The 230,686-nt window shown below is 41.6% G+C and carries 233 protein-coding genes and 1 pseudogene (2 of these 234 running past the window's edge); 160 read left to right on the top strand and 74 right to left on the bottom strand.

Annotation, left to right across the window (positions count from 1 at the left end; genetic code table 11):
- Window positions 1-2,240, bottom strand: the 5' portion of a protein-coding gene (locus NSQ36_RS17755; RefSeq protein WP_339206300.1) for a S8 family serine peptidase. Its footprint begins 187 nt before the window's first position; the window shows 2,240 of its 2,427 coding nt (coding positions 1-2,240); the start codon lies at window positions 2,238-2,240; the stop codon falls past the left edge of the window.
- A 500-nt stretch (window positions 2,241-2,740) separates the two neighbouring features.
- Between NSQ36_RS17755 and NSQ36_RS17750 the strand changes: the two genes are divergently transcribed.
- From NSQ36_RS17750 to NSQ36_RS17735, 4 genes are all read left to right on the top strand, one after another.
- Window positions 2,741-3,019 carry a hypothetical protein gene (locus NSQ36_RS17750; protein ID WP_137054219.1) on the top strand — a complete coding sequence of 93 codons (279 nt, stop codon included), beginning with the start codon at window positions 2,741-2,743 and terminating at the stop codon, window positions 3,017-3,019.
- Window positions 3,020-3,071: 52 nt separating this feature from the next.
- Window positions 3,072-3,905: a PRD domain-containing protein gene (locus tag NSQ36_RS17745; RefSeq protein WP_137054220.1), complete on the top strand. Its 834-nt coding sequence runs from the start codon at window positions 3,072-3,074 to the stop codon at window positions 3,903-3,905.
- A 254-nt stretch (window positions 3,906-4,159) separates the two neighbouring features.
- Window positions 4,160-5,548, top strand: coding sequence for a sucrose-specific PTS transporter subunit IIBC (locus NSQ36_RS17740; protein ID WP_212045684.1), 1,389 nt, complete (start codon window positions 4,160-4,162; stop codon window positions 5,546-5,548).
- A gap of 19 nt (window positions 5,549-5,567) precedes the next feature.
- Window positions 5,568-7,025, top strand: coding sequence for a sucrose-6-phosphate hydrolase (locus NSQ36_RS17735; protein WP_339206297.1), 1,458 nt, complete (start codon window positions 5,568-5,570; stop codon window positions 7,023-7,025).
- Window positions 7,026-7,567: 542 nt separating this feature from the next.
- Here NSQ36_RS17735 and NSQ36_RS17730 read toward each other — a convergent pair.
- The gene (locus tag NSQ36_RS17730) at window positions 7,568-8,104 is read right to left on the bottom strand and encodes a helix-turn-helix domain-containing protein (RefSeq protein WP_251190654.1); all 537 of its coding nucleotides are present in this window, start codon (window positions 8,102-8,104) and stop codon (window positions 7,568-7,570) included.
- Window positions 8,105-8,228: 124 nt separating this feature from the next.
- Here NSQ36_RS17730 and NSQ36_RS17725 point away from each other — a divergent pair, with 124 nt between their 5' ends.
- The 3 genes from NSQ36_RS17725 (at window position 8,229) to NSQ36_RS17715 (ending at window position 9,602) form a co-directional block, all read left to right on the top strand.
- Window positions 8,229-8,762: a dihydrofolate reductase family protein gene (locus tag NSQ36_RS17725; protein WP_212045682.1), complete on the top strand. Its 534-nt coding sequence runs from the start codon at window positions 8,229-8,231 to the stop codon at window positions 8,760-8,762.
- Window positions 8,763-8,967: 205 nt separating this feature from the next.
- Complete coding sequence (locus NSQ36_RS17720) at window positions 8,968-9,252, top strand: hypothetical protein (RefSeq protein ID WP_249118181.1); 285 nt, start codon at window positions 8,968-8,970, stop codon at window positions 9,250-9,252.
- 131 nt (window positions 9,253-9,383) lie between these two features.
- A complete protein-coding gene (locus tag NSQ36_RS17715) occupies window positions 9,384-9,602 on the top strand; it encodes a hypothetical protein (RefSeq protein ID WP_339206293.1) in 219 nt (72 codons plus the stop codon).
- Between the two features lie 692 nt (window positions 9,603-10,294).
- On the opposite strand, the gene NSQ36_RS17710 is transcribed toward NSQ36_RS17715, so the two are convergent.
- The 3 genes and pseudogenes from NSQ36_RS17710 to NSQ36_RS17700 all read right to left on the bottom strand — a co-directional run.
- Complete coding sequence (locus tag NSQ36_RS17710) at window positions 10,295-10,927, bottom strand: type 1 glutamine amidotransferase family protein (protein WP_339206291.1); 633 nt, start codon at window positions 10,925-10,927, stop codon at window positions 10,295-10,297.
- 74 nt (window positions 10,928-11,001) lie between these two features.
- Window positions 11,002-11,964, bottom strand: coding sequence for a WYL domain-containing protein (locus NSQ36_RS17705; protein ID WP_212045680.1), 963 nt, complete (start codon window positions 11,962-11,964; stop codon window positions 11,002-11,004).
- 64 nt (window positions 11,965-12,028) lie between these two features.
- Window positions 12,029-12,142 (bottom strand): annotated as a pseudogene (locus NSQ36_RS17700) (helix-turn-helix domain-containing protein); the annotation flags it as partial.
- 382 nt (window positions 12,143-12,524) lie between these two features.
- On the opposite strand from NSQ36_RS17700, the gene NSQ36_RS17695 reads away from it, so the two are divergent.
- Window positions 12,525-12,779: a hypothetical protein gene (locus tag NSQ36_RS17695; protein WP_008359596.1), complete on the top strand. Its 255-nt coding sequence runs from the start codon at window positions 12,525-12,527 to the stop codon at window positions 12,777-12,779.
- A 153-nt stretch (window positions 12,780-12,932) separates the two neighbouring features.
- On the top strand, window positions 12,933-14,006 hold the full coding sequence (locus NSQ36_RS17690) for a chitobiase/beta-hexosaminidase C-terminal domain-containing protein (RefSeq protein ID WP_339206289.1): 1,074 nt from the start codon (window positions 12,933-12,935) through the stop codon (window positions 14,004-14,006).
- A gap of 48 nt (window positions 14,007-14,054) precedes the next feature.
- Here NSQ36_RS17690 and NSQ36_RS17685 read toward each other — a convergent pair whose 3' ends face one another.
- Window positions 14,055-14,864: a bifunctional hydroxymethylpyrimidine kinase/phosphomethylpyrimidine kinase gene (locus NSQ36_RS17685; RefSeq protein WP_339206286.1), complete on the bottom strand. Its 810-nt coding sequence runs from the start codon at window positions 14,862-14,864 to the stop codon at window positions 14,055-14,057.
- Window positions 14,865-14,989: 125 nt separating this feature from the next.
- Window positions 14,990-15,295 (bottom strand): general stress protein, encoded by a 306-nt coding sequence (locus NSQ36_RS17680; RefSeq protein WP_137054226.1) that lies wholly within the window; start codon window positions 15,293-15,295, stop codon window positions 14,990-14,992.
- Window positions 15,296-15,423: 128 nt separating this feature from the next.
- Here NSQ36_RS17680 and NSQ36_RS17675 point away from each other — a divergent pair, with 128 nt between their 5' ends.
- Window positions 15,424-16,251, top strand: a complete 828-nt coding sequence (locus tag NSQ36_RS17675; protein WP_003214726.1) for a glycosyltransferase family 2 protein — start codon at window positions 15,424-15,426, stop codon at window positions 16,249-16,251.
- Window positions 16,248-16,928, top strand: coding sequence for a uracil-DNA glycosylase (locus tag NSQ36_RS17670; protein ID WP_339206282.1), 681 nt, complete (start codon window positions 16,248-16,250; stop codon window positions 16,926-16,928). Before NSQ36_RS17675 ends, NSQ36_RS17670 begins: the two co-directional genes overlap by 4 nt.
- A 33-nt stretch (window positions 16,929-16,961) precedes the next feature.
- On the opposite strand, the gene NSQ36_RS17665 is transcribed toward NSQ36_RS17670, so the two are convergent.
- A complete protein-coding gene (locus tag NSQ36_RS17665) occupies window positions 16,962-18,320 on the bottom strand; it encodes an aldehyde dehydrogenase (protein WP_339206280.1) in 1,359 nt (452 codons plus the stop codon).
- Between the two features lie 170 nt (window positions 18,321-18,490).
- On the opposite strand from NSQ36_RS17665, the gene NSQ36_RS17660 reads away from it, so the two are divergent.
- The 3 genes from NSQ36_RS17660 to NSQ36_RS17650 all read left to right on the top strand — a co-directional run bounded on the left by NSQ36_RS17660 (window position 18,491) and on the right by NSQ36_RS17650 (window position 20,606).
- Entirely contained in the window at window positions 18,491-18,823 is a 333-nt protein-coding gene (locus tag NSQ36_RS17660; protein ID WP_050944497.1) for a YwdI family protein, read from the top strand.
- Window positions 18,824-18,856: 33 nt separating this feature from the next.
- On the top strand, window positions 18,857-20,164 hold the full coding sequence (locus NSQ36_RS17655; RefSeq protein WP_003214905.1) for a purine/pyrimidine permease: 1,308 nt from the start codon (window positions 18,857-18,859) through the stop codon (window positions 20,162-20,164).
- Between the two features lie 70 nt (window positions 20,165-20,234).
- Window positions 20,235-20,606 (top strand): DUF423 domain-containing protein, encoded by a 372-nt coding sequence (locus tag NSQ36_RS17650; protein ID WP_003215282.1) that lies wholly within the window; start codon window positions 20,235-20,237, stop codon window positions 20,604-20,606.
- A gap of 41 nt (window positions 20,607-20,647) precedes the next feature.
- On the opposite strand, the gene NSQ36_RS17645 is transcribed toward NSQ36_RS17650, so the two are convergent.
- The 3 genes from NSQ36_RS17645 to NSQ36_RS17635 form a co-directional block, all read right to left on the bottom strand.
- Window positions 20,648-21,265, bottom strand: coding sequence for a cupin domain-containing protein (locus tag NSQ36_RS17645; protein ID WP_339206278.1), 618 nt, complete (start codon window positions 21,263-21,265; stop codon window positions 20,648-20,650).
- Between the two features lie 132 nt (window positions 21,266-21,397).
- Window positions 21,398-21,940, bottom strand: coding sequence for a spore coat protein GerQ (gene gerQ, locus NSQ36_RS17640; protein WP_003215192.1), 543 nt, complete (start codon window positions 21,938-21,940; stop codon window positions 21,398-21,400).
- A 185-nt stretch (window positions 21,941-22,125) separates the two neighbouring features.
- A complete protein-coding gene (locus NSQ36_RS17635) occupies window positions 22,126-22,791 on the bottom strand; it encodes a YIP1 family protein (RefSeq protein ID WP_223251281.1) in 666 nt (221 codons plus the stop codon).
- 184 nt (window positions 22,792-22,975) lie between these two features.
- Here NSQ36_RS17635 and NSQ36_RS17630 point away from each other — a divergent pair, with 184 nt between their 5' ends.
- The 12 genes from NSQ36_RS17630 (at window position 22,976) to NSQ36_RS17575 (ending at window position 34,023) form a co-directional block, all read left to right on the top strand.
- A complete protein-coding gene (locus NSQ36_RS17630) occupies window positions 22,976-23,746 on the top strand; it encodes a glycosyltransferase family 2 protein (RefSeq protein WP_339206276.1) in 771 nt (256 codons plus the stop codon).
- Window positions 23,747-23,752: 6 nt separating this feature from the next.
- Complete coding sequence (locus tag NSQ36_RS17625; RefSeq protein ID WP_339206274.1) at window positions 23,753-25,165, top strand: CDP-glycerol glycerophosphotransferase family protein; 1,413 nt, start codon at window positions 23,753-23,755, stop codon at window positions 25,163-25,165.
- 21 nt (window positions 25,166-25,186) lie between these two features.
- Entirely contained in the window at window positions 25,187-26,365 is a 1,179-nt protein-coding gene (locus NSQ36_RS17620) for a DegT/DnrJ/EryC1/StrS family aminotransferase (RefSeq protein WP_113387471.1), read from the top strand.
- Window positions 26,362-27,237, top strand: a complete 876-nt coding sequence (locus tag NSQ36_RS17615; RefSeq protein ID WP_050944493.1) for a GNAT family N-acetyltransferase — start codon at window positions 26,362-26,364, stop codon at window positions 27,235-27,237. The genes NSQ36_RS17620 and NSQ36_RS17615 overlap by 4 nt, the downstream gene beginning before the upstream one ends.
- A gap of 1 nt (window position 27,238) precedes the next feature.
- Entirely contained in the window at window positions 27,239-28,363 is a 1,125-nt protein-coding gene (locus NSQ36_RS17610; RefSeq protein WP_339206270.1) for an N-acetylneuraminate synthase family protein, read from the top strand.
- Window positions 28,353-29,093 (top strand): glycosyltransferase family protein, encoded by a 741-nt coding sequence (locus NSQ36_RS17605; protein WP_339206268.1) that lies wholly within the window; start codon window positions 28,353-28,355, stop codon window positions 29,091-29,093. The genes NSQ36_RS17610 and NSQ36_RS17605 overlap by 11 nt, the downstream gene beginning before the upstream one ends.
- A complete protein-coding gene (locus NSQ36_RS17600) occupies window positions 29,090-30,118 on the top strand; it encodes a glycosyltransferase (protein ID WP_113387470.1) in 1,029 nt (342 codons plus the stop codon). Before NSQ36_RS17605 ends, NSQ36_RS17600 begins: the two co-directional genes overlap by 4 nt.
- Before the next feature lie 2 nt (window positions 30,119-30,120).
- Window positions 30,121-30,861: a sugar phosphate nucleotidyltransferase gene (locus tag NSQ36_RS17595; protein ID WP_050944489.1), complete on the top strand. Its 741-nt coding sequence runs from the start codon at window positions 30,121-30,123 to the stop codon at window positions 30,859-30,861.
- Window positions 30,858-31,823, top strand: coding sequence for a dTDP-glucose 4,6-dehydratase (rfbB, locus tag NSQ36_RS17590; protein ID WP_106032080.1), 966 nt, complete (start codon window positions 30,858-30,860; stop codon window positions 31,821-31,823). Before NSQ36_RS17595 ends, rfbB begins: the two co-directional genes overlap by 4 nt.
- 3 nt (window positions 31,824-31,826) lie before the next feature.
- Window positions 31,827-32,681 carry a dTDP-4-dehydrorhamnose reductase gene (rfbD, locus tag NSQ36_RS17585; protein ID WP_003214612.1) on the top strand — a complete coding sequence of 285 codons (855 nt, stop codon included), beginning with the start codon at window positions 31,827-31,829 and terminating at the stop codon, window positions 32,679-32,681.
- Window positions 32,674-33,129, top strand: a complete 456-nt coding sequence (locus NSQ36_RS17580) for a dTDP-4-dehydrorhamnose 3,5-epimerase family protein (RefSeq protein ID WP_003215275.1) — start codon at window positions 32,674-32,676, stop codon at window positions 33,127-33,129. The genes rfbD and NSQ36_RS17580 overlap by 8 nt, the downstream gene beginning before the upstream one ends.
- Before the next feature lie 102 nt (window positions 33,130-33,231).
- Window positions 33,232-34,023 carry an SDR family oxidoreductase gene (locus NSQ36_RS17575; RefSeq protein WP_269199666.1) on the top strand — a complete coding sequence of 264 codons (792 nt, stop codon included), beginning with the start codon at window positions 33,232-33,234 and terminating at the stop codon, window positions 34,021-34,023.
- A gap of 14 nt (window positions 34,024-34,037) precedes the next feature.
- On the opposite strand, the gene NSQ36_RS17570 is transcribed toward NSQ36_RS17575, so the two are convergent.
- From NSQ36_RS17570 to NSQ36_RS17545, 6 genes are all read right to left on the bottom strand, one after another.
- Entirely contained in the window at window positions 34,038-35,231 is a 1,194-nt protein-coding gene (locus NSQ36_RS17570; protein WP_339206264.1) for an aminotransferase class I/II-fold pyridoxal phosphate-dependent enzyme, read from the bottom strand.
- Window positions 35,232-35,249: 18 nt separating this feature from the next.
- Complete coding sequence (locus NSQ36_RS17565) at window positions 35,250-36,671, bottom strand: ATP-grasp domain-containing protein (protein ID WP_339206262.1); 1,422 nt, start codon at window positions 36,669-36,671, stop codon at window positions 35,250-35,252.
- Window positions 36,672-36,686: 15 nt separating this feature from the next.
- Entirely contained in the window at window positions 36,687-37,448 is a 762-nt protein-coding gene (locus tag NSQ36_RS17560; RefSeq protein ID WP_339206260.1) for a glucose 1-dehydrogenase, read from the bottom strand.
- A complete protein-coding gene (locus tag NSQ36_RS17555) occupies window positions 37,445-38,152 on the bottom strand; it encodes a cupin domain-containing protein (protein ID WP_284907452.1) in 708 nt (235 codons plus the stop codon). Before NSQ36_RS17555 ends, NSQ36_RS17560 begins: the two co-directional genes overlap by 4 nt.
- A gap of 1 nt (window position 38,153) precedes the next feature.
- Window positions 38,154-38,756: a bacilysin biosynthesis protein BacA gene (locus NSQ36_RS17550; RefSeq protein ID WP_310425372.1), complete on the bottom strand. Its 603-nt coding sequence runs from the start codon at window positions 38,754-38,756 to the stop codon at window positions 38,154-38,156.
- A 149-nt stretch (window positions 38,757-38,905) separates the two neighbouring features.
- Entirely contained in the window at window positions 38,906-40,138 is a 1,233-nt protein-coding gene (locus NSQ36_RS17545) for an MFS transporter (RefSeq protein WP_050944482.1), read from the bottom strand.
- A 145-nt stretch (window positions 40,139-40,283) separates the two neighbouring features.
- Here NSQ36_RS17545 and NSQ36_RS17540 point away from each other — a divergent pair, with 145 nt between their 5' ends.
- A complete protein-coding gene (locus NSQ36_RS17540) occupies window positions 40,284-40,763 on the top strand; it encodes an Lrp/AsnC family transcriptional regulator (protein WP_106029502.1) in 480 nt (159 codons plus the stop codon).
- Window positions 40,764-40,776: 13 nt separating this feature from the next.
- Here NSQ36_RS17540 and NSQ36_RS17535 read toward each other — a convergent pair whose 3' ends face one another.
- Complete coding sequence (locus NSQ36_RS17535) at window positions 40,777-40,944, bottom strand: hypothetical protein (protein ID WP_339206256.1); 168 nt, start codon at window positions 40,942-40,944, stop codon at window positions 40,777-40,779.
- Window positions 40,945-41,140: 196 nt separating this feature from the next.
- Here NSQ36_RS17535 and NSQ36_RS17530 point away from each other — a divergent pair, with 196 nt between their 5' ends.
- Window positions 41,141-42,109 (top strand): alpha/beta hydrolase family protein, encoded by a 969-nt coding sequence (locus NSQ36_RS17530; RefSeq protein WP_106918397.1) that lies wholly within the window; start codon window positions 41,141-41,143, stop codon window positions 42,107-42,109.
- Between the two features lie 345 nt (window positions 42,110-42,454).
- Here the strand turns inward: NSQ36_RS17530 and hemQ are convergent, their stop codons facing one another.
- Window positions 42,455-43,225, bottom strand: a complete 771-nt coding sequence (hemQ, locus tag NSQ36_RS17525; protein WP_309216063.1) for a hydrogen peroxide-dependent heme synthase — start codon at window positions 43,223-43,225, stop codon at window positions 42,455-42,457.
- A gap of 240 nt (window positions 43,226-43,465) precedes the next feature.
- Between hemQ and pta the strand changes: the two genes are divergently transcribed.
- From pta to NSQ36_RS17450, 15 genes are all read left to right on the top strand, one after another.
- Window positions 43,466-44,437 (top strand): phosphate acetyltransferase, encoded by a 972-nt coding sequence (gene pta / locus NSQ36_RS17520; protein ID WP_003215086.1) that lies wholly within the window; start codon window positions 43,466-43,468, stop codon window positions 44,435-44,437.
- Between the two features lie 133 nt (window positions 44,438-44,570).
- Window positions 44,571-45,422: a MurR/RpiR family transcriptional regulator gene (locus NSQ36_RS17515; RefSeq protein WP_113767832.1), complete on the top strand. Its 852-nt coding sequence runs from the start codon at window positions 44,571-44,573 to the stop codon at window positions 45,420-45,422.
- Window positions 45,423-45,565: 143 nt separating this feature from the next.
- Entirely contained in the window at window positions 45,566-46,237 is a 672-nt protein-coding gene (locus tag NSQ36_RS17510; protein ID WP_339206253.1) for an RraA family protein, read from the top strand.
- Window positions 46,238-46,248: 11 nt separating this feature from the next.
- Complete coding sequence (locus NSQ36_RS17505) at window positions 46,249-47,118, top strand: prephenate dehydrogenase/arogenate dehydrogenase family protein (protein ID WP_339206251.1); 870 nt, start codon at window positions 46,249-46,251, stop codon at window positions 47,116-47,118.
- 51 nt (window positions 47,119-47,169) lie between these two features.
- Window positions 47,170-48,504 (top strand): TRAP transporter large permease subunit, encoded by a 1,335-nt coding sequence (locus tag NSQ36_RS17500; protein ID WP_003214816.1) that lies wholly within the window; start codon window positions 47,170-47,172, stop codon window positions 48,502-48,504.
- Window positions 48,505-48,517: 13 nt separating this feature from the next.
- On the top strand, window positions 48,518-48,784 hold the full coding sequence (locus NSQ36_RS17495) for a hypothetical protein (RefSeq protein WP_003215032.1): 267 nt from the start codon (window positions 48,518-48,520) through the stop codon (window positions 48,782-48,784).
- A 175-nt stretch (window positions 48,785-48,959) separates the two neighbouring features.
- A complete protein-coding gene (locus tag NSQ36_RS17490) occupies window positions 48,960-49,370 on the top strand; it encodes a DUF5082 family protein (protein WP_339206249.1) in 411 nt (136 codons plus the stop codon).
- The gene (locus NSQ36_RS17485) at window positions 49,363-49,641 is read left to right on the top strand and encodes a YwqI/YxiC family protein (RefSeq protein WP_339206247.1); all 279 of its coding nucleotides are present in this window, start codon (window positions 49,363-49,365) and stop codon (window positions 49,639-49,641) included. Before NSQ36_RS17490 ends, NSQ36_RS17485 begins: the two co-directional genes overlap by 8 nt.
- Before the next feature lie 11 nt (window positions 49,642-49,652).
- Window positions 49,653-51,440 (top strand): T7SS effector LXG polymorphic toxin, encoded by a 1,788-nt coding sequence (locus NSQ36_RS17480; protein ID WP_339206245.1) that lies wholly within the window; start codon window positions 49,653-49,655, stop codon window positions 51,438-51,440.
- Window positions 51,440-51,883, top strand: a complete 444-nt coding sequence (locus NSQ36_RS17475; protein ID WP_253622055.1) for an SMI1/KNR4 family protein — start codon at window positions 51,440-51,442, stop codon at window positions 51,881-51,883. Before NSQ36_RS17480 ends, NSQ36_RS17475 begins: the two co-directional genes overlap by 1 nt.
- 162 nt (window positions 51,884-52,045) lie before the next feature.
- The gene (locus NSQ36_RS17470; protein WP_253622056.1) at window positions 52,046-52,438 is read left to right on the top strand and encodes an SMI1/KNR4 family protein; all 393 of its coding nucleotides are present in this window, start codon (window positions 52,046-52,048) and stop codon (window positions 52,436-52,438) included.
- Between the two features lie 171 nt (window positions 52,439-52,609).
- Entirely contained in the window at window positions 52,610-53,455 is an 846-nt protein-coding gene (locus NSQ36_RS17465) for a lipoate--protein ligase family protein (protein WP_268459157.1), read from the top strand.
- 28 nt (window positions 53,456-53,483) lie between these two features.
- Window positions 53,484-53,969, top strand: coding sequence for a tetratricopeptide repeat protein (locus tag NSQ36_RS17460; RefSeq protein WP_339206243.1), 486 nt, complete (start codon window positions 53,484-53,486; stop codon window positions 53,967-53,969).
- A gap of 103 nt (window positions 53,970-54,072) precedes the next feature.
- Window positions 54,073-56,349, top strand: a complete 2,277-nt coding sequence (locus NSQ36_RS17455; RefSeq protein ID WP_284907449.1) for a glycosyltransferase — start codon at window positions 54,073-54,075, stop codon at window positions 56,347-56,349.
- Entirely contained in the window at window positions 56,346-56,579 is a 234-nt protein-coding gene (locus tag NSQ36_RS17450) for a DUF5970 family protein (RefSeq protein WP_335343241.1), read from the top strand. The genes NSQ36_RS17455 and NSQ36_RS17450 overlap by 4 nt, the downstream gene beginning before the upstream one ends.
- Before the next feature lie 34 nt (window positions 56,580-56,613).
- Here NSQ36_RS17450 and NSQ36_RS17445 read toward each other — a convergent pair whose 3' ends face one another.
- Window positions 56,614-57,414 (bottom strand): RsfA family transcriptional regulator, encoded by an 801-nt coding sequence (locus tag NSQ36_RS17445; protein ID WP_044140194.1) that lies wholly within the window; start codon window positions 57,412-57,414, stop codon window positions 56,614-56,616.
- A gap of 238 nt (window positions 57,415-57,652) precedes the next feature.
- On the opposite strand from NSQ36_RS17445, the gene NSQ36_RS17440 reads away from it, so the two are divergent.
- The 4 genes from NSQ36_RS17440 to NSQ36_RS17425 all read left to right on the top strand — a co-directional run bounded on the left by NSQ36_RS17440 (window position 57,653) and on the right by NSQ36_RS17425 (window position 60,916).
- The gene (locus NSQ36_RS17440) at window positions 57,653-57,874 is read left to right on the top strand and encodes a DUF1450 domain-containing protein (RefSeq protein ID WP_003215259.1); all 222 of its coding nucleotides are present in this window, start codon (window positions 57,653-57,655) and stop codon (window positions 57,872-57,874) included.
- Between the two features lie 170 nt (window positions 57,875-58,044).
- Window positions 58,045-59,346 carry an HD domain-containing protein gene (locus NSQ36_RS17435; protein WP_339206239.1) on the top strand — a complete coding sequence of 434 codons (1,302 nt, stop codon included), beginning with the start codon at window positions 58,045-58,047 and terminating at the stop codon, window positions 59,344-59,346.
- 30 nt (window positions 59,347-59,376) lie between these two features.
- Window positions 59,377-59,877, top strand: a complete 501-nt coding sequence (locus NSQ36_RS17430) for a YwgA family protein (RefSeq protein ID WP_106032095.1) — start codon at window positions 59,377-59,379, stop codon at window positions 59,875-59,877.
- A gap of 226 nt (window positions 59,878-60,103) precedes the next feature.
- Entirely contained in the window at window positions 60,104-60,916 is an 813-nt protein-coding gene (locus NSQ36_RS17425) for a zinc-dependent metalloprotease (RefSeq protein WP_050944464.1), read from the top strand.
- 49 nt (window positions 60,917-60,965) lie between these two features.
- Here the strand turns inward: NSQ36_RS17425 and NSQ36_RS17420 are convergent, their stop codons facing one another.
- A complete protein-coding gene (locus tag NSQ36_RS17420) occupies window positions 60,966-61,151 on the bottom strand; it encodes a 2-hydroxymuconate tautomerase (protein WP_012011601.1) in 186 nt (61 codons plus the stop codon).
- 107 nt (window positions 61,152-61,258) lie between these two features.
- Here NSQ36_RS17420 and NSQ36_RS17415 point away from each other — a divergent pair, with 107 nt between their 5' ends.
- Window positions 61,259-61,921 carry a site-2 protease family protein gene (locus tag NSQ36_RS17415; RefSeq protein WP_226804304.1) on the top strand — a complete coding sequence of 221 codons (663 nt, stop codon included), beginning with the start codon at window positions 61,259-61,261 and terminating at the stop codon, window positions 61,919-61,921.
- A 12-nt stretch (window positions 61,922-61,933) separates the two neighbouring features.
- Window positions 61,934-62,452, top strand: coding sequence for a YwhD family protein (locus tag NSQ36_RS17410; RefSeq protein WP_339206236.1), 519 nt, complete (start codon window positions 61,934-61,936; stop codon window positions 62,450-62,452).
- A gap of 125 nt (window positions 62,453-62,577) precedes the next feature.
- On the opposite strand, the gene NSQ36_RS17405 is transcribed toward NSQ36_RS17410, so the two are convergent.
- A complete protein-coding gene (locus NSQ36_RS17405) occupies window positions 62,578-64,647 on the bottom strand; it encodes a transglycosylase domain-containing protein (protein WP_251190680.1) in 2,070 nt (689 codons plus the stop codon).
- 224 nt (window positions 64,648-64,871) lie between these two features.
- On the opposite strand from NSQ36_RS17405, the gene speE reads away from it, so the two are divergent.
- The 5 genes from speE to argS all read left to right on the top strand — a co-directional run bounded on the left by speE (window position 64,872) and on the right by argS (window position 69,287).
- Window positions 64,872-65,702, top strand: coding sequence for a spermidine synthase (gene speE, locus NSQ36_RS17400; protein WP_003214614.1), 831 nt, complete (start codon window positions 64,872-64,874; stop codon window positions 65,700-65,702).
- A 69-nt stretch (window positions 65,703-65,771) separates the two neighbouring features.
- Window positions 65,772-66,644, top strand: a complete 873-nt coding sequence (gene speB, locus NSQ36_RS17395; RefSeq protein ID WP_003214818.1) for an agmatinase — start codon at window positions 65,772-65,774, stop codon at window positions 66,642-66,644.
- A 78-nt stretch (window positions 66,645-66,722) separates the two neighbouring features.
- On the top strand, window positions 66,723-67,070 hold the full coding sequence (locus tag NSQ36_RS17390; RefSeq protein ID WP_339206234.1) for a hypothetical protein: 348 nt from the start codon (window positions 66,723-66,725) through the stop codon (window positions 67,068-67,070).
- Window positions 67,071-67,194: 124 nt separating this feature from the next.
- Window positions 67,195-67,617, top strand: coding sequence for a DUF1934 family protein (locus NSQ36_RS17385; RefSeq protein WP_284907443.1), 423 nt, complete (start codon window positions 67,195-67,197; stop codon window positions 67,615-67,617).
- The gene (gene argS, locus NSQ36_RS17380) at window positions 67,614-69,287 is read left to right on the top strand and encodes an arginine--tRNA ligase (protein WP_050944459.1); all 1,674 of its coding nucleotides are present in this window, start codon (window positions 67,614-67,616) and stop codon (window positions 69,285-69,287) included. The genes NSQ36_RS17385 and argS overlap by 4 nt, the downstream gene beginning before the upstream one ends.
- Before the next feature lie 296 nt (window positions 69,288-69,583).
- On the opposite strand, the gene NSQ36_RS17375 is transcribed toward argS, so the two are convergent.
- A complete protein-coding gene (locus NSQ36_RS17375) occupies window positions 69,584-70,555 on the bottom strand; it encodes a S66 peptidase family protein (protein ID WP_339206231.1) in 972 nt (323 codons plus the stop codon).
- Between the two features lie 152 nt (window positions 70,556-70,707).
- On the opposite strand from NSQ36_RS17375, the gene cls (NSQ36_RS17370) reads away from it, so the two are divergent.
- The 3 genes from cls (NSQ36_RS17370) to NSQ36_RS17360 all read left to right on the top strand — a co-directional run bounded on the left by cls (NSQ36_RS17370) (window position 70,708) and on the right by NSQ36_RS17360 (window position 75,108).
- A complete protein-coding gene (cls, locus tag NSQ36_RS17370) occupies window positions 70,708-72,210 on the top strand; it encodes a cardiolipin synthase (RefSeq protein ID WP_050944457.1) in 1,503 nt (500 codons plus the stop codon).
- Window positions 72,211-72,315: 105 nt separating this feature from the next.
- Window positions 72,316-74,031, top strand: a complete 1,716-nt coding sequence (locus NSQ36_RS17365) for an ABC transporter ATP-binding protein (protein WP_050944708.1) — start codon at window positions 72,316-72,318, stop codon at window positions 74,029-74,031.
- 78 nt (window positions 74,032-74,109) lie between these two features.
- Window positions 74,110-75,108, top strand: coding sequence for a S66 peptidase family protein (locus tag NSQ36_RS17360; RefSeq protein ID WP_251190682.1), 999 nt, complete (start codon window positions 74,110-74,112; stop codon window positions 75,106-75,108).
- Between the two features lie 29 nt (window positions 75,109-75,137).
- Here NSQ36_RS17360 and NSQ36_RS17355 read toward each other — a convergent pair whose 3' ends face one another.
- The 3 genes from NSQ36_RS17355 to cls (NSQ36_RS17345) all read right to left on the bottom strand — a co-directional run bounded on the left by NSQ36_RS17355 (window position 75,138) and on the right by cls (NSQ36_RS17345) (window position 77,637).
- A complete protein-coding gene (locus NSQ36_RS17355) occupies window positions 75,138-75,392 on the bottom strand; it encodes a hypothetical protein (protein ID WP_003215306.1) in 255 nt (84 codons plus the stop codon).
- 73 nt (window positions 75,393-75,465) lie between these two features.
- A complete protein-coding gene (uvsE, locus tag NSQ36_RS17350) occupies window positions 75,466-76,428 on the bottom strand; it encodes a UV DNA damage repair endonuclease UvsE (RefSeq protein WP_251190683.1) in 963 nt (320 codons plus the stop codon).
- Between the two features lie 12 nt (window positions 76,429-76,440).
- Complete coding sequence (gene cls, locus NSQ36_RS17345; RefSeq protein ID WP_251190684.1) at window positions 76,441-77,637, bottom strand: cardiolipin synthase; 1,197 nt, start codon at window positions 77,635-77,637, stop codon at window positions 76,441-76,443.
- A 143-nt stretch (window positions 77,638-77,780) separates the two neighbouring features.
- Here cls (NSQ36_RS17345) and NSQ36_RS17340 point away from each other — a divergent pair, with 143 nt between their 5' ends.
- From NSQ36_RS17340 to pyrG, 14 genes are all read left to right on the top strand, one after another.
- Complete coding sequence (locus NSQ36_RS17340; protein ID WP_339206228.1) at window positions 77,781-79,892, top strand: heterodisulfide reductase-related iron-sulfur binding cluster; 2,112 nt, start codon at window positions 77,781-77,783, stop codon at window positions 79,890-79,892.
- A gap of 102 nt (window positions 79,893-79,994) precedes the next feature.
- Window positions 79,995-81,170 carry an acetyl-CoA C-acetyltransferase gene (locus tag NSQ36_RS17335; protein ID WP_251190686.1) on the top strand — a complete coding sequence of 392 codons (1,176 nt, stop codon included), beginning with the start codon at window positions 79,995-79,997 and terminating at the stop codon, window positions 81,168-81,170.
- 19 nt (window positions 81,171-81,189) lie between these two features.
- Window positions 81,190-82,053 (top strand): 3-hydroxybutyryl-CoA dehydrogenase, encoded by an 864-nt coding sequence (locus tag NSQ36_RS17330; protein ID WP_137054269.1) that lies wholly within the window; start codon window positions 81,190-81,192, stop codon window positions 82,051-82,053.
- Window positions 82,054-82,064: 11 nt separating this feature from the next.
- Complete coding sequence (locus NSQ36_RS17325; RefSeq protein ID WP_251190687.1) at window positions 82,065-83,177, top strand: acyl-CoA dehydrogenase family protein; 1,113 nt, start codon at window positions 82,065-82,067, stop codon at window positions 83,175-83,177.
- 16 nt (window positions 83,178-83,193) lie between these two features.
- Entirely contained in the window at window positions 83,194-84,336 is a 1,143-nt protein-coding gene (locus tag NSQ36_RS17320) for an acyl-CoA dehydrogenase (protein WP_251190688.1), read from the top strand.
- A gap of 352 nt (window positions 84,337-84,688) precedes the next feature.
- Complete coding sequence (locus NSQ36_RS17315; RefSeq protein ID WP_310425428.1) at window positions 84,689-84,880, top strand: hypothetical protein; 192 nt, start codon at window positions 84,689-84,691, stop codon at window positions 84,878-84,880.
- A 1,051-nt stretch (window positions 84,881-85,931) separates the two neighbouring features.
- Window positions 85,932-86,222 carry an uberolysin/carnocyclin family circular bacteriocin gene (locus NSQ36_RS17310; RefSeq protein ID WP_025093875.1) on the top strand — a complete coding sequence of 97 codons (291 nt, stop codon included), beginning with the start codon at window positions 85,932-85,934 and terminating at the stop codon, window positions 86,220-86,222.
- Window positions 86,223-86,371: 149 nt separating this feature from the next.
- Window positions 86,372-86,551, top strand: coding sequence for a hypothetical protein (locus tag NSQ36_RS17305; RefSeq protein ID WP_310425431.1), 180 nt, complete (start codon window positions 86,372-86,374; stop codon window positions 86,549-86,551).
- A 695-nt stretch (window positions 86,552-87,246) separates the two neighbouring features.
- Window positions 87,247-87,693: a hypothetical protein gene (locus NSQ36_RS17300; protein ID WP_339206223.1), complete on the top strand. Its 447-nt coding sequence runs from the start codon at window positions 87,247-87,249 to the stop codon at window positions 87,691-87,693.
- Window positions 87,694-87,706: 13 nt separating this feature from the next.
- Complete coding sequence (locus NSQ36_RS17295; RefSeq protein WP_310425435.1) at window positions 87,707-88,240, top strand: stage II sporulation protein M; 534 nt, start codon at window positions 87,707-87,709, stop codon at window positions 88,238-88,240.
- Between the two features lie 30 nt (window positions 88,241-88,270).
- Complete coding sequence (locus NSQ36_RS17290; protein WP_335365250.1) at window positions 88,271-88,885, top strand: ATP-binding cassette domain-containing protein; 615 nt, start codon at window positions 88,271-88,273, stop codon at window positions 88,883-88,885.
- Entirely contained in the window at window positions 88,864-89,367 is a 504-nt protein-coding gene (locus NSQ36_RS17285; RefSeq protein WP_310425439.1) for a hypothetical protein, read from the top strand. Before NSQ36_RS17290 ends, NSQ36_RS17285 begins: the two co-directional genes overlap by 22 nt.
- 505 nt (window positions 89,368-89,872) lie before the next feature.
- The gene (gene rpoE, locus NSQ36_RS17280; RefSeq protein ID WP_003214586.1) at window positions 89,873-90,412 is read left to right on the top strand and encodes a DNA-directed RNA polymerase subunit delta; all 540 of its coding nucleotides are present in this window, start codon (window positions 89,873-89,875) and stop codon (window positions 90,410-90,412) included.
- 238 nt (window positions 90,413-90,650) lie between these two features.
- Window positions 90,651-92,258 carry a CTP synthase (glutamine hydrolyzing) gene (gene pyrG / locus NSQ36_RS17275; protein WP_003215143.1) on the top strand — a complete coding sequence of 536 codons (1,608 nt, stop codon included), beginning with the start codon at window positions 90,651-90,653 and terminating at the stop codon, window positions 92,256-92,258.
- Window positions 92,259-92,300: 42 nt separating this feature from the next.
- Here the strand turns inward: pyrG and NSQ36_RS17270 are convergent, their stop codons facing one another.
- A complete protein-coding gene (locus NSQ36_RS17270) occupies window positions 92,301-92,831 on the bottom strand; it encodes a DUF2529 domain-containing protein (RefSeq protein WP_050944447.1) in 531 nt (176 codons plus the stop codon).
- A gap of 180 nt (window positions 92,832-93,011) precedes the next feature.
- Between NSQ36_RS17270 and NSQ36_RS17265 the strand changes: the two genes are divergently transcribed.
- The 10 genes from NSQ36_RS17265 to NSQ36_RS17220 all read left to right on the top strand — a co-directional run bounded on the left by NSQ36_RS17265 (window position 93,012) and on the right by NSQ36_RS17220 (window position 103,403).
- Complete coding sequence (locus tag NSQ36_RS17265) at window positions 93,012-93,386, top strand: response regulator (RefSeq protein WP_003214681.1); 375 nt, start codon at window positions 93,012-93,014, stop codon at window positions 93,384-93,386.
- Window positions 93,387-93,564: 178 nt separating this feature from the next.
- Window positions 93,565-94,422, top strand: coding sequence for a class II fructose-bisphosphate aldolase (locus tag NSQ36_RS17260; protein ID WP_003214879.1), 858 nt, complete (start codon window positions 93,565-93,567; stop codon window positions 94,420-94,422).
- 112 nt (window positions 94,423-94,534) lie between these two features.
- Entirely contained in the window at window positions 94,535-95,173 is a 639-nt protein-coding gene (gene fsa, locus NSQ36_RS17255) for a fructose-6-phosphate aldolase (protein ID WP_003215343.1), read from the top strand.
- A gap of 247 nt (window positions 95,174-95,420) precedes the next feature.
- Window positions 95,421-96,710: a UDP-N-acetylglucosamine 1-carboxyvinyltransferase gene (locus NSQ36_RS17250; protein WP_003214820.1), complete on the top strand. Its 1,290-nt coding sequence runs from the start codon at window positions 95,421-95,423 to the stop codon at window positions 96,708-96,710.
- Between the two features lie 32 nt (window positions 96,711-96,742).
- A complete protein-coding gene (gene glpX, locus NSQ36_RS17245; protein ID WP_003214904.1) occupies window positions 96,743-97,708 on the top strand; it encodes a class II fructose-bisphosphatase in 966 nt (321 codons plus the stop codon).
- Between the two features lie 365 nt (window positions 97,709-98,073).
- Window positions 98,074-99,357, top strand: coding sequence for a transcription termination factor Rho (rho, locus tag NSQ36_RS17240; protein ID WP_003215202.1), 1,284 nt, complete (start codon window positions 98,074-98,076; stop codon window positions 99,355-99,357).
- A 130-nt stretch (window positions 99,358-99,487) separates the two neighbouring features.
- A complete protein-coding gene (rpmE, locus tag NSQ36_RS17235) occupies window positions 99,488-99,688 on the top strand; it encodes a 50S ribosomal protein L31 (protein ID WP_003215407.1) in 201 nt (66 codons plus the stop codon).
- Between the two features lie 87 nt (window positions 99,689-99,775).
- A complete protein-coding gene (locus tag NSQ36_RS17230) occupies window positions 99,776-100,378 on the top strand; it encodes a thymidine kinase (protein ID WP_003214626.1) in 603 nt (200 codons plus the stop codon).
- Between the two features lie 279 nt (window positions 100,379-100,657).
- On the top strand, window positions 100,658-102,358 hold the full coding sequence (malS, locus tag NSQ36_RS17225; RefSeq protein WP_003215037.1) for an oxaloacetate-decarboxylating malate dehydrogenase: 1,701 nt from the start codon (window positions 100,658-100,660) through the stop codon (window positions 102,356-102,358).
- Between the two features lie 88 nt (window positions 102,359-102,446).
- Window positions 102,447-103,403: an AEC family transporter gene (locus tag NSQ36_RS17220; protein WP_003214757.1), complete on the top strand. Its 957-nt coding sequence runs from the start codon at window positions 102,447-102,449 to the stop codon at window positions 103,401-103,403.
- A 35-nt stretch (window positions 103,404-103,438) separates the two neighbouring features.
- On the opposite strand, the gene racA is transcribed toward NSQ36_RS17220, so the two are convergent.
- Window positions 103,439-103,987: a chromosome-anchoring protein RacA gene (gene racA / locus NSQ36_RS17215; protein ID WP_310025664.1), complete on the bottom strand. Its 549-nt coding sequence runs from the start codon at window positions 103,985-103,987 to the stop codon at window positions 103,439-103,441.
- A 210-nt stretch (window positions 103,988-104,197) separates the two neighbouring features.
- Here racA and prfA point away from each other — a divergent pair, with 210 nt between their 5' ends.
- The 21 genes from prfA to NSQ36_RS17110 all read left to right on the top strand — a co-directional run bounded on the left by prfA (window position 104,198) and on the right by NSQ36_RS17110 (window position 121,152).
- A complete protein-coding gene (gene prfA, locus NSQ36_RS17210) occupies window positions 104,198-105,265 on the top strand; it encodes a peptide chain release factor 1 (protein ID WP_050944445.1) in 1,068 nt (355 codons plus the stop codon).
- Window positions 105,255-106,139: a peptide chain release factor N(5)-glutamine methyltransferase gene (gene prmC, locus NSQ36_RS17205; protein ID WP_339206218.1), complete on the top strand. Its 885-nt coding sequence runs from the start codon at window positions 105,255-105,257 to the stop codon at window positions 106,137-106,139. Before prfA ends, prmC begins: the two co-directional genes overlap by 11 nt.
- Window positions 106,140-106,281: 142 nt before the next feature.
- Complete coding sequence (locus tag NSQ36_RS17200) at window positions 106,282-106,761, top strand: hypothetical protein (RefSeq protein WP_003214608.1); 480 nt, start codon at window positions 106,282-106,284, stop codon at window positions 106,759-106,761.
- A 118-nt stretch (window positions 106,762-106,879) separates the two neighbouring features.
- Window positions 106,880-107,536, top strand: a complete 657-nt coding sequence (spoIIR, locus tag NSQ36_RS17195) for a stage II sporulation protein R (RefSeq protein ID WP_339206217.1) — start codon at window positions 106,880-106,882, stop codon at window positions 107,534-107,536.
- A gap of 63 nt (window positions 107,537-107,599) precedes the next feature.
- The gene (locus tag NSQ36_RS17190) at window positions 107,600-108,043 is read left to right on the top strand and encodes a general stress acyl- n-acyltransferase (RefSeq protein ID WP_339206215.1); all 444 of its coding nucleotides are present in this window, start codon (window positions 107,600-107,602) and stop codon (window positions 108,041-108,043) included.
- A 161-nt stretch (window positions 108,044-108,204) separates the two neighbouring features.
- Window positions 108,205-109,257 carry an L-threonylcarbamoyladenylate synthase gene (locus NSQ36_RS17185; protein WP_339206213.1) on the top strand — a complete coding sequence of 351 codons (1,053 nt, stop codon included), beginning with the start codon at window positions 108,205-108,207 and terminating at the stop codon, window positions 109,255-109,257.
- Between the two features lie 60 nt (window positions 109,258-109,317).
- Complete coding sequence (locus NSQ36_RS17180; RefSeq protein ID WP_137054279.1) at window positions 109,318-109,872, top strand: manganese efflux pump MntP family protein; 555 nt, start codon at window positions 109,318-109,320, stop codon at window positions 109,870-109,872.
- A gap of 63 nt (window positions 109,873-109,935) precedes the next feature.
- The gene (locus NSQ36_RS17175) at window positions 109,936-110,394 is read left to right on the top strand and encodes a low molecular weight protein arginine phosphatase (RefSeq protein ID WP_284907427.1); all 459 of its coding nucleotides are present in this window, start codon (window positions 109,936-109,938) and stop codon (window positions 110,392-110,394) included.
- Between the two features lie 140 nt (window positions 110,395-110,534).
- Window positions 110,535-110,984, top strand: a complete 450-nt coding sequence (rpiB, locus tag NSQ36_RS17170; RefSeq protein WP_003214714.1) for a ribose 5-phosphate isomerase B — start codon at window positions 110,535-110,537, stop codon at window positions 110,982-110,984.
- A gap of 12 nt (window positions 110,985-110,996) precedes the next feature.
- Window positions 110,997-111,536, top strand: coding sequence for a TIGR01440 family protein (locus NSQ36_RS17165; protein WP_003214786.1), 540 nt, complete (start codon window positions 110,997-110,999; stop codon window positions 111,534-111,536).
- A gap of 177 nt (window positions 111,537-111,713) precedes the next feature.
- Window positions 111,714-112,961: a serine hydroxymethyltransferase gene (gene glyA, locus NSQ36_RS17160; RefSeq protein ID WP_012011552.1), complete on the top strand. Its 1,248-nt coding sequence runs from the start codon at window positions 111,714-111,716 to the stop codon at window positions 112,959-112,961.
- Window positions 112,962-113,109: 148 nt separating this feature from the next.
- Complete coding sequence (gene upp, locus NSQ36_RS17155) at window positions 113,110-113,739, top strand: uracil phosphoribosyltransferase (protein WP_003214553.1); 630 nt, start codon at window positions 113,110-113,112, stop codon at window positions 113,737-113,739.
- Between the two features lie 496 nt (window positions 113,740-114,235).
- Window positions 114,236-114,619, top strand: coding sequence for an ATP synthase subunit I (locus NSQ36_RS17150; protein ID WP_003215321.1), 384 nt, complete (start codon window positions 114,236-114,238; stop codon window positions 114,617-114,619).
- Window positions 114,620-114,626: 7 nt separating this feature from the next.
- The gene (gene atpB / locus NSQ36_RS17145; RefSeq protein WP_003215198.1) at window positions 114,627-115,361 is read left to right on the top strand and encodes a F0F1 ATP synthase subunit A; all 735 of its coding nucleotides are present in this window, start codon (window positions 114,627-114,629) and stop codon (window positions 115,359-115,361) included.
- Window positions 115,362-115,409: 48 nt separating this feature from the next.
- Window positions 115,410-115,622, top strand: coding sequence for a F0F1 ATP synthase subunit C (atpE, locus tag NSQ36_RS17140; RefSeq protein ID WP_003214968.1), 213 nt, complete (start codon window positions 115,410-115,412; stop codon window positions 115,620-115,622).
- A gap of 120 nt (window positions 115,623-115,742) precedes the next feature.
- Window positions 115,743-116,264: a F0F1 ATP synthase subunit B gene (atpF, locus tag NSQ36_RS17135; RefSeq protein WP_003214532.1), complete on the top strand. Its 522-nt coding sequence runs from the start codon at window positions 115,743-115,745 to the stop codon at window positions 116,262-116,264.
- Entirely contained in the window at window positions 116,261-116,806 is a 546-nt protein-coding gene (locus NSQ36_RS17130) for a F0F1 ATP synthase subunit delta (RefSeq protein ID WP_012011549.1), read from the top strand. The genes atpF and NSQ36_RS17130 overlap by 4 nt, the downstream gene beginning before the upstream one ends.
- 16 nt (window positions 116,807-116,822) lie before the next feature.
- Entirely contained in the window at window positions 116,823-118,331 is a 1,509-nt protein-coding gene (atpA, locus tag NSQ36_RS17125) for a F0F1 ATP synthase subunit alpha (protein WP_003214775.1), read from the top strand.
- Between the two features lie 88 nt (window positions 118,332-118,419).
- On the top strand, window positions 118,420-119,286 hold the full coding sequence (locus NSQ36_RS17120; protein WP_003214656.1) for a F0F1 ATP synthase subunit gamma: 867 nt from the start codon (window positions 118,420-118,422) through the stop codon (window positions 119,284-119,286).
- 24 nt (window positions 119,287-119,310) lie between these two features.
- Window positions 119,311-120,732 carry a F0F1 ATP synthase subunit beta gene (gene atpD / locus NSQ36_RS17115; RefSeq protein WP_034660283.1) on the top strand — a complete coding sequence of 474 codons (1,422 nt, stop codon included), beginning with the start codon at window positions 119,311-119,313 and terminating at the stop codon, window positions 120,730-120,732.
- Window positions 120,733-120,756: 24 nt separating this feature from the next.
- Entirely contained in the window at window positions 120,757-121,152 is a 396-nt protein-coding gene (locus tag NSQ36_RS17110; protein WP_003214592.1) for a F0F1 ATP synthase subunit epsilon, read from the top strand.
- Window positions 121,153-121,193: 41 nt separating this feature from the next.
- On the opposite strand, the gene NSQ36_RS17105 is transcribed toward NSQ36_RS17110, so the two are convergent.
- Window positions 121,194-121,667: a hypothetical protein gene (locus NSQ36_RS17105; RefSeq protein ID WP_321999838.1), complete on the bottom strand. Its 474-nt coding sequence runs from the start codon at window positions 121,665-121,667 to the stop codon at window positions 121,194-121,196.
- A gap of 170 nt (window positions 121,668-121,837) precedes the next feature.
- On the opposite strand from NSQ36_RS17105, the gene NSQ36_RS17100 reads away from it, so the two are divergent.
- The 6 genes from NSQ36_RS17100 (at window position 121,838) to NSQ36_RS17075 (ending at window position 127,338) form a co-directional block, all read left to right on the top strand.
- Window positions 121,838-122,068 carry a DUF1146 family protein gene (locus NSQ36_RS17100; protein ID WP_003214947.1) on the top strand — a complete coding sequence of 77 codons (231 nt, stop codon included), beginning with the start codon at window positions 121,838-121,840 and terminating at the stop codon, window positions 122,066-122,068.
- Window positions 122,069-122,196: 128 nt separating this feature from the next.
- Window positions 122,197-122,931, top strand: a complete 735-nt coding sequence (locus NSQ36_RS17095; protein ID WP_251190695.1) for a YwmB family TATA-box binding protein — start codon at window positions 122,197-122,199, stop codon at window positions 122,929-122,931.
- Window positions 122,932-122,963: 32 nt separating this feature from the next.
- A complete protein-coding gene (murA, locus tag NSQ36_RS17090; RefSeq protein WP_003214862.1) occupies window positions 122,964-124,271 on the top strand; it encodes a UDP-N-acetylglucosamine 1-carboxyvinyltransferase in 1,308 nt (435 codons plus the stop codon).
- Window positions 124,272-124,527: 256 nt separating this feature from the next.
- The gene (gene spoIID / locus NSQ36_RS17085; RefSeq protein ID WP_044140138.1) at window positions 124,528-125,553 is read left to right on the top strand and encodes a stage II sporulation protein D; all 1,026 of its coding nucleotides are present in this window, start codon (window positions 124,528-124,530) and stop codon (window positions 125,551-125,553) included.
- Between the two features lie 326 nt (window positions 125,554-125,879).
- Window positions 125,880-126,578, top strand: coding sequence for a VWA domain-containing protein (locus tag NSQ36_RS17080; RefSeq protein ID WP_081112358.1), 699 nt, complete (start codon window positions 125,880-125,882; stop codon window positions 126,576-126,578).
- Between the two features lie 82 nt (window positions 126,579-126,660).
- On the top strand, window positions 126,661-127,338 hold the full coding sequence (locus NSQ36_RS17075) for a VWA domain-containing protein (RefSeq protein WP_339206209.1): 678 nt from the start codon (window positions 126,661-126,663) through the stop codon (window positions 127,336-127,338).
- 52 nt (window positions 127,339-127,390) lie between these two features.
- Here NSQ36_RS17075 and NSQ36_RS17070 read toward each other — a convergent pair whose 3' ends face one another.
- Both NSQ36_RS17070 and NSQ36_RS17065 read right to left on the bottom strand, forming a co-directional pair.
- Window positions 127,391-129,739, bottom strand: coding sequence for an FdhF/YdeP family oxidoreductase (locus NSQ36_RS17070; RefSeq protein WP_050944434.1), 2,349 nt, complete (start codon window positions 129,737-129,739; stop codon window positions 127,391-127,393).
- Window positions 129,740-129,821: 82 nt separating this feature from the next.
- Window positions 129,822-131,087, bottom strand: a complete 1,266-nt coding sequence (locus tag NSQ36_RS17065) for an OFA family MFS transporter (RefSeq protein WP_339206207.1) — start codon at window positions 131,085-131,087, stop codon at window positions 129,822-129,824.
- Between the two features lie 134 nt (window positions 131,088-131,221).
- Between NSQ36_RS17065 and fdhD the strand changes: the two genes are divergently transcribed.
- Both fdhD and moaA read left to right on the top strand, forming a co-directional pair.
- Entirely contained in the window at window positions 131,222-132,010 is a 789-nt protein-coding gene (fdhD, locus tag NSQ36_RS17060; protein ID WP_050944433.1) for a formate dehydrogenase accessory sulfurtransferase FdhD, read from the top strand.
- Window positions 132,011-132,020: 10 nt separating this feature from the next.
- Entirely contained in the window at window positions 132,021-133,031 is a 1,011-nt protein-coding gene (gene moaA, locus NSQ36_RS17055) for a GTP 3',8-cyclase MoaA (protein ID WP_339206204.1), read from the top strand.
- 253 nt (window positions 133,032-133,284) lie between these two features.
- On the opposite strand, the gene rpsN is transcribed toward moaA, so the two are convergent.
- From rpsN to NSQ36_RS17035, 4 genes are all read right to left on the bottom strand, one after another.
- Window positions 133,285-133,554 carry a 30S ribosomal protein S14 gene (gene rpsN, locus NSQ36_RS17050; RefSeq protein WP_339206202.1) on the bottom strand — a complete coding sequence of 90 codons (270 nt, stop codon included), beginning with the start codon at window positions 133,552-133,554 and terminating at the stop codon, window positions 133,285-133,287.
- Between the two features lie 16 nt (window positions 133,555-133,570).
- Complete coding sequence (locus tag NSQ36_RS17045; RefSeq protein WP_050944430.1) at window positions 133,571-134,767, bottom strand: GTP-binding protein; 1,197 nt, start codon at window positions 134,765-134,767, stop codon at window positions 133,571-133,573.
- A gap of 81 nt (window positions 134,768-134,848) precedes the next feature.
- Window positions 134,849-134,998 carry a 50S ribosomal protein L33 gene (rpmG, locus tag NSQ36_RS17040; protein ID WP_003214771.1) on the bottom strand — a complete coding sequence of 50 codons (150 nt, stop codon included), beginning with the start codon at window positions 134,996-134,998 and terminating at the stop codon, window positions 134,849-134,851.
- A 144-nt stretch (window positions 134,999-135,142) separates the two neighbouring features.
- Complete coding sequence (locus NSQ36_RS17035; RefSeq protein WP_339206201.1) at window positions 135,143-135,565, bottom strand: DUF5362 family protein; 423 nt, start codon at window positions 135,563-135,565, stop codon at window positions 135,143-135,145.
- A gap of 298 nt (window positions 135,566-135,863) precedes the next feature.
- On the opposite strand from NSQ36_RS17035, the gene NSQ36_RS17030 reads away from it, so the two are divergent.
- Together NSQ36_RS17030 and NSQ36_RS17025 are read left to right on the top strand one after the other, a co-directional pair.
- Entirely contained in the window at window positions 135,864-136,058 is a 195-nt protein-coding gene (locus NSQ36_RS17030; protein ID WP_003215165.1) for a hypothetical protein, read from the top strand.
- A 33-nt stretch (window positions 136,059-136,091) separates the two neighbouring features.
- On the top strand, window positions 136,092-136,496 hold the full coding sequence (locus tag NSQ36_RS17025) for a hypothetical protein (RefSeq protein WP_137054288.1): 405 nt from the start codon (window positions 136,092-136,094) through the stop codon (window positions 136,494-136,496).
- 45 nt (window positions 136,497-136,541) lie between these two features.
- On the opposite strand, the gene NSQ36_RS17020 is transcribed toward NSQ36_RS17025, so the two are convergent.
- Entirely contained in the window at window positions 136,542-137,051 is a 510-nt protein-coding gene (locus NSQ36_RS17020; protein WP_284907419.1) for a hypothetical protein, read from the bottom strand.
- Window positions 137,052-137,149: 98 nt separating this feature from the next.
- Between NSQ36_RS17020 and NSQ36_RS17015 the strand changes: the two genes are divergently transcribed.
- The 3 genes from NSQ36_RS17015 to NSQ36_RS17005 are packed head-to-tail and all read left to right on the top strand — an operon-like array spanning window position 137,150 to window position 140,035.
- On the top strand, window positions 137,150-138,949 hold the full coding sequence (locus tag NSQ36_RS17015) for an ABC transporter ATP-binding protein (RefSeq protein WP_251190704.1): 1,800 nt from the start codon (window positions 137,150-137,152) through the stop codon (window positions 138,947-138,949).
- 1 nt (window position 138,950) lies between these two features.
- Window positions 138,951-139,499, top strand: coding sequence for a MauE/DoxX family redox-associated membrane protein (locus NSQ36_RS17010; RefSeq protein WP_339206198.1), 549 nt, complete (start codon window positions 138,951-138,953; stop codon window positions 139,497-139,499).
- 5 nt (window positions 139,500-139,504) lie between these two features.
- A complete protein-coding gene (locus tag NSQ36_RS17005; protein ID WP_251190706.1) occupies window positions 139,505-140,035 on the top strand; it encodes a thioredoxin fold domain-containing protein in 531 nt (176 codons plus the stop codon).
- A 32-nt stretch (window positions 140,036-140,067) separates the two neighbouring features.
- Here NSQ36_RS17005 and NSQ36_RS17000 read toward each other — a convergent pair whose 3' ends face one another.
- Complete coding sequence (locus tag NSQ36_RS17000; protein WP_034620260.1) at window positions 140,068-140,577, bottom strand: GNAT family N-acetyltransferase; 510 nt, start codon at window positions 140,575-140,577, stop codon at window positions 140,068-140,070.
- A 116-nt stretch (window positions 140,578-140,693) separates the two neighbouring features.
- Between NSQ36_RS17000 and NSQ36_RS16995 the strand changes: the two genes are divergently transcribed.
- Window positions 140,694-141,590 carry a peptidoglycan DD-metalloendopeptidase family protein gene (locus tag NSQ36_RS16995; RefSeq protein ID WP_003214850.1) on the top strand — a complete coding sequence of 299 codons (897 nt, stop codon included), beginning with the start codon at window positions 140,694-140,696 and terminating at the stop codon, window positions 141,588-141,590.
- Window positions 141,591-141,670: 80 nt separating this feature from the next.
- Here NSQ36_RS16995 and NSQ36_RS16990 read toward each other — a convergent pair whose 3' ends face one another.
- The 5 genes from NSQ36_RS16990 to NSQ36_RS16970 all read right to left on the bottom strand — a co-directional run bounded on the left by NSQ36_RS16990 (window position 141,671) and on the right by NSQ36_RS16970 (window position 145,795).
- A complete protein-coding gene (locus NSQ36_RS16990; protein ID WP_003214763.1) occupies window positions 141,671-142,018 on the bottom strand; it encodes a P-II family nitrogen regulator in 348 nt (115 codons plus the stop codon).
- An 18-nt stretch (window positions 142,019-142,036) separates the two neighbouring features.
- Entirely contained in the window at window positions 142,037-143,245 is a 1,209-nt protein-coding gene (locus NSQ36_RS16985) for an ammonium transporter (protein ID WP_003215412.1), read from the bottom strand.
- A 193-nt stretch (window positions 143,246-143,438) separates the two neighbouring features.
- Complete coding sequence (locus NSQ36_RS16980) at window positions 143,439-144,179, bottom strand: amino acid ABC transporter ATP-binding protein (protein ID WP_251190707.1); 741 nt, start codon at window positions 144,177-144,179, stop codon at window positions 143,439-143,441.
- 10 nt (window positions 144,180-144,189) lie between these two features.
- Window positions 144,190-144,867 carry an amino acid ABC transporter permease gene (locus NSQ36_RS16975; protein WP_251190708.1) on the bottom strand — a complete coding sequence of 226 codons (678 nt, stop codon included), beginning with the start codon at window positions 144,865-144,867 and terminating at the stop codon, window positions 144,190-144,192.
- A 40-nt stretch (window positions 144,868-144,907) separates the two neighbouring features.
- Window positions 144,908-145,795: a transporter substrate-binding domain-containing protein gene (locus NSQ36_RS16970; protein WP_251190709.1), complete on the bottom strand. Its 888-nt coding sequence runs from the start codon at window positions 145,793-145,795 to the stop codon at window positions 144,908-144,910.
- A 168-nt stretch (window positions 145,796-145,963) separates the two neighbouring features.
- Here NSQ36_RS16970 and NSQ36_RS16965 point away from each other — a divergent pair, with 168 nt between their 5' ends.
- Window positions 145,964-147,352, top strand: coding sequence for an MFS transporter (locus NSQ36_RS16965; RefSeq protein ID WP_251190710.1), 1,389 nt, complete (start codon window positions 145,964-145,966; stop codon window positions 147,350-147,352).
- Between the two features lie 37 nt (window positions 147,353-147,389).
- Here NSQ36_RS16965 and NSQ36_RS16960 read toward each other — a convergent pair whose 3' ends face one another.
- The 3 genes from NSQ36_RS16960 to NSQ36_RS16950 all read right to left on the bottom strand — a co-directional run bounded on the left by NSQ36_RS16960 (window position 147,390) and on the right by NSQ36_RS16950 (window position 149,710).
- Complete coding sequence (locus tag NSQ36_RS16960) at window positions 147,390-147,989, bottom strand: undecaprenyl-diphosphatase (protein WP_034660243.1); 600 nt, start codon at window positions 147,987-147,989, stop codon at window positions 147,390-147,392.
- Between the two features lie 104 nt (window positions 147,990-148,093).
- Entirely contained in the window at window positions 148,094-149,281 is a 1,188-nt protein-coding gene (locus NSQ36_RS16955) for an MFS transporter (RefSeq protein WP_106035687.1), read from the bottom strand.
- A 15-nt stretch (window positions 149,282-149,296) separates the two neighbouring features.
- Window positions 149,297-149,710, bottom strand: a complete 414-nt coding sequence (locus NSQ36_RS16950) for a MarR family transcriptional regulator (RefSeq protein WP_003214738.1) — start codon at window positions 149,708-149,710, stop codon at window positions 149,297-149,299.
- A gap of 338 nt (window positions 149,711-150,048) precedes the next feature.
- On the opposite strand from NSQ36_RS16950, the gene spoIIID reads away from it, so the two are divergent.
- From spoIIID to NSQ36_RS16930, 4 genes are all read left to right on the top strand, one after another.
- Complete coding sequence (gene spoIIID / locus NSQ36_RS16945) at window positions 150,049-150,327, top strand: sporulation transcriptional regulator SpoIIID (protein WP_008343327.1); 279 nt, start codon at window positions 150,049-150,051, stop codon at window positions 150,325-150,327.
- 184 nt (window positions 150,328-150,511) lie between these two features.
- On the top strand, window positions 150,512-151,513 hold the full coding sequence (gene mbl, locus NSQ36_RS16940; protein ID WP_012011515.1) for a cell shape-determining protein Mbl: 1,002 nt from the start codon (window positions 150,512-150,514) through the stop codon (window positions 151,511-151,513).
- Window positions 151,514-151,637: 124 nt separating this feature from the next.
- On the top strand, window positions 151,638-152,477 hold the full coding sequence (locus tag NSQ36_RS16935) for a flagellar hook-basal body protein (protein ID WP_003215293.1): 840 nt from the start codon (window positions 151,638-151,640) through the stop codon (window positions 152,475-152,477).
- 30 nt (window positions 152,478-152,507) lie between these two features.
- The gene (locus NSQ36_RS16930) at window positions 152,508-153,326 is read left to right on the top strand and encodes a flagellar hook-basal body protein (protein WP_003215031.1); all 819 of its coding nucleotides are present in this window, start codon (window positions 152,508-152,510) and stop codon (window positions 153,324-153,326) included.
- Between the two features lie 14 nt (window positions 153,327-153,340).
- Here the strand turns inward: NSQ36_RS16930 and NSQ36_RS16925 are convergent, their stop codons facing one another.
- Window positions 153,341-154,396, bottom strand: a complete 1,056-nt coding sequence (locus NSQ36_RS16925) for a tetratricopeptide repeat protein (protein WP_050944418.1) — start codon at window positions 154,394-154,396, stop codon at window positions 153,341-153,343.
- A 218-nt stretch (window positions 154,397-154,614) separates the two neighbouring features.
- Between NSQ36_RS16925 and fabZ the strand changes: the two genes are divergently transcribed.
- Window positions 154,615-155,049: a 3-hydroxyacyl-ACP dehydratase FabZ gene (gene fabZ / locus NSQ36_RS16920; protein ID WP_034620258.1), complete on the top strand. Its 435-nt coding sequence runs from the start codon at window positions 154,615-154,617 to the stop codon at window positions 155,047-155,049.
- 125 nt (window positions 155,050-155,174) lie between these two features.
- Complete coding sequence (mscL, locus tag NSQ36_RS16915) at window positions 155,175-155,570, top strand: large conductance mechanosensitive channel protein MscL (RefSeq protein WP_044140111.1); 396 nt, start codon at window positions 155,175-155,177, stop codon at window positions 155,568-155,570.
- Window positions 155,571-155,759: 189 nt separating this feature from the next.
- Here mscL and NSQ36_RS16910 read toward each other — a convergent pair whose 3' ends face one another.
- Window positions 155,760-156,170, bottom strand: coding sequence for a YwpF-like family protein (locus NSQ36_RS16910; RefSeq protein ID WP_003215215.1), 411 nt, complete (start codon window positions 156,168-156,170; stop codon window positions 155,760-155,762).
- A gap of 117 nt (window positions 156,171-156,287) precedes the next feature.
- Here NSQ36_RS16910 and NSQ36_RS16905 point away from each other — a divergent pair, with 117 nt between their 5' ends.
- The 3 genes from NSQ36_RS16905 to NSQ36_RS16895 all read left to right on the top strand — a co-directional run bounded on the left by NSQ36_RS16905 (window position 156,288) and on the right by NSQ36_RS16895 (window position 158,818).
- A complete protein-coding gene (locus NSQ36_RS16905) occupies window positions 156,288-156,644 on the top strand; it encodes a hypothetical protein (protein ID WP_003214951.1) in 357 nt (118 codons plus the stop codon).
- 371 nt (window positions 156,645-157,015) lie between these two features.
- Entirely contained in the window at window positions 157,016-157,876 is an 861-nt protein-coding gene (locus NSQ36_RS16900; RefSeq protein WP_251190896.1) for a Cof-type HAD-IIB family hydrolase, read from the top strand.
- Between the two features lie 153 nt (window positions 157,877-158,029).
- Window positions 158,030-158,818, top strand: coding sequence for an STAS domain-containing protein (locus NSQ36_RS16895; RefSeq protein ID WP_003214597.1), 789 nt, complete (start codon window positions 158,030-158,032; stop codon window positions 158,816-158,818).
- 70 nt (window positions 158,819-158,888) lie between these two features.
- Here NSQ36_RS16895 and NSQ36_RS16890 read toward each other — a convergent pair whose 3' ends face one another.
- Both NSQ36_RS16890 and NSQ36_RS16885 read right to left on the bottom strand, forming a co-directional pair.
- On the bottom strand, window positions 158,889-161,666 hold the full coding sequence (locus NSQ36_RS16890) for a DEAD/DEAH box helicase (protein WP_339206190.1): 2,778 nt from the start codon (window positions 161,664-161,666) through the stop codon (window positions 158,889-158,891).
- Entirely contained in the window at window positions 161,653-163,260 is a 1,608-nt protein-coding gene (locus NSQ36_RS16885) for an SWIM zinc finger family protein (protein ID WP_226804244.1), read from the bottom strand. The genes NSQ36_RS16890 and NSQ36_RS16885 overlap by 14 nt, the downstream gene beginning before the upstream one ends.
- A 186-nt stretch (window positions 163,261-163,446) precedes the next feature.
- On the opposite strand from NSQ36_RS16885, the gene NSQ36_RS16880 reads away from it, so the two are divergent.
- Both NSQ36_RS16880 and NSQ36_RS16875 read left to right on the top strand, forming a co-directional pair.
- Window positions 163,447-163,590, top strand: coding sequence for a hypothetical protein (locus NSQ36_RS16880; RefSeq protein WP_003214884.1), 144 nt, complete (start codon window positions 163,447-163,449; stop codon window positions 163,588-163,590).
- 116 nt (window positions 163,591-163,706) lie between these two features.
- The gene (locus tag NSQ36_RS16875) at window positions 163,707-165,026 is read left to right on the top strand and encodes a UDP-glucose/GDP-mannose dehydrogenase family protein (RefSeq protein WP_339206188.1); all 1,320 of its coding nucleotides are present in this window, start codon (window positions 163,707-163,709) and stop codon (window positions 165,024-165,026) included.
- A 239-nt stretch (window positions 165,027-165,265) separates the two neighbouring features.
- Here NSQ36_RS16875 and NSQ36_RS16870 read toward each other — a convergent pair whose 3' ends face one another.
- The 5 genes from NSQ36_RS16870 to alsS form a co-directional block, all read right to left on the bottom strand.
- Window positions 165,266-165,799, bottom strand: a complete 534-nt coding sequence (locus NSQ36_RS16870) for a chromate transporter (protein ID WP_034620321.1) — start codon at window positions 165,797-165,799, stop codon at window positions 165,266-165,268.
- Window positions 165,799-166,389, bottom strand: coding sequence for a chromate transporter (locus tag NSQ36_RS16865; protein ID WP_034620255.1), 591 nt, complete (start codon window positions 166,387-166,389; stop codon window positions 165,799-165,801). The genes NSQ36_RS16870 and NSQ36_RS16865 overlap by 1 nt, the downstream gene beginning before the upstream one ends.
- Window positions 166,390-166,396: 7 nt before the next feature.
- Window positions 166,397-166,873, bottom strand: a complete 477-nt coding sequence (locus tag NSQ36_RS16860) for an Lrp/AsnC family transcriptional regulator (RefSeq protein WP_003214832.1) — start codon at window positions 166,871-166,873, stop codon at window positions 166,397-166,399.
- 153 nt (window positions 166,874-167,026) lie between these two features.
- Window positions 167,027-167,797, bottom strand: a complete 771-nt coding sequence (gene budA, locus NSQ36_RS16855) for an acetolactate decarboxylase (RefSeq protein ID WP_106030112.1) — start codon at window positions 167,795-167,797, stop codon at window positions 167,027-167,029.
- A 38-nt stretch (window positions 167,798-167,835) separates the two neighbouring features.
- Complete coding sequence (gene alsS, locus NSQ36_RS16850; RefSeq protein ID WP_327839550.1) at window positions 167,836-169,533, bottom strand: acetolactate synthase AlsS; 1,698 nt, start codon at window positions 169,531-169,533, stop codon at window positions 167,836-167,838.
- A 150-nt stretch (window positions 169,534-169,683) separates the two neighbouring features.
- Between alsS and alsR the strand changes: the two genes are divergently transcribed.
- From alsR to NSQ36_RS16830, 4 genes are all read left to right on the top strand, one after another.
- On the top strand, window positions 169,684-170,580 hold the full coding sequence (gene alsR, locus NSQ36_RS16845; RefSeq protein WP_065097893.1) for an acetoin biosynthesis transcriptional regulator AlsR: 897 nt from the start codon (window positions 169,684-169,686) through the stop codon (window positions 170,578-170,580).
- Between the two features lie 50 nt (window positions 170,581-170,630).
- Window positions 170,631-171,248 carry a flavin reductase family protein gene (locus tag NSQ36_RS16840; protein ID WP_212045773.1) on the top strand — a complete coding sequence of 206 codons (618 nt, stop codon included), beginning with the start codon at window positions 170,631-170,633 and terminating at the stop codon, window positions 171,246-171,248.
- Window positions 171,249-171,818: 570 nt separating this feature from the next.
- The gene (locus NSQ36_RS16835) at window positions 171,819-172,241 is read left to right on the top strand and encodes a hypothetical protein (RefSeq protein ID WP_339206185.1); all 423 of its coding nucleotides are present in this window, start codon (window positions 171,819-171,821) and stop codon (window positions 172,239-172,241) included.
- Between the two features lie 62 nt (window positions 172,242-172,303).
- Window positions 172,304-172,924: a VanZ family protein gene (locus NSQ36_RS16830; RefSeq protein ID WP_050944408.1), complete on the top strand. Its 621-nt coding sequence runs from the start codon at window positions 172,304-172,306 to the stop codon at window positions 172,922-172,924.
- Window positions 172,925-172,956: 32 nt separating this feature from the next.
- Here the strand turns inward: NSQ36_RS16830 and rbsB are convergent, their stop codons facing one another.
- The 9 genes from rbsB to NSQ36_RS16785 form a co-directional block, all read right to left on the bottom strand.
- Entirely contained in the window at window positions 172,957-173,874 is a 918-nt protein-coding gene (gene rbsB, locus NSQ36_RS16825) for a ribose ABC transporter substrate-binding protein RbsB (protein WP_339206182.1), read from the bottom strand.
- 13 nt (window positions 173,875-173,887) lie between these two features.
- Window positions 173,888-174,841, bottom strand: a complete 954-nt coding sequence (rbsC, locus tag NSQ36_RS16820) for a ribose ABC transporter permease RbsC (protein ID WP_003215300.1) — start codon at window positions 174,839-174,841, stop codon at window positions 173,888-173,890.
- Window position 174,842: 1 nt separating this feature from the next.
- Window positions 174,843-176,324, bottom strand: coding sequence for a sugar ABC transporter ATP-binding protein (locus NSQ36_RS16815; RefSeq protein ID WP_050944406.1), 1,482 nt, complete (start codon window positions 176,322-176,324; stop codon window positions 174,843-174,845).
- A 15-nt stretch (window positions 176,325-176,339) separates the two neighbouring features.
- On the bottom strand, window positions 176,340-176,732 hold the full coding sequence (gene rbsD / locus NSQ36_RS16810; protein WP_251190719.1) for a D-ribose pyranase: 393 nt from the start codon (window positions 176,730-176,732) through the stop codon (window positions 176,340-176,342).
- Window positions 176,729-177,607, bottom strand: a complete 879-nt coding sequence (gene rbsK, locus NSQ36_RS16805; RefSeq protein ID WP_339206180.1) for a ribokinase — start codon at window positions 177,605-177,607, stop codon at window positions 176,729-176,731. Before rbsK ends, rbsD begins: the two co-directional genes overlap by 4 nt.
- Complete coding sequence (locus tag NSQ36_RS16800; RefSeq protein ID WP_339206178.1) at window positions 177,604-178,590, bottom strand: LacI family DNA-binding transcriptional regulator; 987 nt, start codon at window positions 178,588-178,590, stop codon at window positions 177,604-177,606. The genes rbsK and NSQ36_RS16800 overlap by 4 nt, the downstream gene beginning before the upstream one ends.
- A 117-nt stretch (window positions 178,591-178,707) precedes the next feature.
- A complete protein-coding gene (locus tag NSQ36_RS16795; RefSeq protein WP_284907402.1) occupies window positions 178,708-179,850 on the bottom strand; it encodes a Ger(x)C family spore germination protein in 1,143 nt (380 codons plus the stop codon).
- Window positions 179,840-180,937: an endospore germination permease gene (locus NSQ36_RS16790; protein ID WP_284907401.1), complete on the bottom strand. Its 1,098-nt coding sequence runs from the start codon at window positions 180,935-180,937 to the stop codon at window positions 179,840-179,842. Before NSQ36_RS16790 ends, NSQ36_RS16795 begins: the two co-directional genes overlap by 11 nt.
- The gene (locus NSQ36_RS16785; RefSeq protein ID WP_284907400.1) at window positions 180,927-182,408 is read right to left on the bottom strand and encodes a spore germination protein; all 1,482 of its coding nucleotides are present in this window, start codon (window positions 182,406-182,408) and stop codon (window positions 180,927-180,929) included. The genes NSQ36_RS16790 and NSQ36_RS16785 overlap by 11 nt, the downstream gene beginning before the upstream one ends.
- 747 nt (window positions 182,409-183,155) lie before the next feature.
- Here NSQ36_RS16785 and pgsB point away from each other — a divergent pair.
- From pgsB to NSQ36_RS16760, 5 genes are all read left to right on the top strand, one after another.
- A complete protein-coding gene (gene pgsB / locus NSQ36_RS16780; RefSeq protein ID WP_012011489.1) occupies window positions 183,156-184,337 on the top strand; it encodes a poly-gamma-glutamate synthase PgsB in 1,182 nt (393 codons plus the stop codon).
- A 15-nt stretch (window positions 184,338-184,352) separates the two neighbouring features.
- Complete coding sequence (gene pgsC / locus NSQ36_RS16775; protein ID WP_003213696.1) at window positions 184,353-184,802, top strand: poly-gamma-glutamate biosynthesis protein PgsC; 450 nt, start codon at window positions 184,353-184,355, stop codon at window positions 184,800-184,802.
- An 18-nt stretch (window positions 184,803-184,820) separates the two neighbouring features.
- On the top strand, window positions 184,821-185,987 hold the full coding sequence (locus tag NSQ36_RS16770; RefSeq protein WP_137054309.1) for a CapA family protein: 1,167 nt from the start codon (window positions 184,821-184,823) through the stop codon (window positions 185,985-185,987).
- A complete protein-coding gene (locus tag NSQ36_RS16765; RefSeq protein ID WP_003213661.1) occupies window positions 185,984-186,154 on the top strand; it encodes a hypothetical protein in 171 nt (56 codons plus the stop codon). The genes NSQ36_RS16770 and NSQ36_RS16765 overlap by 4 nt, the downstream gene beginning before the upstream one ends.
- 106 nt (window positions 186,155-186,260) lie before the next feature.
- Window positions 186,261-187,484 carry a C40 family peptidase gene (locus tag NSQ36_RS16760; protein WP_339206176.1) on the top strand — a complete coding sequence of 408 codons (1,224 nt, stop codon included), beginning with the start codon at window positions 186,261-186,263 and terminating at the stop codon, window positions 187,482-187,484.
- Between the two features lie 56 nt (window positions 187,485-187,540).
- Here the strand turns inward: NSQ36_RS16760 and NSQ36_RS16755 are convergent, their stop codons facing one another.
- Together NSQ36_RS16755 and NSQ36_RS16750 are read right to left on the bottom strand one after the other, a co-directional pair.
- Window positions 187,541-188,422, bottom strand: coding sequence for a Cof-type HAD-IIB family hydrolase (locus NSQ36_RS16755; RefSeq protein WP_253622095.1), 882 nt, complete (start codon window positions 188,420-188,422; stop codon window positions 187,541-187,543).
- 398 nt (window positions 188,423-188,820) lie between these two features.
- Window positions 188,821-189,786: an LCP family protein gene (locus NSQ36_RS16750; RefSeq protein WP_003212964.1), complete on the bottom strand. Its 966-nt coding sequence runs from the start codon at window positions 189,784-189,786 to the stop codon at window positions 188,821-188,823.
- 272 nt (window positions 189,787-190,058) lie between these two features.
- Here NSQ36_RS16750 and NSQ36_RS16745 point away from each other — a divergent pair, with 272 nt between their 5' ends.
- Window positions 190,059-191,423, top strand: a complete 1,365-nt coding sequence (locus NSQ36_RS16745; RefSeq protein ID WP_106035676.1) for a sugar porter family MFS transporter — start codon at window positions 190,059-190,061, stop codon at window positions 191,421-191,423.
- A gap of 137 nt (window positions 191,424-191,560) precedes the next feature.
- On the top strand, window positions 191,561-192,958 hold the full coding sequence (locus NSQ36_RS16740) for a bifunctional glycosyltransferase family 2 protein/class I SAM-dependent methyltransferase (RefSeq protein ID WP_050944392.1): 1,398 nt from the start codon (window positions 191,561-191,563) through the stop codon (window positions 192,956-192,958).
- A 13-nt stretch (window positions 192,959-192,971) separates the two neighbouring features.
- Here NSQ36_RS16740 and NSQ36_RS16735 read toward each other — a convergent pair whose 3' ends face one another.
- The 5 genes from NSQ36_RS16735 to kduI all read right to left on the bottom strand — a co-directional run bounded on the left by NSQ36_RS16735 (window position 192,972) and on the right by kduI (window position 198,395).
- On the bottom strand, window positions 192,972-194,117 hold the full coding sequence (locus NSQ36_RS16735) for a Ger(x)C family spore germination protein (protein WP_050944389.1): 1,146 nt from the start codon (window positions 194,115-194,117) through the stop codon (window positions 192,972-192,974).
- Window positions 194,114-195,214, bottom strand: a complete 1,101-nt coding sequence (locus NSQ36_RS16730) for a GerAB/ArcD/ProY family transporter (protein ID WP_050944387.1) — start codon at window positions 195,212-195,214, stop codon at window positions 194,114-194,116. The genes NSQ36_RS16735 and NSQ36_RS16730 overlap by 4 nt, the downstream gene beginning before the upstream one ends.
- A 3-nt stretch (window positions 195,215-195,217) precedes the next feature.
- The gene (locus NSQ36_RS16725) at window positions 195,218-196,684 is read right to left on the bottom strand and encodes a spore germination protein (RefSeq protein WP_050944386.1); all 1,467 of its coding nucleotides are present in this window, start codon (window positions 196,682-196,684) and stop codon (window positions 195,218-195,220) included.
- Between the two features lie 105 nt (window positions 196,685-196,789).
- Window positions 196,790-197,563 (bottom strand): 2-dehydro-3-deoxy-D-gluconate 5-dehydrogenase KduD, encoded by a 774-nt coding sequence (kduD, locus tag NSQ36_RS16720; RefSeq protein ID WP_050944384.1) that lies wholly within the window; start codon window positions 197,561-197,563, stop codon window positions 196,790-196,792.
- A 4-nt stretch (window positions 197,564-197,567) separates the two neighbouring features.
- Window positions 197,568-198,395, bottom strand: coding sequence for a 5-dehydro-4-deoxy-D-glucuronate isomerase (gene kduI / locus NSQ36_RS16715; protein WP_003212793.1), 828 nt, complete (start codon window positions 198,393-198,395; stop codon window positions 197,568-197,570).
- Window positions 198,396-198,657: 262 nt separating this feature from the next.
- On the opposite strand from kduI, the gene NSQ36_RS16710 reads away from it, so the two are divergent.
- The 12 genes from NSQ36_RS16710 to NSQ36_RS16655 all read left to right on the top strand — a co-directional run bounded on the left by NSQ36_RS16710 (window position 198,658) and on the right by NSQ36_RS16655 (window position 213,096).
- Complete coding sequence (locus NSQ36_RS16710) at window positions 198,658-199,668, top strand: LacI family DNA-binding transcriptional regulator (protein ID WP_050944382.1); 1,011 nt, start codon at window positions 198,658-198,660, stop codon at window positions 199,666-199,668.
- A gap of 83 nt (window positions 199,669-199,751) precedes the next feature.
- On the top strand, window positions 199,752-200,768 hold the full coding sequence (locus NSQ36_RS16705) for a sugar kinase (protein WP_080984757.1): 1,017 nt from the start codon (window positions 199,752-199,754) through the stop codon (window positions 200,766-200,768).
- Window positions 200,740-201,339: a bifunctional 4-hydroxy-2-oxoglutarate aldolase/2-dehydro-3-deoxy-phosphogluconate aldolase gene (locus tag NSQ36_RS16700; protein ID WP_050944381.1), complete on the top strand. Its 600-nt coding sequence runs from the start codon at window positions 200,740-200,742 to the stop codon at window positions 201,337-201,339. The genes NSQ36_RS16705 and NSQ36_RS16700 overlap by 29 nt, the downstream gene beginning before the upstream one ends.
- A 118-nt stretch (window positions 201,340-201,457) precedes the next feature.
- Window positions 201,458-201,913, top strand: a complete 456-nt coding sequence (locus tag NSQ36_RS16695) for a GNAT family N-acetyltransferase (RefSeq protein ID WP_050944379.1) — start codon at window positions 201,458-201,460, stop codon at window positions 201,911-201,913.
- Between the two features lie 67 nt (window positions 201,914-201,980).
- Window positions 201,981-202,982, top strand: coding sequence for a sugar-binding protein (locus tag NSQ36_RS16690; protein ID WP_339206170.1), 1,002 nt, complete (start codon window positions 201,981-201,983; stop codon window positions 202,980-202,982).
- Entirely contained in the window at window positions 202,979-204,421 is a 1,443-nt protein-coding gene (locus tag NSQ36_RS16685) for a histidine kinase (protein WP_050944377.1), read from the top strand. The genes NSQ36_RS16690 and NSQ36_RS16685 overlap by 4 nt, the downstream gene beginning before the upstream one ends.
- Entirely contained in the window at window positions 204,415-205,833 is a 1,419-nt protein-coding gene (locus tag NSQ36_RS16680; protein WP_050944376.1) for a response regulator, read from the top strand. The genes NSQ36_RS16685 and NSQ36_RS16680 overlap by 7 nt, the downstream gene beginning before the upstream one ends.
- A gap of 102 nt (window positions 205,834-205,935) precedes the next feature.
- Complete coding sequence (locus NSQ36_RS16675) at window positions 205,936-207,201, top strand: ABC transporter substrate-binding protein (protein WP_050944375.1); 1,266 nt, start codon at window positions 205,936-205,938, stop codon at window positions 207,199-207,201.
- A gap of 55 nt (window positions 207,202-207,256) precedes the next feature.
- A complete protein-coding gene (locus NSQ36_RS16670; protein ID WP_199852788.1) occupies window positions 207,257-208,228 on the top strand; it encodes a sugar ABC transporter permease in 972 nt (323 codons plus the stop codon).
- On the top strand, window positions 208,225-209,046 hold the full coding sequence (locus tag NSQ36_RS16665; protein ID WP_050944374.1) for a carbohydrate ABC transporter permease: 822 nt from the start codon (window positions 208,225-208,227) through the stop codon (window positions 209,044-209,046). The genes NSQ36_RS16670 and NSQ36_RS16665 overlap by 4 nt, the downstream gene beginning before the upstream one ends.
- A gap of 146 nt (window positions 209,047-209,192) precedes the next feature.
- Entirely contained in the window at window positions 209,193-210,143 is a 951-nt protein-coding gene (gene manA / locus NSQ36_RS16660; protein ID WP_003212875.1) for a mannose-6-phosphate isomerase, class I, read from the top strand.
- Window positions 210,144-210,465: 322 nt separating this feature from the next.
- Window positions 210,466-213,096, top strand: coding sequence for a glucosaminidase domain-containing protein (locus tag NSQ36_RS16655; protein ID WP_050944698.1), 2,631 nt, complete (start codon window positions 210,466-210,468; stop codon window positions 213,094-213,096).
- Window positions 213,097-213,113: 17 nt separating this feature from the next.
- On the opposite strand, the gene NSQ36_RS16650 is transcribed toward NSQ36_RS16655, so the two are convergent.
- Together NSQ36_RS16650 and NSQ36_RS16645 are read right to left on the bottom strand one after the other, a co-directional pair.
- Window positions 213,114-214,295, bottom strand: a complete 1,182-nt coding sequence (locus NSQ36_RS16650; RefSeq protein ID WP_050944372.1) for a CDP-glycerol glycerophosphotransferase family protein — start codon at window positions 214,293-214,295, stop codon at window positions 213,114-213,116.
- Window positions 214,296-214,306: 11 nt separating this feature from the next.
- Entirely contained in the window at window positions 214,307-215,077 is a 771-nt protein-coding gene (locus NSQ36_RS16645) for a WecB/TagA/CpsF family glycosyltransferase (protein ID WP_003213336.1), read from the bottom strand.
- Between the two features lie 371 nt (window positions 215,078-215,448).
- On the opposite strand from NSQ36_RS16645, the gene tagD reads away from it, so the two are divergent.
- The 6 genes from tagD (at window position 215,449) to tagH (ending at window position 224,883) form a co-directional block, all read left to right on the top strand.
- Window positions 215,449-215,838: a glycerol-3-phosphate cytidylyltransferase gene (gene tagD, locus NSQ36_RS16640; protein ID WP_008343212.1), complete on the top strand. Its 390-nt coding sequence runs from the start codon at window positions 215,449-215,451 to the stop codon at window positions 215,836-215,838.
- Window positions 215,839-215,934: 96 nt separating this feature from the next.
- Complete coding sequence (locus tag NSQ36_RS16635) at window positions 215,935-217,401, top strand: alpha-glucosyltransferase N-terminal domain-containing protein (RefSeq protein WP_050944371.1); 1,467 nt, start codon at window positions 215,935-215,937, stop codon at window positions 217,399-217,401.
- 48 nt (window positions 217,402-217,449) lie between these two features.
- Entirely contained in the window at window positions 217,450-219,711 is a 2,262-nt protein-coding gene (locus tag NSQ36_RS16630; protein WP_339206162.1) for a CDP-glycerol glycerophosphotransferase family protein, read from the top strand.
- A gap of 181 nt (window positions 219,712-219,892) precedes the next feature.
- Window positions 219,893-222,259 (top strand): CDP-glycerol glycerophosphotransferase family protein, encoded by a 2,367-nt coding sequence (locus NSQ36_RS16625; RefSeq protein ID WP_050944367.1) that lies wholly within the window; start codon window positions 219,893-219,895, stop codon window positions 222,257-222,259.
- A gap of 172 nt (window positions 222,260-222,431) precedes the next feature.
- The gene (locus NSQ36_RS16620) at window positions 222,432-223,259 is read left to right on the top strand and encodes an ABC transporter permease (protein WP_003213689.1); all 828 of its coding nucleotides are present in this window, start codon (window positions 222,432-222,434) and stop codon (window positions 223,257-223,259) included.
- Between the two features lie 19 nt (window positions 223,260-223,278).
- Window positions 223,279-224,883, top strand: coding sequence for a teichoic acids export ABC transporter ATP-binding subunit TagH (gene tagH, locus NSQ36_RS16615; protein WP_339206161.1), 1,605 nt, complete (start codon window positions 223,279-223,281; stop codon window positions 224,881-224,883).
- 223 nt (window positions 224,884-225,106) lie between these two features.
- On the opposite strand, the gene galU is transcribed toward tagH, so the two are convergent.
- On the bottom strand, window positions 225,107-225,988 hold the full coding sequence (galU, locus tag NSQ36_RS16610; protein WP_034318540.1) for a UTP--glucose-1-phosphate uridylyltransferase GalU: 882 nt from the start codon (window positions 225,986-225,988) through the stop codon (window positions 225,107-225,109).
- 269 nt (window positions 225,989-226,257) lie between these two features.
- Here galU and wecB point away from each other — a divergent pair, with 269 nt between their 5' ends.
- Entirely contained in the window at window positions 226,258-227,397 is a 1,140-nt protein-coding gene (wecB, locus tag NSQ36_RS16605; protein ID WP_050944364.1) for a UDP-N-acetylglucosamine 2-epimerase (non-hydrolyzing), read from the top strand.
- A gap of 83 nt (window positions 227,398-227,480) precedes the next feature.
- Here the strand turns inward: wecB and NSQ36_RS16600 are convergent, their stop codons facing one another.
- Window positions 227,481-228,401: a LytR family transcriptional regulator gene (locus NSQ36_RS16600; RefSeq protein WP_050944362.1), complete on the bottom strand. Its 921-nt coding sequence runs from the start codon at window positions 228,399-228,401 to the stop codon at window positions 227,481-227,483.
- A gap of 182 nt (window positions 228,402-228,583) precedes the next feature.
- Here NSQ36_RS16600 and NSQ36_RS16595 point away from each other — a divergent pair, with 182 nt between their 5' ends.
- Both NSQ36_RS16595 and NSQ36_RS16590 read left to right on the top strand, forming a co-directional pair.
- Window positions 228,584-228,907 carry a hypothetical protein gene (locus tag NSQ36_RS16595; RefSeq protein WP_003212891.1) on the top strand — a complete coding sequence of 108 codons (324 nt, stop codon included), beginning with the start codon at window positions 228,584-228,586 and terminating at the stop codon, window positions 228,905-228,907.
- A gap of 24 nt (window positions 228,908-228,931) precedes the next feature.
- A protein-coding gene (locus tag NSQ36_RS16590) for a SpoIID/LytB domain-containing protein (protein WP_339206159.1) crosses the window boundary here: on the top strand, window positions 228,932-230,686 show its 5' portion. It continues 354 nt past the right edge of the window; only the first 1,755 of its 2,109 coding nucleotides appear in the window; its start codon is at window positions 228,932-228,934; its stop codon lies beyond the right edge, outside the window.

Below are 230,686 nucleotides of genomic sequence, written 5' to 3'. Positions count from 1 at the left end.
TCTCCATCTGTCGAGTAGACGAGGAATGCAAGGTTTTCAGCTCCGCCAGGCAAATAGCTGCTAATGACATAGCTTCCAGCACGGTTATCCGGCTCTACAGAAACCGAAGTGACGCGAGGATAATCAGGCTCTTTTACAATCAATAAAGTCGGAATCTCTGTGACCTTTCTGCCATTTTCGCGAAGGGTAATGCTGCCTTGGTACGTTCCTTTTTTCGTTTTACCATATTTCACTTGTACCGCGGAAGTAAAGGACCCAGTGGAATTCCCTTTGACAGTGATTTTTTTCGTTCCATTTGTGCTGATGCCGCTGCCATCGAATTTGTAATCAATGGTATACGTTTTCGGTGCTTTTGAAAGGTTTTCTACCTTGAATTTCTTTGTTTTGATTTGAACGCCTTTTTCTTTCAAGAAAGTGCCGTAAGAATAACTCGCATCAGAAACGATAGATGACGCTTGGAGTGATTCAATGATTCGAACACTGCCTGTCCCTTGTGTGTTGTGAGGGAATGGGCTGCCGTTTGCGTCAAATAGTTTTTCTGCTGTATTCATGAGTAATGCTTTGATTTGTTCTGTTGAGTAAGATGGTTTTGCTTGCTTCATGATCGCTGCAACCCCTGCCACATGCGGTGAAGCCATGCTTGTCCCTTGCTTTGAGCCATATCCGTAAGGCTGAGAAGGATCATGCGTTGGGATTGTACTCACAATGCTGACGCCTGGCGCTGATAAATCAGGTTTAATCATCCACGTATCCACAACTGGTCCACGAGATGAGAAGTCAGCGACTTGCTCACTAAGTTCTTTGACAAATTGAATGGAGAAAGTCGTTGTATTGTTTCCAGCCTCAATGGCTTTGACAAGCGCCGTTCCTTCAGCTTTTGAAAGCTTAATCGTAGGAAGAGCAAGACCCGGTACATCGACTGGAATTTCTCCATCGGTGTTGTTATACATCACAACGCCGATTGCACCAGCAGCTTTTGCATTGTCGACTTTATCAACAAAGGCAATGGCTCCTCGTTCGATCACGGCAACCTTTCCTTTCACATCGATGTCTTCAAATGCTTTTTCGTCACCGATACCTGCATGGACGAGTGTGACTTGTTTTTGGTCAAGTGCTTTTAAATCACTCTCTTGGTAGTAGCCCATCACTTTTGCAGTAGAATAGTTGCGGAATTTCACATTGTAAAGGCTGTAAGGAAGCTGAGTTGCTCCGACTGAAATGGCATCTCTTGACGTGCCGGGAGATCCGACTGTCCAGCTGTTCGGACCGCTGTTTCCATTTGATGTGACAGCGACAACGCCTTCAGACATGGCCCAATCGAGTGCGATGCTTGTAGCATAATCAGGATTATTTACACTATTTCCGAGAGAGAGGTTCATGACATCTGCTCCATCAGTAACAGCACGGTCGATGCCTGCAAGGACGTTTTCAGTCGTCCCAGAACCGCCTGGTCCAAGTACACGGTACGCAAGAAGTGAGGCATCCTTTGCGACACCTTTAATTTGTCCATTGGCAGCAATTGTTCCTGCGACGTGTGTGCCATGGTCTGTCGATTCACCTCTAGGGTCTCCTTTAGGTGTCTCTTGCGGAGAATAATCATTATCAACAAAATCATAGCCTTTGTATAAACCGAAGTTTCCTTTTAAATCAGGGTGGGTATAGTCTACTCCAGTATCAATGACAGCGACTTTTACCCCTTTTCCAGAGTAGCCGGCATCCCAAGCTTTTGGGGCACCGATAAATGGAGCGCTTTTATCCATAAGGGGGGAGACATCTTCGTTTGGAAGCTGGATGCTTTCTTTTTTCACTTCATCTGTTTGATATGTAACATCTGGATAAACGGCTTTTACTCCGTCAACTGCGAGCAGCTTCGGAATTTCGTTTGCAGGAAGTTTCATCGAGAAACCAGAGAAGACTTTTTCGTATTCTTGACGAACACTCGCTTTATCAATTTCTTTGAGTGCTTCATTTTTTACTTTTGTTCGAGATTTTTTGAGGGAGGCCTTTGTTTGAGCTTTGCCTTCTTGCTTTGCTTCAACTAAGGATTTTTCCTTTAATTCAACAATGACAGTGGTGTGTTTTCTAGAATTGACATTGATTTCACCGAAGATTTCTGCTTTTTCCAGTTCCACCTGTTTGTTTGATGGAGCGGCACTAGCCTGTTGACCTGTAAAGAATGTGGATAAAATAAAAATAGTGGAGAACAATAGAACAGAAGAACGAGAGATGACCTTTTTCATTAATTTTCCCCTTTCTAGCTGTGTTTTTAGGGAGATAGCCTTTCTTTTTGTGGATAAATAGGAAAGATTCACTGCCCGTTATTAAGTATTCAATACGATGAAAACAATTCCTTTACTAAAATGGTCTTATTTTACATAGTTATAAAGAACTATTTTGTTTATAAAGTCTCACTTATGCACAAACTCCTGTTGATAACTCAATTATTTAGATATATATATGGAAAACAAAAAAATCTCATACACAAAATCTAGTAATGGGGTGTTGATATGTGGATAAACCCTGTTGATAAGGTGTGCTTATCTTTTGGATATAGTGTGTATAAAATTTTTATTCAAACACCCTCGTACATGATGATTTTCTGCACTTTTCAACAAAACTTCTGAAAACTAGTTTGTTTTTTCACCCAGATTGTGACAAACCTCTCTTTTTTCTCGGGATATGATAGGAGCAGTTGTTTTGCTAGAACTGCTAGATTCTAAGAAAAGCGGAGGGATGTTCGGTGAGGAAATTCAGAAACTGGTTGAGTGTATGGTTTGGTTTCATGATGAATGTGCTTGTGAATCCTGGTGTGATGATGAAGCAGCAACGTTTTCAGGCGGCTGCGGTGGATGATCGTTTCTTTCAAGTCGTGAACGAGAGAGAGCTAGAGAAGCTGGCAGAAGAAAAGAACAAGAAGCGCAGGTCAGAGAAACTGTTTAAGCAAAGTCTGATGATGCTTGATGAGAAGACGACGAGAGAGGCGCGTGCTGGTCCGCTCTTACCTTTACATGGGAGATGAAACAGGGTAAAATCCCACATAAGAAACGTTATCTAGTGGGAGAGGATACCCCTTGAAGATATATAAGATATTGAATAACAATGCAGTGATTGTAAAGGAGGATGATCAGGAGAAAATTGTGATGGGGCCCGGAATTGCTTTTCAGAAGGGGAAAAATGACGTCATTCCCGTTCAAAAAATAGAGAAAATCTTTGTTGTGCGTGAAGAAAATGAGAAATTCAAACAAATTCTTGCGACATTGCCCGAAGCGCATATTGAGGTGGCAGAGCATATCATCAGTTATGCAGAGGGTGAACTGATGATGCCGCTTAGTGATCATATCCACATATCACTGACTGACCATTTATCCTTTGCCATTGAGCGCATTCAAAAGGGCATTGTGCTATATAATAAATTGCTTGGTGAGATCAAAGTCTTATATAAGCAGGAATATGAAATTGGAAAGTATGCCATTCGTTATGTAAAGGATCGGCTTGGGGTTGAACTGCCGGACGATGAGGCAGGGTATGTGGCACTCCATATTCATACGGCCAAAATGAATACGGAGTCTATGAAAAAAACCGTGAAATATACAACGATGATCAAAGAAATGATCGAGCATATAGAAAGCTATTTTCAGCATTCAATTGATGAGGATAGTATTTCCTATCAGCGACTTGTGACACATTTGAGGTATGCATTAGGCAGGTTGGAATCAAATGAGGCATTTCAAATCATGGACGATGACATGCTGAGTTTTATCCAAACAAAGTATGATTTGGCTTACCAGTGTGCACGTGGACTCGCTGAATTGTTAAAAAATGAATATGAACTTCATCTCCCTGAATCGGAGATCGGCTACATCACGCTGCATGTCCAGCGTCTGCAGGATGCCGAATTGGTTTAGTGGTTGTGCCTGCATGCAGGCTTTTTTTTATGCACACTACTTTAAATAGTGTATATGGGTCAATAGATTCGAAAAAAGAGGTTGACGCACGTCACGCTCTTATACTATGATGAAAGCGTAATCAAAACTTGATATCGCGGGATTGTGACTGTCAGGCAGGCAAGACCTAAAATTTGCGTAACGAGGGGACGTGTATGTCCTTTTATCGTTAGTGAATTTTAGGTCTTTTTTGTTTTAAAAAAGGAGGAGACAACATGGATTATCAAAAAACAGCCAAAGAATTAACAGAACTATTAGGCGGCAAGAAAAATGTCATCAGTGCCACGCATTGTGCAACAAGACTCAGATTGGTGATGAAAGATGAGGAACTGATTGACAAAGATGCCATTGAGGAACTTGAAGGGGTAAAGGGGGCTTTCTCAAGCTCGGGGCAATTCCAAATCATTTTTGGAACGGGAGCGGTCAACAAAGTATATGAACCATTTGCTCGTGAGACCGGCCTTGAGACAGACGACGAGAAAGAAAAACCTGTCAGCCATGATGAAGCAGTGAAACAAAAAATGAATCCACTTGCACGTTTTGCAAAGACGTTGTCAAATATTTTTGTACCGATCATTCCAGCCATTGTTGCAAGCGGTTTATTAATGGGGCTTTTAGGCATGATGAAAGCCTTCAAATGGGCTGACCCAAGCTCCGCGATCTTCCAAATGCTTGATATGTTCTCAAGTGCAGCCTTTATCATTTTACCGATTTTAATTGGTGTCAGTGCAGCGAAAGAGTTTGGTGGAAATCCGTATTTAGGAGCCGTTATTGGGGGGATTATGATTCACCCGAACCTGCTCAATCCGTGGGGACTGACGGATGCGAAACCAGAGTATATGCATTTATTCAATTTTGATATTGCTCTTCTTGGTTACCAAGGAACAGTCATTCCAGTGTTATTGACTGTGTACATCATGTGCCTTGTTGAAAAGTATTTAAGAAAAGTGGTTCCGAACAGTATTGATTTACTTGTGACCCCATTTGTGACGGTGATTGTGACTGGATTTGTGACGTTTATTGCTGTTGGACCGCTTGGAAGAATGCTCGGTACAGGAATTTCGAATGCACTGACATTTATTTATGATCACGCAGGGTTCTTAGCAGGACTTATTTTCGGAGGAGCCTACTCTCTCATTGTGCTCACAGGGGTTCATCATAGCTTCCATGCGATTGAAGCAGGACTGCTGAATGATATTGGGCGGAACTATTTGCTGCCAATTTGGGCGATGTCCAACGTAGCGCAAGGCGGGGCAGGCTTGGCAGTCTTTTTCTTAGCGAAACGCGCGAAAACAAAAGAAATTGCACTTCCTGCAGCCTTCTCAGCTTTCCTAGGGATTACCGAGCCTGTTATATTCGGTGTCAACCTCCGCTATCGTAAACCGTTTATTGCCGCGATGATCGGAGGCGCATTAGGCGGGGCATTTGTTGTCTTCACAAAGGTAGCCGCCAACGCCTATGGTTTAACGGGGATTCCGATGATTGCTATTGCAGCGCCATTCGGTGTGCAAAATGTGGTGAATTATGTGATTGGTATGTTAATCGCTGTTGCTGTTTCATTTACTCTTACCATCATCTTTAAAGTAAAAGAAGTCGAAAAATAATCAAGGAGTGGTCACAGTCATGACAACAACTGACGCAGTACTTCGTCAAAAGGTAGCAGAACGTATTCGAAACTACGAGCATTTGGTGAAAAAAGATGTGTACCGCCAGCATTTTCATTTAATGCCGCCAGTAGGTCTTTTAAATGACCCGAATGGGTTGATTCAGTGGAAAGGCGTTTACCACGTTTTTTATCAGTGGCAGCCATTCGAAACGGGTCACGGCGCAAAATTTTGGGGCCATTACACATCCACAGATCTAGTAAATTGGCAGCACGAGGAAGCCGCCCTTGCGCCAAGTGATTGGTTTGATCAAAACGGCTGTTATTCTGGCAGTGCAGTCATTGACGATGGACATATGTATGTGATGTACACTGGCAACGTTCGCGATGAACAAGGGAACCGCGAGACGTATCAATGTTTAGCTGTTTCAGAGGATGGCATTCATTTTCAGAAAAAAGGTGTCGTGGCGACGCTGCCAGATGGATTCACCGCCCATTTTCGTGATCCGAAAGTATGGAAGCGAAATGGCCAGTGGTACATGGTTCTAGGTGCACAAAGCCTGAACCTGAAAGGGAATCTCGTCTTGTTTACCTCTGATACTTTAGACAATTGGACGTTTCAAGGCATCATTGCAGGCAGTGGGAAAAATGGATTAGAGGATTTCGGCTATATGTGGGAATGTCCAGATCTATTTGAATTAGATGGCCGGGATGTATTGATTGTGTCGCCGCAGGGGCTCAAGCCGGATGGCTTAAAATATCATAATACACATCAATCAGGCTATTTTGTTGGGAGATTGGATGACCATACTTATCAATATACGCACGGAGCATTTGAGGAGCTAGACCGAGGCTTTGACTTCTATGCGCAGCAAACCTTTCTAGACGAATCAGGCAGACGTCTTTTAATCGGATGGATGGGAGTGCCTGATCAAGGAGAAGAGCATCACCCAACGATTTCGTATCAATGGATACACTGCCTCACCATTCCGAGAGAGCTGTGTTTAGATGATGACGGACATCTGATTCAAAAGCCAGTCACTGAGCTTCAGGCGATGAGAACCAACGAACATGAGCATATTTTCCATATCAAACGCTCCGTCCAATCGATTCCTGTAGATGATATTACGAGCGCAGAGTTATTCATTGATCAAATTGATACACAAAAAGGGTTTGAATGCTGTATTCGAGCGGCAGCCCGTATCATTTATGATAAAGATGAGGGCAAACTGACACTAGAGCGAGATCGATTTGAAGATCGATCAAAAGAAGTTCGAGAAGTAGCAATAGAGGAATTACACGATCTTCACATCTTTATCGATGCATCGTCGATTGAGATTTTTGTAAACGGAGGCCGGGAAGTATTGACTGCTCGTTACTTTCCTTCCCCGGGAAATAAATCAATCTCTATCAGTGGTAGAAATGAAACAATGCTGAAACTGAAAACATGGCATTTACAAAGAGAAGCAGGTCGTTGATCTGCTCAACAAGTAGGGAAACGTCTAAGTGATGATCAGTATGATGTGAAATTGAATTTTCCGGTTGATAAGTACCAAGAAACAGCGCAATGCTATAAATAAGGGAGCTCTTCAGCCGCCTTCACGATTGATAGAAAAGGTGCCGATCAAGGATAAGGAATGTCAAACAAGAAAAAAGAGATGAATCATGAGTTTGTATAGGTAGAAATCTACCTGTATGAAATATCACTACTAAAGCTAAAGAAGAGCGAAAAAGAAGCAGGAAGGGATAGCCTGCTTCTTTTTGTTTTGAGAAGAGACAAAGTAATTATTAAGAATCTCAATCTATAGGCAACATTTGAATCAATTTGAACCACGATAGATGATAGTTGAATACAATTGTTCTTAGTTTGGACTAAGTATCCCCGAACTGTCCCCTAAAAAAGACTGATAACACATATCAGTCTTTTTTACGCTTTTTATTATGATTTCTTTTTCAACTAAACATCTTTTGGTTTCCGAAAACACATTTTGATTCTTTCAGGTCTAAAATGTTACGTATTTTACTGAAATAAATCTTTTAAGATTAACTTGTGATATAAGGAATCTAGTTCTTTGGGCGTTAATCTCTTAGTTAGTGATTTATTCCAGTTGTCTAAAAAATTGATATTAGACAGAATATATTTACTAAGAAAAGAAGGTTCAAAACTAGTAGGGAGCATTTCTTCGAAATAATACTCCATTTCTATTACAAGTAATTTTGATAGATATTCAGTTAAAAAAAGGTTGAACGGTTCATCATTCACATGATTACTGATCAGCTTTCTTGCTTTAGAAAATTTATAAAAAGCGTCAGCTGTTTGAAAAGGTTGATGTATTCTATCATGAATATTAATTTCAGTAAATTTGCTCCATAAAATGGAAGCTCCAAATTCTAATAGATTGTATTTATCATGAAAAAGTCTATAGAAAGTTGAACGATGAATCCCTGATTGTTCGCATATTGTATTTATAGGAATTTTAGAAAATGTCCATTCTTCATTTGTAAGGAGTGAATAAAATTGTTCCCATATATATTTCTTTTGATTAACTGCTTTCATCATAATCTCCCAAGAGTCATAATTAAAAAAGTTCTATTTTGAGACAAAATCTATTTTTGTATCTTTTTCTTCTTCACTTAACAGTATAATATAAAATTATGCTTAATAAAAGGAGGAGAATAAAATGACGAGAAAAGTAATACTTTACATTGCTACAAGTATTGATGGATATATCGCAGATTCTGCTGGAGGAATTGAATGGTTATCATTAGATGAAACTTCGGGATTAGAAAAAGATGAAACCTATAATAAATTTTACAAGGAGATAGATACTGTTATCATGGGAAGAACAACTTATGATCAAGTAGTAAATGAACTATCTCCAAACTTTTATCCATACGAGAATAAAGTTAATTACGTGTTAACTAATAGAGATGGTGACGATAGAGCGAACGTAAATTTCTCAAGTGAGAATGTAGTTGATCTTGTAGAGAGAGCGAAAAATGAAAATGGAAAAGCTATCTGGATTGTTGGCGGAAATAGTGTAATAATGCCGTTAGTTGAAAAGAATTTGATTGATGAATATCGTATTGCTACAGTTCCTGTTATACTTGGGAAAGGAATTCCATTATTTAATACATTTAATAAATCAATTTTTTTAAAACTGAAAGAGTCATATAGTATTAATAGTATTTGTTATCACACATTTACAAAGTAGAGAAAACTTAGCAGATGATTCAAGTAAAGGAACGCTGATTGAACTGTCTGGTTTGGCGAAAAACTAAATTCAGAAATTAAACTAAACCATACAAAAAGAATCCGTGTCGGTGGCGAAGCCAAACCGATGCGGATTCCTTTTTTAGTATGTGTTAACCCCATGTTCTAACAGGGGGCTAACAAGTAACAGGAAACTGTCTCAACTATTGACAGATCAACGTTCTTATTGTCACATTCCAGTAGGAAATGGTCAACATAAGAAATTGACAAAATCATTTGATAAAAAAAGTGAAGCAAAGCGTTGGGCTTTAGAAAATGAATTAGAAAAAGGAAATGGGAAACAATTAGCTGAGCGTTCTACCACTTTTGCTGTGTACTTTGAAAATTGGATTTATATTATCAAAAAAAATGATGTCAAAGAAACTACTTTTCAAATTACCAACGTACTTCGTCAAGTATTGTTAAACGACTTTTTGGTGACATTCAGTTAAAAGATTTGAATGACATCGTAGTTCAACGTAAAATCGACGAGTATGCTAAAACACATTCCCGTAAGACAGCACATGAAGTTCTCTTAAAAATCAAAACGGCTCTACGTGATGCGTATGCTAGAGGTTACCTAGTGAGTGATTTTGCTAGTTTGGTAAAAACTCGTGATGAGGAATTACCTAAGCGTAATAAAGTCCTATCAATTACCGATTTTAAAACATTACGCAGATACATTCTAGAAAATACCGATGACAAGTTTAATGTGTTGGTATTGCTTGCTTTAGAAACTGGATTGCGGCGTTGTGAACTTTTAGGTATTCGGCCAGAAGATGTATATGAGTACGGCATATAGGTTAGACGTTCCATATGTCCAACTTCTGATGACACTTCTTTAAAAATTAAAAATTCTAAACGTGATGTGCCCATCAATAAAGAAGTCTATCAAATACTCAAAAAACTCCCCATTAAAGCAGGTGGCTTTTATTTTGATTCTGACGGATTCCATCAATCAGCTAAATTACTCAAAAAGTTAGATATTCTCAAAACGACGTTTCATGGATTACGTGATACCCATGCATCATTTCTATTCTCTCAAGATAGCGATATTGCCTATGTATCAAAACGCTAAAGTCATATCAATATTCAGACAACGCAGAACTATTATCTTGAATTGATGCCAGAAAAAAAGCACCAGCAAGATGCTGATGCTTTAAACCTTTTAAATTTTTTGTCAAATTGATATTTTGAACCAACTTGAACCAAAAAACTCTTGTAAACGTTGATACAACAAGGAGTTGATTAACGTTTTGCGCAGTGAGTAAACCTCTATTTTCCTGAAAAGCGCAGAGGAAGTGCTTGTACATGACCAATGAAAGAAATACAATTACAGCGTTCCATTGTTGGGCCGCTAAGACCCCTTTATCAAGGAACGATCTCCTCTAATTTCAATAGAGTGAATAGCTTGTTAAAGTAGGATGTTAGAGCATGTGATGTTTCATTCTTTTTATTTGAATTAACATAAACCTGCTAAGTTGATTTTTTAGCTCAGCTATTTATTGAATTCATTAACTTGAAGAAGTATTCAGGTTGATGAGTCTTATTTAGGTTATACCATGAATGTAATGTATCTGGTGCAAATACATCTAATTTTTTCAATACTTCCATCGCAAATTCCAGAGGGGCTATTCCTGAGGCAGTAACTAAATTCGCATCAGATATTGCAGATCCCGCCTCATAGAACTTTTCCCCTTTATAGTTAGGACATACCATTTTAGTGTATTCTAAATTATTACTTGTATGCTTTCTAGTATCTAAGTATCCCATTTTCGCAAGAGCCTCAGTGGCACCACAAATTGCAGCAACAATAGTGTCATTCTTTAAAGCCTTGCCAACTAATTCTAAGATGGGTTGATGAATTTCTTCATTCCAAGTAGTCCCTCCTGGTAAAATTAAAAGATCTTTACTCTCAAGAATACATTCATCGAGGGAAATATCTGGTTTTATGCTCAGTCCTCCCATAGTAGTAATCATTTCTTTATTAGCTCCTACTGTCATTACTTTTAAAGGTGCTAAACCTTTTTTGAAATATCTTCCTGAGTTTAGTTCAGCAATTAAATATCCATATTCCCAGTCCGACATTGTGTTAAATACATATAGAAATACTTTTTTTGTTTGCATCCAATAACACTCCAATCACAAGTGATATAGCTATTATAAAATAACTTCCCTGACAGTTAACGTCAGGGAAGTTATCATACTTGGTGAAATTTTATTAATTCCGACAGAACTTCAATAAGTCTTTTTTTAAGACTTATTGGCTCAATAACTTTAATAGATTTATTGTACGGTAAAAGTAAATAAGGTACATATGTATGTATCATGTCTTTTTCAAGAAGAAAAACTGCTTGATTTGAAGTCCGTTCTTGTAAATAATGTCCTAAAAACCAATGTTGGCAAATATCAGCCAATACACTTTTATCCCCATTAATAACCAATGAAATAATTTCTTCCTTATCTTCTATAGTTGGAAGGAGGTTTTTTATAAAAAAGTCACGTGCTGAAAAATTTTCTGGTCTGTTAAAATGATTTTCAGTTAGCATAAGACTTTCAATTCGATCTACTCTAAAACTGCGGATATCATTTCTTAGATGACAAAATCCAATCACATACCACTTATTATTCCAATAGATAATTCTGTACGGATCAATCAATCTGTAATTTAATTGCTTTTCTCCAATTTTCTGGTAAAGAATTTTTACTGAATGCCTGTGCGCTAAGGCCTGCTCCAACTCTTTCAAAGAAGATTCCATAGAGAAAGAACTTACTCGACTTATTACTTCAAGACTAGTTACATGTTGGTTTATCTTTGATTCCTGCTCTTGATTTGAGTATTTACTTAGTTTTGAAATGGCCCTATTTAAGGCTTCACCTCCGTAATATCCGGCTTCTTCTGCAAAAACAGCAGCGTGAAATAGTGAAGTTTGTTCCTCAGAATCAAAAAAAAGAGGAGCCTCAATGAAATTGTTCATTAAAGTGTATCCACCGTTATGTCCTGGTTCTGAAATTATAGGTACGCCACTTGTTGAAATTGTATCAATATAACGATACACAGTCCTTATATTAATTTCTAACTTTTCTGAAATTTGTTTCGCAGTAATTTTCTCACCTGAATGAAGCATCCATAGAATTGCTAACATATTGTCAATTTTAGGCATGTGATTTCACCTCTATATGAAATTTATTTTCTGTTATACATTTCTGATTTTTTAGTATAACTCATCAACTGTTCCTTTCCGATAGCTTTCTATACAATGATGCCCTAGACATTGTGATTTCACAAATTTGATTTACAGTGTGATCTCACTCTTTATAAAGCTTTACTGCTTAATCCATTCTTACATCATATTTCTCCTTAGGATGGGAGCATATCACTAGGAGAATACCTAATTCTAAAAAATGGTTGCGTTCGATTCTCTAAGACCATTAAACCTTTCTTAACGTTGTTAAAACTGTGGAGTTAATTATACTTTTTCTTATAGTTGATTGTAGAAAAACATGGGTGTCTCTACAATCTGAGCTGATCATTGATCTGCTTTTTCTAGTAAAATCAACCTGTATCTTATAGCCTATAACGTGTATATACAAGGTTGGCTGGAAGCGGTTTGATGACGTTTTACATATAGGATATCAAGTGGCATTATGGTATCATTTTAAAATATATACAGCTGAGGCTGACGTTTATCCAAATGCGGTAGGACAAAAAGGGGTTGTTTATTTGAATTCAAAACAGCAGCCGACGACTAGAAAACGCTTGGAGACAATGGCAGATCATGTTGAAGATAAACGTGAAGAATATAAAGAATTGCTCATTCAAGTCCAATCTATTCTCGGTGAACCTTCTCTAGAGCAGGAAGAATTAAAAGAGAAGCTGTCAGATACGTATAAACAAATGAAAGAATATGCCTTATTTGTTGAATCCATTGAAGCCTTTATTCGAAAAATGGCGAAAGAATCTGATCAGCAAAAGTAGGTATTCATTGTGGATAAAAGAGTGTACTTGCGTGCGAGTGCACTCTTTTATTTCGGTCAGATGATTCAGAAATTAAAATGAAAGCGTTGACATTTCTATTGTCATGATAAATAATAAATAAAAATTCATCTGAGCATGTACAGGAGGAACGATATGAACCATACAACCAAGAAATGCCTGATCACCTTTATCATTGTCCTATTTTCTATGAGTTTTCTTTTTCCTTCCGTTTCTTCTGCCCGAAATCATACGTCGTATTTTGCATCACCTGCTTCAGTCCCATCTGGTCAATATTATCGTTCACAAGAGGTAGCTCTGCATTCTCACGTTCAAAAAGCTTCTCTTTATTACACAACAGATGGCAGCCAGCCGACAACTCAAAGTCAGTTATACAAAAAGCCCATTCATATAGAAACTGATACGACTTTAAAAGTAAGCGCTTACAAGAGAAACCACCGCCTTTCCACGTCTACGTACAATTATCGCTTTGTCACACGAGAGGACATTGCATCATCTTTTTTATCTTTCGAATACCAAGGAATGCCTTATCGGCTGTATATTCCAAAAAACCGTAAGAGGGGTAAAGCCTATCCTCTAGTCCTGTTCTTACATGGAGGCGGGGAGAGGGGAACAGACAATCAAAAGCAGTTACTTGCGAATGATGGTGCAGTTTTATGGGCTTCCCCTGAAGTCCAAAAGAAACATCCTTCGTACGTACTAGCACCTCAGGCGCGAAATGCTGTCGATGGAGGATTTGCATTAACAAGAAATTTGCAAAATGAAATCGATCTGACAAACGTGTTTCAATTTTCACCAGATTTACACAAAGCTTATGATGTCCTTCAGCATGTGTTAACTTCTTATCAGATTGATCAGAAAAGAATTTATGCGACGGGTTTATCACAAGGTGGATTTGGGACGTACCAGTTGAACATCACATATCCTCGTTTGTTTGCAGCGATGATTCCTATTGCGGGGGGTGCAGATCCAAGCAAGGCAGGAATTTTAGCGCACAAGCCGATATGGGCATTTCATGCAGAAGATGATTCCATTATCCCTATCAGCTATGCGAGAAATACAATTCAAGCTATTCAAAAAGCTGGCGGCCAGCCGCTTTATACGGAGTACGCAAGCAAGTATGGATATGACCATGCATCATGGACGCCTGCTTATGAGACACCAGGCTTAACAGATTGGCTGTTTGCACAGAGACGCAGCTATCGATAAACAAAACCCGATTCACCTTCTAACAAGGCGAATCGGGTTTTTTCTGTTTTATTTGTCAAAACGATGAGCAGAATGCTTTGTTGGTCCGATGTATTCATTTAGCTGGAAAGAGCCTTTGATGGCAGCTGTGATGAATTCTTTTGCTGCATAAATGGCTTCTTTCACGTCTGAGCCGTTTGCCAGTTCAGCTGTGACTGCTGCTGAGAATGTGCAGCCTGCGCCGTGTGTGTATTCTGTGTCGATCTTCTCTGTTTCAAGTCGTTCGAAGGTTTGTCCATCATAAAGCAAATCGATCGCTTTATCTGGGCTTAGCTTACCGCCTCCAGTGATGACCACATACTTGGCACCAAGTTCGTGAATGCGTTTTGCTGCTGCTTCCATTTGTTCGATCGTTTTGATCTCACCGATTCCGCTTAATTGACCTGCTTCGAAAAGGTTAGGCGTGATGACGGTTGCCAGTGGCGTAAGCTTTTCGCGCAGTGCTTCCGCGTGCTCTGGATAAAGGACTTCGTTCGCACCCTTACAAACCATAACAGGATCAATGACGACATTTTTTAGGTCGTATGTTTTGATGGTGTCAGCCGCAAGTTCGATCACGTCGACTGTTGGGAGCATACCCGTTTTTAGCGCATCTACCCCAATACCTTCTACAATGGTAGAGAGCTGCGCACGAATCGTCGCCGTATCAATTGGAAACACCTGATGATCCCAATGGTTATGAGGGTCCATTGCAACGACAACGGTTAAAGCTGTCATCCCGTAGACGTTTTTTTCTTGAAACGTTTTTAAATCTGCTTGGATACCTGCACCGCCGCTTGAATCCGAGCCTGCGATGGTGAGTGCTTTATTCATAGACATAGTTGCTGAACCTCCAATGTGATGTGTAACAGTTACTGTTCTATCCTTATTATAATCAGCTTTTCCATTTATCACAATGAAACGGCATAAAAAAGCGTTCTACCCTAGGAAAAACGCCTTACCCCTTACCTTTTAAAAATCACTAATTTCCCCTTTTTCAGTTCGTCTAAAAGAGTTAAAGCTAATTCCTGATCGGCGCCAACTGACATCATTTTGGCCATGAGCTCGTCATCCCGGGTGCGGATGACATTGGCAATTTGATCTAAAATCCCTTGATCGACCGCTGTCATGCTTTTGGCATTCGTATGCTCTGTGACGGTATCAGAGCGTTCTGGATCGTATGCAAAAACAAAAATATCATCCTTTGCTGAGCGTATTTGTTCAATGGTCTGCTTCGCTTCTTTGCTATTTTCTACTGTGAAATATTCCATCGTGATCACTCCTTTCCATCGAAAATTCCCATTTTCCCGTCACATCAAACCGCCTTTTATATCATGAGAAGAACGTTATTTTATGTTTTAATGGAAAAAGACGAATCTATTAAAGGAGTTAGCTGAATATGAAGATTTCCTTATTAATTGTGACACATAACCGGCTCAGCGCACTGTGTGAGCTGCTTGAATCTATTACGAGACAAACCGTACAGCCTTTTGAAATTGTGGTTGTGAATGATGCAGGAGAGCGCGTCGAGATCATTCAGGAACTCTACCCCGAACTTCCGATCCGCTTGATCCATTTAGATGAGAACGTCCAGCATGTGAATGCTAGAAACGTGGGGGTGCGGGAGCTGACTGGCGATGTCATCATGCTGAGTGACGACGATGATTACTTTACACCTTGTCATATTGAACGTATGAGTAAGGCGCTGGAGGACGCCGATTTTGTCTTTTCTGATGCAGAAATTGTGTCATTTGAAGAAAAAGGCGCGACCCGCTTCCCGGTGTCAAGACGTTTGTTTGCGTATACAGCTGCTATTGAGGATATGCGTGTCTTTTCTACATATGTTCCTTCCGGCAGTATGTATAAACGATGTATACACGATGAGATTGGCTATTTTGATCCAGCGATGCATCATTATTGGGACTGGGACTTCTTTTTGCGTGTATCACAGCATGCCCGGATCAAACGAGTGCCAGCTGCCAGCGTGATCTATGCGTTTTTTGACGGCGGAGGGAATCAGTCTAGTGATCTTGGTGAGACAAGGAAGAACTACTTAGATGATCTAAGTGAAAAGCATGGGCTGGGTGACCTTCCGACAGCGAACTTTGCTGTCTTATTAGAAGAACCAGCAATGAAAAAACGAGAATCAGAGAGTGAGATTGTGTGGGATGGAAAACCGATGATCTCAAGACTAACGCAGCAGACACAAGGAGGAGAACCCCAATGAAGCCATTTTTAAATGATAGCTGGTGGGCTGTGATGAAAAGTGAATTTGAACAGCCATATTATCAGGAATTACGTGAATGGATGAAGGAAGAATATCGCACGCAGACCGTTTTTCCGAAACCAGATGACGTTTATCGTGCGCTTCATTTGACGTCATATGAAGCGGTCAAAGTGGTGATTTTGGGACAAGACCCTTATCATGGCCCAGGTCAGGCACATGGATTAAGCTTTTCTGTTCAGCCTGGTGTGAAGCATCCGCCATCGTTGAGAAATATTTTTCAGGAGCTAAAGGATGATCTTGGCTGTCCTGTTCCAAATCACGGCTCACTTGTGAGCTGGGCAGAGCAAGGTGTGCTGCTCTTAAACACTGTGCTAACCGTGAGAAAGGGCGAGGCGAACTCGCATAAAGGCAAGGGCTGGGAACGTGTGACAGACCGCGTGATTGATGTGCTGAATGAACGTGATCAGCCCGTCGTTTTTGTGCTGTGGGGAAGACATGCTCAAAATAAGAAAGAACGCATTGATCAAAACAAGCATTACATCATTGAGTCACCTCATCCAAGTCCTTTTTCTGCAAGAAACGGCTTTTTTGGCAGTCGTCCGTTTTCAAAGGTAAACGCGTATTTAAAGCAAATGGGGATTGAAGAAATCAACTGGTGTATCCAAGATATTGAGTAAAAAGAGGACGAGGGGAGAGACCCTTCGTCCTGTTTATTTTAAAAATTTACGAACCAAGTCGAGTCCGTTTTTCGCATTTGGATAACGGAAGGAAAAATCGAAGCGATTGGTTTGGCGCAGGACGCTTTTTTCATGCGTAAACGTAAAGAAGCTTTCTTTCCCGTGATATCGTCCCATGCCGCTTTCACCCACGCCTCCGAATGGCAGGTAAGGAGTAGCGACATGCATGAGCGTGTCATTGATACATCCTCCGCCAAATGAGAGATGGTCTAGAATATAGGCTTCTGTTTCTTTACTTGTTGTGAATAAGTAAAGAGCAAGCGGCTTCGGTCTAGCTTTGATCATATGTGCTGCCTCGTGCAGAGAATCGAAGGTCATGACAGGCAGAATCGGTCCGAAAATTTCCTCCTGCATGACAGGATCTTCCCATGTGATGTGGTCTAATATGGTTGGTGCAATTTTGAGCTCGTCTTCGTTGCGCTGTCCACCTGTAACGATCGTTCCATTTGAGAGAAATTGTGAGAGCCTGTCAAAATGACGCTGGCTGACATTTTTCCCAAAGTGCGGATGTGTTTCCGGTTGTTCGCCATAAAAGTCACGGATACAGGCTGTCATTTCCCGCAAAAGATCGTCTTTAATGGATTCATGAACAAGCAAATAGTCTGGTGCAATACACGTTTGGCCAGCATTGGTAAATTTGCCGAACGTGATTCGCTTTGCCGCTAATTTGATATCTGCATCAGGCGTGACGATGCAAGGGCTTTTTCCGCCAAGCTCAAGTGTGACAGGGGTCAAATGCTTTGCGGCGGCTTCCATGACGACTTTGCCAACTGCCACACTTCCTGTAAAGAAGATATAATCAAAGGGCAGTTTCAACAGCTCTGTACTCACATCTACACCGCCTTCTACGACAGCTACATGGTCTTCTTGAAATACAGGTTCGACCATTGCACTGATTACTTCTGAAACTTGCGGCGTCAGCTCAGACGGTTTTAAAATAACGGCATTACCCGCAGCAATGGCACCAACTAATGGAGAAAGGGCCAATTGGAAAGGATAGTTCCAAGGGGCAATGATGAGCACATTGCCATAAGGTTCCTTCATAATCATGCTTTTCGACCCGATATGAGTGAGGGGCGTTTTCACGCGTGTTGGCTTTGCCCATTTGTGGAGGTGCTTGATGGTATGATTGATTTCCTCATACACCATCCCGATCTCTGTTGTGTAGGCCTCCTGTTCGGATTTATGTAAATCATGGGCCAAGGCTTGTAAAATATCCTTCTCATGCTGTTTGATGGCTGCTTTTAAGTCTTTAAGAAGACGGATGCGTTCTTCCACCGGAGGCTTTTGAAAGACTTTTTGTTTCTGAAAAAGAGTAGTGAGTTTGTCCATTATTCAATCCTTTCATAAACGATGTTGTTTCCTTTATTATGTGTGAAGGGCTATGTCGGGTCAAATAAGAGAGGCGGGAGCAGACTGCTTTGAAAAAATGAACCCATTTCGTTTGTTCATTTGGTAAAATAATGTTGAAAAGAGACTTTTTTAGATTGGAGGGTCTACCCTTGAATATTCATATATCAAGCCTGCTTCAAAAAATGGAGGAAGCGGTTCAAAAGGCGAAACAAAGTGAAAATGATGAAGAGGTGAAACGCCAAGTGGCGGCGATTTCTTCACTATGTGATGTCATTCTCGATGCACCATCACAGGTGCAAATGCCGCAAACGCCGGTTATCTCGCCACCTTCTTCGATACAGACACCGTCCGCGCCGCCCGTATCCTCAGATCAAGCCATGCTTGAGAAACTGATGGGTGCGAGTGGTGCGAAGAAATTTCAGCATCAAGAAGAGGGGCAAAAAGAGAAGGATGGGAACGGCGACTCTATCTTTGATTTTTAATGGTCTTGTCACGACAAAGGGAAGGTGATCGGTTTGAAACTATTTTTGGGCGCCATTCAGTGGATGGCATTTTTTATCGCAGCTTCTATTGCTGTACCAATTGCGATTGCACAAGCATTTGAATTGAACCAAGTGCAGTCAGCGGAGCTGATTCAAAGTACATTCTTTTCACTTGGTCTTGTGGCGATGGTTCAGTGTTTATGCGGCCATATGCTGCCGATCAATGAAAGTCCAGCGGGGCTTTGGTGGGGTGTGTATACCCTTTATGCAGGTATGACAGGAACCATCTTTGCGACGTATCCTGAAACTCTGCAAGCACTACAAGGGGCTTTAATTTTTAGTGCCGCTTTCTTTTTTATTTTTAGTTTATTTAAAATCATTAATTGGCTCGCGTCTTTATTTACGCCAGTCGTCACAGGCATTTACTTGCTATTATTAGTTGTCCAGTTAAGTCAGCCGATCATGAAAGGGCTGATGGGCATCGGCTATCGGGGAAATCAGGTGGATGGGCTTGTCTTTTGCTTATCAATCTTCATTATTATCCTGACCTTCATGATCAGCCGCTCAAAATGGCATTACTTGAGACAGTTTTCTGTGTTGTTTGCCCTTGCAGGAGGCTGGTTGTTATTCGCTCTACTCGGGTTGGCAAAGCCGGTTCGAATTCCAGAAAAAATCATCGAGTTTCCGAAGCTTTTCCCATTCGGCATGCCAGTCTTTGACAGTGGATTGCTTGTCACGTCCTTTTTCATTACGATATTACTCATTGTGAACATGCTGGCAAGTATTCGAATTGTGGAAAGTTCAGTGAAGGCATTTGGTGAACTGCGTGAGCGGAAGAGAGCTCGGCCGGCTGGTTTTGTCGCAGCATTTGGTCACTTACTGAGCGGATTGATCGGAGCGATTGCGCCTGTACCTATTTCCGGGGCAGCAGGATTTATCCAGACAACGAAAATTCCATCGAGAAAGCCATTTTTCATAGGAAGTCTGCTCATTGTACTCATTAGTTTATTCCCGCTGCTCATGAGCTTTTTCTCCGCATTGCCATCACCTGTGGGGCTTGCTGTAAACTTTGTGGTGTTCTCCTCGATGATTGGAATTGCGATGTCTGAGTTTGATCAGTATGAGAAAGAAGAAATTCCGCGGATTCGCTTTGTCCTAGGGATTGCCGTTTTAGCAGGTGTAGGGGCGATGTTTGTACCGCAGGAAGCCTTGAAAGGCATGCATCCTGTGCTCATTTCATTATTAAGCAATGGACTTGTTCTAGGTACACTCATTGCGATCGCGGTCGATCAAGTTCTGTTACGAAAGAAAAAGAAATCCGACAATCTCGTGTCAACGTAAAGGGAAAGTTGAATATCGTCTGTCACCCGCGCTATGATAAATATAATTGACGAGATAAGGAGAATGACGAATGAAACTATTTTTCATTTTAGGTGCGATTAATGCGATGCTAGCTGTTGGACTCGGAGCCTTCGGTGCGCACGGTCTTGAAGGGAAAATCCCTGAAAAGTATATAGAGATTTGGAACAAAGGGGTTCAATATCAGATGTTCCATGCGATTGGACTATTTATTGTCGCCTTTCTTGCAGATAAGCTGTCAGGTGTTTCTCTAGTCCCAACCGCTGGCTGGGTGATGCTTGCAGGTATCCTTTTCTTCTCAGGAAGCCTTTATGTCCTAGCATTGACTCAGGTGAAGATTCTAGGTGCCATTACCCCAATTGGCGGAGTGGCGTTTATTGCTTCTTGGATCATGCTTGTCATTGCAGCAGCAAAAAATTTATAAGCTAAAAAACCGATGCTCTGAGAGGGGCATCGGTTTTTTTCTTAATTCCAGTAAGGGGCGTAGTTTGGCGGTGCTTGATAATAAGGGATGTAGTGAGACGGAGGGACAGGGTTCGTTTGTGCTTCCTCTTCTCTGTGGCAAAATGGTCCGATAAACGCACTTGGCTTCACAGGCTGAGTCGCCTGTTTCCACTGTGTTTCGTTCATGCAATACGTATGTGCCATGATGTGAGCAGGGGTGAGGGTGAGAAGGTCTGAGCCTAGGATCACTTCTGGCGTAGATGCGTTAAAAATGGCTAACAAATGAGTTCTGTCTTGAAGGGCAACTTCATAGTGCCACCAGCCTTGAGGTACGTTTGCTACCTGTCCTGGGGTGATGGTATAGGTGTGAAGTTTTTTTGTAAATGGATTCAGCATCGAGACGGCAGCAGAACCGGCTATACAATAAACAAGCTCTGCGGCATTTTGATGATAATGAGGCTCTACGACTTTGCTTTTACTCAAATATATATCCAGCAGAGATACTTGATCCAACGAGTTTAATTGTTTTTTTCCTAAAACGTTAATCAGGTTACGCTGATCGTATTTCACAAGGGGACTTTGATTCAGGTCGTATGAATATTTAACATTTGGGGAAGTATAATCCAGCTCAACAGTCATTGATGTCACCTCTAGGCGTTTGATAAAAACTACTAGGCATCTTATGACGAGCGCCCTAGAGGTGTGACAAAAACCTAATCAAAAGAAAAAAGCAAGGGCGCCTGCTCCTTGCTTTTGCGATATGTGCGTTATCTACCTCGGAGAATACGTGGACATGGAGTATGGATAGTCGTATTGAATTTCCCCATCAAACGTAATGTAATCAAGATAGATCGTTAATAGTAAGTATCGTGTTCCTGTCTTGTTATCACTAATGATAATGTGGTCACGTCCTGCAGCTTCAATGACGCCTCTGAAAATCTTCGAGTTCCATTCCTTACTTGCCTCAAACGTCATATAAATCGTGGCTACCTTGCCGCGGTTCAATCGTAAAATATTTTCAATATAGGACTGCTCGATTGGCAGCTGACCAGTGACATTCTGCTGATAAATCGGTCCAGAAGGAATTTGATAAGGCTGCCCGCCGCTCTGCGTGCCCTGCCCCCCTGGTGAAGAACCAGTAGACGGCATTGGTGAAAATCCCTGCTGCATTTGTCCTTGCATTTGACCCTGCGTTTGGGGAGGGACTGAATAACCCATCTGCTGCGCAGGATACGGATTTGCTCCATATTGTTGCTGGCGAAAATCTTGACCTTCGAAACCCGAACCTTGCCCAAATTGATTTTTCAATTTCATAACGTTCCTCCTCTTTCCTCATGGTGTTCTAAACAGAAGGCGCTTGAGCACCTGTTGTTTCCATAGCATTCTTTCTCTCTTTCACACTATGAGACAGGAGGGGAGAATATGTACATTGAACGAAAAAAAGGAACTGTGGTGCAGTTCCTTAGGCGCGGGCAAACCCTCGCATTCTTTGTCAGGCCTTACATCATCCAATTTACAGCGCGCTGGACACCAAATAAAAGAGTAATGATAAGAAAACATGCCGCAAGCGGTGTGATCACGATGAGGAAGGCTTGCCATAATTTCAGCTTCATCACAGCGACAATGCCTAAAACAGTCATTCCAAATATCCACGTCTTTGCATAAGCATCAATCAGTGTCAAAAGATCGAGATAATACCATACCTCAAAATGCTGATCTAAATAGGGTGAGATTTTGACAAACGTATACGGACCAAGCATTCCAATCGTGCAAATCCAACTGAGTGCAAATAAAGCGGAAGGGAAAAAGGTCGTCAGCGTGAAGGCTTTGAGTACATCTCGATATGCCGTTTGACTGCCGAAAAAAAGACGCCCTAACCACTTTAGGATGAGTACACCGAAAAATAGACCGAGATTGCCTGCGAGAATACCATATCCCGCACCTTGTAACAAAATAAAAGGAAATGGAATATGATTGCCCATATACTCGCTAAAATACCCTTCGTAGACCCAGCCTGTACCAGCGATACTTGCAAGGAGCATCATCAGCCAAATGGGAATATAGGAATGTTGATATGAGCGAATAATCGTTTTTGTTGCGACAAAAATTTTAAAAAATCGAAAAAAACCTTTTACTTCCTCTTGTTGGGAGTGATCATTCTTCATAGCTTCCAATGTTCTTTACTCCTTTAATACACATAAATGATTACTTATATTACCAAAAAGTTCGCGTTTTTCAAAGATAGATCATTAAAAAAATACAATTTTATAAAAAATAGGTCACTCTACAGTCTCTTTAAGAGGAGACACATATGATAAACATAGTTTGAAAGAGACCGAGGTGAAAACTTTGACAAAAGTAACTGTCATTATGACGAGCTACAACAAGGCGGCTTACGTCGGCAGATCGATTGAAGCGGTTTTGCAGCAGACGCTGTCAGACTTTGAACTATTTATCATGGACGATGGTTCAAATGAAAAAACCCTTGACGCGATTGAGCCCTTTCGCAAAGATCCCCGTGTTCATTTTATCCAAAGCGGTGTCAAATCGCTGGAGGAGAGAACAGCGAAAACCCGATACGCCGTCCTCATTAATCAAGCTTTAGAACTAGCAAAGGGCGAGTATATTTCCTATGCCACAGATGACAATGTCTATGCCCCGGACCGTTTAGAAAAGCTCACACATTATCTAGATGCTCGACCAGGTGAAGATATTGTCTATTCTGCATCGAAAGTAATCTATTTAAATAGCAATAAAGATCCAGTAAAGGAAACGATTCGACCTGCGCAAACGGTGCAATGGAATGCACCTTGTGCCATAGATCATTGCTCGGTCGTTCATCGTGCTTCTATTTTAACAAAAATTCATGCTGAATTTGGGTCTTACTGGGACGAGAGTCCGCATTTTTATCGAATAGGGGATGCCCGGTTCTTTTTTCGATTAAATCATTTTTATCCGTTCTATCCCTATGATGAAGTGTTAGATACAAATTACATCACAGAACAGTCGATTCACTATCAATTGGCGGAAGAAGAGAAAAGTGCCTTTATTCAAGCACTTCCTGAGCAGTCTACCTGCTGGGAGCTCCGCCATATATTAAAGCAAAGACATGGGAGGTGACCTAAAGTGTCGCACTATATTCATCATTATTGGCAGGTGTATTTTGAGTATGTAAATCTCATGAAGGATTTGTCCTATCAACAAATTCCTCTTGGGTTGATCAGCAATTTCTATCAATATATCAGTCCTGAAGTGAGGGAACGTATGGAGGGTGAAGCATTCGGTCATGAATTGACAACCGATTGTCCATTGCCGGAAGAGATTCAGCCATTTTTTGATCAACATAAGCAGCAGATCAAGCGTATTGCTTATCGTCCGGCGAATGGAAAGGTCTTGCTTCACTTTGAACATCTGCGTTTTACTGAACAAAATTACACGCGGTTCCATCCGAGTCAAACGGTGGTGCTTGCTCGCTGGAAGAAGGCAGACTATTTTGGTTTACCGGTCATCAGCAAGCCGGAATTAGCGGGAGAGGTTAATAAAGAAGCCCATGCTGAATATATTGAGAAAGCAAATGCTCTCCTTAAACCTTACGCAAAGCACCCCGTCTTTGGCAATGTCTTTTTTAGAGAAAAGCTTCGGAAGGACATTGTGCAATTTATTGATGTGATTGACCAGACAGAAGTGCTATTTCAGATGGAGCCAATTGCAGCCATTATTGTGGGGACAACGGAGGATGCTTACAGCCGCGTACTTGCACTGCAAACTGTGAAACGCCAGCTCACGAGTATCTGTCTTCAGCACGGCGCACTGATGGGCGACGAAGCCTTTTTGCCGATTTTCACGACGTGCCACGGGGTGTTTGGAAAGTATGAAAAAGACTGGTATGTACACAAAGGCTGTCAGCCGGAACAGGTGGAGATCACAGGTCATCCGAGGTTTGACTTGGTGAAGGATCGAACGCCGCTTCAACAGGAAATGGTCTTTCGAAAATTGAACTTCAATCCTGCCAAAAAGACCGTGCTTGTGGCAACGCAGCCGTTTTCAGAAGCCTTCTATGGTGATGTGCTTAAAACGATTGCAAAACGGAAAGACATTCAGTTGATCATGAAGCCGCATCCGTGGGAAATTGCCCGAAACCGATTAAATGAGTATGTGTCCATTGAACGAGCAGGAAATCATGTGAGATTGATTAAAAAAGAAATCGACTTGTATGATCTATTGCCTTATATGGATATGGTCATTACGCTCACATCAACCGTCGGTCTTGAAGCGATGCTCTTTGAAAAGAGTGTGCTGATCGGGAAAATGACAGAAGGCAGAAGATACCCTTATTACGAGTCGCTTGGCAGCTATCATATGGAAAACCCTGTTGAACTGGCTGAGAAAGCCATTCGTATTTTGTCGGATGATCAAGAAATGAAGCTGGCAAAGAGGCAAGGAGCTGAGTTCATTAAACAACATTATCCGCATGCGCGATCGACCGATGTTCTGCTTTCTCTGCTTCAAACAAAAACAGGTGTGGATTTTCAGAGATGAGGATAGGGGTGTGCAAGCGATATGGAAAAAAAGAGAGAACAATTTCTTCCTTATGCCCTGCCGTTGATTGAGCAGGAAGAAATTGACGAAGTCATTGGAACATTAAAATCCGGCTGGCTGTCAACCGGACCAAAAGTCAGACAGTTTGAAGAAGAGTTTCGGCAGCTGACCGGTGCAAAACATGCGATCGCTGTCAATTCATGTACGGCTGCTTTATTTTTAGCCTTAAAAGCAAGAGGGATTGGGAATGGGGATGAGGTGATTACAACGCCTCTGACATTCTGCGCAACAGCCAATACGATCATTCATACAGGGGCAGCTCCTGTATTTGTCGATATTGACCCAGCGACACTCAACCTCGATGCAGAGAAACTAGAAGCGGCGATTACACCACACACAAAAGCGATTGTCCCTGTTCATTTTGCTGGTCAATCGTGCGATATGGAACGGATTTTAGCCATTGCCAAAAAGTACGATTTATTTGTGCTTGAGGATGCCGCTCATGCTCTTTACACAACGTACCACGGTCAGCCCGTTGGTTCGATTGGTGATGCGACTGCCTTTAGTTTTTATGCGACGAAAAATATAGCGACCGGAGAAGGCGGCATGCTGACGACGAATGATGATGCACTTGCCGCTCGGATCAGAAGACTAGCACTCCATGGGATGAGCAAAGGAGCATGGAATCGTTATGGAGAAAAAGGAACGTGGTACTACGAGGTCGAGGAACCTGGCTATAAAATGAACATGTTTGATGTGCAGGCATCGTTAGGGCTTGTTCAGCTAAGCCGTTTAGATGATATGCAGGCACGGAGAGAACAAATTGCGAAAGCATACAATCAAGCATTTCAAAAGGAAGCAGGGCTGATCCTGCCGCCAGTCCATCATGAGGGAAGACATGCATGGCATTTATATGTACTGCAAGTGGACCCGAAAGAAGCATTCATCACACGCAATGAGCTGATTGATCAGCTGCAAAAGGACTATAAAATCGGCACGAGTGTTCACTTTATCCCTGTTCATTTGCATCCATACTATCAACAAACCTATCACTATTCACCAGAGGATTTCCCTGAGTCACTCGCGTACTACAAGCGGACTCTCTCACTGCCTCTTTATCCAAGTATGACAGATGAAGATGTGCAGGATGTCATCACTGCGGTGCTGTCTATTTTAAAAGAACAGAAGGCATCTTCATGAAGGCCGTTCATGCAATAGACGATCAGGTGCTGTCCGCTTGGATTGAGAAATACGGTCAACAAATTGAACAAATGAAAGGCTTCAAACAGTTTGGTCTTGTCAGTGGCGCCCAGCTGAAAGCAGTGCTGTTATACGATTGGTCAAAATGGGAAAGCGGCATATTTGATCAGCATATTTTTCATGTGAAGTTTGCGGAAGCTGAGTCAGCATCTGCTTTTCAGGAATTGATGGAGCGCTTCATCAATTGGATGAGAACAGAAAAATGCGATTTTTTCTTTTTACGTCTTGAAGCGGCGGATGTTGAAAAAAACCGCATCGTCCAAAGGCTGTCACATGTGTACTATGTGGGCGGTCTCACTCGTCTTGAAGCGCCACCTGTTCACATGGAAATGCCATCAACAGGTGAAGATGTGGTCATCAGTCTGCCGGATGAAAAGGAATACGATGAGGCGGTGTCACTCGCTTATCAGGCTTTTGTGAAAAGCCGGTATGCCCTCGATCCATTTTTAGACCAGAATGTCGTCCAGCATTTCTATCAAGAATGGATGAGAAATAATGTGCTCGGACGTGCAGATATCAATATCGTAGCAAAGGTGAACGATGAAGTCGTGGGCTTGATACAAGGGATGACCAAGGGCGATGAGCTGGCGCTTGAGCTGTTTGCGATTAGACCGGATGTACAAGGAAAAGGGATCGGGAAAAAGCTGTTTATTGAGATGATGAAGGTCTCTTATGAGAGAGGGCATCGTTTTATTTCTGCCGGAACACAGCTGCATAACACAACCGCCATTCAGCTGTATGAAAAGATGGGATTTAGAACAACAAATGCCTTCTTGTATTACCATGTATGGCCGAAAAAAGGAGAGAGGTAAGATGGCGCATTTCTACATTGGAGATCGCAAAGTGGGGGATGGTGCGCCTGTCTTTATCATTGCAGAGGCAGGCATTAACCATGATGGAAAGCTGGATCAGGCGCTTGCTTTAATTGATGTGGCAAAAGAAGCAGGTGCCGATGCAGTGAAGTTTCAAATGTTTCAAGCTGATCGGATGTATCAAAAGGAACCAGGTTTATACGAAACAGCCAAAGGAGAAGAGGTGTCCATTTTTTCCTTAGTCGAACAAATGGAGCTGCCGCCAGAATGGCTGCCGATGTTATTAACCCGCTGTGAGGAAAAAGGGCTAATATTTTTAAGCACAGTGTGTGACGAAGAATCTGCGGATTTATTAAATCAAACCGATCCACCAGCTTTCAAACTCGCATCCTATGAAATCAATCATTTGCCTCTTTTGCGTCACACAGCTTCTTTTCAAAAGCCCATCATTTTCTCAACAGCCGGGGCCACTATTGCAGATGTTCATGAAGCGTATGAGGCGGTTACAAGCGTGCAAAACGATCAGGTCGCCATCATGCATTGCGTCGCAAAGTATCCAGCACCTAGAGCTTATACGAATCTTCGTGTGCTCCAAACCTTAGCCGCCGCTTTTCCTCAGGCAGTCATCGGCTTTTCCGATCATAGTGAGCATCCTACTGAAGCCCCTGTTGCTGCTGTGAAGCTTGGGGCAGCCATGATTGAAAAGCATTTTACGATAGATAAGACGCTGCCTGGCGCCGATCATTCCTTTGCACTCGATCCCGAAGAATTAAAGGAAATGGTTCAGCATATTCGAGCGGCAGAAAAGGACCGAAATCAATCAGAAACAGACGCTCATTCTGTGTCAGAGGAGCTCCTTGGCAGTTCTTTTAAAACGACAACAGCCATTGAAGGGCAGATTCGTGAATTTGCGTATCGAGGGATTTTTACGACAAAAGGGATTGCAAAGGGCGAGACATTGACCGAAGAAAATCTAGCCGTATTACGTCCAGGACAAAAAAGCCAAGGTCTGCATCCGCGGTACATGGAGATTTTACTTGGCGTCAAGGCTGTCAGAGACATTCCAGCCCATACAGGGGTTTCGTGGAAAGATGTGCTCATGCAGGAGTCTACAAATGATCAATGATGTGCTCTTTGTCATACAGGCTAGAATGGGCTCAACAAGACTGCCAAAAAAGGTGATGAAGCCGATCGGAGGTATGGCATTGATCGATTTCATCGTTGAACGGGTAAAGCAATCAGATCATTACAATCACAAAACGCAGAACCTCATGATCGCCACAACAGTCGAAGCAGAAGATGATCTATTGGCTCATTATTGTTTATCAAAGGGCTATAAGGTATTTCGTGGCAGTGAGATGGATGTATTGCAGCGATTCGCAAAGATAGCTCAACATTTTGAACCACAAACCATTGTACGTTTAACGGGAGATAATCCATTTATAGATCCGGCGCTTTTGTCGAAAATGCTTGAAGAACATAGACGGAAGAAGGCTGATTATACGTATACGACTGGAACGCCACTCGGTATTTCCGGGGAAATGATCGACGCATCCATTTTACGTGAAATCGACAATTTCTCCCTTACGCAGCCGGAGCGTGAGCATGTCACGCTGTATATCCGAAAGCATCCTGATCGATTTCAACTGCAATTATTCACACCGCCCAAAGAACTCGCATATCCTGCTTATCGATTCACGATTGATACAGAAGAAGATTATGTATTTGCTACCCGTTTACTTGAGAAAGCCGGTGGATCTATTACTGTGCCTACGGCTGAGCTTATCGTCATTTGTGAACAAGACCCTAATATTGTTCGGTTGAATCAATTTGTGAGACAGAAGGATGCTGAATGAATAAAAAAATCATGATTGTTGTGTACGGTGGTTTTTTAAGAGGGATGGGGCATGTCGTTAGAATGAAACGGCTGGCAAAGGAACTGATTCAAGAAGGAAACGACTTATATTTTTATACAAATGAACAGATTTGTGTAGAAATGCTCTCGCATCCAGCATGGCACGTTCATTTGGTGCAGGAATCAAACGTATTCCTTCAAATGGAGCAGGACATAAAAGAGCTAAATCCTAATCTTCTGCTAATCGATGTCCTTGATTGTGACCTTCAGTTCCTTCGATCGATCAAAGCGTCCTCCAGAAATGCAAAACTGGTCTTATTTGAAGAAGAAAGAACAGAAGCTTGCCAGCTTGCTGATGCTGTCGTAAACGGCATTTATGGTGGACTGGATGAAAAGCACCTGCAAGTAAATGGAACGGACTACTTTTATGGAACACCTTATTTATTGTTAGATCACGAAATCAGCAAATTAAAAGACACATATGAGGTTCGCAAAGAATGTAAGAAGGTGGTGATCAGCCTTGGAGGCAGTGATCCAAGCGGATTATTAACAAAGGCTGTATCAGCACTTCTCGAAGCTTGCCATTTACACATTCTAGCGGTTACAGGAAAAGCCTCTCGCATCGAAGAAGAAATCGAGGCTGCACATATTCAATTCATTCGTCATACGGATCAATTACCTGCCCGTCTTGCAGAAGCCGATCTAGCGATTGTTGCTGGCGGGATGACGTTATATGAGGCCGTTTGTATCGGAGTGCCCAGCATTGTCCTTTCGCAAGTAGACCACCAAGCAGTAACAGCCACTCGTTTTGCACAAAAGGGAGCCTGTCACCATCTTGGATTAGGTCGCCTTGTGGATGAAAAGGATATATGGCGTGCTACTCGCAGACTATCCGGCAGCTACTTTCTCCGCAGGAGCATCCATCTCAATGGACGGTCACTCATTGATGGAAAAGGAACCGAACGAGTGAAAAACATTCTTATACACCTCATGAATCATCACCAAAAAGAACATAAGGATGTGTAGATGTGAAGGGAGTTATTTTAGCAGGAGGAAAGGGATCACGACTGGCACCTTTAACAAAGATTTTCAATAAGCATTTATTGCCGGTTGGCCCATATCCGATGATTTATTGGTCATTGTTCAAATTGAAAGAAGCGGGAATATTGGATGTAATGGTCATATCACAAGCAGAACAAATCCCGCTGTTTCAAAAGCTACTTGAAGGCGATCAGGAACTAGGGATGAACATTGTGTATCAGGTCCAGCCTGAAGCTTCTGGAATTTCGGACGGCTTATCCTACGCAAAGCCCTTTGTAGAAGGGGAAAAGTTTGTGCTAATGCTTGGTGATAATGTATTTGAGGATTCGCTAACCCCTTTTGTTGAAGCCTTTCAGCAGCAAGAAAGCGGAGCGAAGGTTCTGTTGAAAGAAGTGGCAGATCCAAAGCGGTTTGGTATTGCAGAAATTGATGCCACCCACCACCGAATTTTATCAATTGAGGAAAAACCGGAGCATCCGCGTTCATCCTACTGCGTCACGGGTATCTATTTTTATGATCAAGAAGTCTTTCAATATATTGAGAAAATCTCGCCGTCAGATCGAGGCGAATTAGAGATTACAGATGTAAACAATCTCTATATCTCAAATAGCCAGCTGACCTATGATATGTTAAAAGGGTGGTGGATTGATGCAGGAACACATGAATCTCTCCACCAAGCATCGACGAAAATGTTTGAAACGATGAAGAAAAAAGAGGGATACGAATGACGAAATCTTATTTAATTACAGGCGGAGCGGGATTTATTGGACTGAATTTTGTGAAGCTGTTGCTTCAGGAAACAGATGTCCGGCTCACTGTTTTTGACAAGTTAACATATGCCAGTCATCCAGAGGAGATGGAGGAATTATTAAAGCTGTCTCATTTTCGTTTTATTCAAGGGGATATCGCTCTTCAACATGAGCTAGATCAAGCGTTTGATGAAGTCTATGATGCCATCATTCATTTTGCAGCGGAATCCCATGTTGATCGCAGTATTGAATCGGCAGAGCCTTTTATTCAAACAAATGTCCTCGGTACCTATCGTATGCTTGAAGCGGTCTTAAAAGGAAAGGCGAAAAAACTTATTCATATTTCAACAGACGAAGTATATGGAGATTTAGAGCCAGATGATCCTGCTTTCACAGAACAAACACCACTTTCACCGAATAATCCTTATTCAGCAAGCAAGGCAAGCTCAGACCTGCTTGTAAAATCTTATATTCACACTCACCAATTACCCGCAATGATCACAAGATGTAGCAACAACTATGGACCGCATCAGCATGAAGAGAAATTAATACCGACGATTATTAGAAAAGCAATCAATGGAGAAAAGATCCCGATTTATGGGGACGGCCAGCAGATTCGCGATTGGCTGTATGTAGAGGATCATGCGAGAGCTGTAAAGCAGGTCCTTGAAAACGGAACAGCTGGGCAAGTGTACAATATTGGCGGCGGCAACGAGAAAACGAATCTCGATTTGACCAAAACCATTCTGACACAGCTCGGGATCAGTCATGACCGTATTGCGTTTGTTGAAGACCGTAAAGGACATGACAGACGGTATGCGATTGACGCCAGTAAGCTAAAACGGGAGCTTGGCTGGACGCAGGAGACATCATTTGAAGCAGGTATTGAAAAAACGATCAATTGGTATCATGCCAAATATGATCAGAGTGAAGAAGGGTGACGGATGAAAGTTTTAATCACCGGTGCAGGCGGGCAACTAGGGAAAGAATTGAGCAGACAGCTCAAGGAGAAAGACATCACCGTCATTGCCTTAACGAGGAGCATGCTCAATATCGCAGACCAGCAAGCAGTCAGACACGCGATGAGACACTTTCGCCCTAATATTGTTGTCAGTGCAGCAGCATATACCTCTGTAGATCAGTGTGAAACAGAAACGGAAAAGGCGTATCTTGTTAATGGCATTGGCGCCTACTATACGGCGCTGGAGGCTAAGAACATAGGGGCTGATGTGCTACATGTCAGTACAGATTATGTGTTTGACGGGCAAGCAGACACGCCTTACCAAGTCGATGCACAGCCAGATCCTCACACCATTTATGGAAAAAGTAAAAAGCTTGGTGAGGAATTGCTTCATCTTGTATCAGACGAAGTGAAAATTATCCGTACATCGTGGCTATACGGACATGAGGGACATAATTTTGTGAATACCATCCTTCGGCTCGCAGAAACAAAGGATCATTTGCGCATCGTGAATGACCAAATAGGCTCACCTACTTATACAAAAGATGTCGCAGAGGCCATCATTCATTTATTTGATCAACAGGCAGGAATTTATCATGTCAGTAACCGAGAAAGCTGTTCCTGGTTTGACTTTGCGTCAGAAATTGTGACAAAAAGCGGCCTGTCTACGACCATTGAGCCAATTTCCACAGAAGAGTACGGCTTCCAAACACCTCGTCCAGCCTATTCTGTGTTAGACCTTCAAGCGATTGAAGCCACAGGCTGGAAGCCGAGACATTGGAAGGATGCGCTTCACGAATTTTTGCAGAAAGAAGGGAGATGGCATCAGCATGATTGATGGTGTACAAACGAAAAAACTCATGAAACATTGTGATGATCGCGGCTTTTTTGCAGAGCTCATTCGAGATGATGAGCCCATGCTGCAACGTTTTGGGCAGGCATCGTGGTCGAAAAGCTTTCCAGGTGTGATCAAAGCCTTTCATTATCATGAAAAGCAAGATGACGTTTGGTTTTTCCCAGCAGGTCATGCTCAGGTCGTTTTATACGATTTGCGTGAGGACTCTCCTACAAAGGGTCAAACCGATGTGTATTATATGGGGGAAGACAATCCAATGCTCCTCCTCATCCCAAAGGGTGTCGCACATGGCTACCGGGTACTAGGCGAGACGCCGCTGCAAATTGTCTATTTCACGACAGAATCCTATGACCCGAAAAACCCAGATGAAAAGAGAATCGCTTGGAATGACGAGACAATCGGATTTGATTGGGAAACGACATTTAAATAAAGAACAAAGGCCTTTCGCAGGAGAAAGGTCTTTTTTTGTTGAAATACATTCTATAAGTGTCATTTTATGTATTTTTCTAAGTTAAGCAGAAAAGGGATGTGGATGAGTTTGTCTAAAAGAATTGCATTTGTAACAGGGGCAAGTACAGGGATTGGAAAGGCAATCGCCATAAAGCTTGCCGCCCAGGACCATGTAAAGGTCATCATCAATTCTAGAAATCAATCCTTACTAGAAGATGCGCGGCAGCATATTGAGCGTATGGCAGAAACAAAGGAGCCGGTGTCTCTTTTCTGTGGTGATATGTCGCATGAAGGAGTGCGAGCTGAGGCCTTTGCGGCAATAGATCAAGAGTTTGGCAGACTGGATGTGTTGATTAATAACATTCCAGGAGGGAAGCCAGATACTTTTAATTCATGTGAAAGTGAGCAGATGCTGGCAGCATTTTCTCAGAAAGCCCTAGCGTACATTGATATGATGAAACGTGCGGCAGCGATGATGAAAAGACATGAATATGGCCGGATCATTCAAATTGTCGGGAACCTTTGGAAGGAACCTGGTGATCAAATGTTTACGAACAGTATGATGAATGCAGCGATTATCAATGCTAGTAAAAATGCAGCCACACAGCTTGCGCCTTCAGGGATCACAGTGAATTGTTTAAACCCAGGATTTATTGCTACAGATCGATATGAACAGTTTATCGAAAACATGATGCGTGAGCAGTCATTATCACGGGAAGAAGCTGTACAGGCTGTTGCGTCAGGGATCCCGATGCAAAGAGTAGGTTCAGCGAGTGAAATGGCTTCATTGGCGGCATTTATCGCATCAGAGGAAGCCTCCTATGTCACCGGACAGCAAATATCTGTCGATGGTGGTTCGATGAAAAGTATATAAATATGAAAAACCCGCTATATGCGGGTTTTTTGATGAAAACGAATCGGCAGTATATGCAGCCGATCGATAAAAAGGGCAAGCTGTTCAATTGGCGCCACCATTGAGATGCGGACATGATGTCTTCCATGTGTTCCAAACACACCCCCAGGCGTCACGACGACATTTGCATGCTCGAGTAAATAGTCGGCAAATGCATGAGAATCCTCGAAATCATCAGGAATCGGTGCCCACAAATAAAAGGCGCCGGCTGGACGTTCAATGGTCCAGCCAAGCTGCTTCTCCGCTTGACGGATGAAGAAAGCCATTCGTTCAATGTAGACTTCTTTCAATGATTGAATATGACAGTCATCACTTTGTAAAGCGACGGTGGCGGCATGTTGAAATCCACCATACATACTGACAAACACATGATCCTGGAAGGCGTTAATGGCATGAATGATGTCCTCATTGCCTACAGCAAAAGCGACTCTCCATCCTGCCATATTGAATGTTTTGGATAAAGAATATAATTCCACTCCTACGTTTTTCCCAAGAGGAGCCTTTAGAAAGCTCACTGGTTTTTGCTCATAATGAAAGGAACCATAAGCAAAATCATGAATCACATGCAGATCGTGAGCGGACGCAAATTCTGCAGCCTCTTCAAAAAAAGCTTCATTCGCCACAGCACCAGTTGGGTTATTCGGATAATTTAAGAAAAGCACCTTTGCCTTTTTTAACACGTCTGGATCAATTGAAGAGAAATTCGGCAAATAGCCATTTTTCTTTTCAAGCTGGATGCAATGTGGCTTTGCGTCCGCCATCAAGATACCTGAATGATATTCTGGGTATCCCGGATCGGGGACGAGGGCAATATTCCCTGGATCAAGCAGGCACTGACTCATCACATAAAGCCCTGTTTTTCCTCCATTGAAAAGGGCAATTTCCTTCTTCGGGTCAACCTCAATGCCGAATTCCTTTCTGTAGAAATCTGCAATGGCTTGCTTGAAAAAGTCAAAGCCTCTAAAAGGTGCATATTGCTGAAATTGCAAAGAGCCTGCTGCCTCTTGAAGGGCAATCACAATGTGCGCCGGAGTAGGAAGATCAGGATTTCCCTGACCAAGGTTCACAATGTTCGCTCCGTGTTGTGTTTTATGCGCAATTTTCTCAAATACGGTTCCAAATTTTTGTTCTGGCAGCCGTTCAATCATGTTAGATGGTAAGATCTTCACCACGACATCCTCTCTTTCTTATCCCTTCACTAATTCATCCATTAACTGAATGGCTGCCTGCTTTTGAATGTTACGGATGGAGGCGGCAACATCCTGAGAAGACGACCCTTTTAATTCAAGAGACACGATGCCATTAAATGCTTCAAATAAAGATAGATCTACAAAGGTTCCTTTAGGTGGGACAGATTCGCTGATGATGACAGTATCTCCAACTAAAGTGTCCTGCGGAATATGCACATGATCAATGGTGATGTGTGTGGCCTCAGGCGGAATGTGTCCGCTCTCTTTGAAATGCTGAGGGTATAAATGACAGTCTGCTACATAATGCGTATGTCCAGAAAGTAGTTCTTTTGGCAAATTAGCTTTTTTTCCATCGACTAATACATCAATCAGCAACTTAGCCATATCCACCCCAAAGACCTTTTTGATATTCGGAATCATATTCCAGCCAGCAAATCTAGCTGCTGATTCGATCAGTCCGGTTTCTCGATGTTTCATAAGCTTGATTTCTGTATGAGTGGCACAGTTTTCAAGACCTAATCCTTCATTTGCTTTCCTCGCTGCCTCAATGATGATTTGCTGGGCTTCATTGTCTAGGATCGACGGAGTGATATGAGCCGTTTCAGTAAAGCCGATTTGAGGGGTCTTATCATGAATGACAAAAGGGATATATTCACCCTCAACAACTAATCCTTCTACACTGACATAATCAGAATAGCCGTCGTCTTGATACCAATCCTCGTAAGCCCCCTCTAAGTACGTTTCAGCGACAAACGGTGCTTCATACGTCACAGCGTTTGGAACGGGAATGGTTTGCAAATAGGATTGTACGTTTAAAAAGAGATCATCACTGCCGGATCGGTCATGAAAAAGGGTCACGCCAATGGAGCTTGCTAAATATGTAGGCTTTAAAATAAGCGGTGTACCAATATGTTCAATGGCTTGCTGAAAATCAGCTAAAGTCGTGACAGGCTGAGTTTTTACTGCTTTGACCCCAGCTGCGTTGAATGCAGCCCTCATTTGGCTTTTATCACGCGCTAATTCAGCCGCCTTTACCCCAGCGCCGCGCAGCCCAAGTCGCTCAGCGGCTTTTGCCATTGGTGCAATGAATAATTCATTATTGGTGGTGATCGCATCCGCTTTGAAAAAGGAAGCGACGCGAACTAGGTCGTCCACCACCTCTTCCTCGGATTTTAGATAATCATCATGTGCCCAGTAAATCGAATCTGGGTGTTCAAAAGAAGGGTTTTTGTCAAAATAATCTCGATCTTTGATGACCGCAATAGAGTATTTTTCGATTAGCTCAGCGTGTCCCTTTGTAATAGCAAAGGGTCTCGGGATATAAGAAACGATATGATACGATACAGCCACGCTTTCATAAAACATATGGGGCGGGCATCCTCCCAGATCAGCAATGACAAGTACGGTTTTTTTACTCAATGAAAGCACTCCTTTTTATCTAGCGGTGTAACCGCCATCTGCTGTGACAACACTTCCAGTCATATAGCTGGATAGATTAGAGGCGAGAAACAGCATGACGCCCGCAATTTCTTCGGGTTTTCCGAGACGAAGTAATGGGTTCACCTTTGCTTTTTCCTTTTTAACAACCTCAAGGCTTTCTGAATGATTGTCTGAAAAGGATTTTTCATTTAATGGTGTATCAATAATGCCTGGGGCGATACAGTTCACTCTGATTTGATGGGCGGCATAGTCGACCGCCATCGATTTGGTCAGCTGGATGACACCGCCCTTTGTTGCGTTATAGGCAGGGATGTCAGGCCAGCCGACAAGACCTCCGACAGATCCAGTATTGATAATACTTCCGCTTTTCTTTTCAAGCATATGTGGCAAAGCATGCTTACTCATGAGAAATACACCCGTCAGGTTGACCTGTACAATGTGGTTCCAATCCTCTAGTGTCATCTCGTGAACGGGAGAGACAATTTCAATGCCTGCATTGTTAATCAGCACATCGATTGTCCTAAACTGGGTCAGCACAGACTGAACGGTTTTTTGACAGTCAGACTCATTTGTAATATCTGTTTTGAAAAACGCAACATGCTCGTGCGCCAATGATTCGACGAGCTGTTTGCCGCTTTTTTCATTGATGTCAGCCACTGCAACTTTTGCTCCGTGCTCAAGGAAAAGCTTGACTGCGGCAAGCCCAATTCCCGATGCACCTCCTGTAATCAGGACGACTTTTCCGTCGAGGTTCATTTCTTCACCTTAGACGCTTTTGGCTTCAACCGATTATAGCGGGGAGGGAAGAAGAGATTAATAGACTTTGATGCTTCCAGCTTTGGATTTATCGCCCCGTGGTCTTCCCTAGGGTCACAAAAGTAGGTAGTACCAAATTCCATTTTCTCTGTAAAGCCTTCAATCGTCATATCATAACCTCCGCTAATGCAAATGCCGATTTGTTCATTTCGGTGTTTGTGAAAAGGCATTTCTCCGCCATTTCCAGGAATGTTGGCTATCATGAGCTCCATCCAATCCTCAACAAAAAAGGTCACTTCCATGCCAGGAAGTAAATCTCGTGTTTTGAAAATGTCTAAGAAATAAGTAGGAGGCGCCGTGTATTCCTCGCCATCTTTTAATCTCTTAATATCAATAGCAATCACTTCTTCATCTGTCAGGTTAGAAGCGCCGTGAGGGACAAAAGGTGGTGCGATATACGCTGATTCTAAAGGGGTAAGCAATTGGGTCGATGGGCCAACTGTCATTTGAAGCTCGCCTTTTAATACGATGCCGATTTGTGCTTCGGGATGCTCGTGAGGTTTAATGATCGTGTGAGGAGGGATGTATGAGATTAGTACTTCCGTATCACCTCTGACCGTGGAATATTGTGTGACACCATTCTCCCATTCTATTTTTTTGGCTTGTGGAAAATATCGTTCTTGCGTTTTTTGTTCAGTTTGCATATTATATCTCTCCTTTTCCGAATATGGACCAGCTCATAGGAATACTTTTAAACGTTCGAACGAAGGTGAGGCCATATGTGGCTCTGGCTACCTCATTGGTTAAAGCGAAATCAAATTCGCCGTCTCTTACTTTTTGTGCGGCAGTACTTGTCGAATTGACTAGCTCAAATTCAGCATTTTGGTGAATGAAATATTGAATCAAATTGACAGGTGCAGGGTGAGAGACAATTTTTAAATGGTGGAGCATTTGTTCTTGAAATGGAAAATCTGGTCTGACAGCCAAGCCATACATGGGTGTGTCACATCTGAAAATTTGTAAGAGCTGCAGGTCAGGTCTCATGTAGAAGTGTTTGATTCCTTCGTATGCGTGTGGAACGAGAGTGTATTGGAGTGCGTGAGAGAGAGTATGTTCAATGCAGGTTTCGAATGTGTCATAAAGGGATAGTTTCGTATGAGTGCCGAGTGTAGTGGTGGAATGAGAGATGAAGTATTTTGCTGCGTATTCACTGCTTGTCCCCTTAGGGCCTAGTGTATTGACTGTAAACATCTTAGGTGAAACGATGGGCTCTTCTTTGAAATGAAAAACATCATTCTTTAAGATCATGTTTACCATCCAATCTTTTTCAAATTTTTACTAGATTATAAAAAATAAAATTGGCAATTGTCAACAAAATTTATAAAAAATGTATTTTATGATGATATTAAAAATTGATCTAAAAAACTGCACATACCTAGATGTGCAGTGAATTGAACTTACGTTTCAAATGTGTTTTTATGTTTCTGCTGTAAGGTTCGTTCACGTTTATAGCTGACGAAGCTAATAAGAAAACCAACAAGCGTAACGAGAGCACATACAAGCCCTACCGTATGATAGCCGAAATGGACATAGACAGGTCCCATAAGAGCGGAACCAAGCATAACGGCAAGATTGGACGCAAGGCTGTAAAAAGCCATCACTTTGCCTCGGTGGGTTTGGGAGCAGTCACTTAGAACAGTGCTCAAAAGCGTGACAGATAAACTTTGCATGGCACCCCAAATAAATAGGGCAAAAATCAGCAATGTCCATGAGAAAGGAGCATAAGGAAGTAAGGCGAGAACGAGCGTAATGCCGCCCAGCACAAAGAAAAGAGAACGAGTTTTGCCAAACCAGTCTGCTAATTTCCCTGTAAATACACTCATGGAAAAACCGACACCGTAAGCCATGATCAGAAGTCCTGCCGTCGATTGCCCTCCAGAAAACAAACTTTGTAGATACGCTCCTAAAAACGAGTACATGCCATAAAATCCAAGCATATTACAAAATGTCACGGTCAAATAGGCGGGGACACGATCAATTTTCAAAGCTCCCCATAAAGAGCCAGCTTTTTCCCTAGCTTGAGGTGTTCCTGTATTCGCTGTGGCGGTTTGTTTACGAGATTCAAGGATGACGAGCAGCAGGACAATGAGACTCATGATGGCGAAAATCCAAAAGGTCCATCGCCAGTTTAAACTCTGCCCGATGAAGGCGCCAATTGGTACACCAAGGACAAGAGAAAGAGACCAACTCGACACAATGAGCCCCATCACTTTGCCTCGATATTCATAAGGAACCCGGTCACCCACGAGCGCATAGGCTGTTGGCACAAATACACCGGTCGCCAGCCCAGAAATAGCACGGCCTGCAAAAAATACGGCCAGATTCGGGGCAGCCGCACACATTACGGTGCCAATCAAAAAGAAAGAAAGCCCGATAATCAGGCATAGCTCCCTTGAATACCGGTCCCCTAAAGGAACAAGCAGCGGGGCTCCAACCAGCACAGCTAACCCATAAATGCTGATGGAAAGGGCGAGAATATCAAGAGAGTGCTGAAAAGAGTTTGATAAATCAGGCAGCAGTGGTGAAATCACCAGTTCTTCCGATCCCGCCGCAAAGACGCCAAGTGTGAGCGCAATGGCAAGTGTGATGGGAAATGTTTTAGAAGCCTGGCTGTCTAAAGATTCTTTCATCAGGTGATCCCTCCAAACTTGCTTTTTCATTCAATTCCGTTAAAATAAATTCTACCATTATTTAGTTTTATTTTACATTTCGCATCATAAGTATTATCATAAAATACTTTTCAAATGGAACGATTTTTGGATAGGAGAGGTACGAATGAAAATCACCGATGTTGATGTGCATATTTTAAATGAATTGAAAGAAGATGCCCGCTTATCTATGAGGGAGTTGTCCAAGCGGGTCAATTTATCCGCACCTGCGGTAGCAGAAAGAGTGCGTAAATTAGAAGATGCAGGGATTATCGAAGGGTATTCGGTTCAGGTTAACTATAAAAAATTAGGGCTTATGATTGACTGCCTGCTGGAAGTCACAGTGCTAAACGGGGAGTATCAACGTTTTGTGGCTTTTATGAATCAGCATCCACGCGCTTTTTTTGCTTATCGAGTGGCAGGGCAGTCATGCTTTTTCATTAAGCTGTCAGTCGCTTCCCTTGAAGAAATTGAAGCCTTTATTCAGGCAGTGTCTGGGTTTACAAAAACAGTATCTCATATCGTCTTATCAGGGCACTCTTTTTCTCATCCCATTCAGGAACGTGTGAAACCAATAGAAGAGCCAGAAATGACCGTGGTGAAGTAAAAAAGGACCTGACTTAGGCCCTTTTTGTTCGTCTATCTGACTGATAGCTCATGATCGTAATGATGAGTCCAATGAAAGTTACAGCTGCAGCAAATAACGGTACAAGCTGTAAATGTGTAAGCTGGATGGCAAGACCGCCAAGCGCAGCACCGCCGGCATTCCCGATAATGGCTGAGGGCATATATAGAAAATAAAATTCTGTATTCCAAGATATCTTAAACAGACTAAATATATTTATAAAAATGTGAATTGTTAATAAGGTATTATGGCTGATGTGAGTTTGTTGATTGTGGATTTATATTAATCTTTAAACTCATGTTTCTAAAAAAATAACCTTTTTTTATAGTAATAATTTGAGATTAGAGGAGTTAATTCTTTTGAAGCTTTTAAAAGTAATAGATTACGCAGCATTAATGGATATGCACAGAACAAGGAGCAAAGAAAGTCACTATAATAATTTGCCTATTGACGTTGGTAATAGGGATCATTTTTTTAGTGCTCAGCCAATTGATTTAGAATTTCAAATCAATAACCATACAGCAAACTTAAAAAGTGGGATATTTTCTTTTCATTCAAGCATCAGATCTGGTGTAGATAGGAATGACAAGGTTACTGGGGAAGTGTTTTTACGAAAAGAGTCTAAGCACAAGCCCAATATAATCTTCGTACATGGATGGCGCATGGATTCATACGACAGGATTAAGAAGATTTATCACGATAAAATCGTTAAAAATTATGATTGGAATATGTATTACTACACGCTGCCTTATCATTTCGATAGGGAACCACAAAATTCAACATATTCAGGTGAACACATGATTAGCGCCAATATAAGTCGAACAGTGCAATCCTCCCAGCAAGCTATTGTTGAACTTAGAGGGCTGATTAAATGGATTAAGGAAAATGAAGGTGGGGAAATAATCGTAGTTGGTATTAGTTTAGGAGGGTGGCTAACAAACTTATTAGCAACAGTCGAGAAAGACGTGAATATTGTTGTATCAGCTTTTTATGCGAATAATATTGCGCATTCCATCTGGAACACTCTTCCTGGGAAGTATATACGAAGAGATCTGGAGGAACATGGAACAACGTATGAAGAACTCGACAAAGCTTGGGACATTATGAACCCTAGTAAAGCAAAACTTCTCATAGACAAAGAAAATGTACTCTTAATATCAGGAAAATATGACATGTATATCGACATAAACGATGCTGATACTCTGTGGAATAGCTGGAATCAACCTAAAAGGCACGTATACAGTTGTGGGCATGCTGGAATTGTTCTATCTAGAAAGAGAATAGCAGCTGACACACTTCAATTTATTGAAAGTAGGCTAAAGAAATAAAATGATGTTCATCCTAACTGCATTGCTGAGGGCCGTATACGGAATTTTCTCAATGGCAAACACATCATGTAGTTCTTTCTTTATGGGTCTTACACTATGTCTTTATTTCAATAGGTTTGATGGTTTATGCAGTATATACAGAAAAGAGTATAACAAGCAAAAGACAAAAGGTTTATACATGTCTAGTTATTGTTCCAACACTTGATGACAAATTCAGTCATACCAATCGAAAACGCACCGAGCGTTAAAGCAAAAATAGCGATGGGGAAGTTTTTCATGATGTGATCACCTTTCTAAAAAAATACATAAAAAGGCTTCGGAAAGATCCGAAGCCTTAAGAGTTTATCATACATGAAAATAAGACGCCAGCTGCTCGTTTGCTAATCGGTTTCCGACAAAGAAGGAACCAAATTCGCCGTAGCGTGCACTGACTTCATCAAAGCGCATTTCATAAACCAATTTTTTGAATTGAAGCACATCGTCAGAGAAAAGAGTGACGCCCCACTCATAATCATCAAAACCGACGGAGCCTGTAATGATCTGCTTTACTTTACCAGCATAGCTGCGGCCGATTAAGCCATGGCTTCTCATGAGTGATTTACGCTCATCCATAGAGAGCATGTACCAGTTGTCGTTGCCGGAACGTCTTTTATCCATTGGATAGAAGCACACGTATTGAGAAGAAGGGAGCTCTGGGTATAGACGTGCACGTACATGCGGGTTTTCGTAAGGATCTCCGCCATCTCCGCCTCCTGCTAAGTAGTTGCTAAGTTCAACAACTGAAACGTACGAATAAGCTGGGATCGTAAACTCTGCTAGTCGTGTTTTGTTGAATTCAAGTTCAATTTCACCCAGTTCTTCCATGGTTGGACGCAAAATCATGAGCATAATATCTGCTTTTTGGCCGACAATACTATAGATTGTTTGGCTTCCAGCCTTATCGTGCTCAGCTGTTTTCCATTTTTCTAATAGACCTGTGAACTCATGAAGAATCACTTGGCGCTCATCACTTGTCAGCAGCTTCCAAGCTGTCCAGTCAAAGGTTCTAAAATCATGCAGTGCATACCAGCCGTCTAGTGTTTGAGCTGCTTCATTGGTTGTATGTTGTTCGCTCATTTATTTCACTCCTATTTACAGTTTTCCATCTGTTCCAACTATAACATAGTTTGTCCAAATGGAGATGTGATCAAAACTTGAACGACGAAGTCAGCTTTTATGGAAATTGATTAAATTAGTTTGAAAAATATGAATTTAATTTGTAAGCGCTATAATGTAAGTTGGTAGTTTGAATTTATGTAGAAGAAGAGTATGCTTGAAAGAGAACGCTTTTTTTGTAAAATCAAGGAGGGTATATAAGTGGCAGATATTTTTTCAACAGTTCAGGAAAAGGTTGCAGGTAAAGGAGTAAAGATCGTTTTTCCTGAGGGAATGGACGAACGCATTCTAACAGCCGTTCAAAAACTAGCAGATGGCAAAGTCTTGCAGCCAATTGTTGTAGGTAAAACACAAGAAGTTGAAGCAAAAGCAAAAGAATTAGGTCTTACACTTGATGGTGTTGACGTGTATGATCCTCATACATATGAAGGTTTTGAAGAGCTTGTACAAGCTTTCGTAGAAAGACGTAAAGGCAAAGCAACAGAAGAGCAAGCAAGAAAAGCATTACTAGATGAAAACTACTTCGGTACGATGCTTGTGTACAAAGGTCTTGCAGACGGACTTGTGAGCGGTGCAGCACACTCAACTGCTGACACAGTACGCCCAGCACTTCAAATCATTAAAACAAAAGAAGGCGTAAAGAAAACATCTGGCGTCTTCATCATGGCTCGTGGTGAAGAGCAATATGTGTTTGCTGATTGTGCAATCAACATTGCACCAGATAGCCAAGATCTAGCTGAAATTGCGATCGAAAGTGCAAACACAGCCAAAATGTTCGACATCGAACCACGTGTGGCAATGCTTAGCTTCTCTACTAAAGGCTCAGCAAAATCAGATGAAACAGAAAAAGTTTCTGAAGCAGTTCGCATTGCAAAAGAAAAGGCACCTGAGCTTGTACTTGATGGAGAATTCCAATTCGATGCAGCTTTCGTTCCTTCAGTAGCAGCGAAAAAAGCACCAGATTCCGTCATTAAAGGCGATGCTAGCGTATTTGTTTTCCCTAGCCTAGAAGCTGGAAACATCGGCTACAAAATTGCACAGCGCTTAGGTAACTTTGAAGCTGTAGGTCCAATCTTGCAAGGCTTAAACCAACCAGTAAATGACCTTTCAAGAGGCTGTAATGCTGAAGACGTTTACAACCTTGCACTTATCACAGCAGCTCAAGCACTATAAAATAGCATCTCGGCTAAAGCAGTCAGCGCGATAGATTCGTGCTGGCTGTTTTTTTATTTTGGACAAATGTGTACAATATAGAAAGAAAACAATCTGATCGTAGATAAAGCCGATAGGATGGGCAGGTGCTAAAATGGAGGATTTAATACATAAGCTTCAGCATAAGGTCGCTTTTTTAACCGATGCACAGAGGAGAATTGCAGATTATATCGTACAACATCCAATGGAGGTCGCTTTTTTAACTGTCGATAAATTGGCGTCAAAAGTCGGGACGAGTACAGCAACCATCATGCGCTTCTCTGCTGCTGTGGGGTATTCTGGTTTTTCTGAGTTTCAAAAAGAGCTCCAATCAGCGATGAAGCATAAAGCTGACCCTCAAACAAGACTTGAGGCGAATCTCAAGCATTCAAATAAGAGTAAGCTCCTGCATAACCATGTAGAATTGCAATTTCAAAATATCCAGTACGCATTGGACAATATCACGGAAGAAACCTTTCAGCAAATTGTTGGGAAAATAGCCAATGCGCGCCACGTTTTGTGTACAAGTGTCCGAAGTGGAAGACCTGTTGGCGAATACATGTCGTTAGGAATCAATCGGCTATTGGGGAATTGCCAGTATATTGATGCAGATCAAAGTGACTGGGTGGATGATTTGGTTCATTTCAACTCGAGTGATTTCATTATAGCGGTCAGCTATCCGCGTTATGCAAAGCGTATGAAGGATTTGATGGAAGCAGCAAAGTCTTATGGGGTGGAAGTCCTTTTAATTACAGACAGCTACAGCTCTCCACTAACTAAATATGCACAATATGTATTACCGTGTTCCTCAGCAAGTGTAGGCTCTCATAACTCTGTCGTATCTGCTATCTTTATCGTCGATTTCATCTTAAGTGCATTAGCGATGAATGATCCAGAAAGAACAAAACCACGTTTAGATCAAATCAATCATATGTTAACGAAAATGAGTTATCACACAACACAATAGTCGTGTGGGGACTCATTTTTTATTTTTTTGAAAGCGCTTTACTAATTAAAAATGAGATGGTATGATCATATCACGAAAGTAATATATATTACTTTAAATTAATTAAATGTAATGGATATAACTCGAAGGGGATGATGAAAACAATGAGTACTGTTCATTTCGTGTCAAATGATCTTATAGCTAGGGCAAGAAAGCTTAACTCAACCTTGTTGTCAGACGTGATGAGATGCACCGGCGCGATGGATCATCAAATCAAACCAGTTGCGAGAGGCATGAATGTAGTCGGCACAGCTTTTACCGTGAGCTTACGGCCAGGAGATAATCTGTTTCTTCACCAAGCGATTTATTCTGCACAAGTAGGCGATGTACTCATCGTTGATGGGAAAGATCATAGGGGTCACGCATATTTAGGAGAATTGATGGCCGGTTCAGCAAAAGCTGTTGGAATAGAAGGAATCGTGATCGACGGTCTTGTCCGCGATAAAGTCGCTTTAGAGGAATTAGCTTTTCCAATCTATAGTAAGGGATTCACGCCGAATGGACCTTTTAAGGATGGGCCTGGTGAATTGAATGGAATCATCTCGTGTGGAGGGGTCAAAGTATCACCAGGTGACTTGGTCGTTGCAGATGATGATGGAGTGGTGATTGTTCCGAAGGAGAAAGCAGAAGAGATGCTGTCGTTGGCTGAAGAGAAACAAGCATATGAACATCAAAGATTAAAAACCATTCAACATTATATGAGCGAAGGAAAGCAGGATATCAGTCTCTTAGCGCCTGCATGGCTAGAGGGCAGAATGAAAAAATTCCAGAGATAGGGGAATCTGTGATGAAGATAGGCTTTATCGGTTATGGAGAAGCTGCATATGAGCTGTCAACGGGATTGAAAACAGAAGGATTAGATCATTTTTATGCGTATGATGTACTATTACAGAATGAGAAACTTGCTGGACCAATGAAAGAAAAAGCAGCCCGCACAGGCGTCGAATTAACAAGTAATGTGAGTGAAGTCATTGGAAAATCTGACATTGTCATTGCGGCTGTGCCAGCGAATAAAACCCTAGAAGTGGCTCAATCCGTATTAGGAAGTTTGAAAAAAAATCAAGTATATGTGGATGTGTCGGCATCAACTCCAGATATTAAAAAACAAGTGGCAGACGAAATTAAAAAGCAAGAAGCTCTATTTGTAGATGCCGCCATGCTAGGATCTCTTCCGGTTAACAAACACAAGGTTCCAATCACTGCTAGCGGAAGTGGAACAGATCGATTCATTGAATTAACGAAAGAATACGGTATGAATATTACAAAAATCAGTGATCAGCCTGGAGATGCTTCAGCCTTAAAGCTAATAAGAAGCATTTATATGAAAGGGATCGTCGGTTTACTTGTTGAATTTTTGGAAATTTCTAAAAAATATAATGTCGAAGATCAAGTGATTTCTTCACTAAGCGAAACGCTGGACAGCAAAAGTTTTGAAGAGACGATGAATCGTCTTGTGACAGGGAGTGCATTACATGCAAAAAGACGAGCGGTCGAATTACTTGGCTCTATTGAAATGCTGGATTCAGCTCATATTGATGCGAGCATGTCCCGGGCAGCACAACAGAAGCTAGAGAGATTAGCAGACTTTCAATTCGTTGAACGGTTTAATGGGAAAAAGCCGGTCAGCTGGAAAGAAGTCATTGACGTGATGCAGTAAGGGTGATTTTTGTAAGCGTTTTATTTAAGAAAGGGGAGGCGAAGAAACGACATGGGTTTTATTGCATTAATTGTATTCATAGCCGTCATCATTATATGGAATGTCGTCGTGAAACGAAATATGGGAGAAGCCATGCTGTTAGGCTTTATTGCAACCACTTTGTTTGGCGGAATGGATGCGCTTAGACTGTTCTGGGATGGTTTAAAATTTGCATCCACATATGAGGTGCTTTATGCAGCCGTTGCGTTTGTGTTCATGGCCTATTTAATCGAAAAGCTGGAATTAATTCACGCACTCTTGCGCATCCTGAATTCGGTTGTCGGCAAGCTTCCTGGGGGAGCGGCTTATATGAGTACGTTAGGTTCAGCAGTCTTAGGTGCTCTTTCAGGTTCAAATTCTGCAAACACAGCTGCCACTGGCTCTATTACGGCTTCTTGGATGATTAAATCAGGATGGAGCCGAACCCATACGGCCACGATTCTAGCCGGGAATGGCGGACTTGGAGCCGCGCTGCCGCCAAACTCTTCCATGTTTATCATGCTGGGCTTTGCACCAGTTGCAGCCCTTGTCTCTGAAGGTGATTTATATATTGCTCTTTTAATAGGAGGACTGTATCAAGTCGTATACCGGTTTATTTTGGTGTATATTCTGGTGAAAAAGAATAAAATCCAAGCGATGCCGCCAGATGATATTGTTCCCTTTAGAGAAGCTGTGAAACAGGGATGGAAATCGATTTTTATTTTTTTCGGTGCCTTGATCCCTATCATCATCACAATTGGTCCGCTAGCAAACTACTTAAAAAGTAATCCAAACATTGGACCAGAGGCAATGGATCAAATTTCTTTAATTACGTGGATTCCGATTCTCATGATGCTGATTAGCTTAACAATTGGAAGAAAAAAAGCGTCTGCGTTAGATTGGTCTCAGTTTTTCAAGTCGGCCATTCCTAAGTTTACAACGATCGGTGCCTTGATGCTGTTTGCTGTTGCTGCTAGTCAGGTGCTTGCTGAATTAGGACTCGCAGAAGATTTGACGCAAATCACGTCAGTACTTGCCATTCCGAAGTGGCTCATGGTGCTCATTGTTGGTGTTCTTGTCACGCTGGTGGCTGGACCATTATCTTCAACTGCCACATTAACAGCTGTTGGGCTTGTCTCATTTTCAGCTTTAATCTCAGTCGGAGTAGATCCTGTTGTCGCTGTTGTCGCCATTCTTGCTTTTTCATCAACAGAAGGCGCTTCCCCGCCGGCATCTGGGTCAATTTTCATCGCTTCTGGTCTTGCAGGAGCCCGGCCGGAGAAAACATTTATACCGCTCATTCTTTACTATATGCTGCCGATTGTAGGAATTGGCTGGCTCATCGGAATGGGCATACTTCCAGTATAGAAAGGAGAAACACATGAGAGCATTGATGGAATTTTTATTTAAAGTGCTGCTTGTCCTTTTCTTAACGTCAGGTACCCTGTTGGTATTCGGTCAAATACTAGGGATTCTCTTGCAAAATGGAGATTTGATCATAGCTAGTACGAACCTATTTAAAAATCCTACACTGGTATTAAGCGCTTTTTTTAGTCTTGTTGGTTTCTCTCTTCATTATATTTCTGAAAAGAAAGACACGTCATTTAGCGATCAACCATCAGCATCAGCTGGTGATTCGATCAAATAAGCGTCAAAAGCTGGATTCAGTTGGTGAATTCAGCTTTTTTTGCGCGTGTGAAATAGGCATAAAAACCCAATACGTACGATTCATTTTTCGTTGAATTCGTTTTCAATCATATGCCTCTTGTGCTAGGAAATGGTAACATAACGGAGGACTATTTAAGGAATAGAGGTGTTTGACGATGTCTGGAGCTATCATCGGTTATACAACAGCCTTGTATTCGTTAAAGGCAGACATATCCATAAAAAAAGAACAAATCATAGAATTGAGCATGTGTCGAAAAGAAATAAAAGAAGCAAAATCGACTCTGGAAGATGCTGGTAAAAAAATCACTCATCCAGATCTGACATCACATACATGGTTTGGCCATCTTGCAGATACGTTTGATGACATTCGAGACGAGATGGCATCCGCCAGTCAAGAGATTAAAGGTGTACAGCTGACCAATCTAGTGAATCGAATTGATGAGAAAATCAGTGACCTAAAATCGGAAATCCATTCGTTAGAACATGAGATCCATTCCGTTGAAAGAAAAATAGAGAAAGAAAAGCAGAAACAATTGGAAGAAAAAAGAGGGAAGTCACATGAGTAGAGAAATCAAAATAGATGCCAGTGAAATCAAACAAGTTTTACAACATACCAAACAATCAGGCGCTCAAATGAATGCTGCACTTCCAACATCCATCAAAGGGAGAAACCAGCTCCTAGCAGCAGATACATTAGAAAGAATCAATCAACAGTTGAACGAATTAAGTACATCCTACATAGGCATTCTTCAGAAACAGCTTGTACAAACAGAACAAGCGGTGAACACCATGATCGAAACGGACAAGGCGCTTGCCTCCAGCAATAAAAGAAAATAAAGGAGAACGCAATGAAAACCCTTGACGCCTTTGCGCTAATAAACGGAATTGACCAAACGCTGAATACATTAAAGCAGCAATCACAACAAATCAGCTCCATAGAAAAACAAATCCATCACATCATTTCACTTGATGGCGCACTAAAGGGAGAGGCGGGACAAGCCATCCGCTCCTTTTATACAGAATGTCATATTCCCTTCCTGCAATTCTTTCAGGTCGTCATTGAGGAATACAGCACTGCGCTGAAAAGCACAAAACAGGCGCTTCATGCACTTGAATCAAACGGGCAAGGCTTTATATCACAAGCATTTATTGAACACGAACTTGATCAAGGTTTAAAAAAAGCTGAACGAATGATTTCTGAAATCGTATCAGAGGTGAACCAAGCCATTGGCAGAGTTGGTCATATTGTTAAATTACCAAATGTAGACGAATCAGCTTTTCAGCAGAACTATCAAAAGGCATGGCTTGAGACATCAAGAACCATTGGTCTGCTTCATGCATTTGACAGAGAGCAGACAAGCGCTTTACATGAAACCACAAGCTCCCTTCAAACAATGAAGCAATACATCAACACGTTAAGCACCATGTTCACCGGCCCAAAAATCGACATCACGAGCTATCAAAAAGGGTCTATTTTCAAAAATGAAAAAGAAGAAAAAATAAGCAGCACCATCAGTGGATTGAATGACAAAATAGACAACCCGAAAGACAACCCGATGATGATCATGCTGAAGAAGCTGAGAGAGAAAGAACGGACGAATGTGGAGACGGTTGTTCTGGATGACACACATAAACACATCAACAAACAAGTCACAGTCAACGACCCATCCCTTACGACATTGCAAAGGGAAGCCGTGAACGGGAAAAACAAGATTCATAGAGACATCAGGGTCATAAATGGTAAACTATACAACGTCAAAGGCATTAAAAAATTAAAAGAATTCGATATCGCAGATGAAGTCGTCACCGATTCATCCGATATTGATTTTATTGGCGGCCGATACACCGTTTACGCCAATAAACAAATCATCCGAACGTATATCGCGAACGGTGAAGTAAGAATAGAAGAAGTAGACAAAATCCCAGAAAGCCGCAGCCGAGGAAACGCGAAACGCATATTAGACGGTGAAGTCGTCTCAACAGCCGAAAACATCATCCTAGAATACAGCGGCATCTACGACGGATATCGAGCCGTTACTGGCAAAGACCCAGAAACCAGCCAAAACATCAGCAGAACAGACCAAGTTCTGTCCGTAGCTTCAATTATCCCAATCGCTAAAATAGTGAAGGTAGGGAAATATGTTTTTAAGATGGATCAAGGGAAGAATGCGGTGAAAAGGGTTACTATTAGTACAGGGAGCAAGATAGATTCTAACACAATAAGAAAATATGTTAGGGATATAGAAGGACGAACAGGAAGAGAGCTACCTAAAAACCAAATAGATAATTTGAAAGCAGCATTAAGAAATAAAGAGTATAACAAAATGTCACCCATAGAAACGGCTAAGCATCGGGCGAAATTTGACAGTTTGAAAAATAAAGTAATCAAAGATTGGGAAAGAAATACTGGACAAAAGTGGCCAGTGTATAATGAAAATATTATTTCGGAAAAAACCGGTAAAGTAATTAGAAAAAAAGGAGATAAGTATGATGCTCACCATATAATTGAAAATACTTTTGGAGGGGAGCATGAATGGTGGAATATGCATCCTGCAAAATTTCCAAATGAGCATCAAGCTGGTATACATGGTGCAGGTTCACCAGCAAATACATTATTTAAAGGAGTTAAAAAATAATGAGATATGAGTTTATTAAGAAAAACGAAGAAAATAGTTTTTTTTTAGTAACTGAAAAAGAAATAATAGATGTTGAAAAGGAACTTGATTTAAAGTTTCCCAAGGAGTTAATTAATTTTTATATAGACGTAGGTTACGGTTTTATTAATGGGTCTGAGTTTAACATTAATCGTATTATGGACCCTTATTCTGTAAGAGACTTTCGATTAAGGGCTAATGATTTTGAATTCTATCCAGACATTGAAATCTATGATGAATTTGAGAATAACAAATTAATATTTTTTGAAGCAAATGAGACAGCTTTAATGTCAATTGAATTGAATGAAAAGGATAGAAGCGCAATATACTATTATGATATCCAAATCGCTAATTCTTTAGAGGAGTTTTTAACCAATATCCAAGAGGATGATAAATATTATCTAGATTTACTAGTAGACTATTAAAAGCCTTTCAAGATTTACTTTGCCATTGATCAATTCATATATGAGAATTGGACAAGGGGAAATTCATAAATTGGAATATAATTGTGGATTGAGTGACCTGTTAAGTAAATCTAAAGATAAAGCAAAACTTCATAAACATAGCACTTATCTAGGAGGATCCAAATGGTCGATTTATCCCAAATCCCAGGCCTAATCATCAACAATCCAGAAACTGATATAAACATCAAAAAGGCAGAATCCCAACTAAACATGGTGCTACCCGATGCTTATAAAAACTTGCTGAAACAGACAAATGGATGTTCCATTGGTGGCGATGTCCTACTATACGGCACTGAGGACATGGCGGAACGCAATGCAACATGGGAGGTTCAGCAATATGCAAGCGGCTATGTGGCGATTGGCGACGATGGCGGCGGGCGAGTATTTCTCATGCGTCAGGCCGAAGAGGAGAAAAAGGTGTGGATTGTGGATGCTGGTGTAATGGACCCTCAGCATGCAGAGTTGATGACTGAAAACTTGCTGAAATGGGTGAGTGAGGGATGTATCGTTGAATGATTATATTGCCTAGAATGCATGAATCACTGAAAAGTAAAAACAAATCATCCAACTGAAACGCTCTGTGACGCAAATGTCATGGAGCTTTTTTGATAATATCACTCCGGATTCTCCCTCCATTCATCCCATGTTATAATAAACACAGTTTATGAACGAGAGGATATGCAGGACATGAAAAATGAACCTATTGAGTTACTGACACAGCCGAAATGGCGAATCATAGATCAATCGAGCCTAGGTCTCTATGTGGACCCGAAGCAATCCTTTGCGATGGATGATACGCTTTGTGCGTCAGTCGGGAAAGGGCTCTCACCAGCGACAGCGCGTTCTTGGGTGCATCACAATACAATTGTGCTTGGAATTCAGGATACAAGACTTCCATTTCTCCAAGATGGTGTGAAACTGCTTGAGGAAGAGGGGTATCGCGTCATTGTACGTAACTCAGGCGGTCTTGCTGTGGTGCTGGATGAAGGTGTCTTAAATGTGTCGTTAATCTTTGCGGAACAAAAGAAGGGCATTGATATTGACCGCGGGTATGATGCGATGGTGGAATTGGTCTGCCGGATGCTGTCTAAGTATGAGGTGGACATTGAAGCCTATGAGATTGTCGGCTCTTATTGTCCGGGCAGCTATGATCTAAGCATCAATGGAAAGAAATTTGCAGGCATTTCTCAGCGTAGATTACGCGGTGGAGTTGCTGTGCAAATTTATTTGTGTGCAGATGGAAGCGGGCGGGAACGTGCCGACTTGATCCGCCGTTTTTATGACGCCGCTTTAAAGGACAAACGAGAAGAAGTGAAGGCTGTGTTTCCTGATATACAGCCAGATACGATGGCTTCTTTATCAGAATTAACTGGAGAACCAATTGATTGTGCGCTTCTTATGCGTCTTTTACTAGAAGAGCTTCAAACGCTCAGTGATCAGCTGACAGCGTCAGGACTGAACGCAGAAGAACAGCTGGATTTTGAAAAAAACATGACGCGGATGATTGAGCGGAATGAAAAGGTGTTCTCTTAAAAATCTTGAAAAGCATAGAGGTGAAGTGATGGAAACGAAGCTTGAGAAAGCCATTGAACTTCGAAAAAGTGGACACCTTCAAGAATCAAATGAAATGCTCTCTTATCTTGTAGAGAAGTATCCAGACGATGCCTCTATTCATTATCAATGTGCCTGGAGTTATGACTCGTTAGGAGAGGAAAGGCAAGCTGTCTTTTTTTATGAAAGAGCCATTGAGTTAGGATTGTCTTCAGAAGAACTAGAAGACGCTTTACTAGGGTTAGGAAGTACATACAGAACTTTGGGAGAATATGAAAAGTCAAAACAGATATTCCTAAAAGGGATGGAAACTTATCCGGACAACAAAGCCATTCAAACGTTCTATGTCATGACTTTGTATAATTTGAAAAAACATAGCAAAGCGATGGAAATATTACTGAACTGTTTAACTGAGACGACAAACGATCCTGCTATTTTGAGTTATCGAAAAGCGATTGATTTTTATTCAAATCAGTTAGATAGATTGTGGAAATGATTTATATAGAAACGGAGGGGCACTGTAATGAAAGAATCCCTTCCTTCGTTATGAATTTTTTTATGCAATAGTCTTTTATGACATAAGAAAGAAGGAAAATGTATTGTCATTATTCACCACGTATTACCCGCTGTTTATGCTTTGTGTTTTATCTGTGCTGTATGTAATGTATCGTATTCAGCCGGTGGCCACTACTGTTAAAAAAATCATCATTGTGCTCTGTGTGTTAACAAATGCCGCCTATATTTGCTGGCGTCTTTTCTTTACACTGCCGCATGAAGGTATTTTTAATATTGTGATGGGTATTTTGCTTGTTGCCTGTGAATGCATTGGGTTTTTACAGCTGCTTGTGTTTTATACACTTGTTTGGAAGCCTTCCAATCGGAAACAAGTTATGATCAGTGATCTTGACAGGCTGCCAACAGTTGATATTTTCATAGCTACATATAATGAACCAATTGAAGTGCTGAAACGCACTGTTGCAGGTTGTGTGAATCTCTCTTATCCAAAGGACAAAGTCCACATTTATTTATGTGATGATGGCAAGCGGGCGTCTGTAGAGCAGCTTGCTTCTGAGTTTGGTGTTCATTATCTGACAAGAACAGATAACAAGTATGCGAAGGCGGGTAACTTAAACCATGCGATGTCTCAAACGAATGGGGAGCTGATTCTCACACTTGATGCGGATATGGTCCCCCTTCCTTCGTTTTTAGAAAAAACAGTGCCTTACTTTCATGATGGAGCGACGGCGTTTGTTCAAGTTCCACAGGCGTTTTATAACGAAGATCCTTTCCAATATAATATGTTCTCGAAGGATCGAATTCCAAATGAGCAGGACTTCTTCATGCAAACCCTCCAAGCTGGGAAGGATCGGTTTAATGCTGTGATGTATGTCGGTAGTAATACTGTCTTTAGAAGAATCGCCTTAGATGAAATTGGCGGATTTGCTACTGGGGTGATTACAGAAGACATGGCGACAGGAATGCTACTCCAAGGAAAGTTCAAATCTGTGTCTGTCGGAGAAGTATTAGCCGTCGGTCTGGCACCTGAAAGCTGGCTGGATCTGTTAAAGCAGAGAGATCGGTGGTCGAGAGGGAACATTCAGTGTGCCCGTAAGTTTAATCCTTTGAAGGTTCGTGGCTTAACGCTTATGCAGCGAGTTCTTTATTTAGATGGTATTGTGTATTGGTTTAACGGTTTGTTTAAAATGATTTACATTCTCACGCCGATTTTGTTTTTATTGTTTGGTATTCAAAGTTTCTGGGCAGATTTCCAGTCCATTTTCATGTTCTGGCTACCGGCGTTCTTTAGTTCCTATTTAGCATTTAAACTAGTGTCGAATCAAAAAAGAAGCATGTTTTGGAGTCATATTTATGAAAGCTCTATGGCATTCCACCTGGCTGGTGTGGCTTTAAGTGAGCTGTTTTTCAAAAAGAGAGTGGAATTTCTTGTCACACCAAAGGGAATTCAAACGGACAAAAGACACTTTCATTTGAAAACGATGATTCCCCATTTGATCTTTTTGCTGCTCTCATTGCTTGTCCTAGTGAAAATAGGATACGATGTGAAGGTAAATGGGACGATGAATGCTGATCTCATGTTGATTAATATATTTTGGGTGATGTATAACGGTGCAGGTCTATTCATGGCACTGCTTGTGGCGTTTGACCGTCCGCGTTATCGAAAATCAGAGCGGTTTGTCATTGAAAAAGAGGGACAGCTTCATTCTGATCATCAAGATGAGTCGATTGCTTGTTTTCTACTAGATATGAGTGATTCAGGTGCGCGTCTATCCATTCCATTGGATCAAGCTTCTTCTCTTTATCAAGGACAAACGCAATTGTTCTTTTCAGAGGATGAAAGTGTGGCGTGTGATGTGGTTTGGAGCCATCCAGAGGGAGACAAGCTGATGGTTGGTGTTGCTTTTACTGACACACAAAAATCAGAGTATCTATCACTGATTCGCTTCCTATTCACACGAGAGCATGTATCGATAACGGATCGTGAGAAAAAATCCTATGCTGTTCGGACATTTCTCCGCTTTGTAAGAGAAACGAGGAAGGTACCAAAGGCCTTGCAGCGCAAATGGATGAGAAGGCCTTTGCAAGGTGTGGCAGGCACGCTGTCCTATGAGGGCCGGTTAGAAGAGAAGGTGCCGGTGAACATACATGATATTAGTTTATCTGGATGCAAAATCGAGTCTGAAGCTTCAATTGAATTAAATGAGAAAGTGCTGATCACCATTGACGCAGAATCTCTGACAGATCAGCCGGCAATTGCCGTTTGGACTTCAAAAAGGCGCGGCCGCACAATTGTCGGACTCAAGTTTATTCAACCTGAAATCAAGCAGATAGAAGAAAGAGAGGGAGTGGTTTCTTGAAATCAAAAAACGGCGGTTACCTCTATTTACTATGGCTTCCTGTCCTCATGGGAGCCGGCTACGGTATTTCACTAATGGTGCCGTTTCTTCAGCCTGTACTGACACTTGGCATCGCAGGTCTTTTTCTTTTTATATTTGGTGATTTTCAGGTAAGGCAGGTCAGGTATATTTTTATGTTCGTCTTTTTGATTAATGTTCTTTTTAGTGTGATGCTATTTTTAGGCATTTAAAAAAGTGCTTCCCGCAGATGGGGAGCACTTTTTGTTATTCTGCCATTTTTTCGAGGTTGCCGTTTCGGTCCATTTTAAAGGTTGGAGCGGCAGTGTCGTCCTCTTCAAACAAAACTAGTTTTCTTGCACGGTTCATGATTTTGACGAGTGTTTCATAATCTTCTTGAATCGTGAGCTGATCCTTTTCAAGCTTTTTCACTTCTGCTTCTAGCTGTGTGACTTTATGTGAAAGTTCGTTATTTTCTCGTTTTAACCGGCTGTTTTCCATGCGTAAGGCAGAGGATTGCTGTCCATCGCCTTCATAGCGGCGCAAGAAATCAATGACATCTTCGATGGTTAAATCCTGTTGCTGCCTAAAAGGATTGGCTTCTGGCTTTTTCTCTGCGACATGAGAAGCCTGTGACAATAAATGTGATAAACTAGCTAACTCTTCATTGTAGCTTTGGTCTACAAACTGGAGCTGCTCGGCTGTTTCAGATGCTGGTGCAAACGTTTCTTCCTGCGCTGGTTCCAGCTCCTGTGAGAATTCCTCTTGCATGACCGTTTCTTCTACTTGCGGCTGATAGAGTAATCGTTTCTTTGCAGGCTGACCATTGCCGAGTGCGCGCATCCGTTGTTTCCGCTGCTTTTTGGCAAGGGCTAAAGCTTTTTCATATTGATGCCTCACAACAGCATTCCATCTAAAACCGCATGCCGCTGAGGTGCGATTTAGCTTGTCTCCTACTTCTTCAAACGCATTCAGCTGTGTGCTGCCCTCTCTGACGTGACGTAAGACGGTTTCTGCCAAAAGGAGATCGTCTTCCTCTGACCAAGCATCTTGTCTTTGTTTTGACATGTTTAAACCCCCATATGATTTGATGGTATTAGATTAGCCAAGTTCAAGAAGGTTTATACAAGTTTGCTAAAAGGATAGTGGAAAATACTAGCTTTTTAATGAGCGCGTCTCAGCGTTTACAATGCGTCTTGCAAGTACAGCCGCTTCGATGTACAATGTTGGGTGGTATATTATGACTCTTGGTTGTCCAACTGTTTCATATAAAATGAAGTTCATCATTGAAAGGAAGCGTAAGACCATGGCTAATGAGTTTCGCGTATGTGACGATTGCGATGCGACGAACCTAAAGACGTTGCTGCCTCGACTCAAATCGGTTGACCCTGATGCAAAAATTGAAATTGGCTGTCAATCCTATTGTGGTCCAGGACGAAAAAAGGCTTTTGCGTTTGTGAACAATCGCCCATTATCCGCACCAACAGAAGATGAGTTACTCGAAAAGGTTCAAAAAAAAGTCAAATAAATGTCACTGAATGTGTTCAGTCGACCTAAAAAGAGGTCCGTCCCTGTCAGGTCGGGCTTTTTACGTCCGTGCAATCGTTGAGAACACATTCACGAGCAAATTCAAGGATGTTTTCGGGAAAAGTTACCCGATATAATAGAAACACGTCTTAAAAAAAGAGGGACGAAACGATGGCGTATCCAAAAGGGAAATTATCTGAGGAAAAGGTATTTAAAGATCCTGTGCACCGTTATGTTCATGTACGGGACGCATTAATATGGGACTTAATAGGAACAAGAGAATTTCAGCGCCTGCGCCGAATTAAACAGCTAGGAACCACTTATTTGACGTTTCATGGTGCAGAACACAGCCGTTTCAATCATTCACTCGGTGTATATGAGATTGTGAGACGGATTGTGGATGATGTATTCAAAGGACGGCCGGAATGGGATGAGGGAGAACGCGAGCTTGTCCTGAGTGCGGCCTTGCTTCATGACCTCGGACATGGACCATTTTCTCATTCCTTTGAAAAGGTCTTCCACTTAGATCATGAATCGTTTACAAGAGATATTATTATAGGGCAAACCGAAGTCAATGAAGTGCTTCGCCGGGTGAGTGATGATTTCCCGAAGCATGTGGCTGAAGTCATTGCCAAAACGTATCAAAACAAACAGGTGGTCAGTTTGATTTCAAGTCAAATTGATGCCGACCGCATGGACTATTTGCAGCGTGATGCCTACTATACAGGCGTCAGCTATGGCCATTTTGATATGGAGCGTATTTTGCGCGTGATGCGTCCGAGAGAAGATCAGATTGTGATGAAGCAGAGCGGGATGCATGCGGTCGAGGATTATATTATGAGCCGCTATCAAATGTATTGGCAAGTCTATTTCCACCCAGTGACACGCAGTGCGGAAGTCATCTTAACGAAAATTCTCCATCGTGCAAAAGAGCTGCATGAAACGGGCTATATTTTCACACATGCCCCTGTTCATTTTTATTCGATTTTTGAAGGGAATGTCACTACAGAGGACTATATTAAACTGGATGAATCCATTGTCTTATTTTATTTTCAGGCGTGGGAAGATGAAGAAGATCACGTGCTGGCTGATTTGTGCCGCCGTTTTATGAACCGCCGATTGTTCCAATATACAGAGTTTAATCCGAATGAAGAAATGACGAAATATTTCAAGCTGACCGCCTTGTTCAAGGAGGCAGGTATTGATCCTGACTATTATTTAGTCGTCGACTCTTCCTCTGACTTGCCATACGACTTCTACAGACCAGGGGAGGAAGAAGAGAGACTGCCGATCCACCTTTTGACGCAAAGCGGTCATATTAAAGAGCTGTCGAGACAGTCAGATATTGTTGATGCCATTTCCGGTAAACGAAGAACCGATCATAAACTTTATTTCCCGATGGACTTAATTGTAGATATGTCGGAAAAAGCTGAAGAAAAGAAGGCGATCATGAAGCTGCTTGGATTGGGATAAGGAAGTACTGAAAAAGGAGATGTCGGGAATTTGTTGAAAGAGCATGCAAAGTTGATGAAGGTATTCTCTGAATCCGGGGAAATCGTTGGACGGAAGAAGCTGCAAAAGATGATTTACATAGCAAAAAAGCTAGATTTGCCTTTTTACGAGAAATACGATTTTCACTTTTATGGCCCCTATTCAGAGGAGTTGACGCTCAGAATTGAAGAGCTGTGCAACCTTGGATTCTTGGATGAAATGAAGGAAAAAAAAGGCGGATACTATCAATATCGCTATTCGCTGACGGACAATGGGAAAGAGTTTCTCGATCAGTGTGAAGTGGACATGCCTGACCTCAAAGTGCTGACGAAGCAGATGAACGAGCAGTCGTCTCGTTTCCTAGAGCTCGTCTCTACGATTTTATACTTTGATGATCTGCCACAAGATGAGGTAAAGGAAAAGGTCTTCACCATTAAAAGCAAGCAGCGCTATACGGACGAAGAATTTGAGGATGCTCTTGCTTATATTGATCAGTTGAAGGAATTGAACTAGTTTCGCAAAAGCCCAGCATTTAGGGCTTTTTTTTTGTTTTGTAAGACCCAGATCAAAAGCGCTATTTTTCGATGAAGTGTGTGCTGAAGGATCCGGAAAATTAGTGAATATGACGTATTTCGACTTTTTTCCTGTGTATCTAATTCCCTGTTTTTGACTGAATGGAAGGAAAATGGTGAATTTTCAGTGAATATATAACTTTGTGAAAATCAAAGGAGGGATAGGAATGAAAAAGCGTTCAGTCTTTTTGTCATTTTTATTGGTAGGTAGTTTGTTACCGGGAGTAAGTTCAGCTTCAGCACCAGTCGCGAGTGCTGGTCATGGGCATGATCATGGTCATGCGCCGTTCGAAACACATATTAGTGAGGGGTTGCCAAAGGCAAACGATTTTAAAGATTTGACGAAAGCACCTCCAATTGAACGAGATGTGACAACAAAGGTATTAGATGAGTCTGGTAAGCAGGTGGGCTCTAGAACCTTTAAGGCGAATACAGGAGATTCTATTTCAACAAAGGCAAGTACAGGCAGTCAGAAGGTCACTGTCTATGCGGTTGCTGATGCGCAGTATCGTGCGAAATATAGTGACTGGCAAACACGGATTGTCAGCATCATCGAGCAAGCAGATGTCACGTTTAACCGTGATCATGATGTCGACTTTGTCGTACAAGCAGTAGGATCTTGGACGTCTTCGGGATCAAATGCAGAGCAAATTTTGTCTAACCTTGCGCGCAGCTTTGATGGCAGAGGATACGATTTTGTCACTGGATTTACAGCAAATCCAAACTTTGATGCTGGCGGAATCGCTTATGTCTACAATAGTGCACCAAGCGGAAGTGCATTCGCCGTTAACCTTGACCAAGGAACAGCGAATACAGCAAAAGCGGCTACGCATGAATACGGCCATAACTTTGGCTTACCGCACGACCCTCAAGGAAGCGGCATTGTCTGCTTAATGAATTATGATTATTCCTACACAGTCGATTTCTTCGATGCGGCTCATAAAAATCAGGTGAACCGTAACAAAGCGTGGTACAGATAAAATAAGAGAAAAAAGGACAAACATCTATGTGCTTGTCCTTTTTTTATGCTTACAGGTCGCTGATGCGCTTTCCTGCTACGGCATAGTGTTCTTTTTTCATTTCTTCAATAATGACAGAGACTTTTTCTGCCCCTGCGCCTGTTGTTTCAACAACGGCATCAGTGACTTTCTCCACAAGCGCTCTTTTCTGCTCGTCTGTTCTTCCTTCAAGCATTTGAACGGTGACAATCGGCAATGTGAAAACCTCCTTTTTCCTTTCATGCTACGCTTCCCTTTAGTTTAAGGGAGTTCTTATAGTATACTGAATGAAGTAAATCATTGTATAGAAAGAAAGAGGGATTCATGCCTTTGAACCAATTTCTTGTGTATCCATTAGAACTCATTCCATATGTCGCCATTACGCTTGTTGTTGCATTTACGATGCACGAGCTGGCGCATGCATATGTTGCGTATCGTTTCGGCGACCCGACAGCTAAAAACCAAGGGAGACTCACATTAAATCCACTGAAGCATCTCGATGTATTTGGGACGATTTTGATCTTTGTCGCCGGGTTTGGCTGGGCGAGACCTGTACCGGTGAATCGTTACCATTTTAAAAACCCGCGCTTAGCAGGAATCTGCGTCTCGATTGCTGGCCCTTTAAGTAACTTAGTGTTGGCGTTTCTAGGCTTTTTCGTGTACGTGCTTCTTCAGAAGTTTGGCGGGGAGTCGCTCATGCGCTTTGAGCCGGGAGTTGATCATTTCTTCCGGATATTTATTAACTTGAATGTCATTTTGTTCCTATTTAACTTATTGCCACTTCCGCCGCTAGATGGGTATCGTATTATTGAGGACGTCGTCAGCCCCCGTATCCGGGCGAAAATGACGCAATTCGAACAATATGGGATCATTATTTTTCTCATATTCGTGATCACGCCGCTAGGACAATTTATTTTTGGTCCATTGATCGGAATGCGGGATCAAATCATTCAATGGTTTAATCTTATTTTGAAGCCGCTGCTTTAGGAGGTTTAATGAATGGAAGGTAAAAAGAAGAAACCAATTGGTTTTAACATCATTAAAAAAACAGATGCAACCGACGGACACGGAGGCTTTGGAGCTGGTGCGCTCAGCCTAGATAACATTTCGCCGGTGATCATTGACGTAGAGGAAAAGGAAGCTGTCATTGATATTGGTGCGATGCATGCAAGAAGTGCCGTGGAAAAAGGAATTAAATTCTTGAAAAGCAAAGAAGAGGTACCGAACGGAAAGCCGTATTGGCTCGTATGGGTGACCATTGACCGCAGAGAAGAAGGTCCTTATTATGCGGGTGTGACGGCTTGCGAAATGACCGTCGACCGTTCAATCCGCCGCGGGTATAAGTCGCTTCCAGAGCATGTGAATTTCATGGATAAATCAATGAAGCGAAATATCGTCGTCAGTCATATGGATGATGTATCGAAAAAGGTGCTGGCTGATTTCTTGAAGAGTCATAATGAAGCACTATGGGAAGCATCTACAGATGAATTAAAAGAAGGATTGGATGTCCCTGAATAATTGTGAAATTTTTGTGAAGAATGGCGAATTGCTACCAATTCAAGCTGATTTTTGAGTAAACTGGTGTTAAAGCTAGGACATGGAGAATCCCGAGATGTAAATCTCGGGGTTTTTCATGTCTTTTTTTAACGTTTCAGCCACTTTTCCCACCATTTCTTTGGCTTTTGATCTTGAACTGGATCTTGCTCAGATGATTTATCCTCAGCACCGTAGCACACACCTGTCGGCTCCGTTCCTTCTATAAAATAGGTGAATACCTTTGATTCACATCCTGGGCCTGCGAGATCGCCGGTTTTTGGATTGATATACACACCTTTTACGCCGTCTGGCGGCATGAAGGAGGAGGCTGGCTGTTTGGAGAGGGCTGATTCCATAAAGGATGCCCATATCTTTTTTGCATAGGCTGTTTCTTCGACCGAGTCAATAGTACGCCCTTTATCATAGCCCGTCCACACACCTGTGACGAGCTGGGGAGAGAAGCCGATCATCCAGCTGTCGGCTCCTGTCGTTCCCGATTTTCCTCCGTATGTTCGCGTGAGATCCTTCATAATGGTGCGGCCTGTGACACTCGTATAGCCGTTTAACTGATCATTGAACATTCCTGACATCATGTCGGTGGTGACAAAGGCTACTTTTTCATCTAGGACTTGCTCTCGTTTTTGTTTTTCTTCAAAAAGCACGTTGCCTTTAGCATCCGTTACTTTTGTAATAAAGGTGGGTTTGACTCGTTTTCCGCCATTGACAAGCATTGCGTAAGCATTGGTCATTTCAATTGGTTTGACAGGAGACGTGCCTAGGGCAAGTGATGGCACCTGATCTAGTTTTTCGTTGATGCCAAATGTTTTGCCCGCACGTACAAGCTGTTCCATTCCTAAAAATAGATGGGTTTTCACGGCATAAATATTATCAGACAGCGCCAAGGCTTGAAGCATCGTAATGCCATCATTTGCGTAATAGCCATGGTAATTGCTTGGTGAATAAGCAGCACCGCTTCCTTGATCATCGAGCTCAAAAACCGTTTCTTCACTGCGCATGACGGTTGCTGGTGTAAACCCGTTTTGCAAGGCAATGTAATAAAGAAGAGGCTTCATTGTTGAACCGGGCTGTCTTTTCGCTTGTGTCACTCGGTTGAATGGACTTTTCTCATAATCTCTTCCCCCGATGAGGGCGAGTACATGACCTGTTTGGGGATGGATAGCAGTAAAGCCGATTTGGATATCTGATTTCGAATAGATTGTGCTTTTCAACGTCTTCTCAGCCATTTTCTGTAATTCTGGATTTAAAGTCGTTTGGATATGAAGGCCATAGGTTTCGATCTGCTCCTCAGTTAACCCCAAGCTTTGTTTCAACTCACGAATCACATCATCATAAAAATACGGAGCTTGCTTTGCTTGCAGCTGCTTCTTCTGCAAAGGGCGATAGGACAGTTTTTCTTTCGCGGCTTCAGCGGCTGCCTTTTTCGTAATCATGCCGTCCTCTTGCATGTGTCTCAGAATCATATTCTTTCTTGCGCCGGCTTTCTCTTCATTCACATAAGGGGAGTAGAGAGAAGGGCCCTTTGGGATACCGGCAAGTAAGGCAGATTCAGCGAGGGTTAAATTCTTCGCTTTTTTCCCGAAATACAGACGGGACGCCGCTTCTACGCCATAAGCTCCATGACCATAATAAATGGTGTTCAAGTATCCTTCTAAAATCTCATCTTTTGTATAGTTTTGTTCTAAGCGAATCGTGTAAAAGGCTTCATTCCATTTTCGCTTCCACGTTTTATCATGATCTAAATACAGATTTCGTGCATATTGCTGGGTGATCGTGCTGGCTCCTTGTACCTTAGCCATGGCACGAATATCAGCCACTGCAGCACCCGCCATCCGTTTCACATCAAAGCCATGATGCTCATAAAAGGTTTTATCCTCAACAGCTACAGCTGCCTGCCTGATATGAGGGGACATGTCCTTTAAGGGCACCCAATATCTCTTTTCTCCAAAGCTGGATTCTCCAAGCTTTGAACCATCGGCTGCATAAATCGTCGTAGATTGGGGAACTTGAACAGAAGGGGCGCCTTGCCATTTGGCTATTAAAAGAATCGTCAAAAAGACAGTGCCTGCAAATAGAAAAGCGAGCAAGCCAATAAAAAAACAGGCTCGAATCGTTTTCACGGTCATGCGGATTTTTTTATTACTCATGATTGTGTCCATGCAAAGCCCCCATTTTGACGGTTTTTTATCAGTATGGAACAAAGAAAACCGTTTTAAACAAATGATTGCAAGAGCGTGCATTAAAATTGAAGAGAACTCATGCGGTTCTTTACAATTTGATATGAATCCACTATACTTTTTTCTTGGACAATCGATATAGTCATAGCCGTTAAAGGCGCTAACAATAGATGTTTGTTTATTATTGGATGAGAGGAAGATGGACAATGAGCGAACTTTGGTATACAGAGAAGCAAACGAAGAATTTTGGTATTACTTTGAAGGTGAACAAAACCCTTCACACAGAACAAACAGATTTTCAGCATTTAGAAATGGTGGAAACAGAAGAGTTTGGCAATATGCTGTTTTTAGACGGTATGGTGATGACGTCTGAGAAAGATGAGTTTGTATACCACGAAATGGTGGCACATGTTCCTCTTTTCACTCATCCAAACCCAGAAAATGTTCTTGTCGTAGGTGGAGGAGACGGCGGTGTCATTCGTGAAATCCTGAAGCATCCAAGTGTGAAAAAAGCGACACTTGTTGATATTGATGGCAAAGTCATCGAATACTCGAAAAAATTCCTTCCTTCGATTGCTGGGAAACTAGACGATCCTCGTGTAGATGTCAAAGTTGGAGACGGCTTTATGCATATTGCTGAAGCTGACAATGAGTACGATGTTATCATGGTGGACTCAACTGAACCAGTTGGACCAGCTGTGAACCTGTTCTCTAAAGGATTTTACGCAGGAATTTCAAAAGCACTCAAAGAAGACGGTATTTTCGTGGCACAAACGGACAACCCTTGGTTCACACCTGAGCTGATTACAAATGTACAGCGTGATGTGAAAGAGATTTTCCCAATCACGAAGCTTTACACAGCAAATATTCCAACGTATCCAAGTGGTCTTTGGACATTTACCATCGGTTCAAAAAAATATGATCCACTTGCTGTAGAAGACAGCCGTTTCTTTGATATTGACACTAAATATTACACAAAAGAATTGCACAAAGCAGCATTCGTTCTGCCGAAATTTGTGAGCGACTTAATCAAATAAATGAAGCGAAGAGGAAATGCGCAAATAACAGTTTGCGCATTTTTTGAAGCGTAAAAGGAGGAATCTTGCATGAGATTCGACGAGGCTTATTCAGGAAAAGTGTTTATTGGAAGTCATCCGACATGGGAAGATGCAAAAGTCATTTTATACGGTATGCCGATGGATTGGACCGTCAGTTATAGACCAGGCTCACGTTTTGGTCCAAACCGTATTCGTGAAGTTTCGATTGGATTAGAAGAATACAGTCCTTATTTAGATCGTGAGCTGCATGAAGTACCATTCTTTGATGCCGGTGACATTCCGCTTCCTTTTGGAAATGCTCAGAAAAGCTTGGACTTAATTGAAGAGTATGTCGACAGCATTTTAGAAAAAGGGAAGTTTCCATTAGGAATGGGCGGCGAGCATCTTGTGTCTTGGCCGGTTTTCCGCGCGATGCATAAGAAATATCCTGATTTGGCGATTATCCATATGGACGCACATACGGATCTTCGTGAGGAATACGAGGGTGAGCCTCTGTCTCATTCTACCCCGATTCGTAAAGTAGCAGGACTCATTGGACCTGAGAATGTGTTCTCTTTTGGGATTCGTTCTGGGATGAAGGAAGAATTTGAATGGGCAAAAGAAGCGGGCATGCACATTTCTAAATTTGAAGTGCTGGAGCCGTTGAAGCAAGTATTGCCAAAGCTGAAGGGGCGTCCAGTTTATGTGACGATCGACATTGATGTACTCGACCCAGCTCATGCACCTGGTACAGGCACGGTGGATGCTGGCGGTATTACATCAAAAGAGCTGCTTGCATCCATTCATGCCATTGCAGGATCTGAGGTTCAAGTAGTCGGTGCAGACCTTGTAGAGGTAGCACCTGTATACGATCATTCCGACCAAACAGCGAATACAGCGAGCAAGCTTTTACGCGAAATGCTGCTTGGATTTGTGAAATAACACCTTGATAGAGGAGCTTGTCATCTCATGTGGACAAGCTCTTTTTTTACATGGATCAAAAAATAAAGGAGGCAGTTCATGTTTTCTTCTATATTGATGGTGCTTCTCGCCTTTTGTGTGTTAGCGGCGGGTTTTCTCACGCTGAAACGAGAGCTCGCAGCTGCGCCGCCCGTTTTTGCTTCGAAAAAGGAAGCAAAGGAAGAGATCTTGGGGCTGTTTCAAGATCGAGGCTTTTTCTATCTGACGGCCATTGCGTTATTCATGCAGGTGATATTTAAGCGAGCACAGATCGTGCCATTTGATTTTTTTCAGGCATTTTTGGCAAGTTCAGGCGTACAAGCTCTTTTTTATTTAATCAAAAGAAAAGACTTGGGCGTAAAGGCTGGATTGGTGGTATTAGTGAGTTTCCTGTTTCTTTTTTTCTAAAGGGATGGTGTAAGATCAAAAACGAAGTTTAATCGCAGTGAAGAAGAGAAATGATGGTATGATAGGCGATCATGAATATGGTATACTATTTTAGTTAAACGGGTCTTAGCAAAGGAAGTGCAAAATGACACAAAACCAAATTTCAATTCATGTAAAGTCAGTGATGAAACCAGAGACGGAGCCGGCTGAAACGATCGAATTCCGCACGACTGGAACGTATCAAGAAAAGAATGACAAAACGTATCTCACTTACCATGAAGAACATGAAATGGGTCAAGTAAAAACCGTTGTGAAAATGAGTGAAAAAGAAATTTTTGTCATGAGATCAGGGTCCATTCAAATGAAGCAGCGCTTTCTCATTGGAGAAACGACCGTCACACATTACACGATGCCATTCGGTACACTACAGCTTGATGTACACACACATGGCATTGATCTCGATGTGGACAAGGGACTGCTGCACATTACGTACGATATGCTGACAGGGGAAGATCAAAAGCATTTACATACATTATCGATTTCGTATAAGGAGGATTTACGTTCATGAATATCGCAGAACAGGTCAAAGATGCGTTAAAGGAAGAAATTATTGCGGCAGTCGTCAAAGCAGGACTTGCTGATGAAAGCCAGGTACCAGATGTCCTTTTAGAAGTGCCGAAAGATAAAACTCACGGTGATTACTCCACCAACATGGCGATGCAGCTTGCCCGCATTGCAAAAAAAGCACCTCGTCAAATCGCAGAGGACATTGTCAAAGCGTTTGATAAAGGGAAAGCTTCTATTGAAAAACTGGATATCGCAGGTCCAGGGTTCATTAATATTTATATGAACAATCAGTATTTAACAAAGCTGATCCCAGCAGTCCTTGAAGCAAAAGAGGCATATGGTGAAACGAATACAGGCGGCGGCCAAAAGGTGCAAGTTGAATTCGTCTCAGCCAACCCAACAGGTGACCTTCACCTTGGACATGCCCGCGGAGCAGCTGTAGGTGATTCTCTTTGCAACATCCTTGATAAAGCAGGGTTCGAGGTGAGCCGTGAATACTATATCAACGATGCAGGCAATCAGATCAATAACCTCGCTTTATCTGTAGAGGTACGTTACTTTGAGGCGCTCGGTCTTGAAAAAGAGATGCCTGAAGACGGCTATAGAGGAGAAGACATCAAAGGCATCGGGCAAAAGCTGGCAGATGAATTTGGTGACCGTTTCGTGCATGAGCCAGAAGAAGAGCGTATGATGTTCTTCCGTGAATACGGCTTAAAATATGAGTTAGAGAAATTACGTGTAGACCTTGAGAATTTCCGTGTCCCATTTGATGTATGGTATTCAGAAACCTCTTTATATGAAAACGGAAAAATCGAACCAGCGCTGGAAACTCTTCGCGCTAAAGGCTATGTCTTTGAAGAAGACGGCGCAACGTGGCTGCGTTCAACTGATTTTGGCGATGACAAGGACCGCGTGCTCATTAAAAAAGACGGCAGCTTCACTTACTTGCTTCCAGATATCGCATATCATAAAGACAAATTAGACAGAGGCTTTGATCAGCTCATTAACATTTGGGGAGCGGACCATCACGGCTATATCCCTCGAATGAAAGCGGCGATTCAAGCACTTGGATATCCTGCTGGCAAGCTTGAAGTAGAAATCATTCAGCTCGTTCACCTATACAAAAACGGTGAAAAGATGAAGATGAGTAAACGTACAGGAAAAGCCGTCACCATGCGTGATCTGATTGAAGAAGTAGGCCTAGATGCCACTCGTTATTTCTTCGCGATGAGAAGTGCGGCGACACATATGGACTTTGACCTAGACTTAGCGATTTCTACGTCTAACGAAAACCCTGTGTACTACGCACAATATGCCCATGCGAGAATTTGCAGCATGCTGCGTCAAGGTGAAGAAAAAGGCTACGAGCCAAACCTTGAAAAAGCAGATTTCTCTCACATTCAATCGGAAAAAGAATACGATCTTCTCAAAATCATTGGTAGCTTCCCAGAAGTTGTAGCAGAAGCAGCTGAAAAGCGTATTCCGCACCGTGTGACAAACTATATTTATGACCTTGCATCAGCCCTTCACAGCTTCTACAATGCCGAGAAGGTCATTGATGTAGAAAACGAAACAAAAACAACAGCACGTCTTTCACTCATGAAAGCAACACAAATTACGCTTGCGAATGCATTAAAACTCATTGGTGTATCGGCTCCGGAAAAGATGTAATACAAATAAGCCCCGCTCTACTATAGGAGTGGGGCTTTTTAATATGAAAAAACACCCGCTATCTTCTAAGGACAGCGGATGTTGAACATTACCCAAGCGTATTAATAATGTTAGAAATAGAATCAAATAATTGGCTAAGTACATCAGAAAACATGTTTTTGCCTCCTCACTTTTCTTTTTACATCTATTTAACGAAGGAGATGGAGGGTTGGATCACTTTTTCTAAAAAATTTTTAAAAAAGTTGGTGGCATAGAAAAAAGCACCACATATTCGGGTGCTTTTTGGCTTTTATTAGTTATGAATGAATACGCAGCTTCACGTCTCCATTTTCACACGCTAGCTGAACGTTTCCGCCAATCGGTAAGGTGAAGACCGGCTGCGTATGTCCGATATCGACATCGTAGATCACTGGAATGTGTTTGAGCATTGGGTGCTTATCTAGGATAAATCTCAAATGTTCCTCTGTCATCTTGGATTTCTTCTGAAAGCGTCCGATGATCAGCCCTTTAATGGATTCTGCATGCTGTAAGAGGGATGTGAGGTCTCTGGCGAACATTTCAGGGAAAACCAAATCATCATCCTCCACAAATAAGATGGCATCCTTAATATGAGGCATAAACGACGTCCCTTGCAGTAAGTTCAGTGTACAAAGGTTACCGCCATACAAGGTACCTTCGGCTGTTCCTTCCTGATATATTCCCCATTTCGTCGGATGAAACTGCCTGTTCGCTTGATCAAGATACCACGCATCATCACTCCACTTTGTTGAAGGATTCACATTAAAAGACTCACCGTCATTCATCAAGCAGGCTTGAAATATAGCGGTCTGCTCCTCTTGTCCCTGTTCCATTTGAAAGCTGGAGAAATGAGGGCCTGAGTATGTCACCATCTCACATTTGGCGGTAATGGCGCTTGCGAGTGCGGTAATGTCACTGTAGCCGCAAAGGACTTTAGGGTGCTGACGAATCAAGTCGTAATCAATATAAGGCAAGAGTTCATTGCAATTGAACCCTCCAATGGCTGTCAAAATACCGTCAACTTCATCATCCATGAACGCCTCATGCAGATCAGACAAGCGGTGTTCAATAGATGATGAGGAATGAAGATCACATTCAAACGCGTGCTGTCCAAAAGAGACAGTGAAACCTAACATCTCTAAACGCTTTTTTGCTTGAGCGATTCCTTCTTCTGATAAAATTCTGGCACTTCGGCTTGGGGCAATGACACGAAGATGACTGCCTTTTTTTAAAGGAGGTGGTGTATGCATAAACAAATCTTCCTTTCCATCACATATTTATCCATTATATCGGATCAAATGGTCCAAGTCTGTAAAAGCTAGAAGAAAGAAGTGGACCGTGCGTTTCATGCAAGCTGTGCAAAGGGTATGGAAAAGAAAAAGACAGAATGAGGGCGAAGAATGTGAAAAAGAGGAGACTGGAATTTTTATTTTTATATTTTATGATATTCGGGGCATATGTGGTGTATTGGTGGCCGGTTCCAGCGTGGAGTGTTCAGCTGTACGCAGCAGTTTATATCGCCATTATTTTATTTAGTATCATCTCGCTCATGCTAGAGAACCGTACATCACAGCACACACTCTTATGGATGTATGTTTTAATCTTTTTCCCGATCATTGGCTATATGTTTTATTTGTTCTCGGGACAGCTCTATGTGAAAGGTCATTTATTCAAATCAAAAAGAATGTACAACCGTGAAAAACTACGCAGAATATCTGAGCTTGAGAGCAAGCCGGATGAATCAAGTCTAACCGAAAATCAGCGGACTTTTTTTCATTACACAGAAAAAGCAACAGGCATGCATGTGAACACAAATAGTGATATGGACATTTTAAAAAATGGGGAGGAGACGTTTCCCCGTATTTTTGAAGAATTAAAAAAGGCAAAATCGTTCATCCATATAGAATACTACATGTTCAAATCGGATTTCCTCGGGCACCGGATGATGGAGATTTTGATAGAAAAAGTGAAAGAAGGGGTAGAGGTTCGCTTCATCTATGATGCGGCTGGCAGCATTCGCTTCTCCCGAAAAGATATTAAACGCTTGAAGCAGGCAGGGGTCAAGGTCGCTCCTTTTCTGCCTTTAAAATATGGTTTCTTTAATCAAAAAATCAATTTCCGCAATCACCGAAAAATCGTGATCATTGATGGGAAGACAGGATTTGTCGGCGGGTTAAATGTCGGAAAAGAATATGTCGGACGTGATGAAAATATCGGTTTTTGGCGTGATACGCATACGATGTTAAAGGGTGAGGCTGTCCAAACCCTTCACTCTGTGTTTATGCTCGACTGGGAGTATGTTTCAGATGAAGTATTAATTGATGATCCGAAATATCATACTCCGCATCCTGTGACGGGAGAGGATGTCATTCAGGTTGTACCAACTGGACCCGATATGAAAGAAAGTATGAGTGATTTATATGATGCACTCATCTCAAATGCGAAACAATTTGTCTGGATTGCGACACCTTATTTTGTCCCAAATGAATCCCTTCGTACGGCATTGAAAATTGCTGCGACAAGAGGGGTGGATGTCCGGGTGATGGTTCCGGAGATCAATGATGGCTTTCTCACACAATACGCCACACGGTCCTATTTTTCTGAGCTCCTAAAAGAGGGCATCAAGGTGTATCACTATCAAAAGGGCTTCATGCATCAAAAAGTGATGATTGCAGATGGAGAACTTGCCTCTGTCGGTACCGCAAATGTGGATATGAGAAGCTTTCAGCTCAATTTTGAGGTCAATGTCTTTACGGCCGCGAAAAAGCCTATTGAGCAGCTGATGGCCCATTACGAAGAAGATATGAAAGAATGTGAGCAAATGGGACCTGTTCATTTTTATAAAAGAGGCTTAAAAGAGCGATTAAAGGAATCATTTGCTCGGTTGTTTTCTGGCGTTCTATGAGGATTTCTAGTCAAAGAAATCATTTCCTAATCTAGTATTTTGAAGAGGATTCCTCTATAATTGAAAATGATTATCAATTATAGAGGAAATGAGGTTCTTTTACATATGTTAAAACGCTTTTTCGCCTATTACAGGCCCTATCGAGGTCTGTTCTTTTTAGATTTCTTTTGCGCTGTCGCCGTTGGATTGATGGAACTGGGTTTCCCGCTTATCGTGAACTACTTCATTGATACATTGTTGCCAACAGGGAACTGGACAGTCATTGTCTGGACGGCACTTGCGCTGTTTGTCATTTATGCCCTCAGCTCGGTTATGCAATTTATTGTGTCGTATTGGGGGCATATGCTTGGCATCAATATTGAAACAGATATGAGGAAAAAGCTGTTTGATCACTTTCAGCGACTATCCTTTAAATTCTTTGACAACAACAAAACGGGGAAGCTCATGTCACGGATGACAAACGACCTCATGTACATTGGAGAAGTGGCGCATCACGGTCCTGAAGATTTGTTTATAGCGATTATGACGATTCTTGGTGCCTTTGCAGTCATGCTGATGATTAACTGGCAGCTGGCCATTTTAACCTTCCTCATCATGCCTGTCATCATTTGGCTCGCCCTACATTTTAATAAAAAGATGACGAAGGCGATTACACAGCTCAACAATGACATTGGAGACTTTCATGCGAGGGTTGAAAACAATATCGGGGGCATTCGTCTTGTTCAAGCTTTTGCCAATGAACATTTCGAGAAAAAGCGTTTTGCGGAAAACAACAACCGTTTTCGTAAGGCGAAGCTTCTTTCTTATAAAATTATGTCGGTCAATGGATCGATTAGCTATATTCTCACACGTCTTGTGACACTGTTTGTCCTTCTCGCAGGTACATGGTTTGTCCTGCAAGGTCAATTAACGGCAGGTGGCTTTATCGCATTTGTTCTGATCACAAATGTTTTATTTAGACCGATTGATAAAATCAACACGGTCATTGAAATGTATCCGAAAGGCATTGCGGGCTTTAAAAGCTATGTCGATTTGCTAGACACAGAGCCGGATGTGAAGGATACAGAGGGAGCACGTGATGTACACGGATTGAAAGGTGAAATTGAATATCGAAACGTAACATTTGGCTACGATGAACACAGTCATGTGTTAAAGAATATCGATTTAAAGATCAAACAAGGAGAGACGGTTGCGTTTGTCGGCCCTTCAGGAGCGGGGAAATCAACAATTTGCAGTCTGCTGCCTCGTTTTTATGATGTGGATGAAGGGGAGATCACGATTGATGGTATAAGCACAAAGTCGATGACATTGTCTTCTTTAAGGCAGCAGATCGGTATTGTGCAGCAGGATGTCTTTTTATTCTCAGGCACCATTCGTGAAAACATTGCGTACGGGAACTTAGAAGCCAGCGATGCAGAGATTTGGGAGGCTGTAAGAAGTGCGCATTTAGAGGAACTCGTTCAGCGTTTCCCAGAAGGGTTAAATACCGTGATAGGTGAGCGCGGCGTCAAACTGTCAGGCGGTCAAAAGCAGCGTCTATCAATTGCACGGATGTTCCTGAAAAACCCGTCCATTCTCATTCTAGATGAAGCCACATCAGCACTTGATACAGAAACAGAAAAAGCCATACAGGATGCACTGAGCGAACTAGCTGTCGGCAGGACGACACTCGTCATTGCCCACCGCCTTGCAACAATTAAACACGCCGATCGTATCATTGTCGTGACAGAGGAAGGTATTGAAGAACAAGGCCGCCACCAAGATTTAATTCAAATGGGCGGCGTATATAGCAGACTGCACGAAGCGCAGTTTGGTCATTAAAAAGAAAGATAAAGCCCTTTTGATAAGGGTCTTTTTTTGTTAGGATAGAAAAAACTCGTGTAGGAAGGATCTGATGGAATGAAGGGGCTTCGGCGATTACAAAAAGGCGATAAGATCGGTATTTTTTCACCTTCAAGTCCTGCATCAGCGACCTCGCCACTTAGGTATGAGCGGGCGAAGGAGTGGCTTGAGCAAAAAGGATTCATTGTGGTACCAGGATCATTAACAGGGAAAGAGGACCACTACCGTTCAGGTACAATTCAAGAACGAGCCAATGAGTTGAATGAGCTAATGGCTCGAGAGGACTTGGCGTGCGTCATGTCAATGATTGGCGGGACAAATTCAAATAGTATGCTGCCTTATCTTGATTTTGAGCTGCTGAAACAACATCCGAAAATCATGATCGGTTATTCAGATGCGACAGCGATTCTTTTAGCCGCTTACGAAAAAACGGGATTGCCTGTATTCTACGGACCGGCGCTTGTTCCATCTTTTGGGGAGTTTGAACCGTTCGTTGCTTATACATATCAGTCGTTCGAAGACATCCTGATGCAGCCTCAATCCATTCCTTATCAGATCAAAAAACCACCCTTTTGGACGGATGAACGAATCAATTGGGAAGAAAAGACACGTGATAAAGGGCAGCGTCCGAACGATTGGCTGTGCGTCATAGAAGGACAGGTAGAAGGCAGGTTGATCGGCGGAAACCTGAATGCAATGTACGGCATATGGGGCAGTGAATTCATGCCAGCGATCCAAACAGGAGACATTCTCCTCATTGAAGATTGCATGAAAACCGCTTCAGTTGTAGAAAAAAACTTCTCTTTATTGAAAGTAAATGGAGTGTTTGAGCGGGTATCAGGGATTCTTTTGGGGAAACATGAGCTGTTTGATGATGAGGGAACGGGCAAAGAACCTTACGAGATTTTACTTGAGGTGCTTGGAGAGACAAAGAAACCGCTCATCGCAGATTTTGACTGTGCCCATACACACCCGATGCTTACGATGCCAATTGGGGCACAAGTGAAAATGGATGCAGCTTCAAAACAAGTGTGGTTAACGAAAGAGTGGATATAACAAAAGAGCGGCCTGATGGCTGCTCTTTTTTATGAAACCTTCTCTTTTTCAAATGGCTGCAAGAGATCTTGCGCTTTTTTTCCCTCTACGACAATTAAGTAGTCAGATTCTAAGTGAGTGAGCCTGAAGGTTTCAAGCTCTACGATGTTCTTGATGTTACACATTGTTTTTTTAGAATACACATATAGACGATGTTGAGCCTGGTGGCATTTTTCATAAAGAGAAATAAGCTTATGTAAATTTAATGCTTTCGCAGCGATTTGGATTGAATAGATCTGAGACATCTTCATATCCTCCTGTTGATTACTTTCTCACAATAGCTTTGTTACCCCTGTTTGCACAGAGATAAACCTTTCTCTATGATTTCCACTCAATGGTTCCTCCGCCGGTTCGCTTGTTGCCTCTTATCGCAGATAGTTCTTCGACGAGTCTAAGAAGGGCCTGATCCTTTGACTTCGCCTCAATCATAAAATCTACATCACGCCCATACGGTTTTAATGCATGAAAAAGCGGTAAGACAAAGGACATATCTACACCATCTGCATGACTGCGTATGGCTTTTTCTGATTTCGGTGAGGATAAATGGATTTTAGGCGGAATGCCAGTGCTCGTCCAAGTGTCGAACATTCTTGGCAGGATGTCTTCAAGCACGGCATCATCATCTTTATTGGCCACGTGATGATGGTAATCAAAAACAAAGGGAATACCGTGCTTTTCACATACACCAAGGGTTTCTAACGACGTATACGTTTTGTCATCATTCTCAAGCGTCATTCTTGCCTTGATATGCGCCGAAAGCTGTTTGATATTGTCATCAAAACGTTGAAGCGCCGATTCTTTATCACCGTACGCACCGCCCACATGAATGTTCATATAGCCTTCCTTTTCGAGCTTCATCGCCTCAAGCATTTGATAATGGTACGTCATATCAATCACGGCATTTTCTGTGATTGAAGGCTTGGGGCTAGTAAACAAGGTGAATTGATTGGGGTGAAAGCTCACACGCAGTTCATGCCGTTTCACCAACTCGCCAATTTCAAGAAACTCCTTTTGAAAAGGTGTCACAAAGTCCCAGCGTACCTCGGGATGGGTCGCAAGCGGGACGATCGAACTCGAAAAACGGTAAAGCGGGATATCATGAGCAATGGCAAAGTAAAGCGTTCTTAATGTATTCACGAGATTGGCCTTTGTTGTTCGTAATAAAGCCTCTTTTCTCTCTTCCTTTGAGAGCTTGCTGTATCTTGCAAAGGTCAGCGACTTGGCAGGAGAAGCCTCCCACAAGGTGACGGCATTGGATACATAACCAAATCGATAACGCATAGGTCAGCTCCTTTATAAAAAGTACGAGAACATGGCGCCAACCCATTCCAGCGGACGTGACAAAAGCGGACGCTGTGTCAATTTCTCCTCTGTCATAAGTTCAGACACTTCTATATGCTCGCGAATCTTTTCCTCTACGTGGGCAGTAAAGTCGACATCATCAATGGCGACGTCAACTTCTTCGTTTAAAAACAAGCTGCGTTTATCAAAATTTGCCGTACTGATCATACAGCGTCTCTGGTCAATTAGAATGGCTTTTGCATGAAAAAATCCTTTATAAAAACGATAAACAAGGCAGCCGGAGGCAATGAGGTCCTTCAAATAATGAAATCCAGCCTCTTTGACGAGGGGATGATCTGCTTTCATTGGGATGATGATTTCAACCGTGACGCCTCGATTTCGTGCATCAAGCAGTGCACTCAGAAGAGGAGCAGATGGAATAAAGTAAGGTGTACAGATGATGATCTGTTTCCTCGCCTGCTGAATATCTTTGAGAAACAAAGCTTCTAAAGAGAAACCAGCAGTCGCGCGTGTAGTGCATTGTAGTGTTCCCGGTTCCAAGGCAGGAAAAACCTCATATTGCAGCTGATGAATGCCAGATGTCCGGTATAAATCATTCAAAAACACATGCTGGAGATCTGCGACAACTTGTCCCGTCATGCGCAAATGATAATCCTTCCAAATACCAAACCGACCCTTTTTCCCAACATATTCATCACCAATATTAAACCCGCCAATATAGCCAATCTTTCCATCAATTACCGTGATTTTACGATGATTTCTCATGTTTAACCGATAAATCAAAAAAGGGAAACGAGGCTTATTTAAAAAGTAAAATTGGATGCCGCTTTTCTCCAGCATATCAATGGACTTTTGATCAAACGGATAGGACCCTAATCGATCGGTCAGTAAAAAGACGGAAACCCCTTGTTCCGCTTTTGCTTTGAGAGCTTGTAACACCCTTTGACCAATCTTGTCGTTCTTTACAATAAAGAACATCATATGAATAGAAGAAAAGGCGTGCTGAATATCGGTGAGCAGCTGATCAAAAAATGGTTCGCCATCATGATAAAAAACGGCATCACCGCTTGTTTGGTCAAAAGATCGTTCAAAAGCGCGGGTAGAAAAATATTTCTTTCCCATATAAAGGTCTAACAATATGAGACAAACGGTGATAACGAGTACGAGTAGGATGATCAATGCGATCATAAAGCTTCCTCCTTTTTTGCATATTTCAATAGTGTACCCAAACGTGTAAAAAATATTGACTGAATACTCATTCATTATTTATGATAGAGGTACAACATGGAAACGGAACAAAGTGGGTTTTGGGGAATGAAAGGGGGAGCAAGATGAATAGCCTTTTAATCATGAACATGATCGCATTTGCGGCGGTGACCGCTTACGCTGTGTATTTGTTTATTTATCTCATTCGAACACGAGCAGCGTACATTCGTCTTGGCAAAAAAGAAGAGTTCCAACAAGACATGAAAAAACGCTTAGAGCGTTTTTGGGTCAATGTATTTGGGCAAAAGAAGCTGTTAAAGGACAAGAAGAGCGGCATCATTCATGTGCTGTTTTTCTACGGATTTATCCTTGTACAGTTCGGAGCCCTTGATTTTATTATGAAGGGACTCGTTCCAGATAGCGGACTCCCTTTAGGTCCGCTTTACGGTGTCTTTACCTTTTTCCAAGAGGTAGTCACACTTCTCATTTTAGTAGCTGTTGTTTGGGCGTTCCATAGAAGGTATGTGGAGAAGCTTGTCCGTTTAAAGCGTGGCTTTAAATCCGGTCTAGTGCTTTTATTTATTGGCGGCTTGATGCTGACCGTTTTACTTGGGAACGGGATGAATATCATCTGGCATGGACACTCTTTATCACCAACTGAGCCAATCGCATCCAGTGTTGCTTTCTTGCTGGGCGGTATTTCACCTCTTGCGGCAACGGTCGTTTTTTATGTCGCATGGTGGGTGCATCTCCTGATTTTGCTGACATTCTTAGTGTATGTCCCGCAGTCAAAGCATGCTCACCTCATTGCAGGGCCGGTGAACGTATTTGCCAGCAGATTAGACCCGCCAGGCAAGCTGCAAAAAATTGATTTTGAAGATGAGACACAAGAGACCTTCGGTGTGGGAAAAATTGAAGACTTCCGTCAGTCACAGCTGATCGACCTTTACGCCTGTGTGGAATGCGGGCGCTGCACAAATATGTGCCCAGCAACAGGTACAGGGAAAATGCTGTCTCCTATGGATTTGATTTTAAGGTTAAGAGATCATTTAACCAATAAAGGGGCCGCCATTACATCAAAGACGCCTTGGGTTCCGCAGCTTGCCTTCAGGCAGACAACAGGAAATCAACTGGCGCTGCAGGCGAGAGGAGCAGGTGCAGAGGAATCGGCTGCCAGCTCGATGTATCATCCTTCTCTTATTGGTGAAGTCATTACAGAGGAAGAAATTTGGGCATGTACGACGTGCCGAAACTGTGAAGACCAATGCCCTGTCATGAATGAACACGTCGACAAGATTATTGATATGCGCAGATATCTTGTGCTGACCGAAGGGAAAATGGATGCAGATGCACAGCGTGCCATGACAAGTATAGAGCGCCAAGGGAACCCGTGGGGATTGAACCGGAAAGAAAGAGAAAATTGGCGTGAACTGAGAGAAGATGTGCACGTGCCGACAGTAAAAGAGCTGAAAAAAGCAGATCAAACCTTCGATTATTTATTCTGGGTTGGTTCAATGGGGGCATATGACAATCGAAGCCAAAAGATTGCGCTTGCCTTTGCAAAGCTTCTCAACGAAGCAGGAGTCTCCTTTGCCATTCTAGGAAATAAGGAGAAAAACTCTGGCGATACACCAAGAAGGCTTGGAAACGAATTTTTATTTCAAGAGCTTGCTGCAAAAAACATTGAAGAATTCCAAAAAAACGGTGTCACAAAGATCGTTACGATTGATCCGCACGCCTATAATTTATTTAAAAATGAGTATCCAGACTTCGGACTTGAGGCAGAAGTGTACCATCATACAGAATTACTGGCAGAGCTAGTGAAAGAAGGGAAGCTAACGCCTGTACATGAAGTGAATGAGGTCATCACCTTCCACGACTCTTGCTACCTAGGCAGATATAACGAAGTGTATGATCCGCCGAGAGACATTTTAAAAGCCATCCCTGGTGTGACGCTGAGAGAAATGGAACGTCATCGTGAAACTGGTATGTGCTGCGGTGCAGGCGGGGGCTTAATGTGGATGGAAGAAGAGACAGGTACCCGAATTAACACTGCCCGAACGGAGCAGGCGTTACAGGTGCAGCCGTCCATCATTAGCTCAGGGTGTCCTTATTGCTTAACGATGCTGGGAGATGGCACGAAGGCAAAGGAAGTAGAGGATCAGGTAGGTACATTTGATGTCGCAGAGCTTCTTGAAAAATCAGTGTTTGGCGAGGCTGGAAAGCAGGTTTCGTAAACAAAACAGGCCGATGAATAGAATGTTCATCGGCTTATACATGGCGCTGTACATCTGCTGTTTAGATAATATGTAAGCGGTAACAAACGGGAGGGAACATACATGAGTCAGACGGTCATTGTATCTGGAGCAAGAACACCATTTGGAAAACTAGGCGGTGCTTTCAGTGGGTTGAGTGCCGCAGAACTAGGCGGAAGGGCCATCAAGGCTGCGCTGGAAAGAGTGCAGGGATCACATCATGTGGATGAGGTCATCATGGGAAGTGTTTTGCAGGGAGGACAAGGTCAGATTCCTTCAAGGCAAGCAGCAAGATATGCTGATCTTCCGTGGTCCGTTCCGACGCAAACCATCAATAAAGTCTGTGCATCAGGAATGCGCAGTGTGAGCACAGCAGATCAAATCATCCGAGCTGGAGATGCGGAGGTCATCGTAGCGGGCGGTATGGAATCCATGTCAGACGCCCCTTATTTGCTAAAAAAAGCGCGATGGGGCTACAAAATGGGAGATGGTGCGGTACAAGATGCGATGATTTTAGATGGATTAACCTGTTCGTTTACAGGCGTTCATATGGGTGAGTATGGGAGCACGGCTGCGAAGGAGCTCGGTATCACGCGGGAAGAGCAAGATCTTTGGGCATTAAGAAGTCATGAACGGGCGATCGAAGCGCAGAGAAACGGCTTTTTCCAGCATGAAATCACCCCCGTCACCGTCAAGACGAAAACGGGAGAGCGGCTGATCACAGAAGATGAATCCCCACGGCGTGATACGTCATATGAACGGCTGTCAAAGCTCATGCCTGTTTTTGATCAAACGGGTACCATTACCGCTGGAAATGCACCAGGTGTCAATGATGGAGCAAGTGCGCTTCTTTTAATGAAAGACACATATGCAAAGCAGCATGACGTCAAGCCATTGGCAGTCGTGCTTGGTCATACGCAGGTAGCTGTAGAGGCAAAGGATTTTCCGAAAACACCAGCCTTTGCTATCGAGAAAATTTTACAGAAAACAGGCAAGCGTCTAGAGAATATCGATCTATTTGAAATCAATGAGGCCTTCTCAGCTGTGGCGCTGGCATGTGAAAAAATAATCGGGCTGGACCGGCGGAAAATGAATATCAACGGTGGTGCAGTGGCGCTTGGTCATCCCATTGGAGCAAGCGGAACACGGATCATATTGACCTTGATTCATGCATTAAAACAAAGAGGTGGCGGTATTGGCATTGCGGCGATTTGCAGTGGAGGCGGTCAAGGAGATGCCATCATGATAAAGGTAGATTAAAAGGGAGGCGTTCATCGTCATGAGTACAGAAGAAACCGTCATGGTCGTTGGAGCTGGTCAAATGGGATCAGGCATTGCCCAAGTTTTTGCTCAGTCTGGCTACACAGTCCTGCTGCATGATGCATCTGAAAAGCAGATTCATCGAGCCATTTCCTCCATGACCAAACAACTGACGAAACGAGCAGAAAAAGGAAAGCTAGCCCATCAGGCAGTCCGAGATATTACGCAGCGTCTTGCCGTATCTACAGATTTAAAGGACGTGCAGCAGGCACGTTTAGTGATTGAAGCTGCATCTGAACAAATGAGTGTGAAAAAACAAATCTTTGAGACACTCGATCAATTTGCAGAGGCGAAGACGATATTTGCAACAAACACATCTTCCTTGTCGATCACTGAATTAGCAGCTGTTACGGGGAGACCGGAGCAAGTGATTGGCATGCATTTTATGAATCCGGTGCCTGTCATGAAACTCGTTGAGGTCATTCGAGCGCTGCAAACGAGTGACGACACGTATCAACTCGTTTGTGAAACAGCAAAGACATTAAACAAAACCCCAATTGAAGTGGAAGACTTCCCAGGGTTTGTATCAAACCGCATATTGATGCCAATGATCAATGAAGCCATTTACACCCTTTATGAAGGCGTGGCAGATGCAGAAAGCATTGACGGTGTCATGACGCTTGGAATGAATCACCCAATGGGGCCACTTCGTCTCGCTGATTTCATCGGACTAGATACATGTTTATTTATTATGAATACCCTTCATGAGGGACTTGGGGATAGCAAATATCGACCTTGTCCTCTTTTGAAAAAATACGTGAATGCAGGCTGGCTGGGCAAAAAGACAAAGAGAGGTTTTTACACATACCACGACCACTCATAGGGGGAGTCAAAATGGATGTTTTGCTTACGGATCAACAGCGACTCTGGAGAGAACAGGCAGCAGAATTTGCAAGACAGCGTATATTCCCTGAAGTGGAAGCCATGGAACAAGGTCAGTTCCCAAGAACACTTTTAGCAGAAATGGGACGACAAGGCTTTCTGGGGATTCCAATACCAGCTTCGTATCAAGGCTTAGGAGCAGATTTTACAACGTATATCATCGCCATTCATGAATTATCCAAAGTGAGTGCGACCATCGGTGTCATTGTGTCCGTTCATACATCTGTTGTGACGATGCCTATTTTAGCTTTTGGAACGAATGAGCAAAAAGAATCCTATGTTCCGCTGCTTGCATCCGGGCAGAAACTGGGAGCATTTTGCCTGACTGAACCGAAGGCAGGATCAGATGCCTCCAGTATTCAGCTAAGGGCAAAGCGGGCGGGCGACCATTATGTGTTAAATGGTACAAAAATGTTTATCACAAGCGGCGGGGAAGCAGAACTGTATCTTGTCTTTGCCGTGACAGATCCTGCTTCTGCGAAAAAAAATATATCGGCATTCATTGTTGAGAAAGATACACCAGGATTTACGATCGGAAAAGATGAGAAAAAGATGGGACTGCACGGGTCAAAAACCGTTACGCTTCATTTTGATGCTGTGCGGATTCCAAAACAGCAGCTGCTCGGTGCAGAAGGAGAGGGCTTTCACATAGCCATGTCTAGTTTAAATGCGGGGAGAATCGGTATCGCGGCTCAAAGCCTCGGCATTGCAGAAGCCGCATTAACTGAGGCAGTGACTTATTTAAAGCAGCACCCGGCAGGTCTAGAAACGACCATTCGGCTGGGTGATTTGGCAGCGAAGCTTGAAGCAGCCAAACTATTAGTCTATCAAGCGGCTTCTTATAAAGAGGCGAATCGTCCGGTCACAAAGGAAGCATCCATGGCAAAGCTATTTGCCTCAAGAACGGCAGTTGAGATCAGTACAGAAGTGATCCATTTGCTCGGCATGGATGGTTATACGAATCGCTATCAAGCACAACGTTACTTTCGTGATGCGAAAGTTTGTGAAATCTATGAAGGAACAAGTGAAATTCAAAGGCTGGTCATTTGTAAACAGCTAATATGAAACGAGGTGGCTCATGATGCAGTTTCAATTAAGTGATGAACATGAAATGATTCAAAAAATGGTGAGGGATTTTGCGAAAAATGAAGTAGAGCCAACAGCAGCAGAGCGGGATGAGACAGAAACGTATGATCCAGCTATTTTTCTCCAAATGGCGGAGCTCGGTTTAACGGGCATTCCTTGGCCGGAAGAGGTAGGCGGGATCGGTAGTGATTATTTAGCCTACGTCATCGCAGTGGAGGAGCTTTCAAGAGTGTGCGCCTCTACAGGCGTCACCCTCTCCGCCCACACCTCTCTTGCCTCGTGGCCTATCTATACTTTCGGAACAGATGAACAAAAAGAGATCTATTTAAAGCCGCTTGCAGAAGGACAGAAGGTAGGGGCATATGCACTCACTGAGAGCGGTTCGGGTTCAGATGCCGGCGGAATGAAGACAACGGCAGTAAAGGCAGGCAATGAATACGTCCTGAACGGTGCGAAAATCTTTATTACAAATGGAGGCATTGCGGATTATTATATTGTGTTTGCTGTGACAGACCAAGAAGCTGCATCTCGAAATACGACTGCCTTTATTGTAGAAAAAGAGACACCGGGCTTCTCTGTTGGCAAAAAGGAAAGCAAACTGGGCATTCGTTCATCGCCAACGACCGAAATTCGATTTGAAGATTGCCGGATTCATGAAAGGAACCGGCTCGGACAAGAAGGAGAAGGCTTTAAAATAGCGATGATGACCCTCGATGGCGGCAGAAACGGCATTGCTGCACAGGCAGTTGGGATTGCACAAGGCGCTCTTGATGCGGCAGTCGATTATGCGAAGGAGCGCAAGCAATTCGGCAAACCAATCATTCAGCAGCAAGGAATTGCTTTTAAGCTAGCAGATATGGCAACCGCAATTGAAGCCTCCAGGCTGCTCACTTATCAGGCAGCATGGCTCGAAACGAAAGGGCTCCCGTATGGAAAGGAATCAGCAATGTCCAAGCTCTTTGCTGGAGATACAGCCATGAAGGTAACAACAGAAGCCGTCCAAATCTTCGGCGGCTACGGCTATACAAAGGATTACCCAGTCGAACGATACATGCGTGATGCGAAAATCACCCAAATTTATGAAGGCACACAGGAAATCCAGCGCCTAGTCATCTCGCGCAAACTGCTAGATATGTAGAAACAAAGCAAAGACCACCTGATGTGAGGTGGTCTGTTTTGGGTTTGGTTCATGAAGTATTAATCATTAGCATCATCCAAAGTTTTTTTATTTTAGGGTTGTAAAAGGATAGTGTCGGCAACAGGAAACAGCTTTAACGTATGAGTGATTTGTAACTGATGAAGTAGTGAGTATTGGTACATGTGAATTGGCAATATACCTACTAAAGAATTAGACCTCAAGAATAATATAGCGATAACCCACATACAAGGTAATAGTCAGGTTTTCCTGAATTTAAGATGATTTCCAGTATTGAGCCATATTATATTAGCCTTATGTTAAAATTGAGAAAATAAAAATATGGGAGGTTATTATGACCACAACTACTACTATTTTAGCGATTGTAACTTTGGTGATATGGATCATGGTTTCCACAGAACTTTCGAAGTCTTCTAAGAAAGATCAAAATGAAAAAGAAAATAGCCGTAGAAAATTAATTGTTTTAATGTTTGCAGGCATTATATTGACCATAGCAATAGTCATTTCATTAATTCAGAAACTCTAGCTTTAAAATAAACGAAAAAAGTGTATCGTTATGAAAGCTGTTTGAAAATTATATAAAAAAGTTCATCTCATTCACTAATGTGTTTAAACTTTGCAGAATTGTCACAGTTCAGCCTCATTTCTAACGTGTTGGTTATGATTCTTCCTACATAAATAAGCAATTCTTTTTTTGCCCGAATAGCTGAATCTTCTAAAGAAAATACAGAAAAATGAATATACAGAGGATTAATGCAAAAAGCAGCCATTATTTTTCATCATACGTTCAAGGATTTGAATAAAGGGTATCTATTTTGATATCAAACCGAAGTCGAGACAACTCAATATGAGTATCTCGATTTTTTTTGGAATTGAGGAAATTGATTCAATTTGACTAGGTAATTTAATCCATTTTCTTCTTTTTTCACTTCAATTAGTAGGGACTTATGTTGTGTTTTAGAAAATAGTATATTTATCACATTTTCTAAATGTTACAATTTTTCAAAAGCTATGATAGGAACTGAAATGTATAAAGATACCTGATATATTTCCAAAAATGAATCACTTTTTCATACAGATACGGTTCTTCGCTCCTTAGGGTCAATGTGTATAACTGTACTTCCCATTCATCACTTCACTTGAATTCAAAATAAAATCAACTCTTTTTTCACATCCATCATGATTATTCAGTTAATTTTTGAACTTGGGCTCTGTCAACGGATGAACTCCGATTGTTCAAGAATATTTCAGTAATAATTGAAGGACTACAACGAGCATCTCTCAAAAAAATTCATCATGAAAGTTTACCTGCCTCTAAAAAAAGCACTGAAGATTTGAAACGAATTGAATTTTGATAGTGTTTATCAGAAATTCTGACTAGATTTGAATGAATCAGAGCATTTTATGCTATTACATAAGTGCCCAGTAAAAATGGAAAATGAACGTAAATCCTGATAAAAACTGATTACAAATACCGTTAATTAAATAAATATTACAAATTTTCCAAAAAAATATTGAAATGTAATTTACTTCTTGCTAGACTAAAGAAGTAGTAAATAATCGAAGGAGGTCATATTATGACGAAAGCAACAGATTCTAAGTTTTATGCTTTATTATCGCTATCACTTCTTGCGGTAACATTAGTAGCTTTAGTGATTGGTAATGGTTCTTTGATTGCAGCAAATCTAGGTGTTAGTACTGCAACTGCGGCAACAGTAGTTAATTTCTTAGATACTTGGTCCTCAGTAGCGACAGTCATTACAATCGTTGGTGTTTTCACTGGCGTAGGCACAATTAGTTCAGGTGTAGCTGCTACTATTTTGGCTATCCTTAAGAAACAAGGAAAAGCGAAAGCTGCTGCTTTTTAAACTAAAAAAAAATCATCTCAATCTTTAATTGAGATGATTTTTTTTCCAAAAGTCAGGTGAAATGGCGCTGATAGACAATGATTTGAAAACTAATTTAACGTTTTATGCCCATGTGGCTTGTAATAAAACATTAATTAGGAGGAAATTTCATGATGAAAGCAAATAAACTTGGCTCATTCTCACTATTGTTATTTGCAGTTACAATGGCATCTTTATTCGTTGGAGATGGTTCTTTGATAGCAGCCAATCTATGTGTTATTACTGTGGCTGCCGCTGCGATTATGGTTGTACATAAAAAACAAGGAGAAGTGAAAGCTGCTGCTTTTTAAGATGACTTATGCATAAAACTAATAAACTATTTAAAATATATGATCAAAGTATAATGGGGTACCTCAATTATATTGGGATGGTTCTTTTTTCTTTCATTGTGATGGGAGCGTTGATTTTATATCGGAGTGAGATTCCCGGCACTTACCTAAACAGCTTTGTTTTTATTTCAATATACATTGTAGCTACAGCTAATATTAATCGTTGTGTATTACCGTATAGAAGACAGCAGCCAGGCTTGGTCTTTGTCTCTAAACAATTGTTGTTGAAACATTTATTCTTTACGATTAAAAAAGGATATTCAGTTCAATTACTTTTGGCTTGTTTCATTGCTTTAACCTTTTTGTTAGTAGAAAATCAATATTTCATTATCATACTAGCACTTATTGTCGTGCTGCTTTCTTTTGCATCTCAATTATTGTCGGGTCTATTCAATATCATAAACAGAATACTTCTTTTGTTGCAATTTTGGTATATCATAACGTCCACTTTTGAAGCAGTTATGATACTGCAAATAGTACAGTTTCTTCTTATTTACATTTACATAAGTAATTCTCATAGGATACCTTTGACAACTGGACTTTCCTTCCTAAAAAGTGCGAATAAGCAATATAGGTCTGGAAATATTCTGTGTTTATTTTTGTCTTATATCGCTAGTAATAAAATATTAATCATTTTAATAGGCGCCTTAGTATCAGTGATTACTTATTTCGCCCAATCCTTTTTAACGAAAATAGAAAATCTACCTGCGCTCATTTTAGTCTATATAAACTTTATTACGATCTTAGAAATCTTAATAGGGTCGAAAAAGGAAGAGATTGTACTTGATAGGGCAAGAATCGAGACGTTGCAATCCTCTTTGATTGTGAGTCCGTACGAGAGGTTTAAATCCAGTACGATTTATTTACTATGTCTCGTACTGATTTTTGTAAGTATGTGTGGAATAGTCGGAGTAATGATCAACACGTCTGATATCTCAATCATTCTTAAAAATACGTTATCGCTGCCTTTAATCATCTTTATTGGGGTCGTATATTTCAGAAAAACAGAACTATTAATCAACGATTATGAACATAAGTTATTGAAGCTGTCCTTGCCAATTTTATTACTCATATGCATTACAATTTTCACGATTACTTCATGAAAAGAGGAGGAAAATGATACATAAAAGATTGAAGTATTTTCTGTGGTACTACTCTATCTACTGTATATTGCTGATAGGTACAGGGATTTATCTAGGGAATATAGTCAACAAAGATTTATTTGAAGCCGCACCACCAACTTCGGGTCAGGAATTTATGTCTGTAGTCCTGACACATAACTTAACGAACTTTGCGATGTATTTACTGGGGTTCTTGTTGTCACCGTTATTTCAAATAATGGATTTTGGAGGTTCGTCCTTCGTCATTACGATGGGTTTTAGAACGCTAGGAGCACAAGAAGCTTTAGGTAAACTAATTCCTCATGGGCTATTAGAATTTCCAAATATGTTGTTTTATCAAGGAATCAGCCAGTATGTGCTTTTCACACTAATTTATACGAAATCAATTAAAGCTGCTTTAGGTGTCATGAAAAAAATGATTCCTTATTATCTACTATCGTTAGTCATCCTAATAATAGCTGCTTTTATTGAAGGGTATGATTCTTTATTATTTTCTATCATGATGATCAATAATAGATGGTTTTATTGAAGACTCTATACGACAGAGAAGGGGATTCAAGTGGGATTAGAATTTGTAGAATGTACGAAGAAGTTCAGAAACAATACCATACTAGATAAAGTGAATTTTTCAATTCCAACAGGTCTCTTTCATTTAGTGGGGAGAAATGGTGCAGGTAAAAGCACTCTCCTTAAAATGATAGCTGGTTTAGATAAGAGGTACTCTGGAGATATTGAGGCAAACAAAGAATCGACTCTTTATTTAAATGTGGATCCTATTGGCATTCACCCATTTACAATTAGAGAAAACCTAGAGATTCTGTGGAATACGTTTAAAATTGTGCCGACTGAAGAACAGATGGGGAAAGTGAATGATTTTTTTGATGGTAACCTAGATGGTTCGTATAGCAGAGCATCTACGGGTATGAAAGCAAAGGTAGGATTATCTTTATTATTCGTGAAAGATTGGGAAACCATACTAATTGATGAAACCATGTCATCTCTAGATTCAGAGAGTATAGAGATGCTATCTGAGAGGCTAGTGAATCTCTCTATTAAAAAAATTTCAACCATCATATATGTTTCCCATAGCATGGTGAATAAACGATTAAACGATCATTCAAGCATTGTGAGTATAGGGGATGGGAGGCTATTATGGAACAACGTCCAAGAATAACATCACTGATATCATTGGTCATTTTTATTCTGGCCAATTATTATTTCGTTACTTTTGCTATTGAGTTGAATGGCTACATTTCGCAACTAGATGATTTAAGAGCTTTGTTAGAGGATATGTCCTATGAAACGATGCTGAATCTAATTGTTGTCATTACAACAATTCTAACCACCATCAGCCTATTAGTTCAGTATCTCATCGCAAAATTCCTATTAATCATCTTTACTCCAGAGGTTAAGGGTCATTTGTTTTATGCTCTAATTCCTAAGATCATCATTATGTTTATTAATGTAATATGTATGGGGATCTTGCAAATACAAAGCTTATGGCTGTACCTTTTCACTGCACTCATAGGAGCAGTGTTGATCTTGTTCTTTTTTCAATACAAAAAAGCGAACTGGAAAGCATCGATTCTCTTTGCAGCACCATTTATTATAGATGCTTTCATTTCCTTAGGAAAAGAAATAGTCGCTGTACTGTAATGAATAATAAATAGAGCATGAATTTTCAAGTGAAACAAAGCTTGCGAAAAGAAGTAACGGTATTCGCATAAAAGTGAATTCAAAGTTATTTGAGAAAAAAGGTTTTATACAATTTTTCATTATAGGTACACGTAAACTGAACCTGTTGACGTGTGCCTTTTTATACGCTTTATAAAAAATGGACAATCACTTCATTCGAATGATAGCCAAAATTTATTCATTCACCATTGCTGCCTCTAATTGTTCCCATTTTTTCGTTTGGAATGAATAAAACGGTTTACAAAATGCATGCCGGACACAAAAGCTAGACCCATTTCACCTAAATGATGAACCATTAGGTGAGCCCCTTGAGAAAAAATCAAAAATTAACATGATTAAAGGTGGCATAAACTCCCCTAATTTGTTTATAATGAGAGGTATGGTTTGTCGTAAAAATAAGGGATAAACACTTATTATTTCACTGATAAATGGATACATACATGTAATAGAAAGGGAGTGTCTGACCTTGAGTTTGAAAGAATACTCACAGGAACAGCTCAAGCACATGTCTTTAGTTGAACTTGCTTATGAAATTTTCAGAGACAGCAAAACACCGATTACGTTTTCCGAGTTAATAGATGAAATGGTCCGTTTACAAGGAATACAAAAATCTGATCTTGATGATCGCCTTGCTCAATTTTATACAGACTTAAATATAGATGGCCGCTTTATTTCGTTAGGTGATCAGAGATGGGGACTTCGCAGCTGGTATCCAGTTGATCAAATCGAAGAAGAAGTTCAGCCAGCTGTGAAAACAAAAGCGAAAAAGAAAAAAACAAAAGCAGCTGTCGTTGAAGAAGACTTCGATGAAATTGAAGAGGAAGAGGAAATCGAAGAGCTTGAAGAAGACCTTGATCTTGTTGAAGACGACGATGATCTCGACCTAGACGATGATGAGGAAATTGAGGAAGATATAGAAGAATTCGACGAAGATGATGACGAAGATGATGACGGCTTAACAGAAATTGACGAAGACGATTTAGACGATAAAGAGGAAGAGAAATAACCCTCATAAACCGGTCCTCAAAACAGGACAAAACCGTCTTGACTTTCGAGAGCGAACTATGTAGTATGTATTTTGGGCTCTCTAAAAAGAGTACGTAAAGATACGTTCATTTACGCTCCCTTTCATTTATTTGAAAGGGAGCTTTCTTATTTTTCAAGAGATTTAGGGATACACTCTAAAAAGGATGAAGCTGTGCATGTCTAGTCATGCAAGGGTAAAAAAGAGAGGAGCATACGAAATGACAAAGTATATTTTTGTAACAGGAGGAGTTGTTTCCTCACTTGGAAAAGGGATCACGGCTGCCTCGTTAGGCCGCCTTCTGAAAAATAGAGGGATGGATGTCACCATTCAAAAATTCGATCCATATATCAACGTAGACCCAGGGACGATGAGTCCATATCAGCACGGTGAGGTTTTCGTCACAGATGACGGTGCTGAAACAGACCTTGATTTAGGTCACTATGAGCGCTTCATTGATATTAACTTAAATAAGTACAGCAACGTCACAACAGGTAAAATCTACTCTACTGTTCTGAAGAAAGAGCGCCGCGGTGACTATTTAGGCGGAACTGTACAGGTTATTCCCCATATTACAAATGAAATTAAAGATCGCGTGTACCGTGCCGGAAAAGAAACAGGTGCAGATGTGGTCATCACAGAAATCGGCGGAACAGTAGGAGACATCGAATCTCTTCCTTTCCTTGAAGCGATTCGCCAAATGAAGAGTGACATTGGCCGTGAAAACGTCATGTACATTCATTGTACCCTTGTTCCTTACATCAGAGCAGCAGGTGAACTGAAAACAAAACCAACACAGCATAGTGTAAAAGAACTTCGCAGCCTTGGTATTCAGCCAAACGTTATTGTGGTCAGAACTGAAATGCCAATGACCCAGGACATGAAGGACAAAATTGCGTTATTCTGTGATATTGATACAAAAGCTGTTATCGAATGTCAGGATGCAGACACGCTGTACTCTATTCCGCTTGATTTACAAAAACAAGGACTAGACAAGCTTGTATGTGAACATATGAAACTTGATTGCCAAGATGCAGACATGACGGAGTGGACAGCGCTAGTCGATAAAGTGCAAAACCTCTCAAAACAAGTCACAATTGGTCTAGTAGGAAAATATGTTGAATTGCAAGATGCATACATTTCTGTCGTTGAATCACTTCGCCATGCTGGTTATGCATTTGATGCAGACGTTCAAATCAAATGGATCAATGCAGAAGAAGTGACAGCAGAAAATATGGCTGATTTCGCGCAAGATGTAGACGGCATCATCGTTCCTGGAGGCTTCGGAGACCGCGGAGTGGAAGGGAAAATTATTGCTACACAATATGCCCGTGAAAACAAAGTGCCATTCTTCGGAATTTGCTTAGGAATGCAAGTTGCGTCAATCGAATATGCACGAAACGTACTAGGCCTTGAAGGAGCTCATTCAGCGGAAATTGATCCTGAAACAGCATTCCCAATTATTGACCTTCTTCCAGAACAGAAGGATGTAGATGATTTAGGCGGAACACTTCGTCTTGGTCTGTATCCATGTAAATTAAATGAAGACTCCAAAGCATTTGCTGCATACAACGATGAAGTGGTCTACGAACGCCACCGCCATCGCTATGAGTTTAATAATGAATTCAGACAGCAAATGGAAGCTGCAGGGTTTGTCTTCTCTGGTACAAGCCCAGACGGACGTCTTGTTGAAATTATCGAGCTGAAGGATCATCCTTGGTTCCTTGCTTCTCAATTCCACCCAGAATTCGTCTCAAGACCGACAAGACCTCAGCCATTATTTAGAGATTTCGTTGGTGCTTCACTGCAAGCATCTGAATCAAAATAAAACAAAAAAACTGCCGAGAATATCATCTTCTCGGCAGTTTTTTTATTCATATTCCTCAACGATTTCTTTCACAGTAAACGATAGAGCGTGGTAGACGTATAAGCATGTCATTAAAGCAGGATAACCGAACCTTGTTCCGTCATCAGCAGGCACAAGCGGTTTCTTGAGCTGAAAATCAATATGGACATCACAAAGCTCTTCAATCATGGACGGCTCCTTTTGTGCCGGCCCGACACCAACAACGGGCGTCCCTTGCGCATGCAGTTCTTTTACAAGAGATTGAATCTCCTCGTCTTCTGGGTCTGAATAAAATAGCAGCACTCTATCGCTTGGATGAAGCAAGCTGCGCTCCATTTGATCAAGCGGCAGCACTTTCGCACCTGGAAATGGCTCCTTGCTTTCAGTTGCCTCTAGGGCTACAGCAGCCAGTTCATTCTTCCCGTGAAAATAAACAGCATGTCCACTGACAATGGCTTGTGCAAGAAGGCGTGCACCATCCTCGATCGCTTCAGCCTGCTTTTCTCCAATACGTGAAAAAATACCTGATAACTGGGTCGTGAAAATTTTTAACAAGACTGATTTCCTCCTTCGGTCAGATCATTTTATAATAGAATATAAAGAGAATATTAGGAAAAATGCTCAGAAAATGTCGTAAAGTAAACTATTATAAATAAAGGAAATGTGAAAATCAAACAGAATTATTTAACAACAGCTCTTTTTATGGCGAAAAATGAAAGCAATGGGGTGTAACAGATGAATGAGAAAATTTTAATTGTCGATGATCAATATGGTATTAGAATATTATTGAATGAAGTGTTTCATAAAGAAGGCTATCAAACCTTCCAAGCAGCCAATGGACTTCAGGCGTTAGATATTGTGAAAAATCATAGACCAAATCTTGTGCTGCTTGATATGAAGATTCCCGGAATGGATGGAATTGAAATTTTAAAACGCATGAAATTAATTGATGAAGACATCCGTGTCATCATTATGACAGCCTATGGCGAATTAGACATGATCCAAGAATCCAAAGAACTCGGCGCTTTGACGCACTTTGCGAAACCTTTTGATATTGATGAGATCCGAGATGCTGTCAAAGAATACTTACCGCTCGAAACAAACGGTTAGATGGAAATGATTGAATCGAGTCATTCTGTTGCCGATTTGTCGAATAATTGGTATCCTAGATAAGAAGAAGAAAGCGATCTGACTTTGAAAGTTTACATATGGCGAGAAATTCTGGTCATGCTAGGGTGGAGAGCTTTTTTTAGTAAGCAAATTAGCTACATAGGGAGGATTTTTCATCATGCCTTTAGTTTCAATGACAGAAATGTTGAAAGACGCAAAGGAAAAAGGTTACGCTGTTGGACAGTTTAACTTAAATAATTTAGAATTCACGCAAGCGATTTTACAAGCTGCTGAAGAAGAGAAATCTCCAGTTATCTTAGGAGTATCTGAAGGAGCAGGACGCTACATGGGCGGCTTCAAAACAGTTGTCGCAATGGTTAAAGCGTTAATCGAAGAATATAATGTAACAGTTCCTGTTGCGATTCATTTAGATCACGGTTCAAGCTTTGAATCTTGTGCAAAAGCAATCCATGCAGGATTTACTTCTGTCATGATCGACGCTTCTCACCATCCATTCGATGAGAACGTAGCAACAACTGCAAAAGTAGTTGAGCTTGCACATTTCCACGGTGTATCTGTAGAAGCTGAGCTTGGAACTGTTGGCGGACAAGAAGACGACGTCATCGCTGAGGGCGTTATTTATGCTGATCCAAAAGAGTGCCAAGAGCTTGTAGAACGCACTGGTATTGACTGCCTTGCACCTGCATTAGGTTCAGTACATGGTCCATACAAAGGTGAACCAAACCTTGGTTTCACTGAAATGGAAGAAATTGGTAAAATGACAGGTCTTCCACTTGTTCTTCATGGCGGAACAGGTATCCCAACTGCTGACATCAAGCGCTCAATTTCACTTGGTACAGCTAAAATCAATGTAAACACTGAAAACCAAATTGCTTCTGCGAAAGCAGTACGCGAAACACTTGCTGCAAAAACAGAAGAGTATGATCCACGTAAATATCTTGGACCAGCTCGTGACGCAATTAAAGCGACTGTTATCGGCAAAATGCGTGAATTTGGTTCTTCTAACCAAGCATAATTTGATGAGAACCGAAAGCCGCCTGAGTCACAGGCGGTTTTCTCCATATCTTGAGAAAGCGCAATCAAAATTTACATTTCAGACAATTTATTGATAGGAGAGTGGCACGGTTATGTTATTTTTCGTAGATACAGCGAATATCGCAGACATCAAAGAGGCGCACGAGCTTGGCATTTTAGCAGGCGTCACAACAAACCCTAGTTTAGTAGCGAAAGAAAAGGACGTATCATTCCACGACCGTCTTCGCGAAATCACTGACGTGGTATCAGGTTCTGTCAGTGCGGAAGTCATTTCCCTCAAAGCAGAAGAAATGATTGAAGAAGGAAAAGAGCTTGCTGCCATCGCACCAAATATCACGGTTAAAATTCCAATGACAACAGATGGTCTTAAAGCTGTCAAAGCGTTAACAGACCTTGGAATCAAAACAAACGTTACTTTGATTTTTAGTGCAAACCAGGCACTTCTTGCAGCTAGAGCTGGTGCGACGTATGTCTCTCCATTCCTCGGCCGCTTAGATGACATTGGCCAAAATGGTCTCGATCTCATCAGCGAAGTGAAAACCATTTTTGATGTTCATGGCTTAGATACACAAATCATTGCTGCATCCATTCGTCATCCGCAGCACGTGACAGAAGCTGCACTTAGAGGTGCTCATATCGGCACAATGCCGCTGAAAGTCATCAAGCAGCTGACGAAACACCCATTAACGGATGCGGGCATTGAGCAATTTTTAGCAGACTGGAATAAATAAGTGATTGTGGCAGGCGGGATTGTCTCCTGTTTGCCGCAGTTTTCCTTAAAAACGCTAAGAAATGTTTTGTGCAAAGAAGAGAACATCACAGCCTCGCAAAGCTTCGATTATTTTTCTTCCGACAAATTTCGTTTAACCTGTATTCTTTCTCTTGATATTGGCTAAATTTTGGACAAGACCTTTTAAAGCGCGACATCCACAAACAGTATAACTCCAACAGTGATCTTCTTTAAGAAGGGAGACAAATATGGAAAAGTTAAACATTGCCGGCGGTGACCCCTTACGCGGGACCGTACATATTAGTGGTGCGAAAAATAGTGCAGTGGCACTGATTCCTGCCACGATTCTCGCTGATTCTCCAGTAACGATTGAGGGCCTTCCGCATATTTCAGATATTGACACATTACGAGATCTGTTAGAAGAGATTGGCGGAAAGGTCACTTTTGAAAAAGGTGAAATGGTTGTCAATCCTGCTTCCATGATCAGTATGCCTCTTCCTAATGGGAAAGTGAAGAAACTGCGTGCGTCTTATTATTTAATGGGCGCTATGCTGGGAAGATTCAAGCAGGCTGTCATTGGGCTGCCAGGAGGGTGCCACTTAGGACCTAGGCCGATCGATCAGCATATCAAAGGCTTTGAAGCACTCGGAGCCGAGGTGACAAACGAGCAGGGTGCCATTTATTTGCGCGCTGAAAAATTAGTCGGAGCCCGTATTTACCTTGATGTGGTCAGTGTAGGTGCGACCATCAATATCATGCTGGCAGCCGTACTGGCTGAAGGAAAAACGGTCATTGAAAATGCCGCAAAAGAACCCGAAATTATTGATGTAGCGACACTGCTTGCAAGCATGGGAGCCAAAATCAAAGGTGCGGGTACTGATGTGATTCGAATCGAAGGTGTAGAATCTCTTCATGGCTGTAAGCATTCCATCATCCCTGACCGTATAGAAGCAGGCACATTTTTAATTGCTGGTGCTGCGATGGGAGATGAAGTTGTACTTGATAATGTGATCCCAACTCATTTAGAATCAATTACGGCGAAACTTAGAGAGATGGGGTTCACCATTGAAACGAGCAACGATCAAATGCTGATCGTTGGCAGAAACGAAGGACTCAAGCCTGTCGATATCAAAACCCTTGTGTATCCGGGCTTTCCGACGGACCTTCAGCAGCCGATGACGGCGCTGTTAACAAAGGCGAAAGGCACGAGTGTGGTCACAGATACGATCTACTCAGCCCGCTTTAAGCACATTGACGAATTGCGTCGAATGGGTGCAAACATGAAGGTCGAAGGAAGATCTGCCATTATCACTGGACAAACGCAGCTTCAAGGAGCAAAGGTGAAAGCAAGTGACCTGCGTGCAGGTGCTTGTCTCGTCGTTGCAGGGCTAATGGCAGACGGTGTGACCGAAATCACAGGGCTTGAACATATAGACAGAGGATATAGTTTGCTTGAGAAGAAGCTTGAAGGCTTGGGTGCAACCATCTGGCGTGAAAAGCTGAGTGACCAAGAAATAGAAGAACTTCAAAATTCATAAGGCTTTGACTGTGAGAGGAGATTTGGACAAAAATGGAAAGAAGTTTATCGATGGAACTAGTACGGGTGACAGAAGCAGCCGCATTAAAATCTGCTCGTTGGATGGGAAGAGGATTAAAAGACGAAGCGGATGATGCTGCAACAAGTGCAATGCGTGATGTATTTGATACCATTCCGATGAAAGGAACAGTGGTCATTGGCGAGGGGGAAATGGACGAAGCACCAATGCTTTATATTGGGGAAAAGCTTGGGAACGGATACGGACCTCGCGTGGATGTAGCTGTTGATCCATTAGAAGGAACAAATATTGTGGCAAGTGGCGGCTGGAATGCCTTAGCTGTTATTGCAGTTGCAGATCATGGCAACTTGCTGAATGCACCTGATATGTACATGGATAAGATCGCAGTAGGTCCAGAAGCGGTAGGCTGCATCGACATTGAAGCGCCTGTCATTGACAATCTTCGCGCTGTAGCAAAAGCAAAAAACAAAGATATTGAAGATGTGGTTGCAACGATTTTAAACAGAGATCGACATGAGAAAATCATTGCTGAACTGAGAGAAGCAGGAGCAAGAATCAAACTGATCGATGATGGTGACGTTGCAGGAGCCATTAATACAGCATTTGATCATACAGGTGTTGATATTCTATTTGGTTCAGGCGGAGCGCCCGAAGGTGTCCTTTCTGCTGTTGCGTTAAAGGCACTTGGTGGTGAAATCCACGGAAGGCTTCTTCCTCAAAGTGAAGAAGAACTAAGACGCTGTGAGAAAATGGGGCTAGATGTTGGCAAAGTCCTAAGAATGGAAGACCTCGTGAAAGGCGACGACGCCATTTTTGCAGCGACTGGTGTAACAGACGGTGAGCTATTAAAAGGTGTTCAATTCAAAGGCTCTGTTGGAACAACACATAGCGTTGTTATGCGTGCGAAATCAGGTACAGTTCGTTTCGTAGACGGCAGACATAGCTTAAAGAAAAAACCGAATCTTGTCATTCGTCCGTAATCTGAAAGCGGGTATTCATTACCCGCTTTTCATATAGGTGTCAAATGTATATCATTTTCTTTTTAAAGTTGAATATTCTCTGCAAATGAGGTAAAACTAAAGAGTGCTGCGAAATTTTCTGCGAATTTACTTCTTTTAAGCTTCAACAAGTTTAAATACTGCCGCATCATGACGATATACTCATTATCCTTCTCTATGTTGACAAAGCTCGAGTTCACATTGTTCCTATCTTTACGATAAAACGAGTGGGAGCGTTACCATGAGAGCGAGGTCATTCCAACAAAAACGGAATTAAAAGCTAATCAAATACAATGGTCATGCATTTGTAATGAAAATACATTGACTAGAAAAGTGTGGTGTCCATATTGAAAGATGTTTCGATTTCATCTTTGGAAAATATGAAATTAAAAGAGCTGTATGAACTAGCAAAAAAGTACAAAATCTCTTATTACAGCAAACTAACAAAAAAAGAATTAATCTTTGCCATCTTAAAGGCGAACGCTGAGCAAGAGGATCTCTTATTTATGGAAGGGGTTCTTGAAATTATTCAGTCTGAGGGATTTGGTTTCTTAAGACCAATTAACTACTCCCCAAGTTCTGAAGACATTTATATTTCAGCTTCACAAATCAGACGCTTTGATTTACGAAACGGAGATAAGGTGTCTGGAAAGGTACGACCTCCAAAAGAGAATGAACGCTACTATGGCCTCCTTCATGTCGAAGCGGTAAATGGGGACGACCCAGAATCAGCTAAGGAACGTGTTCACTTTCCTGCACTCACGCCGCTATTCCCTGATCGTCAAATGATTCTTGAAACACAGCCTAATCACCTGTCTACTAGAATTATGGATATGATGGCGCCAGTTGGGTTTGGGCAGCGTGGTTTAATTGTTGCACCGCCTAAGGCTGGGAAAACCATTTTGCTCAAAGAAATTGCCAACAGCATTTCTGAAAATCATCCAGAGTCAGAGCTGATTGTCCTTTTAATTGACGAACGCCCAGAGGAAGTAACAGATATCGAACGTTCTGTTGCAGGGGATGTTGTTAGTTCAACCTTTGACGAAGTACCGGAAAACCACATTAAAGTAGCAGAGCTTGTATTAGAGCGTGCCATGCGTCTTGTCGAACATAAGAAAGATGTCATCATCTTAATGGACAGCATCACAAGGCTTGCTCGTGCGTACAACCTTGTCATCCCGCCAAGCGGCCGAACGCTTTCCGGCGGTATTGATCCAGCGGCTTTCCACCGTCCAAAACGCTTCTTTGGTGCTGCGCGTAACATTGAAGAAGGCGGAAGCTTGACGATTTTAGCCACTGCGCTCGTTGATACGGGATCACGTATGGATGATGTGATTTATGAGGAATTTAAGGGAACGGGGAACATGGAGCTTCATTTGGACCGCTCTCTTGCAGAAAGAAGAATTTTCCCAGCAATCGACATTCGTCGTTCTGGTACGAGAAAAGAAGAACTGCTTGTACCAAAAGAGCATCTTGATCGTTTATGGGCGATGAGAAAATCGATGTCAGATACACCTGACTTTGCTGAGAAGTTCATGCGCAAAATGAGAAAAACAAAGACAAACCAAGAATTTTTCGATATTTTAACGCAAGAATGGAAACAAGCGAACATGTCTGCATCAAGAAGATAGCTTGTTGAAAAAATACATTTGCAATCATAGACTCACACTGTTATAATTTCATCATGTGCGTTTCAGATTTTATTCTGAGATATTAACTCTGTTTCCGAATTGGATTCAGGGCGGAAGGAGATGACAGTAGATGAAAACAGGAATTCATCCTAACTACAAAAAAGCTACAGTCAAATGCGCTTGTGGAAATGAGTTTGAAACTGGATCAGTAAAAGAAGAGGTACGCATCGAGATTTGCTCTGAGTGCCATCCTTTCTATACAGGCCGTCAAAAATTCGCTTCTGCTGATGGACGTGTTGACCGCTTTAACAAAAAATACGGTCTTAAGTAATAATAGATACAATAAACAGGCAGGAATCCGTTCTTGCCTGTTTTTTTACGTGGATTGATGGAACTTTAAAACGGGGGAGAAGACCTTATGTATGTGATGAAACAAAGCGGTTGGCTTGAAGTCATCTGCGGAAGTATGTTTTCTGGAAAGTCGGAAGAATTGATTCGGAGAGCCAAAAGGGCCACCTTTGCCAAACAAGAAGTAAAAATATTCAAACCAGCGATTGATAACCGATATAGTACAAGCTCAGTTGTTTCACATAACGGTTCATCGGTCGATGGGATTGCAGTAGCCTCACCAAAAGACATAATAACGCACATATCAGAAAGAACCGATGTCATTGGCATAGATGAGGTGCAATTTTTTGATGAGACAATCATTGACATTGTCACTCAATTGGCTGATAAAGGTTACCGAGTCATTGTTGCAGGCCTTGATCAAGACTTCAGAGGAGAGCCATTTGGTGTTGTTCCGCATTTAATGGCATGTGCAGAGCTTGTAACAAAACTTCAAGCAGTTTGTTCGGTATGCGGCTCCCCAGCGAGTAGAACACAACGCTTGATCGACGGTAAACCCGCATCCTATGATGATCCCATTATTTTAGTAGGTGCGCAGGAATCATACGAAGCACGATGCAGACATCACCATGAAGTACCAAGACTTGACGTTGGTACAACACTTGACAATTAAAAAAATAGCAAATGCCGCTGTGTTTCGTTTTTTGAGATTTTGGCTGAACACCCATCATTTGTACTTAAATAAATTAAATAACGCTACGAAAAAATTATCTAATTTTCAACGCTTGCGTTTTAGTATAAGCAGGCATAAAATGACTAACTGTAGTGTAAAGCATTTTAACGAAAAGTTCGATTTCTTGTCATAATTTTTTTGATTAAGGATTATTCTCCTTAATCGTTCTTTAAATTAATAGTTCACTTTATTTATATTTTAGAAAGAGGGTAGTTTTTGATGAACAACGTGAAGAAAACAAAAGAAGGGTACCTCGAAACCACTTTGACAGGTAAAGATGTATTATCGATTCCAACGTTGAACAAAGGCGTTGCTTTTTCTGAAGAAGAAAGACAAGAGCTTGGACTAGAAGGCTTACTTCCTCCAACTGTTCTCACTTTAGAACAACAAGCGGAGAGAGCGTACAAGCAATTCCTAGCACAGCCAGATCGTCTTCGTCAAAACGTATACTTAAGTGATTTGCAAAACCGTAACGAAGTATTGTTCTATAAGCTTATATCAGACAAGCTTCGTGAAATGCTTCCTGTTGTGTACACACCAACTGTTGGTGAAGCGATTCAAGAATACAGCCATGAATACAGAAGACCTCATGGTGTCTATCTTTCAATCGAGAACATTGACGGCATTGAGAAAGCCTTTGAAAACTTACATGCAACAGCAGGAGATATCGACCTTATCGTAGCAACTGACTCTGAGAGCATTCTTGGAATTGGTGACTGGGGTGTTGGTGGTATCAACATCGCAATTGGTAAATTAGCTGTTTACACGGCTGCTGCAGGTATTGATCCAAGCCGCGTGATTCCAGTCGTATTAGATGTTGGAACAAACAATGAAAAATTATTGAATGATCCATTATACATCGGAAACCATCACAAACGTGTACAAGGTGAAAAATACGAAGAATTCATTGATGCATATGTAAAAGCAGCGCTTAAATTCTTCCCGAAAGCATTGCTTCACTGGGAAGACCTTGGAAACAAAAACGCGCGTAACATCATGAAAAAATACAATGATAACATCTTAACATTCAATGATGATATTCAAGGTACTGGTGCCATTACTTTAGCGGGTGTTCTTGCAGCTGTCAAGAAAACTGGTACTCAATTGAAAGATCACCGTGTGATGATCTTCGGAGCTGGATCAGCTGGAATCGGAATCGCAGATCAAATGCGTGACACAATGGTTCTTGAGGGTCTAAGTGAAGAAGAAGCAAACAATGCTTTCTGGACTTTAGACTACAGAGGATTACTGACAGATCAATTCGAAGATGAAGTGTTTGATTTCCAAAAACCATACCTTCGTTCTTCTGATGAAGTAGAAGGCTGGGCACGTGATGAAAAAGGGCAAATCTCATTTGCTGAAACTGTTCGCAGGGTGAAGCCAACGATTCTAATTGGTACATCAGGTCAAGGCGGTGCATTCACTGAAGAAATCATTAAAGAAATCGCAGCACATACAGAGCGTCCAGTGATCATGCCAATGTCTAACCCAACACCACTTGCGGAAGCTGTTCCAGAAGATCTATTCAAATGGACAGACGGCCGTGCACTTGTTGCAACAGGAAGCCCGTTCGAAAACGTTGAGTATAACGGAATTGAACATGAAATTGGACAATCAAACAATGCGTTCGTTTTCCCTGGACTTGGTCTTGGCTCAATCGTAACGGAATCAAAAATCATCACAAAAGGCATGTTCGTTGCTTCTGCAGATGCGATTGCTGAAATGGTTGATCATGATAAACCAGGTGCTGGTCTACTTCCAAGCATTGATAAATTGCAAGAAGTTTCTATCAAAGTGGCCATTGAAGTGGCAAAAGCAGCAATTAAAGATGGTGTCGCAAGAAGAACGCCTGACGACATCGAACAAGCTGTGAAAGATGCAATGTGGATTCCTGAATATAAAAAAATTGTAAGAGCATAATAAATTGTGTAACGCGGCATTGTTTAGGGTAATTTAAACAATGCCGCAATAAATAGAAACTTGTAAGGATTTAAGGAGGAAGAGTAAGGTGGACTTTTTAAATATTTTGATCCTCCTAGCACCGATTTTTTTCGTTATCGCGCTGGGTTGGTTCGCAGGACACTTCGGTAGCTATGACGCTAAATCTGCAAAAGGTGTAAGTACACTTGTGACAAAGTATGCTTTGCCAGCGCACTTTATCGCCAGCATTCTGTCAACACCAAAAGATAAATTCTATAGTCAAATTCCATTTTTCGTTGCATTGATTTTAGGAATCGTAGGTTTTTATATCATTATCCTTCTTGTTACGAAATTTGCTTTTAAATACGATTTAACAAATTCATCTATTTTCTCGTTAAACTCAGCTCAACCGACCTTTGCATTTATGGGGATTCCAGTCCTAGGCAGTTTATTTGGGGCTCAAGAAGTTGCAATTCCGATTGCAATTACCGGAATAGTTGTAAATGCAATGCTTGATCCAATTGCGATTATTGTGTCAACTGTCGGTGAAAAAACAAAAGGAAAAGCCAAAGACGGCGAAAGTTTCCTTAAAATGACGACGAAGGCTATTTTGCACGGTTTATCAGAGCCGCTTGCACTTGCACCACTAGCAAGTATCATTCTTGTTCTTTTAGGATTTAAACTTCCTGAAATTGGACATGAAATGCTAGAGGAAATTGGAAGTGTTACGTCAGGGGTTGCGCTATTTGCAGTCGGTGTCACTGTTGGTATCCGTAAAATTAAATTAAGCCTACCAGCATTCAGTATCGCATTGCTAAAAGTAGCTGTACAACCATTGCTTATGTATTTTATCGCCATTTTCATGGGTCTTTCGGCTGATGAAATTACAAAAGCTGTATTACTTGTTGCCTTCCCAGGTTCAGCTGTTGCAGCCATGATCGCAACCCGATTTGAAAAACAAGAAGCAGAAACTGCATCCGCATTTGTGATCAGTGCAATCATGTCATTAATTTCATTACCGATCATTATTGCACTTACCTCATAATAAAGTAGAAAGGCTGCCTCATGAGGCAGCCTTTCTTAGCGAAATGAATGAAACAGAGGGAAGAGCGCACGCTTTTTTTTGATGTCAGTGTGCGTGATTTCCTTTTTTTCTTCTATTTGAGAGGGTTGTTTCAAGCTCGCAGCAAGACGCTCAAGTTTAGTGGTGAGATCTTCAATTTCTCTACGGTGCTGGAGCAGCTGATAGGATACACCTTCATCTGCTTTTTTAGCCAGTTTCCGTTCGAGTTCTTGCAGTCGTTTTTCTACACCAGTGCTGTGCAATTGCTGCTGAATGAGCTGATTCACCTGCTTTTCCAATGCTTCGATCCGTTTTGTGGAGGCATCAGTTTCTGCAGCAGGCGATAACTGTTGAACGGTTTCCGTGTGGATTGGCAGTCGAATGTCTTGAAGGATCACACCCTCACTCATTTGGTGTTTGACTTCTTTGAGAAGCTGTACAATATCTTCATGAAATTCATAATGTCCAAGTTCATTCCGGGCGACAGGGATGTTGAGCTGTTTAACCCAACGCTGAATCGTTTTTGAAGAAACGCCAATTTCTTTTGCAACCTCATTTGTATTCAAACCAAATGCCCTCCCTTTTTTCAATTATAAGTACCATTCTCTTCAAGTAGGAACTGTTCCTTCACGTTAGACAAAACAAGTAACCAATCGCCAAAGATCGTGTTTTCTAGCGGAAAATTGCAGAAAATCAATTGTTTTGGAAATTTTTTTGACTGTCATACCCCGCTATACTATAATTAGACTGTTACGCACAAAACAGAGGTGAAGACCATGTTAGACCGTTTAAAATCAATTGAAGAACGCTATGAAAAGCTAAATGAATATTTAAGTGACCCTGAAGTGGTGAACGACCCTAAGAAGCTTCGTGAATATTCGAAGGAACAATCTGATATTCAAGAAACTGTTGAGGTATATAGACAATATCGTGCGGCATACGACCAGTTGAGCGAAGCGAAAGCAATGCTGGAAGAAAAGCTGGATGCCGAGATGCGCGACATGGTCAAAGAAGAAATTTCAGAGCTCACAGAGGAAACGGAACGTTTAGAAGACGAGCTGAAAATCTTGCTGATCCCGAAAGATCCGAATGACAACAAAAACGTTATTGTGGAGGTTCGTGGTGCAGCAGGAGGAGAAGAGGCCGCGCTTTTTGCTGGAAACCTTTACCGTATGTACAGCCGTTATGCTGAAATGCAGGGCTGGAAAACAGAAGTAATGGAAGCGAATGTGACTGGAACTGGCGGTTATAAAGAGATTATCTTTATGATTAGCGGGAAAGGCGCATATTCTAAACTAAAGTTTGAAAACGGTGCACACCGCGTGCAGCGTGTTCCGGAAACGGAATCAGGCGGACGGATTCATACATCAACAGCGACAGTTGCTGTCTTGCCCGAGGCCGAAGAAGTTGAAATTGATATCCACGAAAAAGACATCCGTGTAGATACTTTCACATCAAGCGGACCTGGCGGACAAAGTGTTAACACAACCATGTCTGCTGTTCGATTAACTCACCTTCCAACAGGCGTGGTTGTTTCCTGTCAGGATGAGAAATCACAAATCAAAAACAAAGAAAAAGCCATGAAAGTATTACGTGCGAGAATTTATGATAAATTCCAGCGTGAAGCACAGGCTGAATATGATCAAACGCGTAAATCTGCTGTTGGAACAGGGGATCGTTCAGAGCGTATCCGTACGTACAACTTCCCACAAAACCGTGTAACAGACCACCGCATCGGATTAACGATTCAAAAGCTTGATCAAATTTTAGAAGGAAAACTTGACGAGGTCATAGATGCATTAATTATGGAAGACCAAGCAAGAAAGCTTCAAAATGCAAAATAATCAGCGTACCAACTTTGAAGCCCTTAAATGGGCTTCTTCTTTGTTAACGGAAGCCGGTAGAGACCAAAACGCAGCAGAGCTCCTTTTGTTGCATGTACTGGACTTAAGCAGAAGTGAACTTCTTGCACGTTTTCATGATCAGCTGCCAGAGGAGCAAGATCGGTTATTCAGCGAGTTTGTCACGCAGCACAAGAAAGGGGTGCCTGTTCAGCATCTAACAGGTATTGAATTTTTTTACGGCCGTCCCTTCGAGGTGAACAAACATGTTCTCATTCCTCGCCCTGAAACGGAAGAGGTTGTTTTGGCGGCACTGAATTTGATGAGTGACATCTTCCAGCACGATCAGCCGCTCAAAGCAGTAGACGTTGGCACCGGAAGCGGGGCAATTGCGATTACGCTCGCTCTTGAAAAAGAAACACTATCTGTCACAGCAACGGATATTTCACATGAAGCACTTGCGGTAGCAAAGCGGAATCAGCAAGCGCTAGGTGCAGACGTCCATTTTTTACAAGGGGACTTACTCGAACCTATCAAGGATCAGGGCATCAAAGTGGATCTGTTTATTTCCAATCCACCTTATATTGCGGCAGAAGAAATGGACAGCTTGTCAGAGGTGGTTACGAAGCATGAGCCAGTAAATGCGCTGACAGATGGACGTGATGGTCTGTGGTTTTATAAGCGTCTCATTCGTGATCTTCACCATGTACTTCATAAGCAGGCGGTCGTTGTCTTTGAAATTGGACATACGCAAGGGCAAGATGTAAAAGCACTTCTCTTGCAGTCATTTCCCGCGGCAGATGTCCGCATCGTCAAGGATATTAACGGGAAAGACCGAGCTGTTTGCGCACACATTCAAAACGGAAAGTCCGGCTGAATAAAGTCGGACTATTTTATTATGTAAAGATGAAACTTATGGTAAAAGAGAAACGTATATATAGAAGAATGAACATTCTGATCATGATTTTTTTACATAAATTTGTTTTGAAGGAGCGAATGGTGTGAACAGAAGGTATGCGATGGTGTTGGTCATCGTCAGTGTACTATTAATTGTGAGTGCTTGTGGCAAACCGAGCTTTAAAAAAGAAGCAGCAGCATTTGGAGAAAGCTATAAAAAAGCACAATACACAGTGAATCGAACAGATGACCTAACTGACATGAAGGAGAAGCTGAAGTCTTATTTAACCGAGCATGAATATCAAGAATATACACAAGACAGCATGTTCCCGAGCGTGTTAGAAGCAGCAAAGGATCAAGATTGTCAAATTAAGCTGAAGAAAATTACGTTTACGCCTTCAGATGAAAGCGATGACAGAATTGAATTTAACTATGAAATGATGATTCAATTTATTAATCAGAACGGAAAAGTCAAAAAAGAAATCAAGAAAAAAGGAGCAATGACTGTCATCAAAACAGATGCAGGGTTAAAAATCAGCCGAGATTGGGATGGAAGACTGTACCCTTCCGATTACCAATCCTCACTCCAAAGCCGTTCTTAATGGAACGGTTTTTTTCATTTGACTTATAATCTATTAAAAAAATCATTTTTTCTGTTTATGAGATGGGTTTCCTGGACACAATGTTTGTAGCGAAGAGAAAAAGTGGGGGGAACACATCATGTTTAAAAGTAAAATGATGATTTGTCTTTATATGTTTCTATTATTATGCGGTGCTTTTGCAAACCTTGGCAGAGAGGAGACAGCGGCTGCTTCTGCAAATCAGCCTGTTGTGATACCAGAGGAAGCCATTCGATTACGCATTTTAGCAAATAGTGATCGTTCAGCAGATCAGGATGTGAAAAGAAGCATTCGAGACGAAGTCAATGCCAATATGACAGAATGGGTCAAAGACCTTACATCCATTGAAGAAGCAAGACGTGTGATTCGGTCCAAGCTGCCAGAAATCAATCGCATTGCCAAAGCGAAATTGAAGGAGCAGCACATTGATCAATCCGTATCAGTCAGTTTTCAAAAAGCCTCATTTCCAACAAAGCTCTATGGAAATTTCGTCTATCCTGCAGGGAAATATGAAGCCATTTTAATTACGCTTGGAGAAGGGGATGGAGCCAATTGGTGGTGTGTGTTATTCCCGCCGCTCTGCTTTATCGATTTTTCAAATGGAGAAGCTATCGTATCGCCAGAGGGGGATGAGGATTCCGAAGTGACAGCACAGCAAACAGATGAGTCTGTGAATGAAGTGGTCAAAGAAGAGAAAGAAGAGAAGGGTGAAGTGAAATTCTTTTTATTCGAATGGGTCTCTAGTCTTTTCTCCTAAAAAAGGTATAAATCTGTTTTTGCCTCATAGAGTTGAAGTAAGAGATCAAAAAGAGGTGAAAGCATGTTTTATCAATTAAGAATAGCCACAGAAGAAGATGCCCCAGCGATCAATGCTTTTCTTGAAAAAGGACAAGCGAAAGGCGGCGTCACGCTTGCAGAGCGTACGACATTTGTTGTCATGGAAAATGCAGAAGGTCAGCTGGCAGGGTGTTTAGGTCTTGAACAGCTTAGTGAACAAGAGGGCCTGCTGCGGTCTCTTGTCATATCAGATAAACTAGGTCAGGGACACATCGTATCTTTGTTCCAAAGTGTTCAAACGCTCGGAGGGAAAATAGGTGTGGATACGTTTTATGTCGTCACCAACCACTCCTCCTCACATGACTTTTTGGCATTGATGGGCTTCACGGCTTTAGAGGATATTCCAGAAAGCATGTGGGTATCTGCACATGCAAAAGAGATCTTAGCGAAAGAACAGGCAGTGGTTCTTCAAAAAAAATCCAGTTAATCACAATATATTGAACTTATACACATACTTATCCACCGTTAAACAAGCGTTATCCACAAATTGTGGACAACGCTTGTTTTATTGATCAGCATCTTTTATACTTTCAAAAGGATAATTGAGATATATCAACAGTTTTATCTTTTTTAAAAGGAGTTTGTATGATGTTAAATACAAGAAGGTGGTCTGTGGATTTAGAAAAGAATTTATCCACATACTATCCACAAATTGAACAGGCAGCGTTGTTATTGCAGCAAAACGAAGTGGTCGCTTTTCCGACAGAGACGGTGTATGGACTAGGGGCTAATGCGAAAGAGACAGAAGCTGTCATGAAAATATATGAAGCGAAAGGGCGTCCAAGTGATAATCCATTGATTGTCCACATTGCGGAAATTGAGCAGCTTCATGAATTTGCGCAAATAGAAAGCGAAAAAGCAAAGGCATTGATGGATGCCTTTTGGCCGGGTGCATTAACCATTGTTCTTCCGTGTAAGCCGGGCACTTTATCAAAGCAGGTCACGGCAGGTTTATCCACGGTCGGTGTGAGAATGCCTGACCATCCGATTGCGCTTGAGCTCATCCGAACGGCTGGCCTGCCGATTGCCGCACCAAGTGCCAACCGTTCAGGCAAACCATCACCAACACAAGCTGACCATGTAGCGAGTGATCTCGATGGAAGAATCGCTGGAATTGTCGATGGTGGTTCAACTGGTATTGGCGTTGAGTCAACGGTTGTATCCTGTGTCGACGAGATTCCAGTCATCCTAAGGCCGGGCGGGATTACAAAAGAAGCTTTAGAAGAGGTAGTAGGAACGGTTAGTATTGACCCAGGGCTGACAAAAAAGGACGAAGCGCCTGTATCGCCAGGGATGAAATACACACACTACGCCCCTGAAGCTAAGATGTATCTCTTTTTTGGAAGTGATGAAGAGATGCAGCGTCACATTCAAACATACCAGGCGGAAGGTTTCAAAGTTGGCGTGCTGACAACAGAAGAAAAGAAATCGTTGTTTGCGGCAGATGTTGTTTTCAGCTGTGGGTGGAGAGAAAAACCTGAAACGATAGCGGCGAACTTATATCGTGTACTAAGACAATTTGATGAGACAGATGTAGATGTCATTATTTCAGAATCCTTTTCAGAGCATGGGGTTGGTTCAGCAATTATGAACCGTCTGCAAAAAGCGGCAGGAGGGCGCACTCTCTCTTCATTCAAATAGTTCTAACCCTTCTTGGACAAACATAGGTTAAAGGAGAATGCGTGTCCAAGGGGGATTTACATGTACGAACTAGCTGGCGAATTGCTGACGCTCAGCATCATGGCTTTTGCACTGGGGATGGATGCTTTTTCGGTTGGACTTGGCATGGGAATGATTCAACTGAGGTTTTGCCAGATCATTTATATTGGACTTGTCATTGGGATATTTCATATGTTTATGCCGCTTTTTGGCATGCTAACAGGTCAGCTCCTATCAGGCTGGCTCGGTCTCCTTGCCACCTATATCGGCGGGGCGCTGCTTTTGGTGCTCGGGCTGCAAATGATCATTGCGTCTATTCGCAAAGAAGATAAACCATTTATCGCACCTGTTGGCGCTGGTCTTGTTCTTTTTGCAACAAGTGTCAGCTTAGATAGTTTTTCCGTTGGTTTAAGCCTCGGAATTTACGGTTCTCGCGTATGGATGACCATTTTATTGTTTGGTTTTTTTAGTATGATCCTCACATGGCTTGGATTATTACTCGGTAAACAGGTCCGTTCATGGGTGGGATCATATAGCGGAGCGCTTGGCGGAATCATTTTACTAGCCTTTGGTATCAAATTATTATTTCCGCTCTAGTCAGTCTCCTTACATAACATGTAGAATGAAATGCTATATAATAGAAGAAAAGGAGGGCGAAAGATGAAAATCTTATTTGTTTGTACGGGAAATACATGCAGAAGTCCGATGGCTCAAGCCCTTTTTGCTTCAATTGCACAAGAGAAAGGTTTAGAGGTCACTGTTAAATCAGCGGGCATTTTTGCCTCAGATGCTGGGAAGGCTTCTCCTCAAGCGGTCGAAGCACTATTTGAGAAAAGCATTCCACTGAATCACTCTTCAGCAAAACTGACAGAGGATCTTCTGCGAGCAGCTGATTACGTCTTCACCATGACCATGCAGCATAAACAGTTGATTGTGGAGCAATATGCACATGCAAAAGACAAGATTTTCACTCTAAAGGAATTCGCGACAGGGACAGAAGGCGATGTATCCGATCCATTTGGAGGAAGCCTGTCTGTTTATCAGGAAACACGTGATGAACTTGAAGCATTGCTCCAGCAGCTGGCTGAGAAATTGAAAAAGGATCAGACGTCCTCATAATGGACAACCTGTAAAACCGTTGCATCAACGGTTTTTCTGCTTTTGTTTGCAAATGACTAAGCAGAGGTTAAAATATAACTGTAAATAAAGAATAAATGTAAGGCATAACAGATCAACTCACCCTTAGGAGGAATTGCCCGATGAAAGTAGCTATTGCATCCGATCACGGCGGAACGAATATTCGTGAAGAAATCAAACAACTGATGGATGAATTGAAGATTGAATACATTGATATGGGTTGTGAATGTGGATCAGGTTCTGTAGACTACCCAGATTATGCTTTTCCTGTAGCTAACATGGTGGCAAACGGAGAAGTGGACCGCGGCATTTTAATTTGCGGGACAGGCATCGGTATGAGTATCTCAGCAAACAAAGTAAAAGGAATTCGCTGCGCGCTGGCACATGATACATTTAGTGCGAAAGCGACTAGAGAACATAATGATACAAACGTCCTTGCAATGGGAGAACGAGTCATTGGACCTGGATTAGCACGTGAGATTGCACACATTTGGCTGACAACAGAATTTACGGCAGGACGACATGCTGTACGGATTGGTAAGATCGCTGATTACGAAGAAAAGCACCTATAAGGAGCGCTTAACATGAACATTGGTCAAGATTGGCTTGAAATGTTAAAAGAGTTTCATCAAATGGTCGAACTGCGTGCTGGGCAAATCTTAGTGATCGGCTGCAGTACATCAGAAGTGGCTGGTGAGCATATTGGGACAGCAGGAAGTGAGCAAATAGCTGCGTCCATTTATCAAGAATTGGATCAGCTAAGACGAGAGACCGGCATTGAGGTCGCTTTCCAGTGCTGTGAGCATTTGAATCGTGCTCTTGTTGTGGAGGAAGAAGTGGCTTTCCGGCTTAATCTAGAGATTGTGGCGGCAGTACCTGTTCGAAAGGCGGGTGGTTCGATGGCGGCTCATGCGTATCAGCACATGGAACATCCTGTGTTAGTTGAATCCATCGAGGCGCATGCTGGGATCGATATCGGTGATACATTCATTGGGATGCATCTAAAGAGAGTCGCTGTACCTGTTCGCCTTAGTCGGCATCAATTAGGACATGCACATGTGACGTTTGCGAAAACGCGTCCGAAGCTGATTGGCGGAGAACGAGCGGTTTATACAAAATCTTAGCTAAGATATATTTCTAATATAATGTTGAATGATGAAGGCGCTTCACCACTTGAATATTCGGTTTTTCGCAAAAAAAGAAGTCAATTTTCCAAAAAAACTTTTACATTTCACTCAAAAACCGTGTACAATGAGATGGTGAAAACATCGAATGGAAATAGATTGGAGAGGATTTCGCTGATGAAACATTTACCTGAGCAAGACGCACAAGTATTCAAGGCAATTCAACTAGAGCGGAAACGCCAGCAAGACAAAATTGAATTAATTGCATCAGAAAACTTTGTAAGCGAAGCAGTCATGGAAGCGCAGGGCTCTGTATTAACAAACAAATATGCAGAGGGTTACCCTGGTAAACGCTACTATGGCGGTTGTGAACATGTAGACGTTGTAGAAGATATCGCACGTGACCGCGCAAAAGAAATTTTTGGCGCTGAGTATGTGAACGTACAGCCTCACTCAGGTGCTCAAGCGAACATGGCCGTATACTTTACCATTCTTGAGCATGGCGATACAGTGCTAGGTATGAACTTATCACATGGCGGGCATTTAACGCACGGAAGCCCTGTTAACTTTAGTGGTGTACAGTACAACTTTGTAGAATATGGTGTTGATAAAGAAACGCAGCATATCGACTATCAAGATGTACTTGAAAAAGCACGTGAACATAAGCCAAAGCTAATTGTTGCGGGTGCAAGTGCATACCCACGTCAAATTGATTTCAAAAAGTTCCGTGAGATTGCGGATGAAGTCGGTGCTTACTTTATGGTCGACATGGCTCACATTGCAGGTCTTGTTGCAGTAGGTCTTCATCCAAATCCAGTTCCTTATGCAGATTTTGTGACAACGACGACTCACAAAACATTGCGTGGACCTCGCGGCGGAATGATTCTATGCCGTGAAGAGTTTGGTAAAAAGATCGACAAATCGATCTTCCCTGGTATTCAAGGTGGACCACTGATGCATGTCATCTCTGCAAAAGCTGTTTCTTTCGGTGAAGTATTGAACGGAGATTTCAAAACATATGCACAAAACGTCATTGACAATGCAAAGCAGCTAGCTGAAACCCTTTTATCTGAAGATATTCAGCTTGTGTCCGGTGGAACGGATAACCATCTTGTTCTCATCGACTTGCGTTCTCTTGGTATCACAGGAAAAATTGCAGAAAATGTTCTTGATGAAATCGGTATTACAGTGAACAAAAATGCGATTCCTTATGATCCAGAAAAACCTTTTGTCACAAGTGGTGTACGTGTTGGCACAGCAGCAGTGACAAGCCGCGGTTTCGATCAAGAGGCAATGAAAGAAGTCGGTTCCATTATTGCGCTTGCTCTAAAACATCATGAAGATGAAGCGAAATTAGAAGAAGCGAAAAAGCGTGTATCTGATCTGACTGCCCGCTTCCCTCTATATAACGAATTAGATTATTAAAAAGCAGACCCATTTGCCTATTTTTGGCATGTGGGTTTTTTTTTGTAGGATTTGCGAATCATATTGAAAGATGATGTCTTTTTATGTAGAATTGTAGGAAGTGTGCAAAGTTCACCGGAAGATGACAGAAAAGGAGTTGTAGCAAGCAATGGCAAAGGTTTATGTATTTGATCACCCGCTTATTCAACACAAACTTACATATATTCGTGACGTTCATACAGGAACAAAAGAATTTAGAGAGCTAGTGGATGAAGTCGCAACATTAATGGCATTTGAAATCACAAGAGACTTACCGCTTGAAGAGGTAGATGTAGAAACACCTGTACAAGTAGCGAAATCAAACGTGATCTCAGGGAAGAAACTCGGTGTTGTGCCAATTTTAAGAGCAGGTCTTGGTATGGTGGACGGGATTTTGAAACTCATTCCAGCTGCTAAAGTGGGACATGTCGGTTTATACCGTGATCCGAAAACATTAAAGCCTGTTGAATATTATGTGAAGCTTCCATCTGATGTGGAAGAGCGTGAATTTATCGTAGTAGATCCAATGCTTGCAACTGGCGGTTCAGCAGTCGAAGCATTGAACAGCTTGAAAAAACGCGGAGCGAAAAACATTCGCTTCATGTGTCTGATTGCTGCTCCTGAAGGTGTAGAAGAAATGCAAAAGCACCATCCTGACGTTGATATCTACATTGCAGCATTAGATGAGAAATTGAACGAAAAAGGCTACATTATCCCAGGTCTTGGTGATGCTGGTGACCGTATGTATGGAACGAAATAACATGTTTTAATAAAAGCCCACATGCAAACGTGCATGTGGGCTTTTTGAAATATATGACAAACGGTTGATATCGTTCTTAGAAAAATCAATGTATACTGAACATTAGCTGTTTTTTTCAATGAATGTCACGTGTCTCCTAAAGTTTGATGAAATTGTGAACATTTTGTGTGCTCTATCATTATAGAAAAGTTTTTTAACTTTCAACGGATTGACACATCATAGACGCTATTGTATGCTAAACGAGGGTATTATGGTAAGGTTTTCATAGCCTATAGCACTCTACTAATCCTCATTGTGAACCCTTTAATTATCAGGGTTTGTATCAGCGAATGAAGCAACATCCCATAGATCTTTAGATTTCAAGTCTGATTGTGCAATTAGACCGATGGGTGATTGATTTTTTTCGAACAGGACTGCTTATCATAAGCGTCTTCTACGCAGTTTTCATCACCATTTATTACCTTTTTTACAATATTTTTCATCGGGAGTCAGATGAATGAACGATCCAAACGCGATTTTCCGCAGACAGAGTAAATACATGTTCTATCTATTGGCAATTTTTGTGTTTGGCTATGCCATGCCTGGTTTTAAACCACTGTTTCTTGGTTTGATTATCGGCACAATTTTTGCTTTCTTTAATTTATTCCTACTTATACGGAGAATGCACGCTTTTGATCGAGCGGTTAAAAAAGGAAAATCCATTCGTTCAATGGGAAGTACAGCCAGGTGGGCCAACGCAATTCTCGCAGTAGCGATTGCTTGGCGTTACCCTAATGAAGTTCATCTGGCAGGTGTTGTTATAGGATTAATGACAATATATCCTGTCATTATGATAGATTCCTTCATTCAACTTAAACGTTCTACTATGGAAGAGAGGTGAATACTCTTTGGGTCACAGTTCAAAAACGACAGAATTTTTAGGGTTAACGTTCAACTTATCCAATGTTCTCATGATTACGATTGCTAGTATCATCGTTCTTCTCATAGCGGTGCTGACTACTCGTGTTCTGTCTATTCGTCCGACAAAGGCGCAGAACTTCATGGAATGGATTGTTGATTTTGTTCGAAATATCATAGGTAGTTCGATGGACATGAAAACAGGAGCCCCATTTCTAGCGCTTGGCGTTACATTACTCATGTACATATTTGTTTCAAACATGCTTGGACTGCCATTTTCGATTACGGTCGATCACAACTTGTGGTGGAAATCACCAACAGCAGACCCTGCAATTACAATGACACTAGCGATTATGGTCATGGGATTGACACATTACTACGGTGTCAAGGCAAAAGGAGTCAAGGAATATACGAAAGACTACTTTAGACCAATTCCGCTTTTAGTACCATTGAAACTTATTGAAGAATTTGCAAACACGCTAACACTTGGTTTGCGTCTTTATGGAAACATTTTTGCTGGAGAGATTCTTCTTGGTTTGCTTGCAGGACTTGCGACCAATTTCTACACGCAAAACATTGCGCTTGGTATCGTTGGTACATTAGGTGCCATCGTGCCGATGATTGTATGGCAGGCATTTAGTTTGTTTGTCGGAACAATCCAAGCATTTATCTTCACCATGCTGACAATGGTGTACATTTCTCATAAAGTCAGCGACGAACACTAAAAAATTGAGAGTCCAAAAAGGACGTTATTTTAAAGGAGGAGCTTTTTAATGAATTTAATAGCAGCAGCAATTGCAATCGGTTTGGGAGCACTAGGAGCAGGTATTGGTAACGGTCTAATCGTATCTAAAACAGTTGAAGGAATCGCTCGTCAGCCAGAAGCTGGTAGAGAACTAAGAACTCTTATGTTCATCGGGGTAGCTTTAGTTGAGGCACTTCCAATTATCGCTGTCGTTATCGCATTCTTGGCATTCTTTGGTTAATATGTGAGAAGCGTTCTAATATGAATTTTAATGGCGAAGATCAGATTAGTTCGAAACTTCGCCATTCCTTTATGTTTTGTTTCTTAACATATTATTTAAAGAAGGGAGTTGCCGTACTAAATGTCTCAGTTACCAGTGGTTTTAGGAGCAGGTGGCTTAAGTTTCAACGCCGGGGATATGATATTCCAGCTGATCGCTATGCTCATCTTGCTTGCACTTTTAAAGAAATTTGCGCTTAAGCCTTTATTAGGGATTATGAAACAGCGTGAAGATTATATAGGAAATGAAATTTCAAGTGCTGAACAAAAGCACGTTCAAGCTGAAAAGCTTCTTGAAGAACAACGTGTCTTATTGAAAGAAGCACGCGAAGAATCACATACACTCATCGAAAATGCGAAAAAGATTGGTGAGAAACAAAAAGAAGAGATCATTCAAGCAGCACGTCAAGAGTCAGAGCGCTTGAAAGAGTCTGCTAGAACTGAAATCGTGAAAGAAAAAGAACAAGCTGTGGCTGCACTGCGCGAGCAGGTTGCATCACTATCTGTACTTATTGCATCTAAAGTGATTGAAAGAGAACTTGATGAGCAAGCACAAGAGAAATTGATTCAAGAGTATCTTAAAGAGGCAGGCGAAAGCCGATGAGCGTGACTATTGTCTCTAAGCGTTACGCTTCTGCTCTTTTTGACATCGTTCTTGCTTCTTCGGCAGTAGACGAAACTGAAAAAGAGCTGAATGAGATCAAAAAAGTTCTAAAGGCTGACCAAGAATTGAATGACTTTCTTGTTCATCCAAAGATTACGGCAGACAAAAAGAAACATTTGATTGCAGAAGCTTTCAAAGGTGTTTCGACACATGTATTGCACACAATGTATTTATTGATTGACCGCGGACGCACGAATATTTTCTCTGAAATGACGTCTGAGTTTGTGAAACTGGCAAACCGCACGAAACAAATAGACGATGCGATCGTGTATTCAGTGAAACCGCTGAGCGGTGCTGAAATTCAATCTTTATCTGAAGTATTTGCCAAAAAAGCCGGAGTCACATCACTGCGTGTTGAAAATGTGATTGACAAGGATCTAATAGGCGGAGTGAAAATCCGTATCGGAAACCGCATTTATGACGGCAGTGTCAGCGGAAAGCTTTCCCGCATTGAACGTCAGCTTGCAGGCGAAAATCGTTAGAAGGGGTGAAACCTTAGTGAGTATCAAAGCTGAAGAGATTAGCGCGCTGATAAAGCAGCAAATCCAAAACTATCAATCTGAAATTGAAGTAAAAGATGTCGGTACAGTCATCCAAGTAGGGGACGGTATCGCGCGTGTACATGGCCTTGACAACATTATGGCAGGAGAGCTGGTTGAGTTCTCTAACGGTGTAATGGGTATGGCTCAAAACCTTGAGGAGTCTAACGTAGGTATCGTTATTTTAGGACCTTACAAAGATATCCGCGAAGGTGACGATGTAAAACGTACAGGTCGTATCATGGAGGTTCCAGTTGGTGAAGAGTTAATCGGACGTATTGTGAACCCACTTGGTCAGCCTGTTGATGGACTAGGTCCAATTTTAACAAGCAAAACTCGTCCAATCGAAAGTGAAGCACCAGGCGTTATGGATCGTAAATCTGTTCATGAGCCGCTTCAAACAGGGATTAAAGCAATTGATGCCTTGATTCCAATCGGACGCGGACAGCGTGAATTGATCATTGGTGACCGTCAAACAGGTAAAACATCTGTTGCAATTGATACGATCCTAAACCAAAAAGATCAAGACATGATCTGTATTTATGTAGCAATCGGACAAAAGGAATCAACGGTTCGTGGTGTTGTTGAAACACTTCGTAAGCATGGTGCGCTTGATTACACAATTGTAGTCACAGCTTCTGCATCACAGCCAGCCCCACTTCTTTACCTTGCTCCTTATGCAGGTGTAACGATGGGTGAGGAATTCATGTATAACGGCAAGCACGTACTTGTTGTATATGATGACCTTTCTAAACAAGCGGCAGCTTACCGTGAGCTTTCATTATTGCTTCGTCGTCCTCCAGGTCGTGAGGCATTCCCTGGTGATGTTTTCTATCTTCACTCTCGTTTATTAGAGCGTGCAGCGAAGCTTAGTGACGAAAAGGGTGGCGGTTCTATCACAGCATTGCCTTTCGTAGAAACGCAAGCTGGCGATATCTCTGCATATATCCCAACAAACGTTATTTCAATCACAGATGGACAGATTTTCTTACAATCTGACCTCTTCTTCTCAGGCGTACGTCCGGCAGTAAACGCAGGATTGTCTGTATCCCGTGTAGGTGGTTCTGCACAAATCAAAGCGATGAAAAAGGTAGCAGGTACACTTCGTCTGGATCTTGCTTCTTATCGTGAGCTTGAAGCATTCGCTCAATTTGGATCTGATCTAGACCAAGCGACTCAAGCAAAATTAAACCGTGGTGCTAGAACAGTTGAAGTCTTAAAACAAGACTTGAACAAACCGCTTAAAGTTGAAAAACAAGTAGCGATTCTTTATGCACTTACAAGAGGATATTTAGACGATGTCGCGATTGCTGATGTCAAACGTTTCGAAGCTGAGTTATTCATGTACATTGAAGAAAACCATAAAGGCTTGTTTGACACGATCTCTCAAACAGGAAACATGCCTGCTGATGAAGAGTGGAATACAGCAATCGAAGGCTTTAAACGTACGTTTGCACCAAGCAACTAATTAGTAATCTTTCCGAGAGAAAAAGATTCTCTTTTTCTCTCTTTTCACGTAAATGAACACGGATTCCTGAAAAAAGGTGGTGAAATCTTTGGCCTCATTACGCGATATAAAGTCAAGGATCACGTCAACGAAAAAATCGAGTCAGATCACAAAAGCGATGCAAATGGTATCAGCTGCGAAACTGAATCGTGCTGAAAACAATGCGAAGTCTTTTGTTCCTTACATGGAAAAAATCCAGGAAGTCGTTGCTGCAATCGCAACTGGAACAAGTGCTAAGCACCCAATGCTTCTTTCAAGACCTGTTAAGAAAACAGGGTATCTCGTCATTACATCTGATCGAGGACTTGCAGGACCTTTTAACAGCTCGATTTTGCGTGCCGCTTACCAAACCATTCAATCTCGTCATCAATCTGCTGATGAATATGCGGTGATTGTGATTGGTAAAATCGGACGCGACTTCTTCAAAAAGCGCGGTATTCCAGTTATTTCTGAAGTCACAGGGCTTGGAGACGAAGTAGCGTTTGCTGATATTAAAGAATTAGCAAGCAGTACAGTTCAAATGTTCTCTGATGAAGCGTTTGACGAACTTTACATGTTCTACAACCACTTTGTCAGTGCCATTTCACAAGAAGTAACAGAGAAGAAATTATTGCCGCTAACGGACATTTCGGCCGCAGCGACACCCAATAAACGTTCCGCATCTTATGAGTTTGAGCCTTCTGAAGAAGAAATTCTTGAAGTTCTCCTTCCTCAATATGCAGAGAGTTTGATTTTCGGTGCGCTTCTTGACAGCAAAGCAAGTGAACATGCTGCAAGGATGACAGCAATGAAGAGTGCAACAGACAACGCAAAGGAATTGATCGACGGCCTGACACTCTCTTACAACCGTGCTCGTCAAGCAGCGATTACACAAGAGATTACAGAAATTGTCGGCGGAGCAGCTGCCTTAGAATAGAAATAATTGTCAGGAGGGAATGCAATGAAAACAGGACGCATCAGTCAGATCATGGGACCAGTCGTAGACGTTCATTTTGAAGACGGTCACTTGCCTGAGATTTATAATGCGATCAGAGTTTCGCATAAAGCGGAAAGTGAAAGTGAAGTTACGATCGACTTAACTTTAGAAGTAGCACTACATTTAGGTGATAATACAGTCAGAACCATCGCAATGGCATCAACAGATGGTGTGAAGCGCGGTATGGAAGCTGTAGACCTTGGAAAACCAATTTCAGTACCAGTTGGTAACGTAACACTTGGACGCGTATTCAACGTACTGGGAGATAATATTGACTTAGATGAGCCACTTGGTGTGGAAGCTCAAAGAGATCCAATCCACAGACAAGCGCCTTCTTTTGATCAACTTTCTACAGAAGTTGAAATTCTTGAAACGGGTATTAAAGTTGTTGACCTTCTTGCTCCTTACATCAAGGGCGGAAAGATCGGTCTATTCGGTGGAGCCGGTGTAGGTAAAACCGTTCTGATTCAAGAATTGATCAACAACATCGCACAAGAACACGGCGGTATTTCTGTATTCGCTGGTGTTGGAGAGCGTACACGTGAAGGAAACGACCTTTACTACGAAATGAAAGATTCTGGCGTTATCGAAAAAACAGCCATGGTCTTCGGTCAAATGAACGAGCCACCAGGTGCACGTATGCGTGTTGCCCTAACTGGTTTGACAATGGCAGAGCATTTCCGTGATGAACTAGGTCAAGACGTATTGTTCTTCATCGATAACATCTATCGCTTTACACAAGCAGGTTCTGAAGTATCAGCCCTTCTTGGACGTATGCCTTCAGCGGTAGGTTATCAGCCGACACTTGCAACAGAAATGGGTCAGCTGCAAGAGCGTATCACGTCTACAAACGTAGGATCGGTTACATCGATTCAAGCGATCTATGTACCTGCGGATGACTACACGGATCCAGCTCCAGCAACAACGTTCGCTCACCTTGATGCAACGACAAACCTTGAGCGTAAGCTGACTGAAATGGGTATTTACCCAGCGGTTGATCCTCTTGCTTCAACATCTCGTGCACTTGCACCTGAGATCGTTGGCGAAGAGCACTATGCCATTGCGCGTGAAGTGCAGCAAACATTGCAGCGTTATAAAGAACTACAAGATATCATTGCCATTTTAGGTATGGATGAATTATCAGAGGACGATAAGCTTGTGGTACACAGAGCGCGTCGTGTTCAATTCTTCCTATCTCAAAACTTCCACGTAGCAGAGCAGTTCACTGGCCAAAAAGGTTCTTACGTGCCATTGAAAGAAACTGTTAAAGGCTTCAAGGAAATCTTATCTGGTAAATACGATCACCTTCCAGAAGATGCATTCCGCTTAGTTGGACGCATTGAAGAAGTGGTTGAAAAAGCCAAAGAGATGGGTGTAGAGGCCTAATCTGGTCCTTAGGAGGGTAAAAGCATGAAGACCGTTCAAGTCAATATCGTTACTCCCGACGGCCCAGTGTATCAAGCGGATGTGGAAATGGTCAGTGTCAGAGCAGAAAGCGGTGAGCTTGGTATTTTAGCTGGCCACGTTCCAATGGTTGCTCCGCTAAAAATCGGTGCAGTTCGCTTAAAACATAGTGGATCAACTGAATTGGTTGCAGTAAGTGGCGGATTTGTTGAAGTTCGCCCTGAACAAGTAACCATTCTTGCTCAGGCCGCTGAAACATCAGATAAAGTTGATGTCGATCGTGCGAAATCAGCGAAACAGCGTGCTGAAGAGCATTTGAACCACCCGAATGAAAGTGATGTACGCCGGGCGGAACTCGCATTAAAACGGGCATTAAACCGTTTAAATGTAGCAGGGAAATAAAACAGAAAATCCTTCTTATCACAATGATAAGAAGGATTTTTTTAGAATGACATGAGAGATTGATACATCGACACATAAGGATGAGAATCCTGTGTTTCAAGATATAAGTGCTCGCAAAACTGCGTACTATGCCACGTTTTATTGTGCCGGCGCAAACCCAGCGTATATTGATGCGGAGAGTCCATATAAGGACGTACCACCCAGTCAGCATCCGAATGATGTCGGAGGACAACCTCTCCCATATATACACTCATCATCGCCTCTAATGCATCTATTGGCATTTTCCACTCAGCAAACAGCTGCTTGGTAAATGCATCAAAGTAAAGTGATTCTAACTGATACAGGCTTTCCTCAGAGTAATCCAAAGAAATGTTATGAAAATGACACAATTGCGCTAATTCTTCTAGCTGTGTCTGTCTATAATCAAAGTAGAAAGCAATGGCCTCCCATTCATGATCAAATGAGGGAACCAGTTCTCCGTACAAATCAACAAAGTCAGGAAAAGAATCTTTCAATATGTTCAGCTCCTTCCACACGCAGTATATCATCTCCTTGGCACCAGGATAAGAGGGGATTTACTCTAAATGTAGCTCTTTTTTCCAAATGATTCATCTTTCCGATTTTCGAGGATATAATGAAAGGGAGTTTTCCTTTACAGAAATAAATATAAGGAGGATTCAACTGTATGGAAGACGTAGGACAACAAGCAATTGTTAGTATTGTGATCCACCTGTTTTTTATTGCGATTACATGGTGGGCATTGCTTGCCGTTAATATTGACCCACTGATTAAAAAAGGGAAAATCATTCAGGCAAGATTGCTGATGATGCTCATTACCATTGCTATTGCATCTGCAGTCAGCAATTTCTTCCTTGATTACTTAAATTTCTCCAAACAAATACCTTATATGTTCTAACATAAAAGGTTTGGTCACTGCCTTATGCGGGAACGTAAAAAGAAGTGTCAAAAGTATGGCCTTTGATGACTTTTCCACGTATGCATAGACCTCCTTGCGGCAACACTTGTAGCAAGGGGGAATGACAAGTGAGAAAGTATGTAAAAGGTTGGCCATTATTTGCGTTTATTCTTTTTTTTGTTCTGATGATTCAAGGTGTTCGTGCGGAAGAATCTTCTCCGCTCGTCCAAATAGCAGAAGGTCTAAAAAACCAGCAAATTGAAGTAGATGGATGGACTCTTCACGCCAAAACAAATGTAGACATTTCATCCGAACAATTTTCAAAAAAAGTGAAACGTTTGAGAGACGAACTACGACAGTATGAGTGGACCGAAAAAGAAGAAGAACATGTCACCAAAGTCACAGGAATTTACAAAGATGAAAAAAATGATACATTATCGAAAATTTTACTCGTGAAGACCGACACAAAATCCAATCAAAAGTCGTATTTATTATATGAGCAAAAAGGTGCTCGCCCACTGAATACCTGGAAGCATACATATGATCAGTTCGTACGTCATGCAAAAAGCATATTACAAGAGAAATTTGTAATTTTTACTTGTCTCGATGGTCATGTAAATGGTATGATGGATGTTGTTTTGCAAAAAAAGGCTGAAATGTTAGCAAATGAATTTCAAGCAAAACCAGTTGAGTATCTCGTTGAGTCTAATTTTGTGTCGCTTTCCGCTTACACAGATAAGTGGGAACAGTTCATTATGACTTCAAATGATAAAATGAATGTTCAAATTGCCATCAGAAGTTCGGAAATGAACGAAAATCATACGATTACGGTTGGCACACCAATCGTAACGACTGAATATTAATATAGAGAATTTGGGACGCGGAGGGGAAGACCTTGGAAAAAATCATCGTCCGCGGCGGTCAAAAGTTAAACGGCACAGTTAAAGTAGAAGGAGCAAAAAATGCCGTTTTACCAGTTATCGCTGCATCTTTGTTAGCAAGTACAGAAAAAAGCGTAATTTGTGATGTACCTACGCTCTCCGATGTATATACAATCAATGAAGTGTTACGTCATTTAGGAGCAGAAGTACATTTTGAAAATAACGAAGTATCAGTGGATGCATCTCATGCACTAGAAACTGAGGCTCCGTTTGAGTATGTCCGTAAAATGCGAGCGTCTGTGCTCGTCATGGGACCACTTTTAGCAAGAACAGGTCATGCAAGAGTTGCATTACCTGGAGGCTGTGCGATTGGTTCAAGACCAATTGACCAGCATTTAAAAGGCTTTGAAGCAATGGGAGCTAAAATTCAAGTAGGAAATGGTTTCATCGAGGCTGAAGTTCAAGGCCGTTTAAAAGGTGCGAAAATCTATTTGGATTTCCCAAGTGTTGGTGCAACTGAAAACATCATTATGGCAGCAGCATTAGCTGAAGGAACAACGATTTTAGAAAACGTAGCAAAAGAACCTGAAATTGTTGATTTGGCAAACTACATCAATGCCATGGGTGGTAAGGTTCGCGGAGCTGGTACTGGTACAATCAAAATCGAAGGTGTGGAAACACTTCACGGTGCAAAACACAACATCATCCCTGACAGAATTGAAGCAGGTACTTTCATGGTGGCAGCAGCCATTACAGAAGGAAATGTTCTTGTGAAAGGCGCAGTGCCGGAGCACATGACATCACTTGTAGCAAAAATGGAAGAAATGGGTATTCAGATCATTGAAGAAGAAGAAGGTTTAAGAGTCATTGGACCATCTGAGCTCAAGCCAATCGATCTAAAAACAATGCCACATCCTGGTTTCCCAACGGATATGCAATCTCAGATGATGGCGCTATTGCTTCGTGCGAACGGAACAAGCATGATCACAGAAACGGTATTTGAAAACCGCTTTATGCATGCAGAAGAATTCCGCCGTATGAATGGTGATATTAAAATTGAGGGTCGCTCTGTTATTATCAACGGGCCGGTTCAACTTCAAGGTGCTGAAGTGTCAGCGACTGATTTAAGAGCAGGAGCAGCACTTGTACTTGCTGGATTAGTAGCAGAAGGTCATACACGTGTCACTGAGTTGAAGCATATCGATCGTGGTTATGTGAACTTCCACCAGAAGCTTGCAGCAATCGGTGCAGATATTGAAAGAGTAAATGATGAAACAGCAGATGTGACACAAGAACAAGTTGTATCAGATCTGAACGCGTAATCATAAAGAAATCAGTGTGTCCATTGGGGCATGCTGATTTTTTTTAAGAATCATAGAATGCTTTATTTTAAAAGCTTATCATTAGTCTATCCAACCATCTTAAATTTTATTCATAAAGACGAACAGTAAAATCAGTTGATAAAGAGTCTCTTATCTTCATCAAAAGACTTGTCCACTGAATGAAAGAAGCTGTCATATTAGCTTGTCCCCGCCCATAGGATAAAAGAGATTCAATGACAAATGGGGGCAGCCAAATATGAAACCAATGATATGGACAATCGCAGGAATATGCATCATTATTTTAATGATTCCAACTTTACTTGTGTTGCCGACGTTTCAAGGGAAACCGGAGGCAAGTCAGCATGTATCAGCGGAGCCATCAGTTAAAAAAGAAGTGAAGGGTACAGTCAAATTGAAGCAATCACCCGTCGCTATCCCCGTCTATCGTTCAGCTCATCAGCAGGTAGAAAACATCCCCTTAGAAGAGTACGTGATCGGTGTCGTAGCATCTGAAATGCCAGCTGATTTTGAGATGGAAGCACTTAAGGCACAGGCACTCGCCGCAAGAACGTATATCGTCAGACAAATGATCATCGATAAGACCGTCAAATCACCAAAGGGCTCTCTTGTAGATGATACCCAAATGTTCCAAGTGTATAAAAACAAGCAGGAACTCAAGAAAATTTGGGGAAAAGCGTACAATTGGAAGTTAAAAAAAGTCACAGAAGCTGTCGCCAGCACACAAGGAAAAGTGCTCACTTATGACGAGAAACCAATTGATGCCTCATTCTTTTCAACAAGTAATGGGAAAACGGAAAATGCCGAAGCTTATTGGAAAAATGAAATCCCATATTTGAAAAGTGTTTCAAGTAAATGGGACGAAAAATCGCCAAAATTTCAAAACAAGAAAACCATCCCAGTTAGTGAATTTCAGCAAAAATTAGGTGTGACGCTCACTCAACAGGCTCAGGTAGGACAGATAGTAGAGCGGACACCAGGAAATCAAGTAGCAAAAGCCGTAATAAACGGTAAAACATTGACAGGCAGAGACATCCGAGAGTCATTAGGACTTCATTCAGCAGACTTTACATGGGAACGACAGGGCCAGCAAATTATCATTACGACAAAAGGGTATGGCCATGGTGTTGGAATGAGTCAGTACGGTGCGCATTATATGGCACAGTCAGGCAAAAAAGTAGATGCTATCGTGAAACATTATTATAAAGGGATTCAAATTGAATCAGCAGATCGTTTTCTTAACACGTATATGGCTAAAAAATAAAGCAAAGGTGCCTCCAGAATAGGGGCATCTTTTTTGTGTGTTCCAAGAGTTTTGAACAGAATGTGTCAATTTGCGACTTAAGACGCACCTCAGGAAATCTTAAACATTTACGTCCCGACAAGAACCGATGGCCGATACAAAGCCCCTCGAAAGAAGGAGAAAACAAGAGAAAAAATGATGTGTTGGGTGAATGTATCTAGACAACTGACAGATTTTTAGTGATTTTGATGAAAGAGAAAAAGGGACCGAGTCCTATACCATTCCAAGACAGAATATTTTAAGATTAAGATGTTTCAATTTAATACATAGGGAGGAAGGAAAAAATGATGTTGAAAAAAGTATTTACACTCGTAACCTTAGCTGTATTGACATTATCTATGTCGATCTCTTCACCTGTATTTGCAAAAGCATCTACAGTCAAAAAACATAACAAAGATGTAAGAGTCACCATCTTACTTGATGCAAGTGGAAGCATGGCAAGAAAAGTAGAGGGAGAACGCAAATTTGACCTCGCAAAACAAGAGGTATTTAAATTTGCTCAGTCACTTCCAAAAGACGCTAAAATTCGTATGAGCTTGTTTGGCTCTGAAGGAAACAACAAAAATTCAGGTAAAGCTCAATCATGTGAAGTCATTAGAGGCGTTTATGGCGTACAGCCTTACGAAAAAGAAAGCTTTGAAAACTCTTTAAACGGACTTGGACCAAATGGCTGGACACCGATTGCTCGTGCTCTTGAACATGCAAAGCAAACGGATGAGCAGCTTAATAATGGAACAAAACATATTGTGTACCTCATCACTGATGGCGAAGAAACTTGTGGCGGAGATCCAGTAAAAGTAGCAAAAGAATTGCATAACTCAAAAGGTTCGACTGTTGTTAATGTCATTGGATTAGACTTTAATGATGGCTATGAAGGTCAATTAAAGCAAGTAGCCAAAGCTGGTAAAGGCCATTACTACCAAGCAAGCACTGGTAAAGAAATGGGTTCTATCCTGTCAGCAGAATCATTAAAACTACACGAATAACTTGCTGAACAAAAGGGAAACGATTGATGTATGCTTTCGTTTCTCTTTTTCTGTACAAATGTAAAAAGGGAGGTTTTTATGAATGAAACGCAATATCGTATTAACCATTTTGGCTAGTCTTGTCCTGCTTCTTTCTTCACCAGCTCATGCTGTGACAAAAAAACAGGAGCCGGCTCATGTGGTGATATTACTCGATCTAAGCGGCAGCATGGCGCAATCAGTTGAAGGCGAAAAGAAAATCGATATCGCCAAACGTTCTATTCAAAGCTTCGCAAGTATTTTATCAGATGATACACAAGTTCTTCTTCGTGTGTTTGGTCATGAAGGAACCAATAAAAATGCTGGAAAAGCAATTTCTTGTGAAAGCTCTGAAGCCGTTTTTGGATTTGGATCATATGAGTCATCAACATTTCAGCAAGCGCTGAATGTGTATAAGCCAACCGGATGGACACCACTTGCAAAAGCATTAACAGATACGAAGCAAGATTTTGAAGATCACCAGGCTGAAGGGAAAAATATTGTCTACGTCGTCAGCGATGGTCAAGAAACTTGTGGAGGAAGCCCTTCACAAGCAGCAAAGGAATTACATGAAGGTGGAATTGACACCATTGTTAATATCATCGGCTTTGACGTGAATGAAAAAGAAGCCAGAAGTCTCAAGTCTGTTGCAAAAGCGGGTGGTGGACAATATCAACCGGCTGCAAATGCAGAAGAATTGAATCACATTCTACAAAATGCAGCGAGCACTTTTAGTCAGTAGGATATGAATGGGAGCTGGGGATTGTTTTCCCCAGCTGTTTTTTAGTTGAAGATCAATTCAAGGTGGTTTCTAATTCATCAATTCGTTTCTCCACGTAGTGCTGGTCTTTTCTTGCATGAAAGGTTTCGGCTTTTTCTAATATGGCCGCCGTATTATATTCGGGAATCTGTGAGTAGCTCTCATACACACCCTTTGGAATTAAAACGTTCCCTTCAGGCCAGTAAACAGCGATATTGCCACGTTTCAACTCCCCAAATTGAGCGACTCCTTGGTAGGATCCATACTGATTAAACAAAACAACTGGATCACCTTCTTTGACATAAAGCTCTTTAGCATCTTCTTCATTCATCAAGATAGAATGACGCTTCCCACCATTAAAGGCATCCTTTTCACTATAGATCATAGAGTTGAATTGCTTTCCTCTTCTTGTCGTAATATTAAAATGTCCCTCGGTTTTTCGGTATTGAGGCAGCTGGGCAGGAAGAAGATGTCCTTTGCCATCCGGTGTTGGACACTCTCCGTCTTCACATAGCCAGGCACCTCCCCATTGGAAAACGTCTCCTTTATGACGTAAATGCTGGATGCCATCATAGTTTCGATTTGCGATCGCAATCTCACGGCGAATGTCTTCAGCCGTTTCGAAATGAATCAGCTCAGCATCTTGTGGACGTACTCTTTTTGCAAGATCCATATAAATATCCCATTCTGCTCTGGCTTCCTCAATCCGAGGTCCTTCAATTTCTGGACTGAAATATACCATGCGTTCCGTACTAGTGGAAGTACCGCCTCCTGGCTGCTCATATCTTGTCATAGCAGGGAGAATAATTACCGTCTCTTCTGCCTCTACAAGTGTAGAGGTATTCAAAATGATATCTTGATGGACACGAAGTTCAAGCCCAGATAAAGCTTTCTCAATCGCATCTGGATTTGGCATCGTTTCTAAAAAGTTCCCGCCACTCGTAAACAGCATTTTGAGTTTTTGCGGATGTTCTTTAGGGAGAGCCATTTTCTCAAATGATTGCCCAATGGTGTCACCATGCCATTTCGGAATGTCAAACCCCCAAATCTTTTCGATTCTTTCAATATTCTCTTCATCAAAATCACTGCCCGGCAAAACAAACGGGTCAGCACCCATTTCACCAGAACCTTGAACACCGCTATGCCCGCGAATTGGCATGACACCACAATGTTTCCTGCCAATAAACCCACGTAACATAGCAAGGTTGGCAACCTGTGATATATTATCAGTTGCAAAGCGGTGCTGAGTAAGACCCATGCTCCAAATGAAAACGCCTGAATTGGCATTGGCAAGAAGGATCGCAAATTCCTTCATTCTTTCTTTTGATAAGCCTGATGATGCTTCAAGGTCTTCCCATTTCAACTGTGCGACATGCTGCTGTAAATCCTGTATGCCGGTAGTATGGGCTTGAATAAATTCATGATCAAGAGCGGAATGGGGCGCGTGCTGCTCCATGTCAAACCAATGTTTGATGACACCATTCATAAACGCAATATCGCCGCCTATATTGACTTGATAGAAATCATCCGCGATTTTTGTGCCGAATAAAGCACTTTCTGGAATAGAGGGAACCCAGTACTTTTCCATGGCAGGCTCTTTGTACGGATTGATGACAATAATTTTGGTTCCTTTCTTTTTCGCCGCATACATATATTTAGTGGAAACGGGCTGATTGTTTGCTGCGACAGATCCCCAAAAAATTAAGACATCTGTTCCGATCCAATCGTTGTAATTACAACTGGAGGCTCCTATCCCAAGGGATCGCTTAAGAGCGGTTTTGCTCGGTGAATGACAAATACGAGACGCATTATCAATATGATTTGTCCCGATAAAGCGAGCTGCCTTCGCAGCGGTATAGTAGACTTCATTTGTAATTCCTCTAGCTGTTAAATAGAAAGCGAGCTGCCGTTTATCAATTGATTTGATTTTAGCTGCGATTTGATCTAATGCATCATCCCAGGAAATACGTGTAAAGGCATTGTCACCTTTTTTTCGAATCAGTGGATAAGGGATACGGCCAAGTTTGCGGAGAGTAGTGCTGTCCATTTGTTTGAGCTGTTGAATGTCTTCAAACCATTTTGGATCAATAGCTGGCATTGTATTAAGACGAAGTACATTTAGTCTTGTGGTGCATATATGAGGTCCTGCGAGCGTTTGGTCATATAGCCCTGAAACACCAAGGGCACAGCCGTCACACACGCCTTGCGTTAAAATGCGATATGCATAGGGGAGATTATCCTTGTTCTCCCAAGCCACTTTCATCGTATCTCGAATGTGTTTCGGCTTTACTTTTCCAAGTCCCATAGGCGCAAAAGAGGCCCATAGCTTTGGTGAGGGTTTTTTATTAAGCTTAATAGGCCCCTTATGTTTTGTTTTCCCCATGATATCATCACCCTCCTATTACTTTATAAAGCGTTTTCATATCTAAAAATTACCTTTAGATTGTGATTCTGTCAAATTCAAATTAAGGTCGGGATGAGACAGAAGCAGCAGCAGTAAGGTTTGTTTCTCTAAGCTGCTGAATATCCTTCCGTATGAGAAGAGATATGATAAAAGCGATGAAAAATAAGCCAGAGAACACCATCAGACTCTGCGTGTAGTTACCTGTTATATCCCGGATAAAGGATGAAAATAAAGGTCCTGCTAAACCAGCAGTTGCCCAGGCTGTCAAAATATAACCGTGTATGGCACCAAGTTGTTTCGTGCCAAATAAATCCCCAATATAGGCTGGAATTGAGGCAAACCCTCCTCCATAGCACGTATAAATGATCGCCATCACGATTGAAAAGACGAGCGGTTCTTTTAAGTAGGGAAGTAAAGGAAAGGCAATGAGCTGGATACTAAAGAAGATTGTATACGTATTCGGCCTTCCGATATAATCTGAGAAGGAAGCCCAGCCAATCCGTCCTAAACCATTAAAAGCACCTAAAATGCCAACAAGGGTAGCTGCAGCACCAGCAGTGAATCCAACACTTTCTTGAGCAAGAGGCGATGCTACTGAAATAATGGCAATTCCGCATGTGATATTAATAAAGAGCATGAGCCACAAATAATAAAAACGTCGTGTTTTGATCGCTTCATTTGCTGTAAGGTGTGATAAATCCTGAGGGATTTTTCTTTGATTTGTTTTTAACACATCAAATTGTTTGACGTCATCAGGTGTTGGTGGTGATAAATAAAGAGATGAAATCACCATGATCATAAAATAGGAAATTCCAAGAATGTAAAAGGTATTTGCGATATCTACTTTTTCAATGAGATATTGGATAATTGGGCTGCAAATAAGAGACGCAAATCCAAAACCCATAATAGCTAAGCCGGTTGCAAGTCCTCTTCGGTCCGGAAACCATTTCACTAAAGTTGATACAGGTGCAATGTAGCCTACCCCTAATCCTATCCCAGCGAGTACACCATAAAATAAATAGAGGAGAGGGAGTGAGGACATGTGTACAGCGAATCCTGACCCTGTCATCCCGATACCGAAGAAAATGGCTGAGAAGAGCCCTGATGCCCTTGGGCCATATCTTTCAACGAAATGCCCCATGAAAGCAGCAGATAATCCTAAAAATAAAATAGCAATACTGAAGGTCAGGCTTATTTCTGTCAATGACCACTGAAAGGCCTGATGTAAAGGATTCGTAAAAACACTCCAAGCATAAACAGACCCAATAGATAAATGAATTCCTACAGCACTTGTTGCGATGAGCCAGCGATTTTTCGATTTATTCATTTTGTTCCCCCCATATAAAGCAATCAAAAAGTTTGATAAGATAGAAATATGTTACATTTTTATGACTTTTTAAAATAATATCACAATTTGATTGGTTCATATAACTAAATTTGTGCTGAAAGGAAGATCATACAATGAATCCTTCTGTTAAAAAGAAACGAGTTATACACCAATACCGTGAAGGTCAATTTACTTGCAAAACAGATGAAGTTGTAGAAGAATTTCCTTTAACTGTGATCGTGAATGGAGAGGAATTTGTAACACTTGTTTGTTCACCAGATCATTTGAAAGAATTGGTGATCGGTTTTTTAGCTTCAGAAGGAGTCATTCGATTTGAAAATGAGATTAAAAGGTTTACAATAGATGAAAGTATGGGCTTTGCCTATGTTGATTTAGTTCACTCAAGCCGATTTCAGTCATCAGATTTTACAAAGCGGGTGATTGGTTCTTGCTGCGGGAAAGGGAGACATTTTTATTTTCTCCAAGATGTGAAAACAGCAAAAACAGCCATTGATCGAATCAACATTTCTGCTGATACTTGTATACGCCTAATGAAATGTTTACAAGAAGAAAGTCAATTGTTTCAACATACTGGTGGTGTGCATAATGCTGGACTGTGTGACACAGAAAAACTATTCATCACTAGAACTGATATAGGAAGACATAATGCTTTAGATAAAATATATGGATACTGTTTACTTCATCGAATTCCGCTTAGAGATAAAATCCTTGTGTTTAGCGGCCGGATATCGTCAGAAGTTCTATTGAAGGCAGCAAAACTAGGAGTGTCGATCGTCATCTCAAAATCAGCACCAACTGAGCTGGCGCTTAATATGGCAGAAGAATTAAATATCACGACAGTTGGATTTGTCAGAGGAGAATCTTTTAATATATACACTCACCATCAGCGTATAACAGAATAGGAGGCAAAGTATGGACAGTATATTGGATAAGAGACATCGACCATTGCGCGATTTAAGAATCTCAGTAACAGATCGCTGTAACTTTAGATGTACGTACTGTATGCCTGCTGAAATTTTTGGACCAGATTATCCTTTTTTGAATAAAGAAGAACTGCTTAGTTTCGAAGAAATTGAACAGCTTGCTACCCTTTTTGCAAAGGACCTAGGTGTGGTGAAAATACGCATCACGGGTGGTGAACCCTTAATGCGAAAAGATTTGCCTATCTTAATAGAAAAGCTCTCGAAAATTCCAGGAATCGAAGATATTGCTATGACAACCAATGGAACGCTTTTACCTGTATATGCTGAAAAGTTAAAGAAAGCAGGTCTTCAAAGAGTCACCATTAGTTTGGATTCATTAAACCCTGACCGTTTTAAGCAAATGAACGGAAGGAATATTTCTATCCAAAAAGTGTTTGATGGGATTGAGGCTGCAAAAAAAGCTGGACTTGCTATTAAGATCAATATGGTTGTTCAAAAAGGTGTGAATGATCAGGATGTCTTACCAATGGCAGCTTACTTTAAAAAAGAAGGACATGTTCTCAGATTTATCGAGTTTATGGATGTCGGAAATACGAACAAATGGAATCTAGAGCATGTCATGACAAAGAAAGAGATTATTGGTCTAATTGATTCAACATTTCCCATCAAACCAGAACCTCCTCAATATCCAGGTGAAGTAGCCAACCGATTCTATTACCAAGATGGTTCAGGAGAGGAGATAGGCATTATTTCTTCTGTTTCAGATGCCTTTTGTGGAACATGTAATAGAGCGAGACTTTCTGCTCGCGGTGAATTGTTTACATGTCTTTTTGCATCATCGGGTTTTGATCTGAAGCGGGTGATTCGCTCAACAAAAGATAATGAAGATATAAAGAACATATTGAAGGAACTATGGTCGAATAGAGATGATCAATATTCAGCTGAGAGAGAGCAGAAGAAAGATCAGAAAAAAGTTGAAATGTCATACATCGGTGGGTAGTGACAACAAAGTATCATGATCATGATTTTTTGAAAAGTAGAGAAAATGTCATAGTCATTGTTGAAAATCCTTTTATAGAAATAGGTCTATTCATCTTAGAATCCTGTCATGATCAAAAACCAGCAGAAACTCTGCTGGTTTTTAAAATGTTATTTTGTGGCTCAAAAAGGTTGAGATATGCTTAGAAAATAGATTTTTCAACATTTTTTACTGCTTTACTTTTATGGGAGCTGTGATAAGATCAACTCAATCTTTACCAGCTCGATTTTTTCACTCCTGGAATTTGGCCCTTATAGGCAAGCTCACGAAAAGCAATTCTAGACATTTTAAATTTTCGTAAGTAACCTCTAGGACGACCGGTTAACTCACAGCGGTTTTTTAAGCGAGTAGGGGAAGAGTCTCTAGGTAATTTCCTTAAAGTTTCATATTCACCTTTTTCTTTCAACTCTTTTCTTAATTCTGCATATTTCAATACAAGCTGCTGCCGCTTTTTTTCTTTAGCAATTTTAGATTTCTTTGCCACTTAAAACCCTCCTTGCTTAATGTTGGATTTTCCATTGAAAGGGGTCTTCAAACGTAGTCCATTCTTGATCAAATTCCTCAGGTGTGAGTAAGCATTGATCAAGTGTGCGAATGATATCTGCTTTAGGTAAATCTACGCCAATAAACACAAGTTTTGTATGCCTGTCACCAAATTCTGCGTCCCACTCATCAAGAAGCTCTGGTTCTTGCTTTAATATCTGTGCTTTTTCTTGCTCAGGCAAGGCAGCAATCCAGTAGGCAATTGGTTCAATCGCAACAGATTTTCCAGCCTGTGAAATTAAAATGGTTAAATCATGATGTGTGGCAAGCCATGTAAATCCTTTAGCGCGAACTATTTGCTCTGGCATCTGATCTAACCAATTATTTAACCTGCCAGTATGGAAGGGAAGTCTTCTTTCATAAACAAAGGATGAGATTTGGTATTCTTCTGTTTCTGGCGTATGCTGAGAATGCCCAGCGTTGATTTCTTTAATCCAGCCAGCAGAAGCACTGGACTTTTCAAAATCGAATAAACCAGTATTTAAAATGTCACTTGGCTTTACTTGCCCTTTTGAGGTTCTGATGATAGATGCTTCTGGTTGAAGTGTGGTCAGCACGTGCTCAAGTCGGTCTAATTCTGAGTTTGATACTAGATCACACTTATTGATAATCAACACATCGCAAAATTCAATTTGATCAATCAGTAAATCGGAAATTTCTCGTTCGTCATCATCGGAAACGGCTTGTTTACGGTCTAATAGACTTTCTCCTGACTGGAAGTCGGTCCAGAAACGGTTCGCATCTACAACAGTGACCATCGTGTCTAGCCGGCAAAAGCGCGTCAAATCTATCCCCATTTCTTCATCAATATAAGAGAAAGTTTGCGCGACTGGAATAGGTTCACTAATACCTGTTGACTCAATGACAATATAATCAATATGACCAGTCTTACATAGGCGCTCTACTTCGATTAACAAATCTTCTCTTAATGTGCAGCAAATACAACCATTAGATAATTCAACTAGCTTCTCATCTGATCGAGAGAGCTCACCGCCTTGTTTGATTAGTTCTGCATCAATATTAATTTCGCTCATGTCATTAACAATAACAGCTACTTTTAACCCTTTACGATTTTGTAGTACATGATTTAATATCGTTGTTTTTCCAGCTCCTAAAAAACCACTTAATACTGTAACGGGTATTCGCTTATTCATTTCCTTCTGTCCCTTTGCCAATGCTCATGTTCATTTCCGCCTCTCTTAAAAAGTAATGATTACGATTTGAAACCTAAAAAATTATTTTGTTTCTCTATGAAGGGTATATTTCTTTAACCGAGGGGAATATTTTTTTAACTCCAGTCGGTCCGGATTCGTTCTTTTATTCTTTGTTGTGATATAGTTTCTGTCACCAGTTTCAGTACAGGCTAAGGTAATTTTTACACGCATCGGTAATAGGAACCTCCTTTAATTCGTAATAGTTACGATTTGTATTTTAAAATGATCAAGATAGAATGTCAAGCTTAGAAGGATAAAACGATGCCAAATATCAAACAAAAGGGGTATCAAATGTTCATTGATACCCCCTCTCCATTAATAAAAGTCACCAAGCTCTTCTTCGTATTCACCTTCGTAGTGCTGAATGTCACTAGGAATTTCTTGAAGAAATGCTAGACCGCCTAATACCAGCATCAGGATAATGGCGATGAATGATAGAATGGCTGCGACAATACTTGATATGGCAAATAGTGTCTGCATTTTCATCATCTTAGCATATTGTTCTAATAACTCTTCATAAGAAGTATCAGAAGCTTGAATTAATTGTTCCGCTGCGTTTACAGATTTTTGTACATGGATTCCCATCATAATGAGGAAGACGCCAAGGGCAGCAGGAAGAACAAGCCAAAAACCAATAAGAATAGCTAAGCCACCTGAAATATAGAGAAATATACTACCAACTTTTCCCCACTTTGTGATCGAATGAAGAGATTGAATAATTTTCTCAGTTTGTTGCAATGGTGTTCACTCCTTTATGTATTCACTCTTTATCATACTTGAGCAGGTAGTACTTTAGGAAGAGTGAATGTAGAACAATTTTAAAAATTTCTATCTTCACTTTACTATTTATGGATAAATAAATTATCTTCGAATAAGAAAAAAGTAACATTTACTATGAATTTTAACGACAATTTATGTCATAAATAAGATTAGTAGTTAAAAATAATTAGTAAAATTATCAAAATATGTTGTTAGTTGTCTTGTAATTGGTTATTATTGTGTTGTATTACCATAAAAATTGGAAGGTGGAATTCATATGTTAGATCGTTTCTTAAACAAAATGACCAATGTTCAACCTGCAGCTTCAAGATGTATTTTGCAAAAATTAGTCACTTCATGCAAATCAGCGCCAACTTGTTTCCTTCAAGGTGTTGGAACTTTCCGTTACTACGTGGATCGTGATACAGGTGAGATTTGTACTAGCCAAGAACGCATTAGATGTGGCTGCTAAATTCAAGGATTTTATTTAATAGGATGTGAACGCATGAGCATATCTTCAATTTCATTCTTAACAAATGCTATGCAGACGTCAAACAGTCGTCAAGCGAGTCAAACATCCAATTCTTTTTTAAACCAAGCAGCGAAAATTGTTCAAGGCGACCATTCTCCAGAAGAGAGAAAGGCATTATTTCAACAACTGACTCTAGTTCAGCAAGGAAAAGATTTAGAGCTTCATGTGTCTAAATTAAAGGAACTAGAGAAAGAGGTTCAAAAAGAATCGTCTTCTTCGTCCGTTACTGTGAATCAGCATGGTGACCAAGTAGATATTTCAAATGAGGCTCGCAGTGAGTTTGAACAAGCTGAGGAACAAGCCACAGCTTCAAGTGAAGCGAGTGAAATCGCCGCAAGGGAAAAGGATCAGGATGTTCAGGCAGATCCAAACCAATAAAAAAATGAGGCGTGTGTTTGTTATCTTCACATGCCTCATTTATGTTTATTTTGCAGAAAACCTTGAATAAAGACCATCCGGAAAAGGGGCTGCATATGAGATTGTTTCATCTTCTTCTACCATGATGTAATATGGAAACTCTTCAATATGAAAGGCGCCTATCATTTGTTCGTCCACTGAGATAATTCGCATGCTGGTTTGGTTATCACGATATAATTCTTGATCCTCTTCTTTCCCATTCTTTAGCAAAATACTAAAAGAAATGTCTAATTGACGCTGCTTTTTCGTTTCTAGGAATTGTTCCAGTGATGGGATGCAATGCGGACATGCTGTGTCAGTGAATACAAGCAGCTGCTGCTTGTGATTGGTTTGCAGTAGATCATTTATTTGAATAGGTGATGGTTTTTCGAGTAGCGGATGAACAAATTTTTGTCCAACATGCTGGATCGGTAAGATGATTAATTCCATCTGGTGTTTTAAATAGATAATGATTCCGATCGTCAATAAAAGGCTACAAAGAATAAGAGTTAGCTGTAAAAGTAAGATTGAAGTCATCGTATATCGTCCTCTCAGAATGAAGTTACGCAGAGCTATCATAATATAAATATCAAAAATATGTCAATTATACTAAATGGTGTAAGGTGGAGCGTTTGATGAGTACAGTGAACCATTGTTTATATGCAATCTCCTATACTTGGAAAAGAAGTCGATCATATCTTCTGTTAACTCTATTCATCCAAGTGATCGTTGGCTTTATGCCTTTGGCTAGTGTCTGGATTATTCAAACATTGATTAATGAAATTATTTTATTCATGACTTCTTCAGGAGATATTCAAAAGGTCTTAAGGTTATTTGGGTTGCAAATGGTCATTGTGATTTTAGGATATGGGCTTCAATTCATTCTTCAGCTTAGTCAGCAGAAAGCGACAAATCTGATTGGTTTGCATTTGAAGGGTGAATTGCTTCAAAAAGCGATCAAGCTTCCATATATTACATTTGAACACCCGTCTTTTTATAATGAAAGTCAACGTGTGATGAACAGTCATCAGCATGTTCTGAGTATGGTTAGAAGTATTTTTACAATCATGAGCGCATTGATTACTGTTGTATCACTTCTCATTTATATGATTGGTATCCATTGGGGCTTGGCGGTCATTCTGATCTTATGTACTCTGCCTGTCTTGTGGATTGAGCTTTTCTTTGGAGGCGCACGGTATCAATTAAACCGCATGTTAACGGCAAATGATCGAAGAGAAATGTATGTGTCTGATCTTGTTGCGCAGCGAGATTCATTGAAGGAAATCCGTTTATATGGAATAGGGAATTACCTTCTTCAAAAATGGAAAGGCCATTATGTAAAAAGTGCAGATGAAAAATATAAATTACTAAAACGTCAGGTTCGCTGGGAGATGGCAGGTGGATTGCTTATGACATTTGCCTATGTGTGCTGCGGTCTTTTTATTGTCTTTCTTATCTTTCAAAAGAAATTAGCTGCGGGTACGTTTGTCGCTGTGCTCCAAGCTGTGCAAAATATTCAAAGTGGTTTTCAGGATTTGACGAGGGAATGTTCTAGTTTATATGAAACGAGTCTCTATATTGATGAAATGAGAGCTTTTCAAAAGAGAGAAGAAGAAATTGATGAGCAGACAGAGGAAGCGGCATCGCTTCGGAGGATTGAATGTATTCAGTCCATTACGCTAGAAAATCTCTCTTTTACCTATCCGAATATGAAAACGCCTGCTATTGAACATATACATTTTCATATCGATAAAGGTGAACGCATTGCATTGGTGGGGGATAACGGATCAGGTAAGACGACCTTGATTAAATGCTTGACTGGTTTATATGATCCAGATAAGCCGAATATGCAAAAGGTCAATGGTGAATCGATTTCGACCATTTATAAAAAATCATATCATGCGAGAATGGCCGTCCTTTTTCAAGATTTTATGAAGTACGAATTCACTGTGAAAGAAAACATTGGATTTGGCCGTATTGACGAAATAGATGATAAAGAGCGCATGATCTCAGCTGCACGGCAAGCCGGCATAGAGAAAAGAATTCATCAAATGGAAGAAACATACGATGCGCAGCTTGGGCGGTTTTTTGAAGAAGGTCATGAACTGTCTGGCGGACAATGGCAAAAGCTTGCGATGGCGAGAACCTTTTTTAGAGAAAGTGATTTTATCATTTTAGATGAACCGACTTCTGCTCTCGATCCGCTATCGGAGATTTCACTCATTCGAAAGCTATTCGATCATACGCAGGATCAAGGGGTCTTGTTTATCACACATCGTATGGGAGCGGCCCGCTTAGCAGACCGGATTATCGTGATGAAAGATGGTGCTTTCGTTGAAGAGGGGAACCATGAAGAGCTAATGGCGCTAGATGGAGAGTACAAAAGGCTTTTTGAGGCACAATCCCAACTATTTCAACAAAAGGAGATGGCGTAAGGTGAGTGTCTTTTATTTTATAGGTGTCTATTTATTAGGAATCATCTTTGCAGGTGCATGGCTTGATAAAGTGAGAAAACAAACGGCGCATATTCAGCAGATGGATGCTTATCGACTGCTGCCTCCTGCGCTCACGGCGCCCATGTTTTATTTGTTTTTGACTGTTGAATTGGCTTGTACAGGTTTATTGTTCGTGTGGAACATGTCTCTTGTACCTGCGATTGGTCTTACAGCACTTTTATGTATCTATACTGGAGCGGTCACCTTCAATTTATTGAGAGGACATCGTAACATTTCATGCGGCTGTGGAGGTTTGCTTGAAAATGACCATCTTCACTGGGGAATTGTGATTCGTAATGTGTCGATGTTGGCTCTTATGATTGGGTTGTTTTATGTCCATCCCTATGTAGAAACAATTCCGTGGCCACTTCATATTATTTGTTTTTTGATTGCAGTGGCTGTCTGTTTGATTATAGCGGTTGGGAAAACAATCATGATGTTCAAAAGAAAATGGATGAATCAATTTAAATCGTTTATAGAAGGAGACTAAGTGAAATGACTGATATTCTACTAATTATTGTGTTATTCATTGTCATTGCTCAGCTGGCGGTCGTGTTTTTGCTTGCCCGCTTTATCGGAAAATTTATGAGTAAAATTAAATCCCTTGATGGGATTGAATTAAAGGAAGCGGATGTTGGTGATGCTGCGCCGTTATTTCGAAGCTATACACATTTAGGAGATAAGGTTATTTTAAAGGAGTATTTACAGAACGGAAGAGCCGTGATGCTGTTATTTGTAAATACCACTTGTATGACATGCAAAAGCATTTTGTCTGATATGCGTCAGCACATTTCTAGCGATGATACTCAGTTCATGTTCATCAATGGAGATGAACAAGGAGATGATGCATTGCTCCTTCAATTGCTGCCTGATCAAGCTGTGTATATGCGCTCTTCGCAAATCATGGAGCTGTATGGGGTAACTGTTGTTCCGCAAGCGATTCTGATAGATGAACATGGCATCATCCTCCAAAGAAAATCTGTTCAAAATGCGAAACAGTTTGAACAGCTGTTACACGCATCATAAAAAAGCGTCTCTTTGTTGGAGAGACGCTCATTTTATAATTCTTTTCCTAGAATGTCTAAATCGTACCTGCTGCCGTCCATTTCTGCGATGCGTGGCAGGTGACCCCATGTTTCAAAGCCGTGCTTTTTAAATAATCGAATGCTGGCTTCGTTGTGCCCGAAAATAAAGGCGAGTAATGTTCGAATGCCTAGTGAAGGTGCCAACTCAATGGCCTCTTGTAAAAAAAGTGACCCTAAGCCTTTCCCTCGATCGTCTTGGTTTAAGTAAATACTCATTTCAACGGTCCCGTTGTATGCAGGTCTTCCATAAAACGTTTCAAAGCTGAGCCAGCCGTAAATATGTCCATCCTCATCTGTTTTCACATAGAGAGGTCTTTTCTCTGAATGATTCAAAAACCATTGCCGGCGGTCTTCAACTGAAACTGGTTCTGTATCGGCGGTTACTTCTCTTGAAGCAATAGTCGAATTGTAAATATCAACGATTGCTTTGAGGTCATCTTCTGTTGCTATACGGTTGAAAGTTTTCACATTAAAGTCCCCCATCTTTTTTTCATTCATCATACATATTATTGATGCGATTGCGCAAAATAAAAAGAAAAATGATTTCGTGTGTATATATTTTTTGAAAAGTGTTCAGAATGTTGCTGAGGTGATGAAAAATGAGAGAGGAAGAAAAGAAACGTACTTCCAAAATCACAAAAGTTCAGCAATTTTTCCGTAAGCGCTGGGTATTCCCTGCAATTTACTTGGTCAGCGCAGCGGTCGTGTTAACAGCCGTTCTTTGGTATCAAGCTGTATCAAAAGATGTGAAAGACCAACTATCTGATGGAAATCAAACAGGGCAAGAACAGCGTGATGATGCCGTTGAAGTTGGAAAGCCAATTGAAAATGTTGCCATGCCAGTCCAGAATTCTGATAATGTTTCTGTCGTGAAAAAGTTCTATGAAGCAGATGCTGATCAAAAAGAAAAAGAAGCAGCACTTGTAAACTATAATAACACCTATACCTTGAGCAAAGGTATTGATCTTGCAGATAAAGATGGCAAAGTGTTTGATGTCACAGCTGCTCTTAGTGGAACAGTGGTTCAAGCGAAAAAAGATCCAGTTCTCGGTCATGTCGTTGAAATTGAACATGAAGATGGATTATCGACTGTTTATCAATCGTTGTCACAGGTGAGTGTTAAAGAAGGCGATGAAGTGAAGCAGAATGATGTCATCGGTGCTTCTGGTAAAAATCTTTATGGTGCTGAAAGCGGCAACCATGTGCATTTTGAAATTCGTATGGAAGGTTTAGCGCTTAATCCACTTAGCTTCATTGACAAGCCTGTTTCAACTATTGAAAAGGCCGCGCAAGAAGTGACGGAAGAAGCAAAAGAACCTGCTCAGCCAAAAGCTGATGAAAAAACGAAGGAACCTGCTGCTGAAGATAAGGCCAAAGAGCCTGCTGGAGAAAAATCTGAAGAAAAGTCTGATGAGAAGGGCAAATCCTCTGATCAAGAAAAGTCTTCTGATTCCTCTAAAGACAGCAGTCAATCTGAAGAAACAAAACAATCTTAAGTCTTGAAACCTCTGTATATGAATCATGCAGAGGTTTTTTTCTGTCTTTAAAAAATCCCCCGCACTCGGCGGAGGATGGTTTAAAGAGCGGCAGGTCCTTCTTCACCTGTCCGAATGTTGATTGTATTTTCTATCTCATATATAAAAATTTTCCCATCCCCTGGTTCGCCTGTACGAAGTACCTTTTGAGCTGTTTCAACGACCTGTTCGACAGGTACTTCGCTTAGGACGATTTCAATCTTTAATCGTTCGTACACATTACTTTCCTTTTTGACGCCACGGTATAGCTCTGTATGTCCCTTTTGTAAACCGCAGCCGTGTACATTCGAAAAGGTAATGGAAGTGACGCCAATCTTTCCGAGCTCCACCTTTAATGTTTCAAAATTGGCTGGACGTGTGACAATCTCCACTTTATACATTTTGCTCATAGAGACACCCCTTTTTCTTTAATCTTGATAAGCTTTTTCCCCATGCATGGTTAAATCAAGACCCACTGATTCTTCTTCTTCGGTTGCGCGAATCTTAAAGAAGAGATTGACCACTTTGATGATTACGTATGTCACAACAGCTACAAAGGCATATGTGGCAACAATAGCGACGACTTGCTTCCAAAGTAAGCTGGGATCTCCGTAGAATAATCCATTGGCTCCACCGTCATTGACAGAGGTTGTTGCGAAAAGCCCGGTTGCAATTCCTCCCCAAGTCCCGCCAATTCCGTGAAGACCGAATGCATCTAGTGCATCATCATAGCCAAATTTGGCTTTGAGTGAGAAGACTCCCCAGAAACACACAATCCCGCCAATAATTCCGATGATGATAGAAGCAAAAGGTGTGACAAAACCGGCGGCAGGTGTAATTGCCACAAGACCTGCGATGGCTCCAGAAATCGCGCCGAGCATGGTCGGTTTTTTGTTGATCATCCACTCGACTAACAGCCAGCCGATGATTCCCGCAGCAGCAGCTGTATTGGTGTTAATAAAGGCATACATTGCGACACTGTCTAAGGTAAGGGCACTTCCAACGTTAAAGCCAAACCATCCAAACCAAATGACAGCTCCGCCAAGAAGAGTATAAATCAAATTGTGAGGAGAAGAACTTGCTGCTTCTTTACGCTTCCCAAGCACAATCGCTACGACTAGACCTGCAACACCTGATGAAATGTGAACCACGTTTCCTCCAGCGAAGTCGAGCGCACCCATTTCGCCAATCCAACCGCCGCCCCATACCCAGTGTGCGACTGGCGCGTATACAAATGTGACCCAAAGGAGTGTAAACACAACGACCGCTGAGTAGCGAATTCGTTCAGCAAAGGCACCTGAGATGATGGCTGTTGTTAAGACGGCAAAGGTCATTTGGAACATCATGAACAATGAATGTGGGATGGTCTCACTGTAGGGACCGGGTTCAAAGCCAACGCCTTTTAATCCAATCCAGTCTAAGCCTCCAATCCATGCATTGCCTGGCGCAAAAGCCAAGGAATAGCCAAACATGATCCATACGATAGAGACGATCGCTAGTGAAGTTAAGCTGTGCATGGTTGTACTTAGGACGTTTTTACTTCTCACGAGTCCTCCGTAGAATAAGGCTAAACCCGGTGTCATTAACCACACGAGTAGTGCGCAGAAGAACATAAATACTGTATCACCCATTTGCATGCTGCATTCCCCCTGAATCATTCAGAATTAATTGATTTCTTAATTCTTCATTATAGAGAGAAAAGTCATATATGACATATTCATGTAAGGTAATCTTACATGGTTTTTGGTTATATTCAATATAAATGGATGAAAAGTTCGTGAAATATGAGAAAAAACGTGCATTGAGCATGAAAAATAAAGGGCGTTTGACCTATAAAATGGAGCTGAGAAACAGCTTGGTTCGTTCCTCTTGAGGGGAATCGAACAATTTTGATGGCGTGCCTTCTTCGACGATACGGCCTTCGTGCATATAGACGACACGATCGGCGACTTCTTTCGCAAAGCCCATTTCATGTGTGACGATGACCATCGTCATGCCTTCTTTTGCGAGACTTTTCATTGTTTGCAGCACCTCGCCTACAAGCTCTGGATCGAGGGCAGACGTAGGTTCGTCAAATAACATGACATCTGGTTTCATGGCGAGAGCTCTTGCAATAGCCACACGCTGCTTTTGACCGCCTGATAGCTTAGAAGGATATATGTTGGCTTTATCTGCAAGTCCGACCTTTTCTAACAGGACATTGGCTTCTGATACAGCTTGAGCCTTTTTTGTTTTTTTCACCATAACAGGCGCTTCGATGATGTTTTCAAGCACAGTTTTATGCGGAAAGAGGTTAAAATGCTGAAACACCATGCCTATTTTTTGTCGCATCTCGTTTAATTGATCGCGTTTTGGGTGAACAGGGCTGCCATCAATGACGATTTCTCCATCATTTTTGATTTCTAAAAAGTTCATACAGCGGAGCAAGGTGCTTTTTCCAGAGCCACTGGCTCCAATTAAGACGACCACATCATTTTCATAAACAGTGAGGTCGATATCCTTTAAAACATGCAGTTCTCCGAAGTGTTTATTGAGTTTTTCAACACGAATGAGTTCCTTTGATTCTGTCATGTTTCTCCTCCTAATGGTCACTGACTGAGAGTTTCTTCTCAAAGGTTTGGACAGCGAATGTTAACAGCAGGACAAGAACTAAGTAATAGACGGCTACAACAAGTAAATAGGTCATATTGTCAAAGCTGTTTGAGCCTTGGGTGGTGGCGACGTTAAATAGTTCATTGACGCTAATAAAGGCGGCGAGTGATGAATCTTTTAAGCCAATAATGAACTGGTTGCCAAGAGGAGGGAGGGCACGCCGCATCGCTTGCGGGAGAATAATGCGTCTCATTGTTAGAAAACGCCCCATGCCAAGAGAGCGTCCAGCCTCTTTTTGCCCTTTATCGATTGATTGGATGGCACCTCTGAATATTTCTGCTATATACGCTCCATTATGAAAGGCGAGCGCAATGGAAGCGGCCCAGAAGTCGGGGATATTTAATTCTGTCAGTCCAAAATATAGGATGAAAATTTGAACAATCAGTGGTGTGCCGCGTACAAGGAAGATATAGGCGTTGGCGATATAACCGAAGACAGCCACGCGTGATATTTTCAATAAAGCAAAGAAAAGCCCGATGAACATGCCGATGAAGATGCTGATCACAGTGAGCTGTAAGGTGAGCAGCATTCCTTCTAAAAAAATACCTCTTGAATCAATCAGCGTCTGAAAAAAATGTGATAGGGTAGGCAAAACAATCATCTCCATTTGAAGAAAGTGCGCCTAAAAAAGGCGCACAATCGTGGTTTTAATTTTGTTTGACTGTGATGTCTTCATCAAAGTATTTCTCGCTAATTTGTTTTAATGTTCCGTCCTTTTTTAATGCGTCAATCGCATCGTTGATCTCTTTTATGAGCTGTTCATTTACTTTAGATACAGCAATTGCCTGCTCACTTTGTCCGAGTCTTTCCTGCGCTTCGATCTTTAATTTTTTCTTCATGGCTTCTGCACCTGTCGCAAAATCCGTCACGACTGCATCGTGTTTTCCGTTGGCTAGTGCTTCTAAAGCGACTACATCACTGTCGTAATATTTTGGTTCCTGCCCGCTATGTTCCTTTGCAATATCAGCGTAGGACGAGCCTTTTGATACAGCAATTTCTTTGCCTTTTAAATCATCAGCATGTTGAATGTCTGCTCCAGGTCTTGTGAAAATTTGCGGACCAGAGTAGTAGTAGGGCTTAGAAAGAAGGACGTGTTTTTTTCGTTCCTCATTGATGGTATGACTTGCAACTGCCGCATCAAATTTTCCTGATTTCACACCTTCAACGATGCCTGCGAATTTATATTTCTTCTGTATAGGCTCGAGGCCTAGTTTGTCACTAATCGCATTGCCTACATCGATATCAAAGCCTGACATCTGATTTCCATCCATGTAACTGAACGGGTGAAATTCACCTGATGCTGCAAATATAAATTTTCCATCCTCCAAAATTGGCGACCCTTTCGCTGTAGAATTACGTTTATCTCCGTTCCCATTTGTTTCATTTGCACCACACGAAGACAGAAGTAATACTGCAACCGAGAAAAGGGCTGGGACCCAAAACCGTCTTTTCTTAATAATAAGCTTCTCCTCCTTTTCAGCCTTTCTCCATATAAGGAGAAAGTAGGCTTTTAAATATGTGTAGCATCTTACCATTTGTTCCTCATATTCTCAATTTTATATGTGTTTTTCCAACACTCGCCCTTTTTAAAATGTATGTCTTGCTTTTCCAAGAGAGAACTTGAATTGATCAGGGTAAAAAAGGGAAATGAATCTCATAATAACGGAAGGAAACATGTCAGAACACAAAGAGGGGGTCGGTGTATGAAGAAGTGGAGGGACAACCGAAAAGTCTTTTTAACTGCGATTGCCTTTGGGACGATGTTAAATCCGTTGAATTCCTCAATGATTTCTTTGGCCTTGCATCAAATCCAGCATGAATTCGGTTTGTCATTTACGACTGTATCTTGGCTTATTTCGTCTTTTTATTTAGCTAGTGCGGTGACGCAGCCGGTGAGCGGCCGGGTTGGGGATCATGTGATGAGCCGGAGAACATTATTTTTATTCGGACTGGGTCTTGTCGCGGTCTCAGCCATCTGTGCGCCGTTTGCCCCGACGTTTGCGGTGCTGATTGTGATCCGGCTATTGCAGGCAATTGGGAGCAGTGCCATTTATCCTTCTGGTGTCGGACTCATTCGGGATCATATTCAAGACAAGCAGGCATCGGCGTTAGCGGTATTGTCCATTTTTGCTTCAGCGATGACGGCGCTTGGACCGACACTTGGCGGCTTTTTAATGACAATCGGCGGCTGGCCGGCTATCTTTTTAGTGAATCTGCCTTTTATTTTAATCAGCTTCTTTCTTGGACTATCTTTGTTTCCAAAGGAGCAGAAAAAGAGAAAGCTGCGTATAGGTGAAACGGTACGGAAGCTCGATCTGCCAGGGATGCTGCTTTTTACAGTTTGTATTGTCCTTCTGCTTTCGTTTTTATTATCACTAGGTCATGGCATTCAATATGTACAGGGGATTCTTTGTCTCTTGAGTGCAGGCGCTTTTATTTGGTGGGAGTATCAGGTGGATGAACCGTTTATTCAAATTCGGATGTTCAGACAGGAGCAGCGACTTTCACTCGTGTATGTGCAATTTATCATTTTAAATATCTTTTTCTATTGTCTTTTCTTTGGTTTGCCGAGCTATTTCCAAGATGAATTAGGCTGGCGTGTGGAAATGACGGGTCTTTTTATGCTTTGCATGTCTGGGGTGAGCATCATTGTCTCTCCGCTGACGGGTAAGTGGGTGGACCTCGGGGATGAACGCCATCCGGTATTAGCCAGTGCGGTATTGATGCTGGCTGGGGCGTCTGCGATGACCTTCTTTTTTATACCGGCACCATTATGGGGAAAAGGGCTTGTTCTAGCGCTGCTTGGACTTAGTTACGGGATTGGAAATGTTGCGCTGCAAGCTGCGATGCTCAAGGCAAGCCCTCAGCATATGATTGGCACGTCCTCTGGGCTTTTTCAAACATGCCGCTATCTTGGTTCCATTCTGTCATCTGCTGTTCTCGGTATGCTGTTTGGAGATGAAATTGCTGGGCCTCATTTTGAGCAGTTAGGCTGGACGCTGATCATGATTTCCCTTATCGGCATCGGTGTCAGTCTTTATTTTTCGAACAAGGTCAGAGGAGGGCAGACAATAAAAAAAGCGGCGCGATAAGTGGAAGAAGATTCTTCATCACGTTATCGCAAGCCGCTTAAGAGTTAGACAGGTCAGAGCCCTGATCCTTTTGCTTCCTTCTAAATATTTTCCCTACAATTGTCTCATAGAAAGTAACGATGCGATCAATTGGAGAGTCAAAGAATTTCCATAATTTATTCATGATAAAGACGACCACAATCGATACGACCAAGCTGCCTAAAACATCTAATGGATAATGGTGACCGACCCAGATGCGGGAGAATCCTGTGAGTAATCCAAAGACGAGCAAGATGTTGCCAAGCTTTTTATTACGAGATCGAATGGCAAGTGAAAGAGCCAGTGCACCTGTTGTATGGTCACTTGGGAAGGAAGCATCTGCTGAGTGCGGAATGAGTGTGTCGACTTTATGCGCCACAAACGGCCGCTCCTCATAATGAAACAGTGTAATCGCAAAATTGACGATAAGTGCCGCGATACCCGTTACACCGGAAAAGAAGACATGCTTCTTAAATTTGTGATTACCTAAAAACCAGCAAATCAATAAGACAAGGGCGTACACAAGAATGGCCTTTTTCGTAATGAAAATCATGGCCTGATCTAAAAACTCAGAATGATGAGCCATCCCGTGTATCACTTTAAACAATTCGTAATTCAAAACATCACCTATACCTTCGCTTAATGCCAACTATTTTTCAAATAATCGTCTATTTGAAACATCCTATATTTTAGCATGTTTCCGTTGAAGTTTAAAATAGAATCCTATTCTGATAGGGAGACCTTCTGTGCTTTTGCTTCTTGGGGCTTTCGTTCACTCCAATAAAAAACAAACATACTGAGCAAGACAACAATACCTGCAATGAGATATACGTTTGAAAAGTCTGTGAAGCTGACAAGAAGACCAAATACAAATGAGCCAGCAGCAATACCCGTATCATATAGGGTAAAGAAAGTAGCCGTCGCATAGCCTGTACGGTGAGCTGGTGAGTGCTGAATGGCAAGTGTTTGTAAACATGGTACTAGCGATCCATAGCCAAGTCCAATGACACCACCTGATAGAAGAAGCATTGTAGCTGAATGTGTAGCTGTCAGCATCCATAAACCAATCGCAAAAAGAGCAATCGAAGGATAGATCACAATGTGAGGTCCTACTCGGTCAAAAAGTCTGCCTGTAAATGGACGTGATCCAAGCATCGCTGCCGCAAACACAATAAAGAAATAACTGCTTGCCCCCATCAAGTGAAGGGAATTGGCATAGACTGAAATAAATGAAATGATCGGCGAATAACAGAAGGAAATAATGATGCCGACTGCCGCTGTTTTTAATGCACCTTTTTCAAACAGATGAGAAAAAGTAAATCGGAAGACGACACTACCCCCATCTTCAAGCTCTGGCTGTCTGATCAGCATTGTAAAAGCGGCACCAATGGTAACGATAATGGAAAAAAGAAGGAATAAGGAATGGAATCCTACTTTTCCTACTTGATTCAGTGCGATAAATGGACCGATAACCACAGCGAGGTTCATGGACATGACAAAGTAGCCGAGTCCTTCCCCGCGTTTATGTTTTGGAATCATATCTGCCGCAATGGCACTGGTTACTGTCGTCAAAATGCTAAAAAAGATGCCCTGCACGAAACGCAGCATGAGAAGCGTTTGGAATTGATCAATTGGGATGTATAAGTAAGTGAGTAAGGCAAAAGCCGTTGATGAGAAAATCGCCATCTGTTTTTTACCGAATTTCTCAATAATCGCTCCTGAAAACGGTCTTGTCACAATGGCAGACAATAAGAAGACCGTCACAAGGAGACCGCCCTGTGATTCTGTTCCATTTAGTTCATCCATTGTGTAAATAGGTAGCAAGGTTAAAAGGGCATAAAAAGAGGTGAACGTAAATAAATTCACCAGGACAATCATGATAAAGTCTCTCGTCCAAATGCGTTCGTTCATGATGTATGTCACTTCCTATTCAGTTGATAATTTGTGTAAAAGTGTATGGAGGAGTTGTTTTTCTTCGTGGGTGAAATTTGAAAGACATTCTTCTTCAAATTGTTCCATCGTACGTTTGATTTCTTCAAATCGGGCCTTAGCATCATCTGTCATCACGATCAGATTTTCACGTTTGTCTTTTCCTTGTACACGTTTCACCCAGCCATTTGCTTCTAGACGGGTTACGGTTCGGGTAATGGTTGGGGCTTCGACGTTCAAATATGTCCAAATGTCTTTTTGGGTTTTCGGGCCGAATGTATCCAAACAAAAAAGTACAGTCCATTGGGACATGTACAAGTCATAAGCAGCAAGCGCTTCGTTCGCCTTTTTAGACAGCAACCTGGCGCTTTGGTGTATTTGATGTAAACACTCTCTATTTAACGTATCCATATGATCACCTTTATTCAATATTTAGCTAGGTAAATAAAATCACCTTTTCTATTTTACGTGCTCGACCCATTCTTGTAAAGTGAAAATTTTCGCCACTCGAAATGATTGCATTTTCTGATAAATCCCTTGTCCCATCTTCATTTTTAGCATATTCCCTATGCAATGCTAATAGACTGTTACAAACCTGACAAAGAGAGTGTTTGAGGTGAGGGATCGTGTTTGGCATTTACTACCTAATGGATGAGGAATTAAGACGAACAAGCGCCGCTGAAAATGGACAATATTGATACGGATCTCATTTCACACTTCTCACATCCATTTTAGGGAGGTCGAGTGGTGTGCACGATTACATCAAAGAGCGAACAATCAAGATAGGAAAGTATATCGTGGAGACAAAGAAAACCGTTCGTGTAATTGCGAAAGAATTTGGAGTCTCTAAAAGTACTGTACACAAGGATTTAACAGAAAGACTGCCAGAAATTAATCCAGATCTGGCTAATGAAGTGAAGGAGATACTGGATTATCATAAATCAATCCGCCACTTGCGAGGGGGAGAAGCCACTAAATTAAAGTATAAAAAAGAAGAAATTTTAGAAGGCGAGCCTGTGAAACAATAAGATTAGTTCTTTGTTCTTAAACATGATATATATATCTTCCTCATATCGGTAGTTTCTAACCACAAATTTTGTAAAGACTTTTGTAAAGAAATATCTTTTTTTCTGCAAATTATGATAGAATATATAATTAGGGCAGAATGTGGTATTTGCTATGGAAACAGATTTTCAAGGAGGATATATATAGATGTTTGCTAGGGATATTGGAATTGATCTTGGTACTGCCAATGTACTGATTCATGTCAAAGGAAAAGGAATTGTGTTAAATGAACCATCTGTTGTAGCTCTTGACAAAAACAGCGGGAAAGTTTTGGCTGTTGGAGAAGAGGCTAGACGTATGGTTGGACGTACGCCTGGGAATATTGTTGCGATTCGTCCATTAAAAGATGGCGTAATTGCTGATTTTGAAGTAACTGAAGCGATGCTCAAGCATTTTATTAACTCATTAAATGTGAAAGGGCTATTCTCTAAGCCGCGTATGCTCATCTGCTGCCCAACAAACATTACATCTGTTGAGCAGAAGGCGATCAAAGAAGCTGCTGAAAAAAGCGGCGGTAAGCATGTATTTCTTGAAGAAGAGCCAAAAGTAGCAGCTATTGGTGCTGGTATGGATATTTTTCAGCCAAGTGGAAACATGGTCGTAGATATTGGAGGCGGAACGACAGATATCGCTGTCATCTCAATGGGTGACATTGTAACCGCCTCTTCTATTAAAATGGCTGGAGATAAATTTGATCTGGAAATTCTCAACTACATTAAAAAAGAGTACAAGCTGTTGATCGGTGAGCGCACGGCTGAGGATATTAAGATCCAAGTTGCAACGGTATTCCCAGACGCACGTCATGAAGAGATTTCAATTCGTGGACGAGACATGGTGACAGGATTACCAAGAACGATTACCGTCACAAGCAAAGAAGTAGAAGAAGCATTGCGTGAATCTGTATCTGCGATTGTTCAGGCTGCGAAGCAAGTTCTTGAGAGAACACCGCCTGAATTATCAGCTGATATTATTGATCGCGGCGTCATCATTACAGGTGGCGGAGCTCTTCTAAACGGGCTTGATCAATTGCTTGCAGAAGAGCTGAAAGTACCAGTTTTCGTGGCTGAGAATCCGATGGATTGTGTAGCTGTTGGTACTGGCGTCATGCTTGATAATATGGACAAGCTGCCAAAGCGTAAACTCAGCTAATGATGTCCCTCATTCTTTTTCGAAAGAATGGGGGATTTTTATTAAAGAACCCTGCAAATATGCCGATATATTTCATAGAAGATTGTGTTTAGGTCATGTGAAAGAATTTTAATGAGGTGAGCACGTGTTAAAAGGACTATATACCGCAACATCTGCCATGATCGCTCAAGAGCGGCGGACAGAAATGCTTTCAAATAATATCGCAAATGCGAATACGCCAGGATATAAAGCGGATGAGGGGACCATGCGGGCATTTCCAGAAATGCTGCTAAGCCGAATGGAGTCAGGACGTTTCCAAACTTCCTCAGGCAAAGGTTTTAGTGTTCCACAGCAAACGCCGATTGGCGGCATTAATACGGGGACATATATGCAGGAACTGATTCCTCAATTTACACAAGGAACTTTAAAAACAACAGATCAAACAACGGATGTCGCACTAGTCGAAAATAATGTGCCGATCAACCCGGAGACCAATCAGAAATCAGCGCTTTTTTATGCGGTCAATACACCAGAAGGCGTTCGTTATACGAAAAGCAGCTCAATTACAATGAACGCACAAAATCAGTTGACGATCAATGGACGTGCCCTTCTTTCTGTCACAGGTCAGCCAATTACGGTTCAGAGTGAGAATTTCAAAGTGAATGCAGATGGAACTGTGAGTGAAAATGGACAAAATCTCGGGCAAATTGATGTACGTGTTGCGATGGATACAAGGAACTTAGCGAGAGAAGGAAATGATTTATACCGTACAGCTGATAACCAGCCCCTGCCAAGCGCAGTCAATAACGGTCAAATGTCCTATACGCTAAGTCAAGGTGTATCGGAGCTGTCGAACGTGGATGTGACGAAATCATATACAGAAATGACAACCGCCTATCGAGCATTTGAAACAAACCAAAAAGTGGTTCAGGCGTATGATAAAAGCTTAGAAAAAGCAGTGAATGAAATTGGCAGAGTGTACTAATCAAGAAATGAAAAAGAAAGGAGGATTCTCATGCTTAGAACGATGATCAATGCAGCTGTATCAATGAACGAAGTACAAAAGCAGCTTGATATTATCAGTAATAACATCGCGAACAGTGAAACAACAGGGTACCGTGCGAAAAATACCCGTTTCTCAGAGCTGATCAGACAACAGTTCAACCAGGTGGATGAAAAAAATGCGCAGGTGGCAAACAGTCGTCTGACACCTGATGGGCTAAGGCTTGGTACGGGTACGATGGTGAATGCGTCCATTAACTCGCTGCAAGGCTCGATTAAAGAAACAGGTCGTGATCTTGATGTTGCATTTGGAGCGCCGTCTCAGTATATGCAGGTCAATGTCGGCGGTAATATTCGTTATACAAGAGACGGTTCTCTTTACTTACAGCCAGGCAATAATCGTAATCAAGTGCAGCTTGTCACTAGCGAAGGCCATCCGATTCTTGATGAAAACGGAAATGAAATCGTCTTAAATGCGAATTTCCGTGATATTTCAATTGATAAAAATGGACGTCTAACAGCCATTTCAAGAGATAATCAACCGAATCAGCAAGTGAATCTAGGTGTTGTACAAGTCAATAACTCTTCAGCACTTGTCTCTGAAGGAGATAATTTGTTCTCAGTTGACGGTACTTATCAAGGTGCATTAACGGCACTAAATGGAGCAAACCGCCAAGCGATTCAGCTTCAGCAAGGTGCACTTGAAACGTCGAATGTGGACATGTCTAAAGAATTAACAGATCTCATGACAACACAGCGCTCCTATCAGATGAACTCAAGAACGATTACGATGGGTGATCAAATGCTTGGATTAGTGAATACAATTCGATAATGAGTAGGCTGACATCAGCCTCTCATGATAAAAAAGGCGGCTCGCTCAAAGTCGCCCTTTTTTTTATAAAAATCTGAGACATCGGCAAGCAGATCCTCAAGATCAATCCAAGCTTCTTTTCGTTCAAGGCATGTGACGAGCCTTGCAATCTGCTCATCTGCCTTTGGCGTTTGGCTGTAGAGAAGAAATAAGATTTGGAACTTGATTCTTAATATATCAAATTGAGAAGCAACGGCTTCTTTCAATCCTTTTTGAATATACTTCATTCCTTCATCGGTTAAATTTTCTTTATAACAGGAACGCACAGTTTCGTAGAGGCACGATACATAAGAGTGTGCGGACTTTCGGTATGCTGGCAGACGAAGTGCTTTTTTAAAGTATTCCAGCGCTTTCTTGTGACGGTTTTGTCTCGACTGAATAAAGCCAGCGTCATAATAAACGATACCGAGCAGTTCTTGATCATCAATGATTTTCACGTATTCGATGATCTCAATAAAAAGAGCTTCTGCTTCTTCATATTTTTTTTGATCGCTATAATTAAGACCAAGCACAATTTTACAACGATAGAGGCTGTGGTCATCCCCATGCTTTGCAAAGATATCCATGGCTTTTTGAACATGACGAATCGATAGCAACGAATAGCGGTTGTTGTAATAAACACCACTTGTACGGAAATGGAACTCTGCTTCCTCCAGCTCATCGTTAAGGAACGACAGTCGTTCTTCCGCCTTTTCGAGATAGTAGATCGCATCATTTTGATCGCTGTTTAAAGCTTCGTAAAGTCCGAGAAAGAAGTAAAAGTAATAGGCCAGTTCTTCGTTCATATCATCTTTGTGCTGCATCAATTCATGTTTCATTTTTTCTAAGTCCTCTGTCTGATTCATCCAGAGCTGCTGGCGAAAAAGCATCAGCTGATAATGTAAATAGAGTTCCTGTTTTTTTGATATTTTACGTTGATGTTTTAATAGAGTTGTTTTGATTTCTTCAGCCTTCGAAAAATGTCGATGCTTTAGCATTGTATACCACGAATGGAGAAGTTTTTTAATGGATTTATCACTTATAAAATTCATTTTTACCCTCTTATTCAATCAATGATGTAATATATATTACCATATTTGTGAAAAAACAATGAGTGTAGTGTGGATTATATTTGATGACAATAGGTAATAGTAGATTCTATTTTTTACCATATATGTGGAGCGGACGTTGAAAAATACGAGCATTCATAATATACTTCTATAGGAATCAAATGAAGATCATCGATATAGAAAAAAGGAGAGATCAAGATATGCTTGATGCTCAGCAAATTCAAGACATTATTCCACACCGTTATCCATTCTTATTGGTCGACCGTATTTTAGAGGTTGAGGGAGAGAAAAGAGCGGTTGGGATTAAAAATGTCACAGTAAACGAAGAATTTTTTAATGGTCATTTCCCAGGATACCCAGTCATGCCGGGTGTGCTAATTGTAGAAGCACTTGCGCAGGTGTTTGGAGTCATTATGTTAGGCAAAGAAGAAAACAAAGGGAAAATTGGTTTATTTGCAGGAATTGACGGCTGCCGTTTCAAAAGACAGGTGAAGCCTGGCGATCAGCTTCGTTTAGAGGTAGAAGTGACGCGCCTCAAGGGTCCAGTTGCAAAAGGAAAAGCAGTAGCCACAGTAGATGGCGAAGTGGCATGTGAAGCAGAACTTACATTTTCTATCGGTCCTAAAGTATCATGATTTGCCTGGCGGTTCATCAAGGATGAATCGCTTTTTATATGGAAACAACTAGTCTGAACGGATCAGGACTTGCATTTTTGACAAAAAAACGTCATATTAGACAAAAAAGATGAAGGTGATAAAAGATGCTGAAAGAATTTAGAGAATTTGCAGTCAAGGGAAATGTCATTGACTTGGCTGTAGGTGTCATCATTGGGGGAGCATTTGGCAAAATTGTCACTTCTCTTGTGAATGATTTGATCATGCCGCTCGTCGGTATTATTATTGGCGGACATGATTTTAGCGGTCTATCTATTAAGATCGGATCTGCGCAAATTTTATATGGAAGCTTCATACAAACAGTGATTGATTTCTTGATTATCTCGTTTTCCATTTTTATCTTTATTCGTTATTTGAATAAATTAAAACGGAAAAAGGTAGAGGAAGAAGAGGTTGTAGAAACGCCGGATCAAACGGAAGTTTTACTAACTGAAATTAGAGATCTCTTGAAAAATCAAAGCCAATCGAAAGATGTGCAATAGAAAAAGAGCGGCTAACCCCGCTCTCAGCGTGTAGGCAAACCCTCGCATTCGTTGTCAGGTCTGTGCTTCGGTGCTCGCCCTTTCTAGACTGCAAAGGTTTTCTATCACGCTGAAAGGAAGACAAAGGGCTAAAATAAGATTCATTTTAGCCCTTTGTCAACTATCTAAGAGCGGCTAATCCCGCTCTTTTTATGTGTTTTGTTTAAATGCATCCAGCAGTTTTTCTCCGGAAAGCCCCTCTTTGACGAGGTCTTTAAGTACTTCTTCGGTTTCTGTTCTGTAACGATTTGTAATCATCTTACCATCGAGCAGCACAGAAATGTTTTCTTCTAAAGCAACAATGTTTTTGACTTGGACAGATAGATGAACAGGGCGGTTGTTTTCTTTTGTGATCGTTACTAGAATCTTCACTTCAGTGTGCTGCTGAAAGAGCACCTCAAACACCTGTCTATGTTTCTTTGGAATGAGTGCCTCGATCATCCAGTGATTTTCACCATCTTCTTTATTAATGATTAAACCGTCACGAAGGGGAATGCTGGACATTTTATCTTGCTTTGGATCAAGTTCGATTTTTAAATCAATCAGCCTAAAGGTTTTCATTTTTTGCACCTCACAAGCGTTCATTATTCGTAAGTAACATTATAGCATACAACATCTGTATAAATGAAACCGCTGCCTGCTTAAAGCGAGCTGCATATGAGTGAAAGGAGATGTTTTATGGAGTCTTATCAATTGCGAAACATACATATTGGCGAGGAGAAGGCAAAGAGCACAATGCGCGTTTATTCGTGGGGAGACATTCTTTCATTTTGTGATGTGTACATGGAAGAAGGCGAGTCACTCACGTTTCAATACGTCACCGAGGATCAAATGGACTACTTTGAATTTCAATTGTCGATTCATGACGGGCAGCTTTGTTTTTATTGGTTTGCGTGGGACGGATCTGATTATATTCACATGCCTTCTAGTAATTGGATTCATTCAGATGTTTTTTATCAATTTATGAAAAATAAGTTTTTCATCAAACAAAACAAGATGATGTTTTATACTCAAGCGGTAAAAAGCAGAAATTAAAGAGGAAATAGAGAATTTGAGGGGGAATTTTGTCATTTTCATGTTTTGTCATATACAACCTTTCTCGGTAGACTAAGGGCAGTTGAAAGGAAAGGAGGTACGGTCTGAATCAAAAGGTAACGTCTAGCATCTGACAGCCCCCTCTAGCTAAAGCTGATAGACGCTGCCTTGAGCATAAGAACACTGCGTAATAGAACCATCGCTTCTTTGTATAGGTCATGTGTCCCCTTAAATCCCCTTGTGTGTATCCGGTCATGTAGCGTGGCCGGGTACCCTTTTATTCAATGATAAACCGATCACCTCTTGATGATGGATTTTATCAGCGGTATGATAGCCAAAATGGAGACAAAAAGGAGAGAACGATGACAAACATTCAATTGATTGCAACGGATTTAGACGGAACGTTATTGAATAGTGAACACAAAGTGAGTCAGGAAAATGAGCAGGCATTAAAGGAAGCAGCGGCGAATGGATTGGAAGTTGTCGTTTCTACAGGAAGAGCGTATTTTGATGTGAGGTCTATTTTTGATGAGCTTGGGATGAATACATGGGTGATTAGTGCCAATGGAGCTGTGATTCATGATCCGGCTGGACAAGTATATCATTCAGCTGCTTTACAAGAAGAAAAGGCCAAACGCATATTGTCGTGGCTTGAAGAACGTGATTATTATTATGAAGTTTTTACAAACGAAGCCATTTTCACACCGAATCGTGGTAGAGAGCTTCTTGCGATTGAAATGGATCGCTTAAAAAGTGCAAATCCAGAAGCGGACCTGAGTGTTTTAAAACAAGCGGCAGAAGTGCAATACAGTCAGTCGGGTTTTTCTTATATTGATACATATAAAGAGTTGTTTCGTGAGGATCGAAAGCTTTCATTCTACAACATCTTAGGTTTCTCTTTCTTTGAAGACAGATTGAAGGCAGGATGGGATATGTTTGGTGATGATTCAGATGTCACAATGGTCAGTTCAGCCGATCACAACTTTGAAATTGGTGCTAAGGACGCATCTAAAGGCCAGGCATTAACAAGGCTGGCAGAACGACTTGGTGTTCCTTTAAGACAGACAGCGGCTGTAGGAGACAGTTTAAATGACGAATCGATGCTTCGAGCAGCTGGTGTTGGGGTTGCGATGGGCAATGCGAGACAGGATATGAAAGAAATCGCTGATCATGTCACGTTAACAAATGATGAACATGGTGTGGCGTATATGATTCGACACCTGTTGAAATAGATGCATCGGATGTCGTTGTATAAATCACATAGGATAAAGCGCATTCTACAAAAGAGTAATTCAGAACTACTTCTATTTACACATGATGTGGAACATCATATAATTTAATTATGAACATAACCCGCTTGTAAGGAAATTAAGGAGAGTAAACGAATGGCGCTGGAATCTTATAAGTCCGAAAATCTGCATTTAATCAAGGAAGCCTTAGACTATACTCAGGTTGGCCTGACGGTGACGGACCCGTCTTTACCTGATAATCCTTTAATATATGTGAACAAGGGCTTTTTAGATATGACAGGCTATCAAGAACCCGAAGTATTGGGGAAGAATTGTCGTTTCCTTCAAGGAAATGAAACAGAGCAAATTGCTCTCCAACAAATTAGAACAGCTATTGAGAACAAAGAGGCTGTCACTGTTCAGCTGAAAAATTATAAAAAATCTGGACAGATGTTTTGGAATGAGTTAAGTGTAGCTCCTCTTTGGATTGACGAAAATGAAGGGAAACGTCTTTATTTCGTTGGTCTGCAAAAGGATGTCACGAAAGAGAAGGAACAGCAGGAGCTTCTTGAGCAATCAATTGATGAAGTGCTGAACATTTCCGTTCCCATTGTTCCTGTGAAAGATGGTATTTCTGTGTTACCGATCATTGGTACGTTAACAGCGCCAAGATTTGATAAGATTATCTCCACAGTCTCCACCTATATATCTCAATCCAAGGACGATTATTTTATTGTCGACCTGTCTGGTTTATTAGAAGTTGATTCATTTGTGGCAGATGCGATCTTTAAGCTGAACGATTTGATTTTAATGACAGGTACGGAACTCATCGTGACAGGAATTAAACCGAATCTTGCGATGAAAATGGGAGAAATGAGAGAAGACTTCCGTGAATTGAATACGTATATGAACGTGAAATCTGCATTGAAAAAACTGCACATTTAACCTATGTTCATATGAAATGAAAAAAGAGGACTTTTCATCATGTTTGAGAAAAGTCCTCTTTTTGCTTGGATTAAGATGATTGAGCGGCGGCACTTAATGTGAATAAATCCTCTAGTTCGTTTGTCGATAGCTCTGTAATCCAGCTTTCACTTTGGATAATTTGATCATTTAACGTTTGCTTTGTTTCGAGCATTTGATCGATTTTTTCTTCAATCGTGCCCGTTGTGATCATCTTATGGACGTGAACAAATCGTTTTTGTCCGATCCGATAAGCACGGTCGGTCGCTTGGTTTTCCACAGCAGGATTCCACCATCTGTCGTAGTGAATGACATGGTTTGCGGCGGTTAGGTTAAGTCCTGTTCCTCCTGCTTTTAAAGAGAGAATTAAGATGTTGAATTCTTTCTTCTGGAAGCGGTCCACCATTTTATCCCGTTCCTGTTTGGACAGACTGCCATTTAAAAATTGAACGGGTTCCCCAAACATTTTTTCCGCCAGTTGCTTGATCATGTTCCCCATTCCAATATACTGCGTAAAAATGAGGCAGCTTTCTCCTTGCTCATGTATTGCTTTTAACAGCTCTGCGAGTTTATCCATTTTTAATGAACGTTTTAGCAGTTTCACATCGGTTCCACTCTCTTTTAAATAGAGAGCCGGGTGATCGCAAATCTGTTTGAGTCTGCCGAGCATACTTAAAATAATGGCTTTCCGCTGCATTCCTGTTAACGAAGCCATGTGTTCGAATGTATCTTTCACGAGCTGTTCATATAAAGAAGCCTGCTCAGCAGATAGCGGAATGAATTCTTTTTCTTCGAGTTTCTCAGGCAGGTTCAGGGCGACCTCTTCATCTTGCTTTGTTCGTCTTAATAGGAAAGGCTTAATCAGCTGCTGCAGCTGTTCAATTCTTTTTTCATCACGGTCTTTTTCAATCGGCAGAACGAATTTCTTATGAAAGCTCGTCAGGCTGCCGAGATATCCTTTGTTGACGAAGTCAAAAATGGACCAAAGCTCTGTTAAACGGTTTTCCATAGGTGTCCCGCTAAGGGCAATGTGATGCTGCCCTTTGAGCTGTCTGATCGCTCTCGATTGTTTCGTATGGGCATTCTTAATGTTTTGGGCTTCGTCTAAACAAATCGTATCCCACTTTGCTGACGTTAATTCATCACGATCAGAATGTGAGAGTCCATAAGACGTCAGGACAATATCTGTTGACTCGTATGCCTTTGTAAAGTGTTCCCCTTGAGGGCGTGATGGCCCGTAATGCAAGGCAACATTCAAATGTGGTGCGAAGGTTTCAAGCTCTCGCTGCCAGTTTCCTAAAACAGAGGTCGGCGCAATGATGAGAGATGGAGCGGCATTTTGCTCCTGCTCCTTTAAATATGTGAAATAAGCAATCATTTGAATCGTTTTTCCAAGACCCATATCGTCTGCTAAACAAGCCCCAAATCCATGAGATCTTAAGAATAACAGCCAGTTGACACCATGCTGCTGATACGGCCTGAGTGTGCCTTTGAAGGACTCACTCATTTCGTAGGAAGGCAGCTCATGCGTATCATTTAACTGATGGACAAGCCCTCTTAATTGAGACGAAAGTTCAAATTGAATATGTGCAAATGCTGAGCTGTCTAGTAGCTCTGGAATCGATTCAGAGGATGCTTCTTGATCTGCCAGTTCACGTGACAAAATATCAGACATGTGCAGCCCTTCATTTTCGGCACGCTCCATCCATTTTTTCATTTGCTGGATGAAGGTTGGATCGATTTTGATCCATTGTCCACGAATATTGACAAGGCGCCGTTTACTTTGGACAAGCTCGTTGAACTCCTCTTCTGTCAGCTCGATGCCGTTTGTAGCGAAGCGCCAATTAAAGTCCATCAAGGCATCCATTCCGACATGCGACTCGCCTCTAGGGGTAGAGGAAATCCTTGCTTTTAGCATCATGGTGCTTTCTTTGACAATTTGCCACCACGATGGGAGCAGGATCTCAATGCCCATATTCACAAGTGTTTCACTTGCTTCAGATAGGAAGAGCCATGCTTCGTCTTCTGACATGAGCGTGGTGCCAGATGTGAAAGAAAGCCAAGGGACAATTTGACCGAATCGCTCCAGCTCTCTTGAGATTTTATCTTGATACGGATGCCAAGACCTTTTCAATGAACGGATGCCTTCAAAAAAGTGAAGGTCGCTGTTTTTCTTATCACGCAAAAACAATTCGATTTTCCAATCATCTCCGTCGAAATCCGGTTCATTTAAACGCAAGCCGACAGTGAAAGGTGTGTCGTCATCAATCCAGCCAATCGTTTCCAAGAAATCCTGCTCATCTAAAAAATGTCCTTGGAAGGATGAGAGCGCAGGCGATTGTTCTGTCATACGGTTCCATTTGTGCTGTAAGGCATCATCATATTGAATATAATCCTGTACGGCAAAGGAGAACCAATCAGCCGTATAGCCATCTAATAGTCCTTCTTTGTCTTTAAAACGAAGCACACCTTTTGTCCATGCCTCGTAATCGGGAATGAAATCTTCATCCTCAATGAATTCATAAATGGTGGAGGCGGTCTTCATCAGTGGTTCCGTTTCATCGGTTAGTGTCACATGACTAAAGGTATTAAACGAATTTTTTCCTAGCAGTTCGACGGTCATCCAAGGGCTTAGCAGGAAGGCAGGTGTGCCAATAAAGCTCACATCTTCTAAAAATGTTCCGTAAAAAGACGATTCGTGCCATTGGAAAAGCTGCCTCTTCATTTCATTAAGCGGAACAGGGTGTCCGTCCTCTGCTTGCGCTGAAATGGTGAAAGAGAAATCTTCTGTTTGTTCTGCATGAATGACAATTTGTTTATGGCGTGTCATCAATTAATTTTCCTTTCTTCATTTCCTCTTGGAACGCACGCAGCCGTTTCGTTGAATCCTGTAGCTGCTTTACATATCTTTCCCAAATCGCAGTTTTTTTCGTTTTATGATAAAGCGTGCGCAGTTTTTTTAGCATTTTCACAGATTCCCGGTAAGCACTTCGATTCTTTTGATCGAGAAGCTGTGAGATTTCACGGTGATATGATGGAATGAGCGCTTCAGGCTCCTCTTTTGCAATTTGTTTGATCAGATCCTTCTCCAGTTCACTGATGGAGAAACCAACAAGGCTGTGAATCTCAATCCATTCTGCATAACGCTGTTGTGCATATAATAGCTGACTATATTCAGTAAACGCATAGGGCATGCAAATCTGGAGGTAGCGTTCATATAAATGATGATCCTTCGTCTGCTTAAAATATGCGTCTAAATAAAAGAAGAAATCACTGACGGCTCCTCGCAGTTCTCTGTAGGAAAGGTCGAGCTGGCAATATTCCTCTAAAATATAGGTGATCTCATGATACCATAGCTTGAGCCGCTTCCAGTCCTTGCGGTTTGTCAGATCCTTCAGCCAATTGAGCACATTTGGCAGCATATCTGCATTGAGCAGCTTTAATTGCTGAAAGAGGCTATCGTCTTCTTTCATTAAATAATCCATGTGCATCAATCCGATGGTACATTCAACCGTTTGTTCTTGCTGCTGAGCGTTTCTTAGTAATTCTGTTTCTTTTTTAACCCATTTCCCTCTATTTAATATGGTGCCCCAAATCTCCATAAAGACCGCTACTCGTTCATGCTGGAAAGGTCCGTTTATTTGAAGAAGTGTCCGAACGGCAGTTGGTGTGTTTTCAAGAAACGGATCGAGGGAAAAGGAAAGGGCGTATGTCTTCAAGTGATCCACTGAATCGAAAATGGTGTTCATAAGCTGTTCGACATATGGATTCATGGAATAAAAGTCCTTCTCGGCATCAAGCTGGCCAAGGTCGATTAATTCATGAATCCTTAACCACACATCGATTGACGTATGAATCGCATACAAACTCTTGAATTCAGGAGAATGAGGTGCGTGTTTTTTTAGGATCGATAAATAGCCGTAATACAAATGCTGCGGTGTTTGCTGATGCTTTGGTGTCCGTTTCAGCCAGAGGTTAAATTCCTCTTGGAAAAAATTCAGCCAGCTTTGGAGTGATTGTTCGTCTGGGCGCTTCACTTGGAAGTGCTGGCGAATCAATTCTTTGCTGCGCTGTAATTCATCCTTTTCTGACCAATTTTCTGTAAATCCAGTCACACTCTCCACTTGAGCGTATAGCGAAAAGAAGACAGCGAGAATGTGTTTGCAAAGTCCATCTGCCGGACATGAGCAACTGCTTCTCACAGGAAACAGCACATGAAGGTGGACTCTTGCTGCCACGACATCATGTACATAAGCTGACCATTCCGTATCAGATTCTTGCTTGAGACGATATACACTGTCCTGTCTATAAGTAATCAATGCTTTTTTGATGAGTTGTTTGTTTTCATCTGTTGCAGGAAGAAGTTCTTTGATCTGTTCGGCTGTTTGTTTGATTTCTTCCTCGTTGATGTTGTGCTGAAGCATTTGATCCGCTCCTAACCAAGTAAAAGATTCCAATTCTTTTATTATAGCTCAATGGTGATTTATAAAAAAGTTTTTCATGAAAATGGTCATAAATTTCAAAAGCTGTCGAATGATGTATTAGAGTATTGCATAAACCAACCTTACAGCATATAATAATGAAATTAGTGGAATCGAAAGGATACAGACATGGATAATAAGGGTTTGAATCAAGAAGAGTTTTTAAAAATTTTGATGTACGCTCATGATATTGGTGAGAATTCAAATGATGTCACCACAAAAGAAATGCTTGAAAATCTGATTGCTCATATTCGAAATGGTCTTGTTTCATAAAAGTGACCCCCTGCTGGTGATGGCAGGGGGTTTTTGTATGCTTTTATGAATGGAACGAAAGCTCCCGGCATACGATGTCATTACAAGCATAAGGCGTATGGGGAGCTGATGGTGTCATGAATATTGCAATTGCAGGCTGTGGATATGTGGGACTGGTCACAGGTGTGTGTTTAGCGGAGGCAGGGCACAATGTGGCGTGTATTGATATTGACCGGAGAAAGGTCATGCAGCTGAAACAGGGACATCCACCTATGTATGAGCCAGGATTAAAAGAACTGCTGAAACGCAATCTTGAGCAAGGACGAATTCAATTTCACATAAATGGAGCGGCAGCCTACCCGCGGGCAGATGTGTTAATGATTGCGGTTGGTACCCCGCAGCAAGCAGATGGCCAAGCTGATTTACAATATGTGTTTCAAGCCGCAAAGGAGATCGGTACAAAAGCGAAATCAGGTGCGGTTCTTGTGGTGAAAAGTACGGTGCCTGTTGGAACGGGGGATCAAATCGAACAGATGATCCATCAAGAATTAGGACGGAATGAGCCATTATCGATTGCATCTAACCCAGAGTTTTTACGAGAAGGCTCTGCCATTTCAGATACATTGAGGGCAGATCGGCTTGTTATTGGGGCTGAAACAAAAGCTGTATTAGACCGGCTCGAGGAGATGTATGCTCATTTCCACCTGCCAGTGGTCAAGACAGACCGAAAAAGTGCAGAAATGATCAAGTATGCATCAAATGCTTTCCTTGCGACCAAAATCAGCTTTATGAATGAGATTGCCTCCATTTGTGAAAAAACAGGTGCTGATGTTGAATGGGTGGCGCAGGGAATGGGGCTCGATCAGCGGATTGGTTCTTCATTTCTCAAGGCTGGGATTGGCTACGGAGGTTCTTGTTTTCCAAAGGATACAAATGCACTTGTCCAAATCGCAGGGCATGTGTCGCATGATTTTGAGCTGCTAAAGGCTGTTATCAAAGTAAACAATGAGCAGCGAGCTGGTTTTATCCGAAGCATTCAGGAGAGACTGGGATCAAATCTTGAAGGAAAGCGAATTGCACTTCTTGGCCTTGCTTTTAAACCGAATACAGACGATATGAGGGAGGCGCCGTCGGTTCCAATTGCTCATGAACTCCATCAATTAGGCGCGGAGCTTGTGGCGTATGATCCTGTTGCCGCACGCCATGCCGCTCGTGAGCTACCTGAAAAAGTCGTGTTTGCTCATACGATTGAAGAAGCGCTAAAGGATGTCCATGCAGCTTGTATATTAACAGAGTGGACAGAAATTCAGACGTTCCCGCTCACGTCCTACAAGGAATGGATGAGACAGCCGCTTATTTTCGATGGGCGAAACTGCCATACGCTTGAAGCGGCAGAACAAGCAGGAGTCGAGTATCATTCGATTGGGCGCAGACCAGTTTCTCCAATATATATGTAAAAGAAAACCGATAACAGGTCATGTTATCGGTTTTAGCGTGTAGACAAACCCTCGCATTCGTTGTCAGACCTGCGCGCTGGTGCTCACGAATGTCAAATTCGCTCTGCTCCAGTGCTCGCTCTTCCTAGACTTCAAAGGTTTTCTATCACGCTGAAAGGAAGACAAATGGCTAAAATAAAATTCATTTTAGCCATTTGTCAACAATTTGTAACCGATAACAGGTCATGTTATCGGTTTTTTTAATGCGGCAGAATGAATCCGCCATATAAAAAGGCAGCCACAATGAGAAAGGCTGGGTGCATTTTGAATTTAGTCATAAAGAAAAAGGAGATCGCAGCAATGGCGAGCGACTGCGTCCAGCCAATGGCTTTCACTGCATCTCCGCCAATTTCCCATGTTAATAAAAGCATCATCATCGCAATGACAGGCTGGACGGATAAGGTCATGCCTTTGACGACAGGGGATTGGCGAAAACGGTCAATCAGCTTGAGCAATAAAATCAATCCAATGGCTGATGGCAGTACAGTTGCAAGCAGTGCCACAATAAAGCCTGGCCAGCCCATGACGTCATAGCCGACATATGCCGCGATTTTCGTCGCAATTGGTCCTGGCAGTGCATTGGCTAAAGCAAGCATATTGGAAAATCCTTCGTTCGTCATCCAATGAAAATGGTTGACGATTTCTTCATAATTCAGCGGGATGGATGCAGGTCCTCCGCCATATCCTAATAGATTGGACAAGAAGAATGCCCAGAATAAAAAGAAAATCAGCATCATGAAGACACTCCTTTCTCTTTATTTGGTCGATTCCAGCGTTGTTTCAGTTTGAAATGAAAAGCGCCATAGCATAAAAAGATGATAACAATGATTCCTGGATGAATGGACAGCACCTGTAGCCCGATAAAGGCAAGCAGGAACAGAGCGATCCCGAAGATCATTCCGAAGCCTTTCAGCGTTTTTTGTCCAAACTCGTATGCCATGATCCCGAGCAGGACGGCAATAACTGGTGTCACGGCGCCAATCATATTTTGAATGATTTGTGAGGAGCTTAAGACGCTGACAAGTGTGACGAGTGCCACCATGGCGAGGCATGTCGGTAAAATATGGGCAGCTGTTGCGACAATTGCGCCGGATACGCCCTTCAATCGATAGCCGAGATATGCTGACATTTTGGTCGCGATCGGACCTGGTAATGCGTTGGCGATGGCGAGTGTTTCTCCAAACTCGTCATCATTGACCCATTGATATTTCACCACCGCTTCATGGCGAATGAGTGGTATGACGGAAGGACCTCCGCCAAAACCGAGAATACCGGTTCGCACCATAGCGATGATGAGTTCGATATATGATTGCAAGTGCTTCAACTCCTGTCTACAATTTCATGCCCATTCGGCTTTTGTATCGTTTAATGAGCATTTGGCAGTCCACACTCACGACGCCTTCTAGCGGGTATAGCTTTTTTGTTAGGAATGTTTCCATTTCCTGTTCATTTTGAAAAATGCCATGCATATGCAGCTTGCTTGGCCCTGTCATGTGATAAAGGCTTGTGACAGCTGTTTCCTGCTCAAGCTGAAGGGCGACTGCTTCTAAAAATTTCGGCTCCACTTCTACATTAAAGAAGACAGAAACATGAATGCCGATCTTAGCAGGATTGATGACCGTTGTGAATCGTTCAATGACGCCTGCTTCAATGAGCTGCTGTATACGGGCTTGTACAGCAACACGTGAAAGACCGACTTGTTTCCCGAGATCTGTATAGGACATACGCCCGTCCTCGTGTAATATGGATAAAATTTGTTTATCTCTTTCATCTAATGTTAAGTTCGGAATGCTATAGTCGTTTGACACCGTATGACCACCTTTCTTCTGTTGATATTTTAGCATATTTCATTACGAATAGAATGAGTGAATTTAAATTTACTAACGAAATGAAATATAATGAAGTGATAAGTATTCTTTTTGCATAAAAAAACACCCCGGAATCACCGGGATGTCTTTATTTTATTGATCTGGACTGCTTTCTGCACTGGCAATTTGCTGTGCGAGGTCAGCTCGATCAATGTCTGCTTGGAAGAATTCCTGCGTATTTGGCAAGTGTAAATTCATATGACGTTTTTGAGAAATTCGGATGGTCACTTGATCAACGGTGTAATCAAATACGTGTCCGCCGACACTTCGATCGTCATCAATGAAATGAAGATGATATCCACTCACTGCAATACCATGTGCGTACTGCGGTGTACGGAAACCGGCGATCGTTCCTTGAATATCCTCGAAATCGAAGATGGGCTGTGACTTGACTGCTTCCACCATCGGAACGTAAGGTTTTTCCTGTTTTTCGACCGTACGTGTTTGCACCTTTTTGAATGATCCATCAATGCGGATTGCATAAAACACATTCTTACTTGGTAAAATGCGGTCGATTTCTTCTTCTAGCTCTTTGCTCGTCATGGCTGCATCAATTCGATGAACGATATCTGTTTCAAAGAATGCTAAAGAGCAGAAGGGTGAATAGTCTTGATTGGTAACCGGTGTCGCTGTTCCATCCGAGCGCAGTCGGTAGAATGCGCCATCAAAGCCGATCAGCTCTCCATCTAATTGATTGAATGTACCAATACCGAAATCACCGTGCTCGGGAATTTGTGAAAGGGAGAAATCTCCATCATATACGGCTTCCAGCAAAGAGGTCATCGTCGATACTTGATAGACCTCTTGCTGTTTGTCATGTTGTCTTGTGTCGCTGTGTTGATTCATTGGGTGCATCATACCCATATCCGCTCACTCCTTTGGTGTAATGTATGGACATCTTATCAGACGTTCAATGTGCGATTTTCACGAAAGACTTCTGGCCATTTTTGACTGGCGAGGTCTGGGTTGTCTTGATAGTCAATCGGAATATCAATAATAACGGGTCCTTCTATGTTTATACCCTTTTGAAGGACAGTTGAAAGCTCTTCAGGTGAGTTAACCCGTAATCCAGTCGCTCCAAAGCTTTCCGCATACTTCACTAAGTCGATCTGTCCGAATTCAACGCAGGATGTGCGATCATATTTCATTTCCTGCTGAAATGCCACCATGTCGTATGTGCTGTCATTCCAAACAAGGTGAACGAGGTTTGTTTTCATGCGGACGGCTGTTTCTAGCTCCATTGCAGAGAAGAGAAAACCGCCATCACCAGAGACCGAAATGATCTTCTCATCTGGATTCAATATGGAAGCCGCAATGGCCCATGGTAAGGCGACGCCTAATGTTTGCATTCCGTTGCTCACAAGGAATGTGTTCGACTCATAGACGCGGAAGTGACGCGACATCCAAATCGCGTGAGACCCGATATCACAGGTGACCTTCGTGTTATCAGGAATCAGGCGTCTTAATGTATGAATGACATCCAGCGGGTGAGATAGATGACTTTCTCTTTCTGGTGCTTTTTCAATGTCGCTTAACAGCTCCTGTAATTCAGTGACGAATTCAATTTGTTCTTTGCATAGAGAAAGTGGAACACTGTCATGGGCTAGATGTTTAACGGTTTCAGCTATATTGCCGACAAGCTCAAGCGCTGGCTCATAAAAATGATCAATATCTGCCTGCATGTCATCGACATGGATGATCTGCCGCTGCTTCGGCTGAATATTCCAATGCTTCGGATCATATTCAATTGGATCAAAGCCGATGGTTAAAAGGACATCTGCTTGTTCAATGAGAAGATCCCCCGGCTGATTTCTGAATAAACCGATTCTGCCTACATATTGAGACTCGAGCTCTCTTGAGAGAACGCCGGCTCCTTGGTACGTTTCGACAAATGGAATTCCAAGTGTTTTCAATAATGTTCTTGTAGCCTTTGCAGCAGCTGGACGACTTGCTTTCATTCCCACAATGGCAACAGGTAAGTGTGCATTTTGAATTTTGGCGATAGCCGAGCTGATGAGAGCATCCGGTGCAGGACCTAGTTCTGGAGAAGGGTGAGCAGACACTGGTGTTTGTGTGGTGTGTTCTGTCACGACATCTTGTGGAAAGCTGATAAATGCTGCTCCAGCCTGCCCCTTTTGTGCCGCGCGAAAAGCATTTGTTAAGGCTTCGGGTATATTATGAACGTCTTGTACTTCAACACTGTATTTTGTGACTGGTTTGAATAATGCCGCATTGTCGAGTGATTGATGTGTTCGTTTTAGCCGATCTGCACGAATGACGTTTCCCGCGATTGCGACAACAGGGTCACCTTCTGTATTGGCTGTTAATAGACCTGTTGCTAAATTAGATGCGCCAGGACCTGATGTGACGAGACAAACACCTGGTTTGCCGGTTAAGCGGCCGACAGCAGCTGCCATAAAGGCGGCGTTTTGTTCGTGTCTGCATAGGACAAGCTCTGGACCTCTGTCTTTTAATACATCAAATACGGCGTCAATTTTGGCACCTGGAATTGCAAAAACATGGGTCACACCTTGAGCAATCAGCGTATCAACAATCAATTCTGCTCCTCGTCTTGTTAGGGGTTGTGCTTGAGAATTCATTTACCCCGCACTCCTTTCGGCAAGTAAAATTTTTTATGAAAATATATTTTCATGATATGATTTACTATACATTTCAAAATGGAAAATTTCCAATATCTGTTTAACGTGGTTTTAATATGTTTCACGAATAAGTGTGCGAGGAGTGAAAGGATGGAACTGAGACATTTGCAGTACTTTGTCACAGTAGCGGAGGAGCTGCATTTTGGCAGAGCAGCCGCACGGTTGAATATGACACAGCCGCCACTTAGTCAGCAAATTAAGCAGTTTGAAGAAGAATTGGGGTTTCCTTTGTTTCACCGGTCGAAGCGAGTGGTGGAGCTAACAGCTGCTGGAAAGGTCTTTTTACATGAGGTGCGTGGTGTGCTGCATCAGCTTGATAAAGCCGTTGATCATGCCCGGCATACAGCAAGAGGAGAGCTGGGAAAAATCATCATAGGGTTTGTTGGAACAGCGACGTATGATATTCTGCCGCCAGTTGTACGCGAATTCAGAGAGCTGTATCCCTCTGTCAGTATTGAGCTGGAGCAGCTTTCTGTTCCGCAGCAGCTAGGAGCGCTTTTAAATGGGGAGATTGATATCGGTTTTTTACATCCTACATCTCCTCATGAAGAACTGGTCAGCCGTTTGATGAAGCAAAGTGAATGTATTTTTGCGATTCCGAAAAATCATCCGCTGGCGAAAAAAGAGGCGGTCACGATCGAAGATATTCGTCATGAGCCGATTATTTCTTTATCACAGGAATCATGGCCGTCCCTTTATCAACACTTTGTCCTGCTATGTGAAAAGTACGGGTTTTCTCCAAATATCGTGCAGGAAGCGGCGGAATATCAAATGGTGATTGGCCTTGTCACAGCTGGTATCGGCATTGCGGTCATTCCGAAATCAGCCCGGCGTTTATTTAATCTAGATGTTGTGTATCGGTCCATTGAAGGTGAACAGCTTCTGGCAGAATGGACGATTTCCTATAGACGAGAAAATCATAATCCTGCTTTATTTCATCTTGTCCACCATATCTTGCATCGCACCGAGCCTGAATCAGAGGCATAGAAAAAGAGGTATGGTATGATGTCGATACACCAAAAGGAGGCGTGTCTGAATTGATTACGTTGCAAATGGATCAGCTATCAAGAAAAGAAGCATATAAATTATTATCGGGCTCTATTGTTCCACGACCGATTGCGTTTATTACAAGTCTGTCTAAAGACGATGTTGTCAATGCCGCACCATTTAGTTTCTTTAATGTCATCAGCGGACACCCGCCGCTCCTCGCAGTTTCTATCGGACGACGCGAAGGTCAGATGAAAGACACAGCGCAGCATATGATTGACAGAGGAGAATTTGTGGTCCATGTGAGTGATGAAGCGATAATAGAAGATATTAATGAAACAGCTGCTACGCTGCCGCAGGAGGAGAGTGAGCTGGATCGAACCGGTCTTCATCAAGTAAAAAGCCATGTCGTTTCAGTTCCGGGGATCAAGGAAGCGCGCATTCGTTTCGAATGTCAGCTGGAAAAGCATCTCACCTTTCAAAATGATGAAGGAGAAATCACGGTCGATCATATCATTGGCCGGGTTGTATGTGCACATTTAGATGAGTCAGTTTATGATGCGGAAAAAGGCTATGTTTCTACTAATGAACTGAAGCCAGTCGCACGTTTAGCGGGAAATGATTATGCCCATTTAGGCACGTCATTTGTGCTGAAAAGACCACAGTAATAGGAAGAACCCCCGATTTCCCTCGGGGGTTCTTCCTATTATTCTTTTGTTCTAATTTTAAGAAATAACCGGTTGATTTGCTGCAACGTATAATTAGAAAACCAGTCCTGTGAATTATATCTATTATATAAACAAGTCACAATTTTATGGAAATTTCTCATTGAATAAAAGGATATATTTCTCGACAAAAGATCAATCCTGACTAAGGTCAGGGTGATACAGTGAAAATATTAATTTAAACAGATTTATCACAGAAATGGGAAGGTGAAAGTCAAAAGATTTGAATAGCACCGCCGTCATACCAAGAGAAATGAGGAATAACGGGTGGTATATTCTGTAAAATAAATTAAAATTTTAATGACTCGAAAAGGTTTGGTGGCTAATAATGAAAACTCTAAATTTGTTATAAAATCCGTTATATTCCTTCATTGTATAAATTATAATAATTTAAATTAAATAGACTTTATAATGTAAATATGTAAATTTAGGGTTTTTTTTGATACATATATATGGTATTATAAATTTTGGTATTGCTAGTCATCAAAATTTATAGAAAAGGTGTTGTGAAAGTTGAAAAAATCAAGTGTATTTTCCGTGGTAATGTTAGTATTATTTTCTTTTGCAATGGTTGTACCGACATTTGCGAAAACTAATTATTATGATTTCACGATGGAATATAGAGCTGTGAATGGAGCTGATAAAAAAAGATTTTATGAACTAAATAAAGGGCCAGCTAAAATTTCTGGAGAGCAATGGGAATTATCTAAATTGCCAAATGCTAATGGGCCTAATACGGTATATTATGAATTGAGAAATAAGTCGACAGGAAAGGACTATGGTACAGTTACTTCTAGACCTAGAGCCGATGGAAAAGTTAATAAGGTCTCTGGTAAATATACAGGAATTGGTGGAGGAAACAAATATTATTTGTTTATTTATAAAATAGAAAGAGACGGCAGAACTATTACAGGTAAAGGTAAAGTATCTAATTAATAAAACAGAAGAGAATTTGTTTATAAATTCTCTTCTGTTTTATTTACTAGGAGAGCTACATTATGATTATATTTTTTGAAGGTTGGATACTCTACAGTTTTTTATTTATATATTTAGCTTTTGCAGTCTTACTCAAAATTAAGTATAAGAAAAGTTATACATATTTATTCTTCTTTTCAATCATGACTTTTTATGTATATCATGTTATAAATTTAACTCAATTCCCAATTACTATTGATGACACTCAAAGGGAGAATTTCAAAGAAGTATTCGGTGAAAAAAATAATATTTTAGTAGAAATGAATTTAATTCCTTTTAGTGAAGGTGTTAGTTTAGCCAGTCTTTATAATGTATTCATGACGATACCTTTAGGTTTTGGTTTGCCATTTCTAATTAAGGCAACATTTAAAAAGATATTTTCAGTAGGTTTGTTAGTTGGCATACTATTTGAAAGTTTTCAATTGATTGTTGGATTATATGCGGGTTATTCCTTTAGAGTGGTAGATATCGATGATATAATTTATAACCTTTTAGGCACAATAATTGGATATGTATTCGTGTTTAAACTATTTATATTGTTTTTCAAACTAATATTGAATAAATTTGAAATAGATTTCAATCCAATTATCAGTCATATTTATGAAGCTGGCCAGCCATTAAAAAATAAGGCTGCAGATAAATAGAAAACCCCCGAGGGAAATCGGGGGTTTTCTATTTATTTTTTCTGTTCTAGTTTCAGTGGAGCTGCGATGTTCTTTTGTACTTTTTTCCCTTTTAAGACGTCGCTTGCAGCACCGACTGCCAGTTGACCGATCAGTTCTGGCTGCTGCGCAACTGTTGCAGAGAGCTTTCCTGCTTTGATCGAGCTGAGTGCATCTTCGTTTCCGTCAAAGCCAACGACAAGAATGTCTTTCCCAGAACTTTGAATCGCTTCTAGTGCGCCAAGAGCCATTTCATCATTGTGGGCAAAAACAGCTTTGATGTCAGGGTTTCCTTGAAGGAGGTTTTCCATGACGTTCAACCCTTTTGTTCGGTCGAAGTCAGCTGCTTGTTTTGCTGCCACTTTTAGATCTTTATCTGCTATTTGATGGAATCCTTTTCCGCGTTCACGTGTAGCGGAAGCGCCTGGTACACCTTCTAATTCAGCGACTTTAGCGCCTTTTCCAACCTTGTCGATAATAAATTTGGCTGCCATTTCGCCGCCTTTGACGTTATCTGAAGCAACCAGTGCTTCTACTTTACCGCTTTCAGCTGAACGGTCTAATGTGATGACAGGAATATCTGAAGCATTCGCTGATTCAACAGCAGTTGAGATGGCAGACGAGTCCGCTGGGTTGATAAGCAATGCGTCGACCCCTTGCTGAATTAAATCTTCTACGTCACTTGTTTGTTTTGCTGAATCATTTTGAGCATCTGCAATGACGACTTCGATGCCAAGCTTTTTCGCTTCTTTCGTCACCCCGTTTTTAAGAGAAACGAAGAATGGATTGTTTAAGGTCGAGATCGAGAGACCGATTTTGATGTCTTTTTTCTTCCCATCTTTTGTTGATTTGGCCCACTCTGGCGGTTCAAGTGAGCAGGCAGAAAGCATGAACAATGAGAGAGTCAGGATGAGAATAAGATATTTTTTCATAGCAGCTGCCTCCTTAAGCAGATTTCTTTCTGTCTAATAGGACTGCAATCAAGATGACAATCCCTTTTACAACAGATTGATAGAATGATGATACACCAAGTAAGTTCATACCGTTGTTCAGGACACCGATGATAAGCACCCCGATCAGTGTGCCGACAATTCGTCCTCTTCCGCCAGACAAGCTTGTCCCGCCAAGTACAACAGCAGCAATCGCATCAAGCTCATAGGACGTACCAGCTGTTGGCTGAGCTGAGTTTAGGCGAGAGGTTAAAATGGCACCTGCTAAAGCAGACATGAAACCTGCCAATGAATAGATCATAATTTTTACGCGTGGTACTTTGATTCCTGAAATAAGCGCAGCTTTTTCATTTCCGCCGATGGCATATGTTCTTCTGCCGAAAGGTGTTTTATGAAGCAGCACCCAAAGTACGATAAAGGTGAGAAGCATCGTGATCGCTGGAACAGGAATGCCTAAGAAATACCCGCGTCCGAATAACTGAAAGGCATAGTTAGAACCGAGTCCGGTAATCGGGTTTCCGTCTGTATAAACAAGTGTTAATCCTCTGAAAATCGTCATCGTGGCAAGTGTTGCGATAAAAGGAGCCATTTTTCCTTTTGTGATTAAAAGACCGTTGACCATCCCAAGAATAGCGCCGATGATACAGCCAACGATAATAGCTAAAATCGGGTCCATACCAGACACGATAAATCCGGCAGTCAGCGCACTAGAAAGTGCTAAAATGGCACCGACAGACAAATCAATTCCTCCGGTTAAAATAACAAACGTCATTCCAAAGGCAATGAGGGCATTAATGGAGATTTGTCTCAGTAAGTTTAAGATGTTTAATGGCTCTAAAAAGGCCGGGTTTAAAATAGAAACAATGGCGACAAGGATGATGAGTCCTAAGAATGGCCCAAGCTTTTGCATGATGTTGTCAAATCGTCCATTTGAAGTAAGTGGTTTCATGTTACTTCCCTCCTGTAGCTAGTGTCATAATTCGTTCTTGTGTTGCGTCTGCTTTATTTAATTCTCCGCTGATGGTTCCTTCATGAATGACAAGCACTCGATCGCTCATCCCTAGAATTTCTGGGAGCTCAGAGGAGACCATTAAAATGGCAACACCTCGATCAGTCAGTTCATTCATTAACTGGTAGATTTCTCGTTTCGCTCCGACGTCGACACCTCTTGTCGGTTCATCTAAAATCAAGACCTTCGGCTGGATGCCGATCCATTTGGCGATGACGACTTTTTGCTGATTTCCACCAGAGAGACTTCGAGCCGAGATTTCAGAGGAAGCCGTTTTAATCGTCAATCTTTTGATGAGCAGGTCAACAAAATCCTGTTCGTTTTTCTTATCGATCAGTCCCTTTGGAGAGAAGCTTTCTAAGTTTGGCAGACCAATGTTTTCTCGAATGGATGCATCCAGCATGAGTCCTTCATCTTTGCGATCCTCTGTGATAAAGCCGATGCCGAGCTTGACGGCATCACTTGGTTTTTTAATGATAGCCTTTTTCCCATGAACCCAGATTTCCCCTTGATCAAGAGGATCAAGACCAAACAGTGACCGCATCATTTCGGTCCTGCCAGCGCCCATTAAGCCTGCAACACCGACGATTTCTCCAGCTTTAACGGAGAAATTGATATCTTGAAATTGTCCTTTTCTTGTCGCTTGCTTCACCTCAAGGATAGTATCTCCTAAAGAAGGCGTTCTCTCAGGGTATCGATCTGTTAATTCGCGGCCGACCATTTTTTTGACGACCTCATGGAAATTTGTTTCAGGTATGGCTTTCGTATCGACCGTTTTCCCATCGCGCATGATGGTAATCCGGTCACAGATCGCAAAAATTTCCTCCATACGGTGAGAAATATAGACGATGGATACGCCTTCCTTTTTGAGAGATTCAATGACCTGAAAGAGCTTTTCAATCTCACGGTCTGTAAGAGCTGCCGTTGGCTCATCCATGATGATGACCTTCGCTTCTGTCATTAATGCCTTTGCAATCTCAATCATCTGTTTTTGTCCAACAGAGCAGCTACCTGCCTCTTGATCAAGCGAGAGGTTCACAGACAATCGGTCCAGCTGGCTTTGGGCAAGAACCTTCATTTTCTTTGTGTCTAGCAATCCAAATTTCGTATAGATTTCTTTCCCGATGAATAGGTTTTCCAAGACGGTCATATCTGGCCATATGTTGAGCTCTTGATGAATAAAGGCGATGCCGTGTTGTTCCGCTTCCTTCGGATTTTTGAAAGCGGTTTCTTTCCCGTCGATTTGAATCGTTCCCTGGTCTAATGAATAAAGACCTGTGAGCAGGTTCATTAAAGTTGATTTTCCTGCGCCATTTTCACCCATGAGCGCGTGAACCTCACCTGTGACGAGGTCAAAGGAGACCCCGGAAAGAACGGTGTTTTTTCCAAAGGCCTTATGGATGTTATGCATCTCAATGTTCATATCTGGCTCCTCCTTTTAAAAGATGACACCGGCATGAAGAATGCAGTTTGCGTATGGGGTGGCTTCACCCGTGCGAATGACTGCTTTTGCCTGTTTGGTCATATCTTTAAACGTCTCGTGGTCTACATCATGTAATGGCTGTGAGAACGCTTTCTTTAGAAATAGATGATCTCGCTCATTGGCTTCTTTGATTTCACTAGCTACAGTAATGTGTTCAACCGCCATTTCTTGAAGAAGGAGGGAGGTGACCTCCTGAAAGGACGGTGTGCCGATTGATAGTGCCAGGTCGATTTTGACTGGACCTTCTGGAATCGGCAGGCCGCAGTCTGCGATGACGATTGTATCTGTATGACCAAGGTCAGCAAGTACCTTGGCGATATGACTGTTTAAGATGCCGTTTTTTTTCATTTTTTTCTCTCCAGTTCTTCTCTTGTTGGCATGCCGCCTTGTGCACCGAACTTTGTAACAGAGATAGATGCGGCTAAGTTGGCAAAGGCAAGTGCGTCGTATAGGGATTTTCCCTCTGCTAGTGCTACAGCTAGAGCACCGTTAAAAGTATCACCAGCGCCTGTAGTGTCAACGGCTTTCACAGGGGAGCCTGGCACCAACACTTCTTTTATTCCGTCAAAGTAACGAACACCATTTTTTCCTTCTGTAATGAGTAATTTGTTTGGATATTGGCGCAAAGCTTCTGCTATGGTGAGTCCATCAAACATAAGAGCTGCTTCGTGTTCGTTTGGAGTAATATAGGCAGCTTGATCTAATATTTGCTGAGAAACTTGACGAGCTGGTGCGGGATTTAAGATGACCGGAATCCCTTTCTCACTGCAAATGGTGCAGACGGCTTCGACTGTTTCTTCAGGAATTTCTTGCTGAATGAGGACCATTCCAATGTCTTCAATAGAAGAAAGAGCATCTGTTACATAGTGAGGTGTCACCTCATTGTTTGCCCCTTTGACCACGACAATGCTGTTATCACCTTCCGCTAATATGATATGAGCCGTGCCGCTTTCCATTTCGGTAACCGGTTTCATATATGATGTGTGAACTCCTTGATCTTGTAGATTGATGAGAATATCTTGACCATAAGCGTCATCACCGACCCGGCCGATCATGTAAACATCAGCACCGAGTCTGGCACTGGCGACTGCTTGATTGGCTCCTTTTCCGCCTGGGACGGTTTTAAATGATTCTCCTAACACTGTTTCACCGGCATTTGGTCGTTTATTCGAAGTGACGACTAAATCCATTGAACAACTCCCTACTACGACAATATGACTCATTGTGAATCCACCTTTCTTGTGGTCTCTCGTTCAATAAAAGAGACGGGCATTTGAATAACTGGTTGATCTATAGGTTGTTTCTGAATCGCTTTAATTAACAGCTGCGCCGCTTCTTTTCCCATCTCATAGGCAGGCTGCCTAATTGTCGATAGGGAAGGGAAGAGCAGCTCGCTTTGCGGAATATCGTCAAACCCAATGATTTGAACATCCTCTGGAACGGCTTTTCCGATCCGAAGTGCTTCGTGTATGACCGCTGTTGCGACAATGTCATTACTGGCAATGATGCCATCTGTTTCAGGGTACAGCTGGAAAAGAGCCTTGGCACTCTTACGGGCTTCATGAAAAGAAAATGAAGCATTAGACATCACATGGAAGTCGACACCCTTTTCGGTCAGTACATCGAGTGCACCCTTGAATCGCTGCCTCGCTGTTTGAAGGTGGGCAGGTCCTTTCAGCAGTGTGATCTGCCGGCTGCCGCGCCTGATTAATTCCATTGCAGCCATTTTCCCGCCAGCTGCAGTATCTGCAGATACAGAAGGTACATGCGAGACGGTTCGATCTAAGAACACAACCGGCAATTCATCATCATTGTATATATCTGATTCAGGTTCGTTTGTGACAGCGATGACACCGACCACTTGATTTTGTTTAAAGGTTTGTAAATAAGCCAATTCCTTTTCTCGATCTTCATCACTGTTTCCGAATAATAACCGAAAACCTTGCGCATGAATCTCATCCTCTACGCCTCTAGCAAGCTGAGGAAAGAAGGGATTTGTGATATCAGGCAAGATCAAACCGATTAAGCGGGATTCTCTTTTGAAAAGGGATCTAGCCACTTCATTGGGAAAGTAGTTCAGCTCCTGCATCGCTTGTGTCACGCGGGTTTTCGTATCTGAATGGACATATCCAGTATCGTTCAGTACGCGCGAAACAGTGGCAACAGATACTTGTGCAGCTTTTGCAACATCTTTAATGGTAGCCAATGGAGTGCCTCCCTTCGTGAATGTGTAACCGTTTACACAAATAGATTATCATGAAAGCTTTTAAATGACAATCTTAAAAAAATAAAAAAAGAAAAGAAAGATGAACTCTTCCTTTTCTTAACTAATAATCCCTGTTTCTGTAATATTCACTTTGATTTTTGGGATGATTTTTACATTTGGATAATCCGTAACCCAGTTCATCTTCATGAATTCATCATAGTGTCTTACCCGATATTTTCTGCCTAGGCTAAGGACGTCAGAGTTTGCTTCTTGCAGGGAGGCCACGACTTTTTCTGCTTCTTTTGTCAAAATCGCGGAAAGCCTTTTGTTGAGCATTTTAATTTTTTTATCTGTGTCTAGATTATCTTTCGGGTATTCAAGGACAGAGGTCGTGAATTCATACTCAAGAGAAAAGGTTAAGTTTCGATGGTCAGGATTGATAATGTTGATGTCTCTCTTTGAATCTGTCACTTGAATGGTGATGTAATTGTTCTCCTTTGATTTCATATCACTTCTTACTTTTTTAGTGAAGTTCGCATATTTGCCCATATTCTCGTCCATGACAGTGAGAAGAATGGCATCTTGTCCGTACAGCTCACCTTTCTTTTTCTCATTATCAAATAGGGCGACGCCTTTTACACTCGTTAGTTTTTTCTCTTGATCATAGTAGAGTAACGGCAGTGTGAAATCCTCTCCGGTTTGCAGCATTTTGGAACGAATGCTTTGCATGTTTTTAGGTGCTACTTGGGAGGATTGAGATGCAGTGGTGATGAGGTTATTTAAATAATCGCTCACAATGACCTTTTCCTTGAGGAGCTGGTCGATTAATTCCACACAGGTTCCCCCCTGTACCACTGCAAGATTGGCGAGCAAAGGACTTTTTGGATCTCGATAGAACATATCTAAATAGGGGAGAAGGCTATTTTGAGCAAATTCATCACCGATTAGCATGACTCGCATTTTTGATATATCAATTTTTTGATCGACAATTCGGCTGAAGTTGGTTCTTGCTTTTCTTAATGTAGGAGCTTCAGTTGTAAGAACAGTGGTTAAATAGCTGCCTGTATTTCCTTGCGCCATGCTTTGAGACTGCTGCACTTTACGATAGGTGATGGAGAACTTCGCATTGTCGTCTTCTCCTTGATCAACCGTAGACGTTAACACAAGAGAGATATTTTTTAATAAGTTTTGATCCCAGCAGCCAGGCATGAAGATAAGCGATATACACATGAGGAGCGTCAGCGAAAACTTATGACGCATGCGATTTCACCTTCCCTTTAAGATGTTTGATAAAAATGATGATGGCCATAATGATCGGCAGTGTGTAAATAACTGAAATTTGAGCAATGGTCGTAAAGTCGTTAAAGCGCTGTATTCTAAAGTTATCGTTTGCGAGAAAACAGCAAGCCGCGTAGATGAAAATGGCAAAATAATAGACATATTTTTTATGCTCTTTTTTATTAAGTAGGCTCGCTAGGCCATTGGCACAGAAGTGAAGGTAATTGCTGAGTGTGGCAAGAATGACGAACACCCAGAAACTTAGAAAAATTAAATCTGTTCGTTCAATGATTCCGAATGTAATGGTCTTTAATAGATAAAGCACAGGATTTGGTATGATATCAAGCTCAATCGGGCTGAAGAACATAAAACAAATCAATGTAATAAATAGGTAGAAAAGCGTCGTGCATATATTTGAAATCGTCATGACCTTATACCGTTCTTTGATGGAACCTTTCATGAATGGAGAGATGATGAGAATCATTTCAAAGCCGTTCATCGAGAGCACCACATCTTTCAATCCAAGCTGGAACTGAGACAAATCCGTCTGGAAGAAAGGCATGAGGTAGTCAATATTGGTTCCTTTTAACGAATAGAACATGAGTAAAGACAACATGAGCAAAAAGGGGGTCAAGATAAAGTTAAACCTGACGATCGCTGTGATTTTTTCTTTTGCGATGTAGATGATGGAGATCGTCAGCAATAAATTAATGACCCAGTTTGGCGTAAGCGGCAGTACCCATATACCAAGTATTCTGGTGAAAATGGAGAGAACAACAATGCAGATCGAGGCAAAATAAACTGTATAAAGCCCGATTAAAATATGCCCTATCCATTTCCCATAGACTTTGATTAATGCTTGGAAGAACGATATGTCAGGATATTTTTGAATGATATAAATGAAAATGGTATTGATGATTTGAATAAATACGCCGGCTAAGATAATCGCCATCCAGCCATCGTGCCCCATGTCTTTCATCAGCAAATGGGGAAGCGCTAAAATCCCAACACCAATTTGAGATTGGATGAGAAAAAAGATCGCTTGAGATGGAGATATTTTATTTTTCATTTTTCTTTTCCCACCCTCTCAAATTTTCAATTTGTTTTTTCCTTTGCGGATTTAAATAAACAGGACGCTGTTTGTACATCCACATAGGTAGTCGAATGACGGTGTCCTTTAAATCCTGCCAGTTAAAAGGTGTAACAGGTGATAAGTACGGTACACCTAATGATTCTAGGCGGCATAAATTCATGAGGACGATGGCAAGGCCAAATGAAATGCCGATAAAGCCAAACATTGACGCCATGAACATGAGCGGAAAACGCAGCATCCTGATGGTAGACGTCATTTCAAATGAAGGAAGGACAAAGGAAGCAACGGCAGTCACGGCAACGACAACGATAAGGACATTCGAGATGAGTCCTGCTTGTACTACCGCATCCCCAATGACCAAACCGCCTACGATCCCAATGGTCTGCCCGATTGGTTTTGGCAGACGCACCCCGGCTTCCCGTATGAGTTCAATAGTAATTTCCATGAGCATGGCTTCGATTAAAGGAGGGAAGGGAATCCCAATAATAGAATTCTTCATGGTTACGGCGAGTTCATCAGGGACCACCTCATAATGAAATCCAATCACCGCAATATAAAAAGATGGCAGTATGACTGCGATGATGCAGGCGAGATAACGCAAAATACGGATAAATGTAGCTGGAATCCAGCGGCTATTATAATCATCTGGTGATTGAAAGAAACTAAAAAAGGTGACAGGAAGAATAATTGCCATAGGGCTCCCGTCCATCAGCACTACAATACGACCTTCAAGAATGGCAGATCTCACCTTATCAGGACGTTCTGTATCAATCAGCTGCGGAAAAATAGAAAATGAATCATCTTCGATCGCCTCAACAATAGAACCAGGACTAATCAGCGTGTCTACTTTAATAGAAGAGATCCGTCTGTTTACCTCTTCTACCTTTTCCTGATTCGCTACATCAGAAATATAAACAATCGCAAGCTTTGTTTCTGATTTTGTACCGACCTTATGGTACTGAATGGCGAGCTTCCGATCATTTAAGTGAGAACGCAGTAAATATATATTCGTATCCAAACTTTCCACAAATCCATCATGAGCACCCGCAATGATGCTTTCTGATGAAGGCTCAGAAATAGAGCGAAGCGGCGGCTGCCCGACAGCAAATAATTTGATCTGCGAGGAATTTTCATCAAGAAAGGCAATGCTTCCTGCAATAATACTGTCAGTGATCAGAGTCAAGTCGCCTGTTTCAAGCGTACTAAGAGACTTTGTATAATCTTGTTTTCCAGGAGGACCTAACAAGTTACCGATAATAAAGTTGTTCAGTTTGCCTTCATCAATTCTTGTTTTAATAAAAAACAGGACAGATTTCGTTTCATTCACCATTAACTCTCGGTATTCAAAATCGCCGCTTTGCTGAAATGTTTTTTTCAGAATCCGGATTTTTTCCTCGAAGCTGCCTGATAAAAAATGCAACCGTGTTTGCTCATTGCTGTTTGGCATCTTTAGCCTCCTCTCACAGATTTTTTAACCTTAGTGTAAGCGGGGAAGCTGATTTTATTCGTCGCCTTTGGGGAAAGCATGACATGAATTGACAACTTTCAACTAAAATCATATTAAAAATGTTAAGAAATGATGAATCTTGATAAAAACAAATGAATAATATTTCATTATGTGGGTCATAAGGAGCGAATATCGTAAAGAGAAGGCATTTCGAAATGATCAATAGTTTACATCTTATCCCAATTTTTTGTGACCCTAAAATAAGCATATGACTTGATTTTTTATGAGGAGACCTTTGTCATAGGTCAACGTGTAGCGTTCTGACCGATGAGGATGACTTTCTAACCTGTTCCTTCAAAAATCGAAAACATTCCAAAACACGCACTATTCATTTAAAGCGCTGATACGACTGAGGTTATAGAGTTTAAAGGGCTTTAAAACATTGATTCAAAATACATCTTAACAATTGTCAAAAAATTTAGGGAGAAAAGGACAAAAGATTTTTCGATGCTTGATGGTAACGCTTACTCTTGATTGAAGCCGAAATTCAGGCTGATTTTTGTCCGTCTTTTGGCCTTTTCATTTAAAGAGGAGCTAGGTCAATCCACCTTCTGATTAGAGGAATTTGGCATACGAGGAAGTGAAAGATTATGTTACATAATACCGATTGTGATTTTATGCTGAACCTATATACTGTTGATTGAATTTACATATCACACTCATAAAAAAAGGAGATGTAGATAAGCGATGTGGTTAATCGTTATAGCCTGTGTCATCATGTTAGGGATTGGCTTTATTGAAAAGAAGCGTCACCAGAAAAATATCGATGCCCTACCGGTGCGCGTCAATATTAATGGTATTCGCGGAAAGTCTACCGTTACAAGATTGACAACCGGTATCTTAATGGAGGCAGGTTATAAAACTGTCGGCAAAACAACGGGAACAGATGCAAGAATGATTTATTGGGATACGCCAGAGGAGAAACCGATTAAAAGGAAACCGCAAGGACCGAATATCGGTGAGCAGAAGGAAGTTATGAGAGAAACCGTTGAAAGAGGAGCAAATGCCATCGTCAGTGAATGTATGGCGGTAAATCCAGATTACCAAATCATCTTTCAGGAAGAGCTGCTTCAAGCGAATATTGGCGTGATCGTAAACGTTCTTGAAGATCATATGGACGTCATGGGGCCGACACTTGATGAAATAGCAGAAGCCTTTACAGCGACAATTCCTTACAATGGACACTTGGTTATTACGGATAGTGAATATACGGATTTCTTTAAAGAGATTGCGAAAAAACGCAATACAGAAGTCATTGTTGCAGATAATTCCAAGATTTCTGATGAGTATTTACGGAAATTTGAGTACATGGTCTTCCCAGATAATGCCTCACTTGCACTTGGTGTTGCACAGGCATTGGGAATTGATGAAGATACGGCATTCCGAGGAATGTTAAATGCGCCGCCTGATCCAGGAGCGATGAGAATTCTTCCATTAATGGATGCGAAAACGCCTGGACACTTTGTAAATGGTTTTGCGGCAAATGACGCATCATCTACATTGAACATTTGGAAGCGTGTGAAAGAAATTGGATATCCAACAGATGAACCGATTATTATCATGAACTGCCGTGCGGATCGTGTAGATCGAACGATCCAGTTTGCGGAGGATGTACTTCCTTATATTGAAGCAAGTGATCTCGTCTTAATTGGTGAAACAACAGATCCAATTGTAAAGGCATATGAGGATGGAAAAATTCCGGCTGACCACTTACACAACCTTGAATATCAATCTACAGAAGAAATTATGAACATGCTTGAGAAAAAGCTTCATAATCGAGTGGTTTATGGAGTCGGCAATATTCATGGTGCCGCTGAACCGTTAATCGAAAAAATTCAAGAATACAAAATTAAGCAGCTTGTCAGCTAGGAGGAAATATAGAAAATGTTCGGATCAGATCTTTATATCTCGTTAATTTTAGGTGTTCTACTTAGTTTAATCTTTGCAGAAAAAACAGGAATCGTACCAGCTGGACTTGTTGTCCCAGGTTATCTGGCGCTTGTATTTAACCAGCCAGTCTTCATTTTAGTTGTCTTATCTGTCAGCTTGCTTACGTATGTCATCGTTCGCTTTGGTCTATCGAAATTTATGATTTTATACGGACGCAGAAAGTTTGCTGCAATGCTGATTACAGGGATTGCCTTAAAGCTAGTCTTTGATTTCTTCTACCCAGTGGTCCCATTTGAAATAGCAGAATTCCGCGGAATCGGTATTATCGTTCCTGGATTGATTGCAAATACGATTCAAAAGCAAGGTCTTACGATGACCCTTGGAAGCACGTTACTTCTAAGTGGTGCAACATTTGCCATCATGTATGTTTACTATCTATTTTAAGATAAGGTGTGTCCAATGATGAATAAAAAATTGAGCTTTCAGGAAAAGCTGCTGAAAATCACAAAGAACCAAAAGAAAAAAACGAATAAACACGTGCTGATTGCTTTACCGATCGTCATTGCTTGTACATTTCTATTTACGTTTATCGGGCAAGCAAAAGTGCCAACTGTACAAAAGAATCCAGAAAACATCCTGACCGCTTCGTTTGTCGGTGACATTATGTTTGGAAGAAACGTAGAGAAAGTAACCGACCGCTATGGAAAACAGCATCTCTTTCGCTATGCCAAGCCATACTTTGATGTGTCAGATTATGTGACTGGTAACTTTGAGCATCCAGTCGCATCAGACCGGGAACAAGCGGCGCAAAAGAATATTCATTTAAAAACGGATGAGGATTCGGTCAAAGCGTTGAAGGATTTGAATTTCTCTGTATTAAACTTTGCGAATAACCATGCGGCAGACTATGGTGAAAAAGGGCTGAACAAAACGATTGATGCCTTTAAACAAGCTGACATGGATTATACAGGCGCAGGCCATAACCTTCAGGATGCGAAGCAGAACATTTCGTATAAAGAAGTAAATGGTGTCAAAATCGCTACACTTGGTTTTACTGATGTGTATGGGAAAGATTTTAAAGCAACGAATCGCCAGGCCGGTATCTTGCCAGCCGACCCATCTATCTTTATTCCGATGATTTCGCAGGCTGCTGAAAAGGCAGATGTCGTCGTTGTTCATGCTCACTGGGGACAGGAGTACAACAATGAGGTAAACGATAGACAAAGAGAATTGGCAAGAGCGATGTCTAAGGCTGGTGCTGATATCATTATCGGTGCTCATCCGCACGTTCTTGAGCCAATGGAAGTCTATAACGGCACGGCGATCTTCTATAGCTTAGGAAACTTTATTTTTGACCAAGGCTGGTCAAGAACACGTGATTCTGCACTTGTTCAGTATCATCTGAATGAAGATGGAAAAGCGACATTTGAAGTGGTCCCAATGTACATCAAAGAAGCAACACCTGCTCCGGTTAAAGCAGGATCATTTGAATCAAAATCCATTATCCGTATGCTGACAAATGGTACGAATGCGGATTGGAAAGAAAAAGACGGACACATTTTCTTTGAAGTAGATCACGCTGATAAAGTTAAACACTTAAAAGAAAACGGAGGGAAAGAGAAGAAATGAAATTTCTAAAAGCAAGCTGGCCGTTTGTTGCGTTAATTTTAGTCTTTGTCTTTATGTCTGCTTTTAAATTTAGTGACAGCCTCACAGATCATGAAAAACAAAAGATCTCGGTTGAAATGCAGAAAATCGAACAACAAAAACAGTCAAAAACGGAAGCAAGTAAATAACTCTAACGAGCATAGAGGGCACGCATTGCGTGCTCTTTTTTGTCGAAAAAAGGTGTAAAAGGTTAGGTGTCATGCCGAAACTATAGAAGAAAGGAGGGGAAAGGTCATGAAGTGGAAAGGAATAGTGATTGGTGGGTGCGCGCTCGTAGGGCTCATGTTCATGACTCAATCAGAAGCAGTTGCTCAAACAGCGTCTCCTTTGCAGCAAGCGGAAAAGTTGATTGGAACACCTTATCATAAAGGAGGAACCGATCCAAAAACGGGCTTTGACGCATCAGGGTTTACGCAATATGTGTACAAGACATCAGGCGCTTTTGATTTGCCGCGGAAGGTAATCGATCAGTATCAGATTGGAAAAAAGGTATCATGGGACAAAGCCCAGCCAGGTGACCTTGTATATTTTCGAAGCCTTGAAGAAACAAAGGATATCCCGACACATGTAGGATTTTACGCTGGTAACGATCAGGTCATTCACATCACGCTTAGTCAAGGTGTGGTGAAAACAAACGTCAGCAAAAGCAAATACTGGACGGACCGATTTTATGCAGTCAAACGACTTCCCGGCACACCGAAAATCTCGGATAATCATCTTGTGAAAGATGCGATGAAATATGTAGGTATTCCTTATGTATTTGGTGCAGCAGACCCTAAGATTGGCTTTGATTGTTCAGGCTTTTTACAATATGTATTTGAAAAATCACTAGGGATTTATTTGCCTCGAAGTGCTGAACAGCAGTGGATGGTTGGAGAAAAAGTGGCATTAGATGATATACGTCCTGGGGATTTTGTCTTTTTTAGCAACACATATAAGCCAGGCATTTCTCATGTAGGGATGTATATTGGGGGCGACCGTTTTATTCATGCGAGCCGTTCGGAAAGTGTCACGATTTCTTATTTGTCTGAATCGTATTGGCGCGAAAAATGGACAGGTGCGAAACGATTAACGGAGCTGAAATTAGCAAAAGAAGACCCGATTGTCTCAAAAGCCGCTACGTATATTGGTGAAGTTCCTTATGTCAAAGGTGGGACGAATCCAAAGCAAGGCTTTGACACAGCAGGGTTCACACAGTATGTGTATCGTGAAGTGCTTGGAATTGAGCTGCCTCGTTATGCGTCAGGTCAAGTCAAGGCAGGTACGCCTGTGAAACGGTCGGAGCTGAAGCCGGGAGATCTCGTTTTCTTTAGTGGCACGTCATTGATACCGGCCATTTATGCAGGATCAAATCAAGTGATTCACATGACCGTCTCAAATGGTGTCGTGCTTACGAATATGAAAACAAGTACGTACTGGAAGGATAAGTATGAGACGGCTGTTAGAATCAAAAAATAAAGAAAAAGCCCGATCCACGCTCGTATCGGACTTTTAGACTTCTCTTTAGGCGCTGATCAGACAAGCGTCTTTTTTTCGTGGAATTGATTTTGTAAAAGGAGATCAATAAAGTAAGCAACACCGTCTTCATGATTGCCTTTTGTAATGTAGGTGCTCTTGTCTTTAATGACATCAACGGCATTCCCCATTGCAATGCGGTGGCCTGCTTCCTCAAACATGGATAGATCGTTGGGGCTGTCGCCAATCGCATAAATATGTGAGCGGTCTACGCCGTAATGAGCTGCGAGCTTTTTAAGAGCATGTCCTTTTCCAGACTCTTTTGGAAGAACCTCAATGATATGTTTTCCAGAAGAGGTCAATGAAAGCTCAGGCATTTCCGCGAGAAGATCTCGAGCTTCCTGTAGTTTGTTCATATCAAACGAGAAGCAGAGTAATTTATAGGTCGCTTCATTCGACCCAAAAATCTGACGAATATCATCCACTGGTTTGATGCCGAATTGTTTGAATTGAGTCATTGCCCCTTCCCATAAATCAGCTATATCTTCATTTGGATTCGCGCTTTTGATCACATCAAATTCTGCTTTCAGCTTCTCTTTTCCATCAAAAGGAGAGAGGAGCGCATCGTCCGTGTAAACCTCAAAGTAAATGTTTCGTTCTACTAAAGCCTGAGCCGCTCGTTTTCCTGCTTCTTGGTCAAGTGTGATACGGCTGAAAAGTTCGTAACCTTCTGTATGAACGGTTCCGCCGTTTGCTGCAATAATAGGGATGTCCAAATCGCCAAGCAGTTCCTTCACGTCAAAAGTCGCCCGCCCTGTACAGATGGTGACAATATATCCCGCTTCCTTCGCGCGGATCAATGCCTCCCTGTTTTGAGCAGATATTTCACTTTTTGTATTTAAAAGTGTACCGTCTAAATCAATCGCAATCATTTTTTTCATCGCTGTCAAATCCTCCTTCATGCATGCAATAGCCTCTTCAAAGTATGTACGATTTCCTTCATTCTCATGAGCAATACGATGCTTGTCCTCTCTATCAAGGCTAAACAAAAATGATCGAATGATCAAGGAAATAAGCCAAAGGGGTAAAATCTGCATCATCGTCAGCAAGTAAAAAAGCGCCCCTTAGGGACGCTTTCAGCGTGTAGACAAACCCTCGCATTCGGTGTCAGTCCTGTGCGCCGATGCTCACGAATATTAAATTCGCTCCGCTTCTGTGCTCGTTCTTCCTAGAGTGCAAAGGTTTTCTATCACGCTGAAAAGAAGACAAAGGGCTAAAATAAAAACCAATTTAGCCCTTTGTCAACAATCAAAAAGCGCCCCTTAGGGACGCTTTCTGTTTATGATAATTCAAGCTGCTTCTTCAATTCAGTCTTCACTTCGTTTAGCTGGTTTTGATCCAATTGGTAATAATAAACTCCGTTTGGCTGGTAATCAGAGCCTTTCAGCTGAATGGTATCAACCGATTTCAATGACGTCAGAAGCGGGAAAAGCCCGACTAGCTCTTTCATTGAAAGGTTGGTCGCGACATTATCACCAAGTGTATCAATGATATTGTCATATGACGGAATAGATGTTAACGATTTTGATTTATCAAAAATGGCTTTTAATACTTCCATTTGACGCTGCCCGCGCATTAAATCACTATCTGCTTTTCTTGTTCTCACATATGCAAGAGCTTGATCACCGTCTAGCGTATGAGTTCCTGTTTGAAGCTGTACCTTGCCCTTTGTATCTTTTAGAACCTGTTTAACTACATATTCATCCTTGACGTTAATAGAGACCCCGTTTAGTTCATTGACGATCTCTTTAAATGCTTTGAAATTACTTTGGATCACAAAATCAACCGGAATATCTAGTAAATCTTCGACTGTACTTAAGGTTAAATCTGCACCGCCAAATGCGTGTGCATGTGTAATTTTGTCATAGCCATGCCCTGGAATATTCACGTATGAGTCCCTTGGAATGCTTAATAATTTCACGGTTTTATTTGTACGATTGACGGTTGCTAAGACCATCGCATCGCTTCGTGCTTGTTTCACTGTTTCGCCCGGTCTGCTGTCAATACCAAGCAGCAAGACAGAAAAGCTGTCTTTCCCAGGATCGAATGCTTCAATCCGTTTGACAGATTGAGCGCCGCGATCTAAAGATACTTGTGCTTTTTTTGCAGCGCTTGTCACTTTATAGTAGGCATAGCCTGTGACAGAAGCGGTTGTCAGTAAAAGGATACCGACTATAAATAGAGTGACTTTCACCCATGGTTTTAAACGCTTTTTTCCTTTGCGTTTGCTTCTTGATTGATCCATATATTTTAAACCCTCGCTATGATTTTTATAGTAAAGATGTCCTTCTTTTTGTCTTACAAACTAAAACAAATATACCTTAAAACGGGATATAGTGCGACGTTTTTTTCACTAACGCTTAATTGACGTTTCCTTATCGTAAAAAGTTTCAATGATACGCAAATGAAATATATTTGTCATAAAACATCGAAATGTTTGAAGTGACAGAAAGTGAGGAAAATGATTTTCCATAGAGAAACACCCAGTACATACAGAACAAAAGAGGGGTTATGAACATGAAAAATCGGAATGGATGGCTTTATTTTTTCGGCGCACTTGGCGGCGCCTTATATGGCTATGATACAGGTGTCATTTCTGGCGCCATCTTATTTATGAAAGAGGATTTAGGGTTAAACGCATTTACAGAGGGACTTGTTGTCAGCTCGATTTTAATCGGAGCGATGCTCGGTTCCTCTCTATCTGGAAAGCTGACAGATCAATTTGGGCGGAAAAAAGCCATCATCGCCGCAGCGATTTTATTTATTATCGGCGGATTTGGTACAGCCCTTGCTCCGAATACGGAAGTGATGGTCTTATTCCGAATTGTGCTAGGACTTGCTGTCGGGTGCTCGACCACGATTGTTCCATTATATTTATCTGAACTTGCTCCAAAGGAATCGAGAGGTGCACTGTCCTCATTAAACCAGCTCATGATCACATTTGGTATTCTTCTCGCCTATATTGTGAATTACTCTTTAGCGGATGCAGAGGCATGGCGCCTGATGCTTGGAATTGCGGTCGTGCCTTCTGTGCTTTTATTATGTGGGATTATGTTTATGCCAGAAAGCCCCCGCTGGCTGTTTGTCCATGGACAGGCAGACCGTGCGAAAGAGATATTATCTAAACTCAGAAAAAGTAAGCAAGAAGTGGAAGAAGAAATTTCAGACATTCAACAGGCGGAAAGTGAAGAAAAAGGCGGTTTTAAGGAATTATTTGAGCCATGGGTACGCCCAGCATTAATCGCTGGTGTCGGTCTTGCCTTTCTGCAGCAGTTTATCGGTACCAATACAATTATTTACTATGCACCAAAAACATTCACAAGCGTTGGTTTTGGTAATTCAGCGGCCATTTTAGGAACCGTCGGAATTGGGGCAGTGAATGTTGTCATGACGTTTGTGGCGATTAAAATTATTGACCGTGTAGGGCGTAAAGCGTTGCTCTTATTTGGGAATGCTGGCATGGTCCTTAGTTTAATAGTCCTGTCAGTGGTCAATCGATTTTTCGAGGGGTCAACAGCTGCGGGATGGACGACTATTATTTGTTTAGGGCTCTTTATCGTCATCTTTGCTGTCAGCTGGGGTCCTGTCGTTTGGGTCATGCTTCCTGAGCTGTTTCCGGTACATGTCCGAGGAATTGGTACAGGTGTCTCTACCTTCCTCCTTCATACAGGGAATTTAATCATCTCGCTTACATTCCCAACTTTACTAAGCGCGATGGGTATCAGTAATCTTTTCCTTATTTACGCGGTCATCGGCGTAGGCGCCTTCTTGTTTGTGAAATATATGGTGACTGAAACGAAAGGGAAAAGTCTTGAAGAAATTGAAGAAGATTTAAAAAAGAGGAACCGTTCCGTTACAGGTGACGAAGGAAAAACGGTGTGAACAATGACCGGCTGCCCGCATGCAGCTGGTTTTTCTTTGTTAAACAAACGTTTAATCAAGAAAGGACAATCTCTCATCTTCTGAACGTGCTGCATATGACATACATATGGAATAGGCGGGCGAAAGGTGGAAATGAGATGAAAGGGAAAACGAGCATTGTCATCCTGACATATAATGAACTGCATTTAACGAAAAAATGTATCGACAGCATCAAGCAGCATACCCGAAGTGACCAATATGAACTCATCATCGTTGATAATGCGTCAACCGACGGGACGAAGGAATATGTGAGAGAGCTGAAAGATGTGATTTTCATAGAAAATGCAGAAAATCGAGGCTTTGCAAAGGGCTGTAATCAAGGAGCAAAAAAAGCGACTGGGGATAGCATTCTCTTTTTAAATAACGACACGATCGTCACGGAAAACTGGCTTTCTCCATTAAAAGAGGCGTTATTTGCATCAGAACGTATCGGGATGGTAGGGCCAGTCTCCAATTATGTGAGCGGTCCTCAAATGGTCGAGCCAACGTATACAGATGTAAAGGAGCTTCCAGCCTTTGCGAAGAATTATACGGCTGCAAAAAAAGGTCAGAGAACTTATGTACATCGGCTTGTGGGATTTTGTCTGCTTGTGAAAAGAGAGCTCATTGAAGAGGTGGGTTTATTTGATGAGAGGTTCGTGTATGGATCTTTTGAGGATGACGACCTTTGTTTGAGATCCTTGCTGAAGGGATATCAGCTTCAAATCGTTCACGATTCATTTGTGCATCATCACGGTCATGCAACCTTTCGAGCGAATCAAGAAACGAACATCTCTACATTGTTTGCGGAGAACAGGCTTCGGTTTTTAGATAAATGGGGCATTGATCTTAATTTGATGACCCCTCATCCGTACTTTGCGGCTCTGCTGCCTGAAGATGCTGTTTGTGTACTGGATGCGGGATGCGGCGCAGGAGCAACAGGGCTTGAACTAATGAATCGGCAGTCTGTTGACATGTACGGAGTAGAGGCTGATCCATTAAAAGCAGCCATTGCAAAGGCATATTACAAAGAAGTCATCGAGGCAAAAGCGGATGAGTACCCATGGTTAGAGAAAGAGGCTTTTTTTGATGCGGTCATTTTTTCGGATGTTTTAGAGCATGTGTCAGATCCTTGGCACATCATTGAACAAGCGCACGCATCTTTAAAGCCAGGCGGCGTGATCATTTGCTGCCTGCCCAACATGATGCATGCGGAGGTGCTTTTTCCGTTAATGACAGGGGATTTTACGTATCAAGATGTAGGAATTTTAGACCGAGGTCACCTGAGGTTCTTCACACCAAATACCATGCGTGCGCTTTTCCCAGATCATTTGTTTGAACGGGTGATTGAGCAGAGGATCAATGTTCCGATTGATCAAAACGTCCAATTGTTTTTTGACGAGGTGGCAAGAGTAGGAGCGTCACTTGGCTTTCAAACAAAAGCGTTGACTGATCAAGTGACCTTGTATCAGCTTCTCATCGTCGTGCGTAAAAAAGGCGGCTCCCCTTCGGGATAACCGCCTTTTTGCTTTACCATTTAAAGCTTTTTGTTGCACCTTCTGCACCAAAGTTCAAGATGCTGACTTTGACATCGTAATCAATAGCTGCTTCTTGGAAGAGCCTATCCCACTCGGTACCATGCTGATCCCAATAGTCAGGATATTTCATACGGAACTGCTGGTTAAAAAATATGGGATCAACGCCCACTTCTTTTTGCACATGATGGACCGCTTTTTGAATGCGTTCTTTAATTTTATGAGCAAAAATCCGCTCAAATCGTTCGATATACTGCTCATCGAATGAGTTTTCAGGAGGATATTGATCCTCAGACAATTTTCCATTTGTTTGTACGCTAATTTTAAAGGATACCTTTCCATTTTTCAGATAGGGCTCGACCTTCGTTTTTGCTTTTTTGATTTCATACGTTATCGGATAACCTTTGTAGGTGGCAGGTACAACGCCGCCTGAAATTCGGTCCATCACCCAGTTTAAAGATTGGACATCCTTCGCAGGGATGAAACCGATCAGCTTACGTGTTTTTCCGTGAATGATGCCTGCTCCATCATAAATAAGTTCACCGTCTATCGCATCTACACTTTGCACAAGGAAGCTAACGCCCATCTGAAAGTAATCGGACGCTCTGCCAATACGTGTTGGCGGTACGATCTTTCCGTTAAAGCTTCGATTTTTAGATGTTTCGAAGATATGCTCAACTGGGACCTTTTGCTGTGATTTCAATTTTTGGTTGACGACTTTTGACGCATCTCCTCGTGTCACGAGGAGATAGCTGCTGCGCCGAACCTCATCATCTCGAATAAAATGATTGAGTGTTCCTTGAATATCGTGATGCTCCGCCTGGGTTTTACCAAACAAAAAGATTTTCAGGTGATCACTATAGATCGGCGGGTCCTTCAAGGCGACATTACTGACAGCCTCCAGCACATTTTTTCCCTTCGAGACAACATTCACATAGCTGGGAGAATCGGCTTCTTGTGTTCCGCCTGTTTTCGGTACAAGGTTTTGGTAGGTCAGCTTAACGCCATCCTCGTCTTCCTCATCAATACCAACACCGCGTACAAACGATAGTTTTTCAATATCCTTTAAATCCCAGCATCCTGCTGATAGAAGAAAAAGGCAGCAGGAAAAAAAGAATAACAGTACACGCCTTCCTCTCATGCAGAACGACCTCCCCATTTTTTGCGTATCATCAGCAGAACAGCTGTAATAAAAGGAATGGCTAAAACCGCGAACAATGCGTAGCCGAGTAAAGTAGAGTAGTAAAAGACTTCATTGATATTTTTCGGAAATAAAGAGAGGGCAGAGGTAATCAAAAACAGCAGCCAAAGCAGTCTCGTTACATTGGTCGTCTTAAAGACTGTGTGGCATCCTTTAATGGCAAATTGGAAAAAGCCAAGCATGCAAATAAACTGCTGGCACGTCCAGATCGTCAGTAAAAAAATATCAAATCTTTCAATGAAGACCCCTTCAAGTTCTAGTGCTTGAATGAGTGAGACAGTGGGCCAGGTGAGGGATTTTGTTTCTCCCACTGTCATGGAGCCAATCACAATAAAAAGTGTGAGCGAGTACACGAGGGTTGTAATTCCAACTCCAATGGCAGCGGCCCATTTCGCCTTCGACCATTTGTCTTTATAAATGAGTGGTACAACAAACAAAATGACCTCAAAGCCTGTAAATTGAATAAATGTTTGAGAGAACAAATTACTGAAATCTTTAAACCCGTGCGCCATGACAGGACGTAAATAATCAAAATCAAATATTTTCAGACAAAACAGCATGAGCCCAATGTAAATGATCAAGGCGATGGGATAAATGTACGTGACCATTTTGACGACTGGAAAGATACCACTTTTCAAATGATAGATCGCCACGAGAAGAAAAATCATCACAATCACTGCCATGGGAGTCGATTCCAGCAGGAAAAATTGGACAACTTCCCCGAGTACACGCGCTTCAAAACCGACAATGCCTAGTAAATAGGCAATCAGCATTAAATTAAAGAACGTGCCAATGATGGCACCGGCTCCTTTTCTATTTGACTCAAAAATAGTATCCGGCGCATTTTTTTCAGCAATCCATCCTAACAAAAAAGCAACGAAAGCAAAGATGACTCCCTGTATTAATACAATGATCCAGCCATCAGGGAATCCTGAATTGGCAGAACTGCGAGGAATGGTTAAAATTCCAGCGCCTATCATTGTAGAGCTGCACAGAATGGTGACTTGTAACAATGATAGCTTCTCAGCTCTGTACATCGTTTAATCTCCTTGTCTTTTGAGATTTTTTATTTTTGCTGTTTTCGGTCTCGATTTAAATAGCCCAATTGGTAAACGTACGTACGTATCCTTTAAATCTGAAAACGGTGAAGACAAAACAGGTGTGAAATAGTCAAAACCAAAGGTCTTTAATTGCATCAGGTGACAAAGCACAAATAAATAACACATGATTAAGCCATATAACCCAAACATCGCTGAACTGAAAATAGCCATAAACCGCAAGATGCGTAGCGGGAAACTAAAGTCATAGGATGGTGCCGTAAAGTCAGCAAGTGCAGTCAGCGACACAATAATCACCATTAAGGCACTGACAATATTGGCTTGGACAGCCGCCTGACCAATGATGACGCCGCCAATGAGCCCAATTGTCTGCCCGATGGCTCTAGGAAGCCGAAGTCCAGCTTCCCGCAGCAGCTCTATCGTAAAAGACATAAGAATCGCCTCAACAACAGGAGGGAACGGAACATTCTGCCGGCTGCCTGCGATGGTGAGTGCCATCCGTGTGGGTAATAAGCCTGGATGATAAGAGACAAGTGCAATGTAAAGCCCAGGTAAAAAAATCGTGAGCAGCACGGCGATATAACGGAGTAAACGTAAAAGAGTCGCGCTAGTCCATCTCTGATAATAATCTTCAGGTGATTGCATCAAGGCTGTAAAGGTCATCGGTAAAATGAGCGCAAAAGGAGTGCCATCGAGTAAAATTGACACTTTTCCTTCAAGCACAGATGCAATCACCCGGTCAGGACGTTCTGTATTTTGAATCTGCGGAAAAATGGAGATGTGGCTGTCCTCAATTAGCTGTTCAATATAGCCGGTTTCAGGGATGTCATCCATTTTGATTTCGGTCATACGTGATAAAACATCTTCTACTAATTTAGGGTCAACAATATCACGAACGTACACAAGGGCTGCGGACTTCTTATTGCGAGTACCTACATTTACCTTTTGAATGACAAGGTTTGGGTCGTTTGCCCGCTCACGGATCAAAGCCGTGTTTTTTTCAAGATTTTCAATAAAACCGATCCGAGGCCCTCTTACAAGGACTTCCGATTGTGGCTCTTCTACTTCTCTAAATTGAAAAAGGTTCGTTTGGAGCGCAAGTGCTTGAGCCGCGCCATCTACAAATAAAATAGCCCTGCCGTTATATAACTGCTCGATGGCAAGGTTCATATCCTCCAGCACGTCATTTTGGATGCCAAAGAACGTTTTAGACAGGGCTGGAAGCGTACTAGAATCAACCTCGGTGATAGCCAGTTCCTTTTGCATGGGTGAAATGATTTGTTTGGAAATCATCTCAAATTCTGTGAGTCCTTCAACGTACATGAGACATGCAGAGATAGCAGAAGGGCCAAATGAAAATGAGTGGAACACGATATCATCACTTTTCCCAGCAAAGCTTTTGACGCGCTTGATGACGGACGCTATATCTTGTTCAATACGACTTTTCATAATACCTCACCCTCATGTCATGTTTTTTATAGAGTGACTCGGATGGTGGAGAATTATGCAAATAGAAAAAAGAGAATCCCTGCAAATAGGAATTCTCTCGTCTGTTTATCTCGCAAGCCAGCCGCCATCAACCGCTAAAATATGACCGTTCATATAATCGGAGCCTGGTGAGCTAAGGAAAACAGCCGCACCGGCTAGATCCTCAGGCTTTCCCCAGCGCCCGGCAGGGATTCGTTTGAGAATCTCTTCATTTCGATTCTCATCGTCCCGAATGGCTTGCGTGTTATTGGTCGAAATGTAACCAGGAGCGATCGCATTCACTTGTATATGCTGGTTCGCCCATTCGTTTGCAAAAGCCTTCGTCAGCCCTGCGACTGCGTGTTTACTTGCTGTATAAGCGGGGACAAAGACGCCGCCTTGAAACGATAGAAGGGAGGCGATATTGACGATTTTCCCTTGCCCATTTTTCAGCATCTGCCGCCCAACCCTTTGGGTGAGGAAAAAGAGACTATTGATATTCACATCCATGACCGTATGCCAATCTTCCTCTGAATAATGAGCGGCCTGCTCTCTTTTAATGGTGCCAGCATTATTGATTAAAATATCGATCGTATGCTTTTGTAACATGGCATCGACAGCCTGCTTTGCAGTTTGAGGGTCGGAAAAGTCAACCTGAACCGCATGAAACGAGCGGCCCGCCTGTTCGACTAGCGCTTTCGTTTCCTCAAGCGGTGTGTGGTGGTATGTGCCAATAATATCTGCGCCTGACCTGGCAAGCGCCACAGCAATGCCCTGCCCAATGCCGGTTCCAGGACCTGTCACAAGGGCTGTTTTGCCTTCAAGAGAAAAGAGGGACGCTACATAGGATGCTATCGTCATCACATTACCTCAGCTGGTCCATTGGGACAAAGTCCATATCTTTAAACGTATAGTTCTCGCCCGCCATCGCCCAAATAAATGAATAATTCGCTGTACCCGAGCCTGAATGAATGGACCAGGCAGGAGAAATGACCGCTTCCTCATTGGCCACAACGAGGTGTCTTGTTTCAGATGGCTCCCCCATAAAATGAAAGACACGAGCATCTTCTTCGATATCAAGATATAAGTACACTTCCATACGTCGATCATGAATATGAGCGGGCATCGTATTCCACGTGTTATTGGTTTCCAGCTGAGTGATTCCCATCATGAGCTGACAGCTTTGGATGCCGTTTGCGTGGATGACTTGATACAGGTTTCGTACGTTTGAAGCAGACGCTTCCCCTAAGTGATTCGGTGTTAATTCAGCGATAGCTGCTTTTTGCGTAGGGTACGCTTGATGAGCCGTGGCGGATACAAGATAGAACTTGGCTCCCTCGCCGGATGAACTAGCAAACTGTACATCTTCGTGTCCAAGCCCAATATATAAGAAATCTTTGTGCTCCAGTACAAAGGCTTCACCATCGACAGTGACTGTTCCTTGACCGCCGACATTTACAATGCCGATTTCTCGTCTTTCAAGGAAATATTCTGTACGTAGAAAGTCGCCGGCATCTAATTTGAGCGGCTCTGCAGATGGCATGACTCCGCCAATCACCACGCGATCCTCATGTGAATAGTAGAGCTTTAATTCACCGCTGACGAATAGTGTAGGAATATGAAAATGACGACGAAGTTCCTCTGTTGTAAAACGTTTGACCTGCTCAGGATGTACAGCATAACGATTTTCCATTTGAAATAAGCCTCCCTTTCCATCTGAAACAAAGTATGGGTATTTTATTTGGTATCGGTTTCAAGGAAAATTTTAGAGGAAAAAGAGCATGCCGTCAACCGTTATTTTGAAATCGCTTTCTTTTTGTTTATTTAAATGTTTTTTTGCCATCTCCAAGCAAAAAAATCTTCTGGAATTCAAGAAATTATGATATGCTCTTTTTAAGTTATTTGAAATCGGTTTCGAAACAAATGAGAAGACATTGATTGTGGGAGTTTTTTGAATGAAAGAGAAAAAGCAAACGAAAGTGACCATCAACGAAGTGGCCGCTTATGCAGGTGTTTCAAAATCAACTGTATCCAGATATATCAATGGCAGAACAAATGAAATTTCTACTGAAAAGGTCAAAAAAATTAAAAAAGCCATTGAGGAACTGCATTATCGTCCGAGTCAGCTCGCACAAGGTTTGAAAGTAAGAAAAAGCAAGGTCATTGGGTTCATTGTAGCCGACATTACGAACCCATTCTCTGTAGCGACACTTCGCGGAGTCGAAGAAATTTGTGATGAATATGGATACAGCATCATGGTATGCAACACAGATAACCGACCAGAAAAAGAACGAGAAATGCTCCTCAAGCTGAATGCACATTATATTGAAGGGCTCATCATCAATACGACAGGTCAGAACAATGACATTCTGCAGGATTTGAAGGAAAACGGTGTGCCGATTGTCCTTGTTGACCGGAAATTACCTGAACTAAAAGTCGACACAGTGACAACGAATAACCGTGATATCACCATCCAGTTGCTTCAACAAATGTATGAGAAAGGCTATGAGCACATCGCCTTCTTTACTGAACCGGTCGATGGAATCAGTCCTCGTGAAGAACGAAAAGAAGCATATGAACAGACAGCCATGAGTAAATATAAGAAGCCGCTCATTGCAGAAATTGATTTGAAACAAAAGGAACAACTGCGAGAAGAACTTGTCCATTTTGTCCAATCAAGCCAGCAAAAAAAAGCGATTTTAGCAGCTAATGGATTACTTATGCTGAAGCTGATCAGTGAGCTTGTAGAACTCGGGTTAAAGATTCCAGAAGATATAGGCATCGCAGGCTTTGATGATACAGAATGGTATAAGCTGATTGGGCCTGGAATCACAACGGTTGCCCAGCCATCTCATGAAATGGGGAAAGCCGCCATGCAAAAAATCAAGACTCGGCTTGAAGGGGATGAAAGTGCGCCCCAAACCATTCAGCTTGATGGAGAAATCATCGTAAGAAAATCCTTATAAACAGACAGAGAAGAGTATACATATGTGAATGCTCTCTCTTTTTCAACTAATTTGAAACCGGTACCAAGAAAGGGGAGAAATGAGTGAAAGCATTGGATGCGGTCACATTTGGGGAATCAATGGCGATGTTTTACGCAAAAGAAGCCGGAGAGCTTCATCAAGTGCATACATTTCAAAAGGCGCTTGCTGGTGCCGAAAGTAACGTGGCAGTCGGTTTGGCGAGGCTAGGTTTTGATGTGGGATGGATGAGCAAAGTCGGAGCAGATTCACTTGGCACATTTATTTTAGAAGAGCTTCAAAAAGAAGGAGTCGATACAAGTGCAGTGATCCGATCAAATGATGGGGCTCAAACAGGGATATTACTTAAATCCAAAGTGATGGATGGAGATCCTGACGTCACGTATTATCGCAAAGGCTCTGCTGCGAGCACAATGAGTCCTAGCGACTTTCCCGCGAATTATTTCAAACAGGCAGGACATCTCCATATGACAGGTATTCCACCTGCATTATCCAATGAAATGAGAGCGTTTTCTTTTCATGCTCTTCAAAAGATGAAAGAAGCAGGCAAAACCATTTCATTTGATCCAAACCTTCGGCTGCAGCTATGGGAAGAGGAGGAAGATATGATCCATACAGTGAATCAGATCGCTTTTCAAGTAGATTGGTTTTTTCCGGGGCTTGCAGAAGGGCAAAGGCTCACAGGCTGTCATGAGCCGGAAGAGATTGCCGATGTTTATTTGCAAAAAGGCGTCAAGCTTGTGGTCATTAAGCTCGGTGCAGAAGGTGCCTTTTATAAAAGTGCAGCCAGTCAGGGGATTGTGAGCGGCTTTTATGTGCCAAATGTCGTGGATACAGTCGGTGCCGGTGATGGGTTTGCCGTGGGGGTTATCAGCGGTTTACTGGACGGTTTATCATATGAAAAATCTGTGACAAGAGCCAATGCTGTAGGGGCTCTTGCGGTGATGTCTCCAGGCGATAAGGACGGCCTGCCTACTCGGGAAGAGCTTCAGGCCTTTATGAAAGAAGCCAAACGATATCAGAGACGGGAATATATGAAGGGGGACGAAGGATATGGGAAAGTCAGCAAGTTTGAGCGTTAAAGAACGTCTCGCGGCTTGTAAGCTGATCGCAGTGGTGAGAGCGGGGAGCGAAGCAGAAGGCATTAAGATCATAGAGCGTTTAAAGAAAAAGGGCGTTCGTGCCATTGAAGTGACGTATACCACGCCCAATGCGGAACGCATCATCGCATCCTTTCAGCATGAGCAAGATCTGATTGTAGGAGCGGGCACAATCACCACCCTTCAGCAGGCGCAATCAGCCATTGACGCAGGCTCGCAATTTATTGTCAGTCCAGGATATCTTCCTGTCATTGGAGAGCATCTCTCATTTCACGACACACTCTATGTACCAGGTGTCCTCACCCCAAGTGAAATCATGCAGGCAAAAGCAGCTGGATACTGCTTGCTCAAACTTTTTCCAAGCGGCTCCTTCGGGTTATCCTATATGAAAAACTTACAAGGCCCATTTCCAGACATTGAATTTATTCCAACGGGGGGGATTCATCCAGCTGATGTGCCAAAATGGCTGAAAGCAGGCGCAGTGGCTGTAGGGGTCGGAAGTCAGCTGGAGAGCAGTACAGCAGAAGAATTACAAGCGGTTCTTTCTTCATAAATAAGCGCTATCAAATGAACAACTGGCAGATGGATGCCGGTTGTTTGTTCGTTTATCTGACATAACAGCAGGTAAATGCTGACTCTTCACGTACAATATTTGTGAAGGAGTGATAGATGTGTACATTCAACAAGATACACTCACGGATGGACAAATAGAGCAGCTGATTACCGCTCATATAGAAGAAATGAAAGAGCATTCCCCGCCAGAAAGCATTCATGCCCTTCCGTTAGCTGATTTGAAAAAGCAAGATGTCACAGTGTGGAGTGTGCGGGATGGAGAAGAGCTTCTTGGCTGCGGAGCGTTAAAGGAGCTGTCAAGTGATCACGGCGAAATCAAATCCATGAGGACCGCAGCTCACCATATGCGAAAAGGTGTAGCAAGGTATATGCTGAACCATCTTCTCCAAGAGGCAAAAAGGCGCGGCTATTCACGTATCAGCTTAGAGACAGGTGCGATGTCTTTCTTCGAGCCAGCAAGAAAACTATATGAGAGTGTTGGGTTTTATATTTGTCCGCCTTTCGGTTCATATCACGAAGATCCAAACAGTTTATTTATGACAAAGGAATTATAGAGGTTGAGAGAGTATGCTTATAAGCAGCTCTTTTTTTATGCGCAATTTTTGAAAGGGGGAGGATGTGGTGAAAGGTTCAAAGTGGATCGTGGTGGGCGCCTTTCTCACTTTTTGTGTCGTATCTGTCATTTTTTTAACATCATTAGGTCAAGATTTATTTAAAATTGAAAACGCTTCCGAAAAAGCGTCAACAACCTATCAATATCACTTTGTCCTTGTACCGGAGGAGCTTGATAACGAATATTGGCAGCTAGTACAAAAGGGAGCTGCTGATTCGGCAGCCGCTCATCGCGTGTATTTAGAATATTTGGGTCCGAAGCAAGCCGATATAGACGACCATTTGAAAACCATTGATATGGCAATCGCAGGGCATGTCGATGGCATTATGACACAGGGACTTGATGCGAAAAAATACAAACCGCTTTTTCAGAAGGCGAGGGAAAAGGGCATTGATGTTGTCACCGTTGATACGGATGCAGAGGGGAGCAAGCGTCAAGTGTATGTAGGCACGGACAATTATTATTCTGGCTTTATCGCAGGACAGGCACTCATCGCAGATACAAAAGGCGAACAGTATGTAGGAATTGTCACAGGCAGGCTTGATGCCGTTCATCAAAAGCAGCGCGTCAAAGGGTTTCGAGATGCCGTCGCCGCTGAAAAACGCATTCATATTGCTGGAATAGAAGAATCAGCCATTACCAAATCAGGGGCCTCCGGTGCCGCGTATAAACTATTAAACGATCATGCGAAGCTCACCGCATTTTACGGCACGAGTGCATTAGATGGTGCAGGGATTATTCAAGCAACAGCGCAATATCAATCGTCCACAGATATCTATGTACTCGCATTTGATACGTTGCCAGATACGATTCAGGCGCTCGATGATGGAGAGATTGATGCAGTCGTTGTTCAGCACCCTTATGAAATGGGCTATCAAGCAGTGGAATCGCTTGTGCGTTTGCAAAAAGGTGAAAAAGAAGAACCGCTTCAGTACACAGGAACGAGTGTGATTCGGCGCGGGGATCTGCCGCTGCAGCAAACAGACAGAAGGCAGGGGGTGCAGCCGTGAGAAGGATTCGAAGTAAATTGCTACTGGCATTTTTGACCCTTGTGTTCCTTGGCAATGTGGCCGCTTTTTTCGTCTATTGGAGCAGCTCGAATATCACATCAGAATATAGCAGAAGCTTTCGTTCTTTTCTCCTGCTTAATGATATATCGACAGAGGCAAAAACGATGTATGAAAAGGTCAATGCGTATGCGATTGAAAAGGATCAGCAGTTTGCCAAAGAATATCTAGCTTCAAAACAAAAAATGAAATCCTACGACCAGGCATTGCGAAAAGATGCCGGGCTTCATGCGGCCATTCCTTCTATCGAAAAATACCAATATATGATGCGGACGCTCATCAATGAAAGTGATGCGACCATGACACATGTAAAAGAAGGGAAAATCAAAGAATATGCAGCAAGTGTGAAGGAAGTAAGAACCGTCTCCTCCTACATACAAGAGCAAACGATGACCCTGCTTGATGATGAATTGTCTGAGTATCAAGTACTCTATCAATCTTTGCAAAAAAGACACCAAACCTATGCGCTCTTTACCCTATGTTTGTTTACGCTGTCCATTGGGGTCGCCTTATGGATGGCGTATATGATTGCTGGCGGGATATCAAGACCGATCGTCCATCTCTCTCGAAGCGTAAAGGAAGTATCAGAAGGAAACTTTGATGGAGCGAACTTGCATGTCACCTCAAAGGATGAAATTTCTGTATTAAATGAGGCTTTTCAGCGAATGCGACAAGAGATGAAAATGATGATTGAAGAGATGAAACAAAAGGCAGCCTTAGATCAAAAAATCAAAGACATGAAGCTGAAAACGCTGCAAAACCAAATGAACCCACATTTTTTATTTAATACCTTAAACATCGTCTCACGCATGGCTTACTTAGAATCAGCGGATGCCACATCGAGGTTGATCCAATCTGTTTCCACTCTCATGCGTTATTCGCTGTCAGCTCTCAGTGCATCCGTTACGCTCGAACAAGAAGTAAAAGTGGTCAAAGAATATTTTCATATACAAGAAACGAGATTTGCCGATCGTATCACATGCAAAACGATCATAGATGAATCGTGTTTATCTGTACATATCCCAAGTCTCACCTTACAGCCGCTTGTTGAAAATGCCTTTATTCATGGCGTCGAACCAAAGGAGGAAGACGGGCTTGTCGAACTCTCGATCTATCAAGAAGGCGGCTATGTGATGATTCGGATTCGGGACAATGGGATGGGAATCAACGAACAAGAGAAAAGGAGATTGCTATCAGAAAAAGAAGAGGAAGATCCAAACATCTTGAGTAAAGGGCATTCGACAGGGATCGGTCTTCGCAATGTGATGTCAAGGCTGCATTTGTTTTATGGGGTAAAAGATGCCCTGCAAATTGACTCAAAGCCAAACGAAGGCACCACCATTCAATTGGCTATTCCGATGAAGGAGGGACCATCATGCTGAACGTGCTGATTGTGGATGATGAAAAAATAGAACGGCTAGCGATGCGGAAGTTCATGACGGATTGGCTTCCAGAGTGTCATATCGCAGGAGAAGCTGAAAATGGAAAGAAAGCGGTTGAATTCGTGCGAACTGAGCCCGTTCATCTTGTGCTCATGGATATTCAGATGCCCGGAATGGATGGACTCACAGCGATCAAGCAAATCAAAGCGAGCAGTCCTCATACAAAATTTATTATGCTGACAGCCTACGATACGTTTGATTATGCCAAGCAAGCGATGCAGGAAGGGGTGAAGCAATACCTCGTCAAACCGGCTGACAAAGATGAAACCATCGCCGCCATTCGCACGGTTGTGGCAGAGATTCAGCAGGAGGCGTCTCAGCGGCAGGCGATGGCGGCCGGTCAGCAGTCAAATTGGCTTGAAGCTCATGTCATAAACGGTCAATCCTATACCTCAACGGAGTTTCAACAACTGTTTCATGAATTCGAAGCAGGTCTTGTCATCGCTGTACAGCGGACAATCAGGGATCAGCTGTTGATTGATTTACAGACATCTCCCCTTTTTCATACAGTGCCGATTCAGGTGAGTGGTGAGCTGTTTACATGTCTTATTTATCGTCACCAAGCGCCTGGTCAGTTAAAGGCAGATGTCCTGCAGGCGATTCGAACTGCCACAACAAGCGATCAGCCTTCACCTGTCGTTGGCATAGGACACCCGGTCTCAAATCCGCTTTATCTTCAGAAAAGTGCAGCAGAGGCGAAGCTTGCCTATTATCAGCGGAAAAAGAGCCCCGGCGTTGTTCGTTATGGTTTTTACCAAACAGAAGAACAGTCTCATCCATTGATCCATCTGCCTGAGCTTGCAGACGATATGATGCAGGCAATGGAAGAAGGGAGAAGAGAGGATGCGCTCGCTTTATTCGATGCCTTTGAGCTAGAGGGGGCGACCCTGTCACAACTAAAAGAGCTGCTGATTTTATTTAAATCACGGCTCCGAACAGACTGGCCAATATTAACGATCAGCACCGCTGCTGAATGCCGTCAGTGCTGTGAATATTTATTTGACGTGTACGAAGCAAGAAACCAGACTGTGAATGATATCGAGCGGGCAAAGCGCTACATCAAAACGCATTTTTGTGAACAGATCACGCTGGAGCAGACTGCCGCCTATGTTGATTTAAGTCCAACCTATTTCACAAAACGGTTTAAAGACGAGACAGGGCTGACATTTAAAGAGTATGTGACGACCTGCCGGCTGGATAAAATCAAAAAGCTTCTCAAAGACAGCTCGCTTAGTTTAAAAGAAATTACCTATCAGGCAGGATATACAGACCCCAATTACGTCAGCCGTGTGTTTAAGAAGATGGTGGGTTGTTCAACGAAGGAATATCGAAAACAGACCGTAAAAAAATGAAGAATTTCATAAAAAAGTGAAGAAGTTTGCCTAAAAAAAAGAAAGGATCTGCCATTATACTTATTATGATAACGCTTACAAAATGAGGATGGGGGATCAATCATGAAGGTTAAATTAGGCTTTACGCTGTTAGTACTCTGTATGCTTATCGTCACTGCCTGTAGTTCATCGACGAGCTCAGATGCGAAAAAAGAGGGCGGAGCAGAGAAGCTCGACATTTTCTCTTGGTGGACTGGAGCAGGTGAGGAGGACGGACTGAAAGCACTCATTCAATTGTTTGAAGAGAAAAATAAAGACATCCCAATTGAAAATGCAGCCGTCGCAGGTGGTGCTGGTACAAATGCAAAGGCTGTTCTGACTAGCCGGATGCAAGGAAATGACCCGCCAGCTACATTCCAAGTACATGGCGGAGCGGAGCTGAATGAGAGCTGGGTCACAGCAGGCAAAATGGAGCCTCTGGATGATCTATATGAAAAAGAAGGCTGGAAGGACAAATTTCCAGAATCACTCATCGACCTTGTCAGCAAAGATGGGAAAATCTATTCAGTACCAGTGAATATTCACAGGGGCAATGTGCTTTGGTATAACAAGAAGGTATTTGACGATGCAGGCTTAGAGCCACCAACGACCTTTGATGAATTTTTCAAAACAGCAGATGCATTAAAGAAAAAAGGCATTACACCGCTCGCACTTGGGGATAAAGAGCCTTGGGCAGCAACACATTTGTTTGAGAGTGTGCTGCTCGGCGTTTTAGGCGCTGACGGTTATCAAAAGCTTTGGGCTGGCGACATGAAAATGGATGACGCAAAAGTGAAGGAAGCGGCAGACATCTTTGGACGTATGCTTGAATACGTCAATGATGACCACAGCTCACGTAACTGGCAGGATGCCTCGCAGCTCGTAGCAAAAGGAGACGCTGCAATGAATGTCATGGGCGACTGGGCGAAGGGGTACTTTGTGAATGATCTGGATCTGAAGGTGAATAAAGACTTTGGATACGTGGCGACTCCTGGCACAGAGGGAAGCTTTATGGTGATCACCGATACATTTGGACTGCCAAAGGGCGTGAAACAGCCAGAAAACGTGAAGAAATTCTTATCTGTCTTAGGATCTGTGGAAGGACAGGATGCATTTAATCCGCTGAAGGGATCGATTCCGGCACGTGTGGATGCAGATGTTTCTAAATATGATGAATACGGAAAATCGGCGATGAAGGCATTTAAAGAATCAAAGCTGGCGCCGTCTCTCGCGCATGGTTCAGCTGCTGAAGAAGGGTTTGTGACAAAAGCGAATCAAGCCGTCAATATCTTCGTCACACAAAAAGACAGCAGCCAGTTTGTTTCATCTTTAAAAGATTCAATGAAATAAAGACGAGGAGGCGGCGACTAAGCACCGCCTCTTTTTTAAAAAGGAGTGTAGCTTCATGCGTATGGATACATCGCCGATCACAAAAGCAGCAACACCCAAAGTCAAACGTGTGCGGAAAAAATGGAGTGGGGATCAGCTGCTTGCGCTTCTATTTTTAGCCCCGTCGGCTGTTTTATTATTCATCTTTGTTTACGGCTTTATTGGCTGGACAGGGTATGTGTCATTATCAAATTGGACCTCGCTTGTTCCTGATTTCTCTTTCGCAGGTCTTCAAAACTATATGATGCTGTTTCAAGATTTCCGCTTTCAGTCAGATCTTCGAAACACGGTCTTTTTCACTCTATTCTTTATTGGAGCCGTTATTGCCTCTGGGCTCGCACTTGCGATTTTACTAGATCAGAAGATCAAGGGTGAATCTCTATTTCGGAATTTATTTTTCTTTCCAATGGCCCTTTCCTTCGTTGTGACAGGGGTCGTCTGGCAATGGATTTTAAACCCGTCCACAGGGGTGAATCTATTTTTAAAGACGCTTGGTATCCAGCCTAAGTGGTACACGGATACGAACATTTTAGCTGGATTTGTCTGGGGGAAAATTGAGTTTGGTGTCCCTGCAGCAATGATTGCAGTCGTGATTGCAGCTGTTTGGCAGATGACTGGATTTTCTTTAGCAATGTATTTGGCGGGTTTGAGAGGCATTCCAGAGGAAGTAAGAGAGGCTGCTAGAATGGATGGCGCAACCGAGTGGCAGATTTACTGGAAGATTATTTTTCCTCTATTAAAACCGATTACTGCAAGTGTCATTATCATCATGGCTCATATTTCATTAAAGATTTTCGATTTGATTTACTCGATGACAGGACCGGGTGCAAACTTTGTCACAGATGTTCCGGGCGTTTACATGTTTGAAATGACCTTTAGAGGAAACCATTATGCAGGCGGTGCCGCCATCGCGATTGTGATGCTGATCTCTGTTGCGGTCTTTATCGTGCCATATCTCCTGTCGAGCCGGAAGGGGGCGTCATCATGACAGCTAGATGGTTTGTCCGTCCAGTCCTTTATGCTTTATTGATTTTGTGCAGTCTGTTTTTTCTAATGCCAGTCTATGTCATGCTCGTCACAAGCTTGAAGCCATTAGGTGAAGTGACCCTTGAGAAAATGTGGGCGCTGCCGTCAACACTCGATTTTTCAAGCTATCAAATCGCATTTGAAAAGCTAGCGCCCAATTTAATGAATTCTCTTTATCTAGTCATTCCGGCTACCTTATTGTCAGCTGTCTTAGGGGCGATGAATGGCTATGTCCTATCAAAATGGCGTTTCAAAGGATCAGAAGTGGTCTTTACGCTGATGCTGTTTGGAATGTTTATTCCATATCAAAGTATCCTCATTCCACTCATTCAATTTTTACGCGAAGTCGGATTGTATAATTCGATTCCAGGTTTGGTGCTTGTCCATGTCGTATATGGACTCCCAATCACAACGCTCATGTTTCGAAACTTCTATGTGAGCATTCCTGATGAAATGATTGAATCGGCAAAAATGGACGGTGCAGGGTTTATCGGGATTTTCAGACATATGATTCTTCCGCTTTCGATCACAGGATTTGTTGTAGTCGCCATTTGGCAGTTCACAAATGTGTGGAATGAGTTCTTATTTGCAGTCACGATGACCACTGCGGAGCATCAGCCAGTGATGGTTGCCTTGCAAAATCTATCAGGCAGTCAAATTGTGCAATGGAACGTCCAAATGGCAGGGGCGATATTGGCCGCATTGCCGACACTTTTAGTCTATATTCTGCTCGGAAAATACTTTGTCAAAGGGCTTCTCGCAGGCTCTGTCAAAGGATGAAACATTTTTGTGTTATCGTTTTCATTTGGTGTACTGAAAGGATTGACTTCTCTTTAGATAGCGTCATAATAAAAGTTGAGACTTGCTAGTTTTCATCAAGCTTGGCAAGGATTATCAAAGGGTAGCAAAGGGAGGAGTCATCCTGAATGAAGCAGTCACCAATTTTTTTACTGCCTGAATTGAAGGAGAGAATATGGGGAGGTACAGCCTTAAGAGATCAATTTGGCTATGATATTCCTTCTGATCAAACGGGAGAATGCTGGGCAATTTCTGCTCATCCAAACGGACCAAGTGTCGTGCAAGACGGTCCATATAAAGGGAAAACGCTGATCGAACTATGGGACAATCACAGAGAATTGTTCGGGGGAATAGAAGGCGATCGATTCCCGCTGTTAACCAAAATTTTAGATGCAAACCAGGACTTATCCGTTCAAGTTCATCCAGATGATGATTATGCGGAAAGACATGAAAATGGCGAGCTTGGAAAAACAGAGTGCTGGTATATCATTGACTGCAAAGAAGGAGCAGAAATGATCTATGGGCACAATGCAAGAACAAGAACTGAGCTTGTGACCATGATGAACAGTGGAGATTGGGAAGGTCTTTTACGTCGTGTGAAGATAAAGCCTGGTGATTTTTATTATGTGCCAAGCGGTACCATTCATGCGCTTTGCGAAGGAACGCTTGTCCTCGAAACGCAGCAAAGCTCAGATACCACCTATCGGGTATATGATTATGAACGAAAAGATCAGAATGGCAATGAACGTGAACTTCATTTTGCGCAAGCCATTGATGTCACAACGGTTCCCCATGTAGACGGGTATGCAGATGAATCAGTTGAAACACGTCGTGGGCTGACCATTCGAACGTTTGTTGAAGCAGAGTATTTCTCTGTGTATAAATGGGAAATTGATCAAGCAGTGGAGCTTTCGCAAGATTATTCATTTTTGCTGTGCAGTGTAATTAGCGGGGAAGGGGCTCTAACGCATGATGGGCATACATATCCACTGCCTAAAGGAGCTCATTTTATCCTGCCAGCTGAAACAGGAAGCTTCTCAATTGAAGGAACTTGTGAGCTGATTGTATCGCATATATAAAGAAAAAGAGGACTTCGAAGGGGTCCTCTCAGATTGTTGACAAAGGGCGAAAATGACCTTTGTTTTTGCCCTTTGTCTTCTTTTCAGCGTGATAGAAAACCTTTGAAGTCTAGGAAGGACGAGCACCGGAGCGGAGCGAATTTGACATTCGTGAGCACCGAAGCGCAGACCTGACACCGAATGCGAGGGTTTGTCTACACGCTGAGAGGACTTCGAAGGGGTCCTCTATTTTTCTATTGCATAAATAACTTGAAAGAGTACTTGTTTTTGTCGATAAAGAGATTAGTAGACTATTATGCAAAGTAAGAGAGGGACAGTGAACGTGAAAAAAACCATCAAGATTATGTTACTCGCAGCTGCCTTTGGTATGACAATACAGACGGGCAAAGAAGCGCAAGCAGCCTCCTATGTCGATCAATCCATTTATACGATGAGCACCTCAAAAGTATTTACAACAGAGTCAGAAGTAAAAAAAGCAGTGGAAACATTGAAGAAGGACAAAAAGTGGACAGCCACTTATCAAACCTCAGGAAACACGTCGACCTATCAGCTCACTGCCTCAGGATATGAGTCACAAGCAGCAGCGAGTGCAAGTGCAGCTGCATTAAAAAAAGAGACGGGTATGAGCGGTACGGTGTCCCCAGTGGGTGACCGCCTTCCATTACAAAAGGTCGTATCTGACCCCGTCAATGATGAAGCTCAGGCGAAAAAGCTCTCGCTCGAGCTAACGAAAACAACAGGGCTCGGTAGCACCTATGAAGTCATAAATCAAAGCAGACCTTCTTATCAGGTCATTTCAGGGACCATTGATTCTGAAACGAAAGTCAAAAATATTCAAACCGAATTACAAAAGCAGGCCGGTGTCACTAGTACATACCAAACTGAAAACAAAGCAGGCACTGTGTATCAGCTGATTTCAGGCGGTATCGTTGGGCAAAGTAAGGCGAATACGATCTTGCAAGGCTTTCAAAAAGAGTCTGGTTTAAAAGCGGTGCTTCAAACGGTGACAGCAGGCAAGCCATATTACATCGTCACATCAGCTGCACAAGCGAACCAGTCAAAAGCACAGACGCTTCTTACCCAGCTTCAAAGAGAAGCAAAGATCAGCGGGAAGATTCAAAAGACAGGCGCTTTAAAAAATGTGTATCGCTTGGAATCAGGCTATTTCAAAGACAACAAACAGGCATCCTCAGCTGCGGCCCAGATTAAGAAACAAACCGGCGCTACAGGGACTGTGCAGCGAGTGGGAAAAACAAAAAATTATATCGTGAAGCTCAATCAACTGAACGATACAGCATACGGAAAAACGGTGGCCTTTTTCAAGAAAAAGAAATGGCGCTACACATCGCAAAAGATCTCTTCTACACAGCCATATCAAGTAGTGACTGGAAACCTATTAGGAGATGATCAAGCGAAAAAAGCAGCAGCTTTCTTCCAAAAGAAAAAGGTATCAGCAACAACGAAAAAAACAGGTAAAGCATCTGACAGCACGTATCGACTTGTCGTCAATCAATCAGCGGAGCAAGCCAAAATAAATAAAGGTGCCGCATATTTAAAAACGCAGAAAGTGACAAGCAGCATTACAACTGGTAAGGGCCAAGCTGTCAGCAAAACGTATAGTCTCAAGACAACACCTGTATATGAGCAAAGTAAAGTCAAGCAGGCTCAAGAGATTATCAAGAAAAATGGCGTTGCCAGCAGTACAAAAACGTTGACAGAAGCGGTTAAACAATACCGGATCACGACAGAGCCGACGGTGAATCAGACTAAACTGAATCAAGCGCTAAGCTATTTAACGAAACAAAAAATGAAAGCAGCTGCTCAAAAAACAGGGACAACTGATTATGGTCAATATCAGATCAAAACAGGTGCCATCTCAACAGCTGCATTGCGCGATCAAGGCATGGCATTTTTCAAAAAACGTAATGAACCAGCTGCCTATCAAACAACAACGAAACCAACCTACAAAATCAACATTACGCAGCAATTCACAGGATTACCAACTGTAAATGCAGCGATTGCTTTTGTGAAAAGTCAATATGGCTGGACAGCTACAGCCGTAAAAATCAAAAATGGCCCAATGGTCATGCAAACGAACTACAACCTCACTGTCAATGAGATGGTGAACAAGCAAATGAAGGTGTCACCACAGACAGATGGTGCAGCCTATGTCTATGCACCATATGTTGACACGGCGACGTCAACTGTGAATACGGACGGCTTAAATGTTCGTTCGACACCTGATTCGAGCTCTGCGAGCAACATCGTGGCGCAGCTGAATAAAGGAGCAAAAGTGAAACAGCTTGGGAAAGAAGGAAACTGGATCAAGATCAGCCTTGGCTGGAGAAATGCAAGCTCAGCAGAGGTGCAGAAATATGTAGACCCAGCCAATATTGCTGAGGGCACTCAATCTTATTTTCAATTTCTGAAACTCTCTGAAGCTGCGAATCTCAATCCGGCAGAAGTCAATTCAAAGATTCTAGCAGGCAAAGGGATTCTTGCAGGTAAAGGACAAGCCTTTATTACGGCAGCGAAAACGTATCATATCAACGAAATTTATCTCATTTCTCACGCGTTGCTTGAAACAGGTAACGGAGGTTCCATTTTAGCGAATGGTACGATGTTTAATGGAAAGAAAGTATATAATATGTATGGCATTGGCGCATACGACAGCAATCCGAATTACCTCGGTGCAAAATATGCGTATGAACAGCAATGGTTCACGCCAGAGGCAGCCATTATTGGCGGGGCAAAATTCATTGGCAACAGCTATATCAATCACGCCACATACAAACAAGATACGATTTATAAAATGCGCTGGTCTAGTTCAGCGACTCATCAATATGCAACAGATATTGGCTGGGCATATAAGCAAGTCACTCGTATGTATAGCTTGTATAACTTACTTGATAACTATACGCTCTATTACGATATCCCGGTTTATAACAAATAAAAAAACGTCCGTGCTTCCTAATGAGAAGCCGGACGTTTTTTGTGTAAGAGCTGCTGTTCAATAAAGAATAAGAGCTGCTCACTGGACCTTCCCTTTGAATATTGATTCCATTCCTCGGCGAAGGTTTTAATTCGTTTTAGTTGATCTGATTCATGAAGTAGCTCCTTCAAGAGCATGCTTTGAGTGATACAAGCCTTCCCAGGAATGATGTCCTCATACCGATCGACTAAGCCGCGTTTCTCTCGATAAGTGTCTAAGTCATAAGTGAAGAACAAAACAGGCTTTTCAAGCAGTGCATATTCAAACACAATCGATGAGTAATCTGTGATCAGGACATCGCATGCACAAAGCAATGGATAAAGCGGCTGATCGGACACATCAAATATCCATTCATCGTCTGTTTCCGCCTTCGCTAAATGTTTGACCGCAGGATGAAGCTTGACGAGCAGAATATAATCTCCGTTTAGCTCTGTTTGTAATTGCTCCTTTGAAAAAGGCAGGACAAGACTGTCCATTGCAAAGTCTCGATAGGTCGGTGCATAAAGCAGGATCTTTTTCCCTTTAGGAAAATCATTCGGCTTCAAGGAAGACGGGCGCTGGTCATAGTACACATCCGTCATCGGTACACCTGTTGGTAAAAAACGTTCATCATTCACCCCAAACGAAGACTTAAAAATCTCGCGCATATGATCTGAGCCTGTAACGATATAATCGAAAGACGCATAGACTCGTTTGAACCGTTTGATGTCACGAGGACTTCGTTCCGAATTTGAAGCATCTTCAAGACCGAATTTTTTCAACGCCCCATTGGCATGCCATACTTGAATACAGGTGGTAGAAGGACGTTTTTTGAGTACGCTTGTCATGAGAAAGTAATTATCTGTCACGACAACCTTGCTTTTAAACATCGTGTAAATACATTGAATGAGATGGAGAGGATTTTTTTCATGAAAATAGCGAAATGACAGATGAGACTCGTCCTTTTCTATCGCAGAAGCATGCTTCGTATAGAGGACAGTAAGCTTCATCGTCATGTTCGCCTGTTGTTGATAAGTATCAATAAGAGCAGCTGCATTCTCTTGAAATGAAACAAGCAGCGTCACCTGGTTTTCATGCGGTTTCACGCCGCTCATCAGCCATCCAATAAAAGAAACGAAAGCTGCATAGCTTGAAATGATCATTGAGCGTATATTTATCATTGGTCAGTCTCTCACAGCTGCTTCGTCTGATCCTTTACTTGCTCAGGATAGTAACGTTTTTTCCCTTTGTTTTCTTTCAATACGGCAAAAGCGTATTTAGGAATATTCAACATTCGCTTCCATCTCCATGGATTCACAACAAGTCTGTACAGCCATTCTGTATTTGTTTTAATCATCCAGCGTGGTGCACGCTTCACCGTTCCGCTAAATACATCAAAGCTTCCGCCTAAACCGATGCAAACAGCCTGCGGGAATAAATGACGGTATTCATAAATAAAGTTCTCCTGATTTGGATAACCTAAAGCAACGAACACCATATCTGCTTTCGAGCGAGCGATTTGTTTTGCTACGAAACGTTTATCGGCTTGATAACCGTCACAGCTTCCTGCAATGACCACATTTGGATATTCCGTATCAATTCGCTGTTTAACAGCCTCAAGCACTTCTTTTTTCGCCCCATATAAAAAGATACTTTTAGACTGCTTGTTTGCTAGATCAAGCATAGACATGAAGACATCAAAGCCAGCAATTCTTGACTTCAGCGGACTTTGTGTCAAACGTGACATCAAGACGACGCCTACACCATCCGGCAGCACATAATCCGCAGAAGAGACAACTTGATGATACGTCTGATCCTTCATAACAGCATAGCCAATCTCTGGATTGACAGTCGCAATCATGGCGCCTCTTCTTTGAGAAATATGATGGTGATTCATATAGCTAATAAATTCATCTAGGTCGCCATTTACATAAGAAAGGTTAGAGACCACTTCTGTTTGCATTGTTTAGACCTCCTTTTTCATCTTGTTATCTATGAACGTTCATTGTAAATTCATTCTTCGTCTACTCATCATTTTATCACAGATGCTCCATGAAATATTAACAATAACTTTACAAACCTTTAAATTTCATGACATTTTCATCAATTCATAAGGAGGCTGCTGCGAGAAACATTGATTCTTCGGACTTTCGCTTGTGCGCCCAATAAATTGGAAATAGTTTGTCTTTACATCTGCTTAACGTTTGATGGGCGCTGTGATATAATGAGGTTCCGAAGAGCGAAAAGATACGAACGAAGATCATAGGATTACGGATAAACATTACTGCATGAAAGCAGTTGAATAAGGAATGAAGAAAGGAGTTCATGTTTGCGATGAAGAAAGTTATTACTTACGGTACATTTGATTTATTACACTGGGGGCATATTAAGCTGCTCGAACGTGCAAAGCAGCTTGGAGATTACTTAGTGGTGGCCATTTCGACAGATGAGTTTAACTTACAAAAATCAAAAAAGGCTTATCATAGCTACGAGCATCGAAAGCTCATTCTTGAAACGATTCGTTATGTAGACGAAGTCATTCCAGAAAACAGCTGGGATCAAAAAGTCCGTGACGTGCAAGAGCACGATATTGATGTGTTTGTCATGGGAGATGACTGGGAAGGTAAATTCGATTTCTTAAAAGAGCATTGCGAAGTCGTGTACTTGAAAAGAACAGAAGGCATCTCGACAACACAAATTAAGGAAGAAATTGCTGGACTTTAATAGATCAAAAAAAGTACTTCTTATCTTTTGGTGAGAAGTGCTTTTTCATGTAAAATACAATGAGCAAGTTATCATTATTTTTAAGGAGAGCTTCCTTTGTTTCAAAATTGGATGAAGAAAAAAGTTGAACACACATTGGATCAACCTGAACAACATGAAACAATGACATCAGTTGACATGCCTGATATGGACTACTACTTTATCATGGGTGATGTACCAAAACAGGATGAGCACTTAACGAAGTCTTTAAAAGCGAGATTAAAGCCATTGGCTGACAAACATAAACGTAATGCCATTTTAACTTTGAATTATGATGCAAATGTGAAAGAACATATTCATAGCTTGGAGGAGACCCTTCTGCACCAAGTTGACATCTTGAATGTATTTGAGCACTATATTCTACCGGAAAGCGGAAGTAAAAGGCGTTACTCGGAATTTATCATCGGTACATCTTTTCAATCGATCAATGAAGCAGTGATGCCAGCAGAAGAATCAACAGTGCAGGTGACGAGATATGAACTGCCATCTTCCCCTATTTGTTATATTGATCAATATAATGAAGAGCAGGAATTAGTAAAGAGGGAAGAGTACAATTGGCAGGGCGTTTTGTGCAGAGTACAAAGCTTTGTTCCTCATACAGGTGCCCTATACTTGGAAGAACTAATCAATGACGATGGCAATATCTATATGGAGATCATCTACCCTGGAGATACAAAAAAGAATCCAGTTCGGCATATTAATTGGTATAAAAAAACAGGAATTCAAACTTTTACAAAGAAGACAGATATAAAGCAACGATGGTTATCTAGTATTCAAACACAAAATGACCGTTTGAAACTGATGATTACAGAAGACCGGGATCAAGACCGTCACCTGTTTAAAATCGATCAGCCCGAAACAACGTATTATGCTGCATTTGTACATGACGCACATTATGAAGAAGATCCGCATCAACTCAATTCTCAATATGAAGAATTATTTAAACAAATAAGAAAACAGCAAGTGGATGCCGTCTTCTTTGGAGATACTAAGCATAAGGTAGATGTTGAGAAGGTATTGGGAGAACAAGCCTATTTTTATCTTGTGCCTTCTGATGAAATGTCTCTTTGGAATACAACGCTACATCATATGCTCGAAAATCGTGAGCGTAAAGATGAACTGAGAAGGATCGTGGACCGCATGAAATGGGTTTTGCGTGATCTAAGCGCTGAACATCATGTTCTTCATCTTCAGCTTGAGCTGAAGGACGAAATGAGTCATGCGGATCATGTGCAAATCGATTTCGCAGGATATGATCGAGTGAATGGAGCTGAAATCATATCTCAAACAATCGATGAAAACCATCAAGTCAGCTTCCCAATTGGGCATTTTCAAACAAAGAAAAACATTGAAACCAATCAAACAAAATACGTTGATTTTTACATTCGTTTTAAAACAGAAGAACTTCAGGAAGTTTTGCAGCGTCTAGAAGTAGAGGAAGAGCTGCTCACCAATAAACCATCGTCAATCGATGGGTGGTCGTATCAAACGAAACAAGGAAACTATTCTTGGAAAGTAAAATAATGTGACAACACAACGGTAAGATTTCTGAACAGAGGAGATTAACGATTAATGATTGAAGAGGGAATTCATAAGAAGAGTGTCGTTGAAGGGTTAAAAAATCATCATGAGAAACTAGAAATGCTTATTCGCATCGACGATGACATGCCATTAACAGATAGAGAATTTTATTTGTTTATGAGGGAAAGGGTATCAAAACAAGAGCTTTTCCTTCCGCTTGTTCATCAAGAAGACAATCTATTCAAATTGGTATTGAGTGAACCATCGCTTCCGCTTGCATTAGAGCAGGGTCAGACATACAACCTGTATGTGACGGACTATCTGAGTGCAAACAAAGAAGAGGATGAGGACGAGCTTGAGGACTCAGCCTATGATTCTGATTCGGAAGAAGAGGAAGAAGAACTTAAAGAAACGGATCATGCCGAAGTAGAAGAGAAGACGTCATACTATAAACGCCGTTTAAAAATGGAAATAGAGAAGCCAGAGCTGACTTATTTAGAAAATAAAGACGCAATACTGTATGTCATCCCGTATCGTACGGATAAAGGAAATGCATCGTTTAAAATCAAGCGTGAGCTAAAGGTTGTGAAATTCAATCATATCGAGCTCAACAAAGAATGTACGTTATCTTTATCTGGTTATGCAGGCGTTCTCAGTGCAGAGCATCCTTATGAAATCAAGGAAGTAAAGCTTCTAGTGAAGAGAAATGGAGAAGAGCCAATTGAGCATCGCTTTCCGGTAAATATGACCCCAATAAAAGATGAAGTGGTCAAATACCGTGATGATCAACAGGTACCTCAGCTTTATCAATTTCTAGCAGAAGTTCCTTTAGAGGAATTGACCTATTCGTTAAACAAACGTTTTGTATATCGCTTCTATTTTGAATTTATTTGCGATGTAGGTGGAGTAGAGGAGACTTTAACGACCACTTCTCTAGTCCTTGGAGATCGCTCAAACAAACTCAAAGGGCTTGTTCAAATTCATAAAAGAAATGATGTACCGATTCGATATGAGGTGTATCGAAAGAAAAAAAGACAAACGCTTGGTATTCGAATTAATGATTATACAATGAAAACACGTGCGAAGTACTATGTCAAAAGCAAGTGGAAGAAGTTCAAAAAGCAAATCGGTAAAATCAAAAAAGTCCGTAACCGTCTTGTAACAAGGACCTTTAAAACGACCTTTCAGCTGGCGAGCAAGCTGTCTGTGAAAAAGAAAACCGTTATGTTTGAAAGCTTTAATGGAAAACAATTTAGCTGTAACCCACGTGGGATCTATGAGTATATGAAAGAAAATCATCCTGAATATACATTGATCTGGAGCGTGAAAAAAGGGCACGAAGCACCGTTTAAGGAAAAGGATATTTACTATATCAATCGTCTGTCATTGAAATGGATTTTTGCGATGGCAAGAGCTGAGTATTGGGTCGTCAACAGCCGTTTGCCGCTGTGGATTCCAAAACCAGAGCATACAACATACTTGCAGACATGGCACGGTACGCCGTTAAAACGACTGGCGATGGATATGGACGAGGTGCATATGCCTGGAACAAACACGAAAAAATACAAAAAGAATTTCACGAAGGAAGCGTCGAATTGGGATTATCTCATTTCACCAAATGCTTACTCGACTGAAATCTTCACACGTGCCTTCCAATTTCAAAAGACCATGATTGAGTCAGGATATCCGAGAAATGACTTCCTTCACAATCAAAACAATGAAGAAACGATGAGAGCACTCAAACAAAAAATGAACCTGCCGCTTGATAAAAAATTGATCTTATACGCTCCGACATGGAGAGACGATCAATTTTATAAAAAAGGGCAGTACAAATTTGATTTAGACCTTGATTTGCATGAGCTGAGAGCCGCTATCGGAGATGAATATATTATCATTCTGCGTATGCACTATCTAGTCGCTGAAAACTTTGATTTAGGACCATATGAAGGCTTTGCCTATGACTTCTCTCATTACGAAGATATTAGGGATCTTTATATGATTTCTGATCTGCTCATCACTGACTACTCATCTGTATTCTTTGATTATGCAAACCTTAAACGTCCGATGCTATTCTATGTGCCAGACATCGAAACATATCGTGACAAGCTGAGAGGCTTCTACTTCGACTTTGAACAGGAAGCACCTGGACCTCTTGTGAAAGAAACAGCCAGCGTCATTGGCTGGGTAAGAGAAACAGAACAGCCAACCTTTACTTTGCCAGCTTCATTCGCACCGTTTTATGAAAAATTCTGCTATTTAGAGAGTGGGGAGTCTTCGAAGCGTGTGGTGGAAGTAGTGTTTTCTGAAAAATAGTTTAAAAAGTACCGTTCTTCACCTTTGAACGGTACTTTTTTGTGTTTTTTATTCCAATGTACACATATTTAAAAGTTATGGTAAAAATAAAAAAACATAGAATTTTAACAGTAAACATGCTAAATTTAGATAAGATTATCCGGTAATGTAAATTTGCTGAAAATAATATAGAGGTGCTTCAATGTACAAACTTTATCATAATTTTTTAGAAATTCTTAATTTAGATGAACACAAGTTAGTTATATATATTGATAACATAGAGAAGTTGTGCACTTTTGAATTTGAAGAGCTAAATGTAAATGAATCAAAGTGGATTTGCGAAATTGATGTAAAGGATCAGATGATTTTTGAATCCACAATAGACAATTCTAATGAAATGATCTATCTCTATGCGAAGGATCATCACTTATATATTGTCAAAGAAAGCTCAGACATGGTCCAGCGAGATCAAGTACTTCCCATTGAAATTAATAATCAATTCGAGGATATCTTTGTCAAGCAATTAGGGTTAGATCGCTATGGCTTATACAGCGGCGAAGAGGAACTGTTATTATTTTCAGGGCTACTGAATGTAGATGAGATCAATCGGAATTATAAAATAGATTTGCCCATTAAAGAGGTAGATAGACGATTTGTGGATATCTCCTTTATTGGATACAGTATTTTCCATTTTGTGATTACCTATGATTGTCAGAATAAGGAGCTAAATGTAAGGAAAATTTTGTTTGATGTGATGCAGGAACATAAAGATATTGAAGTGACTGTGAATAATCGTAATCAAATCAAAATATCAAATAAAGTGACGGATCAAAAGAAAATCGTCAACTTTAGACTCGTTCCTAGATATCAGCCGCTAAAAGTTTTTGGTAAAGATACCTTGGAGCAGTTCAAAGATGACAATATTCTCAATATCTTGGTGATTAATAAGCAAAGATATTACATCTATGTCAGAACGAATGGCGTTTACTTAGTGAGAGGAAACCCATATCTCGTTACAAAACATACGTCGAGATTACGCATCTTTAGTATGTTTAATAGTTTTTATGTTTATGGAAGATTGACGCATTATGCGTATAATTCAGACCAAAAATATGAATATCTTTACATTAGAAACTCTGAGCACCAGCTGGCGAAATTTATAAGACCATTTAGAAAGATTAAATTCTTGAAAAGATATGGTTTCTTTAAAATTTCGTTAAACGATCTTGATTTAGATAGCAGAATCCACAATAACTTGTTTGTAGGAAATGATCACCGAATTATCCATAGTTTAAGGTTGAGAAAGAGGGATAAAAAGGTCAAAACATATATCACGAAAAAGAATGGGGACAAGCTGCAAGTCCTAAGAACCAATCTATTTGGAAATGTGACATCAACCATTATTCCTTATTCACAGGAATATTCTTTATTTAGTAAAGTGAAAATAAAAATAGCGAGTATCCTATCATCATTCTATAAAGACAAAAAGTATCGTGTGAATTTGTTTTTTGAGAAAAAGAGTGATAAAGCAGATGAATCAGCTATTAGAGTGTATGACTATGTACAGGAAAATTGTCAAACAGACTCAAAAAATTACTTTATTCTTAATAAGAAATCAAACGCATATCCAGCATTGAAAGCGAAATATGGAAAGGGTATCATACCGAAATACAGTCTCAGACATTATTTAAGTATATTTAATGCCAGTTATTTTATATCAAGTGAATTATCTAACCATGTTCTGAATGATAGGTTGTATATTGACCATCTCAGAGAGAGAATCATGAGTGTCCCACTCGTCTTTTTACAGCATGGCATTATGTTTGCTAAACCGGTTGATAATCCAATGGCCTTTGGATTCCATAAAGACAAGAATCAATACAATATTTATAAATCAGTCATCAGCTCTGAATTAGAGGCCGGTGAATTTTATAAAATGAACTATGATCGTGAGGATTTGATTTTGACAGGTCTGGCAACCTTTGATCATGCCAAATTAGTAGACGGTGCAGATAAGATCGCCTTTATGCCAACTTACCGATATTGGGAAGAGGGACTTATTTATACAAATAGAATTGAAGAAACATCTTACTATAGAGTTCTAATCAAAATCATCAAAAGCTTTGAAGAAGCAGGTCTTCTTGATCGTCTGTTAATTGTACCGCATAACAAATTTTCACAGTACGTTTATCAAAATCTGCCTCAGTATAAACATATTATTTCTGATAACCCATCGGAAGCGCTAAAAGTGTCAAAAGTGTTTATTACTGATTATTCATCTGCTATTTATGATGCACAATATAGAGGTGCCTACCCTATTTTTTATTGGGAAGAAAAAGATTACTTGATTAGACAGTATAAGGCGATTCCTCCTGTAAACGATGAAAATGCACCAGGACCGATAGCATATAATACACAAGAGCTGATTCGAATCGTGAAACATGCGATCGATTGTCAGTATGTTGTGGAAGATGAATATAAAGAAAAATACCTGAAAATCAACAGCTTTAACGATAATCAGAATACGAAAAGAATTACGGATTTCTTAAAAGAACACCAAATTATCTAATATGTGAGGACCCCCTGAATCAACGATTGAAAGGATTCAGGGGGTTTTTGTCTTCTAGTTTGACGTGCATGACTTTTGTTATAAGATGAAATGTGCATCGTTATCTGTTACAATTATGAGCGGTGCTTTTTAAAAAAGTAATCCCAAAAACTTATATCTAAGGAAGATTAGAATGAACGCAATGTTGACGATATTAAAGGAGCAAATCAGCTCATTTCCGCTGATTATGCGACTTGCTGTTTATGAAACAAAATCAAAATATCAGATGAATTATTTAGGTGTTTTATGGCAGTTTTTAAATCCATTGATTCAAATGCTGGCTTACTGGTTTGTTTTTGGTCTGGGAATTCGCGGAGGACAGCCAATTGTCATTGGAGGGATGGAAGTTCCGTTTATCATTTGGATGCTGGCTGGATTAATCCCTTGGTTCTTCATTAGTCCGACGATACTTGATGGATCAAACAGTGTGTTTAAACGTATTAATATGGTATCGAAAATGAATTTCCCGATTAGTGCGCTGCCGTCTGTAGTGATTATGTCCAACTTGTTCAGCTACTTTGTCATGATGGGTGTCTATCTGATTGTGCTGATTTCCTATGGCATATATCCTGATGCACATTGGCTACAATATATATACTATCTTATTTGTATGATCGCGTTTATGTTTTCGTTTAGTTTGTTTAATTCCACGATTAGCGTACTCGTGAGAGACTATCAATTTCTTTTACAATCAGTGACACGTTTACTTTTCTTTTTGCTGCCGATTTTTTGGAATATCTCAGAGAAGCTCACTGGAGACAAAGCATGGATCGGGGATATACTAAAATTGAATCCTCTTTTCTACATTATTGATGGTTTTAGAAATAGCTTGTTAAAGGGAGAATGGTTCTTCCATGATGTGAAATATACGCTTTATTTTTGGCTGATCACGCTACTTCTTTTAACAGTCGGTTCATTGCTTCATATGAAATTTAGGGATAAATTTGTCGATTTTCTTTAAAAAGTAAGGAGATTATACGATGAAACTAAAGGTTTCGTTTCGAAACGTATCCAAGCAATACGTCCTATATAAAAAGCAGTCAGATAAGATTAAAGGGCTGTTTTTTCCTAATAAAAATGAAAAAGGTTTCTTTGCTGTTCGTGATGTGTCCTTTGATGTATATGAAGGCGAGACGATTGGTTTTGTAGGGATCAACGGATCTGGAAAATCAACGATGTCGAATCTTCTTGCGAAAATCATTCCACCGACAAGTGGTGAAGTTGATATGGACGGTCAGCCTTCGTTAATTGCCATTGCGGCAGGGCTAAACAACCAATTAAGCGGGAAAGACAACATTCGCCTCAAGTGCTTGATGATGGGGCTGACGAATAAAGAGATAGACGAACTATATGAAAAAATCGTAGAGTTTGCGGATATTGGTGACTTTATTGATCAGCCTGTGAAAAGCTATTCAAGCGGAATGAAGTCACGTCTTGGCTTCGCCATTTCAGCGCATATCGATCCAGATATCTTGATTATTGATGAAGCGTTGTCTGTTGGTGACCAAACCTTCTATCAAAAATGCGTGGATCGAATCACAGAATTTAAAGAACAAGGGAAGACGATCTTTTTTGTCAGCCATTCCATTAGCCAAATTCAAAAAATCTGTGACCGAGTGGCTTGGATGCATTATGGTGAGCTTCGTATGTTTGATGAGACGAAGAAGGTCGTGAAAGAGTATAAGGAGTTTGTTGAATGGTTTAACAAGCTTTCTAAAAAAGAAAAAAAAGAATATCAATTGAAACACAAAGAAGGTCGCAAAGGTGTACAAAAAAAGACAGAGAAGGTGTCTCGATATAATGAGAACGGAAAACGACGTTCCTTTTTTGGACCAGCCTTTCAAGTGACGATAATAGCTGTTTTAACGATTTTACTTGCCTTATCGATGTTTTCGGATCGTCCACTTCGTACACTGGCGACGTTTGGCGCCATCCCAGCAGATAAGACAGAATCGCCTCAGTCAAAGAACCAGCTAACAAAAGGGGCGCCTGATATGAAAAAGGTGGATCGACAGACGCTTGTCACGGCAGATCCACTCACGGTGTACAAAGATCAAGCCATGAAAAAGAAGGCAGGTGTCACTTTGCCATTCGGGCAAGAGATACAAGCTGTCGCTGAAAATAAACAAACCGTTCAAATCAAAACAGCATCAGAGACGTATTTTGTCAAACCTGAAGGGCTTCAACCTGCAGAGGAATTAAAGTCTTTATCCATTGGACCTGGACAGTTCAACTCGTATGTATCGCCCGCATCTGCTGGCTCGTATGAGTATTTACTTTCTTTCCTTGGAAAAGAGGAATCTGTGCTTAAGCAAAAAATGCAAACGCTGAGCTCGATCAAAAGTGATCAAGGCGGTACGATTGAGCGATTGACCACAGAGAAAACTGACTATGTCATTCAAAATGGTCAAGCAAATGCTATTGTCTTTCATGAGGTGATGCCGATCTCTCCTTCGACACTTGGACTGACAGAACAGAAGGTTTGGATGAATGAGAAACAAACGAAATTCGCAGTAAAGGGCGAAAGCAATCTGTTTGTCATTGATAATGAACAGCATACACTGACGATTTCAGTGATGAAATAAAAAGCTGCCGATTCCGACAGCTTCAGCGTGTAGACAAACCCTCGCATTCGTTGTCAGGTCTGCGCGCTGGTGCTCACGAATATTCAATTCGCTCCGCGCCAGTGCTCGCCTCTCCTAGACTTCAAAGGTTTTCTATCACGCTGAAAAGAAGACAAAGTGCTAAAATAAAAATCATTTTAGCACTTTGTCAACAATCTAAAGCTGCCGATTCCGGCAGCTTTTTTTAATTCGCTTCTTCTTTTTCGAGAAGCTGTTTCATAAATGGAATGAGTTTCTTTTTCAGATCCTCATCTTGAAGGGCAAACTCGAGAGTCGTCTCGATGAAGCCTTGCTTCTCACCAACATCGTATCGTTTTCCTTCAAAATCATAGGCGAATACACGCTGGATATCATTCAGCTTTTGGATGGCATCTGTCAGTTGAATTTCCCCGCCTGCACCAATTTCTTGCTGATCAAGGTACATAAAGATCTCTGGCGTGAAAATGTATCGTCCTAAGATGGCTAGATTGGATGGTGCTGTACCTTGCGGTGGCTTTTCCACAAAGTTTTTCACTTGATAGCGGCGTCCTTCTTGTGTAAGAGGGTCGATGATCCCGTAGCGATGCGTATCGCTGTCTGCTACCTGCTGAACACCAATCACAGATGAAAGGGTCTTTTCGTATTCATCCATCAGCTGGCGAAGCCCCGGTGTTTCCGCTTGAACAATATCATCACCTAATAAAACGGCGAATGGCTCATCACCGATAAAATTGCGTGCGCACCAAACAGCGTGTCCAAGTCCTTTAGGCTCCTTTTGACGTATGTAATGAATGTCAGCAATGTTAGAGGATTTTCTCACCTTCTCTAAAAGCTCGCTCTTCCCTTTTTCCTCTAGGTTGCGCTCTAGCTCTGGTGCAAAATCAAAATGATCCTCAATGGCTCTTTTTCCTTTTCCAGTGACGATAATAATGTCTTCAATTCCTGATTCAACAGCTTCTTCAATAATATATTGAATGGTTGGTTTATCAACGATTGGCAGCATTTCTTTAGGCATAGCTTTTGTTGCAGGGAGGAAACGTGTCCCAAGACCTGCAGCTGGTATAATGGCTTTACGTACTTTTTTCAATGAACTTTGCACCTTCCTTACATAGATAACCGATTTAATCACTCAATGTTTGTTCGTGGTCGTCTGTTTAAAGTGTAACTTACAAATCATAGGAAAGACAAATGATTTCACTAAAATGAATTTTAGATAATTCATATTTTATATGTTAAATGTAAAGGAAAGAGAAATTTAACGTTAATTCAATGTAAATTTCTTTTTTTATACCATTAAATTTATCCTCCAAATTGTGTATAATTGAAAGTACTATACTAGGAAAGAGGATTAAACAAGTGAAAAAACTAAATGTAATGACTATTTTCGGTACTAGACCTGAAGCGATCAAAATGGCACCACTTGTCCTTGAATTAAATAAACATCCACTGATAAATTCGATTGTCACTGTGACAGCCCAGCACAGAGAAATGCTTGATCAAGTTCTTGAGGCTTTTTCAATTACGCCAGATCATGATTTAAACATCATGAAGCAGCGCCAGACATTATCTGAAATCACATCAAATGCACTGTTAAAGCTAGACCAATTATTCCAAGAAGAAAAACCTGATATTGTCCTTGTCCATGGGGATACTACAACAACCTTTGCAGGAAGCTTGGCAGCATTTTATCACCAAATTTCAGTTGGGCACGTCGAAGCAGGATTGAGAACACACAATAAGTATTCGCCGTTCCCAGAGGAATTGAACCGTCAAATGACAGGCACTATTGCCGATATTCATTTCTCTCCTACAGAGGAAGCGAAGCAGAATCTTTTAATTGAAAATAAAAAAGAAGAGACCATTTGTGTGACAGGGAATACAGCGATTGATGCCCTGCAAACTACAGTTACTGAGCATTATCAGCACCCTATTTTAGAGAAAATAGGCACGGATAAAATGATTTTGTTAACGGCCCACCGCAGAGAGAATCTCGGCCAGCCGATGAAAAATATGTTTAGAGCCATTAGACGTGTTGTAGAAGAGTTTGAAGATGTTCAGGTCGTTTATCCTGTTCATTTAAACCCTGCCGTACGTGATGCAGCTCAGACAGAATTTAGCGGTCTCGATCGTGTACACTTAATTGAACCGCTTGAAGTCGTTGATTTCCATAACTTTGCTGCCGCTTCGCACTTTATCTTAACGGATTCTGGCGGTGTACAAGAGGAGGCGCCTTCTCTAGGGAAGCCAGTTTTAGTGCTCCGTGATACAACAGAACGTCCAGAAGGCGTGAAAGCAGGCACACTTAAGCTTGCAGGTACGGATGAAGAGACCATTTACAAAATGGCTAAAGAGCTGCTAGTAGATCAGAAGGAGTATGACAGCATGTCGAAGGCGTCTAACCCTTATGGTGACGGACAAGCATCGAGACGAATTGTCGAGGAGCTCCTCCATCGATTTGGATTAAGTGAAGAAAAACCTGCCCCATTTAAATCATAAAAAAAGAAGACAAAGAGCTAAAATAAAAACCATTTTAGCCCTTTGTCAACAATCTGAGACTACATTCATGTAGTCTTCTTTTTTTACTGCTCCAAACTGTCCTTCAATTCCTTCTTCACTTTAGCCAAACTGCTATCATCAAGCTGATAATAATAGATATTATTGATGCGTGCTCCCGTTCCTTTCAGCTCGTGCTGCTTCACACGCTGTCTTGCGTCACGGTAGTCATTCATCATCGTCCACATATCATCAAATGACATATTAGTCTTCATATTGTTTTCCACGACTTTGAACATATCGCCGAACTTCGTAATAGATGAAATGTTTGCCCCTTTAGCAATGATGCCTTCAATGACTTGACGCTGCCTTTGCTGACGTCCGAAGTCACCCTTTGGATCTTGTTTTCTCATTCTTGTGTAGGCGAGGGCTTGATCGCCATTTAGATTAATTTCTCCTGTACCAAATGAATGACCATCATAGCTGAAAGCAAATGTGCTGTTCACTGTAATGCCGCCAAGTGTATCGACAATATCCTTAAAGCTTTCCATATTGACTTTCACGAAGTAATCAACAGGTACATCAAGCAATTCCTCTACAGTATCAGCTGCCATTTGTGTGCCGCCGAATGCATAGGAGTGGTTGATTTTATCCATTGTGCCTTTTCCGACAATTTTCGTATACGTATCACGCGGGATACTCACCATCTCAGTCGTTTTGGTTTTTGGGTTAACGGTCATGTATATTAATGTATCCGCACGGCCGCGGTCGTTTTTTCTTTCATCAACACCCATGACTAAAATAGAAATCGGGTCTTTCTTATTTAAATCGACATCTTTGTCACGCTTATCTGACTTCTTTAAATTCTCCTGAATGCCTGCCACGGTTGATGCTGCTGTATTCCAAAGATGATATGCATATCCGCCAGTTGCTAATACGAATAAGCCAATAATCGATAAAACAATCCAAAGAACCTTTTTCTTCTTTCGTTTTCTTTCAGCTCTCATAATGTCCCTCACCTTTTCTATGATTCTTCCATGATTATAGGTTTACGAATCTTGATAAACAAGTTATTTTTTTACTCTGAACCTAGATATAGACGTTGTAACAAAAAAAAGGTTTCAAAAAACCTTAAATTTACCTTAAAATATTAAGTTATAAGACGATACAAAGACATGAGGTGAAAAAAATGAAGAAAATCGTCGTTTTACCGTTCTTAATACTACTACTTGGTATCGTGCTCACAGCATGTGGAACGGCTGAGCAGTCCTCGGGAGAAAACAACACAAGCAGTTCAACTCCTCAGGTGCTGGAAGAAAAAGCTGAATTTATTGGAATGGCTGATGCACATACAGTCGAAGTGAAAAAAGTGAATACGACCTTAAGCTATGAATTTACGGATAATTTTAAAGATGTGTTAAATGAATTCAAACCAGGAGACAAAGTAGAAATCTCTTACTTTATCAATGACAGTGGTCAAAAGGAAATTCAAAAGATTGAAAAACAGAAGTAAAAAAGATGGGCGGGATGAACAAAATTGAAGAAAACAGGCTTTACACTTATTGTTCTCATGACAATGACTCTACTAATCGCACCCTTTCAGTCTGCCATGGCTAGCTCGACAATTTCAGTGAAATTGTCTAATTATATCGGAAATAAAAAAACGATGGATCTATCCACAGCTGGAGAATACAAGCTGTCAGGATCGAATGTGGCTGTCACGAAAAGATATGATGGCAAAAATCGATACGAAGTTGCCAATAGCATCGCATCTGCCGGCTGGAAGAATCCATCAACAGTTGTCATTGTGAGCCGTGATGCATTTGATCATGCCATTTCTGTATCACCGTTAGCTTACAAACTAGGCGCACCCATTTTGTATACGAATATTGAAAGACTGACAAAAACAACTGAAAACCAGCTGAAGAAAATGAAGCCGGATAACATCCTAATCGTTGGTAACACGAAAAGCATTTCAACAGCTGCTGAGAAATCTATTAAAAAGTATGGGAAAGTCAGACGTATTAGTGGAAAAGACAAGTTTGAAATCTCCCAAAAAATCGCTAAAGAAATGGGTAACTATAAGCAAGCTGTCGTTGTCGGTGGAAACTCATTTATGAATGGGATTGCGATTGCATCCTATGCATCGAGAAAGGGATATCCAATCCTGTTAACAAAAAAAGATTCCATTCCGTCTTACAAGCTGCCAAGCAAAGTCATCATCATTGGTAGTACGAAAAGTACGGGACAAAAAGTAGAGAATCAAATTAAAAAAACGTCACAGGTAACAAGAATCAGTGGTGCCAATCGCTATGAACTCTCTGTGAATATAATGAAGAAATTAAATATCAATGCAGATAAAGTTTATTTGGCAAAAGCCTCTAGCTATATTTATGCTATGCCGCTGTCTCAATTGGCTGCAAAGTCTAATAGTACTGTTGTGTATGTGAAACCGGATTCTGTCACAGCGTCACTAAAAAAACTGTTGAAAGAAAAGGGTACATATGCTTATCACCTTGCTGGTAGCACAAGTGCGATTAAAGATAGCTTGAAGAACTCATTAGCCAAACAAGTCTATCTGAAAAAAAATCAAAACTACCAATTGAATATTTCTAACGGAAAAATTTCATTAAAAGGCATAAAGACGTATAACACTGTAAGAGTTGTTCCTGAGAAATATTCAACGAAAAATATCCTTCAAATTGCAGGGAAGCCTTACCTAGGCAATGTCAACTTTGCAATTGAATCAGGTTATATCAGGCCGACTCTCGAAAATATTCCATTTGAAGACTATCTAAAAGGCGTGGTACCAAATGAAATGCCTGCAAGCTGGCATGTTGAAGCGCTAAAAGCGCAGGCAGTGGCCGCTAGAACGTATTCAGTGAAAAGTATTGGAAAAGTCGTACCTGATACAACTGCCTTCCAAGTATATGGAGGATATAACTGGTACACGAATTCGACAAAAGCTGTCGATGCCACAAAAGGGAAAGTACTGAAATACAACAATCAGCTCATTTCAGCCACCTATTATTCTAGTAATGGCGGATATACAGAGGCAAGTGAAGAAGTGTGGGCAAATGCACTGCCGTACTTAGTGGCCAAAAAGGATACAAAAGATCCGGTCAATGCATGGACATTAAAACTCTCTAAAAAACAGCTAGGCACAACATTGACTGCTAGTACAGCAGCATCTCAGTGGTCTAAGGCAAAAGAGACAAATGCAGCGGATCTTGCTGGTCTCAAATCATGGCTGCTCAAAAACAAAGAAACAGCTGCATCTGATATGAAGATT

It is taken from the genome of Bacillus sp. FSL W8-1143 (genome assembly GCF_037965155.1).
Classification (GTDB): domain Bacteria; phylum Bacillota; class Bacilli; order Bacillales; family Bacillaceae; genus Bacillus; species Bacillus pumilus.
Note: the sequence above shows the minus strand (reverse complement) of the source record. Positions and strands in the feature narration are given on the sequence as shown.

Bases quoted from the DNA above. Each gene is read 5' to 3' on its own strand.
- NSQ36_RS17175 (WP_284907427.1), top strand. From the start codon at position 109,936: ATGAAAATCTTATTTGTTTGTACGGGAAATACATGCAGAAGTCCGATG.
- NSQ36_RS16885 (WP_226804244.1), bottom strand. From the start codon at position 163,260: ATGCTTCAGCACAACATCAACGAGGAAGAAATCAAACAAACAGCCGAA.
- NSQ36_RS17535 (WP_339206256.1), bottom strand. From the start codon at position 40,944: ATGCCCTCAGCCATTATCGGGAATGCCGGCGGTGCTGCGCTTGGCGGT.
- NSQ36_RS16755 (WP_253622095.1), bottom strand. From the start codon at position 188,422: ATGAAAAAAATGATTGCGATTGATTTAGACGGTACACTTTTAAATACA.
- pgsB (WP_012011489.1), top strand. From the start codon at position 183,156: ATGTGGTTAATCGTTATAGCCTGTGTCATCATGTTAGGGATTGGCTTT.
- NSQ36_RS17110 (WP_003214592.1), top strand. From the start codon at position 120,757: ATGAAGACCGTTCAAGTCAATATCGTTACTCCCGACGGCCCAGTGTAT.
- NSQ36_RS17260 (WP_003214879.1), top strand. From the start codon at position 93,565: ATGCCTTTAGTTTCAATGACAGAAATGTTGAAAGACGCAAAGGAAAAA.
- NSQ36_RS17645 (WP_339206278.1), bottom strand. From the start codon at position 21,265: ATGACTGTTGAGCTGGATTATACTTCCCCAAATGTTAAATATTCATAC.
- moaA (WP_339206204.1), top strand. From the start codon at position 132,021: ATGGACAGTATATTGGATAAGAGACATCGACCATTGCGCGATTTAAGA.
- NSQ36_RS16765 (WP_003213661.1), top strand. From the start codon at position 185,984: ATGAAATTTCTAAAAGCAAGCTGGCCGTTTGTTGCGTTAATTTTAGTC.
- NSQ36_RS17070 (WP_050944434.1), bottom strand. From the start codon at position 129,739: ATGGGGAAAACAAAACATAAGGGGCCTATTAAGCTTAATAAAAAACCC.
- NSQ36_RS17020 (WP_284907419.1), bottom strand. From the start codon at position 137,051: ATGACTTCAATCTTACTTTTACAGCTAACTCTTATTCTTTGTAGCCTT.
- NSQ36_RS17600 (WP_113387470.1), top strand. From the start codon at position 29,090: ATGAATAAAAAAATCATGATTGTTGTGTACGGTGGTTTTTTAAGAGGG.
- NSQ36_RS17500 (WP_003214816.1), top strand. From the start codon at position 47,170: ATGGGTTTTATTGCATTAATTGTATTCATAGCCGTCATCATTATATGG.
- NSQ36_RS17185 (WP_339206213.1), top strand. From the start codon at position 108,205: ATGTTAAATACAAGAAGGTGGTCTGTGGATTTAGAAAAGAATTTATCC.
- NSQ36_RS17315 (WP_310425428.1), top strand. From the start codon at position 84,689: ATGACCACAACTACTACTATTTTAGCGATTGTAACTTTGGTGATATGG.
- NSQ36_RS16725 (WP_050944386.1), bottom strand. From the start codon at position 196,684: ATGAAAAGTCGTATTGAACAAGATATAGCGTCCGTCATCAAGCGCGTC.
- NSQ36_RS17740 (WP_212045684.1), top strand. From the start codon at position 4,160: ATGGATTATCAAAAAACAGCCAAAGAATTAACAGAACTATTAGGCGGC.
- NSQ36_RS17310 (WP_025093875.1), top strand. From the start codon at position 85,932: ATGACGAAAGCAACAGATTCTAAGTTTTATGCTTTATTATCGCTATCA.
- NSQ36_RS16675 (WP_050944375.1), top strand. From the start codon at position 205,936: ATGAAGGTTAAATTAGGCTTTACGCTGTTAGTACTCTGTATGCTTATC.
- NSQ36_RS17440 (WP_003215259.1), top strand. From the start codon at position 57,653: ATGGCTAATGAGTTTCGCGTATGTGACGATTGCGATGCGACGAACCTA.
- alsS (WP_327839550.1), bottom strand. From the start codon at position 169,533: ATGAATTCTCAAGCACAACCCCTAACAAGACGAGGAGCAGAATTGATT.
- NSQ36_RS16985 (WP_003215412.1), bottom strand. From the start codon at position 143,245: ATGCAAATGGGTGATACAGTATTTATGTTCTTCTGCGCACTACTCGTG.
- rbsC (WP_003215300.1), bottom strand. From the start codon at position 174,841: ATGAAACCACTTACTTCAAATGGACGATTTGACAACATCATGCAAAAG.
- kduI (WP_003212793.1), bottom strand. From the start codon at position 198,395: ATGGAAAATCGTTATGCTGTACATCCTGAGCAGGTCAAACGTTTTACA.
- tagH (WP_339206161.1), top strand. From the start codon at position 223,279: ATGAAACTAAAGGTTTCGTTTCGAAACGTATCCAAGCAATACGTCCTA.
- NSQ36_RS17405 (WP_251190680.1), bottom strand. From the start codon at position 64,647: ATGGACACAATCATGAGTAATAAAAAAATCCGCATGACCGTGAAAACG.
- NSQ36_RS17165 (WP_003214786.1), top strand. From the start codon at position 110,997: ATGAACATTGGTCAAGATTGGCTTGAAATGTTAAAAGAGTTTCATCAA.
- NSQ36_RS16790 (WP_284907401.1), bottom strand. From the start codon at position 180,937: ATGAAAAATAAAATATCTCCATCTCAAGCGATCTTTTTTCTCATCCAA.
- NSQ36_RS16760 (WP_339206176.1), top strand. From the start codon at position 186,261: ATGAAGTGGAAAGGAATAGTGATTGGTGGGTGCGCGCTCGTAGGGCTC.
- NSQ36_RS17305 (WP_310425431.1), top strand. From the start codon at position 86,372: ATGATGAAAGCAAATAAACTTGGCTCATTCTCACTATTGTTATTTGCA.
- upp (WP_003214553.1), top strand. From the start codon at position 113,110: ATGGCAAAGGTTTATGTATTTGATCACCCGCTTATTCAACACAAACTT.
- NSQ36_RS17080 (WP_081112358.1), top strand. From the start codon at position 125,880: ATGTTGAAAAAAGTATTTACACTCGTAACCTTAGCTGTATTGACATTA.
- fdhD (WP_050944433.1), top strand. From the start codon at position 131,222: ATGAATCCTTCTGTTAAAAAGAAACGAGTTATACACCAATACCGTGAA.
- NSQ36_RS17335 (WP_251190686.1), top strand. From the start codon at position 79,995: ATGAGTCAGACGGTCATTGTATCTGGAGCAAGAACACCATTTGGAAAA.
- rbsB (WP_339206182.1), bottom strand. From the start codon at position 173,874: ATGAAAAAATATCTTATTCTCATCCTGACTCTCTCATTGTTCATGCTT.
- NSQ36_RS16870 (WP_034620321.1), bottom strand. From the start codon at position 165,799: ATGCTGATTTTCTTTTTATTCTGGGCATTCTTCTTGTCCAATCTATTA.
- NSQ36_RS17705 (WP_212045680.1), bottom strand. From the start codon at position 11,964: ATGCCTAAAATTGACAATATGTTAGCAATTCTATGGATGCTTCATTCA.
- NSQ36_RS16795 (WP_284907402.1), bottom strand. From the start codon at position 179,850: ATGCGTCATAAGTTTTCGCTGACGCTCCTCATGTGTATATCGCTTATC.
- argS (WP_050944459.1), top strand. From the start codon at position 67,614: ATGAATATCGCAGAACAGGTCAAAGATGCGTTAAAGGAAGAAATTATT.
- prfA (WP_050944445.1), top strand. From the start codon at position 104,198: ATGTTAGACCGTTTAAAATCAATTGAAGAACGCTATGAAAAGCTAAAT.
- NSQ36_RS17295 (WP_310425435.1), top strand. From the start codon at position 87,707: ATGATACATAAAAGATTGAAGTATTTTCTGTGGTACTACTCTATCTAC.
- NSQ36_RS17485 (WP_339206247.1), top strand. From the start codon at position 49,363: ATGAGTAGAGAAATCAAAATAGATGCCAGTGAAATCAAACAAGTTTTA.
- NSQ36_RS17150 (WP_003215321.1), top strand. From the start codon at position 114,236: ATGAACGATCCAAACGCGATTTTCCGCAGACAGAGTAAATACATGTTC.
- hemQ (WP_309216063.1), bottom strand. From the start codon at position 43,225: ATGAGCGAACAACATACAACCAATGAAGCAGCTCAAACACTAGACGGC.
- NSQ36_RS16905 (WP_003214951.1), top strand. From the start codon at position 156,288: ATGGAGTCTTATCAATTGCGAAACATACATATTGGCGAGGAGAAGGCA.
- NSQ36_RS16990 (WP_003214763.1), bottom strand. From the start codon at position 142,018: ATGAGCAAAATGTATAAAGTGGAGATTGTCACACGTCCAGCCAATTTT.
- pgsC (WP_003213696.1), top strand. From the start codon at position 184,353: ATGTTCGGATCAGATCTTTATATCTCGTTAATTTTAGGTGTTCTACTT.
- NSQ36_RS16955 (WP_106035687.1), bottom strand. From the start codon at position 149,281: ATGAACGAACGCATTTGGACGAGAGACTTTATCATGATTGTCCTGGTG.
- NSQ36_RS17685 (WP_339206286.1), bottom strand. From the start codon at position 14,864: ATGTCTATGAATAAAGCACTCACCATCGCAGGCTCGGATTCAAGCGGC.
- prmC (WP_339206218.1), top strand. From the start codon at position 105,255: ATGCAAAATAATCAGCGTACCAACTTTGAAGCCCTTAAATGGGCTTCT.
- NSQ36_RS17680 (WP_137054226.1), bottom strand. From the start codon at position 15,295: ATGGAATATTTCACAGTAGAAAATAGCAAAGAAGCGAAGCAGACCATT.
- NSQ36_RS17735 (WP_339206297.1), top strand. From the start codon at position 5,568: ATGACAACAACTGACGCAGTACTTCGTCAAAAGGTAGCAGAACGTATT.
- NSQ36_RS17340 (WP_339206228.1), top strand. From the start codon at position 77,781: ATGAATAGCCTTTTAATCATGAACATGATCGCATTTGCGGCGGTGACC.
- NSQ36_RS16995 (WP_003214850.1), top strand. From the start codon at position 140,694: ATGAGAGAGGAAGAAAAGAAACGTACTTCCAAAATCACAAAAGTTCAG.
- NSQ36_RS17580 (WP_003215275.1), top strand. From the start codon at position 32,674: ATGATTGATGGTGTACAAACGAAAAAACTCATGAAACATTGTGATGAT.
- NSQ36_RS17575 (WP_269199666.1), top strand. From the start codon at position 33,232: ATGAGTTTGTCTAAAAGAATTGCATTTGTAACAGGGGCAAGTACAGGG.
- NSQ36_RS16620 (WP_003213689.1), top strand. From the start codon at position 222,432: ATGAACGCAATGTTGACGATATTAAAGGAGCAAATCAGCTCATTTCCG.
- NSQ36_RS17320 (WP_251190688.1), top strand. From the start codon at position 83,194: ATGCAGTTTCAATTAAGTGATGAACATGAAATGATTCAAAAAATGGTG.
- NSQ36_RS17000 (WP_034620260.1), bottom strand. From the start codon at position 140,577: ATGGGGGACTTTAATGTGAAAACTTTCAACCGTATAGCAACAGAAGAT.
- NSQ36_RS17230 (WP_003214626.1), top strand. From the start codon at position 99,776: ATGTATGTGATGAAACAAAGCGGTTGGCTTGAAGTCATCTGCGGAAGT.
- NSQ36_RS17415 (WP_226804304.1), top strand. From the start codon at position 61,259: ATGCCTTTGAACCAATTTCTTGTGTATCCATTAGAACTCATTCCATAT.
- fsa (WP_003215343.1), top strand. From the start codon at position 94,535: ATGTTATTTTTCGTAGATACAGCGAATATCGCAGACATCAAAGAGGCG.
- NSQ36_RS17480 (WP_339206245.1), top strand. From the start codon at position 49,653: ATGAAAACCCTTGACGCCTTTGCGCTAATAAACGGAATTGACCAAACG.
- NSQ36_RS16930 (WP_003215031.1), top strand. From the start codon at position 152,508: ATGCTTAGAACGATGATCAATGCAGCTGTATCAATGAACGAAGTACAA.
- NSQ36_RS16910 (WP_003215215.1), bottom strand. From the start codon at position 156,170: ATGAAAACCTTTAGGCTGATTGATTTAAAAATCGAACTTGATCCAAAG.
- NSQ36_RS17690 (WP_339206289.1), top strand. From the start codon at position 12,933: ATGAACCATACAACCAAGAAATGCCTGATCACCTTTATCATTGTCCTA.
- NSQ36_RS17490 (WP_339206249.1), top strand. From the start codon at position 48,960: ATGTCTGGAGCTATCATCGGTTATACAACAGCCTTGTATTCGTTAAAG.
- NSQ36_RS16830 (WP_050944408.1), top strand. From the start codon at position 172,304: ATGATTATATTTTTTGAAGGTTGGATACTCTACAGTTTTTTATTTATA.
- NSQ36_RS16950 (WP_003214738.1), bottom strand. From the start codon at position 149,710: ATGGATACGTTAAATAGAGAGTGTTTACATCAAATACACCAAAGCGCC.
- NSQ36_RS17445 (WP_044140194.1), bottom strand. From the start codon at position 57,414: ATGTCAAAACAAAGACAAGATGCTTGGTCAGAGGAAGACGATCTCCTT.
- NSQ36_RS16650 (WP_050944372.1), bottom strand. From the start codon at position 214,295: ATGATAAATATACGCTCAATGATCATTTCAAGCTATGCAGCTTTCGTT.
- fabZ (WP_034620258.1), top strand. From the start codon at position 154,615: ATGCTTGATGCTCAGCAAATTCAAGACATTATTCCACACCGTTATCCA.
- NSQ36_RS17495 (WP_003215032.1), top strand. From the start codon at position 48,518: ATGAGAGCATTGATGGAATTTTTATTTAAAGTGCTGCTTGTCCTTTTC.
- rbsD (WP_251190719.1), bottom strand. From the start codon at position 176,732: ATGAAAAAAAACGGCATCTTAAACAGTCATATCGCCAAGGTACTTGCT.
- NSQ36_RS17635 (WP_223251281.1), bottom strand. From the start codon at position 22,791: ATGAAGAATGATCACTCCCAACAAGAGGAAGTAAAAGGTTTTTTTCGA.
- NSQ36_RS17650 (WP_003215282.1), top strand. From the start codon at position 20,235: ATGAAACTATTTTTCATTTTAGGTGCGATTAATGCGATGCTAGCTGTT.
- NSQ36_RS17285 (WP_310425439.1), top strand. From the start codon at position 88,864: ATGGAACAACGTCCAAGAATAACATCACTGATATCATTGGTCATTTTT.
- NSQ36_RS17605 (WP_339206268.1), top strand. From the start codon at position 28,353: ATGATCAATGATGTGCTCTTTGTCATACAGGCTAGAATGGGCTCAACA.
- NSQ36_RS17675 (WP_003214726.1), top strand. From the start codon at position 15,424: ATGAAGATTTCCTTATTAATTGTGACACATAACCGGCTCAGCGCACTG.
- NSQ36_RS16645 (WP_003213336.1), bottom strand. From the start codon at position 215,077: ATGCAAACAGAAGTGGTCTCTAACCTTTCTTATGTAAATGGCGACCTA.
- NSQ36_RS17075 (WP_339206209.1), top strand. From the start codon at position 126,661: ATGAAACGCAATATCGTATTAACCATTTTGGCTAGTCTTGTCCTGCTT.
- speB (WP_003214818.1), top strand. From the start codon at position 65,772: ATGAGATTCGACGAGGCTTATTCAGGAAAAGTGTTTATTGGAAGTCAT.
- NSQ36_RS17130 (WP_012011549.1), top strand. From the start codon at position 116,261: ATGAGCGTGACTATTGTCTCTAAGCGTTACGCTTCTGCTCTTTTTGAC.
- NSQ36_RS17710 (WP_339206291.1), bottom strand. From the start codon at position 10,927: ATGCAAACAAAAAAAGTATTTCTATATGTATTTAACACAATGTCGGAC.
- rpmE (WP_003215407.1), top strand. From the start codon at position 99,488: ATGAAAACAGGAATTCATCCTAACTACAAAAAAGCTACAGTCAAATGC.
- NSQ36_RS17200 (WP_003214608.1), top strand. From the start codon at position 106,282: ATGGTGTTGGTCATCGTCAGTGTACTATTAATTGTGAGTGCTTGTGGC.
- NSQ36_RS17470 (WP_253622056.1), top strand. From the start codon at position 52,046: ATGGTCGATTTATCCCAAATCCCAGGCCTAATCATCAACAATCCAGAA.
- NSQ36_RS16630 (WP_339206162.1), top strand. From the start codon at position 217,450: ATGATTGAAGAGGGAATTCATAAGAAGAGTGTCGTTGAAGGGTTAAAA.
- NSQ36_RS17475 (WP_253622055.1), top strand. From the start codon at position 51,440: ATGAGATATGAGTTTATTAAGAAAAACGAAGAAAATAGTTTTTTTTTA.
- NSQ36_RS17015 (WP_251190704.1), top strand. From the start codon at position 137,150: ATGAGTACAGTGAACCATTGTTTATATGCAATCTCCTATACTTGGAAA.
- NSQ36_RS16665 (WP_050944374.1), top strand. From the start codon at position 208,225: ATGACAGCTAGATGGTTTGTCCGTCCAGTCCTTTATGCTTTATTGATT.
- NSQ36_RS17410 (WP_339206236.1), top strand. From the start codon at position 61,934: ATGGAAGGTAAAAAGAAGAAACCAATTGGTTTTAACATCATTAAAAAA.
- NSQ36_RS17425 (WP_050944464.1), top strand. From the start codon at position 60,104: ATGAAAAAGCGTTCAGTCTTTTTGTCATTTTTATTGGTAGGTAGTTTG.
- NSQ36_RS17025 (WP_137054288.1), top strand. From the start codon at position 136,092: ATGAGCATATCTTCAATTTCATTCTTAACAAATGCTATGCAGACGTCA.
- NSQ36_RS17610 (WP_339206270.1), top strand. From the start codon at position 27,239: ATGGCGCATTTCTACATTGGAGATCGCAAAGTGGGGGATGGTGCGCCT.
- NSQ36_RS17540 (WP_106029502.1), top strand. From the start codon at position 40,284: ATGAAAATCACCGATGTTGATGTGCATATTTTAAATGAATTGAAAGAA.
- NSQ36_RS16770 (WP_137054309.1), top strand. From the start codon at position 184,821: ATGAATAAAAAATTGAGCTTTCAGGAAAAGCTGCTGAAAATCACAAAG.
- NSQ36_RS16600 (WP_050944362.1), bottom strand. From the start codon at position 228,401: ATGAGAGCTGAAAGAAAACGAAAGAAGAAAAAGGTTCTTTGGATTGTT.
- NSQ36_RS17030 (WP_003215165.1), top strand. From the start codon at position 135,864: ATGTTAGATCGTTTCTTAAACAAAATGACCAATGTTCAACCTGCAGCT.
- NSQ36_RS16730 (WP_050944387.1), bottom strand. From the start codon at position 195,214: ATGTACAGAGCTGAGAAGCTATCATTGTTACAAGTCACCATTCTGTGC.
- NSQ36_RS17435 (WP_339206239.1), top strand. From the start codon at position 58,045: ATGGCGTATCCAAAAGGGAAATTATCTGAGGAAAAGGTATTTAAAGAT.
- NSQ36_RS17560 (WP_339206260.1), bottom strand. From the start codon at position 37,448: ATGAACCTCGACGGAAAAGTCGTCCTGATTACAGGAGGTGCATCGGGA.
- NSQ36_RS17325 (WP_251190687.1), top strand. From the start codon at position 82,065: ATGGATGTTTTGCTTACGGATCAACAGCGACTCTGGAGAGAACAGGCA.
- NSQ36_RS17515 (WP_113767832.1), top strand. From the start codon at position 44,571: ATGGAGGATTTAATACATAAGCTTCAGCATAAGGTCGCTTTTTTAACC.
- cls (WP_251190684.1), bottom strand. From the start codon at position 77,637: ATGATCGCATTGATCATCCTACTCGTACTCGTTATCACCGTTTGTCTC.
- rpiB (WP_003214714.1), top strand. From the start codon at position 110,535: ATGAAAGTAGCTATTGCATCCGATCACGGCGGAACGAATATTCGTGAA.
- spoIID (WP_044140138.1), top strand. From the start codon at position 124,528: ATGAAACCAATGATATGGACAATCGCAGGAATATGCATCATTATTTTA.
- rfbB (WP_106032080.1), top strand. From the start codon at position 30,858: ATGACGAAATCTTATTTAATTACAGGCGGAGCGGGATTTATTGGACTG.
- NSQ36_RS16670 (WP_199852788.1), top strand. From the start codon at position 207,257: ATGCGTATGGATACATCGCCGATCACAAAAGCAGCAACACCCAAAGTC.
- NSQ36_RS17330 (WP_137054269.1), top strand. From the start codon at position 81,190: ATGAGTACAGAAGAAACCGTCATGGTCGTTGGAGCTGGTCAAATGGGA.
- mscL (WP_044140111.1), top strand. From the start codon at position 155,175: ATGCTGAAAGAATTTAGAGAATTTGCAGTCAAGGGAAATGTCATTGAC.
- NSQ36_RS16895 (WP_003214597.1), top strand. From the start codon at position 158,030: ATGGCGCTGGAATCTTATAAGTCCGAAAATCTGCATTTAATCAAGGAA.
- NSQ36_RS16815 (WP_050944406.1), bottom strand. From the start codon at position 176,324: ATGAACATTGAGATGCATAACATCCATAAGGCCTTTGGAAAAAACACC.
- NSQ36_RS17385 (WP_284907443.1), top strand. From the start codon at position 67,195: ATGACACAAAACCAAATTTCAATTCATGTAAAGTCAGTGATGAAACCA.
- budA (WP_106030112.1), bottom strand. From the start codon at position 167,797: ATGGGTATGATGCACCCAATGAATCAACACAGCGACACAAGACAACAT.
- NSQ36_RS17615 (WP_050944493.1), top strand. From the start codon at position 26,362: ATGAAGGCCGTTCATGCAATAGACGATCAGGTGCTGTCCGCTTGGATT.
- NSQ36_RS16880 (WP_003214884.1), top strand. From the start codon at position 163,447: ATGGATAATAAGGGTTTGAATCAAGAAGAGTTTTTAAAAATTTTGATG.
- NSQ36_RS16680 (WP_050944376.1), top strand. From the start codon at position 204,415: ATGCTGAACGTGCTGATTGTGGATGATGAAAAAATAGAACGGCTAGCG.
- NSQ36_RS16595 (WP_003212891.1), top strand. From the start codon at position 228,584: ATGAAGAAAATCGTCGTTTTACCGTTCTTAATACTACTACTTGGTATC.
- NSQ36_RS17730 (WP_251190654.1), bottom strand. From the start codon at position 8,104: ATGAAAGCAGTTAATCAAAAGAAATATATATGGGAACAATTTTATTCA.
- NSQ36_RS16625 (WP_050944367.1), top strand. From the start codon at position 219,893: ATGTACAAACTTTATCATAATTTTTTAGAAATTCTTAATTTAGATGAA.
- NSQ36_RS17100 (WP_003214947.1), top strand. From the start codon at position 121,838: ATGGAAGACGTAGGACAACAAGCAATTGTTAGTATTGTGATCCACCTG.
- gerQ (WP_003215192.1), bottom strand. From the start codon at position 21,940: ATGAAATTGAAAAATCAATTTGGGCAAGGTTCGGGTTTCGAAGGTCAA.
- pyrG (WP_003215143.1), top strand. From the start codon at position 90,651: ATGACAAAGTATATTTTTGTAACAGGAGGAGTTGTTTCCTCACTTGGA.
- tagD (WP_008343212.1), top strand. From the start codon at position 215,449: ATGAAGAAAGTTATTACTTACGGTACATTTGATTTATTACACTGGGGG.
- NSQ36_RS17550 (WP_310425372.1), bottom strand. From the start codon at position 38,756: ATGATCTTAAAGAATGATGTTTTTCATTTCAAAGAAGAGCCCATCGTT.
- NSQ36_RS17190 (WP_339206215.1), top strand. From the start codon at position 107,600: ATGTTTTATCAATTAAGAATAGCCACAGAAGAAGATGCCCCAGCGATC.
- NSQ36_RS16970 (WP_251190709.1), bottom strand. From the start codon at position 145,795: ATGGTAAGATGCTACACATATTTAAAAGCCTACTTTCTCCTTATATGG.
- rfbD (WP_003214612.1), top strand. From the start codon at position 31,827: ATGAAAGTTTTAATCACCGGTGCAGGCGGGCAACTAGGGAAAGAATTG.
- atpF (WP_003214532.1), top strand. From the start codon at position 115,743: ATGTCTCAGTTACCAGTGGTTTTAGGAGCAGGTGGCTTAAGTTTCAAC.
- NSQ36_RS17065 (WP_339206207.1), bottom strand. From the start codon at position 131,087: ATGAATAAATCGAAAAATCGCTGGCTCATCGCAACAAGTGCTGTAGGA.
- NSQ36_RS17665 (WP_339206280.1), bottom strand. From the start codon at position 18,320: ATGGACAAACTCACTACTCTTTTTCAGAAACAAAAAGTCTTTCAAAAG.
- NSQ36_RS17360 (WP_251190682.1), top strand. From the start codon at position 74,110: ATGAAGGGGCTTCGGCGATTACAAAAAGGCGATAAGATCGGTATTTTT.
- kduD (WP_050944384.1), bottom strand. From the start codon at position 197,563: ATGACGATAGCATCCTATGTAGCGTCCCTCTTTTCTCTTGAAGGCAAA.
- NSQ36_RS17505 (WP_339206251.1), top strand. From the start codon at position 46,249: ATGAAGATAGGCTTTATCGGTTATGGAGAAGCTGCATATGAGCTGTCA.
- NSQ36_RS16745 (WP_106035676.1), top strand. From the start codon at position 190,059: ATGAAAAATCGGAATGGATGGCTTTATTTTTTCGGCGCACTTGGCGGC.
- mbl (WP_012011515.1), top strand. From the start codon at position 150,512: ATGTTTGCTAGGGATATTGGAATTGATCTTGGTACTGCCAATGTACTG.
- NSQ36_RS17460 (WP_339206243.1), top strand. From the start codon at position 53,484: ATGGAAACGAAGCTTGAGAAAGCCATTGAACTTCGAAAAAGTGGACAC.
- glpX (WP_003214904.1), top strand. From the start codon at position 96,743: ATGGAAAGAAGTTTATCGATGGAACTAGTACGGGTGACAGAAGCAGCC.
- NSQ36_RS17365 (WP_050944708.1), top strand. From the start codon at position 72,316: ATGTTAAAACGCTTTTTCGCCTATTACAGGCCCTATCGAGGTCTGTTC.
- NSQ36_RS16785 (WP_284907400.1), bottom strand. From the start codon at position 182,408: ATGCCAAACAGCAATGAGCAAACACGGTTGCATTTTTTATCAGGCAGC.
- NSQ36_RS17620 (WP_113387471.1), top strand. From the start codon at position 25,187: ATGGAAAAAAAGAGAGAACAATTTCTTCCTTATGCCCTGCCGTTGATT.
- NSQ36_RS17180 (WP_137054279.1), top strand. From the start codon at position 109,318: ATGTACGAACTAGCTGGCGAATTGCTGACGCTCAGCATCATGGCTTTT.
- NSQ36_RS16965 (WP_251190710.1), top strand. From the start codon at position 145,964: ATGAAGAAGTGGAGGGACAACCGAAAAGTCTTTTTAACTGCGATTGCC.
- speE (WP_003214614.1), top strand. From the start codon at position 64,872: ATGAGCGAACTTTGGTATACAGAGAAGCAAACGAAGAATTTTGGTATT.
- NSQ36_RS16735 (WP_050944389.1), bottom strand. From the start codon at position 194,117: ATGAGAGGAAGGCGTGTACTGTTATTCTTTTTTTCCTGCTGCCTTTTT.
- NSQ36_RS16710 (WP_050944382.1), top strand. From the start codon at position 198,658: ATGAAAGAGAAAAAGCAAACGAAAGTGACCATCAACGAAGTGGCCGCT.
- NSQ36_RS17510 (WP_339206253.1), top strand. From the start codon at position 45,566: ATGAGTACTGTTCATTTCGTGTCAAATGATCTTATAGCTAGGGCAAGA.
- NSQ36_RS16740 (WP_050944392.1), top strand. From the start codon at position 191,561: ATGAAAGGGAAAACGAGCATTGTCATCCTGACATATAATGAACTGCAT.
- NSQ36_RS16975 (WP_251190708.1), bottom strand. From the start codon at position 144,867: ATGGAGATGATTGTTTTGCCTACCCTATCACATTTTTTTCAGACGCTG.
- NSQ36_RS16700 (WP_050944381.1), top strand. From the start codon at position 200,740: ATGGGAAAGTCAGCAAGTTTGAGCGTTAAAGAACGTCTCGCGGCTTGT.
- atpE (WP_003214968.1), top strand. From the start codon at position 115,410: ATGAATTTAATAGCAGCAGCAATTGCAATCGGTTTGGGAGCACTAGGA.
- NSQ36_RS17265 (WP_003214681.1), top strand. From the start codon at position 93,012: ATGAATGAGAAAATTTTAATTGTCGATGATCAATATGGTATTAGAATA.
- NSQ36_RS17555 (WP_284907452.1), bottom strand. From the start codon at position 38,152: ATGCAAACTGAACAAAAAACGCAAGAACGATATTTTCCACAAGCCAAA.
- alsR (WP_065097893.1), top strand. From the start codon at position 169,684: ATGGAACTGAGACATTTGCAGTACTTTGTCACAGTAGCGGAGGAGCTG.
- NSQ36_RS17045 (WP_050944430.1), bottom strand. From the start codon at position 134,767: ATGAATAAGCGAATACCCGTTACAGTATTAAGTGGTTTTTTAGGAGCT.
- rbsK (WP_339206180.1), bottom strand. From the start codon at position 177,607: ATGAGTCATATTGTCGTAGTAGGGAGTTGTTCAATGGATTTAGTCGTC.
- NSQ36_RS17250 (WP_003214820.1), top strand. From the start codon at position 95,421: ATGGAAAAGTTAAACATTGCCGGCGGTGACCCCTTACGCGGGACCGTA.
- NSQ36_RS16750 (WP_003212964.1), bottom strand. From the start codon at position 189,786: ATGGATCAATCAAGAAGCAAACGCAAAGGAAAAAAGCGTTTAAAACCA.
- NSQ36_RS16980 (WP_251190707.1), bottom strand. From the start codon at position 144,179: ATGACAGAATCAAAGGAACTCATTCGTGTTGAAAAACTCAATAAACAC.
- NSQ36_RS17545 (WP_050944482.1), bottom strand. From the start codon at position 40,138: ATGAAAGAATCTTTAGACAGCCAGGCTTCTAAAACATTTCCCATCACA.
- uvsE (WP_251190683.1), bottom strand. From the start codon at position 76,428: ATGCGTTATCGATTTGGTTATGTATCCAATGCCGTCACCTTGTGGGAG.
- NSQ36_RS16925 (WP_050944418.1), bottom strand. From the start codon at position 154,396: ATGAATTTTATAAGTGATAAATCCATTAAAAAACTTCTCCATTCGTGG.
- manA (WP_003212875.1), top strand. From the start codon at position 209,193: ATGAAGCAGTCACCAATTTTTTTACTGCCTGAATTGAAGGAGAGAATA.
- rpmG (WP_003214771.1), bottom strand. From the start codon at position 134,998: ATGCGTGTAAAAATTACCTTAGCCTGTACTGAAACTGGTGACAGAAAC.
- NSQ36_RS17355 (WP_003215306.1), bottom strand. From the start codon at position 75,392: ATGTCTCAGATCTATTCAATCCAAATCGCTGCGAAAGCATTAAATTTA.
- NSQ36_RS16890 (WP_339206190.1), bottom strand. From the start codon at position 161,666: ATGACACGCCATAAACAAATTGTCATTCATGCAGAACAAACAGAAGAT.
- NSQ36_RS17670 (WP_339206282.1), top strand. From the start codon at position 16,248: ATGAAGCCATTTTTAAATGATAGCTGGTGGGCTGTGATGAAAAGTGAA.
- NSQ36_RS17390 (WP_339206234.1), top strand. From the start codon at position 66,723: ATGTTTTCTTCTATATTGATGGTGCTTCTCGCCTTTTGTGTGTTAGCG.
- NSQ36_RS16875 (WP_339206188.1), top strand. From the start codon at position 163,707: ATGAATATTGCAATTGCAGGCTGTGGATATGTGGGACTGGTCACAGGT.
- malS (WP_003215037.1), top strand. From the start codon at position 100,658: ATGAACAACGTGAAGAAAACAAAAGAAGGGTACCTCGAAACCACTTTG.
- glyA (WP_012011552.1), top strand. From the start codon at position 111,714: ATGAAACATTTACCTGAGCAAGACGCACAAGTATTCAAGGCAATTCAA.
- spoIIR (WP_339206217.1), top strand. From the start codon at position 106,880: ATGTTTAAAAGTAAAATGATGATTTGTCTTTATATGTTTCTATTATTA.
- NSQ36_RS17375 (WP_339206231.1), bottom strand. From the start codon at position 70,555: ATGCATACACCACCTCCTTTAAAAAAAGGCAGTCATCTTCGTGTCATT.
- atpD (WP_034660283.1), top strand. From the start codon at position 119,311: ATGAAAACAGGACGCATCAGTCAGATCATGGGACCAGTCGTAGACGTT.
- NSQ36_RS17005 (WP_251190706.1), top strand. From the start codon at position 139,505: ATGACTGATATTCTACTAATTATTGTGTTATTCATTGTCATTGCTCAG.
- NSQ36_RS17725 (WP_212045682.1), top strand. From the start codon at position 8,229: ATGACGAGAAAAGTAATACTTTACATTGCTACAAGTATTGATGGATAT.
- NSQ36_RS17465 (WP_268459157.1), top strand. From the start codon at position 52,610: ATGAAAAATGAACCTATTGAGTTACTGACACAGCCGAAATGGCGAATC.